201 protein-coding genes and 3 tRNA genes (2 of these 204 only partly in view) are annotated in these 230,686 nt (G+C 44.2%); 109 read left to right on the plus strand and 95 right to left on the minus strand.

Annotated features, from left to right (window positions below; genetic code table 11):
* A protein-coding gene (locus tag OO016_RS02545; protein ID WP_266010572.1) for an acyltransferase family protein crosses the window boundary here: on the plus strand, window positions 1-198 show its 3' portion. Its footprint begins 1,041 nt before the window's first position; only the last 198 of its 1,239 coding nucleotides appear in the window; its start codon lies off the left edge, out of view; the stop codon is at window positions 196-198.
* A 67-nt stretch (window positions 199-265) separates the two neighbouring features.
* Here the strand turns inward: OO016_RS02545 and OO016_RS02550 are convergent, their stop codons facing one another.
* Together OO016_RS02550 and OO016_RS02555 are read right to left on the minus strand one after the other, a co-directional pair.
* Window positions 266-1,369 (minus strand): acyltransferase family protein, encoded by a 1,104-nt coding sequence (locus OO016_RS02550; protein WP_266010574.1) that lies wholly within the window; start codon window positions 1,367-1,369, stop codon window positions 266-268.
* A 21-nt stretch (window positions 1,370-1,390) separates the two neighbouring features.
* Window positions 1,391-1,963 carry an ankyrin repeat domain-containing protein gene (locus OO016_RS02555; RefSeq protein WP_266010576.1) on the minus strand — a complete coding sequence of 191 codons (573 nt, stop codon included), beginning with the start codon at window positions 1,961-1,963 and terminating at the stop codon, window positions 1,391-1,393.
* A gap of 231 nt (window positions 1,964-2,194) precedes the next feature.
* Between OO016_RS02555 and OO016_RS02560 the strand changes: the two genes are divergently transcribed.
* Both OO016_RS02560 and OO016_RS02565 read left to right on the plus strand, forming a co-directional pair.
* Window positions 2,195-4,222: a helix-turn-helix domain-containing protein gene (locus OO016_RS02560; protein WP_266010578.1), complete on the plus strand. Its 2,028-nt coding sequence runs from the start codon at window positions 2,195-2,197 to the stop codon at window positions 4,220-4,222.
* A gap of 254 nt (window positions 4,223-4,476) precedes the next feature.
* Complete coding sequence (locus tag OO016_RS02565) at window positions 4,477-6,747, plus strand: toxin-antitoxin system YwqK family antitoxin (RefSeq protein ID WP_266010580.1); 2,271 nt, start codon at window positions 4,477-4,479, stop codon at window positions 6,745-6,747.
* Window positions 6,748-6,999: 252 nt separating this feature from the next.
* Here the strand turns inward: OO016_RS02565 and OO016_RS02570 are convergent.
* From OO016_RS02570 to OO016_RS02580, 3 genes are all read right to left on the minus strand, one after another.
* Window positions 7,000-7,073, minus strand: a tRNA-Ile gene (locus tag OO016_RS02570).
* A 120-nt stretch (window positions 7,074-7,193) separates the two neighbouring features.
* Window positions 7,194-7,967 carry a hypothetical protein gene (locus OO016_RS02575; RefSeq protein WP_266010582.1) on the minus strand — a complete coding sequence of 258 codons (774 nt, stop codon included), beginning with the start codon at window positions 7,965-7,967 and terminating at the stop codon, window positions 7,194-7,196.
* 704 nt (window positions 7,968-8,671) lie between these two features.
* Window positions 8,672-9,451, minus strand: a complete 780-nt coding sequence (locus OO016_RS02580; protein ID WP_266010584.1) for an SDR family NAD(P)-dependent oxidoreductase — start codon at window positions 9,449-9,451, stop codon at window positions 8,672-8,674.
* 156 nt (window positions 9,452-9,607) lie between these two features.
* Here OO016_RS02580 and OO016_RS02585 point away from each other — a divergent pair, with 156 nt between their 5' ends.
* On the plus strand, window positions 9,608-10,726 hold the full coding sequence (locus OO016_RS02585) for an acyltransferase family protein (RefSeq protein ID WP_266010586.1): 1,119 nt from the start codon (window positions 9,608-9,610) through the stop codon (window positions 10,724-10,726).
* 181 nt (window positions 10,727-10,907) lie between these two features.
* Entirely contained in the window at window positions 10,908-11,198 is a 291-nt protein-coding gene (locus OO016_RS02590) for a DUF2188 domain-containing protein (protein WP_266010587.1), read from the plus strand.
* A gap of 249 nt (window positions 11,199-11,447) precedes the next feature.
* On the opposite strand, the gene mce is transcribed toward OO016_RS02590, so the two are convergent.
* Entirely contained in the window at window positions 11,448-11,849 is a 402-nt protein-coding gene (gene mce, locus OO016_RS02595) for a methylmalonyl-CoA epimerase (protein WP_266010589.1), read from the minus strand.
* A gap of 72 nt (window positions 11,850-11,921) precedes the next feature.
* Here mce and rbfA point away from each other — a divergent pair, with 72 nt between their 5' ends.
* The gene (rbfA, locus tag OO016_RS02600) at window positions 11,922-12,311 is read left to right on the plus strand and encodes a 30S ribosome-binding factor RbfA (RefSeq protein WP_266011930.1); all 390 of its coding nucleotides are present in this window, start codon (window positions 11,922-11,924) and stop codon (window positions 12,309-12,311) included.
* A gap of 2 nt (window positions 12,312-12,313) precedes the next feature.
* Window positions 12,314-13,519: an ABC transporter permease gene (locus OO016_RS02605; RefSeq protein WP_266010591.1), complete on the plus strand. Its 1,206-nt coding sequence runs from the start codon at window positions 12,314-12,316 to the stop codon at window positions 13,517-13,519.
* Here OO016_RS02605 and dusB read toward each other — a convergent pair whose 3' ends face one another.
* The 3 genes from dusB to OO016_RS02620 form a co-directional block, all read right to left on the minus strand.
* Window positions 13,520-14,512 (minus strand): tRNA dihydrouridine synthase DusB, encoded by a 993-nt coding sequence (gene dusB, locus OO016_RS02610; protein WP_266010593.1) that lies wholly within the window; start codon window positions 14,510-14,512, stop codon window positions 13,520-13,522. It abuts the gene before it with no gap.
* Window positions 14,513-14,565: 53 nt separating this feature from the next.
* Complete coding sequence (locus tag OO016_RS02615; RefSeq protein ID WP_266010595.1) at window positions 14,566-16,977, minus strand: outer membrane beta-barrel family protein; 2,412 nt, start codon at window positions 16,975-16,977, stop codon at window positions 14,566-14,568.
* A gap of 115 nt (window positions 16,978-17,092) precedes the next feature.
* Entirely contained in the window at window positions 17,093-18,322 is a 1,230-nt protein-coding gene (locus OO016_RS02620; protein WP_266010596.1) for a M28 family peptidase, read from the minus strand.
* 35 nt (window positions 18,323-18,357) lie between these two features.
* Between OO016_RS02620 and OO016_RS02625 the strand changes: the two genes are divergently transcribed.
* Window positions 18,358-19,464 carry a TolB family protein gene (locus OO016_RS02625; RefSeq protein ID WP_266010597.1) on the plus strand — a complete coding sequence of 369 codons (1,107 nt, stop codon included), beginning with the start codon at window positions 18,358-18,360 and terminating at the stop codon, window positions 19,462-19,464.
* Between the two features lie 54 nt (window positions 19,465-19,518).
* Window positions 19,519-21,315: a translation elongation factor 4 gene (lepA, locus tag OO016_RS02630; RefSeq protein WP_266010598.1), complete on the plus strand. Its 1,797-nt coding sequence runs from the start codon at window positions 19,519-19,521 to the stop codon at window positions 21,313-21,315.
* A gap of 6 nt (window positions 21,316-21,321) precedes the next feature.
* Here the strand turns inward: lepA and OO016_RS02635 are convergent, their stop codons facing one another.
* Window positions 21,322-23,160 (minus strand): cation:proton antiporter, encoded by a 1,839-nt coding sequence (locus OO016_RS02635; RefSeq protein WP_266010599.1) that lies wholly within the window; start codon window positions 23,158-23,160, stop codon window positions 21,322-21,324.
* Window positions 23,161-23,420: 260 nt separating this feature from the next.
* On the opposite strand from OO016_RS02635, the gene OO016_RS02640 reads away from it, so the two are divergent.
* From OO016_RS02640 to OO016_RS02655, 4 genes are read left to right on the plus strand one after another with little or no spacing between them, the layout of a single operon-like run.
* The gene (locus OO016_RS02640; RefSeq protein ID WP_266010601.1) at window positions 23,421-24,281 is read left to right on the plus strand and encodes an MBL fold metallo-hydrolase; all 861 of its coding nucleotides are present in this window, start codon (window positions 23,421-23,423) and stop codon (window positions 24,279-24,281) included.
* Window positions 24,282-24,285: 4 nt separating this feature from the next.
* Complete coding sequence (locus OO016_RS02645) at window positions 24,286-25,143, plus strand: SMP-30/gluconolactonase/LRE family protein (protein ID WP_266010603.1); 858 nt, start codon at window positions 24,286-24,288, stop codon at window positions 25,141-25,143.
* A gap of 20 nt (window positions 25,144-25,163) precedes the next feature.
* Entirely contained in the window at window positions 25,164-26,804 is a 1,641-nt protein-coding gene (locus OO016_RS02650; RefSeq protein WP_266010604.1) for a S8 family peptidase, read from the plus strand.
* A gap of 11 nt (window positions 26,805-26,815) precedes the next feature.
* Entirely contained in the window at window positions 26,816-28,660 is a 1,845-nt protein-coding gene (locus OO016_RS02655; protein WP_439649306.1) for a M1 family metallopeptidase, read from the plus strand.
* 23 nt (window positions 28,661-28,683) lie between these two features.
* Here OO016_RS02655 and OO016_RS02660 read toward each other — a convergent pair whose 3' ends face one another.
* Both OO016_RS02660 and OO016_RS02665 read right to left on the minus strand, forming a co-directional pair.
* A complete protein-coding gene (locus OO016_RS02660) occupies window positions 28,684-29,883 on the minus strand; it encodes a succinylglutamate desuccinylase/aspartoacylase family protein (RefSeq protein ID WP_266010606.1) in 1,200 nt (399 codons plus the stop codon).
* Window positions 29,884-29,886: 3 nt separating this feature from the next.
* Window positions 29,887-31,737 carry a CBS domain-containing protein gene (locus tag OO016_RS02665; protein ID WP_266010607.1) on the minus strand — a complete coding sequence of 617 codons (1,851 nt, stop codon included), beginning with the start codon at window positions 31,735-31,737 and terminating at the stop codon, window positions 29,887-29,889.
* 125 nt (window positions 31,738-31,862) lie between these two features.
* Here OO016_RS02665 and rnpA point away from each other — a divergent pair, with 125 nt between their 5' ends.
* From rnpA to OO016_RS02695, 6 genes are all read left to right on the plus strand, one after another.
* Window positions 31,863-32,252, plus strand: coding sequence for a ribonuclease P protein component (rnpA, locus tag OO016_RS02670; RefSeq protein WP_266010609.1), 390 nt, complete (start codon window positions 31,863-31,865; stop codon window positions 32,250-32,252).
* On the plus strand, window positions 32,233-33,861 hold the full coding sequence (locus tag OO016_RS02675; RefSeq protein WP_266011932.1) for a S41 family peptidase: 1,629 nt from the start codon (window positions 32,233-32,235) through the stop codon (window positions 33,859-33,861). The genes rnpA and OO016_RS02675 overlap by 20 nt, the downstream gene beginning before the upstream one ends.
* 9 nt (window positions 33,862-33,870) lie before the next feature.
* A complete protein-coding gene (locus OO016_RS02680) occupies window positions 33,871-34,884 on the plus strand; it encodes an MBL fold metallo-hydrolase (RefSeq protein WP_266010612.1) in 1,014 nt (337 codons plus the stop codon).
* Entirely contained in the window at window positions 34,884-35,744 is an 861-nt protein-coding gene (locus OO016_RS02685; RefSeq protein ID WP_266010614.1) for a fructosamine kinase family protein, read from the plus strand. The genes OO016_RS02680 and OO016_RS02685 overlap by 1 nt, the downstream gene beginning before the upstream one ends.
* A 63-nt stretch (window positions 35,745-35,807) precedes the next feature.
* A complete protein-coding gene (locus tag OO016_RS02690; protein WP_266010615.1) occupies window positions 35,808-36,869 on the plus strand; it encodes a Gfo/Idh/MocA family protein in 1,062 nt (353 codons plus the stop codon).
* A 20-nt stretch (window positions 36,870-36,889) separates the two neighbouring features.
* Window positions 36,890-38,377: an acyl-CoA synthetase gene (locus tag OO016_RS02695; protein ID WP_266010616.1), complete on the plus strand. Its 1,488-nt coding sequence runs from the start codon at window positions 36,890-36,892 to the stop codon at window positions 38,375-38,377.
* Window positions 38,378-38,387: 10 nt separating this feature from the next.
* On the opposite strand, the gene OO016_RS02700 is transcribed toward OO016_RS02695, so the two are convergent.
* Genes OO016_RS02700 through rpiB form a run of 3 tightly spaced genes read right to left on the minus strand, consistent with a single transcriptional unit; the run spans window position 38,388 to window position 40,184 of the window.
* A complete protein-coding gene (locus OO016_RS02700; RefSeq protein ID WP_266010617.1) occupies window positions 38,388-38,831 on the minus strand; it encodes a GNAT family N-acetyltransferase in 444 nt (147 codons plus the stop codon).
* Window positions 38,832-38,836: 5 nt separating this feature from the next.
* Window positions 38,837-39,745, minus strand: coding sequence for a cation diffusion facilitator family transporter (locus OO016_RS02705; protein ID WP_266010618.1), 909 nt, complete (start codon window positions 39,743-39,745; stop codon window positions 38,837-38,839).
* A 7-nt stretch (window positions 39,746-39,752) separates the two neighbouring features.
* A complete protein-coding gene (rpiB, locus tag OO016_RS02710) occupies window positions 39,753-40,184 on the minus strand; it encodes a ribose 5-phosphate isomerase B (protein ID WP_266010619.1) in 432 nt (143 codons plus the stop codon).
* Between the two features lie 564 nt (window positions 40,185-40,748).
* Here rpiB and rnr point away from each other — a divergent pair.
* Genes rnr through OO016_RS02725 form a run of 3 tightly spaced genes read left to right on the plus strand, consistent with a single transcriptional unit; the run spans window position 40,749 to window position 44,353 of the window.
* Window positions 40,749-42,935, plus strand: a complete 2,187-nt coding sequence (rnr, locus tag OO016_RS02715; RefSeq protein WP_266010620.1) for a ribonuclease R — start codon at window positions 40,749-40,751, stop codon at window positions 42,933-42,935.
* Between the two features lie 49 nt (window positions 42,936-42,984).
* The gene (locus OO016_RS02720; protein WP_266010621.1) at window positions 42,985-43,668 is read left to right on the plus strand and encodes a head GIN domain-containing protein; all 684 of its coding nucleotides are present in this window, start codon (window positions 42,985-42,987) and stop codon (window positions 43,666-43,668) included.
* 10 nt (window positions 43,669-43,678) lie between these two features.
* The gene (locus tag OO016_RS02725) at window positions 43,679-44,353 is read left to right on the plus strand and encodes a LysE family translocator (protein ID WP_266010622.1); all 675 of its coding nucleotides are present in this window, start codon (window positions 43,679-43,681) and stop codon (window positions 44,351-44,353) included.
* Window positions 44,354-44,393: 40 nt separating this feature from the next.
* Here the strand turns inward: OO016_RS02725 and OO016_RS02730 are convergent.
* The 7 genes from OO016_RS02730 to OO016_RS02760 all read right to left on the minus strand — a co-directional run bounded on the left by OO016_RS02730 (window position 44,394) and on the right by OO016_RS02760 (window position 62,246).
* Window positions 44,394-44,464: transfer RNA gene (locus tag OO016_RS02730), tRNA-Cys, on the minus strand.
* A 102-nt stretch (window positions 44,465-44,566) separates the two neighbouring features.
* A tRNA-Cys gene (locus OO016_RS02735) sits at window positions 44,567-44,638 on the minus strand.
* A 55-nt stretch (window positions 44,639-44,693) separates the two neighbouring features.
* Complete coding sequence (folB, locus tag OO016_RS02740) at window positions 44,694-45,050, minus strand: dihydroneopterin aldolase (protein ID WP_266010623.1); 357 nt, start codon at window positions 45,048-45,050, stop codon at window positions 44,694-44,696.
* Window positions 45,051-45,095: 45 nt separating this feature from the next.
* Window positions 45,096-46,040: a PorP/SprF family type IX secretion system membrane protein gene (locus OO016_RS02745; protein ID WP_266010624.1), complete on the minus strand. Its 945-nt coding sequence runs from the start codon at window positions 46,038-46,040 to the stop codon at window positions 45,096-45,098.
* A 20-nt stretch (window positions 46,041-46,060) separates the two neighbouring features.
* Window positions 46,061-57,814, minus strand: coding sequence for a T9SS type B sorting domain-containing protein (locus tag OO016_RS02750; RefSeq protein WP_266010625.1), 11,754 nt, complete (start codon window positions 57,812-57,814; stop codon window positions 46,061-46,063).
* A gap of 66 nt (window positions 57,815-57,880) precedes the next feature.
* Window positions 57,881-59,977: a PorP/SprF family type IX secretion system membrane protein gene (locus OO016_RS02755; protein WP_266010626.1), complete on the minus strand. Its 2,097-nt coding sequence runs from the start codon at window positions 59,975-59,977 to the stop codon at window positions 57,881-57,883.
* Window positions 59,978-59,984: 7 nt separating this feature from the next.
* Window positions 59,985-62,246, minus strand: coding sequence for a T9SS type B sorting domain-containing protein (locus OO016_RS02760; protein ID WP_266010628.1), 2,262 nt, complete (start codon window positions 62,244-62,246; stop codon window positions 59,985-59,987).
* A gap of 276 nt (window positions 62,247-62,522) precedes the next feature.
* Between OO016_RS02760 and OO016_RS02765 the strand changes: the two genes are divergently transcribed.
* Window positions 62,523-64,208: a glutamine--tRNA ligase/YqeY domain fusion protein gene (locus tag OO016_RS02765; RefSeq protein ID WP_266010630.1), complete on the plus strand. Its 1,686-nt coding sequence runs from the start codon at window positions 62,523-62,525 to the stop codon at window positions 64,206-64,208.
* Window positions 64,209-64,288: 80 nt separating this feature from the next.
* Here the strand turns inward: OO016_RS02765 and OO016_RS02770 are convergent, their stop codons facing one another.
* From OO016_RS02770 to OO016_RS02780, 3 genes are all read right to left on the minus strand, one after another.
* Window positions 64,289-65,218 (minus strand): SPFH domain-containing protein, encoded by a 930-nt coding sequence (locus OO016_RS02770; protein WP_266010632.1) that lies wholly within the window; start codon window positions 65,216-65,218, stop codon window positions 64,289-64,291.
* Between the two features lie 104 nt (window positions 65,219-65,322).
* The gene (gltX, locus tag OO016_RS02775) at window positions 65,323-66,834 is read right to left on the minus strand and encodes a glutamate--tRNA ligase (RefSeq protein WP_266010633.1); all 1,512 of its coding nucleotides are present in this window, start codon (window positions 66,832-66,834) and stop codon (window positions 65,323-65,325) included.
* Window positions 66,835-66,894: 60 nt separating this feature from the next.
* On the minus strand, window positions 66,895-67,938 hold the full coding sequence (locus tag OO016_RS02780) for an alkane 1-monooxygenase (RefSeq protein ID WP_266010635.1): 1,044 nt from the start codon (window positions 67,936-67,938) through the stop codon (window positions 66,895-66,897).
* A gap of 73 nt (window positions 67,939-68,011) precedes the next feature.
* Here OO016_RS02780 and OO016_RS02785 point away from each other — a divergent pair, with 73 nt between their 5' ends.
* The 5 genes from OO016_RS02785 to OO016_RS02805 all read left to right on the plus strand — a co-directional run bounded on the left by OO016_RS02785 (window position 68,012) and on the right by OO016_RS02805 (window position 75,320).
* Window positions 68,012-71,401 (plus strand): DUF4175 family protein, encoded by a 3,390-nt coding sequence (locus tag OO016_RS02785; RefSeq protein ID WP_266010637.1) that lies wholly within the window; start codon window positions 68,012-68,014, stop codon window positions 71,399-71,401.
* Window positions 71,394-71,813 carry an rRNA maturation RNase YbeY gene (gene ybeY, locus OO016_RS02790; RefSeq protein WP_266010639.1) on the plus strand — a complete coding sequence of 140 codons (420 nt, stop codon included), beginning with the start codon at window positions 71,394-71,396 and terminating at the stop codon, window positions 71,811-71,813. The genes OO016_RS02785 and ybeY overlap by 8 nt, the downstream gene beginning before the upstream one ends.
* A 4-nt stretch (window positions 71,814-71,817) precedes the next feature.
* On the plus strand, window positions 71,818-73,686 hold the full coding sequence (gene mnmG, locus OO016_RS02795; protein WP_266010641.1) for a tRNA uridine-5-carboxymethylaminomethyl(34) synthesis enzyme MnmG: 1,869 nt from the start codon (window positions 71,818-71,820) through the stop codon (window positions 73,684-73,686).
* 42 nt (window positions 73,687-73,728) lie between these two features.
* Window positions 73,729-74,562: a class I SAM-dependent methyltransferase gene (locus tag OO016_RS02800; RefSeq protein WP_266010642.1), complete on the plus strand. Its 834-nt coding sequence runs from the start codon at window positions 73,729-73,731 to the stop codon at window positions 74,560-74,562.
* 251 nt (window positions 74,563-74,813) lie between these two features.
* Window positions 74,814-75,320, plus strand: coding sequence for an OmpH/Skp family outer membrane protein (locus OO016_RS02805; RefSeq protein ID WP_266010643.1), 507 nt, complete (start codon window positions 74,814-74,816; stop codon window positions 75,318-75,320).
* A gap of 18 nt (window positions 75,321-75,338) precedes the next feature.
* On the opposite strand, the gene OO016_RS02810 is transcribed toward OO016_RS02805, so the two are convergent.
* Complete coding sequence (locus OO016_RS02810) at window positions 75,339-75,737, minus strand: DoxX family protein (RefSeq protein WP_266010645.1); 399 nt, start codon at window positions 75,735-75,737, stop codon at window positions 75,339-75,341.
* A gap of 28 nt (window positions 75,738-75,765) precedes the next feature.
* Window positions 75,766-76,938 carry a DNA polymerase III subunit gene (locus tag OO016_RS02815; RefSeq protein WP_266010647.1) on the minus strand — a complete coding sequence of 391 codons (1,173 nt, stop codon included), beginning with the start codon at window positions 76,936-76,938 and terminating at the stop codon, window positions 75,766-75,768.
* A gap of 105 nt (window positions 76,939-77,043) precedes the next feature.
* On the opposite strand from OO016_RS02815, the gene OO016_RS02820 reads away from it, so the two are divergent.
* The 3 genes from OO016_RS02820 (at window position 77,044) to OO016_RS02830 (ending at window position 80,977) form a co-directional block, all read left to right on the plus strand.
* Window positions 77,044-78,234 (plus strand): phosphoglycerate kinase, encoded by a 1,191-nt coding sequence (locus OO016_RS02820; RefSeq protein ID WP_266010649.1) that lies wholly within the window; start codon window positions 77,044-77,046, stop codon window positions 78,232-78,234.
* Between the two features lie 113 nt (window positions 78,235-78,347).
* Window positions 78,348-79,976, plus strand: a complete 1,629-nt coding sequence (locus OO016_RS02825) for a LysM peptidoglycan-binding domain-containing protein (RefSeq protein WP_266010651.1) — start codon at window positions 78,348-78,350, stop codon at window positions 79,974-79,976.
* Window positions 79,977-79,987: 11 nt separating this feature from the next.
* Window positions 79,988-80,977: a DUF4837 family protein gene (locus tag OO016_RS02830; protein ID WP_266010653.1), complete on the plus strand. Its 990-nt coding sequence runs from the start codon at window positions 79,988-79,990 to the stop codon at window positions 80,975-80,977.
* Between the two features lie 54 nt (window positions 80,978-81,031).
* Here OO016_RS02830 and OO016_RS02835 read toward each other — a convergent pair whose 3' ends face one another.
* From OO016_RS02835 to tatA, 4 genes are all read right to left on the minus strand, one after another.
* Window positions 81,032-81,202, minus strand: coding sequence for a DUF6747 family protein (locus OO016_RS02835; protein WP_266010655.1), 171 nt, complete (start codon window positions 81,200-81,202; stop codon window positions 81,032-81,034).
* Window positions 81,203-81,423: 221 nt separating this feature from the next.
* Window positions 81,424-81,594, minus strand: a complete 171-nt coding sequence (locus OO016_RS02840; RefSeq protein WP_266010657.1) for a DUF6747 family protein — start codon at window positions 81,592-81,594, stop codon at window positions 81,424-81,426.
* Window positions 81,595-81,755: 161 nt separating this feature from the next.
* Complete coding sequence (locus OO016_RS02845; RefSeq protein WP_266010659.1) at window positions 81,756-84,557, minus strand: OmpA family protein; 2,802 nt, start codon at window positions 84,555-84,557, stop codon at window positions 81,756-81,758.
* A gap of 341 nt (window positions 84,558-84,898) precedes the next feature.
* Window positions 84,899-85,081 (minus strand): twin-arginine translocase TatA/TatE family subunit, encoded by a 183-nt coding sequence (gene tatA, locus OO016_RS02850; protein WP_266010661.1) that lies wholly within the window; start codon window positions 85,079-85,081, stop codon window positions 84,899-84,901.
* A gap of 183 nt (window positions 85,082-85,264) precedes the next feature.
* On the opposite strand from tatA, the gene OO016_RS02855 reads away from it, so the two are divergent.
* The 25 genes from OO016_RS02855 (at window position 85,265) to purD (ending at window position 110,009) form a co-directional block, all read left to right on the plus strand.
* Window positions 85,265-86,134: a M23 family metallopeptidase gene (locus OO016_RS02855; protein ID WP_266011934.1), complete on the plus strand. Its 870-nt coding sequence runs from the start codon at window positions 85,265-85,267 to the stop codon at window positions 86,132-86,134.
* Between the two features lie 5 nt (window positions 86,135-86,139).
* Window positions 86,140-87,633 (plus strand): GH3 auxin-responsive promoter family protein, encoded by a 1,494-nt coding sequence (locus OO016_RS02860; RefSeq protein WP_266010663.1) that lies wholly within the window; start codon window positions 86,140-86,142, stop codon window positions 87,631-87,633.
* An 80-nt stretch (window positions 87,634-87,713) separates the two neighbouring features.
* Window positions 87,714-89,402, plus strand: coding sequence for a DUF6909 family protein (locus OO016_RS02865; RefSeq protein ID WP_266010665.1), 1,689 nt, complete (start codon window positions 87,714-87,716; stop codon window positions 89,400-89,402).
* A 1-nt stretch (window position 89,403) separates the two neighbouring features.
* Window positions 89,404-90,405 (plus strand): hypothetical protein, encoded by a 1,002-nt coding sequence (locus tag OO016_RS02870; RefSeq protein WP_266010667.1) that lies wholly within the window; start codon window positions 89,404-89,406, stop codon window positions 90,403-90,405.
* Complete coding sequence (gene rfbB / locus OO016_RS02875; protein ID WP_439649297.1) at window positions 90,402-91,490, plus strand: dTDP-glucose 4,6-dehydratase; 1,089 nt, start codon at window positions 90,402-90,404, stop codon at window positions 91,488-91,490. Before OO016_RS02870 ends, rfbB begins: the two co-directional genes overlap by 4 nt.
* 2 nt (window positions 91,491-91,492) lie before the next feature.
* Entirely contained in the window at window positions 91,493-92,353 is an 861-nt protein-coding gene (rfbA, locus tag OO016_RS02880) for a glucose-1-phosphate thymidylyltransferase RfbA (RefSeq protein ID WP_266010669.1), read from the plus strand.
* A gap of 10 nt (window positions 92,354-92,363) precedes the next feature.
* Window positions 92,364-92,909: a dTDP-4-dehydrorhamnose 3,5-epimerase gene (gene rfbC / locus OO016_RS02885; RefSeq protein ID WP_266010671.1), complete on the plus strand. Its 546-nt coding sequence runs from the start codon at window positions 92,364-92,366 to the stop codon at window positions 92,907-92,909.
* Complete coding sequence (gene rfbD / locus OO016_RS02890; RefSeq protein ID WP_266010673.1) at window positions 92,906-93,682, plus strand: dTDP-4-dehydrorhamnose reductase; 777 nt, start codon at window positions 92,906-92,908, stop codon at window positions 93,680-93,682. Before rfbC ends, rfbD begins: the two co-directional genes overlap by 4 nt.
* The gene (locus OO016_RS02895; protein ID WP_266010675.1) at window positions 93,679-94,314 is read left to right on the plus strand and encodes a PI-PLC domain-containing protein; all 636 of its coding nucleotides are present in this window, start codon (window positions 93,679-93,681) and stop codon (window positions 94,312-94,314) included. The genes rfbD and OO016_RS02895 overlap by 4 nt, the downstream gene beginning before the upstream one ends.
* The gene (locus OO016_RS02900; RefSeq protein ID WP_266010677.1) at window positions 94,307-94,939 is read left to right on the plus strand and encodes an HAD family hydrolase; all 633 of its coding nucleotides are present in this window, start codon (window positions 94,307-94,309) and stop codon (window positions 94,937-94,939) included. The genes OO016_RS02895 and OO016_RS02900 overlap by 8 nt, the downstream gene beginning before the upstream one ends.
* Entirely contained in the window at window positions 94,929-95,666 is a 738-nt protein-coding gene (locus tag OO016_RS02905; protein WP_266010679.1) for a glycosyltransferase family 2 protein, read from the plus strand. The genes OO016_RS02900 and OO016_RS02905 overlap by 11 nt, the downstream gene beginning before the upstream one ends.
* Window positions 95,653-95,997: a nuclear transport factor 2 family protein gene (locus tag OO016_RS02910; RefSeq protein ID WP_266010681.1), complete on the plus strand. Its 345-nt coding sequence runs from the start codon at window positions 95,653-95,655 to the stop codon at window positions 95,995-95,997. The genes OO016_RS02905 and OO016_RS02910 overlap by 14 nt, the downstream gene beginning before the upstream one ends.
* An 8-nt stretch (window positions 95,998-96,005) precedes the next feature.
* Window positions 96,006-96,338 carry a hypothetical protein gene (locus OO016_RS02915; protein ID WP_266010683.1) on the plus strand — a complete coding sequence of 111 codons (333 nt, stop codon included), beginning with the start codon at window positions 96,006-96,008 and terminating at the stop codon, window positions 96,336-96,338.
* Complete coding sequence (locus OO016_RS02920) at window positions 96,328-97,068, plus strand: glycosyltransferase family 2 protein (RefSeq protein ID WP_266010685.1); 741 nt, start codon at window positions 96,328-96,330, stop codon at window positions 97,066-97,068. The genes OO016_RS02915 and OO016_RS02920 overlap by 11 nt, the downstream gene beginning before the upstream one ends.
* Window positions 97,069-97,071: 3 nt before the next feature.
* Window positions 97,072-97,863, plus strand: coding sequence for a hypothetical protein (locus OO016_RS02925; protein ID WP_266010687.1), 792 nt, complete (start codon window positions 97,072-97,074; stop codon window positions 97,861-97,863).
* A complete protein-coding gene (locus OO016_RS02930; RefSeq protein ID WP_266010690.1) occupies window positions 97,854-99,098 on the plus strand; it encodes a hypothetical protein in 1,245 nt (414 codons plus the stop codon). Before OO016_RS02925 ends, OO016_RS02930 begins: the two co-directional genes overlap by 10 nt.
* Entirely contained in the window at window positions 99,091-100,191 is a 1,101-nt protein-coding gene (locus OO016_RS02935) for a glycosyltransferase (RefSeq protein WP_266010692.1), read from the plus strand. Before OO016_RS02930 ends, OO016_RS02935 begins: the two co-directional genes overlap by 8 nt.
* 332 nt (window positions 100,192-100,523) lie before the next feature.
* Window positions 100,524-101,456: an O-antigen ligase family protein gene (locus tag OO016_RS02940; protein ID WP_266010694.1), complete on the plus strand. Its 933-nt coding sequence runs from the start codon at window positions 100,524-100,526 to the stop codon at window positions 101,454-101,456.
* Window positions 101,453-102,664: an O-antigen ligase family protein gene (locus tag OO016_RS02945; RefSeq protein ID WP_266010696.1), complete on the plus strand. Its 1,212-nt coding sequence runs from the start codon at window positions 101,453-101,455 to the stop codon at window positions 102,662-102,664. Before OO016_RS02940 ends, OO016_RS02945 begins: the two co-directional genes overlap by 4 nt.
* Before the next feature lie 78 nt (window positions 102,665-102,742).
* Window positions 102,743-103,750: an NAD-dependent epimerase/dehydratase family protein gene (locus OO016_RS02950; protein ID WP_266010698.1), complete on the plus strand. Its 1,008-nt coding sequence runs from the start codon at window positions 102,743-102,745 to the stop codon at window positions 103,748-103,750.
* A complete protein-coding gene (locus OO016_RS02955) occupies window positions 103,747-104,856 on the plus strand; it encodes a glycosyltransferase (protein ID WP_266010701.1) in 1,110 nt (369 codons plus the stop codon). The genes OO016_RS02950 and OO016_RS02955 overlap by 4 nt, the downstream gene beginning before the upstream one ends.
* Window positions 104,857-104,914: 58 nt before the next feature.
* On the plus strand, window positions 104,915-106,237 hold the full coding sequence (locus tag OO016_RS02960; protein WP_369413830.1) for an exopolysaccharide biosynthesis polyprenyl glycosylphosphotransferase: 1,323 nt from the start codon (window positions 104,915-104,917) through the stop codon (window positions 106,235-106,237).
* Window positions 106,238-106,342: 105 nt separating this feature from the next.
* On the plus strand, window positions 106,343-107,662 hold the full coding sequence (locus OO016_RS02965; RefSeq protein ID WP_266010705.1) for a UDP-glucose dehydrogenase family protein: 1,320 nt from the start codon (window positions 106,343-106,345) through the stop codon (window positions 107,660-107,662).
* Between the two features lie 6 nt (window positions 107,663-107,668).
* Window positions 107,669-108,655: a UDP-glucuronic acid decarboxylase family protein gene (locus OO016_RS02970; protein ID WP_266010707.1), complete on the plus strand. Its 987-nt coding sequence runs from the start codon at window positions 107,669-107,671 to the stop codon at window positions 108,653-108,655.
* An 82-nt stretch (window positions 108,656-108,737) separates the two neighbouring features.
* A complete protein-coding gene (gene purD, locus OO016_RS02975) occupies window positions 108,738-110,009 on the plus strand; it encodes a phosphoribosylamine--glycine ligase (RefSeq protein WP_266010709.1) in 1,272 nt (423 codons plus the stop codon).
* Here purD and OO016_RS02980 read toward each other — a convergent pair.
* Window positions 110,004-110,225 carry a DUF6341 family protein gene (locus OO016_RS02980; protein ID WP_266010711.1) on the minus strand — a complete coding sequence of 74 codons (222 nt, stop codon included), beginning with the start codon at window positions 110,223-110,225 and terminating at the stop codon, window positions 110,004-110,006. The genes purD and OO016_RS02980 overlap by 6 nt on opposite strands.
* 38 nt (window positions 110,226-110,263) lie before the next feature.
* Between OO016_RS02980 and OO016_RS02985 the strand changes: the two genes are divergently transcribed.
* From OO016_RS02985 to OO016_RS02995, 3 genes are read left to right on the plus strand one after another with little or no spacing between them, the layout of a single operon-like run.
* On the plus strand, window positions 110,264-111,202 hold the full coding sequence (locus OO016_RS02985) for a hypothetical protein (protein WP_266010713.1): 939 nt from the start codon (window positions 110,264-110,266) through the stop codon (window positions 111,200-111,202).
* 27 nt (window positions 111,203-111,229) lie between these two features.
* A complete protein-coding gene (locus OO016_RS02990) occupies window positions 111,230-111,832 on the plus strand; it encodes a DUF4254 domain-containing protein (protein ID WP_266010715.1) in 603 nt (200 codons plus the stop codon).
* A gap of 34 nt (window positions 111,833-111,866) precedes the next feature.
* Complete coding sequence (locus OO016_RS02995; protein ID WP_266011938.1) at window positions 111,867-112,862, plus strand: glycosyltransferase family 9 protein; 996 nt, start codon at window positions 111,867-111,869, stop codon at window positions 112,860-112,862.
* A gap of 12 nt (window positions 112,863-112,874) precedes the next feature.
* Here the strand turns inward: OO016_RS02995 and OO016_RS03000 are convergent, their stop codons facing one another.
* The 5 genes from OO016_RS03000 to OO016_RS03020 form a co-directional block, all read right to left on the minus strand.
* Window positions 112,875-113,489: a TetR/AcrR family transcriptional regulator gene (locus OO016_RS03000; RefSeq protein ID WP_266010717.1), complete on the minus strand. Its 615-nt coding sequence runs from the start codon at window positions 113,487-113,489 to the stop codon at window positions 112,875-112,877.
* 235 nt (window positions 113,490-113,724) lie between these two features.
* The gene (gene arsS, locus OO016_RS03005; protein ID WP_266010719.1) at window positions 113,725-114,780 is read right to left on the minus strand and encodes an arsenosugar biosynthesis radical SAM (seleno)protein ArsS; all 1,056 of its coding nucleotides are present in this window, start codon (window positions 114,778-114,780) and stop codon (window positions 113,725-113,727) included.
* A 68-nt stretch (window positions 114,781-114,848) separates the two neighbouring features.
* Window positions 114,849-115,184 carry an arsenosugar biosynthesis-associated peroxidase-like protein gene (locus OO016_RS03010; protein ID WP_158776344.1) on the minus strand — a complete coding sequence of 112 codons (336 nt, stop codon included), beginning with the start codon at window positions 115,182-115,184 and terminating at the stop codon, window positions 114,849-114,851.
* Window positions 115,185-115,291: 107 nt separating this feature from the next.
* Window positions 115,292-115,984, minus strand: coding sequence for a TIGR04282 family arsenosugar biosynthesis glycosyltransferase (locus OO016_RS03015; RefSeq protein ID WP_266010722.1), 693 nt, complete (start codon window positions 115,982-115,984; stop codon window positions 115,292-115,294).
* A gap of 321 nt (window positions 115,985-116,305) precedes the next feature.
* Window positions 116,306-117,355, minus strand: coding sequence for a ferredoxin--NADP reductase (locus tag OO016_RS03020; protein WP_266010723.1), 1,050 nt, complete (start codon window positions 117,353-117,355; stop codon window positions 116,306-116,308).
* Window positions 117,356-117,474: 119 nt separating this feature from the next.
* Between OO016_RS03020 and OO016_RS03025 the strand changes: the two genes are divergently transcribed.
* From OO016_RS03025 to OO016_RS03115, 19 genes are all read left to right on the plus strand, one after another.
* Complete coding sequence (locus OO016_RS03025) at window positions 117,475-118,947, plus strand: DUF5687 family protein (RefSeq protein WP_266010724.1); 1,473 nt, start codon at window positions 117,475-117,477, stop codon at window positions 118,945-118,947.
* A 15-nt stretch (window positions 118,948-118,962) separates the two neighbouring features.
* Entirely contained in the window at window positions 118,963-119,658 is a 696-nt protein-coding gene (locus tag OO016_RS03030) for an ABC transporter ATP-binding protein (protein ID WP_266010725.1), read from the plus strand.
* Window positions 119,659-119,827: 169 nt separating this feature from the next.
* On the plus strand, window positions 119,828-122,386 hold the full coding sequence (gene porW / locus OO016_RS03035) for a type IX secretion system periplasmic lipoprotein PorW/SprE (RefSeq protein WP_266010726.1): 2,559 nt from the start codon (window positions 119,828-119,830) through the stop codon (window positions 122,384-122,386).
* A 5-nt stretch (window positions 122,387-122,391) separates the two neighbouring features.
* Complete coding sequence (locus OO016_RS03040; protein WP_266010727.1) at window positions 122,392-122,859, plus strand: bactofilin family protein; 468 nt, start codon at window positions 122,392-122,394, stop codon at window positions 122,857-122,859.
* Between the two features lie 102 nt (window positions 122,860-122,961).
* Window positions 122,962-123,177, plus strand: a complete 216-nt coding sequence (locus tag OO016_RS03045; protein ID WP_266010728.1) for an AtpZ/AtpI family protein — start codon at window positions 122,962-122,964, stop codon at window positions 123,175-123,177.
* A 1-nt stretch (window position 123,178) separates the two neighbouring features.
* A complete protein-coding gene (locus tag OO016_RS03050; protein ID WP_266010730.1) occupies window positions 123,179-123,580 on the plus strand; it encodes a hypothetical protein in 402 nt (133 codons plus the stop codon).
* Window positions 123,581-123,682: 102 nt separating this feature from the next.
* Window positions 123,683-124,786 carry a F0F1 ATP synthase subunit A gene (gene atpB, locus OO016_RS03055; protein ID WP_266010732.1) on the plus strand — a complete coding sequence of 368 codons (1,104 nt, stop codon included), beginning with the start codon at window positions 123,683-123,685 and terminating at the stop codon, window positions 124,784-124,786.
* Between the two features lie 31 nt (window positions 124,787-124,817).
* A complete protein-coding gene (atpE, locus tag OO016_RS03060) occupies window positions 124,818-125,018 on the plus strand; it encodes an ATP synthase F0 subunit C (protein ID WP_266010734.1) in 201 nt (66 codons plus the stop codon).
* A gap of 77 nt (window positions 125,019-125,095) precedes the next feature.
* The gene (locus OO016_RS03065; protein WP_266010735.1) at window positions 125,096-125,596 is read left to right on the plus strand and encodes a F0F1 ATP synthase subunit B; all 501 of its coding nucleotides are present in this window, start codon (window positions 125,096-125,098) and stop codon (window positions 125,594-125,596) included.
* Between the two features lie 5 nt (window positions 125,597-125,601).
* Window positions 125,602-126,141, plus strand: coding sequence for an ATP synthase F1 subunit delta (gene atpH, locus OO016_RS03070; protein WP_266010736.1), 540 nt, complete (start codon window positions 125,602-125,604; stop codon window positions 126,139-126,141).
* A gap of 43 nt (window positions 126,142-126,184) precedes the next feature.
* Window positions 126,185-127,765 carry a F0F1 ATP synthase subunit alpha gene (atpA, locus tag OO016_RS03075; protein WP_266010737.1) on the plus strand — a complete coding sequence of 527 codons (1,581 nt, stop codon included), beginning with the start codon at window positions 126,185-126,187 and terminating at the stop codon, window positions 127,763-127,765.
* Between the two features lie 25 nt (window positions 127,766-127,790).
* Entirely contained in the window at window positions 127,791-128,651 is an 861-nt protein-coding gene (gene atpG / locus OO016_RS03080) for an ATP synthase F1 subunit gamma (RefSeq protein WP_266010739.1), read from the plus strand.
* Between the two features lie 130 nt (window positions 128,652-128,781).
* The gene (locus OO016_RS03085; RefSeq protein WP_266010741.1) at window positions 128,782-129,291 is read left to right on the plus strand and encodes a hypothetical protein; all 510 of its coding nucleotides are present in this window, start codon (window positions 128,782-128,784) and stop codon (window positions 129,289-129,291) included.
* Window positions 129,292-129,346: 55 nt separating this feature from the next.
* Window positions 129,347-130,813: a lipopolysaccharide biosynthesis protein gene (locus OO016_RS03090; protein ID WP_266010743.1), complete on the plus strand. Its 1,467-nt coding sequence runs from the start codon at window positions 129,347-129,349 to the stop codon at window positions 130,811-130,813.
* The gene (gene dut / locus OO016_RS03095; RefSeq protein WP_266010745.1) at window positions 130,810-131,244 is read left to right on the plus strand and encodes a dUTP diphosphatase; all 435 of its coding nucleotides are present in this window, start codon (window positions 130,810-130,812) and stop codon (window positions 131,242-131,244) included. Before OO016_RS03090 ends, dut begins: the two co-directional genes overlap by 4 nt.
* Window positions 131,245-131,317: 73 nt before the next feature.
* Complete coding sequence (locus OO016_RS03100) at window positions 131,318-132,193, plus strand: tetratricopeptide repeat protein (RefSeq protein WP_266010746.1); 876 nt, start codon at window positions 131,318-131,320, stop codon at window positions 132,191-132,193.
* Window positions 132,194-132,197: 4 nt separating this feature from the next.
* A complete protein-coding gene (lolB1, locus tag OO016_RS03105) occupies window positions 132,198-132,983 on the plus strand; it encodes a lipoprotein insertase outer membrane protein LolB1 (RefSeq protein ID WP_266010747.1) in 786 nt (261 codons plus the stop codon).
* 1 nt (window position 132,984) lies between these two features.
* Window positions 132,985-134,214: a murein hydrolase activator EnvC family protein gene (locus OO016_RS03110; RefSeq protein ID WP_266010748.1), complete on the plus strand. Its 1,230-nt coding sequence runs from the start codon at window positions 132,985-132,987 to the stop codon at window positions 134,212-134,214.
* A gap of 10 nt (window positions 134,215-134,224) precedes the next feature.
* A complete protein-coding gene (locus OO016_RS03115; RefSeq protein WP_266010750.1) occupies window positions 134,225-135,061 on the plus strand; it encodes an aldo/keto reductase in 837 nt (278 codons plus the stop codon).
* An 8-nt stretch (window positions 135,062-135,069) separates the two neighbouring features.
* On the opposite strand, the gene OO016_RS03120 is transcribed toward OO016_RS03115, so the two are convergent.
* On the minus strand, window positions 135,070-135,582 hold the full coding sequence (locus tag OO016_RS03120; protein ID WP_266010752.1) for an acyl-CoA thioesterase: 513 nt from the start codon (window positions 135,580-135,582) through the stop codon (window positions 135,070-135,072).
* A gap of 54 nt (window positions 135,583-135,636) precedes the next feature.
* On the minus strand, window positions 135,637-136,605 hold the full coding sequence (locus tag OO016_RS03125; RefSeq protein ID WP_266010754.1) for an HU domain-containing protein: 969 nt from the start codon (window positions 136,603-136,605) through the stop codon (window positions 135,637-135,639).
* An 80-nt stretch (window positions 136,606-136,685) separates the two neighbouring features.
* Between OO016_RS03125 and dprA the strand changes: the two genes are divergently transcribed.
* Window positions 136,686-137,813 (plus strand): DNA-processing protein DprA, encoded by a 1,128-nt coding sequence (dprA, locus tag OO016_RS03130; protein ID WP_369413823.1) that lies wholly within the window; start codon window positions 136,686-136,688, stop codon window positions 137,811-137,813.
* Between the two features lie 14 nt (window positions 137,814-137,827).
* On the opposite strand, the gene trpS is transcribed toward dprA, so the two are convergent.
* Window positions 137,828-138,799, minus strand: coding sequence for a tryptophan--tRNA ligase (trpS, locus tag OO016_RS03135; protein WP_266010756.1), 972 nt, complete (start codon window positions 138,797-138,799; stop codon window positions 137,828-137,830).
* 71 nt (window positions 138,800-138,870) lie between these two features.
* Here trpS and OO016_RS03140 point away from each other — a divergent pair, with 71 nt between their 5' ends.
* Together OO016_RS03140 and katG are read left to right on the plus strand one after the other, a co-directional pair.
* Window positions 138,871-139,605: a lysophospholipid acyltransferase family protein gene (locus tag OO016_RS03140; protein WP_266010758.1), complete on the plus strand. Its 735-nt coding sequence runs from the start codon at window positions 138,871-138,873 to the stop codon at window positions 139,603-139,605.
* A gap of 233 nt (window positions 139,606-139,838) precedes the next feature.
* Entirely contained in the window at window positions 139,839-142,076 is a 2,238-nt protein-coding gene (gene katG, locus OO016_RS03145) for a catalase/peroxidase HPI (protein WP_266010759.1), read from the plus strand.
* 62 nt (window positions 142,077-142,138) lie between these two features.
* Here katG and OO016_RS03150 read toward each other — a convergent pair whose 3' ends face one another.
* From OO016_RS03150 to OO016_RS03195, 10 genes are all read right to left on the minus strand, one after another.
* Entirely contained in the window at window positions 142,139-142,507 is a 369-nt protein-coding gene (locus OO016_RS03150; RefSeq protein ID WP_266010760.1) for a YrdB family protein, read from the minus strand.
* 7 nt (window positions 142,508-142,514) lie between these two features.
* Window positions 142,515-143,069: a hypothetical protein gene (locus OO016_RS03155; protein WP_266010761.1), complete on the minus strand. Its 555-nt coding sequence runs from the start codon at window positions 143,067-143,069 to the stop codon at window positions 142,515-142,517.
* A 5-nt stretch (window positions 143,070-143,074) separates the two neighbouring features.
* A complete protein-coding gene (locus OO016_RS03160) occupies window positions 143,075-144,034 on the minus strand; it encodes an L-threonylcarbamoyladenylate synthase (protein WP_266010762.1) in 960 nt (319 codons plus the stop codon).
* A gap of 12 nt (window positions 144,035-144,046) precedes the next feature.
* A complete protein-coding gene (locus OO016_RS03165; protein ID WP_266010763.1) occupies window positions 144,047-144,433 on the minus strand; it encodes a VOC family protein in 387 nt (128 codons plus the stop codon).
* Between the two features lie 28 nt (window positions 144,434-144,461).
* Window positions 144,462-144,917 carry a YybH family protein gene (locus OO016_RS03170; protein ID WP_266010764.1) on the minus strand — a complete coding sequence of 152 codons (456 nt, stop codon included), beginning with the start codon at window positions 144,915-144,917 and terminating at the stop codon, window positions 144,462-144,464.
* Between the two features lie 60 nt (window positions 144,918-144,977).
* Window positions 144,978-145,745 carry a hypothetical protein gene (locus tag OO016_RS03175; protein WP_266010765.1) on the minus strand — a complete coding sequence of 256 codons (768 nt, stop codon included), beginning with the start codon at window positions 145,743-145,745 and terminating at the stop codon, window positions 144,978-144,980.
* Between the two features lie 174 nt (window positions 145,746-145,919).
* Window positions 145,920-148,106, minus strand: coding sequence for a xanthine dehydrogenase family protein molybdopterin-binding subunit (locus tag OO016_RS03180; RefSeq protein WP_266010766.1), 2,187 nt, complete (start codon window positions 148,104-148,106; stop codon window positions 145,920-145,922).
* 13 nt (window positions 148,107-148,119) lie between these two features.
* Window positions 148,120-148,587 carry a (2Fe-2S)-binding protein gene (locus tag OO016_RS03185; protein WP_266010767.1) on the minus strand — a complete coding sequence of 156 codons (468 nt, stop codon included), beginning with the start codon at window positions 148,585-148,587 and terminating at the stop codon, window positions 148,120-148,122.
* An 86-nt stretch (window positions 148,588-148,673) separates the two neighbouring features.
* The gene (locus OO016_RS03190) at window positions 148,674-149,855 is read right to left on the minus strand and encodes an MFS transporter (RefSeq protein ID WP_266010768.1); all 1,182 of its coding nucleotides are present in this window, start codon (window positions 149,853-149,855) and stop codon (window positions 148,674-148,676) included.
* A gap of 9 nt (window positions 149,856-149,864) precedes the next feature.
* Complete coding sequence (locus tag OO016_RS03195) at window positions 149,865-151,961, minus strand: acylase (RefSeq protein ID WP_266010769.1); 2,097 nt, start codon at window positions 151,959-151,961, stop codon at window positions 149,865-149,867.
* 38 nt (window positions 151,962-151,999) lie between these two features.
* On the opposite strand from OO016_RS03195, the gene OO016_RS03200 reads away from it, so the two are divergent.
* The 3 genes from OO016_RS03200 (at window position 152,000) to OO016_RS03210 (ending at window position 155,898) form a co-directional block, all read left to right on the plus strand.
* Window positions 152,000-152,134 carry a hypothetical protein gene (locus OO016_RS03200; RefSeq protein WP_266010770.1) on the plus strand — a complete coding sequence of 45 codons (135 nt, stop codon included), beginning with the start codon at window positions 152,000-152,002 and terminating at the stop codon, window positions 152,132-152,134.
* Window positions 152,135-152,299: 165 nt separating this feature from the next.
* Window positions 152,300-153,139, plus strand: coding sequence for a GLPGLI family protein (locus OO016_RS03205; protein ID WP_266010771.1), 840 nt, complete (start codon window positions 152,300-152,302; stop codon window positions 153,137-153,139).
* A 44-nt stretch (window positions 153,140-153,183) separates the two neighbouring features.
* Complete coding sequence (locus OO016_RS03210) at window positions 153,184-155,898, plus strand: TonB-dependent receptor (RefSeq protein ID WP_266010772.1); 2,715 nt, start codon at window positions 153,184-153,186, stop codon at window positions 155,896-155,898.
* Window positions 155,899-155,956: 58 nt separating this feature from the next.
* Here OO016_RS03210 and OO016_RS03215 read toward each other — a convergent pair whose 3' ends face one another.
* The 5 genes from OO016_RS03215 to recA all read right to left on the minus strand — a co-directional run bounded on the left by OO016_RS03215 (window position 155,957) and on the right by recA (window position 160,043).
* The gene (locus OO016_RS03215) at window positions 155,957-156,367 is read right to left on the minus strand and encodes a hypothetical protein (protein ID WP_266010773.1); all 411 of its coding nucleotides are present in this window, start codon (window positions 156,365-156,367) and stop codon (window positions 155,957-155,959) included.
* A 137-nt stretch (window positions 156,368-156,504) separates the two neighbouring features.
* Window positions 156,505-157,959 (minus strand): outer membrane beta-barrel protein, encoded by a 1,455-nt coding sequence (locus tag OO016_RS03220; RefSeq protein ID WP_266010774.1) that lies wholly within the window; start codon window positions 157,957-157,959, stop codon window positions 156,505-156,507.
* A complete protein-coding gene (locus tag OO016_RS03225; protein ID WP_266010776.1) occupies window positions 157,956-158,501 on the minus strand; it encodes an RNA polymerase sigma factor in 546 nt (181 codons plus the stop codon). Before OO016_RS03225 ends, OO016_RS03220 begins: the two co-directional genes overlap by 4 nt.
* Window positions 158,502-158,536: 35 nt before the next feature.
* Window positions 158,537-158,950 (minus strand): hypothetical protein, encoded by a 414-nt coding sequence (locus OO016_RS03230; protein ID WP_266010778.1) that lies wholly within the window; start codon window positions 158,948-158,950, stop codon window positions 158,537-158,539.
* 85 nt (window positions 158,951-159,035) lie between these two features.
* Window positions 159,036-160,043, minus strand: a complete 1,008-nt coding sequence (gene recA, locus OO016_RS03235) for a recombinase RecA (RefSeq protein WP_266010780.1) — start codon at window positions 160,041-160,043, stop codon at window positions 159,036-159,038.
* A 311-nt stretch (window positions 160,044-160,354) separates the two neighbouring features.
* Between recA and trhO the strand changes: the two genes are divergently transcribed.
* The 7 genes from trhO to OO016_RS03270 all read left to right on the plus strand — a co-directional run bounded on the left by trhO (window position 160,355) and on the right by OO016_RS03270 (window position 168,570).
* The gene (gene trhO, locus OO016_RS03240) at window positions 160,355-161,419 is read left to right on the plus strand and encodes an oxygen-dependent tRNA uridine(34) hydroxylase TrhO (RefSeq protein ID WP_266010782.1); all 1,065 of its coding nucleotides are present in this window, start codon (window positions 160,355-160,357) and stop codon (window positions 161,417-161,419) included.
* Window positions 161,420-161,529: 110 nt separating this feature from the next.
* Entirely contained in the window at window positions 161,530-162,696 is a 1,167-nt protein-coding gene (locus tag OO016_RS03245) for a PSP1 domain-containing protein (protein ID WP_266010784.1), read from the plus strand.
* Window positions 162,689-163,171, plus strand: coding sequence for a gliding motility lipoprotein GldH (locus tag OO016_RS03250; protein ID WP_266010786.1), 483 nt, complete (start codon window positions 162,689-162,691; stop codon window positions 163,169-163,171). The genes OO016_RS03245 and OO016_RS03250 overlap by 8 nt, the downstream gene beginning before the upstream one ends.
* Window positions 163,172-163,174: 3 nt before the next feature.
* Window positions 163,175-165,523 (plus strand): penicillin-binding protein 1A, encoded by a 2,349-nt coding sequence (locus tag OO016_RS03255; RefSeq protein WP_266010788.1) that lies wholly within the window; start codon window positions 163,175-163,177, stop codon window positions 165,521-165,523.
* A gap of 95 nt (window positions 165,524-165,618) precedes the next feature.
* A complete protein-coding gene (locus OO016_RS03260) occupies window positions 165,619-166,323 on the plus strand; it encodes a CoA transferase subunit A (protein ID WP_266010790.1) in 705 nt (234 codons plus the stop codon).
* A gap of 17 nt (window positions 166,324-166,340) precedes the next feature.
* The gene (locus OO016_RS03265) at window positions 166,341-166,994 is read left to right on the plus strand and encodes a CoA transferase subunit B (RefSeq protein ID WP_266010792.1); all 654 of its coding nucleotides are present in this window, start codon (window positions 166,341-166,343) and stop codon (window positions 166,992-166,994) included.
* A gap of 418 nt (window positions 166,995-167,412) precedes the next feature.
* Complete coding sequence (locus OO016_RS03270) at window positions 167,413-168,570, plus strand: serine hydrolase domain-containing protein (protein ID WP_266010794.1); 1,158 nt, start codon at window positions 167,413-167,415, stop codon at window positions 168,568-168,570.
* On the opposite strand, the gene OO016_RS03275 is transcribed toward OO016_RS03270, so the two are convergent.
* The 4 genes from OO016_RS03275 to OO016_RS03290 all read right to left on the minus strand — a co-directional run bounded on the left by OO016_RS03275 (window position 168,567) and on the right by OO016_RS03290 (window position 173,230).
* Entirely contained in the window at window positions 168,567-169,718 is a 1,152-nt protein-coding gene (locus OO016_RS03275; protein WP_266010796.1) for a methionine aminotransferase, read from the minus strand. The genes OO016_RS03270 and OO016_RS03275 overlap by 4 nt on opposite strands.
* Window positions 169,719-169,802: 84 nt before the next feature.
* Window positions 169,803-170,549, minus strand: a complete 747-nt coding sequence (locus OO016_RS03280) for a succinate dehydrogenase/fumarate reductase iron-sulfur subunit (RefSeq protein ID WP_266010798.1) — start codon at window positions 170,547-170,549, stop codon at window positions 169,803-169,805.
* Window positions 170,550-170,555: 6 nt separating this feature from the next.
* Window positions 170,556-172,559 carry a fumarate reductase/succinate dehydrogenase flavoprotein subunit gene (locus tag OO016_RS03285; RefSeq protein ID WP_266010800.1) on the minus strand — a complete coding sequence of 668 codons (2,004 nt, stop codon included), beginning with the start codon at window positions 172,557-172,559 and terminating at the stop codon, window positions 170,556-170,558.
* 2 nt (window positions 172,560-172,561) lie between these two features.
* Window positions 172,562-173,230 (minus strand): succinate dehydrogenase cytochrome b subunit, encoded by a 669-nt coding sequence (locus tag OO016_RS03290; protein WP_266010802.1) that lies wholly within the window; start codon window positions 173,228-173,230, stop codon window positions 172,562-172,564.
* Window positions 173,231-173,453: 223 nt separating this feature from the next.
* Here OO016_RS03290 and OO016_RS03295 point away from each other — a divergent pair, with 223 nt between their 5' ends.
* On the plus strand, window positions 173,454-174,338 hold the full coding sequence (locus tag OO016_RS03295; protein ID WP_266010804.1) for a RimK family alpha-L-glutamate ligase: 885 nt from the start codon (window positions 173,454-173,456) through the stop codon (window positions 174,336-174,338).
* Between the two features lie 25 nt (window positions 174,339-174,363).
* Here the strand turns inward: OO016_RS03295 and OO016_RS03300 are convergent, their stop codons facing one another.
* Together OO016_RS03300 and OO016_RS03305 are read right to left on the minus strand one after the other, a co-directional pair.
* A complete protein-coding gene (locus OO016_RS03300) occupies window positions 174,364-174,753 on the minus strand; it encodes a DUF2721 domain-containing protein (RefSeq protein WP_266010806.1) in 390 nt (129 codons plus the stop codon).
* A 46-nt stretch (window positions 174,754-174,799) separates the two neighbouring features.
* Entirely contained in the window at window positions 174,800-177,649 is a 2,850-nt protein-coding gene (locus OO016_RS03305; protein ID WP_266010808.1) for a beta propeller repeat protein, read from the minus strand.
* A gap of 144 nt (window positions 177,650-177,793) precedes the next feature.
* Here OO016_RS03305 and OO016_RS03310 point away from each other — a divergent pair, with 144 nt between their 5' ends.
* Window positions 177,794-179,086: an aminopeptidase P family protein gene (locus OO016_RS03310; RefSeq protein WP_266010810.1), complete on the plus strand. Its 1,293-nt coding sequence runs from the start codon at window positions 177,794-177,796 to the stop codon at window positions 179,084-179,086.
* Between the two features lies 1 nt (window position 179,087).
* Here the strand turns inward: OO016_RS03310 and OO016_RS03315 are convergent, their stop codons facing one another.
* Complete coding sequence (locus OO016_RS03315) at window positions 179,088-180,383, minus strand: branched-chain amino acid transport system II carrier protein (protein ID WP_266010811.1); 1,296 nt, start codon at window positions 180,381-180,383, stop codon at window positions 179,088-179,090.
* Window positions 180,384-180,622: 239 nt separating this feature from the next.
* Between OO016_RS03315 and OO016_RS03320 the strand changes: the two genes are divergently transcribed.
* On the plus strand, window positions 180,623-180,841 hold the full coding sequence (locus OO016_RS03320) for a DUF1660 family phage protein (protein ID WP_266010813.1): 219 nt from the start codon (window positions 180,623-180,625) through the stop codon (window positions 180,839-180,841).
* On the opposite strand, the gene thiL is transcribed toward OO016_RS03320, so the two are convergent.
* Complete coding sequence (gene thiL, locus OO016_RS03325; RefSeq protein ID WP_266010815.1) at window positions 180,842-181,891, minus strand: thiamine-phosphate kinase; 1,050 nt, start codon at window positions 181,889-181,891, stop codon at window positions 180,842-180,844.
* 77 nt (window positions 181,892-181,968) lie between these two features.
* Between thiL and OO016_RS03330 the strand changes: the two genes are divergently transcribed.
* The 11 genes from OO016_RS03330 (at window position 181,969) to OO016_RS03380 (ending at window position 192,285) form a co-directional block, all read left to right on the plus strand.
* A complete protein-coding gene (locus OO016_RS03330; protein WP_266010817.1) occupies window positions 181,969-183,219 on the plus strand; it encodes a choice-of-anchor B family protein in 1,251 nt (416 codons plus the stop codon).
* Window positions 183,216-184,568 (plus strand): hypothetical protein, encoded by a 1,353-nt coding sequence (locus OO016_RS03335; protein ID WP_266010819.1) that lies wholly within the window; start codon window positions 183,216-183,218, stop codon window positions 184,566-184,568. The genes OO016_RS03330 and OO016_RS03335 overlap by 4 nt, the downstream gene beginning before the upstream one ends.
* Window positions 184,569-184,691: 123 nt before the next feature.
* Window positions 184,692-185,021 carry a HesB/IscA family protein gene (locus OO016_RS03340; RefSeq protein WP_266010821.1) on the plus strand — a complete coding sequence of 110 codons (330 nt, stop codon included), beginning with the start codon at window positions 184,692-184,694 and terminating at the stop codon, window positions 185,019-185,021.
* Between the two features lie 22 nt (window positions 185,022-185,043).
* The gene (gene sufB, locus OO016_RS03345) at window positions 185,044-186,489 is read left to right on the plus strand and encodes a Fe-S cluster assembly protein SufB (RefSeq protein ID WP_266010823.1); all 1,446 of its coding nucleotides are present in this window, start codon (window positions 185,044-185,046) and stop codon (window positions 186,487-186,489) included.
* A 79-nt stretch (window positions 186,490-186,568) separates the two neighbouring features.
* Window positions 186,569-187,321, plus strand: a complete 753-nt coding sequence (gene sufC, locus OO016_RS03350; protein ID WP_266010825.1) for a Fe-S cluster assembly ATPase SufC — start codon at window positions 186,569-186,571, stop codon at window positions 187,319-187,321.
* 50 nt (window positions 187,322-187,371) lie between these two features.
* Window positions 187,372-188,688 carry a Fe-S cluster assembly protein SufD gene (gene sufD, locus OO016_RS03355; RefSeq protein WP_266011942.1) on the plus strand — a complete coding sequence of 439 codons (1,317 nt, stop codon included), beginning with the start codon at window positions 187,372-187,374 and terminating at the stop codon, window positions 188,686-188,688.
* 20 nt (window positions 188,689-188,708) lie between these two features.
* Window positions 188,709-189,941 (plus strand): aminotransferase class V-fold PLP-dependent enzyme, encoded by a 1,233-nt coding sequence (locus OO016_RS03360; protein ID WP_266010827.1) that lies wholly within the window; start codon window positions 188,709-188,711, stop codon window positions 189,939-189,941.
* 56 nt (window positions 189,942-189,997) lie between these two features.
* A complete protein-coding gene (locus OO016_RS03365) occupies window positions 189,998-190,420 on the plus strand; it encodes a SufE family protein (protein ID WP_266010829.1) in 423 nt (140 codons plus the stop codon).
* Between the two features lie 11 nt (window positions 190,421-190,431).
* Window positions 190,432-190,758 (plus strand): DUF59 domain-containing protein, encoded by a 327-nt coding sequence (locus tag OO016_RS03370; RefSeq protein WP_266010830.1) that lies wholly within the window; start codon window positions 190,432-190,434, stop codon window positions 190,756-190,758.
* 22 nt (window positions 190,759-190,780) lie between these two features.
* Window positions 190,781-191,284 carry a DUF2480 family protein gene (locus OO016_RS03375; RefSeq protein ID WP_266010832.1) on the plus strand — a complete coding sequence of 168 codons (504 nt, stop codon included), beginning with the start codon at window positions 190,781-190,783 and terminating at the stop codon, window positions 191,282-191,284.
* 74 nt (window positions 191,285-191,358) lie between these two features.
* Window positions 191,359-192,285, plus strand: a complete 927-nt coding sequence (locus OO016_RS03380; RefSeq protein WP_266010835.1) for a DUF3078 domain-containing protein — start codon at window positions 191,359-191,361, stop codon at window positions 192,283-192,285.
* A 263-nt stretch (window positions 192,286-192,548) separates the two neighbouring features.
* Here the strand turns inward: OO016_RS03380 and hflX are convergent, their stop codons facing one another.
* A complete protein-coding gene (gene hflX / locus OO016_RS03385; RefSeq protein WP_266010837.1) occupies window positions 192,549-193,760 on the minus strand; it encodes a GTPase HflX in 1,212 nt (403 codons plus the stop codon).
* Between the two features lie 84 nt (window positions 193,761-193,844).
* Between hflX and OO016_RS03390 the strand changes: the two genes are divergently transcribed.
* Complete coding sequence (locus OO016_RS03390; protein ID WP_266010839.1) at window positions 193,845-194,810, plus strand: endonuclease/exonuclease/phosphatase family protein; 966 nt, start codon at window positions 193,845-193,847, stop codon at window positions 194,808-194,810.
* A gap of 84 nt (window positions 194,811-194,894) precedes the next feature.
* Here OO016_RS03390 and OO016_RS03395 read toward each other — a convergent pair whose 3' ends face one another.
* From OO016_RS03395 to OO016_RS03475, 17 genes are all read right to left on the minus strand, one after another.
* Complete coding sequence (locus OO016_RS03395; RefSeq protein WP_266010841.1) at window positions 194,895-195,356, minus strand: hypothetical protein; 462 nt, start codon at window positions 195,354-195,356, stop codon at window positions 194,895-194,897.
* Window positions 195,357-195,396: 40 nt separating this feature from the next.
* Window positions 195,397-195,966, minus strand: a complete 570-nt coding sequence (locus OO016_RS03400) for a hypothetical protein (RefSeq protein WP_266010843.1) — start codon at window positions 195,964-195,966, stop codon at window positions 195,397-195,399.
* Window positions 195,967-196,061: 95 nt separating this feature from the next.
* A complete protein-coding gene (locus tag OO016_RS03405) occupies window positions 196,062-197,468 on the minus strand; it encodes a S41 family peptidase (protein ID WP_266010845.1) in 1,407 nt (468 codons plus the stop codon).
* A 60-nt stretch (window positions 197,469-197,528) separates the two neighbouring features.
* Window positions 197,529-198,656, minus strand: coding sequence for a helix-turn-helix domain-containing protein (locus OO016_RS03410; protein WP_266010847.1), 1,128 nt, complete (start codon window positions 198,654-198,656; stop codon window positions 197,529-197,531).
* 98 nt (window positions 198,657-198,754) lie between these two features.
* The gene (locus OO016_RS03415; RefSeq protein WP_266010849.1) at window positions 198,755-199,939 is read right to left on the minus strand and encodes a retropepsin-like aspartic protease; all 1,185 of its coding nucleotides are present in this window, start codon (window positions 199,937-199,939) and stop codon (window positions 198,755-198,757) included.
* 70 nt (window positions 199,940-200,009) lie between these two features.
* Window positions 200,010-201,260 carry a serine hydrolase domain-containing protein gene (locus tag OO016_RS03420; protein ID WP_266010851.1) on the minus strand — a complete coding sequence of 417 codons (1,251 nt, stop codon included), beginning with the start codon at window positions 201,258-201,260 and terminating at the stop codon, window positions 200,010-200,012.
* Window positions 201,261-201,310: 50 nt separating this feature from the next.
* Complete coding sequence (locus tag OO016_RS03425) at window positions 201,311-202,471, minus strand: acyltransferase family protein (RefSeq protein WP_266010853.1); 1,161 nt, start codon at window positions 202,469-202,471, stop codon at window positions 201,311-201,313.
* 34 nt (window positions 202,472-202,505) lie between these two features.
* Complete coding sequence (locus tag OO016_RS03430) at window positions 202,506-203,300, minus strand: MBL fold metallo-hydrolase (protein ID WP_266010855.1); 795 nt, start codon at window positions 203,298-203,300, stop codon at window positions 202,506-202,508.
* 24 nt (window positions 203,301-203,324) lie between these two features.
* Window positions 203,325-204,089, minus strand: coding sequence for a flavodoxin family protein (locus OO016_RS03435; protein WP_266010857.1), 765 nt, complete (start codon window positions 204,087-204,089; stop codon window positions 203,325-203,327).
* Window positions 204,090-204,117: 28 nt separating this feature from the next.
* Complete coding sequence (locus OO016_RS03440) at window positions 204,118-205,953, minus strand: FAD-dependent oxidoreductase (protein ID WP_266010859.1); 1,836 nt, start codon at window positions 205,951-205,953, stop codon at window positions 204,118-204,120.
* A 219-nt stretch (window positions 205,954-206,172) separates the two neighbouring features.
* Entirely contained in the window at window positions 206,173-207,159 is a 987-nt protein-coding gene (locus OO016_RS03445) for a 3-keto-disaccharide hydrolase (protein WP_266010860.1), read from the minus strand.
* A 131-nt stretch (window positions 207,160-207,290) separates the two neighbouring features.
* On the minus strand, window positions 207,291-208,523 hold the full coding sequence (locus OO016_RS03450; protein WP_266010862.1) for a glycoside hydrolase family 5 protein: 1,233 nt from the start codon (window positions 208,521-208,523) through the stop codon (window positions 207,291-207,293).
* Between the two features lie 99 nt (window positions 208,524-208,622).
* A complete protein-coding gene (locus OO016_RS03455; RefSeq protein ID WP_266010863.1) occupies window positions 208,623-210,806 on the minus strand; it encodes a DUF748 domain-containing protein in 2,184 nt (727 codons plus the stop codon).
* Between the two features lie 185 nt (window positions 210,807-210,991).
* Window positions 210,992-211,591 (minus strand): hypothetical protein, encoded by a 600-nt coding sequence (locus OO016_RS03460; RefSeq protein ID WP_266010864.1) that lies wholly within the window; start codon window positions 211,589-211,591, stop codon window positions 210,992-210,994.
* A gap of 197 nt (window positions 211,592-211,788) precedes the next feature.
* Window positions 211,789-212,679 carry a hypothetical protein gene (locus OO016_RS03465; RefSeq protein WP_266010866.1) on the minus strand — a complete coding sequence of 297 codons (891 nt, stop codon included), beginning with the start codon at window positions 212,677-212,679 and terminating at the stop codon, window positions 211,789-211,791.
* Window positions 212,680-212,864: 185 nt separating this feature from the next.
* Entirely contained in the window at window positions 212,865-213,458 is a 594-nt protein-coding gene (locus OO016_RS03470) for a hypothetical protein (protein WP_266010868.1), read from the minus strand.
* A 70-nt stretch (window positions 213,459-213,528) separates the two neighbouring features.
* Window positions 213,529-214,383, minus strand: coding sequence for a CPBP family intramembrane glutamic endopeptidase (locus OO016_RS03475; protein WP_266010870.1), 855 nt, complete (start codon window positions 214,381-214,383; stop codon window positions 213,529-213,531).
* 242 nt (window positions 214,384-214,625) lie between these two features.
* Between OO016_RS03475 and OO016_RS03480 the strand changes: the two genes are divergently transcribed.
* A complete protein-coding gene (locus tag OO016_RS03480; protein ID WP_266010872.1) occupies window positions 214,626-214,967 on the plus strand; it encodes a hypothetical protein in 342 nt (113 codons plus the stop codon).
* Window positions 214,968-215,156: 189 nt separating this feature from the next.
* Here the strand turns inward: OO016_RS03480 and OO016_RS03485 are convergent, their stop codons facing one another.
* From OO016_RS03485 to hemA, 12 genes are all read right to left on the minus strand, one after another.
* Window positions 215,157-215,951: a cation efflux transmembrane domain-containing protein gene (locus OO016_RS03485; protein ID WP_266010873.1), complete on the minus strand. Its 795-nt coding sequence runs from the start codon at window positions 215,949-215,951 to the stop codon at window positions 215,157-215,159.
* Window positions 215,952-215,994: 43 nt separating this feature from the next.
* Entirely contained in the window at window positions 215,995-216,708 is a 714-nt protein-coding gene (locus OO016_RS03490; RefSeq protein ID WP_266010875.1) for a 3'-5' exonuclease, read from the minus strand.
* Between the two features lie 338 nt (window positions 216,709-217,046).
* On the minus strand, window positions 217,047-217,520 hold the full coding sequence (locus OO016_RS03495; RefSeq protein ID WP_266010877.1) for a methylated-DNA--[protein]-cysteine S-methyltransferase: 474 nt from the start codon (window positions 217,518-217,520) through the stop codon (window positions 217,047-217,049).
* 4 nt (window positions 217,521-217,524) lie between these two features.
* Window positions 217,525-218,628 carry a CNNM domain-containing protein gene (locus OO016_RS03500; RefSeq protein WP_266010878.1) on the minus strand — a complete coding sequence of 368 codons (1,104 nt, stop codon included), beginning with the start codon at window positions 218,626-218,628 and terminating at the stop codon, window positions 217,525-217,527.
* Between the two features lie 320 nt (window positions 218,629-218,948).
* Window positions 218,949-219,938: a porphobilinogen synthase gene (hemB, locus tag OO016_RS03505; RefSeq protein WP_266010880.1), complete on the minus strand. Its 990-nt coding sequence runs from the start codon at window positions 219,936-219,938 to the stop codon at window positions 218,949-218,951.
* Between the two features lie 21 nt (window positions 219,939-219,959).
* On the minus strand, window positions 219,960-220,751 hold the full coding sequence (locus OO016_RS03510) for a PhzF family phenazine biosynthesis protein (protein ID WP_266010881.1): 792 nt from the start codon (window positions 220,749-220,751) through the stop codon (window positions 219,960-219,962).
* 27 nt (window positions 220,752-220,778) lie between these two features.
* On the minus strand, window positions 220,779-221,681 hold the full coding sequence (gene hemF / locus OO016_RS03515) for an oxygen-dependent coproporphyrinogen oxidase (protein ID WP_266010882.1): 903 nt from the start codon (window positions 221,679-221,681) through the stop codon (window positions 220,779-220,781).
* 6 nt (window positions 221,682-221,687) lie between these two features.
* Complete coding sequence (locus OO016_RS03520) at window positions 221,688-222,179, minus strand: DUF6973 domain-containing protein (RefSeq protein ID WP_266010884.1); 492 nt, start codon at window positions 222,177-222,179, stop codon at window positions 221,688-221,690.
* Complete coding sequence (gene hemE / locus OO016_RS03525) at window positions 222,180-223,214, minus strand: uroporphyrinogen decarboxylase (RefSeq protein WP_266010886.1); 1,035 nt, start codon at window positions 223,212-223,214, stop codon at window positions 222,180-222,182.
* A 6-nt stretch (window positions 223,215-223,220) separates the two neighbouring features.
* Complete coding sequence (locus OO016_RS03530) at window positions 223,221-223,892, minus strand: uroporphyrinogen-III synthase (RefSeq protein ID WP_266010887.1); 672 nt, start codon at window positions 223,890-223,892, stop codon at window positions 223,221-223,223.
* On the minus strand, window positions 223,892-224,806 hold the full coding sequence (gene hemC, locus OO016_RS03535) for a hydroxymethylbilane synthase (protein ID WP_266010888.1): 915 nt from the start codon (window positions 224,804-224,806) through the stop codon (window positions 223,892-223,894). Before hemC ends, OO016_RS03530 begins: the two co-directional genes overlap by 1 nt.
* Complete coding sequence (hemA, locus tag OO016_RS03540) at window positions 224,803-226,059, minus strand: glutamyl-tRNA reductase (protein WP_266010890.1); 1,257 nt, start codon at window positions 226,057-226,059, stop codon at window positions 224,803-224,805. Before hemA ends, hemC begins: the two co-directional genes overlap by 4 nt.
* 203 nt (window positions 226,060-226,262) lie before the next feature.
* Here hemA and OO016_RS03545 point away from each other — a divergent pair, with 203 nt between their 5' ends.
* Complete coding sequence (locus OO016_RS03545) at window positions 226,263-227,150, plus strand: helix-turn-helix domain-containing protein (RefSeq protein WP_266010892.1); 888 nt, start codon at window positions 226,263-226,265, stop codon at window positions 227,148-227,150.
* A 73-nt stretch (window positions 227,151-227,223) separates the two neighbouring features.
* Window positions 227,224-227,604, plus strand: coding sequence for a VOC family protein (locus OO016_RS03550; protein ID WP_266010894.1), 381 nt, complete (start codon window positions 227,224-227,226; stop codon window positions 227,602-227,604).
* 14 nt (window positions 227,605-227,618) lie between these two features.
* On the opposite strand, the gene OO016_RS03555 is transcribed toward OO016_RS03550, so the two are convergent.
* Window positions 227,619-228,458 carry an N-acetylmuramoyl-L-alanine amidase-like domain-containing protein gene (locus tag OO016_RS03555; RefSeq protein ID WP_266010896.1) on the minus strand — a complete coding sequence of 280 codons (840 nt, stop codon included), beginning with the start codon at window positions 228,456-228,458 and terminating at the stop codon, window positions 227,619-227,621.
* A gap of 26 nt (window positions 228,459-228,484) precedes the next feature.
* A protein-coding gene (locus tag OO016_RS03560; RefSeq protein ID WP_266010898.1) for a TraB/GumN family protein crosses the window boundary here: on the minus strand, window positions 228,485-230,686 show its 3' portion. Its footprint extends 1,326 nt past the window's final position; only the last 2,202 of its 3,528 coding nucleotides appear in the window; the start codon falls outside the window, past its right edge; the stop codon is at window positions 228,485-228,487.

A 230,686-nucleotide genomic window follows, 5' to 3' on the forward strand; every position in this document is an offset into this window, starting at 1 on the left:
AAATGGAACGCTCCTGCTATTATTAAATTCTCTATCGTGGTATTGGTAACCACCTTTATCTGCTTCCTGACCTATCACTACCTAGTGAGATCCACTTTTATCGGAAAGTTCCTGAACGGCAGGAAATATTCGAGAAGAATTAGCGACATCAAAAAGGCAGAAGTCGTAACCCAGCTAAAGCCTGCGATGGATAAATAAGGATAAAAGACAGCTGAGATATAATGAACGCTACCCCGGATATGATATCCGAGGTAGCATAAATGGTCTATAGGGATTTACCCACTGCCTCTTTTAGCTCTTTTTCTTTTCCAGGTTGAATACATTTCACTTTCAGTCCAAAGAATGGCCTGAGGAAACCTATCCGGCAGATCAGGAATTCATAAAGAAGGTAACAAACGATCCCTGTAAAGGCCACTATGCCAGCAAACTTCAAAAATACGGGGATGTCCAGTGGGAGAATAAGGTACCCCCCGGCATACAGCACAAACATATGCAGGATGTAGACGGGATAAGCCGCCTGGCTGAGATAGCTTAAAAGTGCGCTGGGCCTGTTCAGGTACTTATAGCTAAATCCAAATAGCCCGAAGATCCAGCAATTGGATTCAATGGCCATTACCCAACCCGGGATTTTCAGGTCAAATACAAAAAATCGCAGCCCGTATAGTGCTATGGCCAGGCCCAGGTAAAGCCACCTCCATCTCAAGAGGGTGTTCCAGAGATCCTTCCCGCTATACACAAACAAAAAGCCAAAAAAGAAGGCAAGCAGGCCAATAAAGAAGCCATGCCAGGTCTCGGCATACATTTCAAAAAGGGTCGGCTTAAGCAAGACCACCTCTGCCATAAAGAACACTGATATAGATAGCGGGCCAAATGGATTCTGCATAAAGTTGGATAAGGCTTTTTTGAATTTTCCAGCCTCATTCTTCCTGAGGTAGAAAAAGAGAGGCGACAGGAGCAATACGTAAACAAATATGTTCCCCAGGAACCACAAGTGCCCGGCATGTGGAAAATAGCTCAGAGGCATATTATAATAGGCTTGAAAAATATAGATGTGTAAGGGAGTGATCGCGATGAACCCGAACGCGAAGGGCAAAAGGATGCGCCTGGAGCGTTCCCCTAGCAATTGTTTCCAGTTTCGTTTGCGCAAGGCAAAATAAACCCCCATCCCGGAAACATAGAACAGCAACGGAATCCGCCATACATTCAATGCTGTCATTGGAGTCCACAGGCCTTCCATCAGCTCCGGGCCACGGATAAAACCTATGAACATGGCCCAGGGCTGGAAAATGATGGCAATGTGGTAAATCAGTAACAACCCAATGGCAATTACACGCAACCAGTCTATATCATGTCTTCTTTCAAGTTTCATGGGTGATATATCTTTAAATGCCTATTGTAACATCATGGCTACGACCGGGCGCGATTTTTCCACTTCTGCCATGTCAAGTTGGAAGCCCATGGGTGCTAACTGTTGTTGCAGCATCTCATAAATCGGTTTTACGTCTTCAAAGGGACCCATTACCGTTTGCCTTGGGGTGGAGCCGTATTTGTTCAGCAGGTTTTTGTTGGCCTTGGCGTCGATCAGTTGCTGCACAATTTCTACACGGCAAAAGAAAGCGGCTGAATGAAGCGGGGTAGTCCCGTCATTGTTCTTAATACTAAGGTCAGCGCCGGCATCAATAAGTGCCTGGGCTATCTCCTTTTTTCCAAAAGTCGCAGCAGTAATTAATGGGGTGGATCCGTTGAAAGGCTCCTTTACATTAATATCAGATCCCGCTTCAATATGCTGGTGTACTGCCTCGAGATCCCCACTTATGACTGCGGTATGAATGTCCACTTTAGGAGCAACAACGCTTCCTTTGAGCTCGGAATTCTTCCTGCTTTGTCCACAAGCCGAGAACAAAAGCATACTTAAGAAAAGCATGCTCAATGATTTTAATGTTGTGATTTTTGTAGTTTTCATTTTTGTATGAATTTTAGGTTTAAACTTTACACTTACAAAGTTCCTGCAGATGGTGATGCAAGACTAATCAAGGATGCGCTCAAATACATAAGCCTTGAGGAGGGCGTTGCAAAATTTGAAGCGCGGATAGCAATTATGACGCAAACACCTTAATTAGGTGCCGGAATTTGGGAGATTCAGCTGGGCGCAGTTGCCATTATTTTTTCTAATTTCGAACTAACCATGAGCAGCATGTCCAATCCATCCCCATTTATAGAGCAGGCCAGAGACCTCGTCCTGGAAAACCTGTCCAATGAACAGTTTGGTGTGTCTGAACTGGCCGGGGCAATGCATATGAGCCGATCCAACTTGCTGCGAAAGGTAAAGAAGGAGACCGGGCTTTCTGCCAGTCAGTTTATACGGAAAATACGCCTGCAGGAGGCCATGGAGTTGCTTCGGGAAAACACCCATACCGTTTCGGAGGTTTCCTATAAGGTAGGTTTTGGAAGTTCTTCCTATTTTATCAAATGCTTTCGTGAACAGTATGGCTATCCCCCGGGGGAAGCTGCCAAAATGGAATTTCGGGAACCTGAGGTCCAACCAAAATTACCCGTCAAATGGGTAGCGGCAGCCACCCTTGTTCTCTTGCTGTTCGCCCTTGTACTGTACAAATTTTCGCCACCAGAAGAGGAGGTAATCCTGGAAAAATCCATCGCTGTCCTTCCCTTTAAGAACGAGAGCAGTGATGCAACCAATGTGTATTTTATCAACGGCTTAATGGAATCTACCCTGAACAAGTTGCAAAAGATTGAGGATGTCCGGGTAGTAAGTCGCACCTCTGTGGAAAAATACCGAAACGAAGTCCGCAGTGTTGCTGAGATCGCCAGAGAGCTGAACGTCAATTACCTGGTGGAGGGCAGCGGACAACGGGTGGGCGACCAGGTGTTGCTCAATATTCAATTGATAGAAGCGGCCAATGACAGGCCTGTCTGGTCTGAGCAGTACAGCCGTGAAGTAACAGATATTTTTGCCCTGCAAAACGAAGTGGCCCGAAAGATTGCAGAGGCTGTTGAGGCCATTGTGACCCCCGCAGAACGGGAACGGATGGAGAAAAAGCCCACAGAGAATTTGCTGGCCTATGATTACTTCCTGCAGGGACAGGACCAGTTTTACCGGCGAACAGCAGAAGGCCTCGAAAAGGCGATTCCCCTATTTGAAAAAGCCGTTGCAGAGGATCCGCAATTCTCCCTGGCCTATGCCAACCTGGCTATTGCCTATTATTTTAAAGATGAAAACCGAAAAGAAAAACAGTATACGGAAGTCATCAATAACTATGCAGACAAAGCCCTCCTGTACGACTCCCAATCGGCTGAAAGCCTGATCGCCAAAGCCCTGTACTACACCCTGACCGGGGAGTACCGCCTGGCTCTGCCGCACCTGGAGAAGGCGCTGGAATACAACCCAAACTCCTCCGCTGCTATACAAACCCTGGCAGATTACTATGCACGGGTAATCCCCAATACCGGGAAATACCTGGAATACGCTCTGAAAGGAATACAGATTGATATTGCTGCGAATGACTCCCTTTCCGGAAGCTATATCTACCTGCATTTAAGCAACGCCTTTGTTCAAAGCGGTTTTGTAGATGAGGCCCTCAGCGCCATTGACAAGTCGCTCGACTACGACCCCGGGAATTATTATGCGCCTATGGTCAGGGCCTTTGTGCTGTATGCCAAGAATAAGGACCTGAAGCAGACCAGGGATTTGCTGATTGCTGAACTGGAGAAGGATACCACTCGTTTGGATATCCTGCAGGAAGTGGCTAAACTCTACTATTTTGAGGAGGATTATGAACAGGCCTTTACATATTATAAGAAGTTTGTTGCGGCCCGAAGGCAATTCGGCCTGGACATCTACAAACATGAGGATATCAAGATTGGTATGGTCTACGAGCAAATGGGCCTGGATGAAGAAGCAGCTGGCTTTTTCGAGTCTTATGCGGCCTATTGCGAGGACGATGCCTCCATCTACAGATCGGCCAGTATGGCAGTAAAACATGTGCATCGCGGACAGCTGGACGAAGCTATCGCGCAATTAAAGGTCTTTGCCCAGCAGGACAACATTCAGTACTGGATATTATTGTTCATGGAGAAGGACCCGATCATGAAACCCTTGCTAAACCATCCCGAGTTTGAGGGCATCATGGACAAAATCAAAACCCGCTTCTGGGAAAACCAGGAGAAGCTAAAAAAAGACCTGGAGGATAAGGGGCTGTTGTAGGGTTCATATCCTTATTAAGAACTCTATAAAAAATAAAGCCCACGCACCATAAGGAGTGTGGGCTTTGCGCTTGATGTGGTCCCACCTGGGTTCATTTACTGGCGGAAAAGGTCCGGATTCTCCTTTCTCCGGCAAATGGAAAATCCTGATTTCTTATCTTGGTATAGCCTATTAATCAGTCAGATATTATGGAGAGGCTGAATTGTAGTGCTCTCGAAATAAGGTTTGAATCATAAACTCACAAAAATCCGCCTATGAAAATTACTAAGGTTTTATATAGCATAGGGCTCTGTCTATTGGTTTGTTTGACCGTATTCCTGTCTGCTTTTTCTACGGCAGATCAAACGGACCTTACCAGGATTATTGTGAAATGCCTGAGCCGTTATGAACAGCTTAAAGAAGTAACTCCAAAAACCAAAGAAATGATGGACTCCTGGCTCCCAGACAGGGGCGTCAGAAGTAAGTATGCCATCCTGAAATCTATCGCGGGCATGGACATACTAGAGTCGGCAACGGGCATCGAAGTATTTCGCGAAGGGCCCCACCAGGGGCAAATCAATTATTATTCCAGTAAAATGGGGTATTACAACCCTGAATTTCTAAACGAAGTTAACAGAACCCTGAAAACGCTTTTTGAAGACCCTGAATTCAAAGAAAATGCTAAAATCTTGTATGAAAGTCGTTTCCGGAAACTGCTGAAAACCTATTATGCGGCATACCAAATATTGCATTTAAAATATAATTCTCAAAGTGTTGAATTTACCCGATTGAAAGAGATCTACCTTGAAGCCATGCATGGCAATCATTCGCCGGGAGCATTCCTCCGAGAGTACGACAGGGAGGTTTATCATGCAATGCAGGATCGGGGCTATGATATAGCTGAATCCAATACGGCATTGAGCTTCTGGTTAAGAAGGAATATTGATGGTACCGACACCCAATTTCTGGACCTTCTTAAAATGGTTTTCAACAACCTGGAAACAATTATTGAAAACGACACCCTGCATATCAGAGATCTCGAAGATAAGGATGGGCTAAAGCATCAAATAGGGGTAGATAAACCCTTTACAGGGGTCGCAATCAACAGGTATCCCACCGGAGTAAAAATATATGAAGCCAACTTTGTAGAAGGTGCACGCAGGGAGTTTCGGGTATGGAACAGGCAGGGAACCATGGTTGAAGAAGTGCGTTTTGAGGATGGGATCCCCTACAAAATGACCTGGGATTATGTGGGAAACCTAAAAGTAGTGCAGGATCATATCCTAAAAGGAAATACATGGGAGATGATTAGCCATACCAACTACTCCCAGGATGGGCGCAAAATATTTCTTAAGGAATATGAAAACAAACAAGAAATAAGAGAGACACATTGGTATCCTGATGGGAGTATAATGGAGGAAAAAAATTATGAAAACAACCAAAGAATTTGGAAAATCTGGGATCATAATGGGAATGAAATAATACGTGGTGAAATGCAACTGATTGACACGGTTGATATTAAGGAATTGGTATTAAAGGAAAATATGCTGTATAAAACAGGTACCGATAAACCATTTACCGGAGTAATGACTTTTGCCGGGGAATTAGACTATGGCAGAGGGGGCAAGTGGCGTACTATACCTGGCACTTCAAAATCCATGGCTACCCTCGTTTTTGGAAAATTTGATGGCCCGTATACTATCTGGCATGAGAATAATGGAAGTAAGAAATCCGAAAGGACCCTAAAAACCAATCCTAGAGGAGAGATAAACGAGGATGGGATCTATACCAATTGGTATAAGAATGGGCAAAAAGAATCTGAAAGAGATAAAAACAGGGAAACCAGGTGGTATGAAAGCGGACAGATAGCCTATGAAAAAAGTAATGATGGCTTTACGGAGTGGTATGAAAACGGACAGGTAAGGGATAAGTTGATCAAGGGCTATAACAGGACCAGTCTCAGGAACAGTTGGTTTGAAAATGGCGAAAAACAAGCAAAGCTAGTTATGTTTAGAGGTGATGTGCTCAGGGCAAAGGCCTGGGATGAGCATGGAAACGTACTGGAGGAGGTACAGCCCGTTACAGATGATAACAGAAATAAGATAAAGTCGTTCACTGAAAATTTTATCACCCTCCTAAAAAAACGGAATTACAGGAAGCTTGAGGAATTAATTATGCCTTTTGAGAAAATATATGGGGTCTTTGCCATAATGTTTCGTGAAAAGGAGGTGTCAGAAGCGGAAATAAGAAGTAAATCCGTAGAGTATGATAAGAGCAGACTGAAATTTATGCGGTATTTTAAAGATACTTTTGACAAACATGAAATAGGAAAAATTGAACTGATAAAGTATGATTTATCGATTTTAAATGCGGATGGTTCCCAAGAAAATATCAAATGGCCAAATTCCATAAACTACGTCCCTGAGCCAGCCAAATATTCCTTGGCGAAAATTGATGTTTTCTTCTACAGAAATAATAAGTTAGACCATATTCGAATAACCCTTATTTCTATAGATAATCAATGGTATTTAATTCCGGATTATTAGCAGGTTAGTGATAAACCGTGTGTGAAACAAAAATCCAAGTCGATTCAAGAAGACCGATTTATTATTAAGTGGTCCTGCCTAGGTTCATTCCTTGCAGGAATGGACCAGAGAAGTCCCGCTACTTCAAATAGAAAACAACGCTTCGCTTACACGAATCGAGGTTTCGCTTTTCCTTCTGGAAGCTCAAACAAGTTTGGCTTCCTCCAGGAAAAACTAAACCCACGCCTTCCGGCGTGGGTTTTCTGCTTAATGTGGTCCCACCTGGGCTCGAACCAGGGACCCCCTGATTATGAGTCAGGTGCTCTAACCAACTGAGCTATAGGACCCTTTAAGGGGACTGCAATATTACTACTTATTTTACGATAGTGCAATATCTTTGATAGTAGAAACCCGGTAATGTAGGTTTCATTTAAGTAGGTCAATCCAAAAACTTCATCTTATCAGTATTAATTCAATTCGATGACAATTTCTGTTACCGTATTTCTTGGCGTTAAGTAAACCCCGCTGTCCTGGGTTCGGATTATATTGTTGTCCTGATCCAAATAAATCAAATCTAGCTGCATAGGAAGGTCACCGATTCCCTGAAATACAATTGTAGTGTCTTTATTTGTTGGGTATACGGAGCCAACATATCCGGGCTCGTAACCGCCAAGGGAGTTGAGAGGAAAGTTTCCGTTTAAAAGTTTTTCCAAATTCCTATCCTGGGGAAAACAGAACCTGGATTGCTGTTTTATATAACACATTCGAAGCACTACAGATTCCATATCTATTTCATTAGAATTTGCCAGCAGTTTAAATGTTACGTCTGCCTCCGGGAATAAGGCCAATTCGGTTTCCCGACCATCGTAAGATCTTTCGTAATAATCCAAATCAGAGATATAATTAGTGATTGTCCCACCACCATAATTAGTTCTATCCAATCCATAGTACCCATTTTTGCTAATCAAAATATCGTAACCTCTGGATTTCTCTGTTGGAAGACGGACCAAACCATTACCATCAGTAAGAAAGGTTTCATATCCTTCGACGGCAAAACTTTCCCCGCAACAAGTAGATGCTCCCCTGGCAAACATTAATTCAACATCAGAAATCGGTGCCCCAGTCGCAATATCTGAAACCCTGAAGCTTTGTAATTCGATAACATCTTCCTTGTCACAGCCGACTATTAACAAGGCAAAGGCTGTTAATATAAGTACGGGAATTAAACGATCTGGTTTCATTAGTTCTGAACACGATTCGATTTCAAAAGCAATGTATCGGTTTCCAAACAGACAGGAGTCCTAATTCTTGCGGGCAGCAAAATACCGGACATTATGGTTTAATTCCGGGCTTATCTTTTTTATTAAGTCCTTGTGTTAGCACGGAAAATCAAAAATCATTTATTGGTAAGGTTGTCTTCGGATAGTCTTTTTCCTTCTCATGCAACATATGGAGTGTCTTCTCTATACGATCCTGATCCATGGAATCATCAAACACGAGAACATTTTTACCAAAAATGGAGCCGTATGGAGATATGTCGGGATTAGTTTGACTTTTCTATGAATTGTAACATCCAAAAGCAATGCTCAATATGAGCAATAAGGCTAGCGCATTGGAAGACAGGAGACTGAGGAAACAAACCGCATCACAGGATAAACAGCTGGAGATTTAAAAGTGTGCAAATTCTGCCACTTCATCTGAAAGCAACAGCACTTTCCTGAACTTACTATCAGAGCCGGGCTTTTGTCATATTTGACGGAAGAAGCGGGCCATGGTTTGGTTGTTGATTCCTTTAATTTATGGAAATAATTGATTTGAAGATAAATACTTGGGCATTCCAGCATTGAATTCACACAGGAATACATTGGAAAGATTGTAGTGTAGCTTTATAGAAAAATTAAACTGGCACTAAGAATACATAAGCAACAAGAAAATTCAAAGCCAACTACCTTGTGGTCCACCCCCCATCAATGAGCATTATTTCCCCTGTTATCAGGGAAGCGGCATCCGAGGCCAGAAACACTACGGCGCCGGCAACCTCCATAGGCTTGCCAATTCGTCCCAAAGGAATCCTATCCAACACACTCTTTCTGAACGCTTTGTCCTTTAACCAGGGTTCGGTACCCGGCGTTTCTATAAATGTTGGTGCCACGGCATTGACGTTTATATTGTACTTAGCCCATTCCGAAGCTAGGTTTTTGGTCAGGTGATTGACCCCTGCTTTGGTCATACAGTAAATAGACTCATTATCCAGAGCAATAAAACCAGCCTGTGAACTCATATTGACAATGCGGCCCGATCCCTGTTTGATCATTTGTATACCTGCTGCCTGTGCCGTAAAAAAGGTGCCTTTTAAGTTCAAATTGATAGTTCGGTCAAAATCCTCCTCGGTCACCTTTTCGGCCGGATTATCCGGGGCAATCCCAACATTATTTACCAGGATATCAATCTTTCCAAATGTTTTAACTGCCTGGCTAACTGCATCCTTGATTTGCCGAAGATCGGAAACATCCATTTGTAAACGGATCACCTTTCTGCCTATGTCCCTAATTTCCTTCTCCAGGTCAGCTGCAGTGGTTACATCCCTCAGGCCTAAAGCAATGTCTGCTCCTTCGTGGGCCAGAGCAAGTGCGCAAGCCCTTCCAAGGCCCCGGGCTGCTCCTGTAACAATAGCCACTTTGCCATCTAGTTTGAAGTTTGGGTATTCCCGTTCAGGTTTTTCCATATTTAAATTCTTTAATCTTTTTGCTGCATGTAGCATCCTGAAGTGAATGATACGTATATTTAGAATTCATTATCCTTTAAAAGTAATCCCTTTTTTGAACATTTGCCGCCTGTCTTGTTAAGTTGATTGCGATACACCTGGAGCTGCACATGTTTCATGCCTCTAAAAAATATGGACAGGCCGCCGGAACAAATTACTACAAGACTGCTTTCACTTGACTTTTACAGAGGTGTAACCATGTTTTTGCTCATTGCGGAGTTCTCACGTCTTTTTGCGTCAATGCTAGCACCTGAGCTTGAAGGGTCTGTCATATATACCATTGGCCAACAGTTTCATCACGCAGAATGGGAAGGATTGCGTTTTTGGGATTTGATCCAGCCGTTTTTTATGTTCATTGTTGGCGTGGCTATGCCCCTGTCCTTTTATAAGAGAATTGCAAGGGGCGATTCTTACAATAAGGTGTTTAAGCACGCACTGAAAAGGGCATTTATGTTGTTGCTCCTGGGCTGGGCACTGTATTGTATTGATGCGGGAAAAATTGTGTTTAGGTTTCAAAATGTGCTTGCCCAGCTTTCCCTGACCTATTTTATAGCATTTTTGATCATGAGAAAACCCGTTGTGGTTCAGCTGGGTTTATCGGTATTCCTGATTCTTATTGCCGAAGGATTGTACAGGTTTTTCCCAATAGAAGGATTTAACCATGCATTCATTCCCGGGGAGAACTTTGGGGCCTGGTTCAATATCCTTATTGCAGGGCAGGAAGACGGGGGGCATTGGGCAATGTTCAATGCAATTCCTACAACAGCACACACCATTTGGGGGGTATTGGCGGGCAGGTTATTAATGGGTGACCAATCGAACAAAAAAAAGATGCAAATTTTGATTGTTGCTGGCATCATAGGGCTGATTATCGGATACGGACTTAGCCCGGTCACCCCAATCATTAAACGTATTTCTACCAGCACTTTTGTATTTGCCAGTGCCGGATGGTCTGTATTAGCACTTGCTTTGTGTTATTGGTTGATAGATATTAAGAAGTATCAAAAAGGCGTTCTTTTTTTCGCTATTGTTGGGATGAACCCTTTGTTTATCTACCTATTTGCTCATGTTGGGGGAGCACATCTTATCAGGACCATAGTGCTGCCATTTTCAAATGCCGCTTTTGGCTGGGCTGGACCATTAAATGCTGAGCTTATTTTAAGTTCTGTTGTCCTTTTCTTTTTATGGTATCTCTGTTATTGGCTATATATAAAGAGAATATTGATAAAAATTTGATCGTCAGGGGAGCTAAAATATTATCATCCTGATGGCCTTTCATAAAGAAAGACGAACTCCCCTGGGGTACTTCGGGAAATAGGCCGTGGTAGGATTTCTGAAGTGATGATGGGGATTTCATATAAGGTGGGACCACATCTGGATGAAAACAGTATCTTCGGCAATAGATAAAAACTTTTAAATGCCTAAAGGCCGCAAATCCAGCAGCTGGATAGACATATTGATTGAAATTGTAGAAGCCTATTTTAAAAGTGCGCGTCAGAGCAGGAGAGGCAGAACATGGCACCAGCATGTGGTTCCTTATGATAATGGCTGGGCTGTAAGGCGTGAAGGAAATAAGCGCATCACCTCTAAACACCGTCGACAAGACACGGCAATTCGCAAAGCAAAACGCCTGGCAAGAAAATATAAGGCCGATGTAGTCATCCACAGACAGGACGGTACCATACGGGATCGCATAAACTACGATTAAAATAAGTAATAATAATCAATAAAGGTTTTTGTTTTAGTCGATCAATTTAATCTGGTGATAAAAGAAATAAACCGAAGGGTTTCCAGAAATAACAACGGCATTGTCGGAAATGCATTTTGCGATAGCAAAAAAGAGAATGGAGGCAAGATGGTGTTGTGATTTTGGCAATCAGCCAAAAATTTCCTTAAATCCTTCTTGATCTTTTGGTTCGTTTTGGATCAAGCCAAAATGAACATAAGAAAACAATTTTTAAGAGATCTCCTGACAAAGTTCAACTAAAACCCCATTGGAGCTTTTAGGGTGCAGGAAAGCCACCAGCTTATTGTCTGCACCCTTCTTCGGGTTTTCATTCAGCACAATAAAGCCTTCTCCCTTTAATCGTTCAATCTCGGCATATATATCGTCCACATCAAAGGCGATGTGGTGGATACCTTCGCCCTTCTTTGCTACATACTTGCTGATTGGGCTGTCTTCCCTGGTCCCTTCCAGCAATTCGATCTTGTTGGGGCCAGAGGCAAAAAAGGAGGTTTTAACCCCTTCGGACTCTACCTCTTCTTCCTTGTAGGGTCCTTCCCCAAACAGCTTGCGAAACAATTCATTTGAAGCTTCGAGGTCTTTTACGGCAATGCCTATATGTTCTATTTTTCTCATCTTAATCCCTTAGGTTTGGGCTATACGGTAACAACCCTCTAAATTACGCATTATTTGCCGTATTTTTGCCCCATGGAGAGCCAGCGACAGAAAAAAATAGGGGGGCTGATCCAGCAGGATCTGGCCGATATTTTACAGCGGGCGGCGACCGAAGGTTCGCCCGGAACATTGATCTCGGTCTCCAAGGTTTCCGTTACCGTAGACCTCTCCATCGCCAAGGTGTATGTGAGCGTTTTTCCCACAGCAAAGGCCGTTAAGATTGTGGAAGAGATCAAGGCAAGCACCCCTGCCATAAGGCACGAACTCGCCCAGCGTACCAAACACCAGCTTCGCCGTACACCGGAACTTCTATTCTTCCTGGATGATTCCCTGGACTATATCGAGAAAATAGACCAAAGCCTGAAAGAAGGAGAAAACCCCATCGAAAAACCTGATATACTGCCCAGACGGAAAAAATCCTGATTATGAATTTTCCGTTCTACATTGCCCGGCGTTATGTTCGCTCCAAAAGCAGCCAGAATGCGGTGAATGTGATCAACTTTATCACCTTCCTGGTGATTGTAATTGGCTCAGCGGCATTGTTTATCGTCCTATCCGGCTTTGCAGGCCTTAAGACCTTCAGCCTCTCTTTTAGCAACACCTTCGATCCGGACCTCAAGGCTGTTCCAGCCACAGGGAAGTTTTTTCAGGTTAGCCCGGAAACCTACATCGCCCTGCAAGAGGTTGAGGGCATCGACAGTTTTTCTCGGGAAATAGAGGAGCGGGTTTACATCACCCACCAGAAGAAAAGCGATGTGGCCTATATCAAAGGGGTAGATGAACTCTATGCCTCAGCAACCCGCATAGACAGCACCATATACTGGGGACAATGGAATATTGATAATCAACGCACTGTAGTGGGCCTGGGAATTGCCAACCTGCTGGGCCTAACCCTTGATAATTTCCGTAGCCCTCTGGTAGTACTCGCCCCTAAACCGGGAGAAGGCACCCTTGGAACCCAGGGCTTCAACGCAAAGCCCTATAATGAACTCTCCCTTGTTCTTAGCGGGGTCTACGCCCTGGAAGAAAACCTGGACAAAAAATATGTCTTCACAGACCTGCGCCTGGTTCAGGCCTTGCTGGAAAAAGACAGTACCCAGCTTTCCGGGATTAACTTCCGCTTATTACCCACTGCCAATGCGGAAGAGCTTGGAAACACCCTGCAAGACCTCCTGGGCCCCGAAGTACAGATCAAAACACGCCGCCAACTCAACCAGACGCTATACCGCATGCTCAACACGGAAAACCTGGCCACCTACCTGATCTTTACGCTCGTCCTGATCATTGCCCTCTTCAATGTGGTGGGGGCCATCATTATGATGATACTGGACAAGCAACAGAACTCGAGGACGCTTTTCAGCCTGGGTACCACACTAAAGGAAATACGCCGCATCTATTTTATACAGGGCGTCATTGTTACCAGCATGGGTGGTATTATTGGTATTGTGCTGGGTTCCTTGCTAATCCTGTCACAACTGGCCTTCGGGTGGTTAAAGATCACTCCCTCCCTGGCCTATCCGGTAGAATATCAGTTTGTAAATGTGCTGATTGTGCTGGGTACGATTGTAGTCCTGGGTCTCATAGCCTCTAAGGTTGCCAGCCGGCGGGTCAATAAAAAGCTGTTGTCCTGATCAGGCAAACTGGTAATCCCCAAATTTTTCCAGCACCTCCTCAAAGGCTGCGAAAACATTTGCCGCATCATCACTGGTTACCATTTTGAGCCTGTATTCCTTGAAATTGGGGATCCCTTTAAAGTAATTGGTGTAGTGTCGCCGGGTTTCGAAAACCCCGAGCTTTTCCCCTTTCCAGTCGATCGCCATCTCCAGGTGCCTCCTGGCAGCATCCACCCGTTCCTCCATGGTGGGCGGAGCTAAATGCGTGCCTGTCTTAAAATAGTGTTTTACTTCCTTAAAGAACCAGGGGTAACCAATGCTCGCCCTTCCTATCATAGCACCATCCAGGCCGTATTCATCACGCATACGCATCGCAGCTTCCGGGGAAGATACATCGCCATTCCCAAAAACAGGGATATGCATCCTGGGATTGTTTTTTACCTCAGCAATGGGCTTCCAGTCTGCCTCGCCTTTGTACATCTGGGCGCGGGTGCGACCATGTATGGCTATAGCCTGGCATCCCACATCCTGCAAACGCTCCGCTACCTCAACAATGTGGATGGAATTATGGTCCCACCCCAGTCTGGTCTTTACAGTAACAGGTAGTTTGGTGTGCTCCACCATGGCCTTGGTAAGGCTCACCATCTTGTCTATATCCTTGAGGATTCCGGCACCGGCCCCCTTGCAAACCACTTTCTTTACCGGGCAGCCAAAGTTGATATCGATGATATCGGGATTGGATTGTTCCACGATCTCCACAGACCGCAGCATGGAATCCAGGTTGGCCCCAAAGATCTGTATCCCCACCGGACGCTCTTTCTCGTAAATATCCAGTTTCATAACACTCTTTGCGGCATCGCGGATAAGGCCTTCGGATGAAATAAATTCCGTGTATACCACATCGGCCCCCTGCTCCTTGCACAGGGCTCGGAAGGGGGGGTCGCTTACATCCTCCATGGGCGCAAGCAACAAGGGAAAATCCGGCAAATTTATATCTCCAATCCTGGGCATCTCTTGAATCTAAGTGGCGCAAAAATAAAAATAAAGCTGGAAACCGAAGGAATTTACTCGTTATCAAGCCGTTGAAGTTCCGATTTCTGGAGGGAACGGGTTCTGTCCTTCAGGCTGTAATTCCCAAAATTATAGGTAAAACCAATACGAACGAACTGTGTTTCAGGTACTGCCTTAAAAGAATTATCCTGATTGGCATAACGGGAAGTAAGGGTGGGGTTAGCCCTGCCCAGGATATCCTCCACAGTTAGGGAAAGTACTGCCCGATTATCCCATAAGGTCTTCCTAAGGCCCATATTCCACGTGATCATCTCTGAAGTTTTATACGATCCCAGCAAAAAGCCACTCAGGTAGGTAAGGCTGGTTTCCCCGGTAAAGGACCCGTCTTCACTCAGGGTAAAGGAATTACTCAGGCTGGAAAAGATGCCTGTAACCTTGTTGGTGTAGGTTTCTATTGCGCTTTCTTCAGCTCGAAGTGTTTCGTCCTCATAAAAAACAGAATTGTATGCATAGAGATACCAGAAGGAAGTAATAGAAGTGGCCAGGGTGAAATCCAGACCATAAGAGACGCTTTCCAGAACATTCTGATAACCGTCCCGGACCAGCTGGTTGATGTTGTCCTGAAAAGTCAGGTTGCTGATGTAGCGCCCGTTGTCCCGGTAGTATACATCAATAAAATACGTGTCCTTGATGGTGAGGTTAAGGTTAAAGTTATTGCTGAAGTTTGGCACCAGCCCGGGGTTTCCCTCACCAAATTCATTCTCATTGAGAAAGTAGCGAAAAGGGTTGAGGTCCGAGTAATCCGGGCGGTCTAAACGTCTGCTATAGTCAAAATTAACGCTGTTGTTTTCCCCCAGTTTCCTGCTCAGGTAGAGTGAAGGAAACAACTCCAGGTAGCTTTGGTTGTTTGTTTCCTGAAGGGTCTCCGAACGGGTTTTTACATCGGTTTGTTCTGCCCTAAGCCCCAGTTTGAGGGACCATTTGTCCCATTGCCCTGACCAGCTGGAATAGGCCGCCAGCACCCTTTCCTGGTAGCTAAAATTGTCGGATAAATCAATATCAAAGGGGGGTTGTGTATCATTTACATCAAAGAAATCTATCCGGCTACTGGATTCTATCAGGGAAGCCTTAAAGCCGCTTTCAAAACTGCCTGATTTAACCGGCGTATAATAGTCCACCTGGCCGGTATAAATATCAATTCCCTGGAATGCGTCTGTAGAAAAGGAAAAGTCGCGAAGGAAATTCCCTGTAGCATCAAAGTATTCACTGAAACCGGCTTGCTGCCTGGATAGCTCGTAATAGGTGTAATGGGCATTGGCTTTCAATGAAGCTCCTTCCTTTTTGAGCCTGCGTTCATAATTGAGGTCAAAGGTTAGGTTTAGCTGATCCTCATCCAGCCTGCTCTGGTTTTGCAAAGTAGAGTCCAATACCCCGGCAGCATTGCGCATCTCCGTAGACACCTGGTTTTGTACTACCTTATTGGGAGAATAGCTCAGGTTGGAACTGAAATTGAAAAGGTCTTGGTCCGAGGGATTGTAATCCAGCATCAGGCTGGCCTGCTGGCCCTGGGAACGTGTGGTTTCCCCAAGTTCGGTATTCCAGCGGGCAAACACATCGTTTTGTGCATTAATATAGTTAACAGCAGTTTTGGTACGTTCAAATTCTTTCCGTGGGTTAATCACATAGTTGGCAAATAGCCCAAACTTTTCTCCTTTGAGGTAATGGCTGCTTCCAAAGCTGTATTTGGGGAAGATCCCCTGGGTGAACTGGGTCCTGACACTACCTTTATAGCCCGGGTTTATGTTGGCATTGGTGCGAATGTTAAGTACCGGGCCGTCTTCCGCTTCAAAACTGGCGGGCGGATTGGGAATTACTTCCACGGAAGAAACAAGGTCGCCAGACAGGCCTTTGAGGAATTCCTGGCTTTCTGCCTGTGTTAGCTGCACCTTGCGATCGTTGAGGTAGATCGTAGCCTCTTTGCCGCGTATTTCCAGATTGTTCTGTACAATAACCAGGCCCGGGACATTCCTGAGGATGTCCCAGCTACTTCCTTCTGTTATCACCGTATTCTCCACATTGAAGACAATGCGGTCTGTCTTGCGCTCAACCGTAGGTCTCTGCCCACTGATCACCACCTCATCCAGCCACTTGCCATTCGGTTCCATGACTATGGCGCCAATCCTTACATCAGCAGCTATCTCCAGGGCCACAAAACGGGATTCGTAACCAAAGTACCGTGCCTGCAAAAAATAAAGCCCTTGAGGTATCCCCTTGAGTACAAAGTAGCCGTCATCGTCAGCTGATGTTCCTGCCACCTGGGTGCTGTCTGAGGTCTTGAAAAGAATGGTGTTTGCAAATGGGAGTGTTTTACCCTCCGCATCCCTGACCCGGCCGGAAAGCTGAAAGGTCTGACTCATCAGAGCAAAGGGCAGCAAGCCTAAAATGATAAGCAGGGGGTATCTCACAGTCAGGTAGGTTATTCTGTAAAACTATGAAATATATTTTCGGTCCACAATTTGCCCTGCCAAAACAATGAAACAGGAGCATATTAACAGGGATTTTCCTGGTCTGCCTGCCGACTTAAAATATGATCTTAACCTCCATTTGATCTCCATCACGGGTAATCACAACCGAAGTAGTATCACCTTTTTCAAAAGCCGATAAAGCGCGCATATAACTCATCATGTCAGTAACTGTACTGTCGCCCATTTGAACTACAATATCACCTTTTTGCAACCCGGCCTTCTGGGCGGGTTTGCCTTCACTCACACCGTCTATACGCATGCCTTTGCCGTCGAAGAGGTAATCGGGAATAACTCCCATAGCCACCCTGAAGCGGGGAACCTGTTCGCTTTCGTTCTTTGTTTTCCGGAAGCTGAGCTTGGGATCATCGTCCAGTTCGCCTATGAGATCCACAATATATCCTGTGATCTTGCGCATTCCATCGTAGTTTAACAAGTCTGCATCATCCGATGGTTTGTGGTAGTCTTCGTGTTGCCCGGTAAAAAAGTGGAGTACGGGGATGTCCTGAAGGTAGAACGAGGTGTGGTCTGATGGGCCTATCCCGGATTCATTCAAAACAAGCCTGAAGTCTTCATTAAGGGCATTTAGGGATTGGGTCCAGACCGGTGCAGTGCCAGTACCGCTAATGGACAGGGTGCTGTCCTGCCTCAGGCGCCCTACCATATCCATGTTAAGCATGTAATTTGCCCTGGACAGGTCAATAGTTGGGTTCTTTACAAAATAATTGGAGCCAAGCAACCCCATTTCCTCCCCTGAGAAGGAGATGATCAGGTAATTATTGCCCCTGTGTTTTTTAGTCAGGGAATCCGCTACCTGAAGCAACACAGCCACACCGCTGGCATTGTCATCTGCCCCATTATGGATCTGTGGCTCTTCTCCCCTGTATAAGGAACCCTCACTGCCCATACCAAGGTGATCGTAATGGGCCCCAATGATTACCGTATTTTTTGCCTGGTTATCGATATAACCGATAACGTTGGTGCCCGTAATGGTACTGTCGCCAGCCATAGTATACTGCACCTGTTGATGCGGGTCTGTCTTAGGTTTAAAGGTAAAGGTCTGAAAATAAGTCCCGGAATTCCCTTTGGGTTCGAGGCCAATGTCTTCCATCCTTTTCCTCAGGTATTCTGCCGCTTTGATCTCGTCAGGCGTTCCGGTTTCCCTTCCTGCCAGTGAGTCATTGGCCAGGATGGCAACATCTTCTTCCAAGCTCACAGAAACAGGTTTTTCTGATTTACATGAAAAAAAGATTGTAATAATTAGGGTGAGAATGAGTCTATTCCACATATTTGCGATTATTTTTATACAAAATTACCCAACTTATGAGAATTATCCTTGTTTTATTGGGCCTATCATTGGTTTTAAGTTGTAAATCAGAGCCCAAATCAGCCGAAAAAGAAACTAAAGCCGAAGTTTCACTAATGGCAGGTTCCGATACCCTCATCTATCCCGAGGAAAAGCATTTCAAATCTATCAGACAAATCACCTTTGGGGGAGACAATGCGGAGGCATACTGGAGTTTTGACGACAGTATGATGATCTTCCAGTCTAATTATAAACAATGGGGTGTGGAATGCGACCAGATGTTCCTGATGCAGGTTGGAGAAACTTTCCAGGATACCATGCCGCCCATGATTAGTACAGGCATGGGGAGAACCACCTGTGCGTATTTCCTCCCGGACAATGAGCATATCGTTTACGGATCTACCCATTTGGTTGATCCCAAATGCCCAGATGTCCCCCTCCGCAGGAATGGAAAATACGTATGGCCTGTATATGACTCCTTCGACATTTTTGTGGCCGATCTGGATGGGAATATCACCGCGCAACTTACAGACACGCCCGGTTATGATGCCGAGGCTACCGTATCTCCCAAAGGAGATAAAATTGTATTTACGTCCATGCGTAGTGGCGACCTCGAATTGTATACCATGAACCTTGATGGCAGCGAGGTAACCCAGATAACCGATGAACTGGGTTATGATGGGGGTGCTTTCTTTTCTCCCGATGGCAGCAAGATTATTTTCCGGGCCTCCCGCCCAAAGACCGAGGAAGCTATAAACGAATACAAGGAACTGCTTTCACAGGGGCTTGTGCAACCCACCGAAATGGAACTGTTCATCTGTAATGCGGATGGGAGCGACCTTAGGCAGCTTACCTTTTTGGGGAACGCCAACTGGAGTCCGTTTTTCCATCCTTCCGGTGAAAAGATCCTCTTTTCCAGCAATTTTGAGGCAGAAGGAGGATTCCCTTTCAACCTCTACCTGATTGATATAGATGGGAAAAACCTGGAACGGGTAACCCATGGGAAAACCTTTGATGCCTTCCCTGTGTTTTCCAATGACGGCAAATACTTGGCATTTTCAAGCAACCGCAACAACGGCGGTACTAGAGACACCAACCTCTTTATTGCCGAATGGCAGGAATAATAAGGATACAAAGCACTATCTTTGCCCTCCTGTTGAATTTGCTGGAAATAGAAAATGAAACACATTCGCAACTTCTGTATCATCGCCCACATTGACCACGGTAAAAGTACTCTGGCAGACCGGTTACTGGATTTCACCGGATCGGTTACGGAACGGGAGAAGAAAGAGCAGTTGCTGGACAACATGGACCTGGAGCGTGAGCGCGGTATTACCATTAAGAGCCATGCCATCCAGATGGAGTACACATACAAGGGTGAAAAATACGTCCTGAACCTCATTGACACCCCCGGCCATGTTGATTTTTCATATGAAGTTTCGAGGTCTATTGCTGCATGTGAAGGAGCTCTGCTTGTTGTGGATGCTGCCCAAAGCATACAGGCACAGACCATTTCCAACCTCTACCTGGCCCTGGAGAATGATCTGGAGATCATTCCTGTGCTCAACAAGGTAGACCTTCCAAGCGCTAATCCGGAAGAAGTTACAGACGACATTGTAGATCTGTTGGGTTGCGACCCCGGGGAAGTAATACCGGCCAGTGCAAAGACAGGTATAGGTATTGAAGAAATCCTCCAGGCTATTATTGAGCGTATCCCTGCCCCAAAGGGAGATCCAGATGCTCCGCTGCAGGCCCTGGTTTTTGATTCCGTATACAATCCCTTCCGCGGGGTTGAAACCTATTTCCGGGTGGTTAACGGGGAAATACGCAAAGGCCAGCAGATCAAATTCTTTGCTACGGGCAAGAGCTATTTCGCTGATGAAATCGGCACCCTGAAGCTACAGCAGCATCCCAAACAGAGGATCGGCACAGGGGATGTAGGTTACCTTATCACTGGGATCAAGGATGCCCGGGAAGTAAAAGTGGGGGATACTATTACGGACAGCAAAAATCCTACAGACAAGGCCATTGCCGGCTTTGAAGATGTAAAACCCATGGTTTTTGCCGGGATCTATCCGGTAGACACCGAAGATTTTGAAGAACTCCGGTCCTCCATGGAGAAGCTTCAGTTAAATGATGCCTCCCTGGTATTTACGCCGGAAAGCAGCGCCGCTCTAGGTTTTGGATTCCGTTGCGGCTTCCTGGGGATGCTACATATGGAGATCATTCAGGAGCGATTGGAGCGGGAATTTGATATGACCGTAATCACTACGGTCCCCAATGTTAGCTATCACGCCTATTCGACTAAAGATCCGGATGTTCCCATCATTGTAAACAACCCTTCGGACCTGCCAGACCCTTCCACCATAGACCGGGTGGAGGAGCCCTATATCAAAGCCACCATTATCACCAAGTCCGATTTTGTTGGGAACGTGATGTCGCTTTGCATAGAAAAACGCGGACAGATCACCAACCAGACCTACCTCACCACAGAGCGGGTAGAGCTGAATTTTGACATGCCGCTGGCAGAGATTGTTTTTGACTTTTATGATCGCCTTAAAACTGTATCCAAGGGCTATGCTTCCTTTGATTACAGTCCGATCGGCATGCGGGTTTCCAAACTGGTACGTGTAGACATTTTACTGAATGCACAGAACGTGGATGCCCTATCAGCATTGGTGCATTTTGACAATGCATACCACATCGGGAAGAAGATGTGTGAAAAGCTTAAGGAGCTTATCCCGAGGCAGCAATTTGATATCCCCATACAGGCTGCCATCGGTTCCAAGATTATTGCACGGGAGACCATCAAGGCACTTCGCAAGGATGTTACTGCCAAATGTTACGGTGGAGATATCACGCGTAAGCGTAAACTGCTGGAAAAACAAAAGAAGGGTAAAAAACGTATGCGCCAGGTTGGTAATGTGGAAATACCACAGCAGGCCTTTATGGCTGTACTGCGCCTCAATGATTAAGGCTGCCTAAACCAATTCCTCTTCTATATCGAAAATCTTGCCTAGGTAAACCAGTTTGGATCCCTCCGGGATGGAGGTAACCTTGTCCTTTACCGAAGAAATGATATCCAGGTTGCCGTCCGGGTATTTGACAAATAAGGGGATTACCTCATCGTCTGTCTGTGCTTTGCCTATAAGCTGTGCCAGTTGCTCGTTATTTTTCAGGATCAGTTCATGGATGGCAGGATACTTCAAAACGGCCTCCGTCATTTTGATGAAATCATCAGTTTTGGAGAACAAACCCTCTTCAGGCATCTTGTCGGGATCATTCAGTTCCTCCGGGCTAACAAGTCGGAACGATCCATTCTCTCCAAATTCCTCACCCAGTTTTTTTATGGCGTAGGCATTGATTTCAGCATTGCCTGTCATGGCCAGCAGGAAGCCTACATCGTTCAGTTCAATATTGTCCGTAAGGCTGTCCGAATAAATATTGGCCGTCATAGCCTCGAGGCCCAGTTTTTTTGCGTGCTCAATATTCGCCGGGTTGTTGTCTATCAGCACCACATGGCGGTTGTTGTTTTTGAGGTAATTTGCAATTAAACGGCTCGCCTTGGAAGCTCCGACGATCAGAATACCTTCTGAATTTTTGAGGAACACCCCAACCATCTTGGCAAAAAGTCTGGCAGTAGTGGCATTAAGCAATACGGTTCCAAGCACGATCATAAAAACTAGGGGCGTAATATACTCGGCTCCCGGCTCTCCTTTTACAATTAGCTTGGAGCCAAAAAGGGAAGCGATACCTGCGGCCACAATCCCCCTGGGGCCCACCCAGCCAATGAACATTTTTTCATTGAGTTTTAGCTTGGACCCCCGGGTGCTCAGGAACACCCCCAATGGCCTTACCAAAAAGACAATCACCGCAAACAATATGGCAGTATTCCAGTTGTAGATCAACTCCAGGTCACTGATGTTAATATTGGCTGCCAGCAATATGAATAAGATGGAAATCAGCAAAACACTCAGGGATTCCTTGAAATAGAGCAGCTCTTTGATATTGGGCAGGTTGAGGTTACCCATCACCATTCCCATGACCACTACGGCGAGTAAGCCGGATTCGTGGGCGAATATATCGGACTCTACAAAAACCAGAAGCACTACGGAGAGGGAAACCACATTTAAGAGGTAATGGGGAATGAAATTCCTTTTGATCGCAAAGGCCAGGGCATGGGCAAAGGTAAACCCGAAGGTGGATCCAAATAACAGGATCTTCCCGAATTCTATCATGGCCGTTTTGGTGTAGGCCTGCCCTTCCCCAACGCTGATGAACTCAAAAACCAGAACCGCAACCAGAGCGCCTATCGGATCTATGAGGATCCCCTCCCATTTGAGTACGGCTGAGATATCTTTTTTCAGAGGGATATTCCGGAGGATAGGTGTAATTACGGTTGGTCCTGTCACGATGATCAATGCAGAGAACAAAAAAGAAATTTGCCAGGAAAGGTCAAAAATATAGTGGGCTGCCAACCCGGCCACAATAAATGTCACCAGGGTCCCTACGGTAATTAGCTTGGTGATCACCGGCCCCACATTGGCGATCTCCGACCGCTTTAAGGTGAGTCCCCCTTCAAAAAGGATGATGCTGATGGCCAGGGACACAAAATAATAGAGTCCTTCCCCGGGGAAAAGGCCGTTTGTTCCATTCCAGACGGGTTCAATAAGCTTGCTGCCATCTTCAGTAAATAGAGTGGCAATAGGACCTACCAGAAGCCCTACAAGGATCAAAGGCAGGATGGCGGGCAGTTTAAACCGCCACGCAAGCCACTGTGCGCAAATTCCTAAAATGATGATCCCTGCCAGTTCTAACATAATTCCTTCTCTCCGGGTGCTAGGGCAATGAAAGCCACAAACACCGTAAAACGAATGGGGAAAATAGCATTTTTATTCGAAAACCAGGCAGGGGCACGGATTTTTGAATATAAACTTAAGCTTCGAGCCTGTGTTTATGATCCTGACCGTAGAACTGCCCCTGAAACGCCTATGCCTCGGGCAGAAATCCTAAAAATACCTAAACAATACCCCTGATCCGGTGACCTTTTCTTATTTTGCGGCATTTTGATGCCGAGCGCGTGAAACTATACGTTGTAGAATGTGGAAATTTTAAGCTGGATGGAGGGGCCATGTTTGGTGTGGTTCCTAAAACCCTGTGGAGCAGGACCAATCCGGCAGATGACAATAACCTGATTGACATGGCTGCCCGTTGCCTTCTGATAGAAGACGGAAACCGTTTGATCCTAATCGACAACGGTATGGGCGACAAACAATCGGAAAAGTTCTTTGGCTACTATTATCTCTGGGGAGACCACTCCCTGGATGGATCCCTGGCCAAACACGGGTTTCACCGCGATGATATTACCGACGTATTCCTTACCCATCTTCATTTTGACCATTGCGGAGGAAGCATCCGATGGAACAGCAAGCGCGATGGCTATGAACCCGCTTTTAAGAATGCCGTTTACTGGAGCAATAAAGCCCACTGGAACTGGGCGGTTTACCCCAATCCAAGGGAAAAAGCCTCTTTTTTAAAGGAAAACATCCTGCCCATTCAGGAAAGCGGCCAGCTGCAGTTCATAGACTCCCGAGGGAAGTCTTTTCTCAATGAATCGGCGCTTGGGTTCGGGATCCTGATGGTAGATGGGCACACGGAAAAACAGATGATACCCCATATTTCCTATCAGGGAAAAACCCTGGTGTTTATGGCAGACCTGTTACCTACTACCGGGCACATTCCGCTTCCATACGTAATGGGATATGACACCCGCCCTTTGCTTACTCTGGGGGAGAAAAAGGAGTTTTTGGACAAGGCGGTGGCCAACGACTACTACCTCTTCCTGGAACACGATGCCGTAACTGAAGTCTGTACCCTGAAGCATACTGAAAAAGGGGTAAGGCTAAATAACACCTATAGCTTTGATGAAGTTTTTTCCTAAACCTATGCTCCTTTTGGTAATACTACTTTTCGGGGCTTGTCAAACCAATTCCCGAACAAGCTGGGATTTTACAACTGAAAATGTCTTCACTCCGGGCATTGAGGGTCCTGCAGTTAATAGCGAGAGACTGTTGTTTGCTGTTAATTTTGAAAAGGAAGGCACAATAGGGGTGGTTGATGAAACTGGCGAAGGCAAGGTATTCCTTGAGCTGCCGGAAGGAAGTATTGGAAATGGCATACGCTTTGATTCTGATGGTAATATGTTTATTGCGGATTATGCAGGCCATAAGGTGTATCGCGTAGCAAGGGGTTCTGACATCCCCGAGGTCTGGGCAGAAGAAGCCAATATGAATCAGCCTAACGACCTGACCCTTGGGAGACAGGGGCAGATTTACCTTTCAGATCCCGACTGGAGCATCAATACGGGTAAAATTTGGATGGTCGATCAGCAGAGAAATGTTGTATTGTTGGAGGATAAGATGGGAACTACAAACGGAATTGAACTTAGCCCTGATGGCAATATCCTGTATGTTAACGAATCTATACAGCGAAAGGTTTGGAAATACGATATCCTCCCGGGGGGGGCTATCGGCAATAAGGAACTGCTCATTTCGTTTAAAGACTTTGGGCTGGACGGTATGCGCTGTGACGAAAAGGGAAATTTGTACATTACGCGCTTCGAAAAAGGGACCGTGGTAGTGGTTTCTCCTGAAGGTAAAATTCTGGATGAAATAGAATTAAAAGGAAAAAAGCCCTCCAACATCACTTTTGGTGGTGAGGATTGGCAAACCTGCTATGTAACTATGGCAGACCGGGGTTGTGTGGAAGCTTTCCGTGCACTTTACCCCAGAAGATCAAATTGAGATTAACTAAAATTGAATATATGATTACAAAAAGTGGAGTTGGTTTTGCTGGCTTGATCATGGGAGCCATACTGCTGATGGGATGCGGGGCAACACAATTGGTGTCTACGCCAATTGAAAACATAGACCGAATACCCCTGAAAGTTGCTGAATTGACAGAAGAGGAAAAGAAAACCTGGGGTCATGCTGATTTGCTTACCGATACCATCCCCGGTATGAGTGTAGACAAAGCCTATAAGGAAATCATTGGTAACCGCAAGGGTAAAACAGTGATCGTAGCTGTCCTGGATTCTGGAATAGACCTGAATCACGAAGACCTTGACGGCGTACTATGGACCAACAGCGATGAAAAACCTGGGAACGGCAAAGATGACGATGGGAACGGCTACATTGATGATGTTCATGGCTACAATTTCCTGGGCACTTCATACAACGAACAACTGGAATATGCTCGCATTGTTCGTCTGGGAATAGGAAGTGATGAATACCAGGCAAAAGCCAGGGCTATGGTCGATTCAGAATATCCTGAAATGCTCCAGAATAAGCAGCGTTATGAGCAGATCCTGCAGGTGGTTAAAAGTTCGGACGAGGCCATTAAAAAACACCTGGGCAAAGACAGTTACACTAAAAACGACGTAAACGAAATCAAAACTGACGATCAGACCCTTGCGCAGCAGGTATCTGTGATTCAGCAAATGTACGCCTATGCCGAAAGCATCCCGGAAGTAATGGAGGAGCTCAATGAAGGCATTAAATACTTTTCAGAACATGTGAATTATTACCTCAATGTGGATTTCAATGGGCGGGAAGAAGTAGGCGATAATCCGTACGAACTGAATGATGTTGGATACGGCAATGGCAACCCTATGAATCTTGTGCCTGATGAAGATCACGGTACGCATGTAGCCGGGATTATTGCTGCGGAACGCAACAACGGACTGGGTGTAGATGGTGTGGCAAACAATGTGCAGATAATGAGCGTTCGTGCTGTGCCTAATGGGGATGAATACGACAAAGACATCGCCCTGGGTATTCGCTACGCGGTAGACAACGGCGCACAAATCATCAATTGTAGTTTTGGAAAGTCCTTTTCTCCAAATCCGGAATGGGTTTATGATGCCCTTAAATATGCGGCATCTAAGGATGTGCTTATCGTACATGCCGCTGGTAATGACGGACTTGATCTGGATTCTCCGGAAAACCCGAATTTTCCCAACGACCAGATTGGCACAGACCCTGAAATGGTAGACAACGTTATTACCGTAGGCTCTCTGGACAGCAGTTATGGTTCTGAAATGGTTTCCGGATTCTCCAATTACGGAAAAAGCAATGTGGATGTGTTTGCTCCAGGCGGAGCCATTTACTCCACTGTTCCGGGCAGTACTTATAAATTCATGGGTGGCACTTCTATGGCTGCACCAGGAGTAAGTGGTATTGCGGCCCTGATTCGTTCCTATTATCCCAAACTAACAGCTCCGGAAGTAAAAAAGATTTTAATCGATTCTGGCCTTAGTGCCACGGCTTCTGTTGTTGTGGCCGGAGATTCGGATAACACCAAGCCTTTTAATGCAATTAGCAAATCCGGAAAAATGGTGAATGCCTTCAATGCGCTGATCATGGCTAACAAAGTGGCGCAAGGCAAAATTAAACTCGCAAAATGATAAAAAATATGATGAGGTTTCTCCTGATCCTGCTCGTTTTGGCAGGGGTCTTTTCACTTCAGGGACAGGAAAACGGATACTGGCAACAGCATGTAGACTATCAGATGGATGTTACCGTAGATGTTGATGACTTTACATTCTCCGGTACCCAAAAGCTAACCTATACAAACAATTCTCCCGAAACCCTGAAACGGGTATTTTACCACATGTACTTCAATGCTTTCCAGCCGGGAAGCGAAATGGATATGCGACTTCAGCAAATTGAAGATCCGGACAGACGAATGGTCACTGATGGAGAAAGCCGTATTGCAGACCTGAAGCCAGATGAAATTGGCTACATGCGCGCCACTTCATTGCTCCAGGACAGTAAAGCAGTTTCCTATCAGCTTGAAGGAACCATCCTGGAAGTAGAGCTGGCAGAGCCCATTCCTGCCGGGGGTAGCACCCAATTGGATATGACTTTCGAGGGACAGGTACCGCTTCAGATCCGCCGCTCAGGGCGTAATAACCGGGAGGGTGTAGCCCTTTCCATGAGCCAGTGGTATCCCAAAATGGCAGAGTACGATTTTGAGGGCTGGCATGCCCACCCCTATATAGCCCGTGAATTCCATGGTGTGTGGGGGGATTTTGATGTAAAGCTTACTATAGACAAGCGCTATGTTGTGGGGGGGACAGGTTACCTGCAAAACCCACAGGAAATTGGTCATGGATACCAGGCCCCTGGCACCAAAGTTCCCAGGGTAAAAGGAAAGACCCTCACCTGGCATTTTAAAGCACCCAATGTGCACGACTTTATGTGGGCTGCCGATCCCGATTATATCCATGACACTCTGGAAATGGAAAATGGGCCTGACCTGCATTTCTTTTACAAGAACAAGGAGGAAATCATTGACAACTGGAAAAAGCTTCAGCCGAAAACTGCTGAAGCCATGACTTTCTTCAACAAAAATGTAGGCCCTTATCCGTATAAGCAATATTCGGTTATTCAGGGGGGAGATGGCGGCATGGAATACGCCATGAGCACACTGGTGACCGGAGAGCGAAGCTTCAACAGCCTCGTTGGGGTAATGGTACACGAACTGGCCCATTCCTGGTTTCAGCATGTGTTGGCTACCAATGAATCCAAACACGCCTGGATGGACGAAGGATTTACTTCTTTTATCTCCAGCCTGTGCATGAACAGCATCATGGATCAACAAAATGAAAATCCATTTGCCGGTTCCTACGACGGGTATTACAGACTGGTTGGATCGGGGAAAGAACAGCCGCAAACTACCCATTCTGACCGTTATGAATACAATGCAGCCTATGGGGCTTCAGCCTACAGCAAAGGTGCCGTGTTCCTGGCGCAGCTGGGATATGTGATCGGACAGGATAAACTAATGCAAACCCTGAGGGAATACTACAGGCTGTTCCAGTTTAAGCATCCAACCCCTAATGACATCATTCGCACAGCTGAAAAGCTAACGGATCTCCACCTTGGTTGGTATCTCATGGATTGGACCCAAACCACCAATACCATAGATTACGGCATTAAGGAAGTAACCGGTAATGAAGAGTCAACCCAGATAGTGCTGGAAAGAATAGGGCTTATGCCCATGCCTCAGGATATCCTGGTGGTCTATGAAGACGGCAGCAGGGAGACTTTTTACGCCCCTCTGCGTATGATGCGTGGCGAAAAGGGAAATCCATACCCGGCTATTTCACGAACGGTTTTACCAGATTGGCCCTGGGCAATGCCTACTTATACGTTTACGGTAAACAAGCCTTTGAGCAATGTACGGGCTATCCTGCTAGATCCTTCTCAGTTGATGGCAGACATAAATCCGGATAACAACCTCTGGCAGCGGCCTTAAATAAAGGCCTAAATTGAGTTAGCCTACTTGTACCAGCTGGTTTTCTCGTACATGCTGTTTTTTGCAGCACGCTCCCGATTATAGAGGACCATATGTGTCCTGTCTATAACACGTTCCCGGTAACCCAGCAGGTGGAAAAACGGCTTGCTAAAGAACCGCGCCACCTTGAGGTTAACCATAAGGGATTCTGATCTTTCGGAAACCCGATTGATCCCGGGGAGCCACGTAAGGAAATTGTCGAACCGGATATGCCTGAGGAAGGCTGAAAAACGCAGGGCCCATTTGGGGATTTTTCGGATCAGGAAAAATCCTTCCTCGCCCTGGTCCTGGTATAGTGGCATAAAAAGAATGGTGTCTTTCTCCGCGCTGATTATCTCCCCGTTATGTCTGGCAAACCGCGTTCCTTTCTCCAGGTGCTCAAAGCTCTGTGCCCCCAAAATCATCTCAAATTTGTCTTCGGAAGTAATTTTGTGCCGATGGATTACTTCATAAAAATTGCGGTTACCCTGGGCTGATGCCTGTAGCTGACGGCATAATGCCTTCTTGTCTATCTCAGGATGTGGCTCCATAATCCCGGTGATCATCATCGTTAACCATGTAAAAGCAACACTGTTCGCCGCCGATTCTTCCTTAAAATGTTGCCCGGATTCAAAACCGATCGTAACATAGCCTTTTTCATTGATATAACTCAGCAGCGGGCCTTCCAGGTATTCTTCTATGCCCAGGATCACCGGAACAGGAAACAACCGGGCAAATTTCCGGTTGATCATTGCATCATTGATAGTAATAAAGGGCAGGGTCTGGCTGGAGGTAGTATGGTAATCGATAAAATAATAGGGAGGGGGTTTGGAATCTAATACCTCTTTAAGGAAGCGATATATCTCCTCCATTTCCTTTTCTTCATCTCGGCGTTCTTCCTGATGGTTATTCTTGAGGCCATCAATACCTTTTCGGGTCCACATGCGATTAAGGTCGAAAGACAGGAAACGTTTCTCCTGCTTAAGGGCCGGGATATTTCCTCGTATGCCATAAACCGTCCCCCGAATATCGATCCCCAGTTTATCGACTTCTGTAAATACCTGTTCAAGGGCCTGCACCCCGGAGGGTTCATTGCCGTGGATTCCTCCAAAAAAAATAACCGTTGGCCCGGACTCTTTCCCTTGCAGCTTCCCAATAATACGGGAAGTTTCCACTTCCATTTCTTTTACAGGGCTGTTGGCCATAATTCAGATGTCATTCGAAGTAATAATTCCTACCAGTCTTGTTCCGTTAACCACCGGCAGGCAGTGAATATTATTCTTTTCCATTAAGGATTTAGCTTCATCCAGGGGTGTATCAGCATTAACCGTGATCAGGTCTGTTTTCATCAAGGATCGGATGCTTTTTTTCAAATCTTCCGGCTTATCCAGGTAGTGCGAAACATCAGTCCAGCTCAACAATCCGGCCAATTCCAGATTATTGTCCAGAATGGGTGTGTGGTGGATATTTTTCCACTCCATCATTTTCAGGACAAGCTGAGCGCTGTCATTTTCCTGGGCAGACAAGATCTTTGTGGTCATAAAATCGCGAACCACGCGCTTCTTCTCTGGCACTTCGTATTCATCACCCCTGGGCAACTGCCAGGCATCCACTGTATATTTCTTTTCTTTACGCTCATGCATTGTGGCCACCAGAATCTTCAAAGCGTCCGGAACGGAATGGTGCTTCACTAATTTACGGTAGGCCTCAACCATCCACCTTGAACCATTATTGGACCGTGTCCTTTTTTCAATGATGGACAAATAGTGTTCCGCATCCCTTGGTGATACCCCCATGCTGTATAGACCCCTGAAGGCCATTGGCAACAAGTGATCCAAAAGCAGGTCGTGACTGCTGATCAATTCGCCATTCCAGTAGAATTGTGCCGCCATTCCATAGCGGGCGGCATTGAAGAAGTTTCCTTTTACATCCTTGAAGTTCATCACCTTGTGGACCTCCTCGAATTCTTTGGGCCGGCCCCGCATAAGACCTACCCACAGCATCATATTGGCAATTTCATCATCAGTTGTGGGGCCTGAAGGCAGGTAGCGATTTTCTATCCGGAGGTGTGGCTTACCATCCGCCACCCCGTAACATACCCGATTCCATTTGTAGATGGTTCCATTATGCAATTGCAGCGCCCTGAGCCTGGGTGTTTTGCCAGATTCCAATTCGGTAAGGCTATCGCTCTCGAAGTCTGTGCTTATCAGGCTCCGGAATTGAATAACGGCATCTTTAAAGAAGTCTGCTGCCGAACAGCAAACCCAGTCCGTGCCAAAACTTACCCTGGATTCCTTCTCATTCAGTATGAAAGTGCTGGCGCGGGTATCCACACTTTGGGTAAATAGTGCAATTCTGGTTTCCTCCCATAATTCTTTGCCGAGGAGTAAAGGAGAATTGGTGCATACAGAGAGAACAGGGCCAGCAATGGCTTGTGCCCAGTTATAAGAGTTGGCAAAATCATCCGGATCAATTTGCAGATGGCACTGGAAGCTGGTATTGCATCCTTCGTACAGAATAGTGTCATGATGCAGGTTCACCTCATCAACCCCTTTGATGTGGAGTTCAATATCTTCCTTTCGAATTGATTTTATGGCATCATTTAAAACACGGTATCTCTGCATGGGTGTCATATAGTCCATGCCTAAAAACGGAGTGTCTATAGTAGGAAGGATGCCTGTAAGTATAATTCTGTCTCCAACCTTATCGGCCGCTTCCTTTGCTTTTAGCAACAACCTGTCCAGTTGCTCATGCAACTTTGAAAAGCAATCCCCTTCCAGTAGATATGGATCCAGGTTTATTTCCAGATTGTAACGGGTAAGCTCGTTGGTAAAGTGATCATCATTAATTTCCTCCAGAACCTTTTCGGCTTTGTTTGAAGGGTTCCAGGATTCATCTGCGAGGCAAAATTCCTGTTCCGCCCCAATCCGTATAGGGCTGTTTTCAAACATGCCCATTTTCAGCATTTTGTCCAGAGCTTCAATGTCTGCCACCAGCTGGTCAATATATTCTATCTTGTCCGATGAGCCGGAAAGCTTTTTTACATTCAGTTCTCCCATAAAACGCCGCGTTTAATGCAAATAATCAGAAATATATAGGTATGCAAGGTAAAATCCTATTCCGGCACTAAATATGATAATTGTCAGGCAAAGCAGCGCTCAAATAATTTATACTTTTGAACACTATGGCTTTTTCCTTTCCCAAAAAAGAAAGACTCAGCAGTAAAAAATTGATTGAGCAAGTATTTCAGGAGGGTTCAAACTTGAAGCAATTTCCCCTGAAGTTGATTTATCTTGAAACCAGCTTGCCTGAGAATGTAAAGTGCCAGGCTGCAATGGCTGTGCCTAAGAAGAGAATCCGCCTTGCGGTTAAGCGAAACCGGATCAAGCGGCTCATGCGGGAGGCCTATCGTATCAACAAGGGGCCCATATTTAACAAGATGGAGGGAAACTATGCCTTGCTATTTTTATATCTTGGAAAAGAAAGCCCGGATTACCGGCAGGTAGAAAAGGCGATGAAGGATTTGTTATTGCGATTTTTAAAAGAGATACATGATGAGAGTAAAGATGCCTAAGCGTATTGTTGTGCCTATTCTGGCGATTGCACTGGTGATAGTGGGAAGCAGTTTTAAATCTGACTACTTCGAGATTGCCAAGCAGATTGAGATATTCACCACCCTGTTCAAAGAGCTGAACATGAATTACGTGGATGATACAAACCCCGGTGAATTAATGGACACGGCTATTAAAAACATGCTGGACGACCTTGATCCATACACCCGCTTCCTCAACGAACAGGATGTAGAAGCCTATAAAATCAATAATTCCGGTGAATATTCGGGTATAGGGGCCATGGTTCGTTCCTATGAAAACAAGTTGCTCGTCATTGAACCTTACCAGGGGTATGCTGCGGATAAGGCCGGACTTAAGGCCGGGGATGAAATTATTAATATTGGGGGGATTGCAGTCTCCGATTTCAAGGATGATGCCACAGAGTTGCTCAAAGGGGCAAACAATACTTCTGTTGAAGTTACTTTTAAAAGGCAGGGAAAAACACAAAGTACTACTGTAACCCGGGAAGCCATTGAGATTGATGCGGTTCCCTTTTACAGCATGGCTGATGATAAAACAGGCTATATTGTCCTTACCCGTTTTAATGCGAAAGCGAGCGAACAAACCAAAAGTGCCCTCCTCGACCTGAAAAGCCAGGGTATGGAAAGGTTAATCCTGGATCTGCGAGGCAACCCCGGCGGTTTGCTTAGTGAAGCTATAAAAATTACGAACCTGTTTGTTCCCAAAGGGGAACTGATCGTTACGACCAAATCCAAAGTGAAGAAGTTCAACAGGGAATACCGAACCCGGAATAACCCGGTGGAAGTAGACATTCCTCTGGTTGTACTGGTCGATGGAGGAAGTGCATCAGCCAGTGAGATTGTTTCAGGTGGTTTGCAAGACCTGGACAGGGCTGTTGTTGTGGGTGCCCGTAGTTTTGGAAAAGGCCTGGTGCAAAGACCCCTTAAGCTCACTTATGGGACCCAGCTCAAGGTTACCATATCCAGGTATTACACCCCGTCCGGGAGATGTATCCAGGCCCTTGACTACTGGAACCGGGATGAACAGGGAAAAGCAACCCGCAATACGAAATTCCAGGATTTCACCACACGCAATGGCAGGAAAGTACAGGACGGGGGTGGTGTTATGCCCGACATTGAAATACCCGAATTAAAAAGCAATGCGCTTACCAAGGCCTTGCAAAACAACAACCTGGTGTTTGACTATGCTACCCAATATTATTACCAGAATACGATAGATGAGCTTGAAGGCTTCAGCTTTTCTGATGCTGACTTCAATGCCTTCAAGAAACACGTTCAGGAAAGCGATTTCAACTTTGAAACCAAAACTGAAAAAGCCTTGCGGGAAGCAATAGAAGGAGAAGATACCGCTCTGCTGGGAGATGAAATGACTGATCGCTATCAGGAACTGATGCAACAGATAAAGCTTGAGAAGATCAGAGCAATTGACCGGTATCAGGAAGAGATCCGGAAAAGCCTTGAAGATGAAATCATCAAAAGATACTTTTATCGCGATGGCCTCTACCGGTATTACCTCAATACCGACAAGGCCGTTAAAGAGGCGGTCTCCATCCTGAAGGATACCAAAGGATATACCTCAATTCTCAATTAATTGCTGGTTGTGAAGCCTGCCCTTATCCAGCCCCAGCCAGCAGCTTTTTCCTGTGTCATTATCTGGCGGCTGACCTTTGCGTTATTGGGATTGTTGGTGCTGGGTTCCTGTAAGAATGCATCAGGGGAAGCCGATGTCTCGGAAGCAACACTAACAGAAAGCCCTTTTTTGGTAGTATTAGGCACCGTGCAGGATGCGGGGCTGCCACAACTGGGGTGTGAGAAAAGCTGTTGCTCTAAATACGCGGGAATCAAAGATCCAGACAAAAACGTGGTGTCCCTGGGGCTTGTTGATGCCATTGCAGAACAAAGTTTTCTTTTTGAAGCCACTCCAGATATTGTCAGGCAGCTTGAAATCATCAAAGAGTATGTCCCTTATCCGGATTTTGACTTGCCCGGAGGTGTATTCCTTAGCCATGCGCACATGGGCCATTATACAGGACTGATGCAGCTGGGGAGGGAGGCTCGTAATACCCGCAACATCCCGGTTTACGCCATGCCAAAAATGGCAGGTTTTCTTAAGGAAAATGGTCCGTGGGACCAATTGGTTTCCCTGGGGAATATTGAATTAAAAGGCATTCAGCACCAATCGGTAATTAATTTGACCCATCAGCTTTCTGTAATGCCATTGCTGGTGCCACACCGCGATGAGTATTCTGAAACCGTTGGCTTTGTTATCAGCGGACCCAATAAAAAAGCATTGTTTATTCCAGATATAGATAAATGGCAACACTGGGAAATGGATATTGTTGAGCTCATCAGGAAGGTAGATTACGCTTTCCTGGATGCTACTTTTTATGACGGAAATGAATTAAACAACAGGGACATGAGCGAGATTCCACATCCATTTGTGGTAGAGAGCATGAATCGCTTCAAGAGGCTTCCGGAAGAAGAAAAAGCGAAGGTGTATTTTATTCACTTTAACCATACCAATCCGCTTTTGGATCCCCTGAGTACTGCTTATCAAAAAGTCCGGCAGGCCGGATACCAAATCGCCGAAACACATCAAACCTTCCCTATGTAATGCAAGCCGAAATAAAGGAAAAACTCCAGGTTGTATTAGGGGCGCCAATCATAAGGACGAGATCTGTTTCCGGCGGAGATATCGCGGAGGCTTACCTCCTCGAAACTTCGACGGAAAGGCTCTTCTGCAAATTTATGCAGGGCACGAATGCGTTGGAAATGCTGCTTGCAGAAATGACTGGGCTTCAACAGATCCGCAATACGGGGATAATAAAAGCTCCGGAGGTTTATTTCTGTGAGGACTTTGGCGTTAAGGTTTGCCTGGGCATGGAGTTTATAGAATCTAAAAGCCCTTCACCAGGGGAAATGGAAACGCTGGGTGAACAACTGGCGATCATGCATAAAACCACATCGGAAAAGTTCGGATATCACTCTGATAATTTTATTGGAAGTTTGCCACAATCCAACAGTGAGCATTCTTCCTGGATTTCATTTTACGTGCAGGAACGGCTCGTGCCTCAGATGCAAATGGCTGCTTCCCGCAACTTAATAAGCAAAGGTGAAATTCCAGAAGCCGGGCGGATGATTGAGACCTTGTCGTCATACTTCAAAGATCTAATTCCAGCTTTGTTGCATGGCGATCTCTGGAGCGGTAATTACCTGATCTCTACAGCGGGAGAACCTTATTTAATAGATCCGGCCGTTTACTATGGCGACCCGGCAGTGGATTTGGCCATGACCCGGCTTTTTGGGGGTTTTGGATCGGGGTTTTATCATGCTTATAATGAAAACTCCGGGGACATAGAAAATGAAGAAGATAAAACCCGGTTATATCAACTTTATTATCTATTGGTTCACCTCAACCTGTTTGGTAGATCATATTATAGCAGTGTGAAAAATATCATGGAGCAATATTTCTGATGAACCTCCAAAACCGCTCCATTAGAAGCTGAACTTTCCTTTAAATATCCTAACTTAAAGCCCATGGAGAAAATACGTGTGCTGGTTGTGGGCTGTGGAAACATGGGGACAAGCCATGCACGGGCCTATGAAGAACTCGAAGGTTTTGAAATAGTGGGACTGGTGAGCCGGAAGCCCGAAAGCCGGGAAAAACTATCTGGGGAATTGGGGGGTAAGCCCTCCTTTGGGGATTTTGAAACAGCACTGAAGGCCACTAAACCCCATGCTGTATCCATCAACACCTATCCTGACACCCATGCGCAATATGTTGAAACAGCATTAATGTTTAATGCCCATGTTTTTGTAGAAAAGCCAATGGCCCTTACCGTGGAACAATCAGAAATGCTTGTTTCCCTGGCACAGGAGAAAGGTAAAAAATTGATGGTGGGTTACATTCTGAGGGTGCATCCGGCCTGGGCTAAATTCGTCTCCATTGCAAAGCAGATGGGATCTCCCCTGGTTATGAGAATGAACCTTAACCAGCAAAGCTCTGGTAAACAATGGTATACACATAAACAACTTATGAGGTCTATGTCGCCCATAATAGACTGTGGTGTCCATTATGTAGATATTATGTGTTTGATGACCGGTTCCGAGCCCCTGAGCGTAAGCGCCATTGGTGCCAGGCTTTCAGGAGAAATCCATGAAGACATGTACAATTACGGGCAGTTGCAGGTACGCTTCAAAGATGGATCAGTGGGCTGGTATGAAGCCGCCTGGGGGCCCATGGTTAGTGAAACGGCTTTTTTTGTCAAAGATGTGATGGGACCTAAAGGCTGTGTGTCTATAGTAGAAGAGGCAAAAGGGGGCTCAGATGATGTAGAAGGTCATACCAAAACGGGGGGCTTAAAAGTTCATTACAGTACCCTTGGTGAAAATGATAAGTTTTTGAAGGAAGATCATTTTGTAGACACTAGTGAGGAGCCCGAGCATGACGATCTTTGCCTTCTGGAACAGCAGGCCTTCCTGAAGGCTATACGGGAAGATGAGGATTTAAGTGATCACCTCAGGGACGCAATAAACAGCCTGAAAATTGTGCTTGCCGCAGATCAGTCCGTCAGAACGGGCAAAACCGTTTTTCTATAATCGTTCACTTTCAATGTCTTATGGGGCTGGATTTATTTAAACGCGCTGAAGCATTTTCCAATAGGGAGGCCCTGGTTTCTGAAGGGCGGTCCTATACCTATGCGAACTTGCTCCAGACCGCTTCCCAAATTGCAACATCGCTGCTGGAAGGACAAAATGACCTTAACGAAGCCAGGGTGGCTTTCCTGGTTTCCCCTTCATTTGAATATACGGCTGTGCAATGGGGTGTCTGGATGGCCGGTGGCATAGCCGTGCCCTTGTGCGAATTACATCCGCTTCCGTCAATGCAATATGTTCTGGATGATACTGCAGCCAGCGTCCTTATAGCCGGACCCGGATTTGAAAAAAAGTTGGCGTCATTAAACCGTACCAAAGGAACTGCTTTACTGCAATGGAATGAATTGGTAAAAGCTGTCCCGGGCAGACTTCCTGATATCCATCCCCGCAGGCGTGCAATGATCCTGTATACCAGCGGAACCACGAGTAAACCGAAAGGTGTGGTCAGTACCCACCAGATAATAGAATGCCAGATAACCACTCTGGTCAAGGCCTGGTGTTGGGAAAAAACAGATTATATCTTGAACGTCCTGCCTTTGCATCATGTACATGGAATTATCAATGTAATGAGTTGTGCTTTGTGGAGTGGCGCATGTTGTGAGTTTTTGGCGCGATTTGACTCTCAAAGGGTTTGGGAGATTATAAAATCGGGGAGGCTCACACTGTTTATGGCTGTTCCAACGGTCTATTTTAAGTTGATTAAATACTGGGCAGATCAACCACAAAAGGAACAAAATATACTTAGTATAGCTGCTTCTAAAATGCGATTAATGGTTTCCGGTTCTGCGGCATTGCCAGTAAGCGTTATGGAGAAATGGGAGCAGATTTCCAGGCATCTTCTCCTTGAACGCTATGGGATGACAGAGATTGGAATGGGGTTGTCTAACCCTTATAAGGGTGAGCGGAAATCAGGACATGTAGGCCTTCCCTTGCCTGGCGTACAACTGCGACTGGTAGATGAATCTGAAAATGAAGTTCCCAGGGGGCAGCAAGGAGAAATACAGGTAAAAGGGCCGTGCGTTTTTATGGAATACTGGAACAGGCCTGAAGCTACAAAAGACGCCTTTACCCCGGATGGCTGGTTTCGCACCGGAGACATTGCTGTCTGGAATGAAGGTTCCTATAAAATTTTAGGTCGGGACAGTGTCGATATTATAAAATCCGGTGGTTATAAAATATCAGCCCTGGAAATAGAAGAAGCCTTAAGAAAACACAGGGATGTTTCTGATTGTGCTGTTGTGGGTTTGCCTGATGAGGAGTGGGGAGAGCTGGTTGGTGCGCTGGTAGTAACTAAAATATGCAAATCTGCTGAGCAACTTCAGGAATACTTGAAAGCGACTATACCTGGATATAAAATTCCCAGGATCATCCATTTTACAAATGAACTACCCAGAAATGTTATTGGAAAAGTAACCAAAGCCGAAGTAAAAAAAATACTTATTTCTTCCTGAAGGGGTTAGTCTAGGTGGTTTTTACCATCAGTATATGGGGGATGCCGTCTTCGAGATACTCCTCCCCTACCGGAGTAAAACCAAGATCAGAGTAAAACTTTTTAAGGTAGGTCTGCGCAGAAAGCGCAATCTCCGAAGTATTGTAATTTTCATGTATCGTATCTATTGCAACCTTCATTAGTTGAATCCCTAAAGATTTACCGCGTTTAGATTCCTTCACCACCACCCTGCCAACACATGCGCTATCCATATAGGCTCCGGGAGGGAAAATACGGGTATAAGCAAAAAGGTTATCTCCTTCAATTCCCATCAAATGCAAGGCTATCTGGTCTTTTCCATCAACGTCCTGATAAGCGCAATCCTGTTCAACCACAAATACTTCACTCCTGAGCTGGAGCAGCTGGTACAATTCATGTGTTGAAAGCTCATCAAATGATTTAACAATGAAATCCATAGGTATCAGTCCTGAACTATCAGATGTTTGCTATCGCATTTACCAAACTCCGGCTGGATATTAACATGGTTAATGCCATATTTATGTACGACTTCTTCGATTCTATCCAGGATAATATCAAATTCAGAAAGACTTATATCGTCTGTAAAATCAATATGTGCCTCCAGGTGCACTTCCTCTTCATTTAATTGCCATATATGGACATGGTGGACATTCTTAATCCGTGGAAGCTGAGAAATTGCTGTTACAATCTGCTGTATTTCCACTGTTTGGGGGGTAAATAACATAAGAACCCTTGTGGAGGCCTTTAGCAGGTCGTAACCCATATAAATGAGGTAGATAGCGATCAGAACGGTGAGCAGCGGATCTATCCAGAAGAGCCCATAGAATTTCATCAGCAAACCTCCCACAAGTACCGCAACAGAAGCTAACATGTCTGTCAGCAAGTGCAGGTAGGCAGACCTCATGTTCATGTTGTGGTCTGAATCTTTCTTTAAAAGAAGGACACTGAAGCCGTTAGCCAGGATTCCCAGCAGTGACAACCAGATAACCAGGTTGTACCCTATGGGCTGCGGATCCATAAAACGTTCCACAGATTCAATTATAAGAAGGACTGCCACCACGATCAGGGTCGCAGAATTCACAAAGGCCGCAATAATTTCTGCCCGTTTATATCCAAAGGTTTTGTTAGTGGAGGCCTTTTTTTTAGACAAGACCGTGGCTATATAACTAACCAACAGAGAAAGTACATCACTGAAATTATGTAATGCATCTGATAAAAGTGCCAGGCTTCCGGAAATAATACCCCCGATAAACTGAGAAACAGTAATCAGAACATTCAGTAAAATTGAAATGATCAGGTTACGTCCCTTCAGGTCTCTATGGGAATGATTATGTCCGTTATGCTGATGCATGCTTAAACTAGGAACAGGGTATTTTTTCTACACGTCTTTCATGTCTGCCACCCTGGAAGGGTGTGTTAATGAAGGTCTGAACCATTTCCAGTGCCTGGTTGAGTGATATAAAACGAGCAGGAAGGCTAAGGATATTAGCGTCATTATGTTCTCTTGCGAGGGTTGTGATTTCTTTGTTCCAGCACAAAGCCGCACGTACTTTTTGGTGTTTGTTGGCTGTCATGGAAGCTCCATTTCCACTACCACAAATAATTATACCCAGATCTACTTTATTTTCCTCTACATCCCGGGCAACCGGATGGATGAAATCCGGGTAATCCACACTATCAGTGCCATCGGTTCCGTAATTTACCACAGAAATTTCCATAGACTTAAGCATGCCCACTATAGCCAGTTTGTATTCCGTTCCAGCGTGGTCGTTACCGATTGCAATTTTCATGACTGTAAGTTTTAGAGGTTTATACAAATTTACGAATAGATGCAGGAATTGTATACGAAGAGGGTGTTAAGATCTTATTTGATTATTTCCCCTGGAACTGTTGATATCCTGCTAATAACTCTTTACTATTATTTTTTTGTTATTTGAACAAAAAAGACACTGAATAAAAACTTCAGATTAAGCAAGTTTACTTTTTAAAAATTAGTCTGGAATAATCAACCGCATTCTTTGTATTATCAACAATATAAAACTAATTACTTATCAAAAATTTTATGTTAATACAAGGTATAATATATGGTTGAAAAAAGTAGTAAATAACTGAATTATAGAAACTAATGCATTAATAATTTGTCAATAACTGAAATGTATTTACTAAAACAAGTTTTTAGTTATCTTTTTTTCCATTGAATTAACAGCCTATCATAATAGAAAACGAATTATAAAATTTAGAAAAAATAATAAAGTTATTATACAAATGTGGATAAGCTTTATTTGTAGACAATAGCGATCCTTAAACTCTATGCTAACGATTATAATTCGTACTTTTCAGCGCAAATTGATAGAATGTCGAAGAAAAAGAAACGGCTTAAGAATCACAGACGGAATGAGATTACAAAGGGAATATTCAATGTCCTGGAGTCCAATACCAGACAAAGCTTCAACTATAAGCAAATTGCCAGTAAGATAGGAATTACAGATACTGAGGGCAGAAATCTGTTAATCAAGCGTTTAGGTCAACTTACCGAAAAAAAACGCATTCAACAACCCGAAAGAGGAAGATATAAAGCTTTATCTAAAGGGAATGTGGTGGAAGGTAAAATTGAAATTACAGGCAGAGGTAATGCTTATGTGGTTTCTGATAAACTGGAGGAGGATGTTTTTATTCCAATAAATCGGGTTAATCGTGCTTTTCACGGCGACACTGTTGAAGTGTATGTATACCCTAAAACACGTTCCAAGAAATTAGAGGGAGAGGTAAAAGGAATTGTAGAGCGCAAAAAATCATCCTTTGTAGGTATTGTGGATATGCAAAAAACCTTTGCTTTTGTAAGGCCTACCGATTCCAGAATGTATACGGATATTTTCATCCCCAGGGAGGAGATTGGCAAAGCTAAAGACGGCGATAAGGTGCTGGTTGAAATTTACCGGTGGGAAGAAAACGAGGATTCACCCAGGGGTAAGATAACTGAGATCCTTGGTAAGCCTGGAGAACATCACACGGAGATACATGCGATTCTTGCAGAATACGGCCTGCCTTATACCTTTCCCTTAGAAGTGGAACACTACGCCAAAAAGCTGGATACCAGGATTCAAGAGTCCGAGATCCGCAAAAGGAAGGATATGCGTGATGTCCTCACTTTTACCATAGACCCCAGAGATGCCAAGGATTTTGATGATGCGTTATCCTTCAGGGAACTGGAAGGGGCTAAATATGAGATAGGGATACATATTGCCGATGTTTCTCACTATGTACAACCCGATACCATTCTCGAGGATGAAGCTTTTGAACGAGCTACTTCGGTTTACCTGGTTGACAGGGTAGTGCCAATGCTTCCGGAGGTTTTATCCAACCAGGCCTGTTCATTGAGGCCAAATGAGGAGAAGTACACTTTTTCTGCAATTTTCCAGATGGATGCCAATGCAAAGGTTGTAAAGGAATGGTACGGGAAGACCGTGATCAATTCCAATGAACGCTTTGCTTATGAGGAGGCGCAGCACATCATAGAAACCGGCAGCAATAAAATACCTGAAAATATTTCCATCAGGGAAGGGGAATATGCGGTTGGTGATGAGGTTGTTTTCGCTGTAAAAACTTTGGATAAGCTGGCGAAAAAGATGCGTAGCAGAAGAATGCAATCCGGGGCCATAACATTTGATAAGGTTGAAGTGAAATTCAACCTGGACAAGGATAACGAACCGGAAAGTGTTTACTTCAAGGAAGCAAAGGACGCCAACAAGCTTATTGAGGAATTCATGTTGCTGGCCAACAGAAAAGTAGCTGAATTTATAGGTAAAAGAACGCCTGTACATACATTTGTTTACAGGGTTCACGACGAACCTGATGAAGAGAAATTAATAGCCCTTAACGGTATTGTTTCCCGTTTTGGACACAAGATCAGCTTTCAGAGCAGAAAGTCCATTAGCGCCTCTCTAAACAAGCTCCTGGAGGATGTGAAAGGCCAGAGGGAACAGAATTTAGTAGACACCCTCGCCATTCGAAGTATGAGCAAGGCTATTTACACAACCGAAAATATTGGCCACTACGGCCTGGCGTTTGATTATTATACCCATTTTACCTCTCCCATAAGACGTTATCCGGATGTTATGGTGCACAGGTTGCTGCAACACTACCTTGATGGAGGTAAATCACCTAAACCCGAACCTTTTGAGGAGCACTGCAAACACGCTTCTAATATGGAGAACCTGGCCGCGCAGGCAGAGCGGGATTCTGTAAAATACATGCAGATTAAGTTTATGCAGAACCACCAGGGTGAAGAATTTAAAGGGGTGATCAGCGGGGTAACGGAATGGGGTATCTATGTGGAGATCATCGAAAATAAGTGCGAAGGAATGGTCAGGATTAGGGATTTAAAGGATGATTATTATACCTTTGATGAAAGGCAGTATGCCCTAATCGGCGAACGTTCAGGCAAAGTCCTGCAATTAGGTGACGAGGTAATAGTCAGCGTTAAGGATACCGACCTTGTAAGAAGGCATCTCGACTTCAGCCTCATACGCGCACTGGATTAGCAATTAAAATAAGCAGGAACAAACATCCCGGTTAGCGAAATTCAGAGTTATGAAAACACTTCTTGCATCGTTGGTTTTCGTATTCCTATCCCTTATTCAGGGCAATGCTCAGGAGGATAAGACCACACAGCAATTACAAGCGTTTAGGGAAATAAAAGCCTTTGATGGAATATCGGTTAACCTAATACCAGCCAACGAGAACAAGGCGGTAATAACCGGCGCAAACACTGATAAGGTGGCTATTGTTAATAACGATGGAGTGTTGAAAATACGCATGCAGATCGACAAACTCTTCAGTGGTTACCGAACCTTTGTAGATGTTTATTTTGCTCAGCCCCTTATAGTTATAGACGTAAATGAGGATGCGCGGATAAGCTCAGAGGAAACTTTTCAACAAGAGGTGCTGGAAGTGAAGGCACAGGAAGGAGGCGAAATAGAAATTCAGGCACGGGTTGAGCAGTTTCTGGTTAAATGTGTTTCGGGAGGGATTATTAAAGCCAATGGTTCTTCGGCCAACCAGGATGTACAGATCAATACAGGAGGGGAATATCTGGGTAAATCCTTTACCACAGAATTCAGTACGGTAAACGTTAATGCCGGATCCAGGGCTGAAATTTATGCTACCAACTACGTTAAAGCAACGGTGAAAGCCGGGGGCCAGGTCCTGGTTTTTGGGGATCCTGCGAAAATGGACGAGAAAACAGTCTTTGGCGGTAAAATAACCCGGATGTAAAAATTAACCCATGGTCGAAGATATTCAGGCGGCAATACCACTAGGCTTATTATTAAGCTTTATGATTGGCCCTGTTTTCTTTGTCTTACTCGAAACAGGAGCTACCAAAGGTTTCCGTGCTGGCCTGGTGTTCGACCTGGGAGTGATCCTGGCCGATATCATATTTTTAGTCATTGCCTATTTCAGTAGTTACCAGTTGCTTGAAAACCTCAGCAACCAGCCGGGACTATACGTCTTTGGAGGGGTAATCCTGCTTCTGTACGGTATAACCATCTATTTTAACCGGGAAAGTTTAAAAGGGAAATCAGACATCAAGCCCCGAAAAGGGGGTTACCTAAGCCTTTTTGTTAAGGGCTTCCTCTTAAATTTCATAAATATAGGTGTTCTGGTTTTCTGGTTGGGCGTTATTATCGTTGTGGGCCCAAGCCTGGATAACAACCCCAACCGCATCATGGTCTTCTTTGGGGCAATGCTTGGAGCATATCTAGCCGTGGATATGATCAAAATTCTTCTAGCCAAACAGTTGAGGTCTAAATTAACAGTAGAGCGGATTCGAATGGTAAAAAAAGTGCTGGGTATTATCCTGGTCATTTGCGGATTGGTTTTAATTACGAAAGGATTCCTGCCCAAGGATAAACTCAATATTGAAAGGGGTATTGAAATGATCAATGAAGAGCGGAACTAGCATAAATAAAAAACCCTCCTGAACAGAGGGTCTTTTTTTGAGGCATCGAGCGGATTCGAACCGCTGTACAAGCTTTTGCAGAGCTGTGCCTAGCCACTCGGCCACGATGCCTTTTCAGACTGCAAATTTATATGATTTTAGGGAAAGAGCTATAAAGAAAAGGGATAATCTGTATATTCAAGACTATCCCCTTTCCACTTCTTTTATCTTTTGAGGCATCGAGTGGACTCGAACCACTATGTAAGCCTTTGCGAGGCTTAGCCTAACCAATTCAGCCACGATGCCATAACCTTCAAATATAAACCAAGCTTAGTTTACAGGAAAAGAGGAACCGGGCAGTTCAACGAGTTTTATGTAATTCTACCGAAACTTGTTCCACATCTCCTCCAATTGGCGGATTTATCTTGGAAATAACCACTTTTGCATGGGACACCAGATCCATTTCTTCGAATATCCGGTCCATTATCCTTTTTCCCACATGTTCCAATAATTTGGATCGAATTTTCATTTCCTGACGCACGATGTGGTGTATATGAACGTAATCTACGGTATCTTCCAAATTATCTGAATTAGCCGCTTTTGCTAAATCAGCCTCAACGGCTACGTCTACCCTGTAATCAGAGCCTATTATAGCCTCTTCTTCAAGACACCCATGGTAGGCATAAAGCCGGATGTTTTCAACGCGAACTATTCCCATTTCCCTCAGGTTTTGTGCAAACTTAAGGTTTTTGAGGGCTATTTATTAATAAGTACAACGACAATTGCTAAGCCCCTGGAACAGGTCTACGCCAAGGGTTACCACATGGGTTCCTGTGGAGAAACCGAGTATTTCATTCAATATGATCTGGTACGAATACCCAAAGTAAAAATTACTTTTTTTAAGTCCAACCAACGGAGCAATATAGAGTGGGTTACCAATCTGGTCATTCAAAAAGCGATAGGTCACACCCGCATAGTAGTAATCTTCAAAATCGTACCAGCGGAATTTGGTATTCAGGTCGGTAACCGAACGCCCATCACTTTCGAATAACTGGAAAAAGACAGAGGGCTCAATTTCGAGTCTGCTGTTCTTGTTCTTGCTGTATCGATATCCCGTATAGATGTAATAATTCCGCAACCTGTTGGGCTCAAAAACCGGATTGAAACGGGTGAGGTCTTTCTCCAGCAGGTTGGAGGCGTTCAGGCTGAAATAAAACTTATCATAGCGATATAGTACACCAACATCAAAATTGTGGTTGGTAGTCCTTCGATCGTCTGTTACACTGGGATCCGGGCTGTCAAAATTCTCGATATCAATCCGGAACTGGTTAAAATTATACGATATACCAAAGGACAGGAATTCATCATCGTACTTATCCAGGGTGAGGTGGTGCGCAAAAGACAGACGAGCACCACGCTGCTTGGTTTCCCCGTTACTATCGTTGTAAAGCAGCATACCCACACCGGAGCGGTTCCCGATCCGGGCATCAGCTGCAAGGGATTGTGTGTCCGGGGCATCTTCGATACCCACCCACTGGGTAAGGCCGTTGATCCTAACCTTTATATGATCTCCTATACCAGAATAGGTGGGCGACATCACAAAAGGGTTGTCTGCCAGGTATTGCGAAAGTTGTGGCAGGGTAAGCTCCTGGGCTGCTGAAGCCCATGTGATGAACAGGAGTATTACGGTTATTAAAGGTTTGCGCATTGCGTCCAGGTTCTGTTTAGTTATCGATAGAGTGTAAAGTGGCCTACAAATTCCCGGTCGTCATTTTCTCCATTGAGCTTAATAACATACCAGTAGTCTCCGGTAGGCAAATCGTTGCCGTGGTATTTCCCATCCCATCCCTGGGTTCCATAGGCTTCCTCAGCAACTACTCTACCATAACGATCATAAATTTTTATTAGTATCTCAGGGAAGCCTTCCATATTATCCGGCATCCAGGTATCGTTCATACCATCTCCATCCGGGGTAAAGAAATTAGGGATTTCGATATCGATAAATTCCATGGAAACCTGAGCTTGCACCTCACAACCTAACTGATCTACCACTCGTACCGTATAGGTGCCGGTTCGGTTAATATAGTAGGTGTTGTCACTACCGTTGTTGTCATCATTGAAATAGAAGGTGTATGGAGGTAATCCGCCCGCAGCTACTGCTGTTATCTCATTGATGTTATTTTGTTCAAGAGAAAGGGTCAGCGCGTCATAACTATCAATTTCAAAATCAAAGGTCCGTACACAACCATTGGTATGCGATATAGCAATGTAATGGCTTCCTGGCGCCAGATCCCTGAAATCAGGATTTAACTGCATATCAGCAGGATCTGTAGAGTCCAGTGCATACATAATGGAATCAAGAACAGTTGGATCTTCCATGGTAATATTGACATAATTACCTGGTATATTTCCGGTACATTCGTATAGTGGTGCTACTGTTGCGTTGAGATTAACCCCGCCAGGCACTTCAAGAACAACCACATTCTCACAATCGTTAGCGTCCCTTACAAATATGGCATACGTCCCCTCTTCAAGGCTATCGAAGGTTGGATTGTCTCCCAGATCCACAAAATCACCATCAGCATTCGAATTAAATGCGGTTCTGTAAGGTGCGGTACCGCCTTCAATGGAGATCGAGATAGATCCGTTAGCCTCCCCAGAACACACTACAGGCTCTATGATGCCGGGAGTAATAGTAATTGGATCAGGATCAATTATTTCAATATCCTCAACATAGAAGCATCCGTTGGCATCCTGTACAATAACAGTGTAGGTACCAGGCGACAGGTCTTCAAACCTGTACTGTCCTGCCGGAAGCCCCTGCTCGGGATCTTCCTCGAAGAACTGGTCAAGATTAGGCGAGATAGCATATTGATAGCCACCACCTCCACCGGACAGCATTAAAGTAATAGCACCGTCTTCATTGCCGTTACAGCTAACGTTATCCGCGTCGTAGGAAAAGATAAGTGGCGCGGGATTCGCTATAATTACAGTTTCCTGATCGGGATTACAACCCCCTTCACTTGTAGCTATTACGGTGTAATTACCAGGTGAAAGGTTTTCAAAGATCACGCTTCGCGGATCCGTAACCGATGTCACCAGGCCACCATTAAGCATTAGATCAAAGGTGTAGTTTCCAATTCCACCAACGGCATAGGCGTAAATGGAAGCGGTTGCGGAATCGGCACAATTCACGGAAGGACTCGCGTACTCAATGATCAGGTCAACATCAGGAATCGGGTTTATGACTACGGGAACCTGAGTTGTGTACTGACAATTATTTACATCTCTGATTTGTGCATAATGCGTTCCTTCGGCCACGCTGTAAATGTGCTGTGAACCAGCGTTGAATGCTTCCCACGTACTGTTGTCCGGGTTAAAGAATTCATAAGGCGCTGTACCACCGGTTGCTGTAAGAGTAACAACAGCATCATCAACACACGTCATTGCCGTGGTTAGCTCAAGTTCCGCAAGCAGTTGGTCGGGACCATCGAGATGAATGATACTAGTCGTATCGGAACAACCCAAATTGTCTACTACTGTAACACTGTAATATCCTTCTCCTAACGAATTAAATTCGTTGCTAAGCTGAGGAACAGATGGGGTAAATTCTATTGTAGACCCGGTTTCATCATAATAATTGATAAAGTAGTTATAACTGCCGGACCCTCCTGAAGCACTCACAACAATAGTTCCATCAGGATTGTCATAACAAACAGCTGCAGTTCCCACTCCACTGGCAATTATTGGAGGTGTTGGTGCAACATTTGCCCCTCCGGTCCAGGAACAACCCTGCGCATCGATCACATCGACAGTATAGCTGCCAGATGGAAGCCCTGTAAAGACATGAGCATTAACATCATTTACCGTGTATTGCTGACCACCGCTATGAGTTAAAGTAATATCATAAGGGGGGTAGCCACCTTGAGGAACCACGCTTATTTCACCCAGATTATCAGGACAGCCTGCAGCCATTAGCTCTTCAATTAAAACATCCAGGGCTTCTGAAGGCGATGCCACTGTTTGCACCAGGGTGTCTTCCGGATCACAGTATGGGTAATCCAGAGGCGTAACACGCACAAAATAATTGCCTGCAGGAACATTGGCTATAACTAATGGATGTGCATTGCTGTTGTTGCCTGAAATCGCGGTAGAAGAACCATCTTCATTAAACACTTCGTAGTCATATGCACCGGCATACCCGGTAAAAGTGACTTCTAAAGTCCCATCAGTGTCGCCGAAACAGGTAATTGGAGTAACTGCCGTTAGCGCCACACTGTATTGAGGGCTTGGATCAACCTCATAGTTTATAATTTCATAACAGCCTGTGATGTTGTCTGTCACCCTAAATGTATATATACCAGGCGCTGTAAGATTAAATACTTGACTGTCCGTTGTCAGGTTTGGCCTGACATCACCTGTTTCTAGTAGCTCAAAAGTAAGGTCAGTAGCTGGCACGGAAGAATGTCCGGTAGAAGTCACGGTTATTTCCTGGCCAGTTGGACAATCTGCAGCTCCGACGGCAAGATCCAGGACAATCTGCGGCAACGGTTCAATTGTCTGGGTTGGAAGCGGGAACAAACATCCATTAGCGTCCCGAATCACAATATCATAATTACCAGCTGTAGTCACACTATGGGTGAAGACATTTCCGCCTGTCGGAAGGAAGTTGCCTCCGTTTACGCTGTAGAAATAATCTGGCGTTCCGGTGCCGGCGGTTATGGTTACTTCAATGGTAGCAGCACTTTGATTGTTCGAAGGATCACAGGCAAAAGGCACTACGTTTGTGATAGCAGCATCCAGCGCCACGGGCTCACTGATTGTGACCTGATCCAGGGCAATACAGTTTCTGTTGGAAGTAACTGTGATGTCATATGTACCGGCTGGCAGACCAGCGAACACATTAGTGTCCTGGGTTATAGTAGTTGTGCCATCCGTTATTTCGTAGGTGTAAGGAGGATTGTCGTTCACTCCTGGGCTGGCTGGTTCCAGGTTAATGGTGATGGAACCATCAGAACCGCCTGCACAACTCACATCTGTCCAGTCTGTTGCCAACAAAGTAACAGGCGTTGGTTCTTCCAGAGAAACAGGAGCTTCTGCCACACAATTTGGAGTACCGAGGGTATCATCAGTTACCCTTACGATATAATCTCCGAAGGCCACTCCGGTAAACTGGTTGCCGGCAGGGACAATACCGGTAGGTGTGAGGTCTGACCTCAGCAATTCAACAGTATTGGACCCTGAGCCTCCGCCTACGGTAAACTCTATTACTCCGTCGTCTGCGGTACAGCTGGGCTGAGTAACGGCAAATGCGCTTATGGATAGCTCTGGTTCAATAGTTATATTTTCAAGATCCTGACATCCATTCGAATCCCGGATTTCAATGTTATATGGCCCGGAATTCAGAGCTGTATAGGTATAGGGAAATGCACTTACGGTTTGGAATGCGCTTCCGTTTATACTCAAGCGGTATGGTGGTATTCCTGTATTTACAGCATTGAGGGTAACCGTAATTGAAAAGCTACCTTCAGGCGCACATTCATCTGCTACAGCCAATGAGATATCAGGAGAGGTGTCTGTGTCTACCGTAACAGCTAATGGCGCAGCTACGAGACACCCATTGGCATCCCTCACATAGATATCCCAGTTAAGACTTACTGCAGGGTCTAGCTCTACTGTGTAATCAAAGGGGAATGTTGCGGGCACACCTGCACCGCTTACACTTGCGCCATATTCATAAGGAGCTGTTCCGCCAGTAGCCTGTACGGTTACTACAGCATTAGCCATATTACAATTGGCATTAACATTATCCAGTAGTTGTAGCGCAAGAGGCTCGGGAGCATCTATAGTGACCACATTAGATTCCCCTATACATTCCGGATATGCTGTTTGCGTAATCTGAACAGTATAGCTTCCTGCAGGCAATGATGCAGTCACATTAAAGGTATATGGATCAGAAGTGGCATTTTCCGGCCCTGATGCACCAGCAACAAAACCTCCGCTACTGTCCAGGACCTGATAGTTAAAAGTTCCGGTATATCCACTAATGGTTACCTCAATAATTCCATCCGTACTGTCGCTACAAGTAGCATCAGTAAGAACGGTAGCGGTAACATCCATCAGATCATAGGGAGGAACTATATGCTCTACAATAACAGAACAGTTTGTAACGGCATCTACAATTTCATAAACATAGGTTCCAGGCTGGGTGATTACGATATTTGAAGGATCTGCCACCACATTGCCAGCGGGAAGCTCAAAGTAGTTATAGCTTCCGGAACCGTCAGCCGCTATTATTTCAATGATCTCAGCACCATTTACACAATCTATAGCCTGCAGCGGATTGATTGAAGCAGTCACCTCCTGCATAACCGGAATGGGAACAACCACAGTGTCTGTACAGCCATTGGCATCTTGTACAACCACGGTTACATCAGGAGAACCAAACGGAACCTGTATTGTACTGGCGCTTTGGAAATTTGCCCCATTATCAAAACTGTACATATAAGGACTGGTCCCTGAAGGGTTGCCTAAGCCATCATTGTTTATAGTGACAGTTATAGTGCTAGCAGAATCGTCACAGCTAAAGGCAGAAGCAGTGGCTGATATAGAAAGTTCGCTTGGTTCAGCTATTGAAATGGGCAGTGTATCTTCACAACCTTTGGATGAGATAACGGTCACATTGTAGTTGCCCTGTGCCAGACCAGTGAATATGTTGGAGACCTGGGTGGTGGTTCCCCCATCCAGACTGTAGAGATAAGGGATGTCTATATTGCCCGGATCCAGGGTTACAGTAATCGAGCCGTCACTTCCACCAAAACAACTAACATCAGTTGCGCTTAGTGTAAAGCTTGGAATAACCGGTGCTGGCAGCACCACATTAACTGTTGTTGTACAGCCCGTAACGGTGTCTTCCGCTTCAAAAGTGTAGGTTATGGAGTGTGTTAATCCGGTAAAAATTCCGGTCGGATTGGTTGGTCCTGCGGGACTAACCTGTGTAAAAGAATAGCTGCCGGAACCTCCATTGGCCGTAACGGTTACCTCTCCTGAATTAGCCGGATCACAGTTTTCGTCAGCTGTAATATTGGCGGCTATATTTAAAGGAGGATAAATGGTAATGCTTTCAATCTCACTACATCCGTTCTGATCTATAATTTCAAAAGTATGCACTCCAGAACTCAGGTTGGACACTGTGATAACATTGCCTGCATTAACAAGTCCCGGTGCTGCCTGAGGGGCACCGCCGTCTATACGGATAGCATGGGGAGCAATGCCTGCGACATCTAGAGTAATATCTACGCTGTAATTTCCTTCTGTTGCGAGACACTGGTCGTTAAGCGCCACAGTAATATCGGGGGAAGGATCAGTAGGCACGAATACCGGATCGGACTGTATACAGCCGTTGGCATCCCTGACGTATACGATATAATCGCCACCTTCAACATTAAATACGTTTGCGGTGCTTCCCGCCCAGGTAGCCTCAGTGGGTGCAGGGTCGGCGCTCAGTGCAATTTGATACTCGTAAGGGGCCGTCCCAAACTGACCCACTGCCGAAACCTGCCCGGCATTTAGGTTACAGTTATCATTGCGCTCCAGGCTGGCGGTTACTGCCAGCAGGTTGGTCGATTCCGTAATGGTGAATTCAGCCGAAGCAACAGAACATCCGTTGTTTGTCCCTCCAACTTCTGTAAAAAGAATATAGTAAATACCCCTTGGCAATGGGCCCAAATTAGGAACGAAAACTCCGGTTCCCACAGCTGGAGGGTTTACAGGCTGAGATCCTGATATACCAGTGGTAGTGTTAGATTGGGAATTGAAAATTTCATAAGAAACAGCCGTGGCTCCTGCATCATAATTGTCAAATGTAAAACTTACATTGCCATCAGCATTTCCTGTACAAGTGATGTTGTTTATAGCATCCAAAGTAGATGTAAGGTTCGACGGGCTGTTAATCGGAGCATCTGCTGTCTCAAAATAATAACAGTTCGTGCCTACATCGAACACCACAAAAGTATAGGTAACACCAGGGGTTAGCGATGTAAATGTAGCAGTGTCTCCTCCCGGAGCGTCAGGCCCTTGGTAAGATGACGAATACGGTGAAATATAGGTCTCAAGTATTCCGAATTGATAGTTTCCACTGCCACCCGCAGCAACGGTTACAGTTGCAGTACCTCCTGCCGAGCAATCGACGGTAAGGGCACTAACATCAATATTCAGGTCACTCGGCGGTGAGGCAATAATATTTGTAGTTCGCACGGAACATCCGTTTGCATCCACAACGTCTACTTCATAAATACCAAATTGAAGGATAGTAAAAGTGTGGTCTTCTCCGGTAGTAGCATTATATTGCTGGTTAGTTCCATTATTCCCTGTCAGGTAATAGGTATATCCTGCAGTGCCTCCTGTGAGATTCTCCACAGTTATGGAGCCTAAGCTGGTCCCTGAGGCGGTACAGGTGATGGGCACTAAGTTAATATCATAAGCGATAGGATCGGGCTCCCCAATCACGATTACCTCCATATCCGAGCAGGAATTGGCATCGGTTACGGTTACTTCATAGGTGCCTGCAGGAAGTCCGGAAGTTTGTGTTCCATAGTTTGTGGAAGTGGTAGTATTTACCACGGAAATGGTAAATGGTGCCACGCCCTGGGTTGTGTCCAGGGTTACCTGAATTGAAGCCCCGGCATCACCATTACACAGGATATCCGCGGTCTGTAGCAAAGAGCTAATTACAGGTGTGGTAATGGGCGCTACAATGGCCTGGGTCAATCCGGTACAACCCTCCGCGTCTGTGATCCTGAAATCAAAAGTTCCATCAACTGCTGTTGTATAGCTAAAACTATTTCCGGCTAATGCAACAGGTGCAGACCAGCCGCCTCCATTAATACGCACCTCATAAGAGGCATAGGGGGTGTATCCGTTATTTATAGAAACGTCGATAACTGCGTCTGGAGAAACACTACAATCCAGAGCCTTGCTCACAATTGCAGAAGCCTGTAACTGCGGCGCGATGGTTTCCGTAATGATATTGGACACGCAGCCATAAGCGTCGGTTACCTGTATATCATAAGTTCCAGGGATAAGGTTGCTGATTGTAAACGGGTTTCCGGTTACTGCGGTTTGCCCGCCACCATTTATGGAGTAGGTATATGGTGCTACACCGTCCGTTATAGAAACTGATAAGGACGCCTGGTTTGTTGAATCGTAGCATAAATCAGATGTAGCAAATGCAATAACAGGCGCAGCTGCAGGATCAATGGTTACAGGCTGGGTTGTTTCGCAGCCTTCAGCGTCCCGCACATAGATGTTGTAGCTTCCCGGAACTACATTGGTAAAAGTATTTGAACTTTGATACGGAACCACGATGGCAGGTCCTGCCGTATCTTCCAACTGGTACTCATATCCTCCCCAGCCATCTGTGGCAGTTACCGTAATGGTGCCGTTCTGGACACAGGTTACCGGAGTGGCAGCATAGGTAAACCCTAATGCTGCAGGAGGGCCGACCACTACAACACTGGTAGTGGTGCTACAACCAGTGGTGTCGTCCGTAATGGTAACCGTATAGGTGTCTGCAGCTAAACCAGCTACAGATATTGCTGTGGTTAGATTGATGTTGTTTTGCGATTGCACAGCGGCAGCTGAACCGTTTGTTACCACATAGCTGTAGGTAGTTGCAAAGTCACTTACAGTGAATGTAAATGCTCCGTCAGTATCGCCAAAACAGGTCACATTGCTAACGAGCTGGGAAATCGCATCCACCTGAGGGATGTCTGCAACTGTATAATTTTCCTGAATTATACATCCTTTGTCGTCCGTAACCTGGAATGTATAGGTTCCTGGCGGCAGCCCTGCAAAAACATTGTTGTTTCCATTGTTGACCACGTTCGCCGCAGGTGCAATAATCTCGTAGGTGTAAGGCGCAGTTCCGTCAACAACCGAAACCGTTACGTCGGCGGTTACTGCTGGACAGGTCGGAGCAGTCTGGGTAAATGTAAGATCAGTTGGGGGGTTCAGCGGATCTATAACAACTGCAGGAGTTTGTGCAACACACCCATTGGCATCTCTAATAGTTATGGTGTAGCTGCCGGCAGCTATGCCCGTATTAAAGGTGTCGGAACCCTGCCAGTTTACACCATCAAGGCTGAATTCATAGGGAAAGGTTCCCCCTGAGTAATTTATTGCCTGCAGGATGGCGGAAGCATTATCACAACGATAATCCTGTATAATGTCTATGGTGCCTGGTATCAAGGCTGGCGGGGCCACCAGAGTTACTGTTCCGAAAGCCTGACATCCTTTATCGTCAGTCACGGTATAGTTATAATTGCCGGCAGTTAGTCCGGCATAGGTAGTCTGTGAAGACGGTGTTGAACCATCAAACACTACCTGATATGGAGGCGTACCTCCGGAAATCTGTAATTCTACTATGCCATCCGCACTGGCGTCGCACAGCGGATTAGTAATAACTTCAGAAACAACCGGAAGCCCATTGTCCGTTACCACAACCTGATTGGTGGTTACCGTACACCCCTGACTGTCTGTTATTACGAATTCATAGAGACCTGCAGTTGAGGTAAAGTATGAAAATGGAATAGCAGGAACTGCAGTACTGGCTTGTACAACAGACCCGTCTCGTATTACCTCATATGTAAAAGAGGGGTTTCCGCCCGAGATATCAACACTGATCTCGGCATTCGGCGTAGCCGAACAATCTAAGTCCTTCACAAGGGCTGCAGTAGCCGCAAGGGTCGGGAAGACATCTATGCTGGTGGAGGCCGTACAATTTCTGCTGTCTATAACATCTATTGTATAACTTCCCGGCCCTAACCCAGTAAAATCAGGACTGGTTTGATAAGCACCTCCGTTAAGGCGGTACTGGAAGGGCGCTTCGCCTCCGGAGGTTACGGTTGCTGTTAAGGTAAGCCCCGTGGCACTGTCGTAGCAAAGACTGTTTGCCGTAATGTCCAGTACCGGATTCACTATCGGTGATAAGGCAAAGGTTTGTGTAATCTCACACCCTCCTGCGTCTCTTACAATTACGGTATAGTCTCCTGAAGTATCGTTAAGGCCGGTAAAAGAATTGTTGCTTTGTAGTCCTGTACTGGTTCCACTGGGATCTAGCAGTTCATACTCATAACCACCCCATCCACCAGTAGCAGATATTGAAACAGAGCCGGTAGCCGTTCCGCTGGCAGAGCAACTCAAATCCGTTACAATCAGATCTGAAATGATCAGTTCGGCCGGAGGCCCTGCTATGGTTACATCTGTTGTGTCTGTACAATTGGTTTCATTGTCAGTAACAACGATGGTATAGGTACCTGCAGCAAGATTGGGGAGTGATATGGTTGGTGAAGTTTCACCGGCATTGCTAAAGCTCGCTGGTCCGGTCACGGTGTAGTCATAAGAACTGTTAAAGCCAGCAACCGTATAAGTGATTTCTCCATTGGTGTCCCCGAAACATGTCACATTACTGATGAGCTGACCTGAAACACCGATAGGTGTAATCGGACTTATGGTAAAAGTTTCCTGGTAAGTACAGTCATTGGTGTCCGTAACACTGAACGTATAGGTTCCCGGGCTAAGGCCTTCAAATAAGGCAACATCGTCAGTAATGCTTGTAGCACCCTGTATTACCGGAGATGTTATTTGGACATCAAATGGCCCCGTACCCCCAACAACAGTTACAGTAACATCAGATCCGGGAGCAGTACAGGTAACCGGGGTAGGTGAAAAGACCAAATCTGTAGGCCCGTCTACATCCAGAATTTCTACAGGATTCGTTTCTACCACACATCCCAGAGCATCCCTCATTAGAATAGTGTAGTTTCCGGGAAGCAAGCCAGTAAACATGTCGTCTGTCTGCCAGCTGGCACCATCAAGACTGAATTCGTATGGGGAAACCCCACCACCGTAATTATTAGCACGGATGGTTCCTGTTTGCACACAGGAATAGGGCTGTATGAGGATTGCTTCTCCACCAAGTTCTATCGCCGGGCCATCAACAGAATAATAATAGGGAAAATCACAGTCAGCACTTCCCTTTCTCATGTTGATTACAATGGTGTAATCACCTTGCATTAAACCGGGAAAAAACCCTGATAAGTTCGAGGCAATGGCGTCGTTAAGATTAAAATTGCCGCTGAAAACATCCTGTTGAGGAATGACTTCATCAAAAAGGTAGTAGGTCAGTTGATAGCCGTTGTCATCAATCAGGTTCATTTGAATAGAACCCGTTGCCTCTCCAAAGCAGGCCTGGTCAATAACCGTAGGCGCCGCGAATTCAGCTGGCGGCACAAATTCTATATCAACCGAATTTGAGATTGTGAAACAACCAAATCGGTCTACCAGGACAAAGGTGTAGTTTCCGGGGGTTAGAATGTCGAATATTTCGCTTGTCTGAAATTCACTTGCGGGAATTTCAGAAGGGGAATTATAGGAAGTAATAAGGTTGTCGGTTTCGTCAATATGCTGCCAAATGGCATATCGGTATGGGGGCTTACCTCCGGCCGGATCAACTAGAATATTACCCTCCTTACACGTAATATGCTGTGATACACGAGCCTCAAAACTCAACGTATTGTTGGGGTCTACAGCAACAGTGACAACATCAGATTGCTCACAACCATCACTATTAATCCCAACAACGCTGTATTCTCCCTGACCAACTCCTGTAAAGGTATAGCTGTCCGAAGTTTGTCCGGTTACTACCTGGACCAGGGTGCCCCTGCCGCCATCAAGGCCATCGTTTAACCGGAGCTCATAGGTATAGTTGGGGGAACCATCAGAAAGATTTGCAGTAATTGTGGCAACTCCGGAGCAATCCGCTTCTGTAGATGTCGCGGATACCGAAAAGGTACTTGTTGATATAGGTATAGCCGGCGTGCTGAAAAGACAACTGTTAGGAATGGGATTTCCGTTAATACCATCGAGTTGTTTTGCCTCTATTCTGTAGTTTCCGTTACCAGGTATTAAAAATGAAGGTCCGTTATTGGCACTAAAAGGAACAATAACTTGATCATTGTCTGCATTAACCAGTTGAAACCCATATAGACCACCGAGGTTAGTGATAGTTATGTTTCCAAAAGGCTCACAACCGATATCTGCTTTCTGATACTGCAGGTCCAGATTGTTCTGATAGACATGAAAATAATGGTTTTCAAAAACCCCATTACCAAGGTTAACCCGCAAACGATATTTACCGTCCTGACCTACAGGGAAGTTTTCCCCAGTAGCTACAGTGGTATAAGTACAACTCTGGCTTTGATTGGTACAGTTGTCTCCAAAGTTTGTGCAGCTGTTTTCATCGAGAAGCTGCCATTCTATTGTGCTTCCGGGATAGCTTACAGTTAGATTTGCCACGTCATTTGCCCCACATAAAAAAATGTGTGGCAATTGGCTCCCATCGTTCGCGCAGACTACCACTTGTCCGTCTATATCATTATTCGGAGTTTCTACCAAATCAATCACAGGATTGTTTTGGGCCATAATGACTTGACTGACCAAAAAGAAAAGTATACCTAAAAAGGTTGTTTTTTTAAATAGGGCTTCCATCTAGGTTATTAAGTTTGGTGTCACGCGCATAATCCACATCTTATCGTTATATGCGTCGTTAAGGTTTGAGTAGTAAGAGATCAGGGCATTGTTCCAGGAATCATGCTTTTTTAAATAAACATACCGATAGTTGTTTTCGGGATTTATAAAGTAGCTGGCACTTAAGCCTCTGGAATTCAATAATTTTACAAAGCGGTTGGCATTTTTTGGGTTGGCAAATACGTTGGCAATGATGTAATATCCGCCACCTACACCTTTCAACTCATAAGTCTTGGGTTCCTGGCCTTCCTTTACATTATCCCGCACTACTACGTTCTGCCGCAGAACATCCTTAGCATAGCGGGATGATTTTTCTTCCAGCTTTCTGGTATTTTCTACATAAGCCTCATTGGTATACCTGTTTTCTACATTCATGATCCAGAGGTCGCCGTCATAAGCACCGCCCATCTTGGTTTCATAGGCTTCTTTGGCCTCTTTCCAGGAATCATACCTTTTCAGGTATACGTATTTCATGCCGTTGTTTGGGTTGTCTATATAATCTGCATCAATACCCTTACTATTGAGTTTGTCCACAAACTTGTTCAGGTAGTAATCACCCTTGTATACGTTGGCAACCACGTAATAGCCATCGGTTACCCCGTCCAGATCACGGAATTTCCGGCTTTTAACAACGGAAGGCTTTATCTTTTTCTTTGTAGTTGTTTCGGTCTTGGTAGCTACTATTTCAGTCCTGTCTTTGGTGATTTCAGGGACCACTTCTTCTTTTTTGTAATCCTGTACCAACTCGTCTTTCTGTTTTTTAAGTTCTAGCAATGCTTTTTCTCGCTTGTCTTCCTGTTGGGCTTGCCGCTCGGCTAGAGCTTGCTCGGCCTGCGGGTTGAAATACAACTCTTTGGCTTTTTCCTCAATTTCAGGACGCTTGCCCTGGGTTTCCCGGCGAACCATGCGCATTACCATCTCAAACCGCTGTTCCAGGTCTCGTTGCTGATTTTGTTCAAGAGAATCCTGTCTGAAGATGAGTTCGGCAAGGATCTCGTCATTCTCTGCAAGACGTCTTTTAAGCTCTTCTATTTCAGCTTCTTTCTGTGCAGCCGTAAGTTCGTCTTCGGGCTCATCTTCATTATTGACCAGAGCATCCTCAAAATCGTCTTCCAGCATCACCCGATCTTCGGTCAGGTTAGGGGTAATCGAGTATGCAAAAGAAATTTCATGGGTAAGCCCAAAATTGTCGAAGTTGCTGGACAGGCCTTTTTCCATGGTATATCCGATAGATAACCTGCGGTTAAGGTTAAATCCTATACCTGCTGATGCCCCGTAGAAACTATCATATCCACCTTGCAACCATCCTATTTTAGGAAGGTCCATAATCAGGTTACCTCCCAGAACAAACTCTTCCTGCCCTACTTTCCTGGCACGAGCCAAAGGCATAAGCCTACCGCCTTCCAGTATGCCGGTATCGTTTTTAAACTGATGGGTATATTGTAGATGTCCCGAAAATGTTTTATCCTGAAAATCCGTAATGGATTCACTAGTTTTCAGGTTGTAATCAAACAGGTTTTCAGCAAAAAGTCCAAAATCCCAGTTTCCATAGGAGAGGTTGAATCCAGGTTGAAAAGACAAAAGTGATGCATCCTGAAATCCACTGATGAAAGGATCGTCCTCTACTGTGTTTACCCGGTTCAGGTCCAGCCCACTATTGTAATAAGAAAAGTTGGCTCCAAAAGTAAAATTACTCTTGTCGCTAAGTTTGATTCCATATGCGTAATTAGCCAGAACACCATAGTTTCGGAGCACCCCCTCTGTTTGGGTATAAAGGCTTACCCCAAGCCCGGTCCTGTCGTTCATCCGACCGCTGTAACTCAGGAAATAAGTCTGATTGTTGTCATCAAAAGAAACCGATTGGTTTCTGTGAAGGAGATTGATATAGGATTTGTCTTCCCGAACCGTGGAAAAGGTCGGGTTTATAAGAAAGCGGTTAAATTTCAGGAGGTTCTGCGAAGGAACATCATAAGAAATAAACGGACTTTCTTCCTGCGCCCTGACAGTTGTTGTCAGAGCCAGAAAGCACAATATCACATATACAAATCTCAGTTTCATGGTCGGTTTAGCGGATGATCGTTATAGTGCCTTGCTTAAGCACCTCGTTTGCATTGCGGATTTTATAATAGAACACCATGTTCTGCCGCGGAAACGAAGTTGAAGACTCAGGCCAGTTGTTTTGGTAGTTGAATACGTTGAGCACCTCTTCACCCCTATCGTTGTAAATGATCACATTCACATCGGTCTGGTTGGAATAGGAGTTAGGGATTACCCACAAGTCGTTTATGCCATCGCCATTGGCGGATACCACATTGGGCACTTTAAAAGTGTCCAGATATTGTACCGTAATGGCCCGGGATACTTCACAGTTCCCGATCCTGGCAACCAGCAGGAAGCTTCCTTCTTCTGAAAAAGTCATGGAAGAGCTGGTGCTCATTTCAATATTGTTCTGGTCTAACCAGCGATAGGAATCTCCTCCACTGGCCGTAACGGTTCGTGAAGTTCCTTCAGGGAAAACCACATTATCAGGGGAGTCAAGGGTAATTAAATCCGGGTTAAGCGGACTGATTACCAATTCATTGGAGCCGAGGGGACATCCATTTCTGTCTATTACCAGCTGGTAGGTGCCTGGTTCAGTGGTGTCCAGGGTTTCGGTAGAAACACCAAGGTCTGCTCCGTCCCTGTACCATGAGAATGTTTCCCCAGCCAGGCTTGTTGTAGTGCTTAGCGTGATTATTTCAGAAGGACCACAGCTGGTGGTGCTGGTGCTGCTTATGGTAAGCACCTCATTTACTAACAAGCGAACGGAAAGGGCGTTGGAAGTGTCCGCATAACCACTTATAGCAATGTCTACATCATAATCCCCATTTTCACTAACATCGGTAAGACTTATACTATTGGAAGTGGCCCCGGCTACATTAACTCCGTCTTTCTTCCATTGCGCACTGATGCCTGAAATTAGCTGGGAAGTCACATCAATAGTGCTTCCTCCCGAGATATCAGCAGTTAATGTGCTTATTTCCAGAACAATATCTGTATTTACACATTCTGTATAAGCCGATGCATAGGCTATAGTGGCATTAATACTGCTTGGTACCGCTACGGTGGTGGTTTCCGAATCTATGGAAGTGGCGGTACAGGCTCCCCCACTAAGGGAAACACGCGCAAAATATACGCCACTGTCAGCATCCCCAACTACCAGCGTATTGCTGGTTGCGCCGGATACGGCAACACCATCTTTATACCATTGATAAGTAGGCGATGAAGCATCGGTAGATACGCTTAGGGTTTCCGTAAATCCTGGCAATACTACCAGCTCAGCCGGATTGTCGCGCGCAACAGTGAAATTGCCAGCATTAGTTATAGTTACTGCAGCTGAACGCTCTACACAAGCACCCGGCCCGAAAACCTCTACTTCATAGTCGCCCTCAAAACCGGCAACAGAAGCATCAACTGTATAAGTATCATCGTCTACGGTTGGCGAAGTAATCGCTGTTCCGTCTTTAAACCATGTATAGGTTAGTCCTGCTCCGGTGATATTGGCTACCAGGTCTGCTGTCTCCCCGCTACAAAGACTTGTTTTTGCGGGCGGATTGATAGCAATGCCCAGGCTGCTTCCCACAGTTACATCAATTAAGTTGGATAAGGTATTTCCTGATCCGGAACAGGAACCGTAATCAATTTCAACGTTATACATCCCGGATTGAGAAACCGTAATGGAAGAACCCTTATCTGCTATTGGGGTGCCGCTGCGATACCAATTATACTGATAGGTATCAGGGTTAGACAAACCGTAAACCTCTAGAGTTATGGAGTTTCCATCACAAACCTGAGCCGTTCCATCTCCAAAGTCGGCCTGGCCTTGAGGGCGTATGGTTATCCCTGTGTTTACGCTTATGTAGTACATAGGATAAGGATCTGATGCAGGGCTTGTTAAAGCCGGGCTGGTGCTCCTGACCCTCATTCGGTAGCCTTCACCCCTTATATCAGTGGGAAGTGCAAACTGGAAATAAAAGTCGAAGGTGGTGTTTTTAGAACCATCCCGTGCCAGTTCCACCGGACTGCTGAAATCTCCATTAGGGTCTGAAAGTTCCAGGATAAACTCGTTGTCACCATTGACAAGCGGAGGACTCCAGGTGAAATTCACCCAGTAATCGTTAAAGCTGTCCGATGCACAGGCCTGTGACCAGGGAGAACTTCCCGCAGGGGGAGTCTGGTTTGGTGCAGCAACGGGCGCATTGAGCACCTGGGCTTCCATAGCCAGGAAAGCCAGCATGGCGAAAGCCGTAAGGATGCTTGTCAGTGATGTGCGTAATTGTGGTTTCATAGGTCGTAGTTTTGGGAGACTACAGTTTCACCGGTCAATTGGGTATGTTCGGAAAAAACCGTAAACGTTGATTAAAACTTCTAAATCTTTCATACTCTACTCTTGGCGGCCGAACATACTATTCAAAAACAAATATGTATTTTTCCCTTCGCCCCTAGAATTTATTGTTGTAGGGCTATTTAAATATGTTGTGAAATCGGATTATTCTATGGTGAGGCGATTTTATATCCCGCCAATCCTGCATTTTTCCTACATTTGTCCTTCAATTCTGGATGTATGAGCGCGCCTGCTAAATCGCTGAATTTCATAGAGCATATCATTGAGGAAGATTTGAAGAATGGCTTCCCGAAAGAGAAGCTGAGATTTCGTTTTCCACCGGAACCAAACGGGTATCTGCATATTGGTCATGCCAGTAGTATTTGCCTCAATTTTGGCCTGGGGCTGGATTATAACGCGCCGGTCAATCTGCGTTATGATGATACCAACCCTACCAAAGAAGAGCAGGAATACGTAGATGCGATCAAAAGGGATGTGGAATGGCTTGGATTTCAGTGGGATACGGAATGTTATGCCTCAGATTACTTCCAACAACTCTACGACTGGGCGGTTGACCTTATTAAAGCAGGCAAAGCCTATGTAGACAGCCAGACTTCTGAGGAAATGGCCAGGCAAAAGGGAACCCCAACGGAAGCAGGAACTAACAGTCCTTATCGGGACCGGTCAGTAGAGGAAAACCTGAGGCTATTTGAGGGAATGAAGAATGGGGATTTTGAAGAGGGAACCCATGTGCTCAGGGCCAAAATAGACATGGCCTCACCTAATATGCTGATGCGGGATCCTATTATGTATCGGGTTTTGCACAAGGCACACCACCGAACAAATACCGATTGGTGTATTTATCCCATGTATGACTGGACCCACGGCGAAAGCGATTATATAGAACAGATTACACATTCCTTGTGTACCCTGGAATTCCTCCCCCACAGGGAGTTGTACGACTGGTTTCTGGACCAGGTTGTGGACCCGGATAAGATAAGGCCAAAGCAGCGAGAATTCGCCAGGCGAAACCTCAGCCATACGGTAGTGAGCAAACGCAAACTCCTGCGGCTTGTGGAAGACGGAATTGTAAATGGCTGGGATGATCCCAGGATGCCTACCATTTCGGGACTCAGACGAAGAGGCTATACTCCGGAGTCCATTAGGAATTTTAGCGATACTATTGGTATAGCCAAAAGGGAAAATGTAGTAGACGTGTCCTTGCTGGAGTTCCATATAAGGGAGCATCGAAATAAAATTGATGATAGGGTAATGGCTGTACTCAATCCGGTAAAGTTGGTAATTACCAATTATCCTGAGGGGGAAGAAGAATGGTTGCAGGCCGAGAACAACCCCGAAGATGAATCCGCCGGCAGTCGGGAAGTCCCTTTCAGCAGGGAGATTTACATCGAACGTGAGGATTTCAGGGAACAGGCCAACCGCAAGTTTTTCCGATTGAAGCTTGGCGGTGAGGTTCGACTCAAAAATGCCTATATTATAAAGGCTGAGTCCTGCACCAAGGATGAAAACGGGAATATTATCGAGATACAATGTACCTATGACCCGAAAAGCAAAAGCGGCAGTGGCACAGAGGAAAGCCTCAGAAAAGTAAAGGGAACCCTGCACTGGGTTTCCATACCCCATGCTGTACCTGCTGAGGTACGCCTGTACGATCGTTTATTCACGGATGCAACGCCAGACGCACATAAGGACCGGGACTTTATGGAGTTCCTGAACCCGGATTCCCTTAAGTTTGTTACAGGCTATGTGGAGCCCAGCCTCTCCTCTGCCCAGCCTGGCGATCGTTTTCAATTTCAAAGACTGGGTTACTTTAATGTTGATCTGGATTCAGAACCCGGCAAACTGGTCTTTAACCGCACGGTAACTCTGAGAGATACCTGGGCTAAACTGGAGCAGAAGGATTAACAAATAGCAACATACCAAAAAGTATAAACCCCTGAATCTATAAGAAACAGGGGTTTTTCTTTGGATGAAACAGTCTGGAACTATTCCTTTTTGTTTTTGGTATTTTGATTCTTCATGGCTTCGCCAATCTGGTTGCTAGCAGTAAAGGAAGCAACCATGCTGTTTAACATATCCGTGGCCGCCTGAGGAGAATTGGGCAATAGTATCAGATTGGTATTGGTTTCTTCACCAATGGATTGAAGGGTGTCATAATGCTGGGTTACAACAATAAGAGCAGAAGCCTCCTGGGAATTAATCCCCACCTTGTTGAGGACTTCTACTGACTCTTCAAGCCCGCGTGCAATTTCACGACGCTGGTCGGCAATACCCTGTCCCTGCAGGCGTTTACTTTCCGCTTCTGCTTTAGCCTTTTCTACGATGAGTATTCTGGCGGCGTCACCCTCAAATTGGGCTGCTATTTTCTCACGCTCGGAAGCATTAATGCGGTTCATCGCTGCTTTTACCTGGGCATCGGGATCAATATCCGTTACCAGGGTTTTAATGATGTCATACCCATATTCGAGCATGGCATCCTGCAATTCAGCCTTTACGGCAATCGCTATATCATCCTTTTTAACAAAAACATCGTCTAATTTCATTTTGGGCACCTCGGCACGGACCACGTCAAATACATACGAAGTGATCTGGTCATGGGGATATTCAAGCTTATAGAATGCCTCATAAACCTTACTCCGTATTACCACATATTGCACCGAAACCTTTAGTTTAACGAATACATCATCCAGGGTTTTGGTTTCTACAATTACATCCAATTGCTGTATCTTAAGGCTTAATCGGCCCGCAATGCGATCAACAAGAGGAATTTTCATTTGCAAACCGGAATTTCGGATGCTTTGAAAACGACCAAAACGCTCAATTACAACAGCAGTTTGTTGTTTAACAATAAAGAAGCAGGCCAGTAGTATAAAAAAGGCAACTACATATACGGGAATCATATATAATGAACTCATAGCAGTAAAATTAAGTTAGTGAATATTCAAAGACAGTACATTATTGGTATGAAAAAGGCCAAAATTGTTACAGAAATGTCCAATATTTCAAAAATATGGCCTTTTTAACCTAAATTTTCAATGGCCCGTTTAATCCGGTCAATGCTTTCGTCTTTACCAAGCAATGCCATGATATTAAAGATATGGGGCCCCTTCATTTCTCCTACCAGGGAAAGGCGCAGTGGGGGCATTACCTGCCCAAAGCCTAACCCTTCTTCCTGTATCCAGGATTTAACCCGGATTTCCAATGCCCCGGCATCTTCAAAATTCTCTTCCTTTTCTAAAACAGCGGTCAAACGAGTCAGTATTCCAGCCGTTTGTTCCTTCCATTGTTTCTTTGCTGCTTTCGGCTCATATGAAACCGGGGCCTCAAAGAAGTATTTCCCCAGCTCCCAAAGATCTCCCGGAAAGTTGGCGCGTTCCCGTATAAGTTCCAATACCTGACTTATAAATTCGGGCTCCCTCCTGTTGAGTTCAATATTCTGGTTATCAATGTAGTAAATAAAATCTTCCAGCAATTCCTTTGGAGAGCGTTGTTGCAGGTAGGCATTATTATACCAAATGGTTTTATCTGGATCAAACCGGGCTCCTGATTTATTGACCCGCTCCAGGGTAAACGCCTTAATTAGTTCTTCCAGATTAAAAAGTTCCTGTTCCGTACCGGGATTCCACCCGAGCATTGCCAGGAAGTTAACCACAGCTTCCGGATAGTATCCGGATTCCCGATATCCTGAAGCATTTTCCCAGGCCAGGGGAAATACAGGAAACCCGCCCTTTTCGCCGTCCCTTTTACTGAGTTTCCCTTTACCGACAGGTTTCATAATCAGAGGAAGGTGGGCAAAAACAGGGGGCTCCCACCCAAAAGCACGGTATAATTGGACGTGAAGGGCCAGTGACGGCAGCCATTCTTCCCCACGGATAACGTGCGAGATTTCCATAAGGTGATCGTCCACTATGTTTGCCAGATGATAAGTGGGCATACCGTCGCTCTTGAAAAGTACCTTATCGTCCAGGGTGTTGGAGTCAATTTCTATTTTCCCCCGTATTGCATCCTGCAGCACAACGGTCTGGTCTTTCGGACTTTTAAATCGAATTACGTATGCCGCTCCGCTTTCCAGGCGAGCCCTGGTTTCTTCCTGGGAAAGCTCCAGGGAATTATCCAGTTTAAGTCGGTTGTGCCAGTTGTAAATAAAGGTTTTACCTTCAGCTTCGTGTTTCTTGCGGTGCCCATCCAGGCTTTCACTGGTATCAAAGGCGTAATAGGCATGTCCGCTGGCAATGAGTTTTTCGGCATACTCCCCGTAGATCTCTTTTCGCTCACTTTGCCTGTAGGGTCCATAGCCCCCATCCTTTCCAGGACCTTCATCATAAGGAATCCCACACCAGTTAAGGGCTTCTATAATATAAGCTTCCGCTCCTTCAACATAACGGGTTTGGTCCGTATCTTCTATCCTGAGGACAAAAGTTCCACCGTGCTTTTTAGCAAATAGATAATTAAAAAGGGCAGTCCTTACGCCTCCAATGTGAAGCGGCCCGGTGGGACTTGGAGCAAATCTTACCCTAACCTGTTTACGCATTACAATTAGTGTTAATTAGGGCAAATATAGGATTAATGGAGGCAGGAGGAAAGTAAGTCTTCAGGCTTCTTTCATTGATTGTGGTATACGGGGATTCATAGTTTTAAACCATAATGGCGGGATAAATGACATCACCATGGAAGTAGGATAACCAAAAGGCATTTGAGGAGAATGCTCGTGGCAATCCAGCAGCTGGTATTTTTTCGAAGATTTGTAATGGTGGTCGCTATGACGGGTAAGTTCGTAAAGAACGATGCGGCCAATAATATGGTTGCTGTTCCAGGAATGTACCTCCCGCACACGTTCGTACCTCCCTGAAGGGAGCTTTTTACGGAGCAGCCCATAATGCTCAATGTAATTTACCGTCTCCAGCAACAAGAAACCGACAATCCCGGCACCAATAGCAAAAGGGATAACCTCAACCCCAAAAATGGCGAACAAGCCCCATAAATAACCGGCTTCCAGAAATAGATACCAGAACATGTCATTTTTAAGTGAAAAAAACGACAAGCCCTGCTTCTTTAGCAATTGAAGCTGTATTTTCCATGCACTTATGTACTGACGGAACACCGAAGTAAACCAAAAGGAATATACCGACTGGTTTAACCTGGCGGTGGCGGGATCTTCCCGCGTAGCGGCATGCATATGATGCCCGAAGTTGTGTTCAATGTAGAAGTGCATGTAGAAGGAAGGCAGCAGAAGCATCTTGCCTAAAAACCGCTCATGAGATTTTTGCCTGTGCCCTAACTCGTGCCCTACATTGATACCATTAGCTCCAAGCACAATGCCTAAGGAAAGCATTAAACCTATTGTTTCAAAAAGAACAAGGTCTGTAGTCGTGATGGAAATAAGGTAAATCCCTATTAGCCCGTAAACCACGGGAATATTCAGATAAAGCATCCAGTCAAAAAGCCTGTTGTTACTCTTGCTAGTTTTTTCATCACTTTCAAGGTTGTGGGCATCTTCAGGGAAGATGATTTCGAGCACCGGGATCAGCACAAAGGCATAGAAAGGGGTAAAATAGCTCCAGACCCCTTTAAGATAGAGACTTAAAACAGCCGAAGCAGGTATCGTTAGAGCCGCAAGGTACTTTAAGTCGCGCATGCTGAGCTTTTTAACAAATTTTTGAGTATCATTTCTCCCGTATCGGGTATATTGGTAATAAATATAGCAGAAATTGGACCATTATCACAAAATACTACGCAAGCTGGAGGCTTTTAGCAAAAAGTACTACACCAAGATGCTAATTAAAGGTGTGATAATGTTTTTTGCTTTGGGTGCACTCTTTACGCTTGCCTTGCTGGGCCTGGAATATCTCCTGTGGTTGGGGACAACCGGAAGGTTTCTGTTGTTTTTGGCAGGCATAACAGCCTTGCTTTATCTGTTTATAGGGCAGATTGGGCTGCCTTTACTTTACCTTTTCAGGTTGCGTAACGGTATTTCCCAAAAGGAAGCTTCCCGTCTCATAGGCCAGCATTTTCCCGATGTTGGCGACAGGCTTTATAATTTGCTGGATCTGGCAGAAAGCACCGATAAATCCGAGCTCTTGCTGGCCAGCATTGCCCAGAGATCAGAAAGACTATCCCCTGTTCCTTTCAACAGGGCGGTAGACCTGGGGGAAAACAGAAAGTATATAAAGTATCTTTTATTTCCCTTATTGTTAGTCGGGATTATCTGGATCACGGGAAAGCTTTCAGACTTTTTGGGGTCTTACAAACGTGTGGTTAATTATGATGTGGCCTACCAGCCCCCTGCACCCTTTGATTTTGTGCTTCTTTCGGATCAAGAGGAAATATTGGAAAATGAGGAACATGTTTTGCAGGTTACAACCCGCGGGTCAGTACAACCAGAGGAAGTGTATGTTGTAATAAACAACCAGGAGTACCTGCTGAAGAAGATAAATGGCATTTTTGAACATTCTCTTACTCCCCCGTTGAAGGATGTGCAGTTCTATTTCAGAGGAAGCGGTGTAACTTCAGGGTTATATGAGTTAAGAGCACTTGAAATTCCGGTAATCAAGGGTTTCGAAATGTCCCTGGATTACCCTAATTACCTGGGCATGGCTGCTAAAACGGTTAAAGGAACAGGGAATGCTGTGATACCGGAAGGAACCAAAGTATCCTGGAAGATCAGAACCGAAAGCACGAAAAATGTGTCCTGGAGCAACAAGGACACTACTTTGGCCTTTCAGGCCGATGAAGATGTTTTCCTCCATAATCAGGCAATTTTCCGGAATACGAATTACAGTATTAAAACAAGCAATTCAAACGTTAGTGATTTCGAATCCCTTTCGTATTCTCTGGAGGTTATTCCAGATGCTTATCCTACCATTAAAGTTATACAGGCGTTAGATTCGCTCAATCCCAATGTTGCCCATTACGAGGGAACCCTTGAGGACGATCATGGAATAGATAAACTAACGCTGGTTTATTATCCAAAGGGGCAGGAGGAGCAGAAGAAGAGCATAGAGCTGGATATCCCAAATGAGGCCTATCAGAGATTCTACTACAGTTTTCCGGACAGGCTAGAGATTGACCAGGACTCTTCCTATGATTATTATTTTGAAGTAAGGGATAATGATGCTCTTAGAGGAGGAAAGAACAGCAGAAGTCAGCTGTTTACCTCTGTTATATACAACGAGCTGGAAATGAACGGTCGGCAGCTTCAATATCAGCAGGAGCTTATTAAGCAAATGGATCAATCGGTTGACAGGTTTAAAGAAGACCAAAGGAAACTGGATGAGATCAGAAAGGAACAAAAGGAAAAAGGATCACTGAGTTTTAACGACCAAAGAAGGGTATCTGATTTTATTAAAAGGCAGCAACAACAGGAAGGCATGATGGAAAAATTCAGCCGTCAGCTTAAAGAAAACCTCCGGCAAAAGGAGAATGCAGACAGTATGAATGAATTGTTGCAGGAGCGCCTGGAAAGACAGGAGATGGAGGCCCGGAAAAACCAACAAATGTTACAGGAACTACAAAGGCTTTCAGACAAGATTAATAAGGAAGAGCTAAGTAAAAGGCTTGAGGAGCTGGGGAAGAAACAACAAAGCAACCAAAGAAGCTTGGAGCAAATCTTAGAACTTACCAAACGTTACTATGTAACAGAAAAAACCGCACAACTTGCTCGCGAATTAAAAAGGCTGGGAGAAAAGCAGACAGAGGAGGGCAATCCAGACGGAAAATTGACGGAAAAGAAGGAGCAGGAGGGTTTAAACCAGGAGTTTAAACGCCTTAAAAGCCAACTCGACACACTAATGAAAGACAATCAGGGCTTGAAGAAGCCCCTCAGTATTGAACGCAATGAGGACAGGGAAGAACAAATACAAAAGGAACAGGAAGAAATCAGTAACGCCATAGAGGAAGAGGAATCAAGAGATAAGGAATCCGAGCATCAAAATGGAGAACGCAACGATATTAAGAATCAACAAAAATCAGCTGGACAGAAAATTAGAAAAATGGCAGAGGATATGGAGAGTGCTATGTCCGGGGCCTCTGGGGGGTCATCAATTGCAGAAGACGCAGAAATGTTAAGGCAGATTCTTGATAACCTGATTACCTTCTCCTTTAAACAGGAGCAATTATTTGAGGATTTGCAAAGTGCGGATCCTGAACTCGGACAATTTGCTGAAGGAATACGTTCCGAACAGCAATTAAGGAAAATGTTTGAGCATGTGGACGACAGCTTGTTTGCACTGTCACTTAGAAGAGCAGAATTGTCTGAGGTGGTAAATGAACAGATTACGGAGGTTTATTACAATATTGACAAATCACTGGAGAGTATTGCGGAAAACAGAATATACCAGGGGGTATCTTATCAACAGTATGTGTTAACGGCGGCTAATGAATTAGCTGATTTCCTGGCGGATATTTTAGAAAATATGCAGCAAAGTTTGTCACCCGGATCAGGACAGGGTAAGGGTGATTTTCAGTTACAGGATATTATTATGAGCCAGGAGGAAATAAAGAAGCAAATGCAGAAGATGGGGGAAGGTAAAGGAAATGAACAAAAAGAAGGTGGCGATGCTCAGGGCACTGAACAGGGAGAAAGAGAAGGCAAATCTGGCAAAGATGGCAAGGAGAATAGTGGGAATGAGCGAGACAAGCAAGGCCAGGGTAGGCAAAGTAGGAACAATGCATTAGATGAAGAGCAGCTTAAGGACATTTATGATATTTATAAGGAACAGGAGGAAATAAGACAACGACTAGAAAAGCAGTTGTCCGATATGATTAGTAAGGAGGACAGGGGTCTGGCTAATCGTATATTAAGGCAAATGCAGCAATTTCAGGAAGATTTATTGGAAAATGGAGTAACCAAACGCACTAATGACCGTTTAAATGCCATTCAGTATCAGTTATTGAAATTAAAAGATGCGGAGGTAAAGCAAGGTCAAATGAAGGAGAGAGAGAGTGACACGGCCAGGAAGGTGTACAGGAATCCATTGCTTGAGAATAGAGAAGAAAAGGGACACAAACAGCCACAAACAGAGATATTAAACAGACAAGCCTTACCTTTGCGCCGAAATTATCAAAGGCGCGTTCAACGTTACTTCAATAATAATGATTGAGTTTTGTTACGAAACCGACTTCAAGCTTGCAAACGAAGAAAAGACAAGAGAGTGGATTACGGATGTAGTGAAGCGAGAAAACCGCACCGTCAATGAATTAGTCTACATCTTTTGCGATGACAACAGATTGCTGGAGCTCAACCAGAAGTACCTTAATCACAATACACTTACGGATATATTAACTTTCCCATATAGTGATTCTGAAGCACTACACGCCGATATATTTATTTCAATTCCAAGGGTTAAAGAAAATTCTCAAAAGTATGGAGAAGTTGAGGAGGAAGAAATAAGACGGGTAATGGTCCATGGAGTTCTACATCTTATTGGTTATCAGGATGATACGGATGAGGCCAAACAGAAGATGAGGGCAAAAGAGGATGAAAAATTAAGATTGTTCCACGTGGAACGTTAAGATTATGTTTGATAGAGAGTACGACGTAATTGTAGTAGGTGGCGGGCACGCAGGTGCAGAAGCTGCGGCCGCAGCTGCCAATATGGGGTCAAGGACACTGCTGGTTACTATGAACTTGCAGACCATCGGACAAATGTCCTGCAATCCTGCTATGGGTGGGATTGCCAAAGGACAAATTGTAAGGGAGATTGATGCGCTTGGCGGGTATAGCGGAATAATTACAGATCGGTCCGCAATTCAGTATAAAATGCTGAACAAGTCCAAGGGTCCGGCAATGTGGAGTCCAAGGGCTCAGAATGACCGCATGCGCTTTGCAGAAGAATGGAGGATGTCGTTGGAACAAACACCAAACGTAGATTTTTACCAGGAAATGGTCAAAGGGTTGTTAGAGAAGAACGGTAAAATTATAGGTGTACGGACTTCATTGGGGCTGGATATTAAGGCAAGGGCGGTTGTCCTAACCAATGGCACTTTTCTTAACGGCCTAATTCATATTGGGGAAAAGCAATTTGGGGGAGGAAGAGCCGGGGAAAAGGCCGCAACAGGTATTACAGAGCAACTAACGGATTTCGGGTTTGATAGTGGAAGAATGAAAACCGGCACACCGCCGAGGGTAGACGGGAGGTCACTTGATTATTCAAGGATGATTGTCCAGCCTGGCGATAAAAATCCGGAAAAGTTTTCGTACCTGGACACACCTATTTTAAGAGAGCAGCGGGATTGTTATATGACGCATACCAGTGTTGAGGTCCACAATTTGCTTCGGGAAGGTTTTGATCGGTCCCCGATGTTCAACGGGCGTATCAAAAGCATTGGACCAAGGTATTGTCCTTCTATTGAAGATAAGATACACAGGTTTGCCTCTAAGGACAGTCACCAGATTTTTGTTGAACCTGAGGGCTGGCACACAGTTGAGGTATATGTCAATGGTTTTTCCACGTCCCTGCCTGAAGATGTGCAGTTTAAAGCTTTAAGATCTGTCAGGGGATTTGAGAATGTTAAGTTCTTCCGTCCGGGTTATGCGATTGAATATGACTATTTCCCTCCTACACAGCTAAAGCACACATTAGAAACCAAGTTGGTGGAGAACCTTTATTTTGCCGGCCAGATTAATGGAACCACAGGCTACGAAGAGGCTGCTTCACAAGGTTTAATGGCCGGAATTAATGCTCATTTAAAAATACATGAAAAGGATCCCTTTATCCTTAAAAGGGATGAAGCCTACATCGGCGTACTTATTGATGATCTTATTACCAAAGGAACCGAGGAGCCTTACAGAATGTTTACAAGCAGGGCAGAGTATCGAACTTTGTTGCGGCAGGACAATGCTGATTTAAGGCTTACCCCCAGGTCTTTTAAATTGGGCCTTGCATCTGAAGAACGGATGCGAAGGGTGATGGAAAAAGAGGAGAAATCTGAAAAATTCATTTCATTCTTCAGGAAGACAAGCTATAGACCCGAGGCAATCAACCCTATTTTAGAGCGCCTGGATAGCGCATCGGTTAAACAGGCCGATAAAATGTACAAGGTTTTTTCAAGACCCAAAGTGCGTATGGAACATATGCTGGAAATGGAGGAAGTAGCAAAGTTTGTTTCAGATAACCAGCTGAACCATGAAGTCCTGGAGCAAGCGGAAATTCAGGTAAAATATGCGGGTTACATAGAAAAGGAGAAAAGCAATGCGGATAAGTTGCAGCGACTGGAAAACATCCGTATCCCTGATGATTTTGATTACAGTGCGCTTAAGTCGCTCTCCTTTGAAGCGAGGGAGAAATTGCAGGCAATAAGGCCGGTGACAATTTCACAGGCTTCGCGTATAAGTGGAGTTTCCCCAAGTGACATCAGCGTACTTTTGGTCTATATGGGAAGGTAATGTTCCACGTGGAACAAAACAATATCATTTTAGTTTAAGGGAATGCAAACAAAGAATGCTTTTACTGTGAATGATCACTCCGTAACCGGGGAAACGTTCAGTATAAAAAAGCATCCCAGATTAAAGGTATTGGCTACCGAACCCGTACCTGAGAATCTTGGTATCTACTATAAGTCTGAAGATTACATTTCCCATTCGGATGCTTCAAAATCTCTGTTTGAAAAACTTTATCAATGGGTAAAAAAGTACAGTTTAAATAAGAAACTAAGATTACTGGAGCGGTATACTTCAGGCAAAGGCAAGCTATTGGATTATGGGGCAGGCACTGGTGCATTTGTACAACAGGCAATAGGACTGGGCTGGGAGGCAACAGGTGTAGAACCCAGTGAAGCAGCACGCAAGCGAGCAGCAGAGAAAGGGATAAGCCTTATGCAAAGCTGGGATGATTTTGTGTGGGAAGATTTTGAAGTGATTACCCTGTGGCATGTACTGGAACATCTTCCGGATCTGGAAGGCAGTATCGCTCAGATAAAGCAGCTGCTAAAACCAAATGGTATGCTGGTGCTGGCGCTTCCAAATTTTAAATCCTGGGATGCCGTTCATTATGGTTCGTACTGGGCCGGATATGATGTGCCGAGACACCTCTGGCATTTTTCCAGGGAAGCTGTAGAAGAATTATTCATTCCATTTGGATTTGAATTATTGAAAACGCATCCATTGTATTTTGATGCCTTTTACGTCTCCTTGCTTTCTGAAAAATACCGCTCGGGAAAAATGCGATGGGCGCCTGCAATTTACAACGGATTGCGCTCTAACCTCAGCGCTATGACCTCGGGTGAATATTCTTCCCTGATTTATGTGCTCAAAAAGAACTGAAACGCATTTTAAGGCGTTTTAAGCGCACATTGCAGAGCAAAGCGTATGATTTTATTCCTTTGATATAAAGTCGCCCTGGAGGTCCGTTTTAGGCGGACACATAAATAGATACAACAGATGTATTATTCCCGTAATGATAGATAAAGTTTATAGTTTAGACTTTTGCGCTTTTTTTGCATTCGATAGAATTTTAGACCAATGATTTCCCTTTGGAAGTCTTTTTCTATTTTAGCCGCTCTAAAACGAAAACCATGAAAAAACTAATGCTAATCATCAGTGTAATTTTGCTTACTGCATGTCAGACAGACAAGATCGGTTTTGTAGACAATTCCGTACTGATGGAAAATTACCAGGAGAAAAAGGATGTGGAATCCCGGTACAATATGAAATCTGAAGCTTATGCTAAAAAGCGGGACAGTATTACACAATCCTTTCAGATGGAAGCTCAGGCACTTCAAACAAAAACAAAAGGAATGTCCGAGAAAAAAGCCCAGGAAGAATATGCCCTGCTTCAGCAAAAGGGCCAGTTTATAGGTCAGCAATTGCAACAGGAAGAGCAGCAAATTCAAATGATGGGACAAATGGAGATGGACAGCCTGGTTAGCAGGGTCAAAAGGGAAATTGATGCCTTTGGCAAGGCCAATGGTTATTCCTATATTCTGGGTAAAGGAGAAGGCGGAGGAGTACTCTATGGCAATGAAGACAACGACCTGACTCAGGACATACTTAAAATCCTGAACGAAAAATATCAGCAATAAACTGCAGTTGCGTGTTTATCAGGCTTGCATCAGATATAGTAGAAAGATTGTAGGGATCAGGTAAATTACTATGGTTCGTGCACCATCATAGTCCCTGGCAATGCGCTGGCCCAAAAGCAACATGAGCAGGGCAATACATCCCAGCACAGCCCCAATATACCCCAGAGAATAATCGCCGGTCAGTGCCAGCTCGATAATCCCGGCCAGACTCAGGACACCCGAAGCAGTCTCTGCTAACAGGACAGTGAAAAGCATTTGGGGCACCAGGTTTTTAAATGGTGTTTTTGCAAAATGCCCCCTAAGCCATCCAAGATTGCCTTTCCAGTCAATGATTTTGTCAAGTCCGCTCTGTAAAAAGGTTATGGCCAGAAACAATAGGAGGAAAGATTCCGGCAGATGTTGTGTAATGGCTTGCATGTTCGTATAATTTTGGGTTGAATCTAGTCTATACAACCGGGTTTCCGCTCTCCCGGGTCTTCCTGTGTAGCAGTCGAGTAAGCTTTATGGAAAGGTCCATCAGAATAATTTTCGAATTTCCATTACGTTCCACATGATAGATGGCGCGCTCCAATTCCTCGCTTATTTCCTGAATGTTGTTTTCGTGTACGAATGGAGCAAATTTTCTAATATCAAAGCCTTCCACGTGCAGGCTCATGTATGCCAATTCCCCGGCCTGGAAATTGATCAGCATTGCCTGTCGCATGACCGACAGACAAAAACCCAGAAATTTTTTCTGTGTTTCCCTTCCCGTCTTCGCAATCTCTTCACTCCATAAGATCAGCTCGTGGATAGCAGCTTTATTTCCTTTGGCCTTAAAAGCGCTGCGCACCCATTGCACAAACCAGCGCTCAAACACCAGGTCTTCACTGTCCCTGTTCATCAGGTCCAGGGCTTTGTTGAAATTCCCATCGGCTTCATGTGCCACTTTAAGTGCCTCTTCCCTCAGCAATCCCTGCTCTTCAAGCGCATGTGCGATGGCTTCTGCTGAAAGCGGCGGAAAATGCAGGACCTGACATCTTGATCTGATGGTTTGCATAACCAGTTCTTCGTCCTCCACAATGAGTATGATCACTGTGTTTTCAGGGGGCTCTTCTATCAATTTCAGCAACTTATTGGAGGCGGCAATATTCATCTTCTCTGCCATCCACACCAGCATTATCTTATATCCTCCTTCATATGATTTCAGGGATAGTTTTTTAACAATATCCTGTGCCTCATCCACCCCTATCTGCCCCTGTTTTTTTTCTATCCCAATCAGTTGATACCAGTCGAACAGGTTGCCATAGGGCTGTTCCTGCAGAAATTGCCGCCATTCTGTAAGGAAATGACTACTGACTGCGTGCGACTTAATGCGGTCTGTATTGGAAACCGGAAATGCGAAATGCAAATCCGGATGGGTGAGCTGGCCACACTTGACATTGCAGGACTCATCTCCACCAGTGTTTTCACCGCCCGTATTCCTGCAGAGCAGATATCGGGCATAAGCCAGGGCTGTGATCAGAGTTCCGGAGCCTTCGGGACCCACAAACATCTGGGCATGGGGCGTGCGACCCGCATCCGCGCTTTGGGTGAGGTGATTCTTGATATGGGCCAGTCCAAGAATGTCCTTGAAGAGCATAAATCAAATATAAGGTATTTGTGCCTCAAGATGGGAATTATTTGTTCCAGGCCTTCTGCCAACAGTGATAAATATTTACATTTGGATTCACAAATCACACAAGGCATGAAAACGATAGACGATTATAACTTCGAAGGAAAGAAAGCACTTATTAGGGTAGATTTTAATGTGCCCCTCGATGCCGAACAGCATGTAACAGACACAACGCGCATCGAAGCCGCAAAACCCACTATAATTAAAGTTCTTGAAGACGGAGGCAGTGCAGTATTAATGAGCCACCTGGGCAGGCCCAAAGGACATCGGGTTCCGGAAATGTCCCTCAGGCACATCTGCGATGAGGTGTCGGAAATTATTGGCGTTCAGGTTAAGTTTGTTGAAGACTGCATAGGAGAGAAAGCCGTTTCCGCAGCCAATAACTTAAAGAGCGGAGAGATCCTGCTGCTGGAAAACCTCCGGTATTACAATGAAGAAACCAGCGGAGATCCTGGCTTTGCCGAACAACTGGCGGCACTTGGAGACATCTATGTAAATGATGCCTTCGGGACTGCGCACCGCGCGCATGCCTCCACCACAATTGTTGCCAGATTTTTCCCTGGAAACAAATGTTTTGGCTATTTGCTGGCAAAGGAAATCGAGGCAATAGATAAAGTGATGAGCTCAGGTGAAAAGCCGGTAACCGCAATTTTAGGGGGTGCCAAAGTTTCCTCAAAGATTACCATTATTGAGAATATTCTCGATAAAGTAGACCACCTGATTATCGGAGGAGGTATGACCTATACATTTATAAAAGCAAAGGGTGGTAGTATAGGGGATTCTATCTGTGAAGACGACAAACTGGACCTTGCACTTGATATCCTCAGGAAGGCTGAAGCCAAGGGGGTTGAGATACACATGCCCACAGATGTACTGGCGGCCGATGCATTCAGCAATGACGCCAACACCCAGGTAGTTCCCGTAGGTTCCATTCCAGATGGGTGGCAGGGACTTGATGCTGGTCCTGCTACGCTGGAGCAATTCAAAAAAGTCATCCTGTCATCGAAAACCATTTTATGGAATGGCCCGGTTGGGGTTTTTGAAATGGAAACCTTCGCAAAGGGCACCATTGCTTTAGGGAATTATATTCATGAAGCCACCACCAATGGAGCCTTTTCCCTTGTCGGAGGTGGAGATTCTGTAGCTGCGGTCAAGCAATTCGGTTTCCAGGATAAAGTAAGTTATGTTTCTACCGGGGGTGGAGCCATGCTGGAAAGCCTGGAAGGAAAGACATTGCCAGGAATTGCAGCAATATTGTCTTAATCCTGCGTTATAAAATTATACGAGGACTCCTACCCGCTTTAAAGGAAATTTTCCTTTTTTGGGAAAAAAGTACGATTTTCGTTAGCCCCACAGCTAAAAATGGACGATTTATTATGATTCTCAGGAAATTAGCATCAGTCTTGCTGCTCCTTGCAGCAACTTACGGGCTCCGGGCACAGGATTCACTGGAAGTTAAAGAATCACAGCCGGTTAAATCGATAAAAGAAGGAGCAGCCAAAGGCGTCAAAACAAAAAGGACTTCCCGGGCAAACACCTTGCAATTTACTGATCCTACCCAGGAAAGAGCGGAATTAAAGGGAGCTATAATAAACAAAACTAAAGGCGACGTCCTTGGGGATTATGAACTTCCCGCTACCTATGATAGCCTCTGGCTGGAAGAGTTGAGCAGGGGCCAGGCCCTTTATCCGGAAATAGTAAATATGGTTAATCTTGAAGGAGATCAGGCGGTAGATTTATCTGGTTGGGATACGGAAGAATTTAAAACCCGACTTCAAAAACTCAATGAAAGAACCCCGCTGGATATCGCATACAATCCTTCACTGGAAAATGTGGTTAAGTCTTTTCTGCTGAGAAAGAAAGAACTTCTCTCTCGCATGCTCACGGCAAGCCAGTTCTATTTTCCGATGTTTGAAGAGGCGCTGGATCGCTATAATATCCCACTTGAAATCAAATACCTCTCCATTGTTGAATCTGCGCTTAACCCAAGGGCAAAATCCAGGGTGGGAGCCACGGGCCTCTGGCAATTCATGTATGGCACGGGAAGGATTTACGGACTGGATGTGAACAGCTATGTTGATGAACGCAGTGACCCCATAAAATCTACGGAGGCAGCCTGCCAGTACCTCTCTAAGTTGTATTCAATCTTTAACGACTGGGACCTGGCCCTGGCCGCTTATAATTCCGGACCGGGCAATGTGAACAAGGCGATCAGGAGATCAGGGGGTTATGAGAATTACTGGAACCTGAGGAGGTATTTGCCCCGTGAAACGGCGGGCTATGTGCCGGCTTTTATCGCAACATTCTACCTGATAGAATACGCTGAGGAATATGGCATTCAGGGCAAGAATGTACCCAGGCCCTATTTTGAGACTGATACGGTATCAGTAAAAAACCTGATAACCTTTGAACAAATCTCCAAATGGTCTGGTGTTGGACTGGAAGAGCTCAAGCTGCTCAATCCGGCTTACAAACTCAACATCATTCCAAAAATTGAAGGGAAGGACTACACTTTGCGTTTGCCTGTAAGGGCCATGGGCAGGTTTGTGGCCAACGAAAAGGAAATATACGCTCAGGCTGAAGAAGAGATTAAAAAGCGTGAAAAACCCCTGCCACAGTTGGTTAAGGCCGAGGATCGGATTCGATATCGCGTGCGAAGCGGGGATTATCTGGGCAAAATTGCCGAGCGCTATGGGGTTGGGGTTAGCCAGATCAAACGCTGGAATGGCCTTAGGAGCGATAACCTCAGAGTTGGTCAGCGTCTTACCATTTACCCCAGGAAACCAGCCTTTGTTGCCAGTCAGCCTTCTGGGAATTCAGAAAGCAGTGAGGTAGCGGCTAATTCAGGCTCTAAGTTCCATACAGTGCGGAAAGGGGACTCCCTCTGGACCATTTCACAAAAATATCCGGGAATTTCCATAGAAAATTTACGAGAATGGAACGGTATTCGCGGCAATGATATTATACCGGGCACAAAGCTGAAACTCTGTTCCTGTTCCCCGTAAAAACACCATTCATGAAAAAAGTAATTATTGCATTATTTGCGCTTACGGCCCTCCTGGGATGTGAAGAGAAAAGCAAAAAAAGATACAAACCAGGTTCCGTGGGAGCAATTAACTCCCTTGCCGTGGTTATGGAAACCCCGCTCTGGGAAGGTAAGGTAGGAGACAAGGTCCGGGAATATTTTGCCGCGCCAATGGTAGGACTTACCTGGGAGGAGCCGCTCTTTACTATAGAGCATATGCCACAGCAGGTGTTTACCGGCATGACCAGGCACAGGAGATCTGTTTTATTCGTAAGCCTTGACAGCCTGGATCTGGCGCATATCAAAACAGACCTTTACGCTTCGCCTCAGAAAGTTGGAGTAATCAAAGGGGAAACAGAAGAACAGCTTTTGGCGAACCTGGAACAGGGTGCAGATAAGATAATAGCAGCTTTCAAAGAAAACGAGCTGGAAGAGGCACAAAAGCGGTTTAAGCGCTCTCTGAGCAAGGATAAGGTCTTGGAGAACAAATTTGGCATTAAGCTCAATGTTCCGTCTATCTATGTAATGGGGAAGGAAGAAGATAATTTTGTCTGGATTGACAGGCAGATTCAAAAAGGTACCATGAACATCATTGCTTATACGATGCCATCTGGTTCCTTCGAAAACGATTCCACTTTTGTCCGGGATATTGTTCGCATGAGGGATTCCATTGGGCAGAAATACATTCCGGGGCCGGATATCCCAAACAAAACAACCTATATGATTACTGAAAAAGCCTTTGCCCCCTATGTGTTTTCGGCCGAAATAGCAGGCAAAAAGGCGGCGGAGGTACGCGGTATCTGGGAAGTTAAGAATTACCCCATGGCGGGTCCTTTCCTGACCTATATCATCAATGACGATGAAAACGACCGTATTCTTGTACTGGAAGGCTTTACCTTTGCCCCTGCGACTAACAAACGCGACTATATGTTTGAACTGGAGGCAATTATGAAAACCCTCAGTTTTGTAAAACCGGAGTAAGCACCAAAGCCCGGCACAGGGGCCGGGTATTAAAACCGAACGGTATTAAATTATTTAGTCAAACGGAAATCCGGTATACACCCTGAAAACAAAGGCGTAAAGCACAATCAGAAACATAGCAAAAGCAAACCAGGCAAAAACTTTAAAGAAATTGCGCACCAGGTAATTGCTGATATTGCGAAAGGCATTTAAGTAGATTTCTTTTAGATGTAAAAGTGTATTCATAGAAATTAGGGCTAAAAGTTTTATGATGTAAAGTTCCCATCTCTATGTGAGGTCCGGAAAAATATCGGATTAAGGGTATCCCCCGGCCGTTAAACCACACTCTGAACAGTTGCAGAGCTAAGTCATAGCATCTTTGCAATTAGATAAAAGGCATTAATTATCGACAAACAAAAAAACGCTCCCATAAGGAGCGTTTTTGGTGTCTTGGTTAGTTCTTCTAATCAGTCAAATGCAAATCCTGTTGCTACCCGGAATATAAACGCATAAAGAACGATTATAAAGCTGATCAGGCAGAACCAGGTGAAGATCTTGAAAAAATTCTTTACCACTAATGGGCCCAGATTTCTGAACGCCTCAAGGTAAATCTCTTTGATAAGTAAAATATGTTTCATAGGCGTTTATTTACGTAAGTTGAGGTCTTATATATATAACGAAAAAAGCGGGTTAAAAGTGTGTTTTTAAGGCACTTTATTGTCGATGCTCCTGTCCCATTGAAGACCGCCTGTTTATGCCTGCTGGAAGAGCTTTAGGCCCCATAGGTGGGGTGCGGGGCCTACATGCTCACAATAATGAATTCGGACCTTCTGTTCCTTTGGTGTTGTTGACTTGTGCATCTGACGGTACCATCGCATTCATTAAGCAAACGTTCCTCCCCGTAGCCTATAGCGCTTTGAATTCGCTTCGGATCAATTCCCTGTTGGATCAGGTAGGCTCTTGTGGATTTCGCCCTCTTGTCAGACAGATATTTGTTGTACACTGCAGGGCCCCTGGAGTCTGTATGCGATTCTATCTTTATAATCATGCGCGGATACTCTTTCATAGTAGCCACTAGCTTATCTAATGATTCTGCAGCGTCTTTTCGTATGTACGACTTGTCAAAATCGAAATAGATCATGTCTACCTTGAGTTTTCGTATACCTTCCTCAATAGTTATGAGCTTTTCGAGCTTGTCCATTTCTATATTGACCTCTACCCTTTCATTGTCAAGGGTGCTCACTGCCAGTTCGTGGTCCTGATAGGCGTCCTTAACCGTCTTTACAACATATTTGGTGTTGCCGTCCAGGTCTTCAAAAACAAAGCTTCCGTCTTCATCACTCAGCAGTTCCTTGAGCTTGATGTTGTTCTCATCCAGCAGGGTGACCAGGGTTCCGGGCATTACTTCGCCTGTTACGCGTTCAGTAATCACCCCGGCTATGGCATTTTCATTGACTTCTTCCGGAACCAGGTTTTGGAAGGAGTAGATATCGTCATCGCCTTTTCCTCCGCGACGGTTAGAAGCAAAGAAACCTTTCTGACTTGTTTCATCAATGATATAAGAGAAATCGTCTACCTTGCTATTTACAGGCTGTCCGAGATTTTTCACATCCCCAAACCCTTCTTCTTCCGTGTAAGCCACTTCAAAAACATCCAGCCCACCAAGACCTACATGTCCATCCGAGGAAAAGTATAGTTTTTTCTCACTGATAAAAGGGAACATTTCACGCTGTTCCGTGTTGATTTCCGGGCCGAGGTTTCTGGGATCGGAAAAACTTCCATCCTCAAGGATATCTACAACGAAAATGTCTGTTTTACCAATTGTTCCCGGCATGTCGGATACGAAATAGAGCTGTTTCCCGTCCGGGCTTAGTGCAGGGTGCCCTGTGGAATAATAATCACTGTTAAATGGGAGCTCCTTGGCTTCGGTCCATTCCCCATTTACTTTCCTGGAACTGTATATTTTGAGGTGATTTACCCCTTTTTTATCGCGTTTAAGTTTTTTACCGTAGTTGTTTCGGGTAAAGTACATGGTGTTATTGTCCGGGGAGAAGGCAACCGAAGCTTCATGGTATTTGGTGTTGATCTTTTTTGAGAATTTCACTGCATCTTTTACTTCCTGATTCTCTTTGTTGATCTTTGCAACATACAGATCCAGGAAGGGTTGGTTGTTCCATTTATACCGTCTGGTTTTTAAAAATGCGGAATCCACAGAAGAAGAGTAAACAAGCTCATCATCCCCGTAGAACATGGGAGAAAAGTCCGAATAACGGGAATTTACTGCAACATTTTTGATTTCAACATCCCCGGAAGCAGCCAGGATATTGTCCAGAATCACTTCCCTTGGAACTGCTTTATTCATGTCTTTTTCTTCCTCTCCCTCCCCACGCTCTATTTTACGGTCGTATAAACGCATTAATCTTTTGGAACGGGCGTATTTCCCGGAGCCCTTGAGTGTGTGGGCGTATCTGAAAAGGTTGTTTGCGGACATCTCTTTTCTATAATTGCGATACAGCATATCGTACCAGTAGAATGCCCGTTCAATGTTGGTGTTGAAATAATGGGCATCCGCGGCCCGCTCAATTACTTTGAAACCGTAGTTGCTTTCCCCTTTTGCCAGAACCGTTTCATAGAGCTCAGCGGCTTCGGAATACCACATTTTGTCAAAATAGGCATCGGCTTTTTCCAGCAGTTTGTCATTCAACGGCCTGTTTTGTAGTTGCTTATTAACTTTGGGTTGTGGGTTTTCCGTAAGTAGTTTTGTTATTTCAAGGATTTCTTCTTCATTGCTATCCTCAATAGGGTGGGTAACCTCAAGGATCCATACATTCTCCTGATACTTTCCCTGGAAATTAGAATTACAGGCGGCAATTGCATCCAATCCACTGTCGAAACGATCTAAATACACCTGATGCAAATCTTTTTCAGGGTGTTTAAGGAATCCGGCTTTAAGGAATTTGGATTTAAGCCGGGCCTGAAAGCGCTCGGCATTGGTCCTTTCACCGAATACCCCGCCGATCACGTAATATCCGGCAGCAATATTTTCACTGGCGGAAAGGCTTCGCGTGGCAATTTTATTGGCTTTCGCTAATTGGGCGAAGGAAACGGAAGAATATTCCCCGGAGGCCTGATCTGTTTGGTTTTGGTAATCAACAGATTTATCAAGGTTGGGAATTTCGTTTTCAACCTGGAGAATCCAGACCTTATCCGTATAACTCGGCCTTATCTTTTTCTTATAATCATCAAGCAAATCCAGGCCAGAAGTGCGGTATCCCATGGATACGTAGTGCATTTTGTTCTCGGGATTCAGGATTATATCTGCTCTCAGCCCTTTAAAACTGAGTTTTTTCTTAAATCTGGAGGCGTTTTCAGGACTCCCGAATACCCCTGCGATCAGGTAATAACCATGACTAACCCCTTCCAGGTTTTCTGCTTTTCTATGACTTAATTTCAGGGTTTTGGCAGCCTTGACAAAAAATGCCTGTTCTGCCAGAAGATCCGTAACCTCTGTATTCGGTGAATTACTGCCCGAAACGGAGGCATTGGCTATAACCCCGGTAAGGAAAAGTAAAAGCAACAGGTATTTTCCAATGATTTTCATTCTTGTCTACTAGGCCGGGAAAGCTCAACTCCTGTATTACGGAATGATGGATTGCGAAGTAACACTTGCCCCGGAATTGCTACTAACGACCAATTTATGGCTTCTTGCATCCCGGATATAGTTTTTGTTGTGAAAGGGGTTCATTCTGTCGTGAACGGGAAAATATTGTAGTTTACCGATCAGGCCCTATGAATAAAAGACTGCTGAAGCCTTATTTTGACATGAATTATAACGCGGAGGTATAAACCCTTGATAATACCGAACAGTATAAAAAGTTAAAGATAAGAGGGAAACAAAAAAGCGCCCCGAGGGACGCTTACTTCTTGAATATTACGATTTTATCAGTCGTTTTTCTCTTCCAATTTCTCGTCTTCTTTGGAAGCATCTTTAAATTCTTTGATGCCACTTCCTAGGCCGCGCATCAATTCCGGGATTTTCTTTCCGCCGAACAAAAGCAGCACTACTAATACGATGACTGCAATTTGCCAGGCTCCAATAGCCAGGAAGGTGGATAATGATATCATAATGCTTTAAATTAAATGGATAACAAATTTATGAAAAAAAGATACAAATTCTATTGTATACCCAACGGGAACATCCCATTTAAATTGCATAAAGTTTTTTTTAAGCGAAATGCGTTATCTTAGACCCCCCGGTTGGCCTTGCTGTAAGTATTACAGGCTATGGCGGCTTATCTTGAAGATGCAATGGCAAAGAAGGTAAAGAAAAGGAAGGAAATCAAGAGGAAACTCCTCCATAAGTATCGCCTGGTGATACTCAACGAAAGCACCTTTGAAGAAAAGATTTCCTTTAAACTGAGCAGGCTTAACGTATTTGTTACAGGGTCCCTTTTTATTGTGGTGCTCATAGGCTTTACCATACTACTTATTGCTTTTACCCCGCTGCGGGAATACATACCCGGTTACTCTTCTACCCAATTGAAAAGGCAGGCTACAGAGCTAACCTTCAAAACAGATAGCCTGGTGAACGTACTTAACTATACCAATCGTTATTTAAATAATGTGCGGATGGTGTTGCGGGGAGATATTGAGAATACTCAGGTAAACCGGGATTCGCTTTTCGAACAGTTTAAGCTGGATCCGGCCAACGTGGACCTAAGCCCCATACGGGAGGATTCACTATTGCGCGCCGCTGTGGCCCTGGAGGACAAATACAATCTTTTTGAAAGTAATCAGGAAACCGGAACGCTGGTGTTGTTTTCCCCCGTTTCCGGAGCCATTACCCAGGAATATGATCCGGAAAAGAAGCATTACGCCGTGGACCTGGTGGCACCGGAAGGTTCTCCGGTAAAAAGTGTGGCCAATGGTACGGTAATCTTTTCGGAGTGGACAGCAGAAACCGGATATGTGATCATAATTGAGCACAAGGATGGGCTTATTTCGGCTTACAAACACAACGGCTCCCTGAGCAAAGGCCAGGGTGACCTGGTTAAAGCGGGAGAGGTAATCGCCTCAGTGGGCAATACAGGTGAATTTACCACCGGACCCCACCTGCATTTTGAACTCTGGAGTAACGGAAATCCGGTGAACCCTACCGATTATATCGACTTTAAATAAGGTCTATGGCTATCAAAGCTTTTGCGGCACGTCTTTTTGCTTCCTGGGTATCCCGAAAAACCAAACGCTGGGTTTCCCAACCTGTTGCCATCCAGGAAAAGGTCTTTCGCGAACTCATACAAAAAGGCTCACGGACCCAGTTTGGAAAGGATCACCACTTTGATTCGATCAGGAATCACCAGGATTTCGTATCAAGGGTCCCGGTCCGGGACTACGAGGCTTTGCGGCCATATGTGGACAGGGTGGTAAAGGGAGAAAAAGACATTTTATGGCCCGGCAGGCCGGTATACCTGGCGAAGACTTCCGGTACTACCTCTGGGGCAAAGTATATCCCGATTACCAATATATCTATCAAAGAACAGATTAAGGCTTCCCGCAATGCCATCCTTAGCTATATACATGAGACGGGAAATACCCGGTTTGTTACCGGCAAGATGATATTCCTCCAGGGTAGCCCGGAACTGGAAAAGAAGAACGGCATACATCTGGGGCGTCTATCGGGAATCTCCGCTCATTATGTCCCAAAGTACCTTCAAAAGAATAGAATGCCCAGTTGGGAAACCAACTGCATTGAGGACTGGGAAACCAAGGTCAATGCAATAGTCAGGGAGACCCTGCCCGAAAACATGACTGTAATTGCCGGTATTCCCTCCTGGGTGCAGATGTACTTTGAGAAGCTGCAGCAGGCAACGGGCAAAAAAGTAGGGGAAGTGTTTAAAAACTTCCAGCTGTTCATCTATGGGGGCGTCAATTATGAACCTTACCGGGCAAAATTTGAAAACCTGATTGGCCGCAAAGTAGATAGCATAGAGCTTTTCCCGGCCAGTGAAGGGTTTTTCGCCTACCAGGATTCCCAGAAGGAAAAAGGGATGCTGTTGCTGCTCAATGCGGGAATCTTTTACGAATTTATCCGGGCAGATGAGTTTTACGAAGAATCACCCAAAAGACTTACGATTGCTGATGTTGAAATCGGGGTAAACTACGTGATGATTATTTCTACCAATGCAGGATTGTGGGGGTACAACCTTGGAGATACCGTTCAGTTTATTTCTGTAAAACCCTATCGAGTCATTGTTTCTGGTCGGATCAAACATTTTATCTCGGCTTTTGGAGAACACGTAATTGCCAAGGAGGTAGAAGAAGCCATGAGGGAAGCTATCGCCCAAACAGATGCAAGAGTCAATGAGTTTACAGTTGCACCACGTGTGGAAGTAGTAGGGGAACTGCCCTTTCATGAATGGCTGGTCGAATTTGAGCATCCACCCGCAGACATGAAACGCTTTATCGCTGTTCTGGATGAGACCCTACAGGAGCAGAACAGCTATTATTACGATTTGATAGCCGGAAAAATCCTTCAACCACTTAAGGTTACGCATATCAAAGCGGGAGGCTTTCAGGAATACATGAAGTCGATTGGCAAACTGGGCGGACAGAACAAGGTGCAGCGCCTGGCAAATGACAGCAAACTGGCCGATGCGCTGCATGCTTTCAAGCTATAGCAAATTCGCACTTAGAAATCGCCGGAAATACCTTCTTCTCTGGGCAAATTCATAAATTTGCATCACATAGCAACCAATTCATGAGCAATTTTAAAGAAACTACCCGGGCACAGGAATCTACCAATGCCATAGAACGCTTGTATGTCACCATGAGGCATTTGTTCAACCGGGGATTTTACAAACCCACCGGGGTATCAGGGGAAAGCCTTAAAAATGCCCTGCTGTTGCTGAGGCCTGAGATCTATGGTTCTATTGCTGAGGAAAAAACAGAATTGGACGGTTTGATCTATGTACTGGACCGGCTCCCGGAAGGTATACATGAATGCCGGTATATCAATCTTACCTCAGACGAAGGCTATGCCAGTTCACACCTGAAGCCTATCATACCCCCCAAAAGGCGGCGTAATTGCTATCGTATTGATCAGGAGCAGATGAATATCGAAATTACCAGGGGCCGATCTGACATATATGATATCCTTACCCACCTTACCTTCCTGTTCATAGAATCCCAGAAAATAGCAGACAAAGTACTTATTGAAGAAACTCATGAAACTATCAGGGACTGGAAGAAGCTGGAGGCTGCTGCAACCAAAGAAAAGCTCAGCCAGGCAGAAAAGGAAACCGCATTAATCCATACCGCCAGCATTTTGGGACGCTCTTTCCTTGAGGTTATTGATATTTACAAGAAACTGGGCCGGAAGTCAGACCCGGAACGTTTCCTCAAGATCATTTACTGGCTGGGGAAACTGGCCATAGAAGAGGAAACCGGGGGAGAAAAAAGGATCATAACTTTTAGCACCCTACTCCGCGAGCGATTGGGCCACCATATCCATGGAGAACAGTGGGCCAATACCGTGAAAGACACTCTGAATAAGCACGGACTGCTGCAGCGGCCCATCCATATCATCAGCGCCAACATGCACAGCGTTATGAATTCACTCTATGCAAAAAAAGCACTGAAAAATGAATTCCCGGAAAACGGTTCCCTGGAGATTTATGAGCAACTCAGCCAGGAGGGGAACAATAAATTGCAGGATAAGGTTACCGCTGTGGCCAGGAAGAATGGTATGATTGAAATCGATGATGTTTCCGGGACCAATATTGACGTGCAGATCTTCGATATGGCGAAATTGGGCAGGGACGCCTGTTGTTATGAGTTACCTGGAGGTATACCGGATGCGGAAAAACCCGTTATATTTGTTATGGACTACGCATTCGGGGAACAGGCTTACGAAACGATAGATGAGTTGCTGAAGCCCTACAGACCCAAAGACAAACCCCCTGTTTTCCTGGATGTAGCATCAATATCCATTATGGGTAAAGCGGGTATACTGGAAGGCGGCAAGGGAGATCTGATGATCCCTAATGCCCATATGTTTGAAGGCACAGCAGACAACTATCCTTTCCAGAATGAGTTGAGCGGAGCAGATTTCGAGGGGAATGGCCTGAAAGTACGGGAAGGGACTATGGTTACAGTGCTGGGCACCTCCCTTCAAAACAGGGATATCCTGAAGTTTTTCCATGACTCTACCTGGGGGGTTATTGGCCTGGAAATGGAAGGGGTGCACTATCAGAAAGCCATACAATCCGCATCCAAGATCCGCAAAAGCATACGAGAAGACGTTAAGGTGCGTTATGCCTATTACGCATCGGATAACCCCCTGGAGACAGGAAGTACGCTGGCCTCCGGAGGACTCGGCAAGGCAGGGGTAAAACCCACTTACCTGATCACAGACAAAATTCTCAAACAAATATTTAATTCCATTTGATATGAGCGACAACCCAACCAATAATCAAAACCAGTCAGACGAAATAGATCTGGGACAATTATTCGCGATGATTGGCAGAGGATTCAACAACCTGTTTAAGGGGTTGTTGAGAGGTTTTTTATACCTCAAAAGGAATCTGGTGATACTCGCTACATTAATTATTGTGGGTGGTTTACTCGGGTTTGCACTGAAATTTGTGGTTGGGGAAGAACAAAAGCTGGATGTGATCGTAACCCCCAACCTGGACACTAAGAACTATCTCTATGATGTGGTTGCCGAAATTCAATCCGATATTAAATCCAAGGACACGGTTTTCTTTTCCTCAATGGGGATGGATATGGATAAAATGGACGGGTTTAAAATCGAAATAACCCCGTTAAAAACACAAAGTGGATCTGGCCTGGAAGATGAAATGAAGTTCCTGGAATTGCTTAAAGATTTTGACAATTCAGATGAGATAACCGATATTCTTAAGTCCGAATTAGAGGACAAGACTACCAAAGACCAACGCATTACCTTCTACTTCAAGGATGCCAAATCTGGCAAGGAATACGCCCAAAAAATAATAGACTATATCAACTCAAATCCCTATTATACTGATTTATTGAAAGTGTATACGGAGAATGCCCAGAACCGTATTAGGCGCAATGACTCGTTAATTGGGCAGATCGATGTGCTGATAAACAACTACACCCAGAAAATGCTGAAGGAACAGGCGATGACTGAGGGGCGACTTGTACTGGAAAATCAGGAGCCCCTGAACATCCCTTCTCTTTTTGAATTGAAAACCCGATTGACCAGGGATACGGAAGAAAAGAAACTGGAACTGGAAGAAACAGAAAAAGCAATTACGGTAGTTAATTTTGGCAAGCCCCACAAGGTACAGAAACCATTATTTCAAAAGGACGTTGCCCTTATTCCATTAATTTTTGTTGGTCTCTTTTTCCTTTTCTCCTTTATTCGATATTTAAACCGAAAGGCTAAAGAAATGCACGCTGGATGATGGACAAGAACCCCTCCAGGAAAATATTAATTACAGGAGGAGCCGGATTTATTGGTTCCCAGGTGGTTCGGGAGTTTGCGAAGAAGTATTCCGAGTATCATATCTACAATCTGGACGCATTGACCTATGCGGGAAACCTTGAAAATTTAAAGGACATAGAAGATGCTTCAAATTATACGTTCATTAAAGGGGATATCACCCGGCAGGATTTTATCCAAAACCTCTTTGAAAAGCATCGGTTTGATAGTGTTATCCATCTGGCAGCGGAATCCCATGTAGACCGGTCAATAACAGACCCCCTGGCCTTTGTCAAAACAAATGTACTGGGAACGGTCAGCCTGCTGAACGCCGCTCGTGATATATGGGAGGGGGCTAAAGCTGACAAGCGATTTTATCATGTAAGCACCGATGAGGTATATGGCACCCTGGGAGAGGAAGGGTTATTTACAGAAGAAACCCCCTATGACCCCAATTCTCCTTATTCTGCCTCCAAGGCCAGCTCAGACCACTTTGTAAGGGCTTATGGTGAGACTTATGGATTGCCTTATGTGATAAGCAATTGCTCAAACAATTACGGGCCCTATCATTTTCCTGAGAAGCTCATACCCTTGTTTATCAATAACATCATTAATAACAAACCATTGCCAGTTTATGGTGACGGGAATTATATCAGGGACTGGCTGTTTGTAAAAGACCATGCTGTTGCCATAGATCTGGTTTTCCATAAAGGCAGGAATGGTGAAACCTATAATATTGGTGGCTTTAATGAATGGAAGAATATTGACCTGGTGCGATTGTTATGCCAGAAAATGGATAAAAAACTGGGAAGACCTAAAGGGGCATCAGAGAAGTTGATCACATTCGTAAAGGACCGTCCCGGACATGACTTGCGATATGCCATTGATGCTGGCAAAATAAATCGTGAATTGGGATGGAAGCCATCGGTAACTTTTGAAGAAGGGCTTGATATAACCATTGATTGGTATTTGGAAAATGCGGCCTGGCTCGAGCACGTAACAAGCGGGTCTTACAAAACCTACTACGAGAGAATGTACAGAGGGAGGGAAGTAACAAAAAAGGATTAAAGATGAAAGGAATTATCCTTGCCGGGGGTTCCGGAACGCGTTTGTATCCCATTACCCTGGCAGTAAGCAAACAGCTGATGCCGGTATATGACAAACCTATGATTTATTATCCCCTGGCCACCTTGATGAGCGCAGGAATCCGTGAAATATTGATCATAACCACTCCTCAGGATGCGCCTCTTTTCGCCAAATTGCTGGGCGATGGTTCACAGCTGGGCTGCCGTTTTGAGTACGCCGAACAAAAGACCCCGGCGGGTATTGCTGAAGCCTTTCTCATTGGCAGGAATTTTATTGGGACGGATAAAGTGGCCCTGATCCTGGGCGACAACATATTTTATGGATCGGGACTGTCCAGACAATTGCAGGAGAACAGCGATCCCGAAGGTGGGATTATTTATGCCTATCACGTTCAGAACCCAAGTCGATACGGAGTAGTAACATTCAATGAAATGGGAGTGGCCGAATCCATTGAAGAAAAACCATCGGATCCCAAATCAAATTATGCCATACCCGGCATCTATTTTTACGATAATCAGGTGGTTCAACTGGCGGAGGAGATAAAGCCCAGTAAGCGGGGAGAATTGGAAATAACGGATATTAATAAGGCCTACATGCAGAAAGGGAAATTACAGGTGAGCATTATGGACCGTGGAACCGCCTGGCTGGATACAGGCACATTTGAATCCCTGATGCAGGCTGCACAATTTGTTGAGGTAATAGAAAACAGGCAGGGGCTAAAGATAGGGGCCATTGAAGAAGTGGCCTTTACCATGGGATATATTGGAAAGGAACAGTTGCGAAAGCTGGCAGAACCGCTTAAAAACAGTGGTTACGGAGAATACTTATTACAATTACTGGATTAAACAGCAAGAATTGAAGATCCACAATACAGATATTGTCGGTTGCATTGTTCTGGAACCCATTATTTACAAGGATTCCAGGGGAGATTTTATGGAGACCTTCCATAAAGCAGAACTGGAAGAGGCATTAGGATATCCAATTGATTTTGTTCAGGACAATCAGTCGGTCTCTCATAAGAATGTCCTAAGAGGATTGCATTTCCAGCGAGGGAAACATGCCCAGGCCAAGTTGGGAAGAGTAATTCAGGGAAGTGCCCTCGATGTTGTTGTAGATTTAAGAAAAGAAAGCCCCAGTTTTGGAAAGACCGTAACAATAGAACTCACCGGGGAAAACAGGCTTCAAATTTTCATACCAAAAGGAGTTGCCCATGGCTTTCTTGCTTTGGAAAACCAAACGGTATTTTCCTATAAGTGCGATGCATATTACAATAGGGAATCAGAAGCAGGTATCCTGTATAATGACCCTGATCTGTGTATTGACTGGGGTATTCCCGACGAAGACCTCATTCTTTCAGAAAAGGACAGGGCATTGCCACTGTTTAAACAGCTTTATTCATGAAGCGGGTTTTGGTAACCGGATCCAGTGGCCAACTGGGAATGACTTTACAGGAGTTGGCGCCAGAATATCCGGAAATGCGGTTCCATTTTACCGATAAATCCTCAATGGATATTACCCGGCCGGAAGAAGTCAGTCTGGTTTTTGAACAACTAAAACCCGACTACTGCATCAACTGTGCCGCTTATACCCGGGTAGACCAGGCCGAAAAGGAACCGGATGCTGCCTATGAATTAAATGTAAGGGGAGTAAAACATCTGGTAAGTGCTTGTAAGGAATCAAATACTGTGCTGATACACATCTCTACCGATTATGTATTTGATGGCACCAGGAAAGAAGGCTACGGTCCTGAAGATGTCCCGAACCCTATCAATGTTTACGGCAAAACCAAGCTTGAAGGGGAGCAACTGATCCAGGCGCATTTGGATCATTATTTTATCGTTCGCACCTCCTGGTTGTATTCCAGGAAATACGGGCATAATTTCTATAAAACTATCCTGGCCAAGGCAAAAGCCGGGGAAGCACTCACAGTAACCGATAAGGAACGGGGATGCCCTACAGACACTGTTAATCTCGCTAAATATTTATTGGATTTGATCGCAACAAGGAGTGCCGAATATGGAATAAAACATTTCTCAGACGGGGAACCCATGACCTGGTACGAGTTTGCTGAAAGCATCCTCAATGATAATGGATACAGGGATAAAGCAGACTTACAAAGGGGAGAGAATTATCGTACTTTTGCGCAGAGGCCAGTAAATTCAGTCTTGATATGATCATTTCACATCGCGGATATTGGAAAATAAACAGCGAAAAGAACACTGTAAAAGCTTTTGAACGCTCATTTTCATTAGGCTTTGGAACGGAAACTGATATCAGGGATTATAAGGGTGAATTAGTAATTTCTCATGATATGCCCAATCCTAATACTAATCATCTGTCCGTAAAAGATTTCTTTTCTATTTACAACTCCTACAATAAAACGCTTTTACTGGCTTTGAACATAAAGGCAGATGGTCTACAAGAACCATTAAACGATATAATCAAGGAGTACGACATTCGTAATTACTTCGTATTTGACATGTCTGTTCCAGATGCAATCGGATATCATAAATATAACATCAATACTTTCACTCGAGAAAGTGAATACGAAAATCCACCTAGTTTCTATGAACAAGCAAAAGGGGTTTGGATGGATGAATTTCAAGACTCCTGGATAGAAACATCCTTAATTCAGCGTCATGTTGATTCAAACAAACAAGTTTGTATTGTGTCACCAGAATTACATGGCAGGACATATGAAGATAAATGGGAGAAATATCGGGGTAGGGTAAATTTTAATTCAAATAAACATATTCACCTTTGTACTGACGTACCGGAATTAGCCAAAGAATACTTCAATGAGTAAGATTAAAGCAATTATTTTTGACATGGATGGAGTTCTCATAGATGCGAAAGATTGGCACTATGAAGCGCTTAACAAAGCATTGGCCTTATTTGGCCTTGAAATAAGCAGATATGATCATTTAGTAACTTATGACGGATTGCCTACCAGGAAAAAACTGGAGATGCTATCGGTCGAGAACGGATTGCCGAAGAAGTTGCACACTTTTATAAATAATATGAAACAGGCCTACACAATGGAAATTGTTCATTCCTTTTGCAAGCCTGTTTTTTATCATGAATATGCTTTGGCTAAACTGAAATCAGAGGGGTTTAGTCTTGCTGTTTGTTCTAACTCTATAAGGAACTCAGTTAAGGTGATGATGGAAAAATCTGCATTGATGCCATATCTGGATTTTTACCTCTCTAACCAGGATGTAACTCATGGGAAGCCTAACCCAGAGATGTATATTAAAGCAATTGAGAGATTAGGACTTAAACCTTCTGAGTGCTTAATTGTAGAGGATAACGAGAATGGAATAAAAGCAGCTGAAGGTAGCGGTGCACATGTTATGAAAGTTGAAGATGTGGAGGACGTATACTTTCAAAATATTAAAAACCATATTAACAGAATTGAAAATGGAGCATAGAAAACTAGACGTTTTAATTCCATTGGCGGGGACCAGTATTTTCTTTAATGAAAGCAACTATCCTTTCCCCAAGCCACTTATAGAAGTAAACGGAAAACCAATGATCCAGTTGGTATTGGAACAATTAAATTCAATGGAGATTGTTGAGAAATTCATTTTTGTTTTAAACAGTGAAGATTGCAGGAAATTCCATTTAGATAGTGTTCTTAGACTTTTGACCGATAATAGGTGCGAGATCATCAAGCTAGACAAAACAACCAAAGGAGCAGCTTGTAGTGTACTTATGGCTATAGATGAAATCAATCCTGAAAAAGAACTATTGATTTGCAACGGGGATCAGATAATTGAAGAAGATTACAACGATATTATTGGTCATTTCCGAACGGATGATTATGATGCAGGTGTTGTAACCTTTAATTCTGTGCATCCAAGATGGTCTTATGTTCGTTTGGATAAGAAAGGTGAAATAATAGAAACCGCAGAGAAGAGACCTTTAAGCAACTCTGCCATCGCAGGGTTCTATTATTTTAAAAAAGGCCAAATGTTTGTTGATGCCGCGATGAAAATGATTGAAAAGGGAGCTAGTGTTAATGATGCCTATTATATCGCTCCTACTTTGAATGAGCTCGTCCTGCAGAATTGCAAATTGGGAGTCTATGCTATTGAAAACGAGAAGTACCACTCATTTTATTCCCCTCAAAATATAAAAGCTTATGAGTCAATATAACCTAATCGACCTTACCGAGCAGTATATTAAAGCATTTGACTCTAAAGATTTACAAGGATTAGCTGAAATGTTGTGTGATGATTTTGTTTTAGAAGACCCCGCCGTAATTAGAGTTGAAGGAAAGGAGAACTCCCTTGTAAAAATTGCTGAAATATTCAATAATTGTGACAAGTTATCATTTACCGCACAAAACATATTCAGAGATGAAAGCAATACAATTATTGAGTTTCATTTAAAACTAGATGATCTAATGCTGAAAGGCACGGACATTATTGTTTGGAGTGGAGATAAAATGAAAGAATTAAGAGCATATTTAGACCTTCCCAAATAGTAAAGTAAATGAAAAAAAGAAACTTAAAGGAAATGACCAAGGGTTGGTTTGTAGGAAATTTTGAACCAACTGTTTATCAGACGAATGACGTTGAGGTTGCAATTAAGGAATACAATAAAGGCGATTTTGAAGATATGCATTATCATAAACTCGCAACAGAGATCACAACTATAGTTTCGGGTTCTGTTCTGATGAACGGCAAAACTTACCAGCAAGGAGATATTATAATAATTTCACCTTTTGAATCTACAGATTTCAAAGCTTTAGAAGATACTGTAACTGCAGTGGTTAAAATCCCGGGGGCTAATAACGATAAATACATGGGCATATATGAGCATTAATATAGTGATTCCAATGGCGGGCGCTGGCAGCAGATTTGCCAAAGAAGGATACTTAAAACCAAAACCATTTATTGATGTAATGGGTAAGCCCATGATAGTGAGGGTAATGGAGAATCTAGAGTATCCTGATGCTAAATATATACTGGTGGCCCAAAAGGAGCATATGGAAAGGGAGAAGGCATTAATTGAGCAAATATCTTCCAAGTATAATGCTGTTTTTGTTCCTATAGACCACCAGACAGAAGGTGCCGCCTGCACAGTGCTTCATGCAAGGAAGTATATAAATAATGACGAGCCGCTATTAATGGCAAACTCTGATCAAATTGTGGACTTTGATTTAAAAGCATACATTGAGGATTGTGTTGAAAGAGGCGGTGACGGATCTATCCTGACTTTTCGGGATATAACAAAAAATCCAAAATGGTCTTTTGCCCAAATTTCCGAAAATGGAGAAGTTGAAAGGGTAAAAGAGAAGGAGGCAATATCCGAGTATGCGACGGTTGGATTATATTTTTTTTCTAAAGGGCGTTTTTTTGTCAATTCTGCTATAGATATGATAGTTGCTAATGACAGGTCCAATAATGAGTTTTATACGTGCCCCGTTTATAACTATTCAATCAGGGAGGGAAAGAGAATATTGATCTATAATATCCCGGAAAGTAATATGCACGGAATAGGAACACCGGCAGATCTAAATGCTTTTCTTGAAAAGAATCCTTTAAACTATTAAGAAGTGAAGATTGCATTATGCTATCACGGGATTGCAAAAGGTAAAAACTTCAAAAGTGGAGGACTAGATGTTGGATATCGCAATGAGTTCGATCTAATTCAAAGAAATCTGATTTGGTCTAACCCTGATCATGATTTTGATGTTTTCATGCATTCCTGGTCCAAGGAATTTGAACAGGAGGTGGTTGATTATATGCAACCCCTTAAGTTTGATTTTGAAGAGCCTAAGGAACTAAGAAAAGCACCATTACTTCTTCTTATCAAGGAGCTTATTAAAAAAGCCTTAGGGAAGGATTATGAATTCAAACGCCTTAACAATATCTATTCGAGGTGGTATAGTTTTAAAAGATCAATTGACTTAATTGCAGAGAGTGGAAATGAATATGACCTAATAATAGCCACTCGCTTCGATATGAGCCTATTGTCACCCTTTTTACTTAACAATATTAGTCCGAGTAAGTTTTATTCAGGGGATTGGATAGGCGCTTTCTATGAAGATCGATTATTGGAAGGATACGAATACGGGGATTTCAAGCTTAATCCAAAAACGGTCTTAAATCCTATTGGCTATCCTTATGATGATAGAGGTCTTCAAGATTTCTTTTTTATATCTGGAACAGAATATATGATGACCAAATTTTCCAAAATATTTGATTACTTAGATAGGCTAATTCCAAAGTATGGGAAAAGCAATCATTTCATTGCTCTTGGCCAATTAAAAGAAACCGGGATGGAAAAAAATCATAGTCGCATCTTGAAGTATGGGGAAGATTATTTTTTATCTCGATGGCTATAAGTATGGATTTTTTAACCAAGGAAATTTTTGTAAAAGTTTTTACAACTTCCATGGTACTTCTTCGAGCGGCCTACCTTCTGTATTTCTTTGGAGCTACGGCCACTCTTGATTCCTTTTTTTTGGCAAAAGCGATAGTGGGATTGGTTGCTTTGGTAAGTATACTTTTCGAGATCGTATATTCTTCAAAACTGGTGACTTTCAAACATGATCTAAATTTCATCAAGAAATATAATATTTATATAGGACGGATAGCTCTTTTGATTTCTGTTATCGCCTTGGCATTGGCACTGATTTCAGGCACTGAGAAATTAGTTATTATAAATATGATTATACTTTCCATTTGGGCTATAATAAGTATAAATTCAAATTACTATTTGTTGATATATCGTTATCAACTTAAAAACAAACGGGTCTTATTCTATTATTCACTATTATCATTACTTGATGTAGTTATTCTGGTTGTTCTTCACAAACTCAACATCTTTGGTGATTCGCTAAGCTTCCTAGCACTTGCGATGTCACTTGTAATGTCCGAGGCAATTGTATTTTTACTGTTATTCTCAAAGTATACCTACAAAGTATTTAGCTCTGGCCAGGCTGCCCTGTGCGATGAAAAGTTGCCAGTAGTATATTTTTTTAAGGTCCTGGGAATATTAGTTGTGATAACCTTGATCGATATAACGGACAAATACTTTTTATCATTTATGGGAGAAGGAAGTATTGTTTATTATGTATATGGCTTAAAAGCCCCATTGATTATCAGACAATCCTTAGATATAAAGTCAAATTTTTTTGTTCAAATCAATGAGTTAAAGACCTTAGATGAGGTCAGACAAGTATTCTTCAAAACGCTAAAAAGACTTGCTCCTTTTTTCATGTTGGCAGCGTTGGTTTTGGTAATTGTTGTGGAGGTTTTTGGAAGTGCGATAATTTCCTTTTTTAAATTGGATAATTTACTGCTACTAAAAAAAATCATTTACATAGGCGTTATTACCGTTCTGTTTTACATGGTGTGGGACCTGTTTTATAGGTACTACTATAGATCTGGAAAAATTGACTTATTGCTTAAAGTAGCTTTCATAGGTTTTGTGTTGAATATAATCTTCAATTATATCTTTGCGATAAGCTTGAAATTGGAGGTTCTCGGAGTTCTCATTAGTACATTCAGCATATATTGTTTCTACACTGTAGTAAGCTACTATAATTTAATAGGAGTAAATAGGAAAAATGGCTGAAAGAATTATGCATATTTCATTGCGAGCAGACTATGGTGGGGCCCCGAACTATATGGATGTTATGGCCAATAACCTCAGTGATTCATATGAGTTATATTTTGCATGCCCAGAGGACAAACCATATTTTGAGAAGTGGAAATCTAATCCTCGAATAAAACAGGTTTTTGTTCTACCACACCGTAAATTTTCAGTCAAGTTTTTACTTCGACTTTCTTCCTTTATTAGAGAAAACAAAATTAAACTCATCCAGTCCAACGGTAAAGGTGCTGGCGTTTATGGCAGGCTTCTTAAATTGACTAACCCAAGATTGAAGATTATTCATGCTTATCGAGGGGTGCATATTCAGAAATACAACCTTTTACAAAAATATCTATATCTATTTTACGAAAGACTCATGTTAAGTCTTACAGACAAGGTTATCAATGTTTCAATTGGAGAAAGAGAAATCTGCATTGGCCATCGTATCCTTACAAGAGCTAAGTCTGTTCAGATTTACAATGGAATTCCGGCGATACAACCGAAAAGAACCCCCCAACTAAGTGAAAAATATAAAGGCAAGTTCGTCATAGCAACTCTTTCTAGGTTTGACTATGCAAAAAATATGGAGTCAATGATTCGTATTGCCGAAAAATGTAAATCGGAAAAGGAGATATTATTTGTATTGATTGGAGATGGCGAAGATAAAGCATCTTTAGAGCAAAAATCTCGTGAGTTGGGGTTGAATAATATTGACTTTGTTGGATTTAAGAATAAAGAGCAGATTAGCGAGTATTTGAGTAATACAGATCTTTATTTATCAACGTCGAGATGGGAGGGATTGCCATTTGCTTTAATAGAAGCTTCATCGATGAAAATCCCAATTGTAGCAAGCGATGTCGTTGGGAATAACGAAGTGTGTAAAAACGAAATCAATGGGTTTCTTTTTCCATCAGAAAATGAAGAAATAGCAAAAGAGAAAATTCTTAAAATCAAGAACGATTCTGAATTAAAGGCCTTATTAGGTGAAAATTCAAGGAAAGTGTTTGAGAACAGTTTTACGGTGGAAAAAATGGTGAAAAATCACCAAGAGTTATATCATTCTTTACTAGTATGAATAAATGGCTAACTATTTTATTGTTAACTATCCCTCTAACCTTTAAGATTGAATTGCTTGAAGGGTTCCGAATAATGCCCCAGGAGCCCTTCCTTATAATCCTGTGCTTTCTAATAACACTTAAAAATCTGAATAATAAAATTCAGAATTTCTCAATCCCTTACATTTTTCTAATTCTTTGCCTGATATTAATAATTATAAGCTCGCTGGTATCACTGTTTTTTACCTGGGATGTTATAGGAGTTGCTAAAACTCTGAAATATTTGTTATACGCATACTCTATCTTTCTTCTTCTGAATTCTCCTATCGATCATACCAAAACCAGATCTAATATGCTAAAGATTGGATCGTGGGTTGTTATTATATCATTATCTCTCTATTTATATTGGTATTGGTCTTTGGGAATGTCCTGGGGAAATTTTGTATCCTTTACAACCTGGAATGCAGAATACATGCCCACTGGTTTTAGCAATATGGTGTTGAATCTTCAAAGTGGCATGTTTGAGCGAATAGGAGGCAATCATGGCATTTATGGATCTTACCTTGTGCTATTGCTCATTTTGGCCATATTTAACTTGCAGGAAACTCATTTCAGAAGAAGTAAAATCTTTACATTACTAATTCTGATCAACATATCATTTCTCACCTCCAGAGAGACCTTATTGCTACTCATTCTAACCTTTGGATTTTATTGCACTTATATCGTTTTGTTATCTAGGTTTTCAAAAAGGTATGTTTACCTAACGCTTTTATTCCTATTCATAGGAACGATCTCTTTGTTGATATGGCAACCAGACGTAGTTCTGTTCAATAAAATAGAACACATGTTGAGCTCCTTTTCTGAAAGAGGTCGGGTTGACAATAATGTATCTTACAGACTCAATACATGGTATCTTTTTTTTCAATATATATGGGAACATCCTCAATGGATATTGTTAGGGTTTGGATTTAATAGGATCAGGTTTGAGGAGATTTTATCTATTCAAGAACAATTAGAAGGAGTAAGTTTGGCGCATGTGTCTGTACCTGAAAGCTTTTATGTTGGCACTCTGGCCTATGGAGGGATTTTCTCTCTTTTCTGTGGGATACTTTTTTTTGTTTTTCTTCTCATTTTTCTTGGCCGTCGCGGTAAATTAGGAATTCTGTTGTTCTTTTATGTAGTAGGTCTTATGCTTACCAATGGCACTGGTTCCTCAGTGTTGGCGGAATTAATGCTATCTCAGTTGGGATTGGTGTATCTATATGTTCAAAAAAATCTTGGATGAGTAGTAGAACGGTCATGCCAGTAATGGCAGGAATTGTCTTGACCATTTCCCTGGTAAGCATTCGCTATGGTAGTATTATGTGTTTGATGCTATTTTTGGCATCTGGATTTTTCCTTATAAGGGAAAAGCCTAAACTCCCTAATATTTGGGCCTATATTCCCTTTTTGATTTATATAGCACTTAACTTAGTTTTCTTTTTCTTGTCGGACGATCAGGCATTAGCAATAAAAAGACTTGAAAAACAACTGGTTTTGCTATTTATGCCTTCAGTCATATTTCTGTTTGTAAGATCTGGTGAGGATATACAAAAAAGCCTATTGGCTTTTATTGGCTCTTTATTTGTTTTATCTGTTATTTCCCTAATCATCCTTATGGAGTTTTATTTTACAAACCTGGAGTTTGTAGGTAGCATGGATGAAAATTATTTACAATGGAAATACCCCCACCTTCTTGGGATACATCCAACATATTGGAGTTATTATCTTGTTGTTGCGAGTACATTGCTATTATGGCTCCCTTTTTCTCGATTACAGAATTATGCCAGGGTAGGTCTTTTACTTATTTTTAATTTGAATCTGTTTTATCTGGCAAATAGAGCTTCTATAGCAATAAATATCGTTTTAATAGGAATTTGGCTTGTATTCTATTTAAGGCAGAAATCCGGTCGCTCTCTGTTAAAAAGAACTGCTGCTATTCTTGGCGTAATAAGCCTTGTAATTGTCTTATTTCTGCAGTCCTCGTACTTCCGTAAAAAAATTATTGATCTGATTAACGCTAAAGACGAAAGATTCTTTTTATGGGATAGATCGTTAGATATAATAGCCCAAAATGATTTTATATACGGAGAAGGAATAGGTGGAGGACAGCAGAGATTAAGAGAAATAATGATGGAGGAATATGGACAAAATGATCCAAGAGAGGAATATAAAGAGTTTGATGTCCACAACCAATATATTCATGATTACCTGGATTACGGCATATTCGGATTATTCTCAATTCTACTAATAGTTTTTTATCCGGCACGTTACATGAAGAGAATAGATAAACAAACCTTAGTCCTTGCGAGTATTATGCTGCTGTTTTTTTCATCCCAATTGGTCGAATCTGTTTTCATAAGGTTTCAAGGCAAAGTTCTATATGCAACTTTGTACCCATTATTAATTGTTTCAATTAAAATGGCAGAGGATCTGAGCAAAAACGATCATTGAGGAAGGCACATATTATATGCGAATTTGCGCTTTTGATTGCTTGATAGAATACCTTGGATATCTTTGCACAGAAAAAATATGATAAGATTGGTATCAACTGCGATTATTTTTGGAGGCTCTGGTTATATAGGTTCTAACCTTCTTAGAACCCTAATTGAAACTAGTAAGTTTGATAAGTATTATGTGTGTGATATAAACCCCTTAATTGGGTTTGATGGAAGTATTTCTAATGGATTAGTCGAATACATAAAATTAGATGTACGAAAGCCTATAGAGCTTGGAATTCAGGAAGCTTCTTTAAAAGATAGCTGGATTTTTAACCTTGCAGCGGTCCATCGCGAACCTGGCCATGATTTTTATGAGTATTTTGACACGAATGTCCCTGGTGCGGAAAATATAAATGAGTTTGCCAGAAAAACGGGCATCACAAATTTGTTCTTTACAAGTAGTATAGCACCTTATGGAAGGTCTCTTGAACAAAGAACTGAGGAATCACCTTTGTATCCGGAAACAGGCTATGGAATTTCAAAGGCACTAGCGGAAAAAATCCATGAAAAATGGATGCTAGAGGATTCAGACAGAAGACTCATTCTAGTACGTCCCAGTGTAATATTTGGCCCAAAGGATCCCGGGAATGTTTATAGAATGATCAAAGCTCTTAAAAAGGGTACTTTTATTTTACCTAATGGAGGCAATATTGTTAAGGCCTATGGGTATGTTTACGGCCTGGTGGATAGCATTCTTTTTACCATGAGTAAAAAGGATAAATATATTCTTTACAACTATGCCGAGAATCCCCTCCTTGAATTGAAGGATATGGTTGGAGAAGCCAAGAAATCACTAGGATACTCTAAGCCTACTTTAAAGATTTCAACACGGGTGCTAGCAGTTATAGCCTTCTTTGTTCAAATTGTATTTAAACTGATCGGTAAAAAGTCGGATATCCACCCTGTGCGGGTCAGAAAGGCCGGCTTTCCTACGAACATTAAACCAAAATATTTGATAGAACAAGGATTTGAATTCAAATATTCCTTTGATAATGCCCTGACGCATTGGAAAAGTGTTGCACCAGAAGATTTTGAATGAAAGTTGCATTGATACATTATTGGTTTGTTACCCGGCGTGGGGGAGAAAAAGTTGTTGAAAAAATACTTGAACTTTATCCAGATGCAGATATCTATACTTTGTTCTATGATGAAAACGTATATGGTTCTCGTTTAAAAGGACATAAAGTTTATGCTTCCATTTTAAATAATTGGTTTCTGAGAAAGTACTACCAAAAGATTTTTCCCTTATATCCATGGGGAATAAGATCACTAAGATTAAGAGAAGATTACGATTTGATTATTTCATCTGAATCTGGCCCCGCAAAGGGGGTAAAAATAAAATCTAAAAAAACTAAGCATATATGCTATATACATAGCCCAATGAGGTATTGCTGGGGCTTTACGGATGAATATCTTAGGAATATCACCGCAATCCTTAAGCCAATTGCGAGATTCTTTTTTAAGCGTCTAAGAGAATGGGATAAAACTACTGTTAACAATGTAGATGTATATGTTGCAAACTCCCACAATGTGGCAAAAAGGGTAAATAAGTATTACAAACGTAAAGCTGAAATTATATACCCTCCAATTGCGAATGAACTCTTCAATCGTCAACTAAAATCCAATTCAAATCCGGAATTCTATCTTAGTTTTGGGGCCTTAGCTCCATATAAAAGAATAGATCTGCTAGTGCAGACATTCAAAGATCTGGACAAAAAATTGGTTATTATTGGTGATGGATCCGAAAAAGAGCATCTTCAAAGAATAGCTTCACCTAATGTTAAAATTCTAGGAGCACTAGAATGGGAAGAAATAGAAGCAATTTTTAAGAATTCCAAAGCATTGCTTTTTCCCGGAGAGGAAGATTTCGGAATGATCCCTTTGGAGGTTATGGCTTATGGCATACCCGTAATTGCTTATAAAAAAGGAGGTGCGCTAGAAACGGTGATTGAAAATGAAGATCCTGGTAAATCAACCGGTCTCTTTTTTGAAGATCAAACAGTTGAGTCTTTGAAAAACGCTCTTTCAAAATTTGAAAGAATATCTTCTCAATACGACCCTTATTTCATAAGAAATCATGCTAAAAATTTCGCAGAAGACCGGTTTCTTTCGGAATTCAAGGATTTGATAGAGGAAGTCGTTTAAAGTATATCTTTGTCAAAAATTCTATTTTATGTTTACTAGAGAAGGCAGGTATTCATTTATGATAAGCCCATTATCATATTTGCTTGACCTTCTGATAATCAATTTATTGGCTCATTTTCTGCCCTTGCAATTTCAATTTCCCTTGGTATTTCACACATACATCTCCCTGGGTTGGATTATCATTGCAATATTAACTGAGTTCTATGCGATTTATAGGTATTCAAAAGTTACCTACATTTTAAGATTGCTAACCAGGCAGCTATTTTTCTTCTTTTTAATCCTCTACGCTTTTATTGGCTTCTTTAAACAGCCTAACATGAGCCGACTTGCCCTGGCTCAATATGCTGGGTTGGTTTTTTTCACAGTTTCAATCCTGAAATTCATAAGCTATTATTTGTTGATGAATTATCGGGGAAAGATAAAGGGGAACCTTCGAAACGTTGTAGTAATTGGAAAAAACAAAAAAACACAACAGCTTATTGACGTATTTAATGAACATGCCGAGTTTGGATACGATTTTAAAAAGCAATTCTGCCCAAAAGAAGATGTTTTTAATATCTATAAGTGCTTCAGGTATATAGTAGACAATAACATAGACGAAATATACTGCTCGGTATCTGAATTGTCCAATACACAGATTGATGAAATCATCAATTTTGCAGACAATAACCTCAAAACACTCAAGTTTCTGCCCGATAATAAGAACATTTACACCAAGAAACTGAAGTATGAGTATTATGATTATCTGCCTATTCTTTCGCTACGGGATATTCCCCTGCATAAACCATTAAATGCATTGGTCAAGAGGACCTTCGATATCGTTTTTAGCTTGGTGATGATATTTGGACTTTTGATCTGGATAGGTCCAATCCTCGCCATCCTGATAAGCTTGGAATCAAGAGGCCCCTTGTTTTTTATCCAGAAGAGATCGGGACTGGATAATAGGCCATTCAACTGCTATAAGTTCCGTTCCATGGCTATGAACAAGGATGCAGATAAGCATCAGGCCAGGAAGAATGATATGCGTATTACCAAGATAGGAAAGTTCATACGCAAAACCAGCATTGATGAACTCCCCCAGTTCTATAACGTTTTGTTTGGAAATATGTCTGTGGTAGGGCCCAGACCCCATATGTTGAAACACACGGATGAATATGCCAGCAGGGTGGATAAATTTATGCTCCGTCATTTTGTAAAACCTGGTATTACCGGGCTCGCTCAGGTAAAAGGATATCGAGGGGAAATACAAAAAGAAAGTGATATACAGAACCGGATTAAGCTGGATATCTTCTACATCGAAAACTGGTCGTTTCTACTCGACTTGAAAATAATTGTACAAACCATTCTGAATATTTTTAAAGGCGAAGACAAAGCCTATTAAATATAGAGTGCTGACTCTCACATTTTTTAAACGTATTTTTGCACCGGCTATATACATGGATATAGCCATTAGTTTATAATTTTAAACAGGAATAAAGCCTGATATATGAAAGTATCCGTTATTGGAACCGGCTACGTAGGACTGGTCTCGGGAACCTGCCTGGCAGAAACCGGAAATGACGTGGTCTGTGTAGACATTGATGCCGATAAAGTAAAACGCATGCAAGGTGGGGAGGTGCCTATCTATGAACCTCACCTGGACGTGCTGTTTGAACGAAATATAGAGGCTGGCCGACTTACCTTTACCACCTCTTTGGCCGAAGGGCTGGAACATGGAGAAATTATTTTCCTGGCTTTGCCTACTCCGGAAGATGAGGATGGTTCTGCAGACCTCAAATACGTTCTTGGAGTCGCTGATCAAATAGGAAAACTCATGACCAGTTATAAAGTCATTGTTGACAAAAGTACGGTCCCGGTGGGCACCTCGGAAAAAGTGTACGCTGCCATTTCCAAAAATGCCCGCTGCGAATTCGATGTGGTATCCAATCCTGAATTTCTTCGCGAAGGCTTCGCTGTGGACGATTTTCTTAAGCCTGAGCGTATCATTATAGGTTCTGCCTCGGAACGCGCCACAGACCTTATGAAAAAGCTATACAAGCCTTTTGTGCGATCCGGGAACCCCATGATCGTCATGGATGAGAAATCAGCCGAGCTTACCAAGTATGCGGCTAACTCCTTCCTCGCGACCAAAATCACCTTTATGAATGAAATTGCCAACTTCTGCGAAAAGGTTGGGGCAGATGTGGACAAAGTCAGAATTGGCATGGGTACGGATTCCCGTATTGGCAAACGTTTCCTGTTTCCCGGTATTGGATACGGCGGTTCCTGCTTTCCCAAGGATGTTAAAGCGCTGTATAAATCGGGAAAAGATGTGGATTATAATTTCCAGATATTGGATTCTGTGATCCAGGTCAACCAGAACCAGAAAAAAGCCCTTATCCCCAAGATCAAAGCCTTTTTTAGCGGAGACCTTAAAGGAAAACATATTGGTGTATGGGGGCTGGCATTTAAACCGGAAACGGACGATATCCGGGAGGCTTCTTCCCTGGTCGTGATTGACGAGCTGTTGAAACTGGGTGCTGAGGTTACTGCTTTTGACCCTGAGGCCATGGATAATGTAAAGCGTAAACTGGGTGACAGCATATCCTTTGCCCCGCGTATGTACGGAGCTCTGGAAGAGGCAGATGCGCTGGTCATTTGTACGGAATGGGGCGTATTCCGGAACCCGAATTTCACACTGATGAAAGAATTAATGAAACAGCCTGTTATCTTTGATGGGAGAAACCTCTATGATGTGGCCGAAATGGCATCCGAGGGCTTCCACTATGAATCCATCGGACGGGACAAGGCAACACTGGATAAGTAAAAAGTATTGAAAAGGGTTTTAATTACAGGGGCAGCAGGCTTTTTGGGCTCACATTTGTGCGATCGTTTTATCGCAGAAGGGTTCCATGTCATTGGAATGGACAACCTCATTACGGGAGACCTGAAAAACATCGAACACCTTTTTAAATTGGAGCATTTCGAATTCTACCACCACGATGTAACTACCTTTGTCTATGTACCCGGAGAACTCGAATACATACTGCATTTTGCTTCTCCTGCCAGTCCCATCGATTATTTAAAAATACCCATTCAGACACTTAAAGTGGGAGCCCTCGGCACCCACAACCTGCTGGGTCTCGCCAAGGAAAAGAAAGCACGCATCCTTATTGCCAGCACCTCCGAGGTCTACGGGGACCCGCTTGTACACCCGCAGTCTGAGGATTATTACGGGAATGTAAACACCATTAGTCCGAGGGGGGTATATGACGAAGCCAAAAGATTCCAGGAATCCATTACCATGGCCTATCATCGCTTTCATGGGCTAGACACCCGTATTGCAAGGATCTTCAACACCTATGGCCCCAGAATGCGGCTCAATGACGGCAGGGTAATCCCGGCCTTTATGGGACAGGCACTCCGGGGTGAGGACCTTACCGTGTTCGGAGATGGCTCACAGACCCGCTCTTTTTGCTATGTGGATGATCAGATTGAAGGAATCTTTCGCCTGCTACATGCGGACTACCACATGCCGGTGAATATTGGCAACCCTGGTGAAATTTCAATTAAAGACTTTGCAGAAGAAATCCTGAAGCTCACCGGTACCGAACAGAAGATCATCTATAAACCCCTTCCTGAAGATGACCCCATGCAACGTCGCCCTGATATCAGCAGGGCAAAAGAATTGCTCGGATGGGAACCTAAGGTCAAGAGGGCCGAAGGAATGAAAAAGACCTGGGACTACTTCAAAACGCTGTCAAAGGAAGAACTTCAGAAAAAAGAGCACAGAGATTTTTCCAAAAGAAATCGGAAATAACATCCACCTTCACTTTAATAAAGGCAAGCATACGTTGCCAGAATAGATCTGCAAATCCTATTTTTGTGGAAACCATTTCGGCATGAATATTTTAATACTCGGATCGGGCGGAAGAGAACACACATTTGCCTGGAAAATCGCGCAAAGCAAACAATTGAACCAACTCTATATAGCTCCTGGAAATGCCGGTACATCAGGCTTAGGAGTAAACCTGCCTATTGCGGTAAATGACTTTGACTCCATAAAGGCAGCTGTCCTCGAGCATCAGATCGACATGGTAATAGTTGGACCCGAAGATCCGCTGGTAAATGGTATTCACGATTATTTCCTGGACGACAGGGAAATTGCCCATATACCCGTGATAGGGCCTCAAAAGGAGGCCGCTCAGCTTGAAGGGAGCAAGGAGTTTGCCAAAGCCTTTATGTGGCGCCACAATATTCCAACAGCCGCATATCAAAGCTTTACCAAAGATACCCTGGAAGACGGTTATGCCTTCCTGGAAACCCTCTCTCCTCCCTATGTTCTTAAGGCTGATGGGCTCGCTGCAGGCAAAGGAGTCCTTATCCTTCAGGACCTCAATGAGGCAAAGCAGGAATTAAAAGCTATGCTGCAGGACGCCAAGTTTGGCGCTGCCAGTGCCACTGTGGTTATCGAGGAGTTTCTGGATGGAATAGAATTGAGTTGTTTTGTGCTTACCGATGGGAGGAATTTCAAAATTTTGCCAACAGCCAAAGACTACAAACGTATTGGGGAAGGGGATACCGGACTCAACACCGGGGGAATGGGCGCCATTTCTCCCGTTCCTTTTGCCGACGAATCTTTTATGGATAAAGTCCGCCGGCAGATTGTAATTCCAACAGTAAGGGGTCTGGAAGCGGACCAACTCCCGTATAAAGGATTTATATTCATAGGATTGATCAATGTTGGGGGCAACCCTAAAGTTATTGAGTATAACGTTCGCATGGGAGACCCGGAAACCGAAGTTGTGCTGCCCAGGCTTAAAAGTGATATGATATCCCTCTTGCTTGCGGTACATGAAGGTAAACTGGATGAGGTTGAACTGGAGATCGATAAGCGAACAGCCACTACGGTTATGGCAGTTTCAGGAGGGTATCCGGAAGCCTACAACAAAGGGTATGCTATCCACGGCCTTGAAAACATTGAAGATGCCCTGGTATTCCATGCAGGAACGCGATCAGAAAGCGGTCAGGTCCTTACAAACGGGGGCAGAGTGCTGGCGGTTACCTGTTTTGGGGAAAACCAGCAGCAGGCGCTGGCCAAATCATACGAGAACCTCGCAAATATCGACTTTGAGAAAATGTATTACCGAAAAGACATCGGATTTGATCTATAGGTAAGAGTGTGCGGTGATGCTTTTATCTTCCTCTCCGCTGGCATCGTATTTCTTAAGCTGGCCAAGCCAGTAAACCATAGCAATTGCGCCTATTACGATAAAGGTCCAGTTTATGATATTGGAAGTCCACCAGTTTTCCATGAACCGAAAAAAGTCATAGGGGAAGAATAATCCGTTAACGAATAAATCCTCTATGCCCTCAAAAAATGCTCTCATCTTGGTTATCTTTACGGGCAAAAATATAAAATACGGGGATGATATCAAGTGTTTTTGGCAAAACAAAACCGATTAATTACATCATCCTGCTATCCATACTGTTCGTAATCTACTGGGCAGTCAACTTTTATCTTTTTGAACAGGCATTTTCGTTGGCCAACTGGGTTTGGAAAACCATCGCACTGGGTTTTCTGATGTTTACCCTTTTTGTTGTCAATTTTGTAGTAAAGCGCAATCAAATAACGGAATCCAGCACCTATGCTATATTGTTCTTTACGCTGTTTATAGCCTTTTTCCCGGAGGTATTGCGGGACACCAATGCCATTTTTTGTGGATTTTTTATTTCACTGGCGTTCAGGCGTATCGTTAGTTTGCGTTCGTTGCGCAATGTTAAACTAAAACTGTTCGATGCTTCATTATGGATCGTTACTGCCAGTATTTTTTATGACTGGGCCCTGGTCTTCATGGCCCTGGTATTTATTGCGATCTATATGTATGAGCCCAAAAATTTCAGGAACTGGCTGATCCCCATTGCAGCTGCTACAACAGTGCTTTCCATCCTGTTCGCTATTCTGTCTCTTTCGGGAAATACAACCTATCTTTCAGACCATTTCTCCTTTACCATAGACCTTAAGTTGGACCTGTTGTATGCAGAACCCCACGGGATAAAAATAATAGGTTATGTGCTCTTAGTCCTGGTTACAGGGCTTCTCGCCTTTGCAAGAATAGGTAAACTGGGCCTGGGTAGGATACTGAGCATGCGCCTGATAGTTGTGTGTTTTATTGTGGGTCTTCTGGTTACAATGCTGGAAACTTCTCCCAGTGCATTCCCTGTTTTTATTACATTCTTCCCTGGAGCCACACTGGTTACCAAGTATGTGGAGACCATCAAACGCACGAGATTGAAGGAAGTATTCCTGACTTTTACCGTATTAATTCCTTTGATAACCTGGATTGCCCAACATGTTGTGAATTAAGGGTATCTTTGTGCAAATTATTTCATTATGTTCAGTGAATCTGCCTTTCAAATTTTCGAAAAGTGTATTGAGGACTACCACATAAAGGATGATGTGGACCAGCCATTTGAGAATCCGTATCCAAACGACGACATTGCCCACCTGCTCTATAGAAAAAACTGGATAGACACGGTCCAATGGCATTATGAAGACCTGATCAGGGACCCGGAAATTAATCCTGAAGATGCGCTGGTCCTCAAAAGAAAAATAGACGCCAGCAACCAGGATCGGACCGATCTGGTTGAGTATATTGACAGCTATTTTCTGAATAAATACCGATCGGTTCAAATTAAGGAAAACGCCACGATCAATACGGAGAGCCCTGCATGGGCGGTAGACAGATTATCTATCCTGGCCCTTAAAATCTACCATATGCAGGAGGAAGTTGATCGGAAGGACGCGAGCGACACCCACAGGCAGAACTGCAAAACTAAGCTGGACGTGCTGTTGCAACAAAAAATAGATTTATCGCTAGCTATAGACCAGTTATTGTTAGACATTGAGGCTGGCAATAAATACATGAAGGTTTACAAGCAAATGAAAATGTACAATGATGAGGAGTTAAACCCTGTCCTCCGAGGTGAAAAATAACCCCCGCTTTTTACTGGTTATCCGATTATCGGCCATGGGAGATGTTGCCATGACCGCTCCAGTTCTCAACGCCCTGGTAAAACAACACCCCGAACTACGGATAATCATGCTTACGAAAGAGCCATTGACCCCCATATTTGAAGGGATCCCGAACCTGCAGGTCTTTATTGCAGATGTCAATGGTCGCCACAAAGGCCTCAAGGGACTTTGGAAACTTCACAAGGAGTTAATGGAATATCCTATATCTGCAGTGGCCGATCTGCACAACGTTCTGCGCAGCAACATTTTAAAGCGGTATTTCCGACTGGCCAAAGTGCCTTTTGCACAGATCAACAAGGGACGGAGAGAAAAGAGAGCCCTTACCTCAGCAAAGAACAAGGAATTTAAGCCCTTAAAGAGTACCCTGCAGCGTTATTGCGAAGTTTTCGACTCCCTGGGATACCCTCTGCAACTCCCCACCGTTAAACCTCTTGAACAAAAAGCCTTATCGCAGCAGACCCTGGGTTTGATTGGAAAGGATAATAGGCAAAAATGGATAGGAATTGCGCCCTTCGCTGCCTTTCCTGGAAAAACCTACCCGTACAAACTGATGGAGGAGGTGATCAAGGGATTAGATAATACCAATAAGTATAAAATATTCCTTTTTGGTGGTGAAGAGGATAGGTCCTCCATGATAAAAACAGCCAATAAATCCCGGAATGTGGTTAATATGGCAGGGGTGGTAGACTTGTCACAGGAGCTGGAATTGATATCACACCTTGATCTTATGATTTCCATGGATAGTGCCAACGCCCATCTTTCGGCCATGTATGGAATTCCAACCATCACCCTCTGGGGGGTTACACACCCCTATGCCGGCTTTTATCCCTTTGGGCAGGATCCTGATTATGCGCTGACATCAGATCGCAGCCGATATCCATTGATACCCACCTCCATTTACGGGAAAAAGGTTCCCAAAGGCTATGAACACGTTATGGAAACCATTCTCCCGGAACAGGTTCTGAACAAGGTCTATTCCGTATTATCCTGAAATTAGATCTGCTCAGGCCAGTTCACGCTGAACCATGGTATTCAGATAGCTTCTTAACTGGGAAATATAATTGTAACGCAGGATCCTTGGATTTCCCTCTACCATAAGCGTCCGGATTCCCATGTAGGAAGAAATAATAAAACTGGCCGCCGCTTCACTGTTGACGTGTCGGATTACATAACCATCTGTTTTCCCTTTTTGAAGCAGGGTAATCAGGTTTACTTCCCATATTTTAAGGATATCCCTGAGATAACGGCTAATGGTTTCGTTCCTGCCATTAAACTCCGTAAGGAAATTATGTACTACAAAACCGTAATCCATTTCATTATTTTCGGCAGTTTGCAAAGAATTGTCCAGACATTTCTCGATAACAGTAAGCGGATTTTCTTTTCCCTCAATAGGCTCAATCAAGGTACCGTATACTTTTTGTACAATGAGGTTTTGAATAATACTGATAAAGAAATCTTCCTTGGACTGGAAGTGGTAATAGAAAGCCCCTTTGGAAAGTTCCAGGGATTTTAAAATATCGTCAACACTGGTGTTGTAATAGCCTTGTTCATAGAACAATTCCAGACCGGTGACTTGCATCCTGTGCATGGTAGCCATGCGTTTGAGGTTCTTATCCATCAGATTCGGGTTTTAAGTTTTAAAAGACCATCGGGTCTATTACTAAAACCCCGGAAGTGCAGGGGTGGGGAGTATAAAAGGATGTATGAACAGAAAAAATCGACGAGCGGTTCAAAATCCGACTAACTACACAAAATTTACAAATTGCACCGACCACTTAGTCGGTAAAAATGATCGATAAACGGCAGGTTATCCTCAAAAAGGAAAAGAAAATCTCCGTTTCAGAATCGTTTTTTCATGTAACGGTACCCTGACAACTACTTCCTGAACCAGCGGTACAGCCATAACAATGCTGGGAAATAAATATGCTTCGATTTTCAAGCAGGGATTCATTATAATCGCTAATGTGGTTTACCTTACTCTGCACCTTTAAATCCAGCATCTGGTTGAAGTCGCAATCATATAACCATCCATCCCAACTAACCGAAAGGGTATTGGTGCACATCACGTTTTCAACAGCCGCAGGGTTGTATGCCTCTACCAGGGCATACATATAATCTTCATAATTCTCTGAAGCAATCAGGTAATCCAGGAAACGGGATATGGGCAGATTGGTGATTGCGAACAAGTTGTGGAAGTCAATATCAAAATCTTCCTTCAGTGCCTTTTTGAAGTCTTTTTCCAGGGCGGCCTGGTCTCCGGGCAGGAAGGCACCGGATGGATTATAGACCAGATCCAGCCTGAGATCACTATCTGGCATTCCATAACCAACAGCATTCAGTTGCTGAAGTGCGATAATGGATTTGTCGAAAACACCATCACCCCTCTGTTTATCCGTTTTACCACGGGTATAATGCGGCATTGAAGACACAACGTGTATGTTGTATTTTTTAAAGAAATCAGGCAGGTCGTGGTACTTCTTGTTGGCCCGGATGATCGTCAGGTTAGACCTCACAATGAAATCCTGAATCCCGGCTTTGGAGGCCTCTTCCACAAACCAGCGAAAATTCGGATTCATTTCAGGGGCTCCCCCCGTCAGGTCCAGGGTGTGTGCACCTGTATTTAGTATAACCTTAAGGCATTCTTCCATGGTTTCCCGGGTCATGATCTCCTTCCGGTCCGGACCCGCATCCACATGGCAATGTTCGCAGACCTGGTTGCACATATAGCCGACATTGATCTGCAGGATTTCTAATTTTTTAGGTTTTAATGGAAATTGGCCGCTCTCCATTAGTTTGTCTTTAAAATAAGGCAATTCCCCTTCGGCAAACACAGATCCATTAAGGATATCCAGTTGTGTATGGGTATCAGCCAGTTTGTTGTGCCTGGCCCTGAGCGATTTCGTTTTCATAGTAGCAATTAATAGTAAACAAACATAAGGCCGCAAAGAATTTCCAATCCTTACAACCGATCAGCTTTTTACATGGAAAGCTTGTTGTATTTATTCATCATTTGTACGCCGTGCACGAGGGTAGCCCCGCTTTCGATAGCCGCACCAGCATGTACAGCTTCCATCATTTCCTCCTTGGTAATGCCTCTCTGAAGGCCATCCTTGGTATAGGCGTCTATACAATAAGGACATTTTACAACATGGGCTACGGCAAGGGCAATTAATGATTTTTCACGGGCACTAAGCGCCCCTTCTTCGAATACTTTTCCGTAGTAATCGAAAAACTTGGTTCCGAGTTCTTCACTCCATTCGGTGATTTTACCGAATTTCCTCAAATCGGCAGGGTCGTAATATGAATTTGCCATGGTATATACTTTTTAGCAATAGTTAAATGAATAGGGAATTGATCAAACAGGGTATATCTCATCCCGGTTAATTGGATAATAAAGGTCTGTTTTAAGACGGGTCGGCCTCAGGCAGCCAGAACCGGTGACCCCCTGTTTAGAATCCGGGTATGGGGATGAAAAGAATAGAAGAAAATAAAGGCATCCTTAGCGCTGAAGCCGTTGAGGCGTACCTTCATTAAAGCCCTCCTGATGCCAGAAGGTATTTTTATGAATTTATCCAGTACAATGGCAATATCTGACCTACTATCGAGATCGCCCAGGGTATTCAATACCCAAAGCCTGCTATTTTTTTCCTGCAGGCAATGCTGCATCTGCCGGAAAACCCGGCTCGTTTTCCAGGAAACGGATAAAAATGCTTCTTCGGAAAAAGAAGATCTGGGTATGGCCAGAAGGTAAAAACCTCCATCTGCACTTGGCCCTATCACCGAATTTCCCGCAAGCAGGTTTTTAAATGCTGTTTGAAGGTGACGGCTGCTAAGGCCAGGGGTATCATTGCCTATAGTGATGATACCGTCAAAGCCCCTTGAGAATATTTCCTTAATGGCATTGGTATAGCGCTCACCAAAGCTACCTCCTTGCTGTTCTTTTTCCGTAAAATGGAAATAGGGGGTTCCCAGTGCATTGGCCAACTTAAGCGTATGCTGGTTCAGGAGGGTATACAATCCCGTTTCTCCGGTTAAACCCTTTTGCTGCAGTTCTGCTTCCGGAGATAAGGCAAAAATCAATAAGGCAATGCGTTTTTGGTGCTTAGCCCCCATGCTTTTATTTTCCCCTAACTTACAACTATATACCGAGATAAAAGGAAGGCTTTATCAAATTAACAAAGACAATCACAGTTTCGGATGAACTGCCATAACCGACTGCCTGGTCGGATTATCCATAGTTGCGACTAAGCTGTAATTTGAGGAATATCGGTTCTTTTTCCCAAATTCTCGGTTAAAAGGTGCCGGAAATTCATTTTTGGACTGATCAGGAAGGCAAACAAACCACGGAGTCTGTTATTCCGCAATTAGCGCGTCCGTCCAAATGCATAAATTTTGTTTTGGAAGCTATAAAAAAACAGAAAATCAACTACCAGATTATACGTCGTCGTAATCAACCGTAAGCTCAGGAGTAGTGGGGTGTGCCTGGCAGGTTAATACAAAGCCATCTGCAATCTCGCCGTCTGTGAGGATCTGGTTCTTTTCCATAATTGCCTCCCCATTGCTGATCCTGGCAATGCAAGTACTGCAGATTCCGCCCTGACAGGAATAGGGAGCGTCAATATCTGCCTTGAGTACCGCATCAAGAACAGTTTGCTTGCGATCCATTACAATCTGCTGCTCTTCATCATCAAGAATAATCGTTAGCCTGGTTTTACCTTCTTCTATCATTGTATTTTGTTCTTGCTCATCTGTTGAGCTGGTAAACAGCTCAAAAAATACTTTTTCTGATGAAATCCCCTTCTTATCCAGCACATTACGCACTACATTGATCATGGACTCCGGCCCACAAAGGTAATAATTGTCGAACTCGTATTCCTTAAACTTGTTCTTAAGGGCAAAATTTACAACAGAAGTATCAATACGGCCAAAAAGTGCATCGTCTTCCCGACTGCGACTGTAGACCATTTGCATAATAAAACGATCAGTATATTCCTTTTGAAGCTCCTGTAGTTCATCGTAGAACATTGTTTCTGACCTGTTCTGATTTCCGTAGATGAGGACAAACCTGCTTTCAGGATGATTGTTAAGGACCGTCCTGGCGATGCTCATGATTGGGGTTATCCCGCTTCCCGCTGCAAAAGCAATTACATCCCTTTTTTCACTGCTATCGAAAATAAACCGTCCTTCAGGAGCACTTACTTCAAGGACATCACCTTCCTTAAGATTATTGTTGGCAAAATCAGAAAAACCACCACCGTCTACCCGTTTTACACCAATTGTAATCTCCATATTTTCCGGAGCAGAGCTTATAGAATAGGAACGCCTTAGTTCTGTGCCGGAAATCTCTTTTTTAATAGTAATATATTGACCTGCCTTAAATTGGAACGCATTTCTGTTTTCTTCGCCAATGGCAAAAGTTATGGCTACAGCATTGGGGGTAAGGGTTTGTATCTGACTTACCGTCAGGGGATAAAAAGTACTCATTTACGCAATTTTTCGGCAAAACTAAGCATTGCAAAGGAGGCCTTTCCCAAAAAATAGGTTAAAAGTGTAACAAAATATATCTTTACCCTACTAACGGATTGACTCAACAGAACAGGGAAATGTTCAGACACTTCATCAACCTCCAGTGGAAATCTTTTTTCAGATCCGCTTCCTTTAAAACTAATATTGGCTTCAAGATCCTGATGATTTTTGGGGCACTTTATTTCATCGTGGTATTCCTCGCGCTCGGATTGGGGTCATTTTATATCATAGACAAATCAGGCCTCGGGGATCCCCTTCAGGTAGTTAATGGGTTCATGATCTACTATCTGGTAGCGGACATTTATATCCGCTATGTCTTGCAGAAAATGCCCATAATGAATATAAGGCCACTGCTGTACCTGCCTTTCAGGAAAAGCCAGGTAGTACAGTATTCACTTGGCAAAACCCTGTTTTCCTTTTTCAATCTGATGCACGCCTTTTTCTTTGTCCCTTTTTCGATCATATTACTGGTTGAAGGATATGATCCTATTGGTGTAGTAGGGTGGCACCTGGGGATCTTTGCGCTTTTTTTTACCAATAACTTCCTCAATATCATGATGAATAACAAGGATAGCGTGTTCTATCCGGTTGTTGTGATATTGGTAGGGCTTGGCATTTGCCAGTATTATGGCTGGTTCGATATAACAGCCTATACTGTTCACCTGTTTGATGCCCTTTACAACCAGCCCTGGTATGCATTAATACCCTGGGTGTTACTCATATTTATGGTTTATGCGTCTTTCGGATATTTTAAAAAGCACATGTACCTGGACGGGGGTCTTGCAACCAAGCAGGTAGTGGCCAAAACAGAGAATTATACCTGGTTAAGCAGGTTTGGCAGCCTTGGAACCTTCCTTCAAAATGATATTAAGCTCATAAGGCGCAACAAACGGTCCAAAACAACTGTAATTATGAGTGTTTTGTTCCTGTTCTACGGGCTATTGTTTTTTACCAATTCCATTGAGGCTTATGAAAACCCGGTATGGAGGATATTTGCAGGGATTTTTGTTTCCGGCGGATTCCTTTTCAGCTTCGGGCAGTTCGTGCCCAGCTGGGACAGCTCTTACTATCCGCTGATAATGAGCCAGAATATCCAATACAGGGAATACCTGAGCTCCAAGTGGTACCTGGTTATCATAGCTACCATACTAAGCACCCTGGTAAGCGCATTCTACCTGTATTTTGGCTGGGAGGCCTATATGGCCATAGTGGTTGGCGCCATTTATAATATTGGGGTAAATTCATACCTGGTACTTTGGGGTGGGGCCTACATTAAAACTCCTATTGACCTCACTTCAAATAAAAAGGCTTTCGGCGACAAACAGGCTTTCAATGCCAAAACATTACTGTTAACCCTTCCCAAATTGTTGTTACCCCTTGCGGTATACGCCCTTGGGCATTACCTGGTAAATCCAACTGTGGGATATGCACTGGTAGCCCTCTCAGGGATTATAGGCTTTGCCTTTAAGGATTTGGTGTTCCGGAAAATTGAAAAGATCTATAAAAAGGAAAAATACAAAACGCTGCTGGCTTACAAGCAGAATACCTAAAAAGAGAATTGTACTATGATCAAGGCAGAAAACCTTAGTAAAACTTATGGGGAGCAGACGGTCCTGAACCTGGAAAACCTGGATATCCCAAAGGGGCAGAGTTTTGGACTTGTGGGAAACAACGGAGCTGGAAAGACCACTTTTTTCAGTTTGCTGCTGGACCTTATACAACCTACCACAGGAAAAGTACTGAACAATGAGATTGAAGTGGCCAAAAGTGAAGACTGGAAGCCTTTTACCTCTGCATTTATAGATGAATCCTTCCTGATTGGCTACCTTACTCCTGAAGAATACTTTTATTTCATAGGGGAACTAAGAGGGCGCAACAAGGCAGATGTGGATGCGATGCTTGCCCCATTTGAAGATTTTTTTCACGGGGAAATACTGGGTCAGAAGAAATACCTGCGTGACCTGTCCAAGGGAAACCAGAAAAAAGTAGGAATTGTAGCTTCTTTTATTGGGGACCCCGAGGTGATTATCCTGGATGAGCCCTTTGCCAACCTGGATCCCACAACTCAGATACGCCTCAAGGCAATTATCAGGGACCTGGCAGCGAACAAGGATGTGACCATCCTGGTTTCCAGCCACGACCTTATGCATGTTACCGAGGTTTGCGAACGTATCGTTGTGCTCAACAAGGGGGAAATTGTTAAGGACATTGCCACCTCCAAGGAGACCCTTAGAGAACTGGAAAGCTTCTTTGCGGGTTAGTCTTCCTGCACCATCTTCAAATATGGTTTTTGCGGGGAAAATATCGTTGGGAATGCCAAATTGGTAATCCCCTGAATTAGAACCGGCAGGAATTCCTTGCATATTTCGGTTGCCCGGTATAATAATCCAAAGCTTTTTCAGTTTAGTTTTTATAAGAATACCAACAACCTTGAAGCTTCGATATTCACTTTTGTTCGCTGGTGTTCTTGGGGGCATCCTTTTTAACGCTTGTTCTACCAAGAAAGACGCATTTTTAAATCGCAACTGGCACGCGCTTAATACCAAGTACAATGTACTGTACAATGGTGACCTCTCCTTTGAGGAAGGTCGTGAACAACTTAATGCCACTTACCAGGACAACTACTGGGACATTCTTCCCGTAGAACGACTTCAGGTGTCTGAAGATATCAAACTCGATTCTGAAGACAATAAGCCCAATTTTATCAGGGCTGAGGAAAAAGCTACCAAGGCCATACAAAAACACGGGATGGAGATTGACAATGAAGAGCGCAATCCCCAGGCCGATGAAGCTTTTTTACTGTTAGGGAAAGCCCGTTATTTTGATCAGCGCTATGTGCCTGCTCTGGAGGCGTTCAATTATGTCCTGCGAAAATCAGGAAATAGCGACAAATTTAATGAGGCAACCATCTGGAGGGAAAAAACCAATATTAGGTTAGGCAATGAAGAACTGGCTTTAAAGAACTTAAAGCGGTTGTTTCGATATGAAAGGTTAAAAGACCAGGAATACGCAGACGCCAGGGCTATTATGGCCCAGGCCTATATTAACCTCAACGCCCCGGATACCGCCATACAGCAATTGAAAATAGCCCAGGCCTATACCAAAAAGGGTGATGATAAAGGCCGCTACCTTTTCATTTTGGGGCAGCTATACAATCAGCTTGGCTTTAAGGACAGTGCTAATCTGGCATTCGACAAGATCATATCGCTTAATCGCAGAACCCCCAGGGTTTACATGATCAACGCCCATATTCAGAAAATTCAAAACATACCGCTTGGCCCGGAAAACCGGGAAGACATGCTGGAATACCTGACGGACCTGGAGGAAAACCGGGAAAACCGCCCCTTTCTGGATAAAATATACAGGGAACTGGCAGTGTACTATGCCACCTTTGAGGAGGACAGCATGGCTCTGGTTAATTACAACAAATCCCTCAGGCTAACCAGGAATACGCCTCAACTGAACGCCCTTAATTATGAAGATCTGGCCGATTATCACTTTGATGAAAACAAATACAGTATCGCCGGGGCTTACTACGACAGTGTACTTACTAACCTCTCTGAGAATAGCAAAAAATTCAGGTCGATCAAAAAAAAACGGGACAACCTGGAAGACGTGATCGAATATGAGGAGATCGTTCAGAACGCAGATAGTGTAATTACCCTCTATGAAATGAGCGATGCCGAGCGCCGGAGCTATTTTGACCAGTATATTGCCGATTTGAAAGCCCGGGAAGAGGCTGCTGCGAAGAAGGAAGAGGCCCGTGTGACTGCCGGATTTGCGGCTTTTGCTGAAACCAAAGGAGGCAAGGAGAACAAGGGTAAATTCTATTTCTACAATATAACCAGCCTGGGCTACGGCAAAAATGAATTTCGCAATAAATGGGGCGAAAGGGCCCTTGAAGACGATTGGCGCTGGAGCAACAAGAGCCGGGTACTTCCTTCCGAAGCTACCGGTGAACTAGAAGCTGCCGGTGACACAGCAGGAGCAGGAGGGTTATCGGATGGCCAGAAATATTCTGTCGATTATTACCTCAGCCTGATCCCTGATGAGGAAAAGCTAATAGACAGTCTCCGAACAGAACGAAATTTTGCCAACTATCAGCTTGGATTGATCTACAAGGAAAAATTCAGGGAGAATCTACTGGCCGCCAATAAACTGGAACAGGTACTTGCCCGTAATCCGGAAAAAAGGCTTGTCCTTCCATCCAAATACAACCTCTACAAGGTATATGAGGAATCAGGAAGTCCACTGGCTGCCGGGATGAAAGAAAGGATATTAAAAGAGCACCCGGACTCCCGCTATGCACTGATTTTGCTTAATCCGCAGGCCCAATTGTCCGCATCTGAGGATACTCCGGAAGCCCAGTATTTGAAGCTTTACAAGCTTTTCAGAGACCAGGAATTCCTACAGGTAATAACGGGGACTCAGGAACAGATCAATCAATATGCCGGAGATCCCATGGTTCCCAAGTTCGAAATGCTGAAGGCCAATGCTATTGGGCGGTTACAGGGATTTACAGAGTTCAGTGAAGCGCTGAACTATGTGGCTTTGAACTATCCCAATAACCCTGAGGGCAAGAAAGCCCAGCAAATGATTGCGGAGCAATTGCCCAAATTGGAAAACAAGGAATTTATTGATGCGGGTCAGGCACCTAAAGCAGATAATTGGAAGGTGGTATTCCCGTTTAAACGAAACCGTAATGAAGCCGCACTTAAACTAAAGGAGAAACTGGAGAAATCCATAAAAGACCTGAGGTATAAAAATGTGGTTTCCCGGGACATCTACAATCTGGAAGATCAGTTTATAGTGGTGCATGGCTTTGCGTCGAGGGACTTTGCCCTGGGATATGTGGAACTCCTTAAAAACAATAAGGATTACAGGATTGATCTGGAGAATTTCGTAATTTTATCGACTAACTATAAAATCATCCAGGTTCATAAAAACCTGGCCTTGTACAAGGACAAAATGTTAACCCCAAAACCATAAACAAAATGTTTTCCGATAACAAAAAACCTAGAACTATGAATGAAATTGGCGGACAACCCAACAGAATTGAAAAGAACACCAAAATAAAGGGCGATATTATTTCGGAGGCGGACTTCCGTATTGATGGCAAACTGGATGGAAATGTAAAAACCTCTGGGAAAGTAGTCATCGGAAAAGGAGGATATATCCACGGAAAAGTGGAGTGTGTTAATGCGGACATAGAAGGTAGCTTTAACGGGGAACTATTGGTTTCGGATTTGCTTTCGTTGAAAGCCTCTGCAGTTATCGAGGGAACAGTTTCCGTAACTAAACTGGCCGTGGAGCCCGGGGCAACTTTTAATGCTTCCTGTACCATGAAAGGCAAATCCGGTCTTGGAAGCAGTACTTCCGGATCCGCCGGGTCTGACGTTCAGGGAGCGGCAAAGCCAAATGCCCCAACACCAAAGAATCCAGGAGAGAAAGCGAGAATTTAGGAAAACCTCACGGCATCCAGACCAACTGGATCAATCCTGGTCGTTATTTTTCTGTAAAGGTTACCTCAACTAAGGAAAGTAAAGTCGCCAAAGCGTACACTTATGCCTAAACCCAAGAAAAAATCCAGATACTGGCTTAGCCTGAGCGGGATCGCCGTACAAATGGGGGTTATTATATACCTTGGGGCCTGGTTTGGGCAGTGGCTGGATGAGAAATACGCTTCGGAGAATAATACGTATACCGTTTTTTTTACTTTATTCGCAGTAGCTGTGGCCATGTACCTGGTGGTGAAACAGACCAAAAACCTAAATTCCTGATTTGACCCGAAAAGCACTGATATTCCTGTTGCAGCTGATAATTGCCCTGCTCCTTGTCGGAGTCCTGCACTACGGCGTCTTATACGCCAGGGAATGGCCTATCTCAGTTCCTAATATATTTTGGGCCTATTTGCTCAACCTGGTGCTGGCAGCAGGTATTTACCTGGCCATGCTTCAATTCGCCGCCCGGCAAAGCAGGTATCTTGGATTTCTTTTTATGGTTGGCAGTGCGCTTAAGTTTGCAGCATATTTTGTTATTCTTGAACCTGTTTTTTCCCGTGATGGAAGTCTTTCAAGAGTGGAATTCTTTTACTTTTTCGTACCCTATATCACCTGCCTTGTCGCGGAGACAATGGCTCTGGTGAAACTGCTCCGGGATATCGATCTGCCTGACAATTCCTAAAGCCTTCTATCCCTTTTAAATAAATGGGGTAAATGCTTTTTTCTTTTTGGGAGAATGCCTTACATTTGCACCGATTTTTAGAGACCCAATTTGCAGAGCGGTATGCAACGAACATTTTTGACTGGACTTCTATTTGCTATAGCAATATTCTTTCATATTTCTGTTTTTGCTACTAGTGATGAAGGTGGAGACGATAAGGACCTGAAGACGGAGATCGATGAATACATCCAGCATCACTTAAAGGATTCCCATGATTTTTCACTGTTTTCTTATACCAGGGATAATGGGGAACATGTTTATGTTGGGTTTCCTTTGCCAGTTATTCTTTGGGATGACGGGTTAAAGGTTTTTTCTTCCTCTAAATTCCACCACGGGGAAACCCTGGCGGAAGTAGACGGAAACTTTTACAAGCTCTATCACAGCAAAATATACAAGACCGATGCCCAGGGTACGATTACATACGACGAGGATCACCACCCTACCAATGTAAAGCCACTGGATTTTTCCATGACTAAGAGTGTGGTTATGATCATGATCACCGGCCTGCTCATGTTCCTGCTTTTCAGGGGGCTGGCTAAATCCTATGCAAAAAATGGAGGTATACCCAAAGGAATAGGGCGATTTTTCGAACCTATTGTATTGTATATCCGTGATGACATTGCCATCGCCACTATAGGGGAGAAGCGGTACAAGAAATATATGTCCTTTCTGTTGACTATATTTTTCTTTATCTGGTTCCTGAATATGTTTGGCTTAACGCCTCTGGGGGTAAATGTTACCGGAAATATCGCTATTACCACTGCATTGGCCATCCTTACATTCCTGATCACCAATTTGACCGGGACCAAGGATTACTGGAAACACCTTTTTGATCCGCTGGGGGATTCCATGCCCTGGATTGCCAAGATTCCATTGTACATTATTTTAGTTCCCATTGAATTACTGGGAATATTCATCAAACCATTTTCCCTGCTTATCCGTTTGTACGCAAACATGCAGGCAGGGCATATCGTAATTATGAGCCTTATTGGGTTGATGTTCCTGTTTAAGAACTGGATAGGGAGTTCATTGTCCTTTGGATTGGCATTTGCTATCTCCCTTATCGAGATATTGGTGGCGCTGTTGCAGGCGTATATTTTCACCATGCTTTCTGCATTGTACTTCGGATTTGCTTCCGAAGAACACGAACATGCAGAGGCACACTAATTTGAATGTTTAATTTTTAACGCTATTTATTATGTCTATTCCAAGAATTGTAGGTGCAGGACTGATCGTAATCGGTGTTGGCGTGGGTATCGGAAGAATCGGTGGCCAGGCTATGGAAGCGATTGCAAGACAACCTGAAGCTTACGGTAAGATTCAAACAGCGATGCTTATCGTAGCGGCGCTTATTGAAGGTATTGGTTTTGCTGCATTGTTCGCAACAGCAGAAGCTTAAGATCAAAACACAAACATCCGCAACGGTTGGTTGCGGATGCTTGTTTTAATGCGTTAAATATCTAAGAATACCAAAGGATGGAGCAGTTAATAGAAGAATTTTCGTTAGGCCTTTTTTTCTGGCAAACCTTATTGTTTATCGTTTTGTTATTCCTGCTTTGGAGATATGCCTGGAAGCCTATCCTCAATGCAGTGAACGACAGGGAGGAAGGGATTAAGAATGCCCTTGCTGCCGCAGAGGAAGCTAAAAAGGAAATGCAGAACGTCACGGCAGATAGTGAAAAGTTGTTGCAGGAAGCTCGTGCCGAGCGCGAGGTAATGCTAAAAGAGGCTCGCGAAATCAAAGATAAAATTGTTGCCGATGCCCGTGAACAGGCTCAGGTTGAAGGCGATAAATTGATCAAACAGGCCCAGGCTACCATTGAAAGTGAAAAGAAAGCTGCTGTGGCAGATATCAAGAACCAGGTAGCAGACCTTTCCCTTCAGATCGCTGAAAAAGTTATCAAAGAGCAATTGTCCGACGATAAGAAGCAAATCAAGCTCGTTGACGATATGCTGGGGGATATTAAATTGAATTAATCATTATGAGTGATTCAAGAGCAGCTGTAAGATACGCCAAGGCCATACTGGACCTGGCAATAGATAAAAAGGCCGACGCAGATCTTGAAAATGATATGCGACTGGTTGTCAGCACCATTCAGGAAAATGGTGAATTGAAGGATGTGCTTGGAAGCCCTGTGATTTCTGGCGAGGTCAAGAAATCTATTTTGTCTGGTGTTTTCAAAGATATCCATGAGCTTGGACATGGCCTTATTGAGCTGTTGATTGACAAGAAAAGGATATCCTTATTGAGCGAAGTGGCTGCGCAATATGTAAGGTTACATGAAGAATTCAAGGGAGAGCGCGTTGCTTATGTCACTACTGCTGTCCCACTGAATAAAAGTTTGCAGGACAGATTGTTACAACAGGTTGAAAAAATAACCGGAGATAAAGTTACCCTGGAGAACCAGGTAGACGAAAATGTCCTGGGAGGTTTTGTGTTGCGGGTAGGAGATTTGCAGTACAATGCCAGTATAGCCAATAAATTGGAAAAATTAAAAAGAGAATTTACAAATAGCATTTAATCATAATTGGGTTTTTAAAACCAGTTATCTAGAAGATTAGGATATGGCAGGAGTAAAAGCCGCTGAGGTATCAGCAATATTAAAAAAACAATTATCGGGTTTTGAAGCGAGTGCAACCCTTGATGAGGTGGGAACCGTATTGCAGGTAGGGGATGGTATTGCCCGTATCTACGGATTAGCCAATGCCCAGTACGGGGAGCTGGTTGAATTTGAAGGAGGCCTGGAAGGAATTGTTCTGAACCTTGAAGAAGATAATGTTGGTGTGGTATTGTTAGCACCTTCCAAAGAGATCAAGGAGGGAGCTACCGTAAAACGTACACAACGTATTGCCTCCATCAAAGTTGGTGAAGGTATAGTTGGCCGCGTGGTGGATACCCTGGGTAACCCAATTGATGGAAAAGGACCGATTTCCGGCGATTTGTACGAAATGCCATTGGAACGCAAGGCTCCTGGGGTTATTTACAGGCAGCCCGTATACGAACCCCTGCAAACCGGGGTAAAAGCGGTAGATGCCATGATCCCAGTTGGAAGAGGGCAGCGGGAGCTGGTTATTGGTGACCGTCAGACCGGTAAAACCACGGTTTGTATCGATACCATCATCAACCAGAAAGAGTTTTATGACGCTGGGGAACCAGTATATTGTATTTACGTGGCAGTAGGGCAAAAGGCCTCTACCGTTGCGGCCATTGCCAAGACGCTGGAAGATAAAGGCGCAATGGCTTACACCACCATTGTAGCAGCCAATGCCTCAGACCCTGCACCAATGCAGGTATACGCACCTTTTGCAGGTGCTGCAATCGGGGAGTACTTCCGCGATACCGGACGTCCGGCATTGATCATATACGATGATTTATCAAAACAGGCAGTTGCTTACCGTGAGGTATCCCTTCTTTTGAGAAGACCTCCGGGACGTGAAGCTTACCCTGGTGATGTATTTTACCTGCACTCAAGGTTGCTGGAGCGTGCTGCAAAGATCATCGATGACAACAATATTGCAAAAAACATGAACGACCTTCCTGAGGTATTGAAGCCTATGGTAAAAGGAGGGGGGTCCCTTACAGCACTTCCAATTATCGAAACCCAGGCAGGTGACGTTTCTGCTTATATCCCTACCAACGTAATTTCCATTACCGATGGACAGATATTTCTGGAGCAGGACTTGTTTAACCAGGGGGTACGCCCTGCGATTAACGTGGGTATTTCCGTATCCCGTGTGGGTGGATCTGCCCAGATCAAGTCCATGAAGAAGGTAGCAGGTACACTTAAGCTGGACCAGGCTCAGTTCAGGGAACTTGAAGCATTCGCCAAATTTGGTTCTGACCTTGATGCGGCTACGCTGAATGTAATTGAAAAAGGGCGAAGGAACGTGGAGATCCTGAAACAGGCTCAGAGTGATCCGTTTACCGTGGAAGATCAGATTGCTATAATCTATGCCGGATCCAAGAACCTGCTCAGGGATGTGCCTGTTGAAAAGGTAAAAGAATTTGAAAGGGATTTCCTGGAATTTATGAACGCCAAGCACAGGGATGTACTGGACGTGCTGAAGTCAGGGAAGCTTACAGATGAGGCAACTTCAGTATTGACTGAAGTATGCAAAGACCTTGCTGGCAAATACAAAAGCTAACAAAATCAGGTAATAAAAGACACCTATGGCTAACTTAAAGGAAATACGCAGCAGGATTGCATCGGTAAGCTCAACCATGCAAATTACCAGTGCCATGAAAATGGTGTCTGCTGCCAAATTGAAGAAAGCCCAGGATGCTATTACCGCCATGCGGCCTTATGCTGATAAGCTAACGGAACTGCTTCAGAACCTTAGTGCCAGTCTGGATAGCGAAGCAGGTGGACAATACGCTGAGGAAAGGGAGGTTAACAAAGTGCTTATTGTGGGAATAACCTCAAATCGTGGCCTTTGTGGAGCCTTTAATTCCAACATAATCAAACACTGTGTTTCCCTGGCAGAATCCGAATACCAGGGGGCTACAGTTGAAATGATGGCCGTTGGGAAGAAGGGGAATGACCTTTTGAGCAAAAGTTATACCATGGCCGGGGATCACAGTGAGATCTACGACGACCTGACTTTTGAAAACTCCGCGCTTATCGCCGAGGAATTGATGAATGCATTTTCAGAAGGGGTATACGACAGGATTGTCCTGGTATACAACCGCTTCAAAAATGCCGCAACTCAGATCGTGACCACGGAACAATTCCTGCCTATTGTTCCTTTGGAGGGAGGGGAGCACACTGGTGCAGATTACCTCTTTGAACCTACTCAGGAGGATATAGTGACCCAGCTTATTCCAAAATCCCTCAAAACGCAGCTATACAAAGCAATTCGGGATTCATTCGCGAGCGAGCACGGGGCAAGGATGACCGCCATGCACAAGGCAACCGATAATGCATCCGAACTAAAAGATCAGCTTACTCTTACTTACAACAAAGCGAGACAGGCGGCCATTACCAATGAGATCCTGGAGATCGTCGGTGGAGCTGAAGCTTTGAATAATTAAGTTACTTTACAGGTCATATTTGAACCCTGCTTTTCAGCAGGGTTTTTTTATTTGGTATAGCAGCATTTTGAATTTGGCACCAATTTTGGTTTTATATCTTTGATTTAGATCACTTAATGATTTCTGTACTATGAAATATGCTCTTACGATTTTGGTTGTTATGGTTTTTGGATTAACCGGATGTTCTTCCCAAAAGAAACTTGTGAAGGAAGCACCGTTCTCTGTTGAAAATCCAAGCTGTACTCCATATGCTGGCGGAAGGGAAGGCAGTGGTTCTGGATTTATACTACGTATACCGCTAACCCTGTTATCGGATGAGGAGATTACTTTCGAAAAGGTGTTTTTCAGGGGGCATATTCTGGATCCTGAATGGGTTGCCGAGGGAGGCAAGCGGTTTCTGCAATGCCAATATCAACGCAAAAGCACGGAAAAACCGGATATAATCATGCATGGGGACCCCATGATGGAAGTGGGCAATCAGCCCGCGGGGGAGATCACTGAAAAAGAGGAATATCCTTTTGAGCTCAAACCGGATGAAGCGGTCATCGCCTACTTGCAAAAGGGTAAAACTCGCTACGCAAAGATTGGTAGTATCAAGGATAAAATGCCAAACCTATTACCCTCCAAGGAAATGAACTAGCTTTGTAGGTAGGGTTTAAATACCTAATTTTAAATCCTACCTAAGCAATGCGTACTTGAGTCTGCTTCAAAAACTTTTCAAACAAACCTTTATATACGGGCTGGCTACCGTGCTGCCCCGCATGCTTTCATTTATTCTGGTCCCCCTTTATACCAAGGTTATGCCACCGGGATCTTACGGGGAAGTTACCCTGATTTATGCCTGGTTTGCCATCTTTAACGTCATTCTTGCCTATGGTATGGAAACAGCATTCTTCCGTTTTTACAATACATCTGAACATAGGAAACAGGTTACTTCTACTGCGCTTATCTCTATTGGAGCTTCCACATTGGCTTTTGTATTCTTAGCCCTACTCTTTAAAGAAAGACTTGCTGAGGTTCTGAATATAGAATTCAGGTACATGGAGTATGTCATTTACATACTTGCCCTTGATGCCCTCGTGATTGTCCCCTTTGCCTGGCTGCGTGCTAATGAGCAACCCATGCGCTATGCCCTGGTAAAGATTCTGAATGTGGTAATTAATCTGGGACTGAATGTTTTTTTCCTGTTGTTTTTGCCAGGCCTTGCGGAAGCCAACCCGGAATCACTAATGGAAACTATTTACCTCCCGGATTTTGAAATATCCTATATTTTCATATCCAACCTGGTGGCTAGCGGGATTACCCTGTTGCTTATGGGTCGCCGATACCTTGCTGTTTCTTATGTGTTTGACAGGCAATTGTGGCGCAAGATGATGGGCTATGCACTACCAGTTATGATTGCTGGTGTGGCCTTTACCATTAATGAAGTTTTTGATCGCGTATTGCTTTCAGAATTACTTCCGGAAGGCATAGCCAAAGGAGAAATAGGGAAGTATTCAGCCTGCTATAAGCTTGCACTTTTTATGACGCTCTTTGCCACGGCTTTCCGGCTCGGCATCGAACCTTTCTTTTTTAGTCACGCTTCATCCGAAAAACCGGAGAAGGCCTACGCTCAGATCACCAATTATTTCGTCGTTTTGGGGAGTGTTATCCTACTGGGGGTAGTAGTCTTTGCAGACCTGCTCAAACAACTCTTTATCCTAGATCCCGCCTACTGGGAGGCCATGCCTATTGTCCCGATAATACTGCTGGCCAGTTTTTTCCTGGGGATTTACCATAATTTATCGGTTTGGTATAAGGTAACGGACCGCACCCGCTTTGGCGCTTATTTTTCACTGTCCGGAGCCCTGGTAACTATTCTGGTTAACTATTTTTTAATCCCTGTTATGGGCTACTACGCTTCTGCCCTGGCTACGCTGATGGCCTATGGCCTGATGATGATCCTTTCTTTTTATTTCGGACGTAAACATTACCCTATTCCCTACAATAATCGGAAGATTGTATTTTATCTAGGTCTTTCCATCCTCTTTTCAGCAATCTCGTTCTACGTTTTTAACAGAAATTTGGTTATTGGGGGGCTACTTCTTTTAGTATTTTTAGTGCTGGTGTACCGCATGGAGAGCGATATTTTAAAACGAATTTTTCTAAAGCGAAAATCATGAAAATCAAGATCCGCAATATATCGGAACACGAACTTCCGGCTTACGAGACGGAAGCTTCTGCAGGGATGGACTTAAGAGCCCATCTAAGTGAACCTGTAATCCTGGAACCTTTGGAGCGAGCAGTGGTGAAAACAGGCCTGTATATAGAACTGCCAATAGGCTATGAGGCACAGGTAAGGCCCAGGAGCGGACTGGCTGCAAAGAAAGGGATTACTGTTTTAAATGCGCCAGGAACCGTTGACGCGGATTATCGCGGTGAAATTGGCGTAATTCTTGTTAATCTTTCCAGAGAGCCCTTTACGGTATCCAATGGGGAACGTATTGCGCAACTTGTAATTGCCCGGCATGAACGAGCAGAATGGGAGGTTTCAGCAGAGCTCTCGGAAACCAGCAGGGGAACCGGGGGATTTGGCAGTACAGGGGTAAAATAGGATTTGCAAGGGTATCTAAAAAGAACCCGGGGAAGGAATCATGTGGTTGAAAATAAATTTTTTTGGATTGGTCATGCTGCTACTCAGCACATCTCCCGGGCTAATGGCCCAGGAGGAAGAGAGTGCCGAGGTCTTCCTTGAAGAATATACCGATCAGTTTCAGGAATGCTTTTTTGAGGCCCTTAAACAGAAAGGCATTGGAAACTACGATAAAGCCATAAATCTTTTGTTAAAGTGTGGTGAGTATACCACAAGTCAAAATGTGCTGGATTATGAGCTGGCCCGCGTGTACTTCGCTAACCGTCAATACGTGCAGGCACAGGATTATGCTCTGAAAGCCCTGAAGGATCAGCCCGAGAACGTCTGGATACTCAATACCCTTATGGATATTGTTCAGGCCCAGGGAAATGATCTTTTATTGTTTCAGGATCGCATACCCTGGGACAATGTCAAATTGAGAAATAACCTGGCGTCCCTTTATTTCCAGAAGAATAATTACACCAATGCCCGCAGGATATTGGAAACGCTGCCTAAAACCGTATTTACAGCCCAGTTGGAGCGCAAAATATCCGACTCATTGAATAAGGAACAGCAGATTAGCAGTTCAATCGTAAAGGATTCTCCTCAGGAAAATCCTCTTGAAGTTTTACGTATGGAACTGCAGCAACTTCAGGATTCCGAAAAGTTTTCTTTATTGGAAACCAGAGCGGGGGAGGCACTTGAGAATTATCCTGCTCAGCCCTGGGTATATTATTACTTTGGCCTCTCTTTGCACAGAAACGGCAAATCATCCGAGGCTTCAGGAATTCTGGAAAGCGCTTTGGATTTTCTCATTGATAACAATGATTTGCAACAAAAAATCTATAAGGAACTCGCTGCTGTTTATACGGCATTGGGAAATCCATCCAAGGCAAATATGTATCTTAGCAAAATAAAATCAGGCTCTTAAATCCATGAATGAAAGGAAATTGGCTGTAGTAAAGCGGATTCTGGCCTCGGTAGTAATTGCCCTGACACTCTCATGCAAATCAGGCAAAATAATCTCGGATGCAAAGGTAGATAAAAGTCTGTCTGCCCGTGTAATAATCAAAAACCACTATAAAAACCAGCTTGATTTTAAAACCCTCACCGGGCGGATTAAGATAGACTACTCCGATGGCTATGCTACCCAGAGCATAGGGGTAAGTCTGAGGATGGAAAAGGATAAGGCCATCTGGATCAGCGCCCCCCTTGGAGTGGTCAAGGCCCTGATTACCCCGGAACGGGTATCGTTCTACAATAAGTTAGAAAACCAGTATTTCGATGGAGACTTCAGGTACTTAAGCAGATTGCTTGGGACAGATGTTGATTTTGAAATCGTACAGAATCTGTTGTTAGGCCAGGCTTTGCTGGATCTCAGGGAAGAAAAATACCAGGCCGAGGTGAATGGGGATAACTATGAATTGAAGCCCAAAAAGGCCATGGAGCTTTTTAAACCCCTTTTCCGGATTGAGCCGGGAAATTTTAAACTGGCTGCCCAGCAGTTGTCGCAACCCTGGGAAAAAAGGCTCCTGGAAATACGCTACAAGAATTATCAGCAAAGAGATGAGCGCATCCTGCCTAATGAGATAGGGATTGTGGCCATAGACAAGGATCAACGCACTACAATTGCCATAGAGTATCGCAGCATGGAGTTTAACAGACGCCTTAATTTTCCGTATAAGATCCCAAAAGGGTTTGAAGAGATTGTCCTCAAATAATATGCATACTGGTTTTGGAAATATCACACTGAGCCTGCTCTTTCTCCTGATTGTTTCCAGTTGGCAGGTAAATGCCCAGACGAGCGAACAAAAGGCCCTGGAGGCCAAAAGGGAGCAGCTGCAAAAGGAAATTGCAGAGATGAACCGATTGCTTTTTGCGGAAAAGAAACAAAGGGGTACGGTACTGGATCAAATGGAGAACCTGGACCAGAAAATCAACATCAGGCAACAGCTAATTCGCGTAACCAATCAGCAATCCAACCTGCTCAACAGGCAGATCAACGTTAATATCAGGAACATAAGCAAATTGAGGGAGGATCTCGAGGTATTAAAGGAAGACTATGCCGAGATGATCCGAAAGTCCTACCAGAACAAGTCCCAGCAAAGCCGTTTAATGTTTCTGCTTTCGGCGGAAAATTTCTATCAGGCCTATAAGAGATTGCAGTATCTGAAACAGTATACCGCATACCGCAAGCAGCAGGGGGAGGAAATAGTAAGGAAAACGGAGGAGCTGGCAGCCCTGAATCGGGACCTTACCCGGCAGAGGAAGGAAAAAGATGAGCTGATTGCGGAAAATACGAAAGCTAAGGATGCCCTGTTGAACGAGATCAGGGAACAGAAAGATTTGTTGCTCACCATAAGGCAGAATGAAAGCAAATATTCAGCGGAGCTACAGGCCAAAAGAAAAGAAGCCCGGCAGATCGATAGACAAATCGAAAGACTTATACGCAGTGCAATAGCGGCTTCGAATAAGGAGAGTGGCGGGAAAACCACAAAAAACACCTTTGCTCTAACCCCGGAGGCCGAAATTGTTGCCAAGAGTTTTTCTGCTAACAAAGGGAAACTGATCTGGCCGGTGGAAAAGGGTGTAAAAAGGCAGGGCTTCGGGGTGTATAAGGATGCTATTTACCCGGGAATCAAACACCAGAACAACGGAGTAATCATTGCCACGGATAAAGGGGCCAGGGCACGAGCAGTTTTTGAGGGTGAAGTAATTGCAATAAGCGCAGTACCGGGAGGCAATAAGATGGTTCATGTTAAGCATGGCAATTATATCAGTACCTATCACAATTTATCGAACGTCTATGTGAAAAAGGGCGATAAAGTGGAGGCCAAAGATGAACTTGGAGAGATATATACCAATCGGTTTAATGGTTTTACTGAATTAAAGTTCTATCTATTCCGGGATGCTACCAGACTTAATCCGGAAGAATGGATCTATAGATTATAATTGAAATATTATGAGCAAAATAACCAACATACAGGGTACTTTCACCCTTCATAACGGGGTGGAAATGCCTTATCTGGGTCTTGGTGTTTACCTTTCCAAAGACGGACAGGAAGTTACCAATGCGGTGAAATGGGCTTTAGATGCAGGTTATCGCCATGTGGATACCGCGTCCATCTATAATAATGAAGAGGGCGTGGGCGCCGGAATTCGGGCTTCCTCTGTCCCCAGGGAAGAAGTATTCCTCGTGAGCAAGGTGTGGAATTCAGACCAGGGTTATGATTCTGCACTTAAGGCGTTCGATGCCAGTTTGGAACGGCTCGGGACAGATTATTTAGACCTGTACCTCATCCATTGGCCCGTGAAAGGGAAATACAAAGAAACCTGGAAGGCCCTGGAAAGGTTGTATGCGGAAAAACGCATTCGCTCCATAGGCGTCAGCAATTTCATGCAACACCACCTGGAAGACCTTCTTAACGAAGCAGAGGTGGTTCCCATGGTTAACCAAATGGAATTCCACCCCTATCTGGTTCAGCAATCCCTGATCGATTACTGCAGGGTTAAGGGTATCCAGTACGAAGCCTGGTCGCCCATGATGCAGGGGCATATTTTTAAGGATCCCGCATTTCAAAGGCTTGCTGGCAAGTATAACAAAACCATAGCCCAAATTGTATTGCGGTGGGATTTGCAAAAAGGGGTGATCACTATCCCTAAATCAGCCAAAAAGGAAAGGATACTGTCTAATGCAGATCTGTTTGATTTTGAATTATCTCCGGAGGACATGGAATATCTCGACAAACTTGACAAGGGTCAAAGATTTGGTCCTGATCCCGATAACTTTGATTTTTAAGGCCAGGATTAATCCAGGAACAGGGCTTTCAGTTCGGTGGCATCATGTGGGTCCATTTTCCCAGCAAGTACAAGGCTGAGTTGTTTTCTCCTAAGTGCACCGGCATAGCGCTCTTTCTCCAGATCAGTCTCAGGTTTTAATGGCGGAACCAAGGTTGGGTTTCCCGCGTCATCTACCGCAACAAAGGTATAGATGGCTTCATTGGCTTTGGTCCGCTCACCACTGAATCGATCTTCCATCCAGACATCGATAAAGACCTCCATTGAGGTTCGGAATGCCCTGGAGATCTTCGCTTCCACAGTGAGGACGCTACCCAGGGGAACGGTTTTATTGAATGCTACGTGGTTTACCGATGCCGTAACTGTAATTCTTCTGCTGTGCCTTCTTGCAGCAATACTGGCTGCACGGTCCATTCGCGCCAGTAATTCCCCTCCAAAAAGGTTATTCAGTGGGTTTGTTTCACTGGGCAGGACCAGGTCTGTCATTATAGCCTTGGATTCATTGGGTGTCTTTGCCTCCATCTTTTGAGATTTAGGTACAAAGATAGTCCGGAAATAGGTATGAAAAAATGGAGATTACTTTACTGACAATAACCAGGCATCAGGGGATTCCTTTTGCCTAATGTCTTTAAGTTCGGCAAGTGCCTCCTGTGGATCTTCAAAGCTTCCGTAAGTAACCTGGTGCAGACCATAAGTACTCAACCCAAGGTATGCAGAATTATATCCTTTGGCTTTCAGGATGCGAATCTTCTTTTCAGCATTGGCCTTAACACGAAAGGCACCTGCTATGATATGGTGCATTTTTGTATTTGACTTTGCCGGTGCCTTTTTCTTTTTGGCAACCGGAAGTGTAACTGCAGGCAGCTCAACAGGCTTGGCATTGAAAAAGGTAGCTTCCTGAATATTCCGGGTTACAATCTCCTGTGCCCTGGTCCTGGCAATTTGATTCTTGTCCAGATTTTCCTCGTAGAACCGGTATCCGGTAACCCCTGCGGAAAGCGCCAATAAAACCACTGCGGCGTATTTCAGCAATGGCCGTAGGGATGGCCCCTGATTTCGCTCTTCCGGGGTAATAATAAATGGGATTTTTTCTTCGAGTGCCTCTACCTCTTCCTTAAGGACTTCCCTGACAACGGGAGGTGCAACAACGGAAGCAAGGCCAAATGATGTAGTTAGGTAATTAACCTGATCTTCAGGCCTGAACTGAATCTTTCCTTCCCTGTTATACCAAAGCTTGCCAATACCGGCCAGCTCAAGCCGTTTTCCATCCCGTAATTCTTTTTTCCAAACAGCAACCGTTTCCATCAACTTTTCAAGCATATCCTCATATGAAATCTCCTGGGCATTAGCCATATAGGAAACCAGCAGTCCGTCATTGGTAGATAATTGCCCGTTAAATGAAATCTCTTTGGTTGGGGGGTGGAAAGTGTTTGTAGACTTCTGTATAAAGGCCGATTTTACCTGAGTCAGAAATGCGCCAAACTCAGGCACAACAACGCAGTTGTATCGATATAGTAATTCCTGTATGTACTGCTCAGGTGCCATTTTTACAAAGATGAAAAAAATTCAGAGGGCTACAAACCCCCTTACATAACTTTTTATTAACAGATAATATTGTATTGTACGTGGAAAGTGCTTACGCAAATACCCTCGAGGAAATGGAGTTGTTTTCCCTGTTGCGATTACAGGCAATTCCGAATATCGGCGACCAGACCGCTAAAAAACTAATAGAATATTGTGGTAGCGCTGAGAAAGTATTCCGGACAAAAAAGGTGCATTTGTTGAAGCTGCAAGGTTTAGGCAGCAGGATCTTGCAGGAATTGCATACCAAACAGTTTGGGAAAGCCGCAGAAAGGGAATTGCGCTACATCAGGGACCATGGTATTGGCTATATCCCTTATGGCAGAAAGGATTATCCTAAGTACCTCAGGCACTGTTCAGATGGCCCAATCCTCTTATTTGCAAGGGGGACTTTCGATCTTAAAGGTAAAAGAATGATCAGCGTGGTTGGGACAAGGAACAGTACCTCCTACGGAGAGGCCTTTTGTGATTCTCTGGTGGAGGATCTGGCCCCATTAAACCCGGTTATTGTGAGTGGCTTTGCTTATGGAATTGATATCAGCATTCACAAGGCCTGTATCCGTAATGACATACCTACTCTGGGTGTTCTGGCTCATGGTTTGAACCAGATTTACCCGAGAAATCATATACGCTACGCGGGTCAGTTGGAATCCAATGGCGGATTCTTAACCGAGTTCTGGAGCAGCAGTAAACCTAACCGGGAAAATTTCCTGAAGCGCAACCGCATCATTGCAGGGATCAGCGAGGCAACAGTTGTGGTGGAATCCGCATCAAGGGGAGGCGCGTTGATAACCGCCGATATGGCCCATGGTTACAATCGGGAGGTTTTTGCTGTACCCGGACGGGTTGATGATACCTGGAGCCAGGGATGCAACCAGTTGATAAAGATGCAAAAAGCAAGTATGCTCACTTCTGCGGCCGACCTTATCTATATGCTTGGCTGGGACCTGCCCGCCCCAAAACCCGAACCAGTGCAAAAGCAGTTATTTATTTCTCTGGACGCTAAGGAACAAATAGTATATTCCTTTTTAACCAAGAATGGTAAAAATCATTTGGACGAAATAGCACTGGGTTGTGGTTTATCGGTATCCATAACGGCCGCGTTATTGTTTAGCCTGGAAATGAAAAAGTGCGTGAGGCCACTACCGGGGAAATTATATGAAGCCGTCTAATGTAAAAAGTTGCTTTACTGGTAGCCCAGCTTAACCCGTACCCTGTTCAAAACCTCATCGGCCACAAGTTTTGCTTTTTGGGCACCCTGGGCCAGTATACTGTCTATTTCGGACAGGTTCTCCATATAATAGGAAAACTTTTCCCTGGGTTCGGCAAATTCTCTCAGTATAACTTCATAGAGCGCTTGTTTGGCATGACCATATCCGTAATTGCCTGCCAGGTAATTGCTGCGCATGCCTGCAGTTTCTTCTGGTGTAGCTAAGATTTTATATAAGGCGAAGACATTATCCTGCTCCGGGTCCTTTGGGGCCTCCAGGGGTTTGCTGTCCGTCACTATTCCCATAATTTGTTTTCGAAGCTTCTTATCCGGCTGGAAGATGTTGATTAGGTTTCCTTTGCTCTTGCTCATCTTTTGCCCGTCTGTCCCGGGAACATACATGGTTTCCTCCTTTACCTGGGCTTCAGGCAGAACAAAGGTTTCTCCAAAGATGTTGTGGAAGCGGGAGGCTACATCCCGGGTCATCTCCAGGTGCTGCAGCTGGTCTTTTCCCACCGGGACTATGTGTGCATCGTATAACAGGATATCGGCTGCCATTAGCATAGGATAGGTAAAAAGCCCTGCATTCACATCGGCCAGCCTGTCTGCCTTGTCTTTAAAAGAGTGTGCAAGGGTTAATCTTTGGTATGGAAAGAAACAGCTCAGGTACCAGGCCAGTTCGGATACCTGTGGCACATCACTCTGCCTGTAGAAAACGGTTTTATTGAAATCAAGTCCGAATGCCAGCCATGCAGCGGCTGTGGCATAAGTGTTTTCTCGCAATTCTTCCCCGTTTTTGATCTGGGTGAGGGAATGCATGTCGGCTATAAAAAGGAAGGATTCATTTTTGGGTTCCCGGGCCATTTCTATGGCTGGTTTAATAGCTCCAAGGATATTACCCAGGTGCGGTGTGCCCGTACTTTGAATACCTGTGAGAATTCTTGCCATCCGTTTCAGATTAAGGATTAGCAAAAGTAAAAGAAATACCGATACCCTGCTAAATTTGTTACTTTTGGGCCATGCTCAACTGGGTGAAAAAAACAGGACAACTTTTGTTCAGGGTATGGTTCTACATTTTGGTTGCCCTCCCCATTGTGGTGTTCCTACCCATACTCGTTTTGGTTACATTGTCCGAAAAGACCTATGCTCAGTTTTTCTGGCTCGCCCGCAACATTTGGGCGTCTACCATACTCTATGGTATGGGATGTATTCCGAAAGTAGAATGGGAAGAAAAACTGGAACCCGGAAAGAGCTATATGCTTGTGGCCAACCATACCAGCATGCTTGATATTATGCTCATGTTGCGCGTTAGCAGGAACCCTTTTGTATTTGTAGGAAAGAAAGAACTTAAAAGGATCCCGCTCTTTGGCTTTTTTTACAAACGTGTTTGCATTTTGGTTGACCGAGAAAGCAGCAGGAGCAGGACAGCTGTCTACCGAAGGGCCCAGAAAAGGCTAAATCAGGGCTTGAGTATCTGTATTTTCCCGGAGGCAGGCGTGCCAGATGAATCCATAATCCTGGACAAGTTTAAGGACGGGGCGTTTAAAATGGCCATAGCTCATACCATTCCAGTTGTGCCCATGACCTTCCTGGACAATAAGAAACGTTTTCCCTTCCGTTTTTTTAGCGGTGCACCGGGCCCCTTGAGGGTTAAGGTCCACCGATTCCACAGGACTGAACATCTGCAGGAAGCCGATAAAGTTCAGCTACGGGAAGACATACGCAATATAATACTCCGGGATTTGAAAGGATAACCTCCGCCTTTAGCTCGAATTGTTTTGCTGAACATGACCTTGGTCATTTTAATTGATCCTTAAAAGGATTTATTTGCCCGCCCTAAACCATAAGCCTGTCCAATATTACTGGGTTTTTGTAATGGTATAGGTTGTACCTATTTGCTCATAGGATATATGAATTGAATTAAGGGGCAGGCAGGTAGAATTTATGGTAAATTTGAATATAACTGCAATCTGAAAATAGTTTTAGTATGGAAAACGATCCACATGCAAACATTTCGCACAGCACCAACGGAGAGGGAAAATGCCCATTTCTCAGTGGTGAATTAAATGTAAGTGCGGGAGGGGGTACAACCAATCGCGATTGGTGGCCCAACTCTCTGAATTTAAACATCCTTCGTCAACATTCCAATTTGGTTGACCCTATGGGTGAAGATTTTAACTACGCCGAAGAATTTAAATCGCTCGATCTTGATGCGATCAAAAAAGACTTAACAGACCTCATGACCGATAGCCAGGACTGGTGGCCTGCGGACTACGGCCACTATGGACCCTTCTTTATCCGTATGGCCTGGCATGCTGCAGGTACATATCGTATCGCCGACGGTCGGGGAGGTGGAGGCACGGGTGCCCAGAGGTTTGCGCCGTTGAACAGCTGGCCAGACAACGCCAACCTGGATAAAGCAAGGGTATTGCTATGGCCTATCAAACAGAAATACGGCAAAAAGATTTCCTGGGCAGACTTGTTAATCCTTGCCGGAAACGTTGCTCACGAGTCCATGGGATTACCCATGTACGGTTTTGCCGGAGGACGGGAAGACATATGGCAGCCTGAAGAAGATATTTACTGGGGTTCTGAGGCCGAATGGTTGGGGAACAAAGACCGGTACAATGAAAAAGGAGAATTAGAAAAGCAAATGGGAGCCGCCCATATGGGATTGATTTATGTAAATCCCGAGGGCCCCAACGGTAACCCTGATCCGCTAGCTGCGGCTCATGACATACGGGAGACATTTGGACGTATGGCCATGAACGATTATGAAACCGTTGCCCTGATTGCAGGAGGACACACTTTTGGTAAAACCCATGGTGCTGCCAGCGATGCAGAATATCTCGAGGCAGAACCAGCCGGAGCTCCTATTGAAATGCAAAGCCTTGGCTGGAAGAGTAATTTCGGAACAGGTAAAGGGTCTGATACCATTACAAGTGGACTCGAAGGTGCATGGACAGATACTCCTATCAAATGGAGCCATAAATACCTGGAAAATCTTTATGGATATGAATGGGAACTGACCAAAAGTCCTGCCGGAGCATGGCAGTACAAGCCTAAGGATGGAGCCGGTGCAGGAACCGTACCGGATGCACATGATCCAAACAAGATGAACGATCCGTTCATGCTTGTAACAGACTTGTCTTTACGTATGGATCCTGAATATGGAAAAATCTCAAAACACTTCCTGGAGAATCCTGAGGAGTTCAAGGAAGCTTACCAAAAAGCGTGGTTTAAACTTACACACAGGGATATGGGGCCAAGATCCCGATACCTGGGAGCTGAAGTTCCGGCCGAAGACCTGATCTGGCAAGATCCTGTACCTGCTCTAGACCACGATTTAATTGATGATAAGGATATTGCAGGGTTGAAAGGGACCGTCCTGGCATCCGGACTGAGCGTTTCTGAATTGGTTGGTGCTGCATGGGCTTCTGCCTCAACATTCAGGGGATCAGATTTCCGTGGAGGGGCCAATGGCGCAAGGGTACGTCTTGAACCACAGGTACACTGGGAAGCAAACAACCCTGTTCAGTTAGGAAAAGTACTGGATGCACTGACCAAAATCCAGGAGGAATTCAATGCTTCTCAGAGTGGAAACAAAAGGGTTTCCATGGCCGATCTAATTGTACTTGGCGGATGTGCTGCCGTTGAAAAAGCAGCCAAAGATGCTGGTCGCGAGATTACCGTGCCATTTACTCCCGGCAGGACCGATGCCACTGCGGAAATGACAGATGCAGAATCCTTTGAGGTGCTTGAGCCGGTAGCTGATGGTTTCAGAAATTACCTCAAGCAGAAGTTCACCGTAAGAACCGAAGAGCTATTGGTAGACAAGGCACAATTGATGACCCTTACTGCTCCTGAAATGACCGTGCTGGTAGGAGGAATGCGTGCCCTTAATGCTAATTATGACGGCTCCGCTCACGGAATCTTTACCGACAAGCCTGGTACTCTGACGAATGATTTCTTTGTAAACCTTCTGGATATGAGCACCGAATGGAAAGCCATCGATGCTGATGAAGAAGTTTTTGAAGGACGTGATCGCAAGACGGGTGCTGTTAAATGGACTGGTACACGTGTAGACCTTATCTTTGGATCGAACTCTGAACTCAGGGCTCTTGCCGAGGTTTACGGATGCGAAGATTCCAAGGATAAGTTTGTGAAGGACTTTGTTAAGGCCTGGGATAAGGTAATGAACCTGGATCGTTTTGACCTTGCCTAAGCCCAAATAAAGAATGTTTTATTAGATTGTAAGGTGGCCCCGTCAGGGGCCACTTTTTTATTTCACCTCTTTAATAACCAGATTACACGGTCATAGGACGTGATATAATGCAGCAGGCAAATTCCTGCGAAAATCATACTGCTAAGTAAAAAACCAAGATCGTACAGTACCCAGGTTGCTGAAGTGAAAACACCCAGCTCTAACAGCATACGCAGCCATCCTGCCACTGGGACTGGGGCATTTCCGGATCTGCTTGGGTCTTCCGGAACAGCAAATACACCCCATACAGTCATGAGGAAGACCGGTAGCAAAAGTGCCCAGAGAAACCTGTCCCAACTTACCCCCAGTTTCCATCCCCATATGCCTACTGCGGCAATGGCAGCTATTTCCAGTAAGAAGCGAAGCATCAGGTTTAACGGGTGAGATGCCATTAGAAATCTATTTTATCCTAAGATTAGAGATCAAATGCAAAAATCCATAACGGATTATCTTATACGTAAATAGAAATAGAAGCAGGAGAATTAAACCTACCATAATTGGCAAATTGGCTCCAAAAGTATAGCTCATCCCCAGAATAAAGCCCAGCAGGTATTCTGGACGGTATAAGGGGACAAAAAATGAAATCAGGATGGCCAAAAGCATCATATAACCTGGAGCTGGAGACCCCATGGTAAATAAGACTGAAATAAAGATCCCAAAAACCAGTGCCCGAATGAACCTTAAAAATGATTTCTTCCTGGATTCATTTGCTTTCTGTTCATTGCCTGTTGAAAGGTATCTGTGAATCCAAAATAAAAGCAGAAAAGTAGCCAGAGGGAGGGTAAGTCCACCCCACCAGTTGGAAATTCCAGGCAGGTCTTCACTTTGGAGGAGATAGTGTGTAGGGACCCCGCCATTAAAATGATCCCAGATTAGATGTGCCCAAACCAAAGCAGTAACTAAAAGAGTAAATAGTATCCGATATTTTAGGGATAAACCTGCAGCTGTACCCATAAAAATTATTTTTTAGTTGCTCGTTGCAAACGATCGTTAATGGCTTTACCCATTCCCTGATCCGGAAACTGTTCTGCCACAATCATATCCAGTTCCTGTTTGTCTAATTTATGTAGGGCAGCATATAGTTTTGAAGCAGCTTCTTCCAGGTTGCCCTGCCTGGACAAAACCTGCTGGGCTTTGATATTTGAGGCTTCAACCGCATTTTGAAATAGCAGGACACCTACGCGCTTTTCTGGAAACGCCATGATAAATTTTGCTACGTCATCCACCACATAAGTAGTCGTTTGAGGCGCGTAATGCCGGGACAGCATCCCGGGGGCGTCCGGTGCAGCTTCTTTTTTGTTCTTAACCTGAATCTCACCAATGAGGTTTGATATGTCTTCAACTGTAATCGATCCCAACCGGTACAATACGGGATTTCCATCCTCAAAACCAATTATAGTAGATTCAATACCCCTTTCACAAGGTCCCCCCTCCAGTACCATGGACAGTTTGCCTTCAAAATAGCTGGCTACATGCGAGGATTCTGTTGGACTGATTGAGCCAAAGGGATTGGCGCTGGGTGCGGCAAGAGGAAAATCCAGCTTTTCCAGCAGTTCAAGGGAAACCGGATGATTGGGAACCCTTACGGCTACAGTGTCTTTTCCGGAAGTAACCAGATCAGGTATTTCGGGCCGTTTTTTTAAGATTAGCGTCAATGGCCCGGGCCAGAATTTTTCTGCCAGTAATTTTGCCCTATCCGGCACTGCTTCCACCACTTTTGGCAACTGCTCAGCCCCGCTTAGATGTACAATAAGGGGATTGAAAAAAGGCCTTTGCTTAAGCGCAAAGATTTTTTTTATCGCCTTTTCGCTAAAAATATTCCCCGCCAGGCCATATACGGTTTCTGTGGGGATTGCCACTACATCCTCCTGTTCAAGAAATTGCACAGCACGGGTTATATCACCAGAAACAAGCGTCATCTGCCAAATGAGTTACTTTCTACACGGGCGAAGATAGCATTTTGCTGAAACTGAGGCGTATTTATCTGACCAGATCGCCAGTTCATTGCCGCTGGGATCTTTGAAATGGAACCTCCTCCCTCCAGGAAAGGAAAATATGGACCTGATAATTTCCCCGCCCGCCTTTTCAACATCGGCCTGGACGGATTCGAGATCAGTGTGATATAAAACAATCAATGCGCCATTTAAAATGGGCTCTTCACTAAGTTCAAAACCACCGAAAATTCCACTTTCAGCGAATGAGGTATAGGTGGGGCCGTAGTCCGTAAATTCCCATCCGAATACCTGGGAATAAAATGCCTTGATTTTTTCCAGGTCATGGGCCTTGAATTCGATGTAGTTGATATGGTTGTTTGTCATTTGATTTATAAACTTATGGGTAAACAGCTTAATCCCAAACGAATTTCCAACTGCCATCCTGCTGCCGCTTCCAAACCGTGTGGAAAATCCCCTTCCCCTCCTGTTTTACGCCTGTAGAATCTGTCATTGTAAAAGTGAACTTTCCGTATGTATATCCCATGTCTCCGGAGCTGGATACGTCAATAAAATCAGGCTCCCAGCTTAAGCTCATTTCGGCTGAACTCTTGGATTGTTTTTCAAAATACTCAGTCATTTGCCCTCTGCCGATTACGAGGCTGTTGTTACGCATTAATACAGCGCTGTCTGCAGCATAAGCCAGGAAGGCTTCCGGAATTCCTTCAGCTTTTGCCATGGCTGCAAAAGCACGTTCGGCCTCCAGAATTTCTTTCTTCCATTGATCCATGGAAACCTTCTTGTTGTCCTTATGGCAGCCCACGAACATTCCTGTGATCAGTAGCAGCAACGTAATCTTTTTTGCGATCATGAGCATGGAATTTTCCTCAAGTTAGTAAATCCTGGTCCATTGGCAACATCTTATCTCTATTCAGAGAAGAGGGAAAAAGTCATACCGTCGCCACCATGATACCCTTTTCCCAGGATTCAAGGATATCTTATGAAATAACTCCGGACTCACCACATGTTCCCACCCCCACAGATTTACCTTTTGGGTAGAGAAGCTACCCGTTTCCCGGATTCCAATTTTCGATTTCAGGTGATGCAATTCCCATTGAGCCCTGACAGTTTTTGACCCGTTAAGATGGCTTACAAAGAACTGCTCTTGCGGGGTATTATTGAATGATATTTCCTTTGACCTGAGCGTCATTTTTTCCTCAGGATTCACTAGCATTTGAAACTCATTTTGCTCAAGTTTAAAAGGAAGATTTAATTCGTAATCCTTTCCAATGAGACCCTTATCAATCCCCATGAAATTGTGCACATACTCGTCAGTCGCAATAGCTTTTTGCCCGATGTTATCCAGTTGGTAACCTATGCTCAAAACATTTTCCTCTAAGCTGAATTCTTTAGTGAGCTTGTAGGCATATCCATAGAGGTTATCCGAAATACAGGAGATACGCAGTTTATTTGGCAGGGGTTCTACCTGGAAGATGGCAGGCCTGATTTCATAGGAAGTAGTAAACTGGTATGGCCCTTCAGTTTTTTTAAGCGCGCCTACCCCTATTTTGTGGAACCAGTCACCAGGTTCGGTTTCCTCATAACCAATAGCCGATTCTATACCGAATTCGTTATATAAGCCCATTCCAAAGAGATTGGTATCGACCTCGTCAGAGCGTTCCGTTGTAGTCACCGGCACTCCCTCAAACGTTACTTTGGTAATCTTCCCCGTCCAGTCGAAACGGGAAAAGGTATACCCTTCCAGGGGCTGGTCTATATGGACTTCCAGGGCATTATTATTTAGAATGTGAGTGATAGCGTAAGTGGCTGAATTAATGGTTGAATGATGTTGCTTAAATATGATTAAAGAGGTTTAACTATTTAATATTGCCAGCACTCGTTCTGGTGTAAACGGGATATGCCTCAATCGCTTACCGGTTAATTTGAGAAAGGCGTTGGCAATTGCCCCTGCAACCATAGGCGTAGCTGTTTCCCCAACTCCTTCCGGAATCTCATTGGAATCTATCAGCACCGTTTCAATGCTATCTGGCACGTCCTGCATCCTCAGCAATGGATAATTGTGATAGTTGGATTGTTCCACCCTGCCATCCTTAATAGTTATCTGTTCATTAAGCACACTGCTCATGCCCATAATTATGCCGCCTTCCATCTGTGCCTTCACGTTGTCTGGTTGCACAATAACCCCCGCATCAACTGCTATCCAGAAATGGTGCACTCTTATCTTGCCCGTTTTCCGATCCACTGAAATTTCACATACTCCAGTACCCAGAGAACCGTGTTCCACAAAGGAAACACCTTTCGCTCGCCCCTCTTTTAAAGGTCCGTTCCAGTTCGATATCTCAACCACTTTTTCAAGGGTTGCCAATGCCCGTGGGGAATTGGCCATTAATTTTCTCCTCAGGGCGACTGGATCCATATTCTGCTGAAATGCTACTTCATCAAGCATGCATTCAATTGCGAATTTGTTAGCGCCATGGCCCACTGCCCGCCAGTGTTTCAATCGAACACCATGGGTAGCTGAACGCCATTCCACTAACTGGTTAGGGATGTTGTAATGGTCATTCCGGGCACCACTGGCAACCAGGTGGCCGCCATCTCCAATAACACAATGTGAGAAACCCGTAATGTTTCCCTGATTATCCAGACTGGCTCTGAGGCGTTGGAGGGATAAGGGACGGAAGGCACCATAGCCAACATCGTCTTCTCTTGTCCACATCAGTTTTACCGCTAGGGGAGCCATTTCTTTGGCAATAAAGGCACATTCTTCCACAAAATCGTTCATGCTTCTTCGGCCAAAGCCCCCGCCAAGGTATTGCAGATGCACATTTACTTTTTCCGGAGGTATTCCCAGGATATCCGGGACACCCAGCTTGGTGTCTGGTCCTTGCTGACTACCCACCCAGACTTCGGCGCTTTGCCCATCTTCTGCCACCTGAATTATGGCATTCAGGGGTTCCATTTGGGCATGGTAAACGTAGTCGTTCTTAAAATCTGCTGTATACGATTTCGCAGCTATGCTTGCTGCATTATCCACACTGCCAATTTCATTGAGTATACGACCTTTATCAGCTTGATTCGCGATTTTTTCATAGGTTGCATACACTTCCTGGGAGTTAAAGCCCGATGCCGGAGAATCACCCCATTTGATATTAAGCTGTTTTTTCGCACTTAGTGCCTGTTCCAGGCTTTTAGCCACGACTCCTATGGCATAGTCAAAGGGCACCAATTTCAGTACCCCATCCATTGCAAGGATTTCTGCTTCATTGAGAAGAGTAGGACTGGCACCATGTAAATTGCCTCGTTCCAGAACTGCATAGACCATATTGGGCAAAATTATGTCGATTGCGAATTGCGCACTACCATCGGTTTTGGAGGGTAGTTCAGTTCTGGGAATGTATTTACCAACAAGTTCAAAATCTTCTTGCTTCTTAAGGTCATTTTCTGAAATATCCGGCATGTCTTCCGGAACTGTCAAATATGGAACCAGGTCGCCATAACTTATTTTTTTACCCGAAGTATGGATAACCTCACTGTTTTTAGTACTCGTTTCTGCCAGGGGGACGCCCCAGTGATCAGCTGCTGAACTCCTTAAGATATATCTGGCCTGTGCACCTGCTTTTCTCATAACCGGGTAATACGCTTTGGTTGTCCGGCTTCCCACGGTAAACATCAATTTACTTCCCGGAGCCCAACCTTCGGACCCATAGATATCTGATTCCTGAGGTGAAAATTCCACCCGAACCCGGGACCAGTCGGCATCCATTTCCTCCGCGAATAGCAAGGGGAGGGAGGTCATAGAGCCCTGGCCCATTTCTGCCGCAGGATTGTAAATAGTGATCTCACCATCTTCTGTGATTTGTACCCAGGCTGTAATGGGATGTTTTTCTAATTGTTCCTTTATACCTTCAGTGTCGGAACAGGAAATAAGCTGGGACATTAAGCCTGACGCGCCTATAAATAAGGCAACCCCGCCGGAGGATTTCAAGAATTCCCTGCGGGTAAAACCCCTTTCGGGCAATATTTTTGGATCATTTTTCATGGGAAACTCAGCTTTACAGGGTTGACGATTCTGATGCGCGCTCTATGGCTTTGAGGATACGCATGTACGTACCGCAACGGCACATTACCGGATTCATGAAACTCTTGATTTCTTCACGACTGGGCTTTGGATTTTGTTCGAGCAGGGCCACCGCCTGCATAATTTGGCCGGACTGGCAGTAGCCGCATTGGGGAACCTGTTCTTCTACCCAGGCTTTTTGAACGGGATGGTCACCTTTTTCAGAAAGACCTTCTATAGTTTTGATTCTTTCTCCGTTGGCAACTCCATTGATGGGGACTACACAGGCCTTAGATGGCTTACCGTCTATATGAATCGTACAGGTTCCGCATTGGGCAATTCCGCAACTGTATTTGGTGCCTGTAAGCCCCAGGTGTTCGCGCAGTACCCAAAGCAGGGAAGTACCCTCGGGAACGTCTACAACGTAACTTTTTGAGTTGATGTTTAAAGAATAGGATGGCATAAGGAATATTTTGTCCTTAAGTTACCAAAAAAAGAAAGACAGGCAGAATTGGAAGTAAGGGTAAATGCCTTCTGGCAGCATCCCGATTATTTGAAGGCTCTAGCTTTATTACCGGATAGTGCAATGAGACCCATAACAGGTCCAAGGGCCAGTGGCAGGTAGAGATAGATGCCCGGAAGGAATTCCTGAAGTAAGGTTAGCAATTGAATGCTGATGATGGTTATGGCAAAACCGATGCAATTAACAATAGTCAGGGCTGTACCTCTGTTGGTAGCAAGGGCATTTTTTGCCACCAGGGTTGAAAACAGAGGGGAATCAATTATGACAGCCATCCCCCAGAAGAGAAGAAAACCTAGAAAAAATATTTCGTATTGGACCAAGAATGAAATGGGCGAAAGGATACAACAAATACAGGAGGACAGTAAGGCTATGAAGGCAATTTTTTTGGCACCCCATTTAAGGGAAAGGTAGCCTCCCAGCACACAGGCTACTCCTCCAACCCCTATTATCAGGAAGGATAGTAGCGGGATGTTGAGAACAGTGTCCGCATTTAGTGATGCATAGGTCTCCAGAATTACCGGAACAAAGGCCCAGAAAGCATAAAGCTCCCACATATGTCCGAAGTAACCGAATGCAGCCGATCGAAATTCCTGTCCGGAAAAGACTTTGAAGAATGCGGATAAATCCAGTTGCTGGCTTTTTTTCCTCTGAGGGCCATCCGGGACTAACAAAAACATCAACGTACCTCCCATCAGTGCAAGGGCCGAAGTGGTGTAGATCACCTGCTTCCAGGGGAGGTTTTGGCCAAAGTTTTTGAGCAAATGAGGAAATGCGGTACCGAGAACAAGGGCGCCAACGAGGTAACCCAGGGACTTACCTAATCCTTTGTGATAATAGTCCGATGCGATTTTCATTCCAACCGGGTAGATTCCGGCAAGAAAAAAGCCTGTAAAAAATCTCAAGAGGAACAGGCTGAAGTAGCTGTTGCCACCCCAGCCAACTCCAGCATTGAACAGAGCTCCAAGTACAGCACTAATGAGGAAAACCCTGGAAGGTGAAAACCGGTCGGCCACAGTTAGAAAAGCAAATACCAATGTGCCCGAGATAAACCCGAATTGCACTGCTGAGGTAAGGTCACCCAATGCAGATTGGTTCAGTGAGAACGTTTCTACAAGGTCTGGCATTACCCCATTGCCAGCGAACCACAGGGAAGTACAGCAGAATTGCGAAAGAACGATTACTGGTAATATGCGTTTGGGAATGGCCAACTAAACAAATCAATCTTTTTTCATAGTATTGTTGGTAAAGCCATTCTCTCCAAGAATCTCAACCTTTTTTGTATTTGCTTTTACTTCATCTTCAGTGAACCAGGCATCACGTAACTCCTTTTTTGCAAATAATTCCAATTGATCTCCATTGTGAGGGGAGTCTTTTTGAGTTGCATTACCATAACTTAATAAGACTTTTGCCTTCACTTGTTCACCAAACTCAATAACCCCTACCCAGGAATCGCCTCCCCCAACATACATGTTATTTTCATCCGCCCCTCCGGGCCAGGCCACCCGAAATACCCCCATGGAACCGTCTATTCCATTTGCAGGAAGATTTTTTCCATTATAGTTAATCCTGTAGTAATCTCCCCATGGGGTATCCAAACTTCCAAATTTGGTTTCAATCTCCAATGCAGCTTCTTCCATTAATTGTACCGCCCGATCAGGATTTGCCAGTCCATCTGGGGTCGTATTGGGCTTTTCCATACTCCATGGTTCTGCATAGTTTGAATTATTCCATACCTGAAATTTCCGTGCCCAATTATAAAATAAAAGCATACCCTTACTATCGGCATCCGCTTCACGATCCCAGCTCTCCAAAACCGTTTTGGCTTCTTTGGCCTTCTCAGAGTCTGAATTATCGATTGCCGTGAACAGATCATCAAGAATTCGATCCGCGAACTCCAACCGGGTAGAGAGTTTATATTCCACCAATTCATCAAAGCTAATCGACTCGTCTTCTAATAGCATCCTGGCAGAACGCTGAGGGCGTAATCCCATATACCGGGGTGCCATATAGCCGGGAAAATCATCTGGATTTAAGGTCATGGGAATAGTACTTGTCCAGGGCGGGTCATTGGCATTTTGAAGCCAGCCCACTGCCGGGTTTTTCACTTTTGGCAAATCACTGTATGCATGAACTTCAGTCCATATATCGCTGGATTTTCCACCAGGAATTATGCGATCCCAATACTCCCAGGAATCTTCAGTACGCTTGGGGACCAAACCGTTAAACAGGTAGAAGATTTCTCCTGATTTATCGGCATACATCACATTCCAGAAAGGGATTTGTGCCATTTTCAAAGCAGATTCAAACTCCCCGAAATTGGTGCTGTTGATCATACGCCACCACTGCAGGAACATATTAGGCCTATCCAGTCCAACCATTCTCAGGGCTAAGACTTTATCATCTTTTTGATTGACTACCGGGCCATGTGCTGTTTTAAGAATCTGAACTTCCTGTTCCTGTAAACTTCCATCCTCCTGCTTAACTTTAATTATTTTCTGGCTGGCTTCAAATTGTTTTACCTCGCCGTCCATCACATAACCACCATCCTGCAATTGTAATTCGTATGTATCGGCATTGTCAATGGTATTATCGGTATGGCTCCAGCCCAGATTTTCATTAAAACCAATGGCAATTCCCGGAAATCCCACCAAAGTACTGCCATACATATTTTTTCCGTTTAGATTGAAATGCGATTCGAAAAAGAGAAATTCATTCCACCAGGGAAGATGCGGATTTTGTACCAGCATGGCCTTTCCCGAAGCAGAACGCTTTGGCCCGATGGCATAAGTATTACTCCCCATATCCGGCCACTGCTGTATACGGCCAAGATCATTGCCCCCAATAAACCTGGTGAAAACAACATACATGCCGTGCATGTTCAGGTCTTTGGTCGTTAAAGGCAGTACGCCCATATTTTTTTCATCAATAGCTTCAGGATAAGCTTTGGCATAGGCATTTAAGCCGTCTACAAAGGAGCTGTAGATGCGTTTAAGCTCCGGATCCTGTTTGCTTTCCCATTCGTTGGCTAGCTCTTCAAATCCCAAAGTATGAACCAGCATATCATTTTGCAATTTACTTTGCCCCCAGTATTCGGCCCCTTTTCCCCTCGAACTTCCATAAAGTTCCAGGATTAGATTGGTATGGTTCTGCATCTGTGCCCAACCCTGCGCAAAGAAGAGCTCTTCCAAGGAATTTGCAGTAATATGGGGAACGCCCCAACTATCCCAGGCGATTTGAGTTTTTTGTTGTTCCTGGGTGCATGAAATATTGAGCAGTAATAGAAGGAGAAAAGTAATGAACGAGGAGTTTTTCATAGTTCAGACAGCGTTTTTTAATTGTTAATGAGTAGGTTATGAAACAGGATTTTGGCGATGATTACAGCCTGGAAAATCTACAACCCCTGGTAAGCTCCAAGCCCAGGCTCCTTAAAAGTAAGAAAAATCAAAGTATACCTTCCATATTATCCAAATACCTGAAGGGAGTCTAATAGAATATTTGTATTATATACGGGCATCACTTAATTAGGCGGTTCCAATTCTGTTGAGGCCTTATAATAAGAGACAGAACTATGTTAATATTTTGATAAACAGCCCTATGTTGTTTAATCATTTATTACATTCGTTAAACACAGCTATACTATAAATAACCAATTATGAAATCGATCCTTTACAAACTTTCTTTTTTCACCCTTATTTTTCTGTTTTCCTTTAATGGATTTGCCCAGGATTTTCAGGGTAAAGCTTATTATTTTTCAAAATCCAAGATGGAACTTGGCGCCTGGGGTGCAAGGCTTAGTGAGGCACAGAAGAAGCAGATTCAGGAACGACTTAAGAATAGGCTGGAAAAGACTTACATCCTAAATTTTAACAGAGAAGAATCTGTATTCGATGAGGAGGAGAAATTGGATGCATGGTCCGGTGCAACAGATTCCTGGGGGAAAAATTTCTCTCCTGGAAAATCGTATAAGAACATAAAGGACAATGCCCTCGTCCAGAGCCAGGAGTTTTACGGGAAAAAGTTTTTGGTAAAGGATAAATTGCTGGCTTTAGAGTGGAAAATGGGTACTGAATCCAAGCAGATAGGACAGTACACTTGTTTCAAAGCTACAACGGTAGTTCCCACTTCAGAGCTGACCTGGTATAACTTTTCCTGGGGCGATCTTCGAAGGACTGAGCAAAAAGAAGAAGGTTCTGAAGATACCAAAACCAACGAACCCGATATTAAGCTCACTCAGATCGAGGCCTGGTTTACACCTCAAATACCTGTAGGGCATGGTCCGGGTGAATATTGGGGGCTTCCGGGTCTTATCCTTGAAGTCAGCGCCGGAAATACGATAATGCTTTGTTCAAAGATTATTATGAACCCGGAGGAAAAAATTAAAATTGAGGCTCCGGAGAAAGGCAAGCTCACTACAAAAAGTGAGTATCAATCAATCGTACAGGGCAAAATGCGGGAAATGAGAGACAACCGCGGAAGAAGGCGAAGTCGATAGTCGCTCCCCGGGATACCACCAATATCGGCAATTAGCAGCAGCACATGAAAAAAATTTTCTTTATCGCGCTACTCTTCGCGACTTGCAATTCCTATGCTCAGGTTAAGCTTGAGGGAGTTGTTCGAGATAGTTTAAACCAGCCCCTGGAAGCGGCCAATGTTATCGCAATAAATCAGGAAACCAGCGGATTGGAGGCCTTTGGTGTTACAACAACTGAGGGGAGATATCGCCTGGATCTGGGAAGGAACGGCACCTACAAGATTCAGATCAGTTACGTTGGGATGAAGACATTCACCGAGATCCTCTCAACAAAGGAAGAAAATATAGTCAAAGACTATACCCTGGAGGCCGATAATGTCCTGGAAGGGGTGGAACTGGTGTATGAAATGCCTGTTCAGGTAAAGGGAGACACGGTTGTTTATAATGCTGATTCGTTTCAGAATGGAACAGAAAGAAAGCTTGAAGATGTACTGGAGAAACTCCCCGGTGTTGAGATCAACGAAGAAGGTCAGATAGAAGTAGAGGGGAAGGTAGTCAACAAGCTCATGGTAAACGGCAAGGACTTTTTTGACGGGGATACCAAGTTGGCCTCAAAGAATATTCCCTCCAAGGCCGTTGATAAGATTCAGGTTTTGCGCAATTATTCGGAGGTGGGTCAGTTGCGCAGCGTAACCAACAACCAGGATAATGTTGCCCTGAACATCAAATTGAAAGAAGGCAAGGAAAACTTCTGGTTTGGCGACGTCACTGTGGGGGCTGGTTCTTCTCCGGATAAGGAACTTTATTTGGTGCAACCCAAATTGTTCTATTACAGTCCAAAATACACGCTTAATTTTATTGGAGACATCAACAATACCGGAGAAGTTGCCCTAACAAGGCGCGATATTCGGAATTTTGGTGGTGGTTTCCGGGCACCTAGCAGGAGTAGTGGTACTAATATAAACCTGGGCGACAACAGCCTTAATTTCCTGACAAGTCAGGCCAATGCATTGGAAATAGAGAACAAACTGGCCACTGGAAATTTCAGTTATTCACCAAGTAAAGCCCTGGATTTAAGTGGATTTCTGATATACAATAGCAGTCGTATTGCTTCCCGCCAAACCAGCTTCATACAGTATACAGATCCGGAACTGGGGATTCCTGATGAAGCCACGGATCAATCCAGCAATGAACGCTCTAACCAGGGCCTGTTAAAACTCAGCGCGAGGTATCAGCCTAATCTCAATAATCAGTTAGATTACGATGTATTGGGTCGTATCTCCAATGACCGGCAGAACCAGAATCTGTTATCCTCCGTGGTGGGGAATACAGAGCAACTGGACGAGGTTACGCCCTACAGCTTCAACCAAAACCTGAATTATTATTACACGTTGGACGACAAAAATATATTCGCCCTGGAAGCCCAGCATTTGTTGAGAAACGAGGACCCATTTTACAATGCTATTCTTGTGAACGACCCAGCAGGACCTGATGCATTTGATACCACGGCAGAGGCTCTTGGCCTGGATACCTCCCTGAACAATTATGACCTGGGGCAGAACAGGAGAATAAAATCCAACCAACTTGATGCCAAGCTGGATTATTATCATATCCTGAATACCAAAAGCAATCTTAACCTGACTTTCGGAACCATTTTAAGCCGACAGGAATTTAACTCCAATATATTCCAGTTCCTTGATGATGGATCTCGTTTGGAACCAACCCCTAACTTTAATGACGGGCTTGCCGAGAACGATACCGAATATAATTTCAGTGATATCTATTTGGGGGTTCATTACCGGGTACGTATGGGGAAATTTACATTAACACCGGGGTTTTCGGTTCACGCCTATGGGAACAAGAATATACAGTTTGGAGAGACCTTCAAAGATAATTTCTTTAGGTTCCTGCCTGATTTCGAGACCAGAATCCAGCTCAAAAAGAGCGAATCGCTCACCCTTAGGTATAACATGCTTAACCAGTTTACAGATGTTACCCGGCTTGCAGAGGGCATAGTATTAAACAACTTCAATAGCATCCAATTCGGGCAGGCAGAACTTCAGAATGCCCTTTCTCATAACATAAACCTGTTTTACAGCAGTTTTAACCTGTTCAATTATACGAATGTCTTTGCAAGAGCTTCTTACTCCAGCAACATTGACCAGATAAGGGGACTGACCACATTTGAGAATGTGATCCGTACCAGTACATTTTTCAATTCCAGTTTTGCCGATGAAAATGTGAATGTTTTTGGTCGTGTTCAGCGAACATTTGGAAAGATTAGGGCCACTTTGAATGCCAGTTTCAACTACAGTAAGATCAACCAGTTTATACAGGGCCAGCGATCGCTCAACGAGGGATACACACAGACCTATACTCCGGGAATACGAACTAACTACAAGATAGCCCCAAATATCAGCCTGAGGTATCGCTATAGTGTAACCAATAACAACCAGGGAGGTAGGTCTACCAGGTTTGTAACCAATGCCCCTTCGGCCGAGTTTGATGCGTATATCTGGAAATCAGTAACGTTCAGGACCAATTATACCTATACCCGCCAGGATCTGGGCAATGGTCAGTCTCAATCTTTCCAGAACTGGGATGCAACACTTTCGTATCGCAAGGACAGGGATGCCAAGTGGGAATATGAGATTCGGGCTACCAATATTCTGGACATCGATTCCCAGGTGCGGAACAGTGCCAACAATTTATCTGTATTTACCTCGGAAACTTTTATTCAGCCCAGGTTTGTTACTTTCAGACTGGTTTATACCTTGTAATTGACTGTGCGCCGGATTGCGGAGAATACGACGCCAATTCCTGCCGGCATTGACCTCCCTAAAATGGCAATAGATCAGGTTCTATATAATTAAGCCTGGCTTTTTCTGATGCGTAGATATCAAACCCGTAGTGGGATGCAATGAGTTCCCTGAACCCCGTTTTCAATTGCGGGAACTCTACGATGAAATCCGTAAAATTATCAGAGGCTGATCGTGAGATAAAATGATTTACAATCCTGATAGCGGCAACAGTCAGAGTAACGTGATATTTGTCTTCCGCACCAAAGCAGGCCACGTACTTTTTAAGTTGATCCTGTATTATTACCTCGGTCTTTTCAACATTATATTCGGACAAGTATAACCAGGCGAGACGCAAGTGGGCTTCATGGGAAAATACTTCAGAGGGTAGGGTACAATTTGCAAACTGTCGTTTAAATTCCTCGTCCGAAAGTTTGTTGTGTTCTTCCATGGCAGATTAAATATAGTGTTATCCTGACTTAAAAGAAGCCTGCAGCACAAATCAATGTAGTAAAAAGAACGCCCCGGGAATCCCCGGGGCGTAAATAGGAGTTGCCGCCTTTGCGGCTACTAACCTAACCAACATTTTTAAAACCTGAAGTTCAATCCGCTGTATACTCCAATTGAGAAAGGCTGGAAGTTCCCGGCGGTATCTGAAAAAGTGTTCAGCTGATATTTAAACATGGGTTCCAGGTTCAGTTGCATTTTAGGACTGAGGCGATAGTACATGCCCAATCCGAAGTTGGTGCTGAAATTCACCTGGTTGATATTATTGGCTTCCCCCATGGAGGTGCTTGTGTTGTTGGATTGGAGGGTTACTGAATTTTCCGTCAGGAAAAGGGAACTAACCCCTCCGATAAGGTTTACACCCAGCTTTCTGTCTACCAGGTTATATTGCAATTCTACCGGTACTTCGAGGTATCCGAAATCCTGGACCATTCTACCTTCCCTGGCCGGGTTCTGGGCATTCACTTCTGCGGCATCATTTTGGCTAAGCGCCCTGCTGGTCTGACTTTCGACCACCAGCGTTCGGGAGTTGGTATTGTAATCAATATTGTCGATAAGGCCACTGGTAGATGCCGTAAGTGAGGAGGAAAATTGAACTTCATCCGTGTCGTACCCATAGTCTACTCTGTGCACTCCGGAACGAAGGCTCAGTTTTTTGGAAACCTGATAGGATACAGAAACACCATAGCTCATATTCACATTCCCGGATTTATTGTTGGAAACAAAATTGGAATGTATAGGTGAACCTTCACCCAGGGTGTTAAAATATACCGGGGCAACCATGGGCCCAATAGACCAGCGGTTTGAATTGTTTTCTGCTAAAACTTCCTCCTCCTGATCTTCCAGGGCTTCAAATATGCTCTTCTTTCCTGCATTATCTTCAGGCAGTTTCTGCTCCTCTTCAGAAACCTCCGCTATCACTTCCGTTACTATTTTTTTGTCAGCATCCGCAGCGTCTACCTCAATTGTATTATCAGGGGTTAATTTATTGTCGGCAATACCAGTATCCTGCTCCTTATTCTGTTCCGCCGTCAGGTTCTTATCAATTACAGCCCGATAAAGATTATCCTGCTCCCCTCGTTTTTTGTTATTCTTTTTCGTGGTAGCTGCGATTACTGTTTCTTGTCGCTTATGGAAATTGTTTTCCGATGCTTTTTCCATTGGGGTTATAGTTTCTTCGGGAACCGTATCAGGGCCTTCTTTGATATCCGGTCCGGCAAGTTCCTCCTGCTCCTTAATGGTCTTTATTAATTCATTGCTATCGGTTGCAGCAGGGTCCTCAATTACCTCTTGTTGTTCTTCTATATCCGTAATCTGTTCCGGAATTGCCTCAGTTCCTCCTGGAACGAGCAGGTACAGCAACAGGGCGAGGGCAGCCGCCATGCCTCCAAGTTTCCACCAAATCGGGATCACCCGTTTTTTGGACTTCTTTTGGTCCAGGGACGCGGCTATAGATTCCCACACCCGTTCATCGGGGGTTTCCCGGTAATCTTTGAGCCGGTCTTTATAGGCCTGGTCAATGTTAAACTTTTTCATGCTTTGCTGGTTTTAGCAACAGATATATTTTCGTTTTTGATCTTTTCTCTTAAAATCATCCGGGCTCGAGCCAGGTTAGATTTTGATGTTCCCAGGGAAGTCCCGAGGAGTTTGCTGATCTCCTTGTGGGAATATCCATCCAGAACGTAAAGGTTAAATGTCAGCCTGTATTTGTTCGGGAGGTCCTGTATAAATCCAAGTAAGGTTTGTAAACTCAATTCCTGAACAGGTTCTCCCGTATCCTCGGTTTGGCTATGGTAATCAGATATGAGGCTTAAGGGTTCCTCTTTCCTGTATTTCTGAAGTACGGTGTTTATAGTAATCCGCTTCATCCAGCCTTCAAAGGAACCTTTGGACTTATATTGCCCTATTTTATCGTAGATTGTCATAAAGCTATCATGCAAATTGTCCTCGGCTTCAGTCCGATTTCGGGAATACTTGAGGCACAGTCCGAAAAGAGTACTCGCATAGGTGCGGTACAGGTATTCCTGTGCCTTGCGATCTCCTTTTTTACAGGATGCTATGAGCTTATCCAGGTTCAATTGTTGGTTAGAATTAGTGGATGGTCCCTCCGGGCTTAGTTGACGGGAACGGTAACTTCCAGATACTGTGATTCTCCATTTTCGTCTTCCCCTGTCCAGAAGCGGAACACATAGGTTTGATCGTAAATTACCAGAAAGTTAAAGGTTTCCGTAACTTCTTCTACTACCTGTGTGCATTCCCGGTTGTCTATTTCCGATCCAATAACCACCACATTGCGCACTGTTGTATCCAACTGGCGGACATCAAATCCTTCAAAGAATACACAATTGCTGGGCCTGATGAAGGTTGCGCTAATCTCATAGGTTTCATTGAGGGTAAAACTATCCGGCACGTCTACACTGGTAATCTGCAGGGGTACAAAATGATACTTAATACCGTCGTCTTCAAGGTCGCAGGCTGAAAGGCCAAGGAGCAGGAATAATCCTATCCATACATATAATTGTTTCATAATCATCACTATATTTAATAGTAAGATGAATAGAAAGGGGAAAGGTTGCTTGATTTCCCGCCAATAATAGCCTGAACCAGGATCCTTAGTTTTTCAGGGTCTGTATAGCTTCCTTGATCTTAGCTTCCAGTTCTTCCAGCAATTCCGGATTATCTGCAAGCAGGGATTTCACAGCATCGCGTCCCTGCCCTAATTTGGTGTCCCCATAACTAAACCAGGACCCACTTTTCTTGATAATTTCATAGGCAACCCCGAGGTCGAGTATTTCCCCGATTTTGGAAATCCCCTCGCCATACATAATGTCGAACTCAGCCGTTTTGAAGGGTGGGGCTACTTTGTTTTTAACAACCTTAACCCGCGTTTTGTTTCCCTGAACTGTACCGTCAGAATCCTTGATCTGAGTAGAACGCCTGATGTCTAACCTTACCGAGGCATAAAACTTCAGGGCATTACCACCGGTAGTGGTTTCGGGGTTTCCGAACATCACACCGATCTTTTCACGCAGCTGGTTGATGAAAATAACCGTACAATGGGTTTTGCTGATAGAACTGGTAAGTTTTCGAAGCGCCTGGGACATCAATCGGGCGTGCAATCCCATTTTGGAGTCTCCCATTTCCCCTTCTATTTCGCTTTTAGGGGTAAGGGCAGCCACAGAGTCAATGATCACAATGTCAATTGCACCGGAGCGAATCAGGTTATCGGCAATCTCAAGAGCCTGTTCTCCATGGTCTGGCTGGGAGATGATCAGATTGTCAATATCCACGCCAAGTTTCTGGGCATAGAAGCGGTCAAAGGCGTGTTCTGCATCTATAAAAGCAGCAATACCCCCTTGTTTTTGAGCTTCCGCGATGGCATGCAACGTAAGTGTGGTTTTACCAGAGGATTCCGGCCCGTAAATTTCAATTACACGGCCGCGGGGATAACCTCCCACACCCAAGGCAATATCCAGGCCCAGTGACCCTGAGGAAATCACTTCAACATCTTCAACAACATGGTCACCCATTTTCATGACAGCACCTTTTCCATAGGTTTTGTCAAGTTTATCAAGGGTGAGTTTTAGTGCTTTTAACTTGGCGTCCTTTTCGCTGCTCATGGGTAATCTTGTTTGAGAATGAAGGGCTAAAATTACCATTTCTTTTTGCATAACACAATCACCCAAGCAACCTTTTTCCCATTTCTACATCTGCCTTATAAACAGCTACTCAAATTATCATACATCCGGGGTCTTTTTAGCCCGGGCAACGTTGGCCATGTATCCCGTTTGGATTCTATGAAAAAGAAAATAAAACTGGCATGGTCGTTAAAGAGCCTTGATTTTCAGGGCTCTTTTGCATTTGGTAATCCCCTGACAATGTGTATTTTTGCCGAGTAATCATCTTTTTCAACTTAATCCATTAGTATAGCATGCAACTGTACAATACATTAAGTGCGAAGGAGAGAGAAGCCCTCATTGAGCAAGCCGGTCTGGATCGGCTCACCATCTCTTTCTACAAATACGCACACATCGGAAACCCTCAGATTTTCAGGAACCACTTGTTTATCCATTGGAATGATCTGGATGTACTGGGAAGAATTTATGTGGCCAATGAGGGCATCAATGCCCAGCTTTCAGTTCCGGCTACTAATTTTAATGCCTTTAAGGCCCATCTGGACAGTATTTCCTTCCTGGAGGGGGTAAGACTCAATATTGCCATTGAACAGGACAATAAATCCTTCCTCAAACTAAAAATTAAAGTGCGTCATAAGATCCTTGCAGACGGATTAAATGACAACACCTTTGATGTCACTGACAAAGGGGTGCACGTGGGGGCAGAACAATTTAACCAGCTGATTGAAGATCCGGAAACTGTTCTCGTCGATATGCGAAACCACTATGAAAGTGAAATTGGTCATTTCAAAAATGCCGTTACCCCGGATGTGGATACCTTCCGCGATTCCCTGGACATTATTGAAGAGCAACTATCCGAGCACAAGGAAGACAAGAACCTGGTTATGTACTGCACCGGGGGGATACGCTGTGAAAAGGCCAGTGCATACTACAAACACAAAGGATTCAAAAGGGTATTTCAACTTGAAGGGGGTATTATAGAATACACCCGTCAGGTTAGGGAAAAGAAACTCGAAAACAAGTTTATCGGAAAGAATTTTGTCTTCGACCACCGGCGCGCTGAGCGCATTTCAGACGAAGTAATCGCCCAATGCCATCAGTGCGGAAAGCCCTGCGATACTCACGTGAATTGTGCCAATGAGGCCTGCCACCTGCTCTTTATACAGTGCGAGGAATGTGCCGCCAAAATGAATAATTGCTGTTCAGACGCCTGCAAGGAGATCCATGAACTGCCCTGGGAAGAGCAAAAAAGGCTTCGCAAGGGCAAAGTTGCCAGTAACAAGATCTTTAAAAAAGGGCGTTCCGAAGTACTCAAATTCAAGAAACAGTCAAATACAACGGTAAATCAATCCCAGGAGTGAGGACAGAAGACAGAGCAATCTGCTAAAAAATACTATCTTTATCCTCAGCGAAAAATTATGAACCTTTTTTGAAAAATCCGTTTGGGATTTTTTGAATCAAGATACCAAATATGGGTTGTAACAGTTGTTCAACCGGTAAGGATGGACAGCCTAGGGGATGTAGGAATAATGGAACCTGTGGATCGGATGGCTGTAACAAATTGACCGTGTTCGACTGGCTTTCCAACATGTCATTGCCTGCAGGGCAGCAGCATTTTGACGGGGTGGAAGTCCGGTTTAAAAATAGCCGAAAGGAATTCTTCAGAAATACAGAAAAGCTCAGCCTGAGTATAGGTGATGTTGTGGCTACCCAGGTAAAATCCGGCCATGACATTGGCATTGTAACCCTGACCGGGGAGTTGGTACGTGTGCAAATGAAGAAGAAAAAGATCGATCCCGAAGATGAAACCCTTCCCAAGATCTATCGAAAAGCTACCCAGAGAGACATAGACAAATGGCAGAAATGCCGTAACCAGGAAGAGGAGATAAAAAAGCGTTCCCGGGAAATGGCGATACTCCTTAAACTGGAGATGAAAATTTCAGATGTAGAGTTCCAGGGAGATGGCTCCAAGGCCACTTTTTATTATACCGCGGAAGATCGCGTGGATTTTCGCCAGCTCATCAAAGACATGGCCAAGGCTTTTGGCATCCGGATTGAGATGAGACAAATTGGATACCGCCAGGAAGCGCAGCGACTCGGAGGGATTGGTTCCTGTGGCCGGGAATTATGTTGTTCTACCTGGCTCACAGATTTCAGGTCGGTCAGCACGGCTGCGGCCCGTTATCAGCAATTATCGCTAAACCCGCAAAAGCTAGCCGGGCAATGTGGCAAACTGAAGTGCTGCCTTAATTATGAGCTCGATGTTTACCTGGAAGCACTTAAGGATTTTCCGCCACAGGACTGCAAGCTTTCAACTCAGAAAGGCCTGGCATTTTGCCAAAAAACCGATATTTTCAAGGAAACCCTCTGGTTTTCCTATAAAGACGATCCTTCCAATTGGCACGCCCTTACCAAAGATCAGGTGAAGGAAATCCTGGCTAAAAACCGGGACAAGAAAAAGATTGCTAGCCTTGAGGAATATGCCGCAGAAAATTCTAGGGATGAAGAACTGATCTTCGAGAATGCTGTAGGGCAGGACAGCCTTACCCGTTTTGACCGACCTAAGAATCGGAATAAGAGAAAAAAGAGGAGAAAAAGCAAAAACAGAAATAAAAAAACCACTGCGAGAAATGCCTAAGAGCCGGGTTCTGCTAATCTTTCTTTTATTGTTTGCAGCCTGCAACAGCAATCTGGTTTTTTCCGAATACCAGGCAAATTCCGGAGGCATATGGTCAAAGGAAGATGTCAAGGAATTTATTTTCACGGAAGAGGATACGATTTCCAGATTTAATCTGTTTATCAATATCAGGAATGACAATCAATATCCCTTTAGCAATCTGTTTCTGATCACCGATCTGAATTTTCCCGATGGCACCGTTGTTCGTGACACCCTGGAATATGAAATGGCACTTCCAGACGGAAAGTGGCTGGGAAAGGGATATGGGAGTCTCAAAGAAAACAAACTTTGGTATAAGGAAAACATCGTTTTTCCCCTCCGGGGCGTATATACCCTAAAGGTGGCCCATGCCATGCGGCAAAACGGAACCGTGGAAGGGGTTACGGAACTGGAAGGTATTACTGACGTGGGCTTCCAAATTGAGACGATCGATTAAACTATGGCGAAAACGCAACAAAAAAAGAAGAAGAAATCACAAAATTTCAGCAGGTACCTCAAATGGTTTTGGGGACTTTTCTTTTCAGGAGTCCTGGCATTTTTCTTATTATTCCTGTTTGCTGCCTGGGGTGTTTTTGGGGAAATGCCCACATTTGAACGCCTGGAAAACCCGCAGACCAACCTGGCTACCGAGATACTTTCCTCAGATGGGGAGACCCTTGGGAAGTTTTACCTGGACGATAACCGAACACCTGTGGCTTATGAGGAGCTTCCGTCAAACCTTGTGGATGCATTGGTAGCCACAGAAGACGCAAGATATTACGAGCACTCAGGGATTGATGCCCGGGGAACCCTGCGAGCCCTTGTTTTTCTTGGGCAGCGAGGTGGAGCAAGTACTATTTCCCAGCAATTGGCCCGACAGCTTTTTGTTGGTGTTCGATCCAAAAACAAATTCCAGGCCATTACCCAGAAGATCAAGGAGTGGGTAATTGCCACCCGCCTGGAGCGCAACTATACAAAAGAGGAGATCATCGCGATGTATATGAACATCTATGATTTCAACTACAATGCTGATGGGATCCGCTCTGCTTCCAAGATCTATTTCGGCAAGGAGCCAAAGGATTTGAGAACAGAAGAATCTGCCGTTCTGGTAGGCATGCTCAAGAATTCTTCGTTGTACAACCCGCTGAGAAGGCCGGAACTTGTTCAAGACAGGCGTAATACCGTGCTCAGCCAGATGGCCAAATACGGTTACCTTACCAATGCACAGAAAGATTCCCTGCAGTCGCTTAAAATGGACATTAATTTTAACCCGGAATCCCACAGGGAAGGATTGGCAACCTACTTTCGCATGTACTTACAGCGATTCCTGAACCAGTGGGTGAAGGAAAATCCAAAGCCGGTAAGTGATGATGGCAGGGAAACCTGGAATATTTACCTCGATGGCCTTAAGGTTTACACTACCATAGATTCAAGAATGCAGGCAAACGCCGAGAAGGCGGTTGCAGAACATATGAAGCGTTTACAGGCCGAATTCTTCCACCAGAATACATCGCTGCGAAATCCTACGACGCCTTTTCAGGATCTGGAGTCGGAAGAAATCAGGCTTATTATGGAAAGGGCGATGAAAAATTCCGAACGCTGGAGGAAAATGCGGGCTGAGGGAAAATCTGAAAAAGAAATCCGGGCCTCATTTACCAAGAAAACGGAGATGACTGTGTTCGACTGGAATAGCGAGACTCAGGAAAAGGATACGGTAATGACTCCTTTGGATTCTATTCGCTATTACAAAACTTTCCTCAGGGCTGCCATGATGTCCATGGAACCGCAAACCGGACATGTAAAGGCCTGGGTAGGTGGGATTGATTACAAACACTTTCAATACGACAATGTGATTCAGGGGGCCCGCCAGGCCGGCTCTACCTTCAAGCCTTTTGTGTACGCAGCCGCTATTGACCAGTTGCGCTATTCACCTTGTGACCAGTTGCCCGATAATCAGTATTGTATTGAGGCCAATAAGCATGGAAATCCTGAACCCTGGTGCCCCAAGAACTCCAATGGGAAATATTCCGGGGAGATGTACACCCTGAAAAGGGCACTGGCCAACTCCATTAACACGGTTACTGCCCAGTTGATAGACCGGGTAGGTCCCAAACCCGTAGTGTCTATTGTCAGAAACCTTGGTCTTACGAGGGAGATCCTGGAGGTTCCTTCCATTGCCCTGGGTACACCGGATTTCAATGTTTATGAAATGGTTGGGGCTTATGGAACCTTTGCTAACCAGGGGGTGTATGTGAAACCGGTTATGGTGACCCGGATTGAGGATAAGAACGGTACTGTTTTGTATGAATACACACCGGAAACCAAGGATGTACTCAGTAAAGAGGTAGCCTATGCCATGATTAATCTCATGGAGGGCGTAACCGAAGGAGGGTCAGGAACCCGCCTGCGCCACAATACACGGGGTGAAGAATCCGTATATAAGGAAATTATTACGGGTTACCCTTACGAATTTCAAAATCCCATCGCAGGTAAAACCGGTACCACACAGAACCAAAGTGACGGCTGGTTTATGGGAATGGTCCCGAATCTCGTTACCGGGGTATGGGTAGGGGGTGAAGACCGTTCTACACACTTTAAGACCATCGTATATGGCCAGGGAGCATCCATGGCCCTGCCCATTTGGGCCCTTTACATGAAACAGAATTATGCCAACCCCGAACTGGGGATTTCTGACGGTGAATTCATTGCGCCAGAAGAAATGACCATCAATACGGACTGCACTAAAAAAATTGATTCTATTATCCAGGTCAATGATCTGGAAGACGATCTGGATGACCTTGGCTTTTAACGAAAACGGATCCCGCTTTATAGCGGGATTTTTTGTTTAAAAGCGTATTTTAGTGGTTGGTCGTCCGGTGAAGCACGATCACAAATAACATTTGCATGATTAAGAAGACAGTAGAGGGTGTTGGGCCTGCATTGGAGGGGGTTAAGGACGGGATGACCCTAATGTTGGGAGGCTTTGGCCTTTGTGGTATACCCGAGAACGCCATTGGGGAATTAGTAAGGCTTGGCGTTCGTGACCTTACCTGTATAAGCAATAATGCAGGCGTGGATGATTTTGGCCTGGGATTGCTGTTGCAAGGCCATCAGATAAAAAAAATGATCGCTTCCTATGTAGGGGAAAATGCAGAATTTGAGCGGCAGATGCTCAGTGGAGAACTGGAGGTGGAATTAACCCCCCAGGGGACTCTTGCAGAAAAATGCCGTGCTGCACGTTCGGGGTTCCCGGCCTTTTATACTCCTGCGGGGTACGGAACCGAAGTGGCAGAGGGGAAGGAAGCACGGGAATTTAATGGAAAGATGTACGTTTTGGAATACGCGTTTGAAGCTGATTTCTCCTTTGTGAAGGCATGGAAAGGTGATGAGGCTGGTAATCTGATCTTTAAGGGCACGGCGAGGAATTTCAATCCGCCCATGTGTGGCGCCGCTAAAATTACTGTTGCTGAGGTAGAGGAATTGCTGCCGGCAGGTGCCCTTGATCCGAATGAAATTCATATCCCCGGGATATTTGTCCAAAGGATTTTCCAGGGAGAGGGGTATGAAAAAAGGATTGAAAAACGAACCGTAAGAAGCAGGGAAGAATAAACCTATATTGATAGCACATGCTGGACAAGAATGGAATTGCGCGCCGGATCGCAAAAGAAGTAAAAGACGGGTATTACGTAAACCTGGGGATTGGTATTCCCACCCTGGTTGCGAACTTTGTACGCGATGACATCAGCGTTGAATTCCAGAGCGAAAACGGAGTGCTGGGAATGGGCCCTTTCCCCTACGAAGGTGAGGAAGACGCAGACATTATCAATGCCGGTAAACAGACCATCACTACCCTGCCCGGGGCCTCTTTCTTTGACAGCGCCCTGAGCTTTGGTATGATCAGGGGGAAACATGTAGACCTGACTATTCTGGGAGCATTACAGGTTGCAGAGAACGGAGATATTGCGAACTGGAAAATTCCCGGGAAAATGGTTAAAGGTATGGGAGGAGCAATGGACCTTGTTGCTTCGGCCGAAAATATCATTGTGGCTATGACTCACACCAACCGGGCGGGAAGGTCCAAGTTGCTGGAAGAATGCACCTTGCCCCTTACCGGTGTAAGATGTGTTAAAAAGATAGTAACCGACCTGGCTGTAATCGAAGTCACCATCCATGGATTTAAGCTTCTTGAACGCGCCCCTGGCGTAAGTGTTCAAACCATTCAGGAAGCCACAGAAGGCACGCTGCTTATCCCTGAAGAGGTCCCGGAAATGGTGTTTTAATAGCGCGAATATAATTCGGGCATAAATTCTGGAATTTCACTCTAAAAATTAACGATTACTAAACAACAATTCTGGCATTTTATCGTTAGATTAGAACCCTTTATCGGATTTTTTCAAATCAACATGAATGTTTAAAACTCTATCGCTATGGATGCCCCAATGACACAAAATCCTACTGAAGAAGAGGTGCAGGTGTACCGAAATGATTTCTTCAGTGGAATCGTTATGCTGGCAAAAAAGCTTTTTATGCTGTAAACCGCCTCAAAAATTTAAAGAAAGGAGCAACGAATTTGTTTGCTCCTTTTTTTATTTCCAAAAAGCCCGGAAAACTATTCAATTGTAGATTTTACCATTGGGAAATGGATTGGCTGTTGCAGTATGATTTGATTACCTTTCCTGAAATATGAAACTCATGATAATGATTAAAAAAACATTCTTCATAGTGGCTGGTTTGCTTGTATGTTTTACTCTGAAGGCACAGGAGGTGCAATATTTCCCGGACAGAAATGCCAGTTGGGTAGAGAAATCTCCAGGGGACTTATCCATTAACCAAAAAAAACTGAAGGAGGCTGTAGATTTTGCACTTAATAATGAGTATTCTGGATCCAGGGACCTTAGAATAGCCATTCTAAAAGGATTCGAAAGAGAACCCTTTCATGAAATCCTGGGGCCAACCAAGAAAAGGGGTGGCCCGGCTGGAATGATCATACGAAAAGGCTATATGGTAGCCCATTGGGGTGATATCAGCAGGGTAGACATGACCTTCAGCGTTACCAAGAGTTTCTTGTCTACTGTGGCCGGCATGGCAGTGGACCAACAACTTATCGCAAGCACTTCCGATCGGGTGGGAGATTATATTTGGGACGGAACTTTCGATGGGGAACACAGCAGCAAGATCACCTGGAGTCAACTGCTGCAGCAAAATTCTGATTGGAGCGGTTCCCTTTGGGGAATAAAAGACTGGGCAGATCGTCCGCCCAGAGAAGGAGGGATCGATGATTGGAAATTCCGGGACCTCAGGGAGCCTGGTACCGTAATGGAATACAATGACGTGAGAGTAAATGTGCTGGCCTATTCGCTGACCCACGTATGGCGTAAGCCATTACCGCTAGTGCTTAAAGAGGAGCTTATGGATAAAATAGGGGCTTCCACTACCTGGAGGTGGCACGGATATAAGGATGCCTGGACGGAAATAGACGGCTTAAGAATGAAGTCGGTTACCGGAGGGGGCCATTCCGGGGGAGGCATCTTCATATCTGCTGAGGATATGGCGCGCTTTGGATTGTTGTTCCTGAACCGGGGCAAATGGAAGGATCAGCAGATCATTAGTCAGAAATGGATGGAAGAGGCGCTGACCCCCTCAGTACCAAATCCGAGCTATGGCTATATGTGGTGGTTAAATCAACCCGGAAATCGCAACTGGAAAGGTTTGCCGGAAAACATCTTTTACGCCTCGGGATTTGGAGGTAATTTTATTGTTGTATGTCCCGACCAGGACCTGGTTGTGGTTACCCGCTGGTTAGAACCGCGCAGAATAGGTGAATTTATGAGCCAGGTGTTCAGTGCGCTGGATTAGATCTTTTGGAGGATTTCAATAGCCCTGTTGAGGGTTTCCTCCTTTTTGGCAAAGCAAAACCGCAATTGGCGATTATCTACCTGACCTTTGTTAAAAACAGAGATTGGAATACTGGCAATTCCAAACTCTTTTGTAAGCCGTTCTGCCATCTGCATATCCGGTTCCATGGATATTTGAGAATAATCCAGTAGCTGGAAATAGGTACCCATCGTACGGACAAAAGCAAAACGGGAGTCCTCAATTCCCTTCAGGAAGAGATTGCGTTTTTCCTCAAAGAATTTTCCAAGTCCCAGATAGTGATCCGGATTTTTAAGATAAGCAGTTAGGGCGTGTTGCAGGGGATGGTTTACGCAAAACACAGCAAACTCATGTATTTTTTGAAACTCGGCCATCAGGTATTCCGGGGAGGCGCAATAGCCCATTTTCCAACCGGTGATATGGAAAGTCTTTCCAAAGGAAGCACAAACCAGGCTGCGGGAGGCCAGATCTGGAAACTTTGAAGCACTTTCATGCTGCCGACCATCAAAAACGAGATGTTCATAAACTTCATCACTCACAACGATTATATCCGTATCCCGCAGCAAATTTTCAAGTTTTAGCATTTCTTCTTTTGAGAAAACCCTGCCGCTGGGATTGTGAGGTGTATTGATTATGATCATTCGGGTTTTGGAAGTAATACAACTGGCTACTTCTTCCCAGTCTACCTTGTGTTCCTTTCCCTTCATTTGGACCAGTACAGGGATGCCCCCATTTGCAATAATGGTAGGCTCATAACAATCGTATGCAGGTTTTAGCACAATGACTTCATCGCCAGGGTAAACAAACGCGGAGATAGCTGTAAAGATGGCTTGGGTGGCACCAACGGTAACGGTTATTTCTTTCTGCGGATGGTAGGATGCACCATAACAGCGTTCGATCTTTTCCGCGATCTGTTCACGTAGCGGGAATATACCACCCAGAGGGGCGTACTGATGGTAATCCTTCCGCATAGCATCATGTACGCATTCCAGGAGTTTGGGGTCAGGGGGAAAGTCCGGAAAGCCCTGGGAAAGGTTCAGAGCCTTTTCCGTTTTGGCCATCTGGCTCATGGTAGTGAAGATAGAAGTGGGAAGTTCCGGAAGTTTGGACTTGAACGCTACCTGTCTCATGTATGATGCGATGTTTTTATAAAAATAGGAAATAAAAAACCCCGGAAAAGCTACCGGGGTTATACATAATTTGGCAATAAGGTATTACCCTTTGGCTGTTGCCGTAAGGTATTCCCGGTTCATCCTTGCGATATTCTCCAGGGAGATTCCCTTAGGACACTCTACTTCACAGGCACCGGTATTGGTGCAGTTTCCAAAACCTTCCAGATCCATTTGCCTTACCATATTGCGTACACGATCTGCAGCTTCCACACGACCCTGAGGCAGGAGGGCAAACTGTGAAACCTTGGCAGAGGTAAACAACATGGCACTGGCATTTTTACAGGCTGCCACACAAGCACCGCATCCTATACAGGTAGCTGCATTGAAGGACTTATCGGCCATCTCTTTTTCAATAGGGATTGCGTTGGCGTCAACGGTATTACCCGATGTGTTCACGGAAACATATCCACCGGCTTGTTGTATTCTTTCAAAAGCAGAACGGTCTATGATAAGGTCCTTGATTACAGGAAATGCCTTGGCTCTGAAGGGTTCTATAACAATGGTGTCCCCATCATTAAATTTTCTCATATGCAGCTGGCAAACCGTAATGCGGGTATCAGGCCCATGCGGCCGACCGTTGATCTGAAGTGAGCAGGTACCGCAGATACCTTCCCGGCAATCGTGATCAAATTCTATAGGTTCATCGCCTTGTTTGATGAGGTCTTCATTCAGGACATCCAGCATTTCCAGGAATGACATATCCCCTTCCACGCCTTCTACGGTATAGTCAACCATCTTTCCTTTTGAATTCGCATCTTTTTGGCGCCAAATCTTTAAATATAATTTCATAGCAATTTATTTATAAGATCGAGTTTTTAGTTCAACGTTTTCAAAAACAAGTTCTTCTTTATGAAGTTTTGATTCCCTGGGTTCCCCCTTGTATTCCCAGGCAGATACATACCGGAAATTTTTATCATCCCGAAGGGCCTCTCCTTCTGGAGTCTGGTATTCTTCACGGAAATGTCCACCACAGGATTCTTCGCGGTTCAGGGCATCCATGGCAAAGAGTTCACCGATCTCGAGGAAGTCGGCCACCCTTCCGGCTTTTTCCAGTTCCTGGTTTTTAGAATTGGCTTCCCCGGGCACTCTTACATTCTTCCAGAAGTCCTCGCGTAATTCTGCAATTTCCTTAATCGCTTCCTTGAGGCCTTTTTCATTGCGGGACATACCACATTTGTTCCACATGATCTTGCCTAACTTCTTATGGTAGTAGTCCACGCTATTTTCACCTTTGATTGAAAGCAGGCGGTTGAGTTTTTCCTTAACAGCCTTTTCAGCCTCGTCAAATTCAGGAGAATCTGTGGGAATAGGACCGGTGCGGATATCATCGGCAAGATAGTCTCCGATGGTATAAGGAAGAACGAAATATCCGTCGGCCAGACCCTGCATCAATGCAGAAGCCCCAAGGCGGTTAGCCCCGTGATCACTGAAATTGGCTTCCCCGGCAGAGTAGCAACCTGGGATAGTAGTCATCAGGTTATAGTCTACCCAAAGTCCACCCATTGTATAATGCACAGCCGGATAGATCATCATTGGGGTTTTGTATGGGTTCTCATCTACGATTTTTTCATACATCTGGAAGAGATTTCCGTATTTGGCTTCCACAACCTCCTCCCCAAGTTTACGGATGGTATCTTTATCGGCATCTTTCAGACCCATAGTATACGCCTTTTCTTTTCCATAACGTTCAATAGCTGCTGAAAAATCCAGGTATACTGCCTCTCCTGTCTTGTTAACGCCATAACCCGCATCACAGCGTTCTTTGGCGGCCCTTGATGCTACATCGCGAGGCACGAGGTTCCCAAAGGCGGGATATCTGCGCTCCAGGTAGTAATCCCTGTCCTCTTCTGCCAATTCTGTTGGCTTTAGTCGGCCCTCACGAATAGCTTTTGCATCTTCCAGCTTTTTAGGCACCCAAATTCTTCCATCATTCCTGAGGGATTCAGACATCAGGGTCAGTTTGGACTGGTGATCTCCGGAAACCGGGATACAGGTGGGATGTATTTGTGTAAAGCAGGGGTTGGCAAAATATGCACCTTTCTTATGTGTCCTCCAGGCAGCCATTACATTGGCACCCATACAGTAGGTAGAGAGGAAAAACAGGTTCCCGTAACCACCGGAGGCAATTACCACGGCGTGGGCAGAATGCCTTTCTATTTCCCCAGTTACCAGGTTGCGCGCAATGATACCACGCGCTTTACCGTCCACCAGGACCAGGTCAAGCATCTCATGCCTGGTGTGGGATTTGATCTTCCCGCGGTTGATTTGGCGATTCACTGCCCCATAGGCACCGAGGAGAAGTTGTTGCCCGGTTTGCCCTTTAGCATAGAAGGTCCGAGATACCAGAACTCCTCCGAAGGACCGGTTATCCAAAAGTCCCCCATATTCCCGGGCAAAGGGCACTCCCTGGGCTACACACTGATCAATAATATTACTGGAAACTTCAGCTAAACGGTATACATTGGCCTCGCGCGAGCGGTAGTCTCCCCCTTTGATGGTATCATAGAAAAGGCGGTAATCGCTGTCTCCGTCTCCCTGATAATTCTTGGAGGCATTTATCCCTCCCTGGGCGGCAATAGAATGCGCTCTTCTCGGTGAATCCTGGTAGCAAAAGGTTTTAACATTGTACCCGAGCTCAGCCATTGAGGCCGCGGCGGAAGAACCAGCCAGTCCTGTACCTACTACAATTACGTCAATATTACGCTTGTTGGCAGGGTTTACCAGATTAATCTCGTTTTTGTGTTTGGTCCACTTTTCGGCTAACGGACCTGATGGTATTTTAGAATCAAGTTTTCCCATGATTAGTGCATTACAGGATTAAGGTGGTGATAAAGTGCAATAAAAATGAATGCGAGGGGTATCACAACCGCGTAGATTTTGGTAAACTTTTTTATTCCCGGAGTGTATTTGTTATTAACTCCCATAGTCTGGAACGAAGAAGCAAAGCCATGCCAGAGGTGTAAAGAGAGCAGCACGAAGGAAATGATGTACAGCACAGTTCTCCACATCGGCTCAAATTTAGCAACGGTTTCCTCGTAGTATCTGGTTGGATCTTCAGGATTGGCTTCTACAAACTTGTAGGTTATCTCATGGATCCAGAAATCATAGAAATGCAGTCCGAGGAAAGCCAGCACAACACCTCCGGTTAAAATCATATTCCGGGAAACCCAGGGAGCGTTTTCACTTCCCCTGAACTTAACATATTTAACACTTCGAGCCCGCTTGTTTTGAAACTCCAGCACAAATCCCATCACAAAATGTATCACCACGCCGGCGATCAGAATGGGTTGCATCAGGAACTGAACTAATGGGTTGTAGCCCATAAAATGAGACCATTGGTTAAAGATGTCCGGATCAATTACCGAAGCCATGTTGATCGTAACGTGCAAAACCAGAAAAATGACTAGAAAAAGCCCAGAAAGTGCCATTACAACTTTTCGGGCTATTGATGATTTTAACAAAGCACTCATTGGAGTTTATTTTTTGGTCCTCAAAAATACGGCACGGCCCAGTTATTAACAAACATCTGGGGGCATTGCATTTTATTTAGACTGATTTTAAGCAAGAAGGTTTTATCTGTGTAGCGCTAATGGAAATTGGGCCAGTTTTTACAAGTAATTTTCTGATTTTTATGTGCGGTTAATTTTTTTGAACGATATTCAAAGACCAGAAGATCAACCAACAAATACTCTAATGGATATTGGCCTGCTTTCACAAAGCGCTGCTGTATACTCTACCCAGAGAATTGCTGAGGAAGCAGAGAAGCTCGGCCATTATATTGAAGTGATAGACCACACAAAATGCTCGGTAAAACTGGGTTCAGGAAAGCCCAGGATCTACCTGGGCGATGAGGATATTACTGATGAATTCCACGCCATTATTCCAAGGATAGGGGCCAAGGTAACCCGTCACGGGGCATCAGTTGTAAAGCAATTTGAGCTCAATGGGATCTTCACCACGGCAAGGGCCCTGGGAATTATCCGGGCAAGAAATAAGGTGCGTACCCTGCAGATCATGTCGAAAAAGCAAATACCAATCCCAGAAACCCTGTTCTCCATCAACCCGGATAATATTGAAGAACAGATCAAGATCCTCGGGGGGACACCTGTGGTTGTCAAACTGCAGGAAGGTACCCACGGCCTTGGGGTTATTCTGGCAGAAACAAAGAAGTCTGCCAAATCCATAATAGACACCTTTTACAAAATGGATACCAGTATCCTGATACAAAAATTCATAAGTGAAGCCAATGGGGAGGATATCCGCATTTTTGTGATAGGTGACGAGGTTGTGGCCAGCATGAAGCGAAGTAGCCCCGTTGAAGAGTTCCGTTCCAATGTGCATCGCGGAGCGGAATCCGAAATAGTCCAAATTACCGAAAAGGAAAGGCAAATCGCCCTGAATGCTGCCAAATACCTGGGACTAGGTGTTGCAGGGATAGATCTGATCCGTTCCCGCAAAGGCCCGTTATTATTGGAAGTAAATGCTTCCCCGGGATTGCGTGGAATCGAAACCACCACCGGAATAAATGTTGCCAGGGGAATTGTCCGCTATGTGGAGAAACAGTCCCGCAAAAAGTAATAACACTCAATTGCATCTGACTTTCCTAACCTTCCATATCCGTTAGTTGTGTACTTAATGATTGTGTGGATAGTTGCACTTCGATCAGGCTTAGGACAAGTGAGATCATCAGGGCCAGAAGACTGCCACCAAAAATCATATTAGCCCAAAAGGTCAACTCCACATAAATCAGGAACATGGTGATGGCACTGAGCAAAAAACTGATTATGGCAACGGCCTGCATATTTTTGATGATTTGAAGGCGCCGTTGTAATTGCTTTACCTGGATCCCAATACGCGCAGATCCTGTTGCCTTGAATTCCGCATGGAGTTGCCTGATCAGGGCAGCGATAGCAAGATAACGGGCATTATAAGCAAGCATGCTGAGGGAAATAGCCGGGAATAACAGTGCAGGTATGCTCAGTGTTAGTTCCATAACCGGTTAATTAGAATAGTTTTTAGAGCCATCTTTTTTCATGTTACTAATCGATTTCAAAAGATACCTTTTCCGTATTGCGCCCCCCACTTATTTCAACTGTATACTTGCCTTTCGGGAGGTAGGTTTTACCATCTTCAGACGTTTTGAGCTCCCTTTTAATTGTTTTGAGAAACTCGGATTTGCCCTTTTTTGAAAAGGCGAGATTATAGGAAAGTATGTTTATCCCTGCATCGGCAACCAGATCCACTTCGCTGACCACGATTTCGTCCTGGTATTTAATGGATGCCTTATATGAATTTGCATCAGCCGAGTAGAAAACGATATCCAATCCCGGTGTTTGCGGTTTTCCCCATGTCCTGGAACTATTTCCCCATCGAGACGAATGACGAACCTTGTCCAATTCGAAGATCTTCAAAGGAGTATTGAGGATTTCGGGCTTGAGCTTTTGAACATGTGAGATATCCGCTCTGTAAATGCTCCGCCCATGAGTACCTGCAACAAGGTGTTTTGCCTGCTTCTGAATAACGAGGTCGTGAATGGCCACGTATGGGATACCTCCCTGAAACCAATTCCACGAAGCCCCCTGATCCAGGGTTGCGTAAAGTCCGTCGTCTGTGCCAACAAAAAGCAAGTTTTCGTTTTCAGGATCTTCAGCTATTACATTTACAGGGGAAAGCGGCAGCCCTTCGGAAATGGACTCCCAGGTATTCCCAAAATCTTCGCTTTTAAAAACATAAGGGGTAAAATCATCCCAACGGTAGCCGTTCAGAGTGGCGTAGACACGGCCTAGCTTATGTTTTGATGCTACCACCCGGCTTACCCAAAGGTCACCGGGCAGGGAAGTTGATATATCAGTCCAGTTTCCCCCTCCATCATTGCTCATGTGGATCAGGCCATCGTCACTGCCTACATAAAGAAGGCCAAACTTAAAAGGAGATTCGGAAATGGTAGTAAGAGTTCCATAGGCAACATTGCCCTTCTTACCACCTCCGGTAAGATCCGGTGAAATAGCCTCCCACTTATCACCCTGATTCATGGACCTGTGCAATTTATTGCCTCCCAGATACAGGATGTCCTGGTTATGTGGCGACAGCAGGATAGGGGTTTGCCAGTTGAATCTATAGGGGGTTTCCCCAAGCTCGTGCCTGGGCTGTATACCTTTTCGCTTTCCTTTTCCGAGATCGAGTCGAAAATAATTCCCAAACTGGAAACCTGTGTAAACGATATTGGGGTTTCTGTTGTCTATTTGCACCTGCATGCCGTCTCCCCCCATAATGGATTTCCAGGGGTTGTGACCGGTTTGCAGCCAGCGGTCGTCCATGCTCGCTGTATGGGGACCCATCCAAACCCCGTTGTCCTGAAGTCCGCCATAAACATTGTAGGGTTTCTGGTTATCCACATTAATGGCATAAAACTGTCCAACGGAAGCAGAGTTGTTTTTAGTCCAGCTTGCACCATCGTCATAGGAGATGTTCAATCCCCCATCATTGCCATTGATCAGGTGGCCTGGTTTTGCCGGGTTCACCCAAAGGGCATGATGGTCCGAATGCACATTTTCCCTGCTGATGGATTCAAAACTGGCCCCTCCATCTGCCGATTTAAGCAAGGGCACACCCGCGATATAAATTTTGTTGGGATCATTGCGGTCCACACGTATCTGGGCAAAATAATAACCGTAGCTGTAAAATAAGTCGTCCAGATAACCCTTATGCTGTTTGGTCCAGGTTTGTCCGCCATCATCGCTTCGGTAAACTTCGGCTCCTACAACCGGGGTGTCAAAAAGCATAGAATTGGCATCTTCCAGATATTTGGCCAGGTCCGCCGGTTTTACAAGGCCACTTTTTACCATCTGCTTTACGTTTTCGGCCCTGTATTTTTCCTGGAATCCATTGTTTTTTAGGAAGTTGTTCAATTTTTTGTTATCCAGTTTCAGGAATTCCCTGACGGACATATCCCTGAAATCTTCTTTTTGAAGTTCCCCGGGTTCTTTGCCTTTTTCAGAATCTTTCTCCCTTCTGTACTGATTATCAAGTACGGCATAAACAGTGCTCTCGTTGAAAAAGTCAAGTCCTATTCTCCCAACACCACTTCCGGTTGGGAAGCCACTTTCCTGTGTTGAAATTTTTGTCCAGTTATCGCCCCCATCTACACTTTTGTAAAGTCCGGAGCCTTCCCCGTTACCACTAAAATTCCAGGCCTTGCGATCCTTTTCCCAGGCTGCAGCGATAAGCAGATCGAAATTATTAGGAGCATGGGCTACGTCGATTATGCCTGTACGGTCATTAATGAACAAAGTTTTACGCCAGGTTTTGCCTCCGTCAACTGTTTTATACATACCCCTTTCGTTATTGGGCGAATACAAATGCCCGGTTACCCCAACCACTACCTCAGCCGGATTTTCCGGATTGATAAGAATGCGGCCAATGTGGTGTGAATCCTTGAGGCCCATATGCTGCCAGCTTTCCCCTTTGTCCACAGATTTGAGAAGCCCGATGCCCGCATAGGAAGACCGGGAAGCATTGTTTTCACCGGTTCCTACCCAAATAGTACCTGTTTTCCAGTGTACGGCAATATCCCCAATATTTTGTGTTTGCGTATTGTCCATTACCGGAACAAAAGACACCCCATTATTCCGGGTATACCACAAACCTCCGGAAGCATAGGCCACGTAGAATTCAATTGGGTTATTTGGATTCACATCCACATCCACCACACGACCACTCATTACGGTAGGGCCAATATTGACGAAACGGATATTTTTCAAAAGCGAAGGTTCCTGTACCTGCATTTTAAAGGTTAACCCTTCTTCTAGCTTATCGACGGGAGTAGCAGCAATTTGTGCCGTAATTTGCAAGCCAAAAAGCATGGTTGCAGCGAGCAATATTTTTTTCATGGAGTAAAGGAAATTGTTTAGCCGTGAAAGTAAGAATTTGTGATGCCTATGGCAACTTTTTGAGTTGGATTCCCCAGAAAGACTATTCGATCAATGCTTGTTGAGGTAGCCTTAATTGGCTACATTTGGGTAAAACAAATACTGATGAAATACGACCTCATTCCAAACAGCCTTTTCATTAAAAACCGCAGTAAATTCATGGCCGGCATGAAACCCAAAAGTATTGCCGTTTTTAATTCCAACGATATCTACCCGGTTAGTGCAGATACCACCATGCCTTTTGAGCAGCACCGGGATATCTTTTACCTGAGCGGGGTAGATCAGGAGGAATCTATACTACTATTGTTTCCCGATGCCATGGAACAAAAACATCGTGAGGTCCTGTTTGTAAGGGAAACTAATGAACATATTGCCGTTTGGGAGGGAGAAAAGCTCAGCAAGGAAAGGGCCACAGAGGTCTCCGGGATTGAGAGTGTTTACTGGCTGTCTGATTTTGACAAGGTTTTTTTCGATCTGATGACGGAAGCAGAACTTGTTTATTTCAACACCAATGAGCATTACAGGCAGGCCGTAGTTACCGAGACCCGGGAGGATCGATTTATCAAAAAATGCAAGGCGGATTTCCCGGCGCATCTATGGGCAAAAAGCAACCCCATTCTTCAAAGATTGAGAGGGGTAAAGGAGACCGAGGAACTGGAGCTTATGCAGAGGGCATGCAATATTACCAACAGTGGCTTTCGCCGGGTGCTTGGTTTTGTAAAACCGGGGGTCTGGGAATATGAGATCGAGGCAGAATACCTTCACGAGTTCATTCGAAACCGGTCCAGGGGATTTGCCTACACGCCTATAATTGCCTCAGGAAACAATGCCAATGTACTGCACTATATTGAGAATAACCAACAGTGTAAGGCGGGCGATCTCATCTTAATGGATGTAGGGGCTGAATATGCCAATTATTCCAGTGATATGACCCGGACCATACCGGTAAATGGGCGGTTTACCGATCGACAGAAAGAAGTGTACAATGCCGTATTACGGGTCAAGGATGAAGCAACAAAAATGCTGATTCCCGGAACCCTTTGGGCAGAATACCACAAGGAAGTTGGTAAGCTGATGACTTCCGAATTACTGGGGCTTGGGCTGCTGGATAAAGCAGATGTTCAGAATGAGAACCCGGACTGGCCTGCCTATAAAAAGTATTTCATGCATGGCACCAGTCACCACATAGGTCTGGATACCCATGATTATGGTGAATTGAAAACTCCGATGAAGGCCAATATGGTCTTTACCGTGGAGCCAGGAATTTACCTGCCCGAAGAAGGATTTGGTATCCGGCTTGAAGACGATGTGATTATACAGGAAAAGGGCGCACCACTTAATTTAATGGGAGATATCCCAATCGAGGCAGAAGAGATAGAGTCGCTGATGAATAGCTGATTTAGTTTGGATTCTTTGATGATTTATGTAAAAGGTTAACAATCAGGAATACTGCCAGTGCCGGCAAACTCCATCCGAGATTTACCGCTGCAAACGGGATATATCCGGCAATGGTATTTGTTAATCCGGAAACTCCCAGACTACTGAGAAAATCCGGAATACTGAAGACGACTGTGGCGCCTGCCACCCATCGAAATACCTGGACAGAGGTCCATTTTTCGGGAAGGGCGTTAAGGATTATCAGCACTATGGTCAGCGGATAAATGAACATCAGTGCCGGAACGGCAACGGCAATTATATAGTCAACATTTAACTGTCCCATAAGAACCCCCAGAAAGCTTCCGGTTAAGGCTGTGATAGCATAGGCCTTTTGTGAATTATCGAAGCGGGATTTTACAAAATCTGCAGTTCCGGTTACAATACCAACTGCTGTGGTAAAGCAAGCCAGGCTTATCAAAACACTTAAAAGCAAATTAGCCTGATTTCCCAGGGTAAAGGAGCTGATTGCGCTTACGAGTCCGGTGCGATTCATTTCCGGATCAAACTGATCTTGTAGCAGGGCACCGCTGAGAATCAGTCCGCCGTAGATCGTCAATAGTCCCATTCCGGATATCCATCCTGCCCGACCTATCATTTTTTTCTTTTCATTGTAGTCTCCGGATTCTTGCTTAAGGTTCAGGGATACAATTACGACACCACCGACTACCACCGCACCTATGGCACCAAAAGTTTGATAGCCTTCCAATATCCCATAGGAAACAGGTTGTTCAATACTGGAAAGTCCAAAATCCCAGGAAGCGGTAAATACCGATATTACAATAATTGCAAGGAGTATAATAACTATGGCTGGCGTGAGGAATTTGCCAATGATGTCCATTATCCTGGACCGATTCATTACAAAAACAAAGACAAGAGAAAAATATACAGCACTGGTAAGCAGGGGTGAAGAATCAAAAAGGGGGGCTATCCCCATCTCGTGCGTAACTGATGCGGTTCTGGGAGATGGCAGTAATATGGAAATCGCATAAACAGCGTAGCAATAAATCAAACTAAAGAGGGGTGAAACCTTCTTTCCGAAATCGAACATTGTCCCCTGCAATTTGGCATGGGCCATTATTCCGATAATAGGTATGAATACTGCTGAAATTGAAAAGCCTACAACCAGTAACCACCAGTCGCCTCCGGCTTTGAATCCAAGCTGTGGCGGCAGGATCAGGTCGCCTGCTCCAAAGAAAAGGGAAAACAGGGCCAGGGCCATGACCAGGGTTGCTTCCCATTTTTTCCATAAGCTTTTCACATGGTAAATGTAGGGGAATTATAAGGCTTTACCGAATCAATTGTAATGCGTATTCTCTCTGGAAAGCACCTCATAACTTACCACTCATCGAATATTTGATAAAAAATACCAGATTCACTCAATAAAAACGGTGGAACAATCGTTGGGATATAGGAACACGGTGATTGGGAAAAAGACCAAGTTGAATTTGCATGCAGAACCCTTAAAGTTTGCGCTTGCCTACCAATTAAACCTACATTATGAAGAAAGTATTTTGTTCCATTTTCGGCCACCACTATTCCGTTTCCAAGAAGGTTACCATGCACATAAAAGAATACAAATGTGTACACTGTGGCAAGGAGGTAACTACCGATGTAAGTGGCAATCTTTCTAATCTGACTCCGGAACTACAGGAGATAAACCAGACGCTTGAGAGACTTTATCAAAGGAGACATGGCGCTGTTCATCAGGTAGCCTGATCAATCCGAAGCAAAAGAATCCCATCCCTGCGCGGTTAAAGGAATTTTAGAGTTATTCCTGGAAATCAAGTAGGCGCCTTCTTCCTTTTCTGTTACATGCCCCAAGACAGTAAAGTTAGGGTTGCCCTTAATTTTCGGGAATTTTTTTTGGTCTACAGTGAACAGTAGCTCGTAGTCTTCACCACCATTCAATGCCACCATAGAGCTATCCAGATTGAACTCCTCACAAGTACTAATCACAGTTGGATCCAGGGGGATCTTATCTTCATAAAGAAAACAACCTACATTGCTTTCTTTACAAAGGTGAAGTATTTCCGAAGAAAGCCCGTCGCTGATATCTATCATTGACGTGGGACGGACATCCAATTTTTCAAGCAGTTCCACAATGTCTTTCCTGGCTTCGGGTTTGAGCTGCCTTTCCACCAGGTAGGCATAAGGGCTGAGGTCTGGTTGATTTTTAGGGTTAACAGCAAAAACTTCCTGTTCCCGTTTAAGTACCTGCAGGCCAAGGTATGCACCCCCGAGGTCGCCACTCACCACCAGAAGGTCATTTGGTTTGGCCCCACTGCGGTAGACCACATCCTCTTTTTTGGCTGTGCCGATTGCTGTGACACTGATCAGCATTCCTTTATTGGAGGAGGTGGTATCTCCTCCCACCAGATCTACCTTGTACAATTCGCAGGCCAGGGCAATGCCGGCATATAATTCTTCCAGGGCTTCCAGTGGAAAGCGGTTCGATACCGCTATTGAAACCGTGATCTGGGTGGCACGGGCATTCATGGCATAGACATCACTGAGATTAACCATTACCGCTTTATAACCGAGGTGCTTCAATGGCATGTATCCCAGGTCAAAATGAACACCTTCCACCAGGAGGTCTGTAGTCACAACCGTATCTACATCCTTGAAGCGTAAAACAGCAGCATCATCTCCAACCCCTTTTACTGTAGTGGATTGCTTTATCTTAAAATGCCGGGTTAGATGGTCAATCAATCCAAATTCACCCAGTTCTTCCAGTGAGGTCCTGCTATTTTCTTTGTTCTCAAACATAGGACAAAAGTAAGGAGTGAGGCGAGATTAATCTTATCTTTAAGCAGAAAAAGAGCTTGCAAGAAAAAAGAATTGTTATGAAAAAGCTACTGCTAATAATCGGCATTTTGCTGATCAACGGTTGTTCGCCGGATAATGAGCCGGCTGGAACAGGGATGGACCCTGTGGATAATACACCTCCTGCCGGTGGAGGGGAACCCCAATCGAATTTTGTTCCCTGTGAAGATGGTATGGCGGGCAGTTACCCCTGTTCCGGATATGACCTCCTGGGCCAGATTTTCCTGAGCACTTTCAACGCAACAAGCGCCAATGATATTTGGGGGTGGACAGACAGCACTACAGGGAGTGAATATGTGCTGCTCGGACTGGATAATGGTACAGCATTCGTTGATATAACTGACACCGAAAACCTTATTTACCTTGGCAAATTGCCTACGGAAACAAGCCCAAGCCTATGGAGGGATATCAAAGTATATCAGGATCATGCATTTATTGGTTCGGAAGCAAATGGTCATGGCATGCAGGTGTTTGACCTGACCCGTTTGCGGGATGTCAGCAACCCACCGGTGGAGTTTACGGCAGATGCGGTATACAATGGCTTTGGAAACTCCCATAACATTGTTATTAATGAGGCTTCAGGTTATGCCTATGCAGTGGGAACTTCCAGGAGTGACCAATTCAATGGAGGGGTCCATTTTATCGATATCCGGGATCCCCAAAACCCATTATTGGCGGGAGGTTATGGGGACAGCGGATATACACATGATGCACAGGTGGTTACCTATAACGGGCCTGACCCGGACTATGCGGGCAGGGAAATTTTTATAGGAGCCAATGAAAACCAGGTGGTACTTGTGGATGTTACCGACAAAAGCAATCCGGTGGCAATATCCACACTCACCTATTCCAATCTGCGCTACACGCACCAGGGATGGTTCACGGAAGACCAGCGCTATTTTCTGCTTGGGGATGAGCTGGACGAACTCAACCTGGGTTTTCGGTCCCGCACACTGGTATTTGATTTTGAAGACCTGGATGCGCCCGTATTGCACACCACTTACCTGGGGCCCACTTCGGCAATAGACCATAACGGATATGTAAAGGGAACAGAATTTTTCCTTGCTAATTATACGGCCGGATTAAGGGTAGTGGATATTTCCAATATCACCAACCAGGAACTCATTGAGGCGGGCTTTTTTGATACCTATCCATCCAGCAATACGGCACAATTTGATGGTTTATGGAGCGTTTATCCCTATTTCGATAGCGGAAAGATTGTTTTGAGTGATATCAATTCCGGGCTGTTTATAATACGCAAGCAACCATGAGCAAAATCTTAAGTGTTTTATTACTTCTCGCTTTTTCCATCTTCATTTCCTGCAGTGTAGACAGTTCGGGCTATTTTGAGATCTACAACTATGATGTTTTCCAGGGGGAGCTGGTCTGGATAAAAAATTTTGGAGGTTCCGGGGATGATACTGCCCAATCGGTAATCGCAACCATAGACGGCGGCTACGCTGTCCTGGGGTATACCAACAGCATCGATGGAGATTTGCAGGGCAAAGCATTAAACGTAAACGATTACTGGTTGCTGAAACTGGATGTTGATGGAAACATGGAATGGAGCAGGACCTATGGGGGCAGCAAGGACGACCGCGGCCAGTCCATAATACAGACACAGGACGGCGGTTATGCCATAACGGGCTATGCCATGAGCAATGATGGGGACGGAACCAGCAACAACGGCTTCCACGACAACTGGATCCTGAAACTTGACGCTCAGGGTAACCTGGAGTGGGAAAAGAGCTTTGGTTTTTCGGGTCACGATCATTCCTATGACCTTGTCCAGACTGCTGATGGTGGCTTTTTCTTTGTTGGATTTCTTGACATAACTTCTGCCCTGGCAGACGGAACTTACTTTAAGGGTAATTCCCTGACCAGGCACGGGGTTGGCGAGTTCTGGGGGACTAAGATTGATGCCTCTGGGAATCTCGAATGGAGGAGCTATTACGGGGGCACCAATAATGATCGTGCTCATGCTGTGGTGCAGGCCGATGACGGGGGTTTTGTAATGGCCGGTTTTTCCGAAAGCGATGATTTCGATATCACTTCCAGCAGAGGCAGCTACGACTTTTGGGTGGTTAAAATATCCAGTACGGGAGAGCTGGTCTGGGAACGTTCATTTGGTGGCAGCGGGATTGAAATTGCCTATGACATTGCTAAAACGAAAACCAATTCCTACCTCATAACAGGACATACTTTTAGCACGGATCAGGACGTTGCATCCAACAATGGTGAAGCAGACAGCTGGTTGATTCACCTCAGCGATGAGGGCAACTTAATCTGGGAACAAACCTATGGTGGCAGTTCGTTCGATGCAGCCCATAGCGTAAAGGTTATAAGTGAAAACCAGATCCTTATAGCGGGAAATGCAAAAAGCAACGGACTGGGCCAAATTCCCAATGCCGGGGAAAATGATATGTGGCTTGCCAAAACGGATCTTCAGGGGCAATTGATCTGGCAAATGACCTTTGGGGGCAGTGCCCTGGATTTGGCGTTTGATGCAGTGGAGGACAGAGAGCAAAGCCTTATCCTGGTTGGTTCCAGCGACAGTTCTGATTTTCAAGAACTTGAGAACAAGGGAGGGACAGATCTCATTGTTTTGAAACTGCAGTAGACAACTCCTCCGTCCGCATAGAGTTTTACTATATTACAATACGTTATAATAATGTTAGGAAATGCGGTAGTTCCGGGCCTAAGCACTATATTTGTCAACTATTTAGAGTTAATCTATATAAAAATGATCAAGGTTTCCGATACAGCTAAGAAGAAAGTAGTAGCCCTCATGACTGAAGAGGGCTTCAATGCGGACACCGATTTCGTCCGTGTCGGGGTAAAAAGCGGTGGGTGCAGTGGCCTGTCGTACGAGTTAAATTTTGACAACAAGGCTGCTGATACGGATAAGATATTCGAAGACAATTCAGTCCGTATTGTAGTAGACAAAAAGAGCTTTTTATATCTGGTGGGGACTACTCTGGAATATTCCGGAGGGCTCAATGGAAAGGGGTTTGTGTTTAACAACCCAAACGCACAACGCACCTGTGGATGCGGGGAAAGTTTCTCGCTATAATCTTGCAAAGACAAGCTAAGACATGGCATATACCGAAGAAGAATTAAAGAAAGAACTGGAAACCAAGGAATACGAGTATGGTTTCTATACAGACATTGAATCAGACACCCTTCCTAAAGGGCTGAATGAAGATATTGTCATTGCCATTTCCAAAAAGAAGAACGAACCGGGATGGATGACCGCCTGGAGGCTTCAGGCATTTCAGGCCTGGAAGGAAATGGAAGAACCGGAATGGGCCAATGTCCAATACAAAAAACCGGATTTCCAGGACATCTCCTATTACTCTGCACCCAACAAGAAGCCTAAATACAACAGTTTGGATGAGGTAGACCCGGAGTTGCTGGAAACATTTGAAAAGCTCGGTATTTCCATAGAGGAGCAGAAGAAACTGGCTGGTGTGGCAGTGGATATTGTGATGGACTCTGTGTCTGTTGCCACCACTTTCAAGGAAACACTTGCGGAAAAAGGGATCATCTTCTGTTCCATATCCGAAGCCATACAGGAACACCCTGAACTGGTTAAGAAATACCTTGGAACGGTTGTACCGCAAAAGGACAATTTTTACGCAGCACTCAATTCTGCGGTTTTTTCTGATGGATCGTTCTGTTATATTCCCAAGGGAGTTAGATGCCCTATGGAGCTTTCCACCTATTTCAGGATCAATCAGGCCGGGACAGGGCAGTTCGAGCGCACCCTGGTTATCGCAGATGAAGGCAGCTACGTAAGTTACCTTGAAGGATGTACAGCCCCTTCCAGGGATGAAAACCAGTTGCACGCGGCGGTTGTTGAGTTGATAGCCTTAGACAACGCAGAAATAAAATATTCTACAGTACAGAACTGGTTCCCCGGCGATAAGGATGGCCACGGTGGGGTTTACAACTTTGTGACCAAGCGAGGACTTTGCGAAAAGAACGCCAAGATTTCCTGGACACAGGTGGAGACCGGTTCTGCAATTACATGGAAATACCCGTCATGTGTTCTCAAGGGAGACAATTCTATCGGGGAATTCTATTCCATAGCAGTTACCAATAATTATCAGCAGGCCGATACCGGAACCAAAATGATCCACCTGGGAAAGAATACCAAAAGTACTATCATCTCCAAAGGTATATCGGCAGGGAAATCACAAAACAGCTACCGTGGACTGGTACAGGTTCACAGCAGGGCAGATAACGCCAGGAATTTTTCCCAGTGCGATTCTCTGCTTATGGGGAATAAATGTGGAGCGCATACTTTCCCGTATATAGAGGCTAAAAACAAAAGTGCCCAGATTGAGCATGAGGCCACGACCAGTAAAATTGGAGAAGATCAGATTTTCTATTGCAACCAGCGAGGCATCGATACGGAAAAGGCTATTGCCCTTATTGTGAATGGGTTTAGCAAGGAGGTTCTCAACAAGCTGCCGATGGAATTTGCAGTTGAGGCGCAGAAATTGCTGGAAATCAGCCTTGAGGGATCTGTGGGGTAAATGGGTTCTACCCCATTAATATTGAAAAAGAAATTTTAACAGGATGCTAATAGCACCCAAATATTTAAAATAATTCACAATGCTTAAGATAGTTAATCTACATGCCGGAGTTGAAGGCAATGAAATTCTGAAAGGAATCGACCTTGAAGTTAACGCAGGGGAAGTGCATGCGATCATGGGCCCCAATGGCTCCGGAAAGAGTACATTGGCTTCGGTTATTGCTGGAAAAGAAGAATTTGAAGTAACTGAAGGCCAGGTTCTGCTTAACGGAGAAGATCTGGAAGACAGTGCTCCGGAAGAGCGTGCCCACAAAGGGATATTTCTTTCCTTCCAGTATCCGGTGGAAATTCCCGGGGTTACCGTTACTAATTTTATGAAAACGGCAATCAATGAATCCCGTAAAGCCAGGGGAGAAGAAGAAATGCCTGCCAATCAAATGCTCAAAAAGATTCGCGAAAAAGCAGAGCTTCTGGAGATCGACCGCAAGTTTTTATCTCGCTCCCTTAACGAAGGGTTCTCTGGTGGAGAGAAAAAGCGGAATGAGATCTTTCAAATGGCCATGCTGGAACCTAAACTGGCCATCCTGGATGAAACCGATTCTGGTTTGGACATCGATGCTTTGAGAATTGTGGCCAATGGGGTAAATAAGCTAAAGAGCCAGGACAACGCGGTAATTGTAATCACTCACTACCAGAGATTGCTGGACTACATTGTACCTGATTTTGTTCACGTACTTAACGACGGAAAAATAGTAAAATCAGGCACCAAGGAACTGGCGCTTGAGCTGGAAGAGAAGGGATACGACTGGATTAAGAACGAAACGGTTGCCTAAACCTGTTCGGCAAATAGACAAAATCAATTTACAGCAAGGAAAAAATGGCAATTGATCTGAAAGAAAAACTGGTATCCTCCTTTATGGCCTTCGAGAATAAGGTGAATGTTGACGATCCTGTTCATGAAATCCGTTTGGGAGCTATTAAGAATTTTGAATCCAGGGGTTTTCCAACCAGTAAGGAGGAAGCCTGGAAATATACCTCCCTGCGCAAACTGCAAAAGACGAACTTCAGCGTTTTTCCGAAGAAATCGAAAACCCTGGAGTACAAGGAGGTTAAGAAATATTTCCTGCATGAGATAGACACCTATAAGATCGTCTTTGTAGATGGGGTCTACAGCTCTTATCTTTCGGAAACTACTCATGACGGGGTAGATGTATGCCTAATGAGTTCAGCCTTGAGCAAGGCTATGTATCGCCAGCTTATTGATCTTTATTTCAACAAGGTGGCTTCCAAAGAGGAGCAAATGACCTCACTGAATACTGCATTCAGCAGGGAAGGGGCTTATATCTACATCCCCAGGAACAAAGCTCCGCTGAAACCTATTGAGATTATCCATTTTGCAACCGGGACAGAAGCTTCTTTGATGCTTCAGCCGCGTAACCTGATCATAGCCGAGGAGAATGCCGAGTTGCAGATCATAGAGAGTCATGTTAGCCTTACAGACAATGAAATTCTAACCAATGCCGTAACGGAGATTTTTGCAGCCGAAAATGCCATTGTCGATTTTTACAAGGTGCAGAACGACAGGCATTCCTCTTCCCTTATTGACAACACCTATATCGCCCAGAAATCCAAAAGTACAGTACGGGTACATACATTTTCCTTTGGTGGGAAACTTACCCGTAACAATTTGAATTTCTACCAGGAAGGATCTCATATCGATTCCACACTGAAAGGGGTAACCATTATTGGGGAGAAGCAACATGTGGATCATCATACCCTGGTGCACCACCAGCAGCCCGACAGTGAGAGCCACCAGGACTACAAAGGTATTTATGGTGAAAAATCCACCGGTGTATTCAACGGAAAGATCATTGTTGATGAGATTGCTCAGAAGACCAATGCCTTCCAGCAAAACAACAATATCCTTATCAGCGATAAGGCCACCATCAATACCAAACCCCAATTGGAGATCTTTGCAGATGATGTAAAATGCTCCCATGGCTGTACCATTGGGCAGCTGGATGACGATGCGATGTTCTATCTGCAATCCAGAGGGATCCCTAAAAAAGAAGCCACCGCATTATTGATGTATGCCTTTACGGACGACGTGATGAGCAGTGTGCGTATTCCTGAGCTTAAAAACCGTATCAATAACCTCATTGCGGAAAAGCTTGGTGTGAAGATGGGATTTGACCTGTAATTTTAATTCAACCCTGTATTATGGCCGAAGCAAAGTCCGGGCTAAACATCACTGCTATTCGTGACGATTTTCCGATACTGAAAAGGGAGATCCATGGCAGGCCACTGGTTTATCTGGACAATGCGGCAACTTCACAGACCCCAACGCAGGTTATTGACGTGATAGTGGATTACTATTCCCGCTACAATGCCAATATCCATAGGGGCGTACACACACTTTCCCAGGAGGCGACTGAAGCCTATGAGGGAGCCCGGATAAAGTTGCAGGAACATTTCAATGCCAGGAAGCCCTATGAGATAATCTTTACTTCAGGGACCACACATAGTATTAACTTGGTGGCCAATGGATTTGTGCCTTTCCTTGAGCAGGGAGATGAATTACTGGTTTCTGCTATGGAACATCACTCCAACATAGTGCCATGGCAAATGCTTTGCGAAAAGACCGGTGCAAGCCTGAAGGTAATCCCCATGAATGCTGATGGGGAACTGGTAATGGAAACATTTCACAGCCTTCTGAATGAGAATACGAAACTGGTATTCTGCAACCATGTATCCAATGCGCTGGGAACAGTGAACCCTATTGAAGAAATTATTCATGCTGCTCATGCGGTGGGAGCTGCTGTATTGATAGATGGCGCCCAGGCGGCCCCTCATATGGTGGCAGATGTACAGGCCCTGGACGTAGACTTCTATACCATTTCAGGGCACAAGGTTTGTGGTCCTACCGGGATTGGGATGCTATATGGCAAAGAAGAATGGTTGAATAAAATGCCCCCTTATCAGGGTGGTGGGGAAATGATTTCCGAGGTGACCTTTGAAAAAACCACCTATGCCGGTCTTCCCCATAAGTTTGAGGCTGGCACTCCCAATATTTGTGGTGGGATTGCCTTCGGGGCCGCTATAGACTATTTGAACGGCATTGGTTTTGATGCTATCGCTGCCTATGAAAAGGAATTACTGGAGTATGCGACAGAGCGATTGCTTTCTATTGAAGGATTGAAGATCTACGGCACCTCTAAAAACAAGACTTCTGTAATCTCGTTTAATGTAAAGGGAATTCATCCCTACGATATCGGAACCCTTCTTGATAAAATGGGGGTTGCTGTGCGTACAGGCCATCATTGTGCTCAGCCGATCATGGATTTTTACCAGATTCCGGGTACGGTAAGAGCAAGTTTTAGCTTTTACAATAGTAGGGAAGAAGTGGATATACTCGTTGAATGTATCCAAAGGGCCGTGCAGATGCTTTCGTAACGCCCAAACTTTTGAATACGCGGGATTCATATTGTATTTTTGTTGAAAATTAAAGCATGACTATTCAGGAAAATCAGGCAGAGATTGTTGAGGAGTTTTCGATGTTCGACGACTGGATGCAGCGCTATGAGTATATGATTGAACTGGGAAAATCGCTGCCCCTGATCGATGAAGCCTATAAAACCGATGACAATATTATCAAAGGATGCCAGAGCAAGGTATGGGTGCATGCCGAGCTTGAAGGGGATAAACTTGTTTTCACGGCAGATAGTGATGCCATAATTACCAAAGGGATCATTGCCATCTTAATACGGGCATTCAGCAACCAGAAACCCCAGGATATAATTGACGCCGATACTGCATTTATAGACGAGATAGGACTTAAGGAACATTTATCTCCTACGCGGGCAAATGGACTGGTCAGTATGATCAAGCAACTGAAGATGTACGCCATAGCCTATCAAACCCAATTGAATTAAGAAGTAATACAATGAGCGAAGCCGTTCGAGATACACAAGAGCTGGGAGAAAAGATCGTAAGGGTCTTAAAGACCATATACGATCCCGAAATTCCGGTAGATATTTATGAACTGGGACTTATCTACGATGTTTTCGTTAACGAAGACAACGATGTTAAGATCCTCATGACGCTTACTTCTCCCAATTGTCCGGTTGCAGAATCCCTGCCCGTTGAGGTGGAAGAAAAGGTTAAATCCCTGGATATGGTCAATGGGGCACAGGTTGAAATCACCTTTGATCCCCCATGGACGCAGGACCTAATGAGTGAAGAAGCCAAACTGGAACTTGGACTGCTCTAAAATTTAATCCCGACCAATCATCATGTCTGAAATTGTCAACCGCGTAGCCCAGAGCAAACTCATCACCTTTGATCTGGAGGATTATTATCCAGTAGGGCCGAGAATGGTGCTGGATATCAAAGACTGGCTGTATGAGGGGCTTATCCTGAGGGAGAAAGAATTCCGGGCACATGTGGATGCCTGTGACTGGTCAGTTTATCAGGGTGCTTTTGTTGCCCTGCGGTGTTCTTCAGAGGCCATTATACCCGGGTGGGCTTATATGTTGATAAGTTCACGACTTCAGGCTTTCGCCAAAGAGATTGTGGTGGGCGATCTGGAAACCCTCGAAACGGTACTTTATCAAAGGGTTTTAGAGGCTTTGGATACAGAGCAGTTCCGAGATAAACCGGTGATAATAAAGGGCTGTACCAACAAACCCGTCCCTAAAAATGCCTATATCTGGGCAACGGCCAGAATACAGGAAACGGCCAAAAGCGTGATGTACGGAGAAGCCTGCTCCTCGGTACCGTTGTTTAAACGTAAATAATGTTCATAACCCCGTATACTTATTAACATTTACTACTTTAGCGGTTGATAAGCTTTTAATAAACCCATATAATCATGAAAAAATTAGTAACACTCGTATTGTTCTTTTTGGGATGCTCTCTGGGGCTGGCTCAGACTGAAGCTGAACTGAAAAGCGAGCTGGCAACCAAGAAAGACTCCATCTCCGCCATCCAGTCGCGGGCAGATGCCATTCAGGCCAAAATTGATGCCCTGCCAGGGTGGAAGATTGGTGCTTTTGGTACAATAGGGGGGAACTTATCCAATTTTAGCAACTGGTACGCCCAGGGGATACCCAACAACGCGTCCGGGAATATTGGATTTACGGTCAATGCCTATGCCAACCTGAAACAGGAGAAATACTTCTGGAGAAATACGGCCAACCTCAATTTTAGCTGGGTGAAACTGGACGACAAAGATGACCCTACGGACCCGGATGGCTTCAGACAGGCTACAGACGTCTTTAATATATCGTCCCTATACGGAAGATATATCAGCAAGACGCTCGCTGTTTCTGTACTTGGGGAATACCGGACCACCGTTTTGAGCAATTTCAACGATCCGGGTTACCTCGACATTGGAACCGGATTCACCTGGACCCCTGTTACGGATCTGGTTGTGGTGGTACACCCGCTCAACTATAACTTCGTATTCAGCAGTGGGGATACGGTTTTTGATTCCTCATTCGGTGCCAAGATCGTAGCAGATTACACCCGGAGCATTGGGGCAGTCAATTTCAAGTCTAACCTGTCTATGTTCCAGAGTTATAAAGACAGCAACCTTTCTAACTGGACCTGGATTAATTCTTTTGGATATACCCTTTGGAAGATGATCGGTGTGGGATTTGAATTTGGCCTGAGGAGCAACAAACAGGAAGCGTTGAATTACGCCATAAATACCTTGGGGGATACTGCGGCTACCTTTGACAGTATAGATAATGAGTTGCAGACCTACTGGACACTGGGTCTTAGCTATAAATTTTAGAGAAGAGATACACTACATAAAAAAAGCCCTGATTTTTCAGGGCTTTTTTGATAAGTAGGATGTGGTAAATGGGGTTTCGCTTTCCTAAGCTGAATGGGTTAAGTGTCAGTTTGGGGTTATCACTTAAACTTAATCTGTAAACCAAAGATAGGAGCAGAAGCTTTGCAAGCCCAATTTATGTTGTGAAGGGGGACTATGATGTTGCGAAAAATACAAGCGGTCAATTTCTCCGATGAATGACCTTGTATTGCCGGGATTGCGCCTTAATATTCATCCAGATTTTCGGGATAAAGGAAGTTGTTATAAGGGAATCTGCCCACGTGGATTTCTCGCACTGCATGGTAAACCCGTTTCCTGAAGGTGTCCAGGTTTTCTTTATTGAGGGCCGAAATAAAGACCGCGTTTCCACTCATCTTTTTCATCCAGGTTTCCTTCCAGTCGGCAATGGTAAAATGCCTTGTAGTCCTCACAGTTTCCAGGTCATCTTCCTCGATCTCATCCGGCTCATACAAGTCGATTTTATTAAAGATCATAATGGTGTTCTTTTCTGCACAACCGATTTCCCCCAGGATCTGGTTAACGGACTCGATATGGTCCTCGAAATTGGGATGGGAAATATCCACCACATGAAGCAGCAGATCTGCCTCCCGTACTTCGTCCAGTGTACTTTTGAAGCTCTCCACCAGTTGGGTAGGCAGTTTCCTGATAAAACCAACCGTATCGCTTAACAGAAATGGAAGGTTTCCCAGTACCACCTTCCGCACGGTGGTATCCAGGGTAGCGAACAATTTATTTTCGGCAAAGACTTCACTCTTGCTGATCACATTCATGAGGGTAGATTTACCCACATTGGTATATCCTACCAGGGCAACACGCACAAGAGCCCCCCGGTTGCTCCGCTGGGTCTCCATCTGTTTGTCGATCTTGTCCAGTTTCTTCTTCAACAGGGAGATACGATCGCGTACAATTCGGCGGTCGGTCTCAATTTCGGTCTCCCCCGGACCGCGCATACCAATACCCCCTCTTTGCCTTTCCAGGTGTGTCCAGAGGCCGGTTAGCCTGGGCAGAAGGTATTCGTACTGGGCCAGTTCTACCTGTGTACGGGCGTAGCTTGTCTGGGCCCGCTGGGCGAAAATATCCAGGATCAGGCCTGTGCGATCGAGGATCTTACAGCGGAGTTGTTTTTCAATGTTACGCTGTTGTACAGGTGTTAACTCGTCGTCGAAGATCACAGAGCCAATCTCATTCTCTTTGACAAATTCTTCTACCTCTTCCATTTTCCCGCTACCTATAAAAGTGCGTGGATTGGGCACATCAATCTTCTGGGTATAGCGCTTTACCACCTCCCCGCCGGCCGTATAGGTCAGGAATTCCAGTTCATCCAGATATTCCTTTACCTTTTCCTCATCCTGCTGGCGGTTGATCACACCAATAAGGACGGCCTTCTCATACGTATTTGCTTTCTTTTCTAACATGAGGAAGTTTAATATGCAAATCTAAGGAATAGCTGACAAGTGTTTTTCTTATTTTAGGGCTTTAGTCCGATTGGAAGATAAATTATGCTATTCAAACGCCATACCCCTTCAAACAGTTATACCCTGGGGTTTTACAACCTTGAGAACATTTTTGACACAGAGGACGACCCCCTTACCCTGGATGATGACTTTACCCCCCAGGGGCCAAAGAAGTGGACCGAAAAGCGCTACAGGCGTAAATTGCACAAACTGGCCAGAACTATTGAAAAGCTGGGGAAAATCACCTCCGGAAAGTTACCGTCTATAATAGGCGTAGCTGAGGTGGAGAATAAAAAAGTATTGAAAGACCTGATTAACACAAAACCGCTAAATCGCTACTCTCTTGGGATCGCACATCACGATTCTCCGGATGAACGGGGGATAGATACAGCGCTGTTATATGATAGCAGCTGCTTTGAATTAATTCATTCTGAAGCCATCCCATTGCTCGTACACAACGAGGAAGGCGTGCGCGATTTTACCCGGGACATCCTTTATGTGAGGGGCAAGCTAAATGGGGAAGCACTTCATGTGTTTGTTAACCACTGGCCTTCACGCCGAAAGGGAGAAGAAATAACGGAGTCTCGAAGGTTGACGGCATCACATACATTATCCAGCTTCATTAAGGACCTCCTGAACAAGGAAGTAAATGCTAGCCTTGTAATCATGGGTGATTTTAATGACGGTCCGGAAGCAAAAAGCATTAAGCAATTAAAGGAGAATCTTGATTTGTATAATCCCATGGAAAAGCTGGCCACACCGGAACGGGGTAGTGCCAATTACCGCAGAACCTGGTCCCTCTTCGACCAGATCCTGATTTCGCATAGCTTTTTTAATTACGAAAAAGGGACACACAGCTTTACCCAGGCCAATATCTTCGATGCCCATTTCCTTACCGAATGGAAAGGGCGCTACCGGGGCAATCCTTTCCGCACCTATGTGGGCAAGAAATACCTGGGCGGATTTAGCGACCATTTTCCGGTTTATATCCAATTAAAATTTAATAATTAAGGCAGCTTGCATCATGCCATAGGTCTTCTCTCCATAGTGAGAAAAAATTTCCATTACATATACTGGCAGCAAGAATCATGAGGCTCAGGGTGTGTTATTAGCAGCACTATTATTTACCGTTGTGGAATGTATAAAATTCAGTTTAAGTTCATCCCCTATTCGTATAATATGAGCACTTTGTAGGTCATATGATTTAACCTTTGTGTCATTCTTAGTGAGAGTTTCAACGTAGTAGTATTTTAGAAGTGCACTATTACAATCAGAATCAACATCAAATTCAAATTCTTCAAATAAGCATTCTGCGGGTGCCGGAAAATCTATTATTAATTGCACAAGTTTATCATGGTTATACACCTCTCCATCAAGGTATACCGTATAATCCTGAGTGGTAAGTCTTTGCATCTTTTCAAAATCACTTTCGTTTGCTGCGATTAAGAAGTCTATTACCAATTGCTCGGCTTGTTTAGGATCTACCTGATCACATTTTTGAGTTTGGGTTCCACATCCTAATGTAATAGCGAGGATCAAGATTGATAACTTTTTCATTACAACTGATGTTTCAATTCTGCCTTATTGGGAGTAGTTTTTATTCTTTTTTCTCCGTTATCCTGTTCAGTATAGGGGTTGCTATAGTCCCCAAAACATCAAGAATGGCGAAAACCCCTAAAAGCCGGAAGTAAAATTCATTTTCTTCAAACTTGTTTATTGTCGATTTAATAAGCATTAGGGCAACAATGGAGATGAAGACAATGGTCCCGATTAGAGCATACTTTACCTTATTAGTTTTTGGGCTTATTTGGAATAAAAGTGAAATATGAGCTATGGATACAGAAAGAATTATGAAAATAAGTACGGTCTGCCACATATAATCAGGGTCAATAATGTCCCAGATTGTGATTATGGTCGTCAGGAAGGCCAAAACAGAAATAAGCATTCCAATCAGGGCGAAAGACCTGAACCCAGCCCGATTGTGAATTGTAGAACTACTGAGTCCTGTAAGGCTAAAACCACCTATAGCCAGGGTAGTGAAGAGGAGTTTAATTTCTGTTTCCCCGAAGTCTCCAACAAGGAAAATTACTATGCCGATTACTGCACTAATAACCAATGCAACTATCAAGGTCCGAAGAAAATACTTCTTATAGTTAATGTCGCCCATCTGTTCTTTTGATTTACGGCTATAAAGCTATGGTCGTTGAAGTAAACGGACAATGATGTGCGTCAGTCAATAAGGCCTCATTACCTAGTCTTTGCTTAGTTCAATTTTTCTATTTGTTCTAATAACCCAGCTAAAATCTCATCGTTTTCGTCCAGAAGATGATCTTTAATGACAATGTCGGGTAGTACCCCTTTACCGTTGTCTATGCCGTTTACCCGGTAGATTTTCCCTTTGGATATACCTAACTGGATCTTAGTATTGGGCAGGGTGTAAGCAAATATAGAGGCCAGCAGATTGGGATGTTCAGCTGTTTCTTCCCCCACTATCACGCCAAAACCATAATCCTGAATCTGAGCAGCAGCGACTGTAGCTTGTGAAAAGGAATGGCGATTAACCAGCACATACACTTTTCCCTGAAAACGTTTTGCTTTCGGTTGTGGCTCATGAAAACCGAAATCATAATCGCCGATCTCACCGTCTTTAAGTGCTAAAATCCATTTCCAGTAGGCTTGAGTTGTGTCTTTGTTTTGGCGGATATCTTCTTTTAAAATCCGACTACTTTTCAATTGAAACTTTGAATTCCACCTGAAAGGTTTATCGGCAATGTAAGAAACCAGATAATCACTAAAAGGATCATCGCCCCCTCCGTTGTTTCTCAGGTCAATAATTAGGTTTTTGTACTTACTTGCATCGATTTCCACAAAAGCGGAATCTATAAACCTCTTGTACTTTTCTAAGTCTCCGGATAAACTTCCAGGTCTTAAATAGGCTGCATTTGGAAGTAATTTCAACGCCCAGTCTTCCTGAACAATATCGCTACGCTTCATCTCGTAATCATCCCAGGCTTTTATGGCCTGGAGGGTATAGGTAACGCCTTTCCCATTTTGGAAAACTTCCACTTTAAATTCCTTTTGCTCACCAAAAACCTGCCAATAATACCTGGGCAAGGTAAATGACTCAATCAGGGTGTTTTTAAAATACAGGCTCTCAGCCGCAATTTGTGGATAAATCTTTTCCAATACATCTGAAATAGGCAAACCATTTATACTTCTCAGTTCAGATCCTATCAAGATGGAAGCATTTTCAGACCAATTTTTACGAACCAGGACTTTTCCGTTTTCTATAGCTACTTCCAACGGAAAAACTACACCACCGGATTCGAAAAATTCCACATAGGAGGGAATTGGAAAAGGAACATTGGTATGGGCATTATTGGCTTGGGCAACTACTTTCTGAAAAAGATTGGTCACTTCCAGAAGACCAAAACTATCTTTCCGGATTTCTTTCTGAACTGCTAAAAAGTTCTGTTCAAATTCGGTTTTTGTGGTATGGCCGTACAAATCAAAATGGGTCTCTTCCAGGGATGATTTCAAATACTCTAAATCGGATAAGACATCTGCCCTGGAAAACTGCTGGGCTGAAGTTTGCAGGCTGAAAAGGACGGTCAGAATTACCAGAAAATGTTTAAGGTTCGTGATATGGAAAGCCTTTGTTTTGGGCATGACTCTGTTTTTTCGGCAAACATAGGGTTCAAAAATCCTGAGATCGACCGAATGCGTCCATCAGGACGCTTTTTTCAAGGTCCTAAGATACTCGCTTGGGGTCTGATGGGTGATCTTTTTAAAAACATGATTGAATGTCGACTTAGAATAAAACCCACATTCGTACGCATGGCCAAGCAGTGATAGTTTATCGCGTTCAGCAGATTGAAGACGTTCTTTAAAGGCTTCCACGCGATAGGAATTGATCACATCATAAAAATTGTGACCAAAGTTCTGATTGATTTTAGAAGACAATGGTTTTGGTTTCATGGCTAACAAATTAGCCAGCATGGCCAGATTCAAATCCGGGTTCAAATAAGGCTGCTGGTTTTCCATCAGTTGCTTGAATTTTGAAAGAAAGGCTTCGTCTTTTTCTGTAATCGTATTTTTTGATTTTTTCTCAGGAGGCTTTAAATGCACCACCTCTCTTTCTTTCTGCAAATAGCCTTTGAATCCTATCCAACAAGCAATTACTGCCAGAACGGTAAAATTGGGCAAAAAGTAGTATTCACGTAAACTCTTATCAAATACAAAACGATCAATCTCTGTAATTACCCTCCATATAAAATGGTAGCTCACAAAAACCAGGATAGGTGTTTGCAGCCACTTCAGGGAAAGGTTTTCAATTTTGGAATAATATTCCTTTAGCTGGGTTTGATATTTTGTTAGAATGACCAAGGAAATAATGCTGTAGACCCAAATGGAAATTACGCCTATCCATTGCTGCGTTAAATAGACGTAAGAATAGGTAGGTAATTCCTCCAGGTACAATCCATCAGAGCCAATCCTGTAGATGGCAGTCCTGTAAAATATAAACTCCAGAAGCAGGGGTAAAAAATGCAGGTAATGTATTTTTTTAAACTCGAATTTTGGGTTGGTTATGCATTTGGTGTAGAAATATAGGGTTGGCCCGATGCCATAGATCATTTCCATTTGGATGTATCGGAACACATGCAGCATTCCGTAATCTTTCAAAACATTGACCAGCACGATATTCAATGCCATCAACGCATAAAAGAACACCAATAAGGCCAGGAATATATTTCCCAGTCGTCTGGGTCGTTTAAAAGCAATCAACCCACTTAGGATCATGGCCTGCACGGCAAACACGCAAATTAGAGTGAATAATATGGGGTTTGAAGTAACCATTTAGGCATTTATTTTTCAGGTCTTTCTGCCAAGTATGCCGTGATATAGCTTATAACAGCAATGTTTTACAAAGAAAGCATTGTTAACGGATGTAATATTTAATAGATTGTCTGTTCGAAATCATATTCTTTTATGAGACCGTTTGAATCAATCAATTCCATAGATATGATGTTGCCAAGTTCATAGTTTACATAGTCGCAAAAAGTATCACCATCTTCAAAATTTAGTTTATCTAATTTTACCACCTTCATGTTAGCCCTGACCCCTTTATGATAAGCTTTAGAATTCTCAATAACTGACTGTACATATACACCCTGATTAGCAGCGTAACCCAATTTAAATCCGGGTACGCGGATCGAGTCTTGAACTTCTTTAGTTTGTAACAGATGGAGGGTTTTGTTATCCCAATCGATAGTGACTCTAAACCGTGATAGTAAATTGTTGCCCACAGATACAGTTTTTCCTGTTCGAAGCATCACTTTTTTAAGATATGTAGTAGTATCGATATTAACCGAGTCGGTATAAACGATTTCCCGACTTAAGGCAACTGGTTTACCAACAATTCCACTTTGCTGCTTCCCTTTTTCGGTTAATGTCTCACCAATAATATTTCTATTTTTCAGCACCCTGAATATCTCATCATTTAAAGCGATCGAGCCATTGGAGCCGTAATCCACCAATACATTTCTTACTGTAGCCCGGCCTACATTTATGTTGGTGAACATATTGTATTGATTATCTGTTTTAAAGGGGATCTCAAGGCCTCTCTTAAGGACATCTTTGTTTATGTTATTGGATAAGGTTATGGATTTTGCCTCCTGATCAATCGTCCAGGCACAATGTCGCAAAAGGTTGGAACCAACAATCCCATCTATTTCCAGACATTTTAATAATGGGTTGGATTCAAAATCCCCAATAAATGCAGTTTGGTTATTGAAAGACACATTACCAATATTTAGGGACTCAACACTTACCCAATTAATGTTCTTTCTATTGTTATCGCTGTCAATTAAGTTTCCCTGACTAACTAATTTAAAATTTAAGTCACGCTGAAGTTTATTTGAAATGCTCAAGGGTGCACCGGAATCAAACAGAAAGCGATATTCTTTTCCCTGAATGTTAACGGGCATGAATATAAGCCCATTGCGAATTTCTATGCCAATGGATTCCCTGAACTCCTTTTGGCTAATTGTTCCGGATTGTATGGCCTGGGTCCAATGAGTTTTACAAGCATAATTGATCAGTAGCCCTAGGGCAATGAAGATGTATATTATTCTTTTCATAAGGGGTATACCTAATTGTAAAAATACCTATCGAACGGAATTTCTGGCCTAAATCACTTTTATTCTAAATTCATTCCCAATTTAAACCAGCACCTAATTGCAAAATTTTCCAGCCGTAATTTTCAAGAGTAATATCGTTACAAAATAGTACTAACCCCAAATTGTCGGCAGGGTAAATTTGCATGATGGTAAAAAAGCCTGGACCGCCTCCCGTATGCTCGAGTTTGTATCCACCTTTTTCTTTGAAGATATGCCAGCCAATACCCCGCCTGAAAAAATACAAACCTTCATCATCCGCTTCTGCTACATGGCTGTGATTGGTCATTAGGTCGATGGATTCTTCCGAAAGGATACGATTACCATTAAGTGCTCCCTTATTCAAATAAGCTCTGACCAGGCGTGAGGCATCCATAACCGACCCTATTAATGCTGAGGGGGGCTCCTGATCGGTATAAACCCGCTCCATCCATATACTACCATTGGAGGTTTCACGTATAAATGACCCTATCATGAGGTGAAGTAGCGGAGACATGAGGCTAAAGGATGGATGAGACCCAGCCGCTTCAAAAGCTTCCATTTCCTTAGTAAACTTAAAACCAGTTTGGGTCATCTCAAGGGGCACCAATATGTTTTGCTCAATATAGTCACGGTAGTTTTGTCCGCTTGTTTTCTCAATAATGGCACCGAGAAGCATATACCCAATATTGGTATAAGCCGTGTCTTCTCCGGGATCAAATTTCAATGTTATGTAATCAGGAAATACCCTCTCAATTAAGACCGTCTGATCTAAAGGCGGTTCCCCTTCATGATGTATCCATTTCGCTAATTTCATGCCGCCGGCGTCCGGTATTCCTGAACTGTGGTTAAGCAAATGCCTTATGGTTATGGGAGTCCTTTTGTCTGATGGATATGCTACTTCAAAGAAAGGGAGGTGCCTGGAAACGGGATCATCCAGTTGTAGTTTACCTCGTTCCTGAAGCTGTAGAATGGCAATAGCAGTAGGTATTTTGGTAATGGACCACCAATGGTATACAGTTTGTGGGGTGGCTTTTATGTTACGCGGACGGTCTGCCCAGCCAAATCCTTTGCTGTATACAATGCTATCATTCTTAACAATGACCATGGAAAGACCTGGTGGAGAACCTGAATTTACCAGCGTTTCAAGATAGGCATCCAATTCAGTTACATTTTGCACTGAATCAGGTGGTATAGGTATTTTAGGACGGGCAACGTATGCCACCATTGTAACCAGTATAATAACAGCAAGCAGCACAATATTTCTCCGTTGAGTAAATCTTGGAGCCTTTGATTTTGTATTCATTTTCTTCATTTTAATTGCACTGTCGTCCGGGTCGTTGCTTTAGTTTTTTTCTAGAGGTGCTTTTTAGGGGGCTTAAGCCCAAACACAAATCGTGTTATATTGTTAGTTCTGATAAGCTGATAAAGCAGGATAGATGCAGGAATGGCGGTAAAAGCAATTATTCCAAATTTGATAAACAAATTCAGGTCGGTCAAAATAATGTAATAACCAATTACAATGATTAGTGTTTGATGCAGGATATAAACAGGTAATATGCTAATGTTTGCTGGTCTAAGCAATGAATGTTTACAATCCAATTTTGTTGCAAACAGCCCAAGGAAGAACAGGGTCCAGCTTAGGGCAATGAGAACGGCGAGAGTTGAAGTCAAGACATGAAGCAAATCAAACTCAGGTGATGTATAAGCCTGTACCATCTGATCGCTGGTAGCGCCTAAGTACATGAAAATAATGGAACTCAGAATACCCACAATAAGCAATAGGTGCCTTCTGGATTTGATGATGTCGATGAATTCGCTTTCAGCCATAAATATAAAGCCGTAGACAAAAGGCCAGAGGTATATAAAAAAGTCACCCCAATCAGTGTAGCCCTCAAATACAGGTTTAAGAAGTAGTCTGCTTGCCAACATTGGAATAACCAGAATGAACACCCCAAAAGGAGCTGATAATGTTCCTTTAATCCCGTTGAATTTGATCTTTCCTTGCTGAATTCTTGTAAATAGCGGGATACACAGAATTGTCATAAAAAAGAGATAGGGAAGATACCATAAGTGGGTTCCGAGATGCCCAAACCACAGCAATAGGCTGGCACCCATATTTGCATCAAGTTGCTCAATTGGATAGCGGTTTAAAAAATCCAGAAATCCTCCGTCAAAATTTTGGAACATTTTCCATTCATAAAATCGCTGTGGAGGGATCAGAATAACAATTCCGAAAAGAAATGGAACAATGAGTCTTTTGACACGGTCTGCGATGAACTTTCCCTTTCTGGACCGCATAGCGAAATAGGTGCCCGCTCCGGAAACCAAAAATATCACATGCATCCTCCAGCCATGGGTGAACATCGTCAGGGCATCAAAAACAGTATGTTGTTCCTCATTCTTTATGTGCCATTCCAAGTGATCGAAAGGTCTCCATGAGTGAAACACGAAAAGCAAACCAAAGGCCAGTACCCGTAGCCAATCCAGGTAATAAAGTCTTTTGTTTGACGTCATGGTACGATTACGGTTTTGATCAACTCTTGCCAATTTATACATGAATAGAGTCGCCTTTGTGGAGAATGGCATATTGGATATCCATTGCTTCTAACTCATTCCTAAACTCATCTTCGTCAGCATGGTTAAAGTTTTTACTAAAAAAAGCCGGGCAATTATAATGGCAGGGAATAACCAGTTTGGGCTTCATAATTCGTATAGCCTGTAAGGCTTCCGGTATATCCATGGTGTTATGTACCGCGTTCCCTCCTATAGGGATCATCAGTACGTCTGGACTGTCAATGGATTCCCATTCATCCTTGTGTAGCAATGTGTCACCAAGATTGACTAAGGTCTTCCCATCTAGTTGAATCTTGAATCCAATAGCGCCCCATCCGATTCGCTCATCACGCCCTGGATTAAGCGTTTTTGAAAAAGGCCCCAGCTTAACGGTAAGCGGCCCATGAGTGGTTTTGATTCCCGTAATGGTAACACCATCAACTTCAATGGTTTCATCCACTGAGAGCTTGTGATGATTTTTGAACTCCGTAGTAAAGGCAACACCTTTATCCCGTGGACCTAGCAGTAGATATTTCCCGTCAATCTCTTGCACCATGGTCTTGTTACAAATAACCGGCGCTTTTGAAACCGCTGCCATTCTATCAGCGTGCCAATAGTGATCCGGATCGCCATGCGTTACAAAAATATGTGTAACGTTATTCCACTCGGATTTAGGGATCAGCGGACTAAACCTGAAATAATAGAACATTAAACCTCCCGGATCTACGGCTAATTTCTTATCACCAGATTCAATGAGGAAAGCGTTATAGAGATAGTGTGTAATTTTCATTTGAAGTCAAAGCTGAGGTTAGTACTAGGTGCTGGTATTTACCTTCATTTTCTTTATTTCCTTTCCCGCAATCCATTTTACTATGCTCTTCTTCCAGAAGGGGATTTGAATATCGTAGTAATAATCTTTCTTATCCTGGTAGAATTCGTAATCCGCCCTTCCCTTCAGTTTATTCCATTCGGAAATCGACTTGAAAATGTTGAAATACACCAGCTGGGCAAATGTGGGTTCAATTTTTTCCTCTGCTTTAATGGCACTAATCAGTTTTACGTATGCCTTTCTTGCCTGAATACGATTGCGGGCGGTTTCATTTTCCGTTTTTCGGGCTACCATTAGCTCCACAGAAGGCACAAAGTTGAATCCATATTGAGTAAAGTTTTCGGTAAGATACTTGCAGGTCAGATCTGCGCCAAATCCCCCACAGGTAGAAAGGGCCATAGCGTACTTCCCGAAGAATATGGGCCTATGAGCCATAAAGCTGGTCCGTTCTACAAATTTCTTCATCAATGCACTGATGGCTCTGGCATAGGTAGGGGAAGCAAAAATGGTTGCATCAGCATTTTTCATTTCTTCAATGATCAAATCACGATCATCTTTATGCGGACAAGTGTCCTCCCCATTGTTGATACATGAATAACAACCAAAACAGTCCTTTAGATCCAGTTCGGAGAGCATAAGGATCTTGAAATCTATTTCTGGATTGCTCTGTTTGAGCATACGGAGTATTTCGTAGGTATTCCCTCTGTGCGGGCTTCCGCAGATAGCTGCTATTTTTATGCTTTTATCCATCTCAGGGGCATTCTTATTGGGTCAATGATTAATATACCGGTCCGAATACCACAGCCTCTTCACCAATTTCCATGCTCTCACAACTTTTATAAAAGCTGCTCCCGTCCTTCTTTATCTGGAACCTTAACTGCTTACCCTCACCATTTGAGGCCAGCGGAAGCCAGCGATAGGGGAGATCCAATTCGGTTACTTTAGGGTCTTTAAGATCGAGGATGGCGTATTGGCCTTTCTCATTTGTAAAGCCTTCTGGCTTTTCAAAAGTCAATTCCAGGGTGTTTTTATCCACATTTTTCAATGATTTGAGCTTCACGACGCGGTCATCACTGTATTTTTCTGTATCAGTATCAGTCCAGATTTTGTCTTTGTTCATTTGTAAGGCCGCTAAAAACCCGCCCGTTACGCTACCTTCAAAACCTCCTCCCGGAAATGCCCAGGCTGATGCAAAATACAAGTTGGGTATCAGGAAGTTGTTTCTGAATCGCTTAGACGCCGTTAATTCCAGAGTTTGGGCAAAACCGTAAACTGCACCACCAGGGTTAGCGGTAAAACGCTTGATGGTCTTAGGGGTGGAGATTTCATAATATTCAATGGTTTCTCCTATTCCCGGGAACTTCTCTTCTAATCGCCGCAATAAGATCTGAGCTACTTCTTCTTTTTTGGCCTTGTACTCCTCATCACTGAGGTTTTCCCAGTATTTTAGATAGTCAACAGTACAGATTACACCGGCAGCTTTATCCGGTGGCGCGAGTCCGGCGTCGACTTTTTCATAATCTACAAATATGAAACTCCGCTTATTCCAGTCACCTAACTGGTTGGGGTGCACGTCTTTTAAGGTCTTAACGTCCTCTCCCTGTATGAAGTTTGAATAATATTTAACCCCGAACTGATCCAATTTCTGATTAAAGCCAAAATACATGCACAATAGCGAGGTTGATGCGGGATGTGAACCTATCTTTTGCTTAAGTGTACTGGCATAGGGCTCATCCAACAAGGCGGGCACCGTGGGGATGGCTGCGTTGGCTACTACATTGTCACAACTAATGGTGACAGGGTCTTCTTCTTTATGAAAAACATCGCGGAAAACAACTCCTGTAGCCCTGCCATTTTTGGTGATGATTTTCTCAGCCTTTTTACCCAACAGCACCGTACCCCCGTGCTTTTCAATAAAGGAAGCCAGGTGATCGGATAGCTTCTGTGAACCACCTTTTATAAAGTGACCTCCACTTTCAATGAAGCCGGCAAATGGCAATCCAAAATAGAACATGGACAAGGTGTAAGGATCATCGCCCCAGTAAGCAACATGCGCTGTAAGATCAAGTTTTAGCTCCTCATTTTTTATGTGCTTATCCATCCAGGAACCCACCGTATGTTTTGTTGCCGTTACGAGGTTTGGATAAAGTAAAGGGAATAGTGGATAGATCAGCTTACGCTTTAAAGGAGATCTCGGTAAGTTCAGTGCTTCATGCCTTATTCCGGCCAGCAACTTCATGAATTTCTTTATGGCTTTCTCTTCTTCAGGGTACTTGTCTACGAGTGCTTTTGTCGCTGCTTCAAAGCCATGGGGAAATACAAAGTCTTCTTTATCAGATAGTACGCCGTAAAACTCAGGCACTTTCAGAAATTCAACGTTATTATCTACCTCCAGCATTTTGAAGATATTTCGGATGGTACCACCCTCTACCAGGCCACTCATTTCATGAAGGCCTACTTCTATAATAAAATCTCTTCGCTTAAATGTGGTGGCACAACCACCAGGTTTATAGTGTTGCTCCAGAAGCAATACTTTTTTTCCAAATTTAGAAAGGGTAGCCCCTGCGGTTAATCCTGCCAGACCACCACCGATGATAATGGTATTGTACCTCATTAGTAAAGAGATTTATCCGTTAGACATTAAGGAAATAACCTTCGAAATTATCTAATATTCACCTCTTTAATAATGATAATTATCATGAAGCTTGCCTTATTTGGCCAATAAAAAGACATGCCCTGGTGAGTGACCAGGGCAATGTTTATGAAATTTAAATAAGAATAATTTTGTCTTGCCTCAATAACATCTCATGATGTAATTGTCGACAGAAATCACTTAGTTCACTGAAGGTGTTATGACAAATTTACGGAAGTCAATTGGGCCATGATCTCCCTGGATCATAATCGGACCGGGTTCGCCTTCCTTACTGTCTAGGGAACCTCCTGTTATGCCGGGGATCGGACGATTGGCAACAACTTCAATCCCGTTATGTACAATGGTAACATGTCTTCCCACCAAGGTAATTTCATAGGTCTGCCACTCTCCGGGTTCTTTTGCGGCATTAACCGCTGGTGGGATATAGCCGTAAACGCCACCAATACTTACATGATCGGCCCTTCCCTTGGAATCTTCAATCTGAATTTCATAACGGCCGCGAAGGTATATTCCGCTGTTACTGCCTTCAGGGTACCTGAATTCTACACTAAGTTTAAAATCATCAAATTTTTGATTGGTGATCAGGTTGCCCCCTTTTTCCGGGTTCACCAGCATACCATCGACCATTTTGAATTTATTGTTCTCCGGAATGATCCAGCGATCCATATTATCGGTGAGCAGGTTGATGGGATTACCCCAGACCGGTGGTTCAGTTCTTTTTAAACTTGGGGCACGAACTCCGGTAAATTTAAGTTTATTCCCGTCGAGCATTTTATATCCCGAAAGCTTGTCATCTTTCAGGCTGAATTCAAAATAGATATCATCAATATCCATCCATTGGGGAGGAATGGTAAAATGATATTTGTCTTTCTTGGCATCGTAATGTACTTCGGCAATAGGCCTTGCGCTTCCTTCGTACCCTACATAATAACCAACAAGGGTGGAAAAACCGGATAATTTAACCTCCAGCCATCCGGGGAAACCATCAGACGCCATGAGTCCATGCCTGAACATTCCGAGGTTCTCTAATTGATCCTGCTCCATGACTATGGTAAGATCCCATTTACCAATCAGCGGGGAATCACTTTCAACACGTTGTGCGTACAAAGCAGAAGAACCCACTATTGCAAAGACAGTAAGAAATAAGAGCGTTTTTAAATTTTTCATGATAGTATGAAGTTAGTAGATAGTTAAGACTTTTATTTTGGTTAAGGTACGAATCTAATAAAAATTGAAATCGGATAAAAGGCAGGAATTTTTGTTGGAATTTAGTATAGGTTTCCCCTGCATTGAATTACTTAGTAACCCGTAAACACCAAAGCCTCACAATAACCTTTATTGGGATAACAATTTTCAAACCTGGAGTTTTCCACATAGTGATTTAATACATCCACGATCTGTTTTGGATCTGTAACCCCAATACTATCTTTCAGATCCCTGATTTTGCCAAAAGTGCTCCTGTCCCCTTCCGCATACTGGACAAAAGCATCATAGCCCTCCGGTTTATCAAAGTTCATAGGGCCACGGGTATTATCCATTTTCTTGTAGGGCCAGAAGGTCCAGTGGATTCCATTTTTATCTAACAGTTCCCTGAAATCCCTGACCCAGCCATCATCATTTTCCCCACTTTCCCCCATTAATAAGGGCACATTGTATTTTTCCCTGAAGTCGACATATTCCTGGATCTCCTTTTGTTCCGGAGGCATCCAATATTTATGGAATGTATAGGCCAGCTTGTCGTCAAAAGGTTCTGAGAACACCGAAAAATCAGTCTCCCAGACAGCACCCCCCAAAAAGACAATATGGTTTTGATCCACCTCTCTTATGGCCTTCGTAATCCTTTTGTACAAGGGTTCCAGGTTGTGTTTCAGGGAATCGGCTTCAAAATAATGAGGAATGGGCTCATTGAGTAAATTGTAACCTATAATGGTGGTATTGTCTGCGTACCGTTCTGCTATCTCCTGCCAGATAGCCGTAACCTTTTGTTTCATGCCTTCATCCACCATCAGCCAGGGATAACCATCACTGTTATCTATATTGTCGCCGGTCTGGCCTCCCGGGGCACCATGCATATCCAGCAGCACATAAATGTTGTATTTCTCGCACCAGGCTACGGCCCGGTCTATATACTTGAACCCATGCATATCACGGCCCAAAAAATCATCATTGGTTAAGAGGCGGTAATCAAAAGGCAGCCGGATAATATTCGCGCCGGCTTCCGATAACCACTTAATATCCTCTTCGGTTATGTAATTCTCAAGGAAGGCATCCCAGAAAGCTGTAGTGGCACTGTTGCCTATCAATTCCCGGATGGCCTGGTCTATTTTACGCGGGGAATTGGTATTGCGCAATTTGAACATATACCCTTCCGGCAATAACCAGTGCCCGAGGTTAACCCCTTTTAAATGTAAAAGTTCATCCTCTGGGGAGTAAATGTCTTTCCCCTCAACATGAACGTATTTTTTTTCGGCCTTCTGGCAGGAAAAGGGTATCCAAATCAAAAGGAGGTAAACCCAGATTTTAGACTTCATGAGTATCGATTTTTCCAGGCATCCATAATTCAGGTTCCATTTTTTTGTATTAAATATCTCTTTTGAGGGACGAAATTCCAAGCACATGCACCATATCAGTTATTTATCCTCCGATTCAGGCTCTGAAGGGGATCCCGTGGGGGTATCCTCGTCCTCTTTTTTGAGGGAATACTTCATCTTGAATTGGGGAGCTGCATCAATATTATCCTTATCGCTAACCTTTGCCCTGCCTACCTTTATTTTGGTCTCCGGCGATCGGGATTTCAGGTAGGAATCTACCCTGGAGACCAGTGTATTTATGTAATTTACAGCAAGGGAATCCGCCCCATAGGCAATACCGTATTGCCTTATGGCTCTTTCAAGGTCAAGGCTGTCTGATTTGAGCTGCCTGTTCAGGAAGGCCTGAAAGCCAGTTGTATCCGTAGCGGCGTCTTTTTTGGTTTTCTTATTATAGGCTTGCCGGGCAAGCATCGATGCCAGTTTTGCCTGCAGGGAATCTGCCCCAATAAAGTTCATTTCGGTTCTTAATCCTTCTTTTTCATTTTCAAGTTGCAGGATCAGGTCCAATTGACTCATTTGGCCTGTAGTTAGGGAAGTATCCGGGAACTGAACGGCCATGCTTTGCAGGTTTTCCGGATCGGTATTTATAAAACGTGCCAGGGAAATGACCGGGTTCTCCGTAGTATTGAAAATTTTCTTCTTTAGGGTATTACCAACCAGGGCCCAGGTATCGACTTCAGGGTCATTTACGTCACCCTGCAAGGGAATGTCCAGTTCTATATCCCCATTTCTATCCTTGAGGAGCCAGACGGCCAGTTTTAGGGGGATGGCGTATTTTCCGCCTTTCACATTTTCAACTTCCACATTTTTGATAAGCAGGTGGTTTTTGCTGTTGAGCTTTCCGTTTCTGATATCAGTGGAAGAGAAGTAAAACATCTCACCGGTGAGAATGGAATGCCCTGTATAATATCCGGAATAGATATTAAGGTCTTTTAGCGAAAAATCTTCCACAGCAATGTCAATCCTGGCGTTCATAGGATCCAGGGGGTTAAAACCAATTTCAGCCTTGAGTTTACCCCGATCATTGAGGACCATGGTGGATTGTACATCAGCCCATTGACTGTCACTGAATATACTGTCTGTTTTGATCTCAATATCACTCAGGGCGTAGTCAAAAGGCCGGCCGGTCAAATTGTCCGTGTAATCCATGCGTCCCTCATTTACTTCCACATGGTTCAGCGCGTAATAGAGGGCATCAGTTTCTTCCGTATCCGTTTCTGGGGAATCGGGCTGGTAATTAAAGATCCTGAATAGATTGTTGGAAACCGAATCCAGTTCGAATTTCAGATAGGGCTGCTCAAAAACCAGTTCTTCAACGATATACGAACTCTTATCAAAATTGATTTCCTTCAGGGTGCAAAGGACTTTTTCACTGGAGAGGAATACCGCGTCTTCCCGGTCGGTCATCAATGGATTAATAAGATCTAACTCTCCTGAAATTAGCGTTTCCATAGGGTTATCCAGGTTGCCTGTTAACTGGATGGAGGCGTGGGCCATGCCATCAAGCTTTCCAATATTTGCGAATTCCAGTGCATATTCCGTAAAGTCACTCAATTGCAGACTGTCTATCTCGATGGTACTCTCAAACGCTCTGCTTCCCGGATGTACATCGGAGAAGGCCTCGACCTTAGCTGAACCAATTCTAAACTCGAAATCTGCATCACTATCGTGTTCCTGGTCCCATGCGATTTCAGGAATGAATAGGGAGAAATGCTCAATTTCTGAGGTATGATCCACCTTGGCATCGTAAAAATGAACAGAGGCGTCTTTTAACTCCAGGTTTTCAAGAAAAAATTTGAAGGCCTCTTCTTCGTTCATATCCGTTGTTGTGCTGTCTTCGGTGGTATGGAAAGCCAACAGGTCGTCAAAATTAAAGGTGGAATCCTTTTTGACTATACGGACATCCAGACCCTGCAGGTATAACTGGTCAAAAGCATAGGTATTGCTGAGGTATTTATAAGGCACCGTATTCAGGATTAAGGTATCAAACGAAACGAAAACATCACTGTCATTGGCCTCGAACATTTTAAAGTCGTAAACCTTAATGGTACCGGTGAAATAGTTGATCCTTAGTTTATCCATATGCAACTTCCTGCCCACCAACTCTTCGGCGTTGTCTATCGCGTAATTCTTTAACCATCCGGGGAGCAAAAGAAGCAGCAGTACTGCCACAATGCCCAGTCCGACTCCTGTATACCTGAGGATTTTATTTCCTGACTTCATTTAAGCAGAGGTGATGAATTGTTTTTTTGGTTATAATTCAGATTAAAAAGATAATAAGTTTCGAAGAGATTGTAAGAAGCTCCAAATTTCCAGAAGTGTAATATAATATCTGGATCTATCATAGCTTGGTTTGTACAGGTGTTCCTTTGGCTGATGCCTGTATATGAAATCTGTTTTGCCAGATATTATACATTCCTGGCATTTTGTTCATTGACTTTTATTCCAAAGTATCCGTTGATAACATAAAGGAACATAACGAATAGCATAGCTTTTTGGGCAGTTGAGGCTTCGATAATATTCAAAAACCCGGCTAAGAAAGAGAGAAAGGCCAGTGTTGTTAATGTCAATGCAGATATCCGCAACCAATTACTTAAAACACGAGATTTCCAATGCAGCATATAATAACCAGCTAAACTTACCATCATTCCGAAGTTTACCATTTGATGCGCCCCCTTACCAATTACTGATCCAAATTCATAAGAAGCATTGGGCGTTATACCAATACTAAGTGGCATGGCCATGGCAAAGAATAGCTGACCGACGCCAATAATTATAAATCCGGGGTTTTTCAAATATTTTGAAAAGAGAAATGATGAAATGGACAGTAAGGTGGCCATCATTAATTCGGCTTTCCACTGATAGTTATAGGTGGCCCAGTTTTGTATAATAAATTCATACCGTTCCGGACCATTGGGTGGGGAATCTTTCAAAACGATCATGTAGAAAAAACCTATAACCAGAAGATAGAAAGATGCAATGGTCCATAAGTATTTAGCTAATTTCATATCAATTGCTTATTTCAAATAAATACTTATAAACATAAACAATTTTGTCTTCCTTCAATAACCCTTATTACGCAGCCTTAAAATGATCTGGCCCACACTTTCAGGGAGGAGTAATGCTTAAATTCACGAAATTTCCAGTGGTCTAATATTTAATAGCTAAACAAATGATGGCGATAAGCGCATAGACCCTATTATAGCTATTTGACAGAAAAATTTAATTCCGCCTGGTACTTCTTTAATTCATCAATTAAATAATATCGGTGGGAATATCCAGTTAATACTGCAATCTTCTTATTAGGATTGAGTTTTATCTGGTTTATAATGTTTGCAGCCATTGCTTTATTTCTTTTATCCCAATATTCCATATGTATGGGGATAAAGTCTTTAAATGCTGCTAGTTCATTTCTTTCTTTTGCTATTTCCGGAATCTCCTTGTAGACATACAACTGTCTATTTCTGATGATACTATCTGTAGTTTCATTGTTGAAATCATATACTTTTGCACTGCCACCAATTTTCTGATATTCTTTATTTATGGCTAAGTATTCATCAACAATTGAAGACCGATCGCCGGATAAGATATTTTCGCGATGTAATCTGATTACAGAATTAAGTAATTCACCAGATTTGGTTAATATTTTGTGCTTAGAGTGGTAAGAATCCCTTTCCTCCCATTCAAAGGGTAAGACTTTGGACCCTGGGTGGTGCTTTATATACTTTAGCGAAACAAAACTTTCTACTTTATTTCCTTTCTTAAAAGAACTCATGAGCTGGTTTAAGAAGTCTGTTCTCTTAAGCATCCTGTTTACTGTCCCGCTGTCACTTTCACATAAAATAACAGAAGGGGAAATACTATCCAGGTAATGGTAGATATCATCTCTTTTAATCTTGTCGGTCTCAAAGTGAAACGACCCAACAACATATACTTCTGTTTTATCACGGAATGAGGGGTTATTATTTATTGACCTCTCAGGTTCTTTCTTATTGATATAGCTGTTTAGATCAATATTGTATTTAATTATCCCTCCAAGACAAATTAAAACATCCAGAACTATAAATGAGATTATAGTGTATTTAATGTATTTCATTTTATTGATGAATTCGTGTTATAGGAGCTTAAATATAAGGTTTATCCCGAATCCTCATTCCTAAATAAACAGAGGGTACAACGATGCCTGTAAGTGGCCGGGAAAATGCGGATCTTTTAGTTCAAATCCTGTTTGCTGCACCTGATTTCCGGGAGGGTAATGCAGGCACTTGTGCCGTAGATCCTCTACTTAGGCTTGGAATATTCGATTAATTCCTCTACGTACAAAAAGTCGTCCTGTGTTTGGGTAAGCTTAATGAAGTTTTTTACTGCGGGCGCGTATAACCAAACTTCATCTGCGTCGGCGCTATATCCTCTGGAATTCGTGATTTTACCTTTGTATTGAATGGTATAAGCCATAAATGTTCCCGCTTCTACTGTCTCTTCCTTAAAGGATAATATCTCAGCATCCTGACTTTGTTTTCCTGTTGTGCCATCCTGACTAGTCCAGCTGATCTCATATTTCCACTTTTTACCCACTTCCAGAGGCCAGTCGTATTTAGGGGTTACACTTTCTTCTGGTTTCACCATGTCTGCTACTGGAACAGTGTCATTCCCGATTGTCATACCCAGTGCTCCCTCAACGCTTACAATTTTCCTTGTATCCTCTCCTTCCGAACGTACTTCTCCCTGGGTTGTTACGCCTTTATACTTCCAAACCCATTTTTCACCAGCTTTGTAATCAGCTAAAGTGGGTTGTTGGGTGATACCTGATTTAGTTGCATTGTTACAGGCGACAAGCATTGCTAGCGCAACAAATAGTAGAATGTGACTTTTCATTGACAGGGAATTAATTTTTAGGTAAAGTAAGAAGGATGTATAATAGATATTTTTAGACAAAACATTCATGTCACAGTTTTTCTTTAATTGCTTTTCTCCAGAAGTAAATTCCAAAGACGCAAGTCACCATAGCAAACATAATTCCATTTTCCCCAAGCCAGTGTTCTGTCCCCTCAACCTTGGTTGTTAAGGGAGGCAAAATCTTCTGAATATATACATTGCTTACGGCGTGAAATAGCACTGCCGGCCATAAACTTTTGGATTTAAAGGTGTAATACGTCATTATAAACGACATGGAAATAATAACGGTAAAGAACGTTATGAATTCCAGCAGTACATTATTACTGTAATACACAAGAAGAGGCCAGTGCCAGGCAGCCCAAATAAACCCACTAAACAGGGATACTCCCGTAAATGAAAGTACTTTTCTTAATTCATAGATAAAAAACCCTCTCCAGCCAATTTCTTCCCCTAAAGTGGTTGCCATTGCTCTGATGACTCCTACAGAGCCCAATAATAGCACCCCTGCAATTACAGCTACAGACGCACTCAACGTACCGATTCCAGTCAGGCCAATTTCTTCTGCCCAGGCTAAAATTGTTTCTTCATTGGTTAAACCACCAAGTCCAAAGATCCAGATAAGTACATAGGATATTATTGCATATAGGGCAGGAATTAGATATGACAATCGAATATATTTCCAATTCCCCCATTCCCAGTTCAGCTGGGAAATAGGGCGTCCTTTTAACTTTAAGGTAATTAGTGCCGCAATAGCAGGACACCACATGATTGCCCCAACATAAAGCCGCGAAGGATATAATTTCACAATGGCATAATGGAATGGCGAAGTAAGGACAAGAACAAGTGCGAGAAATAAGAGTACGGTCTTCCAGATCTCTTTGCGTTCTGATGAATTTGCTGACATTAAGCTGTAATGGTTAGTTAACTCCGATAAGACGATATGACGAATTAATTGTTACAATCTGCTTGCCATATGAATTTAGACTATCGCATTATATACCAGGGCTTTCATAACTCTGACCCTAACAGGCTACATCAATTTCGTCAATATGGTGCTGATAGAATTTAAATAGCTTACCTTAACTGGCAGCATCTGCGATCATGGACTTAATTCAGGTGGCCTGAAGACAAAATAATTGTACTGCTATGATAGAGAAACTTAAAAAAATTGGACTTGGGGCAGCTATAATTTTGTTCTTGGTCGGATTGATGGTGATGGGAATGGGCTTTGAAATAATCAATAGAGAAACAACTGATCCTTCAGGCATTGAGTTTTTCTTTAATTTCCTTGGAGGAGGGTTTGTGGGATTGCTTGGCGGAGGGGTTTCAGCAGTTATGGGCACCATACTGGTCGTTGTGGGATTCGTTGAAATTGGGAAGCGATCCGGAACAAAAGGCGTTCTTATTGGGGTTGGGGCCCTTGCAATAGTCTGTGTTTTGATTTTATGGTCGATTTTTCAGTGGGGTTCCAACCTGGTGCAATCTTAAAATGATCTGCCCTAACCATTCGCGGGAGATGTAATGCTTAGAATCTCTAAATTTCAAGAAGTAATATTTTTGGTTGTTGAAGTATTGTATTGGAGATGCATTTTAGTGACTACTGAACTTTGATATTTGTTTATAGCTTACCTCTATCTTTAGTGCCCAAAACACCTATCTATATTTCTGAATAAGGTTTTAGCGTCCAAGCTTTAAGATTCTTATCGCCCCCTGTATTACTAAAATAAATACGATTGTACCGATGATCAAATCAGGTTTGTTTGAATTAAGCCAATTAACCAGAATTCCTGCAGTGATTACTCCCAAATTTATTATTACATCATTCGAAGTGAAAATCATACTTGCTTTCATGTGAGCTTCTTCTTTACTCTTTGATTTTTGTAATAGATACAAACAAATGCCATTCGCAGCAAGTGCGAATACGGAAACGATTATCATCGTTGAAAAATCAGGTAATTTTTCTACTCCAAAAAATCTTCTTAGGACTTCTATAAATCCCAAAATGGCAAGAGTAATTTGAAAATACCCGGCAAGTTTAGCAATACGTTTCTTTCTTGTTAATGTTCCCCCAACAGCTAAAAGACTAATTCCATATACAAATGAGTCAGCCAGCATATCCAAACTGTCAGCAACCAATCCCATGGATTTTGAGATTAATCCAGTGGTTATTTCAATAAGGAAAAAGGTAAAATTTATTGTGAGTACCGTCCTTAGTAATTTCTTTTGGTTTTTATTCTCTTTAAAATTTATTTGGTCAGTTTTTTCGGTTGAAATTATTCTTCCTCCCAAATCCAATTCACGAATTGATTTCTCGATTTGGTCTATTGGTCCGCTATGGAATACTGTTAATTTTCGATTCGGTATATCAAAGTTCAAGTTTGCAATACCTGAAATTCCCTGCAAATTCATTCGGATAAGAGTTTCTTCCGAAGGACAGTCCATTTTTGGAATCTCAAATGTTGATTTTTCCATGGCTATGGCATTTCATTTATAATAATAGATAACAGGCCCTTGGCTAAACATAAACAATCTCATCCTCCGTCAATATCTCCTCATTCCGCAGCCTTAAAATGATTTGCGCCACGGTAATCACATCTTGCTCACAGTACTTGATGATCCGGTCCAGATCCCGATCTTCATAATATACCTGTCGTACCATACTTCCATCAATATCTTCCTTTGGAGAAGGGATTCCAAGTACATGAGCCAGGAGTTTCAGGGAGGTGTAATGTTTGAAATCACCAAATTTCCACAGCTCCATGGTATCCAGGTGAGGCACTTCCCAGGGCTTCTTTCCAAACAGGTTGAGTTTGGGGGGTAGTGGAATCCCGTTGATGATCATCCTCCGGGCAATATAGGGGAAGTCGAACTCCTTGCCATTGTGGGCACAGAGCAGGTATTTGGCAGCGCGGAAATGAGTGTTCAGGAGATCGCTAAAGGATTTTAACAAGTCAGCTTCTTCCCCTGAAAAACTGGTCACCCTGAAATGCCTTATATCTCCCTTGAAATGGAAATATCCCACGGAAATACAGATTATTTGTCCAAATTCTGCCCAGATCCCGGCATTCTCATAAAAATCTTCCGCACTGATCTCTTCCTTCCTCCTGTAGGCGGTTTTCTCCGCCCATAGTGTTCTCTTGGCCTCGTCCAGCGATTCGAAATCCTCATGTTCCGGAACGGTTTCTATATCCAGAAAGACCAGGTGTTCCAGGTTTATTTTGTTAAGCATACATTTTAGTTGATCTAAACCCCATTGTGTTCTATCAAGATACAATAATTACTTGGGGGATGTAAAATTCAAAAATTCACTGAATCCTTCCAGCAGAATTCAACATTTAAATCTTCCTAAAAGAGCAATTGTCTGTCATTTTGACTCCATTTTATAACCTATTTTATGGCTGTTGATTAAATAACCCATTTCAGACCTCAGAGTCTGTAAGTATTATTATAAATAGCCAAGTATTGTAGATGAAAGGGCTGTCCGGTATGCCTTTTACGATAAAAAAACGTTTTCCTTGTCAAGATTGGGGCTTTTGGGAGCAGAACAAACCGTTCAGTCGGTAAATTTTAAAACAACAACTGCTGATAACTCCCTTGCTCGTGGTCCAACAACCATTTTTTGCGGTGCAAACCACCGGCATATCCGGTCAGTGAACCGTCGCTTCCCACCACCCTATGGCAGGGAATAATGACCCATAAAGGGTTTTTTGCATTGGCCGCGGCAACGGCCCGGATGGCATTGGGGTCTCCTAATTGGCGGGAAAGGTCCAGGTAGGAGAGGGTCTTTCCAAAAGGTATTTCTGAAAGCTGTTCCCATACTTTCTGCTGGAAAGGAGTTCCTTCCGGATTAAGTTTCAGGTCAAAACGATGTCTTTTGCCTTTAAAATATTCCCTGAGCTGATATACGGCATCTTCAAGAATTTCCGGTATAATGGGTATCTGTCGCGGAGCCTCATCCAGAACGATTACGGATCTGATCCCTTCTTCATCTCCTTCTATGCGAGCCCATCCAATGGGAGTTTGCAGGTAGGCCGTTTCCATCGGATCATTCAATTATCCCCGACCTTTTGGCCCGAACCTCCCATTTTCTCCTGGCAAGTTGTTGCAGGTCTTCAACATTATCACTTTCGTCCATAATTTCCAGGCCAAGCAGGGTCTCTATTACATCTTCCATGGTGACCAGTCCGCTTACCGAACCGTATTCGTCTACCACAAGGGCGATGTGTTCCCGTTTGGCAATAAGGGTTTCGAAAAGCTGGGGTATGGAGGTGTCCCGTTTGGTAATCAGAATGTCGCGTTTAATACTGGAAAGGGCAACATCCCCGTTTTCTTCGATGATCTCTTCCAGGACGTTGTCTTTAAGTACATAACCAGTAATAATGTCTTCACTATCCCCAAAAACGGGAATGCGGGAAAAACGCAGTTTTGGATTTTCCTTGAAGAAATCCTTTACACTCATGGTTTCCGCAGCAATTTTCATTACCGATCGGGGCGTCATTATATCTTTTACAAAGACTTCATCGAATCTGAGCAGATTTTTGATGACTTTGGATTCTGATTCCTGAAAGACCCCTTCTTCATGCGCAATATCGGCCATGGCTGTAAATTCCTCCCGGCTCAATACACTGCCATGAATGCCTTTTTTCCCTATTAAACGGGTAAAAAGCTGCAAGGTCCACAGTAAACCCGTCCATTTCAGGAACCAAACCATGGCATTCAGGGCCTTGGTGGTAAAATTGGCAAGCTGCTGCCAGTAGGTGGCGCCAATGGTTTTGGGGATTATTTCCGAAGCAACAAGGATAAGGATGGTCATTATAGTAGATACCACACCTACCATCAGATCTTCGGTAAAGGAAACGCCCAGGAAAGTGTGTTCTTGAGTCCCGTATAGTTCCGTATAGGTTACTTTAGCCTGTACCCCAACCAGGATGGCACCCACGGTATGGGCAATGGTATTCAGGGTAAGGATGGCGATCAGGGGTTTGTCCACATCTTTTTTCAGGGATTCCAGCCCCTCGGCATAGCCCCTGCCTTCTTTCTTCTTGACATTGATAAAAGTAGGGGTAATACTCAGCAATACTGCTTCCAGAATGGAACACAGGAACGAGAAAAAAATAGAGAGAAAAGCGTAGAACAGCAGTAGTCCCATAGAAGCTGGTTATATTACAAAGTAACAAAAAAGTATTTAGGCACGCTGATGACTGTTAGATAATAATTACCGTGAACCCAGTTCCTCTGCAAAAGGGGTTATCATATAAAAAATATACCGATACTTATATATTAAATTAAACGAGATATCTGCTAATATGGAACCCTATTTCCCGGGCAGAAATCAGGTAAGAAATAAAATGCCAAACGGTGAAAAAATATATCCAAAAGCATTGTATATTAATTATTTATAATATACTAAATGGTATATTCTGATATATTTTCTGAACATTATGGTTGTTAACTCCGTTACCTTACAGCTTAGCCCATCAGCTTCACAGCGTCCTTTGCAAAATAACTGGCTATAATGCTGGCTCCTGCGCGTTTCATGGAGATCAGCTGTTCCATCATAACGGCATCATGGTCTAACCACCCTTTTTCAGCAGCGGCTTTAAGCATGGCATATTCACCGGATACCTGGTAAACGGCCACCGGAATATCCACAACCTCTCGTATATCCCGAACAATATCCAGGTAGGACAAGCCTGGTTTAACCATGACGATATCGGCGCCTTCCTCCACATCCATTTCGGCCTCACGGATCGCTTCCAGCCTGTTTGCAGTGTCCATCTGGTAGGTTTGCTTGTCCTTGGGTACGTCCGGGGAGTCTACCGGTGCAGAATCCAGTGCTTCCCGGAATGGGCCGTAAAATCCGCTGGCGTATTTGGCGCAGTAGCTCATTATTCCGGTATCTGTTAATTCCTCATCCTCAAGGGCCTCCCTGATGATCTGAATCCGGCCGTCCATCATGTCGCTGGGTGCAACAAAATCTGCCCCTGCATGAGCATGAGATATGCTCATTTCTGCAAGTAATTCACTGGTTTCGTCATTCAGGATCACCCCATTGGCTACGATTCCATCATGCCCGTAGGTAGAATACGGATCCAGGGCCACATCTGTCATTACCAGCATGTCCGGGCAGGCATTTTTTACTGCCTTTATGGCCCGTTGCATCAGGCCGTGTTCGTTTAATGCCTCCTTCCCCTGATTGTCCTTCAGCTCTTCCGGGATCTTCACAAAGAGAAGTACGGCGCAAAGCCCCATGTTCCAGAGCTCCTTCACCTCTTTTTGCAGGTTATCCAGACTTAAGCGGTAATAGTTAGGCATAGAGGGTATCTCCTCCCGTACATCATGGCCTTCAACTACAAAAAGGGGGACCAGGAAGTCACTGGGGGTAAGGATGGTTTCCCGAACCATATGCCTGATGGCTTCATTGGTTCTTAATCGGCGGTTTCTTCTCAATGGGTACATGGATCAAGGTTTTACGGTTAATCAAATATGTATTTCCCCTTTAAGGTAGGGTTTAACCCTTCCGGATATTCTCACCCGCGAACCTCTTAGCTCACAGCTGAGATTCCCTCCCCTTCTGGAGAGCTGACGGGCACTCAGGATTTTTTTATTCAGGATTTCAGACCAGTATGGGGTCAGGGTTGTATGTGCCGATCCCGTTACCGGATCTTCACTTACCCCACATTGTGGGGCAAAAAAGCGGGAAACAAAATCGACCTCAACACCTGGTGCAGACACAATGATGCCCCTGGCATCGACCTGATTGAGCAGGAAAATGTTGGGATCCATCGCCCGGACCTGTTGCTCTTCTGAATAAATCAGCAAATAATCAGTTTTACCTTTTAAGGTTTTCAAAGGAACAATGCCCAAAGCTTCATTTAGTTTTTCATCTGAAGCTACTTCCTGAAGTGTATCAGCCGGAAAATCCAGGGTAAGCAAGCCGTTTTCACCTTTTTCCACGGCAAGGGGACCACTCTTTTCCGAGTAAAAGGAAATCTTGTTGCCCTCAAAGCTGTAATATTCATAAAGCACAAAAGCGGTGGCTAGTGTGGCATGCCCGCAGAGGGCTACTTCTACCTCCGGGGTAAACCATCGGATATGGTAGCCTTTTTCTTCCTTTACAGTGAAAGCAGTTTCGGCCAGATTGTTTTCCATGGCAATGGCCTGCATGCTGTCATCAGGCAGCCATTCCTCCAGCACGCAAACGGCTGCGGGGTTTCCGGTGAAAACGCGCTCCGCAAAAGCATCTACCTGGAAAATTTTAAGGGGCTTCATAATCAGGCTTTATACAAAGCTACTAGTTTATACCCATTCAACTGGTGATTTGAGGACTTTTAGTAGTGCTTCTTCCGGACTTCCTGCAGCCGGGTGGTGGTCGTAATGCCATTGCACTGCTGGCGGGAGGCTCATGAGGATACTTTCAATGCGTCCGTTGGTACGCAGTCCGAACAATGTCCCTTTGTCGTGCACCAGGTTGAACTCCACATACCGGCCCCTCCTGATTTCCTGCCAGTCCCTTTGCTGGGGGGTATACTCCAGATCTTTGCGTTTTAGTACTATGGGCACATAGGCATCCAGGAAGCTATCCCCAACTTCGGTGACAAATTGATACCAGGCCTCCATATCACGGCCCTCTTCTTTGCGACAATAATCAAAAAACAGTCCGCCCACGCCCCTGGCTTCGTTGCGATGTGAATTCCAGAAATAGGAATCGCATCGTTCTTTGTATTTGGGATAGAAATCCGGATCGTGGTTATCGCAGGCCGTCTTGCAGACCTGGTGAAAATGGCTTGCATCTTCTTCAAACAGGTAATAGGGGGTAAGGTCCTGTCCGCCCCCAAACCACTGGTCCACAACCTTTCCCTGCTTGTCGTACATTTCAAAGTAACGCCAGTTAGCGTGCACCGTAGGTACCATGGGACTGAGGGGGTGTATCACCAGGCTTAGCCCGCAGGCGAAGAAATCTACCTCACCCACTTTAAAGTAATCCTGCATGCTTTTGGGCAAAGGGCCATGTACGGCCGAAATATTGACGCCTCCTTTTTCGAATACGGCCCCATTTTCGATTACGCGGGTACGACCGCCCCCTCCTTCGGCCCTTTCCCAGAGGTCTTGCCGGAATCTGGCCTTGCCGTCAATACTTTCAAGCTTGTTTGTAATGCGATCCTGTAAATCCTGGATATACTGGTAAAACTGCTCTTTCATTTGTTATTAATCTATAAGGTGTATAAAGCAATTGCTGTCAATGGCTTCTGTTTCCTTCAATTCAGTCACTTTTACGGAAGCTGCCGCCTTCGACTTTAATAAATCTATGACGTCCGCTGCTTCCATATGCGGGTCCTTTTCAAAAATTATTCTTCCAACCCTGTTGTTATGCAGGTCCATTTGACGCGCAAGAGGCGGATTCTTGGAAAAATCTTCATGCCAGGTGGTAATCTTTTCAGCCCATGCCAGCACTTTATCCATTTTGGCTTTCCCGCGGGAGCATGCCCGGACAATGTAAAAGTTCCATAAGGCATGCCGGAATGCATTTGCTGCCGTATTCCGATGATGTGCTTTCCCGTAATGTAAGTTGCATACCGCGACGCATTTACGTGTGGCCTTCACTGTGGGCAGCACATACCAGGGGTTTCGAATGCATAATAAGAACAACGCCCATAGCGCAGCTGGGTTTAGCCCGGATAAGTGTTTCCACACATTCATCTATTCCCGGTATTCCTTGACGGCTTCAATAAATGCGCCGGCATTTTCCAATGGTATATTGGGCAGAATGCCATGGCCCAGGTTCACTATATAACGATCTTTCCCAAACCTCTGGATCATTTCGGTAACACGTTGTTTGATCTGTGCTGGTGGTGATAGCAGGCGAGCAGGGTCAAAATTTCCCTGCAGGGTGATGTTCCCGCCTGTGAGTTGCCTTGCGTATTCGGGGGAACAGGTCCAGTCTACCCCCAACGCTGAGGCTCCCGAACCGGTCATTTCCTCAAGGGCATACCAGCATCCCTTGGCAAAAACAATAACGGGGGCCAGTTCTTTTAGCGCCGTAACAATCTGTTGCAGGTAAGGCCATGAGAATACCCTGTAATCATCCGGTGACAGGAGACCTCCCCAGGAATCAAACAGCTGTACTGCGTTAACTCCTGCCGCTACTTTTGACTTTAAATAGGCAATTGTGGTATCTGTAATTTTTTGGAGGAGTTCGTGCGCGGTCTGTGGGTCGGAAAAGCAAAGTCCTTTAGCTTTATCAAAGGTCTTGGAGCCCTGGCCTTCAACGCAGTAGCACAGCAATGTCCAGGGAGAACCGGCAAAACCAATAAGTGGTATTTCATCTTCCAGTTTTTCTTTGGTCATTTTAATAGCATCCATTACATAACCTAGTTCTATATCAACCTCGGGTATTACAACATTGTCGAGATCTGCTGCGTTCCTGATGGGGTCTGGAAGGTAAGGCCCGAAACCGGGTTTCATTTCCACGTTAATGTTCATTGCCTGCGGCACCACCAGGATATCGCTGAAAAGGATAGCCGCATCCATACCGTATCGCCTGATTGGCTGAACGGTAATTTCAGATGCCAGCTCAGGTGTCCGGCAACGGGTGAAAAAATCGTACTTTTTTCTGATTTCCATGAATTCTGGCAGGTAACGTCCGGCCTGACGCATCATCCACACTGGAGGTCGGGGTACCGTTTCGCCTTTTAAGGCACGCAGGAAAAGATCATTTTTTATAGTGGAACTCATTCTATTTTATCTTTTGTTTAGGTTCTGGATAAGGCAATCCAGAACAGATTCTACAGTTGGAGATTCGGATATAAAGACGGGCAATCCCAGAAGGTTAGCTGCCTCTGCGGTGGTATGGCCTATGCAATAAGAAACTCCATTTGCGGGCTTGTTTTTCATAGCAAAGCTTTTTACGGCACTTGGGCTGAAAAAGAGGTAAGCGTCGTAACTGGTTTCCAGGGCAACAGCGTTCAAGCTGGTTTCATAGACAAGCTTTTCCTGGTATGAAATCTCATGTTCATTAAGCAAGGCAGGTAATTCTTCCCGTCTTTTATCGCCACAGAGGAACAAAAAAGAACAGTTGGGATGATGCTCTATCAGGTACTGCCCCAATGCTTTTGCATTCGCTTCGAAATGAGATACATGCAAACCCACTTTGCCCAGGAGGGATGCTGTTTTAGAACCCACGCAGAATACACTCCTGGTCAGGATATGTTCTGGATCTGAGCTGCTTTTCAAATGGACCATAAGGCTCCTGACAGCATTCTGACTGGTAATCAGTAAATAGTCATAATCCCGGGGAATATCAAAAGCATTGTATGAGATGGAAATGGCCTCGTACTCCATATACTGGAGATCGAAAGATTCTAACATCTCTTTCTGGTCATCAGACAATATTTTGGTCGATAATACCCTCACTATTTCCCAAGCTGTGCCTTGATTAGCTGCATGATTTCGGCCCCTCCCTGCTTTAGTATTTCCCTGGCATATCCTTTTCCAATACCTTCCTGTGCAGACAAGGGACTTTCCTTTGACAGATAGAGCCGCTGTTGTCCGTCTGGTGAAAGCAATACACCCCGGAAGTGCAGGGTATCGCCCTCAATGCTTGCTGATGCACCAATAGGAGCCGAGCAACCGCCTTCAAGGGTTCTTAAAAATTCTCGTTCGATACGGGTGCATATTGCGGTATCCCGGTGGTTCACCTGTTGCAAGGCAGTGGCCAGGGACGGATCTTTTTTGGAGATCACAATGGCTATTGCCCCCTGGGCCGGAGCGGGAATCATCCATTCCAGAACTGTTTGCTGCTGCAATTCCAGGGACAACCTTTCCAACCCTGCTGCGGCAAAAAGTGCACCATCCCAGGCGTTGTCCTGTAATTTTTGCAAACGGGTCTGAACATTCCCTCTCAGGTCTGTAATCTCGTGTTTGGGATAGCGGTAAAGCCACTGGGCCTGCCTCCTCAGGCTTCCGGTTGCTACAATGCCGCTATCATTCAGAAAGTCCAGGCCTTTATGCACCAGGACATCGTGCGGATTTCCGCGTTCCAGGACTGCCGCCAGGGTCAGGCCATGGGGTAGCTGGGTAGGCATATCTTTCATGGAATGTACCGCCAGGTCAATATCTCCATTGAGCAGGGCTATATCCAATGCCTTTGTAAATACTCCGGTAACTCCCAGTTCATAAAGGGGTTTGTCCAGGATTATATCTCCAATGGATTTGGTGGGCACCAAACGGGCTTCTATGCCGAGATCTTCCAGGGAATCTTTGACTAAATTAGCTTGCCACAGCGCAAGTTTGCTGTCGCGTGTACCAATTCTCAGGGGTTTATTCATGGGGTATCCACTTCGAGCTGAAAAACCTTTCGTATCAATTCCAGACTGTCTTCCGTATCAATATCGGTTTCTTTCAGGTGATTGGCAAATTGCTTGGTTATTTTGTGGATAATTCGATCTGAAATCAGCTCTGCCTGAACCGTATCAAAATTGGTCTGTTTCTTCGATTGAAAATCCAGCTCCTCCTCCTTCATACTCTGCAACTTGTTCTTCAGTGCCTTGATAACCGGCGCGAATTTTCGCGATTCAAGCCATTCGGTAAAATCGGCCTGTACTTCCCCAATGATGGTTTCTGCCTGAGGGATAAATTGCTTTCTCCTTTCCAGGGTGTCATCTGTAATTTTAGACAGGTGGTCCAGGTGCACCAGGGAAACCCCTTTGATTTCCGCAACGTCAGTGGATACATTTCTGGGGATAGAAAGGTCTAGGATCAAGAGGGGTTTGTCTATGTTGATCTGCTCCTTGTTTATGGTGGGGTTCTGTGCCCCGGTTGCCACTATGAGTATGTCTGCTTTGTTGATCTCAGAGGACAGTTCTTCAAAATTCTGGACAAGCAGCGAAAACTTCCCGCCTATCTTTTCTGCTCTGTCCTTGGTCCGGTTGATCAGGGTAATATGGGAGTTGTCAGTATGTTTAACCAGGTTTTCACAGGTATTTCTACCAATCTTACCGGTTCCAAAAAGCAAAATTTGCTTACTGGAAACCGAGGGTACTGTATTCAGGATGTACTGTACCGAAGCAAAGGCAACAGAGGTAGCACCACTGGAGATCTCCGTTTCATTCTTAATACGCTTGCTGGCCCTTATCACAGAGTTGCAAAGGCGTTCAAGGAAATGGTTGGTCAGCCCGTGTTTCTTGGCCAGGGAGAAGCTTTTCTTTAGCTGACTTATGATTTCAAAATCTCCAAGGATCTGGCTGTCCAGCCCTGTGCCAACCCGGAACATATGGGTAATGGCCTCGTAGTTCTTGTACACGTAACCCACTTCCTCAAAAGCTTCTACGTTTCCTGAGGCAACTTCACAAAGCAATTTGATAAGCTGGTAGGGATGTTGTGCAAAACCGTGGAGTTCAGTCCGGTTACAGGTAGAAATTACCATCAATCCATCAATCCCTTCTTCTTTGGCCAGGGTATAGAGCTGGTCAATACCTGCCTCATCCAGGCTGAATTTCCCCCGGATGTCGGCATTAGCCTTTTTGTAACTAAGACCAACTGTGTAGAAAGAGTTGTGCTTGGATATGTGATATTTCCTCATGTACCCGTTTACCTGACGATGCAAATGTAAGTTTGTGGTTTCTGTAAAAATAACGCTGGAGGTACAAATAATAACGGTTTAAGATTTTTGGAGCCTTAAAAAGGCTAAACTGTTTAAATAACACTACATTTGCCATAAACAAAGGGGTTCGAATCACTTTTATTTAGAAAGATTCTAAATAAATAATGAATAAATCAACCGGAATGACTGCAAAAAATATCGCTGAAGGTTCATACCGAAAACTTACGCTCGAAGAGGACTGCTATATCCTTTTAGCCAATAACGGATCGGACGGTATTCAAAAAGTTAAACACCCGATTGACCGGTCTTACATACAGTTTCATTTTTGCCTGAAGGGAGGTGGCAAGTTTATCTTCAACGAGGGGAGATATGCCATGGAAATAGCCGAAGACCATTCCCTGCTGCTCTATAATACGCAGACCGATTTACCATTGCACATGGAATTCCGTCCGGGTTCTCAGCTGGTATCACTGGTGATGACTATCCGGAGTTTTCATGCCCTTTTTTCCTCCGAAGCAGATTATATTCCCTTCCTCAGCGAGGAAAACAGGTCTAAAAAATATTATACCCAGGATCCTATAACCCCTGCGGTATCGGTTATCCTGAACCAGCTGGTAAACTTTAACCTGCATCCTTCCGTTTCACCCCTCTACCTGCGTGGTAAGGTCTATGAGCTTATTGCATTGCTTTTTAACCGTGGAGATGATACCCTCCTGGAACAATGCCCTTACCTGGTAGATGAAGATCACCTGAAACGGATTCGAAGGGCTAAGGAAATTATCATAGAGCGCATGTCTGAACCCCCCGGGCTTAAACCCCTGGCCGAGGAGGTTGGCCTGCCCCTGAAGAAACTTAAAGAAGGGTTTAAGCAGGTCTATGGGGATTCTGTATACAGCTTCCTTTTCGATTATAAAATGGAGTACGCCCGTAAAATGCTGGAATCCCAGAGGTACAATGTGAACGAGGTTGGCTTAAAAGTAGGCTACAGCACCGCCAGTCATTTTATAACCGCCTTCCGCAAGAAATTTGGCACAACTCCGAAAAAATATGTCATGTCCCTGGCGGGATAATAGCATACTCATTTCACGGAAAAGACAATAGCTTTTTTGCGATCTTTATGGGCAATCTAAAAATCCGCTGCTCATGAATCTCAACCAGGTAACCATCCCTGCCCATGACCTTTCAAGGGCTGTTGCTTTTTATAAAACCCTAGGCCTTAACTTAATTGTGGATGCCCTCCCGGATTATGTCCGCTTTGAATGCCCGGATGGTGAGGCTACCTTATCCATACACCGGGAATCTACCGTATCCGAAGAACAGGGAGCAATTATTTATTTTGAATGTGAGGACCTTGATGCTGAGGTAAAAAGATTGGAGGCCGCCGGCCTTATTTTTGATTCGGGTCCAAGGGATGAACCCTGGTTGTGGCGGGAAGCGAGACTGAGGGACCCGGACCAGAATCGTATTGTCCTTTTCCACGCAGGACAAAATCGCAAGAATCCACCCTGGAGGGTTAGGGATTAGTGTTGATGCTGCTATTAGAAAATAGGGCGGGCTACCAGTATTCCGGTATTTCCTTTTACACCTGAAAGGTAATCCAGCAAAGGTTTTTCGGAAACCTCCACCTGGCCTCTGGAGGAAGCGTGGAGTAGGTGAAGCACACCATTTTCCTTCCTGAAGACAATTCCTGTATGCGTAACATCCAGTCCGTTGATATTTGTTGCCAGGGCAATGATATCACCATGCCGCAAGTCGTTTACCCTTTTGATAAGCACCTTGCCCGGAATATAGGAATATGGCTGATTTTCCAATTGCCGCTCTACAGCTTCCATTTTCTGGAAAGCCCCGGGGTCAGACAATCGGGGATACAATTCCCGGTTGGAGGTCATAAAGTTTAGGGTTTTCCCCGAGGGCAGGCCCCCAAGACCAATACTCATATCTTTAACCAGTCCCTTTTTTTCATTGTCCCGTATCCACTCTGAAAAATAGTGCAACCTTGATGCATAACCGGTTAGCTGACCATCTCTGTAGCGTATTTTCTGCAGGGCCTTTGCATAATTGTCAAAGGAGGTATCCTGTTCCCGGATCAGCAAGCTTAGGGCCAGGACATTTTCTACGAATGTGGTACAATCCAGTCCCTGCAAGTTGATTACCAGTTGCTCAATTTCGCCAATTTCAAGTGTGCCAGCCACGTAAGGTGTTCCCAAAAAGGTGCTTCCCACACTTACCAGAAGGGTTCCTGCTGCTTCGTTTGGAAGGTCTTTTATCGCCTCAACTTTGGAATTAAATACATTTCGGTCCTCAACGGAACAAACGATCCCCTGCGAACATAAAACCCCGGTGAACAGCAGGGCAATTATCAAAGGCAATCTTAGCATTTAGACAAATTTAGTTAAAGGCAACCTTACAAGCCCAGATAACCATATTCCGGTGTATTTCCATCTGCACCTGCTATAGCTCGCTTGTGATTGCGCAACAGGAATTCTTCAGTAACATGATTAATTCCATCCTGGTCGGAATCCATATCGGGGAGGAGGTATCCGTCGTTCTTAAACAGGTACTTTACGGATAAGTCCTGCCCACCACCTGCGTAGGCCACAATCTGGATCTTGAACCCCTTCTCATAATCCATTGTACTGCGCGTTTTAAAAAAATGAACCTCGTAGGAGCGGTCATCTTCTTCCACTTGGCCTTCCCCCAGGTACACCACTTCGTCATACGTGGGAAGGAACCTTCTGTCCTCGAAGAGGCTGGCTTCGGCAAGTGCTTCCTGCGTTTTATATTCGTCCGGGAAAAGATAGGTTTTTTCAATGGCCTTTAGCTTGGAATACATCATCAACCTGCTATTGATATCACCTGCAAGGGAATCAATCAGGGCAAGGGGCCCATGCTCATCATTAACGGCCATTAACTGTGCATAGGTAGTTTTGATTTGCGGGTCTTTTACCATTCCCAGAAGATTGAAGAAACCAGCAACATTCTTGTCCTTTTTATACGGATAGAGGAGAATCAAATAATCTTCCAGCAATTTTGCAGTTTGCCTGCGGTTTATAACCGCCCTGTTAATATCGTAATTTCCCTCTCCATTGACCTGTCCGAGGTGTCTCTTCAATTGGATGCGGGCATCATTAAGGATAAACCTTTTATATGCTCTGTACTTCCCGCTACTGATATGCCCGGCTGATTTTATGGAGGCAAGCAGTGAAATAATAGGCAGTTTATATTCTGATATTGTGCTGTACTCCAGTAATTCGGGGAAAAACTTTTTGGCCAGGGTAAGGCTGTCCTGGTAGGGCATAAATATTTTTTCAATTTCCTTGGAATTAGCGGCAAGGGGCAAATCCTGAGCGAGTAATTCCAGGATAAGCTGTACCGACTGGTCATTTTGCCCTGAGGCGATAGCCTGCAGGATCCTGGCCTGGGCATTTGAATTTTTGAAAGACTTGCGATAGTGCCTCTTGAAGAAGGCCACAACACCGGGATCTTCTATTGCACCCAGACGATTAATAAGATGTAATTCTATTGGTTTGTGGTCGGCTTCGAACTTGTGTTTGCTGAGGTAATAGATAAGGGAATCCACATGCTTTTTGCCAAACACAGGATACTGATATCCTTTCAGTAATACACTGTCCTTATTTCGCAAAGCGGAAAAGAAATCCGAAACCTTATCACGGAGTACATCCCTGCCGACAAGACTGTCCAGAGGGGTGAAGTTTTCATAAAAGATGGTAACAAAATCACTGGGTTCATCCGAGGTATCTATTACGGTTCTGAGCTCGTACATCAGTCCCCCTTTGAGAACGTTCTTTACCTTTATACCCCGTGTACTGCCGCTATCTGTCAATACAAGGTCCAGTTCAAAAATACCGTTTTCCCGAGTTCGTTCTTCAATTTCTCGCAGGTCGAATTTTTGCTTTTTATAAAAGTTAATCCGGGATTTCCAAAGCGAATCAATATTTGGAAATGCCATCAGGTCATGGGCCTTTTTCAACTCTACGGAAATTGCTTCGTTATTCTTGTTCTGATAGAGCGTTTTCTTGGTGTAGGCCTCGTAGGATTTGGGTTTGCCGGATTTTGCAAATTCGCCCTGCATCTTGACAAAGCTTTTAGGCTCAACGGAAGAGCGGGTAGAAAAATGCATAGCTGTATCAACAATTTGCTCGAATGCTTCGGGATAAATTTTGTTGTTAACTTTAAAGGAATCCAAATAATCCGAGGCCATTTCAGGATGCCGGGTTATACAGCCCAACAGGTAATAGTCTCCTCCTTTTACAACTGATTTAAGGTAGAGTTTCTTTCCGTTTTCCGGATCGATATCAGCCTCTGAGATCAGGCTATTTTCCCTTACTGTTCCATATTGCCCCTCAAGTTTTAGTTCCTCATAGAACCTTTTCTGGATCTGCTTCAGCTCAAACTGGTCTTCTTCCAAAAAAATAAGATCGTTAAGGGTAGCTTTTTTCAGGAAGTAATAACTTCCGGAGGAGGGTTCGACCCCTTCCGCAACGCGATCCCCATAGCCATTTGGGTTGTAGAAATGATGTAATTCGGGCATACGCACCTGGAAATCCCCGTAAACAGGCCTGATGGTCTGGAAGGAGGATTGGGT

The organism is Lentiprolixibacter aurantiacus (assembly GCF_026241225.1).
GTDB lineage: Bacteria > Bacteroidota > Bacteroidia > Flavobacteriales > Flavobacteriaceae > Lentiprolixibacter > Lentiprolixibacter aurantiacus.

Excerpts from the sequence above, each read along its gene's own strand:
- OO016_RS02700 (WP_266010617.1), bottom strand. The coding sequence starts at position 38,831 with ATGGATTTCATTGTTAAATCATTTGATGAGCTTTCAACACATGAATTG.
- sufB (WP_266010823.1), top strand. The coding sequence starts at position 185,044 with ATGGCATATACCGAAGAAGAATTAAAGAAAGAACTGGAAACCAAGGAA.
- OO016_RS02935 (WP_266010692.1), top strand. The coding sequence starts at position 99,091 with ATGGCTGAAAGAATTATGCATATTTCATTGCGAGCAGACTATGGTGGG.
- folB (WP_266010623.1), bottom strand. The coding sequence starts at position 45,050 with ATGGGAATAGTTCGCGTTGAAAACATCCGGCTTTATGCCTACCATGGG.
- OO016_RS03210 (WP_266010772.1), top strand. The coding sequence starts at position 153,184 with ATGAAAAAAATTTTCTTTATCGCGCTACTCTTCGCGACTTGCAATTCC.
- atpH (WP_266010736.1), top strand. The coding sequence starts at position 125,602 with ATGAGTGATTCAAGAGCAGCTGTAAGATACGCCAAGGCCATACTGGAC.
- OO016_RS03030 (WP_266010725.1), top strand. The coding sequence starts at position 118,963 with ATGATCAAGGCAGAAAACCTTAGTAAAACTTATGGGGAGCAGACGGTC.
- OO016_RS03390 (WP_266010839.1), top strand. The coding sequence starts at position 193,845 with ATGCTATTCAAACGCCATACCCCTTCAAACAGTTATACCCTGGGGTTT.
- mnmG (WP_266010641.1), top strand. The coding sequence starts at position 71,818 with ATGTTTGATAGAGAGTACGACGTAATTGTAGTAGGTGGCGGGCACGCA.
- OO016_RS03155 (WP_266010761.1), bottom strand. The coding sequence starts at position 143,069 with ATGGGTACAGCTGCAGGTTTATCCCTAAAATATCGGATACTATTTACT.
- OO016_RS02945 (WP_266010696.1), top strand. The coding sequence starts at position 101,453 with ATGAGTAGTAGAACGGTCATGCCAGTAATGGCAGGAATTGTCTTGACC.
- hemA (WP_266010890.1), bottom strand. The coding sequence starts at position 226,059 with ATGAGGAAATATCACATATCCAAGCACAACTCTTTCTACACAGTTGGT.
- purD (WP_266010709.1), top strand. The coding sequence starts at position 108,738 with ATGAATATTTTAATACTCGGATCGGGCGGAAGAGAACACACATTTGCC.
- mce (WP_266010589.1), bottom strand. The coding sequence starts at position 11,849 with ATGAGAAAAATAGAACATATAGGCATTGCCGTAAAAGACCTCGAAGCT.
- lepA (WP_266010598.1), top strand. The coding sequence starts at position 19,519 with ATGAAACACATTCGCAACTTCTGTATCATCGCCCACATTGACCACGGT.
- dut (WP_266010745.1), top strand. The coding sequence starts at position 130,810 with ATGAAAATCAAGATCCGCAATATATCGGAACACGAACTTCCGGCTTAC.
- OO016_RS02900 (WP_266010677.1), top strand. The coding sequence starts at position 94,307 with ATGAGTAAGATTAAAGCAATTATTTTTGACATGGATGGAGTTCTCATA.
- gltX (WP_266010633.1), bottom strand. The coding sequence starts at position 66,834 with ATGCGTAAACAGGTTAGGGTAAGATTTGCTCCAAGTCCCACCGGGCCG.
- rbfA (WP_266011930.1), top strand. The coding sequence starts at position 11,922 with ATGGAGAGCCAGCGACAGAAAAAAATAGGGGGGCTGATCCAGCAGGAT.
- OO016_RS03200 (WP_266010770.1), top strand. The coding sequence starts at position 152,000 with ATGAAACAGGATTTTGGCGATGATTACAGCCTGGAAAATCTACAACCC.
- OO016_RS03305 (WP_266010808.1), bottom strand. The coding sequence starts at position 177,649 with ATGAAAAAAATATTGCTCGCTGCAACCATGCTTTTTGGCTTGCAAATT.
- OO016_RS03545 (WP_266010892.1), top strand. The coding sequence starts at position 226,263 with ATGACTGCAAAAAATATCGCTGAAGGTTCATACCGAAAACTTACGCTC.
- OO016_RS02555 (WP_266010576.1), bottom strand. The coding sequence starts at position 1,963 with ATGAAAACTACAAAAATCACAACATTAAAATCATTGAGCATGCTTTTC.
- OO016_RS02940 (WP_266010694.1), top strand. The coding sequence starts at position 100,524 with ATGCTAAAGATTGGATCGTGGGTTGTTATTATATCATTATCTCTCTAT.
- OO016_RS03420 (WP_266010851.1), bottom strand. The coding sequence starts at position 201,260 with ATGAATACAAAATCAAAGGCTCCAAGATTTACTCAACGGAGAAATATT.
- OO016_RS03215 (WP_266010773.1), bottom strand. The coding sequence starts at position 156,367 with ATGGAAGAACACAACAAACTTTCGGACGAGGAATTTAAACGACAGTTT.
- OO016_RS03445 (WP_266010860.1), bottom strand. The coding sequence starts at position 207,159 with ATGAAAAATTTAAAAACGCTCTTATTTCTTACTGTCTTTGCAATAGTG.
- OO016_RS02845 (WP_266010659.1), bottom strand. The coding sequence starts at position 84,557 with ATGAAAATCATTGGAAAATACCTGTTGCTTTTACTTTTCCTTACCGGG.
- OO016_RS03465 (WP_266010866.1), bottom strand. The coding sequence starts at position 212,679 with ATGAAATACATTAAATACACTATAATCTCATTTATAGTTCTGGATGTT.
- OO016_RS03340 (WP_266010821.1), top strand. The coding sequence starts at position 184,692 with ATGATCAAGGTTTCCGATACAGCTAAGAAGAAAGTAGTAGCCCTCATG.
- OO016_RS02685 (WP_266010614.1), top strand. The coding sequence starts at position 34,884 with ATGCAAGCCGAAATAAAGGAAAAACTCCAGGTTGTATTAGGGGCGCCA.
- OO016_RS03280 (WP_266010798.1), bottom strand. The coding sequence starts at position 170,549 with ATGAAATTATATTTAAAGATTTGGCGCCAAAAAGATGCGAATTCAAAA.
- OO016_RS03110 (WP_266010748.1), top strand. The coding sequence starts at position 132,985 with ATGCATACTGGTTTTGGAAATATCACACTGAGCCTGCTCTTTCTCCTG.
- OO016_RS02955 (WP_266010701.1), top strand. The coding sequence starts at position 103,747 with ATGAAAGTTGCATTGATACATTATTGGTTTGTTACCCGGCGTGGGGGA.
- OO016_RS03395 (WP_266010841.1), bottom strand. The coding sequence starts at position 195,356 with ATGAAAAAGTTATCAATCTTGATCCTCGCTATTACATTAGGATGTGGA.
- OO016_RS03475 (WP_266010870.1), bottom strand. The coding sequence starts at position 214,383 with ATGTCAGCAAATTCATCAGAACGCAAAGAGATCTGGAAGACCGTACTC.
- OO016_RS03205 (WP_266010771.1), top strand. The coding sequence starts at position 152,300 with ATGAAATCGATCCTTTACAAACTTTCTTTTTTCACCCTTATTTTTCTG.
- katG (WP_266010759.1), top strand. The coding sequence starts at position 139,839 with ATGGAAAACGATCCACATGCAAACATTTCGCACAGCACCAACGGAGAG.
- OO016_RS03230 (WP_266010778.1), bottom strand. The coding sequence starts at position 158,950 with ATGAAACAATTATATGTATGGATAGGATTATTCCTGCTCCTTGGCCTT.
- OO016_RS03425 (WP_266010853.1), bottom strand. The coding sequence starts at position 202,471 with ATGACGTCAAACAAAAGACTTTATTACCTGGATTGGCTACGGGTACTG.
- OO016_RS02995 (WP_266011938.1), top strand. The coding sequence starts at position 111,867 with ATGGGAGATGTTGCCATGACCGCTCCAGTTCTCAACGCCCTGGTAAAA.
- trhO (WP_266010782.1), top strand. The coding sequence starts at position 160,355 with ATGCAACTGTACAATACATTAAGTGCGAAGGAGAGAGAAGCCCTCATT.
- OO016_RS03065 (WP_266010735.1), top strand. The coding sequence starts at position 125,096 with ATGGAGCAGTTAATAGAAGAATTTTCGTTAGGCCTTTTTTTCTGGCAA.
- OO016_RS03260 (WP_266010790.1), top strand. The coding sequence starts at position 165,619 with ATGATTAAGAAGACAGTAGAGGGTGTTGGGCCTGCATTGGAGGGGGTT.
- OO016_RS03335 (WP_266010819.1), top strand. The coding sequence starts at position 183,216 with ATGAGCAAAATCTTAAGTGTTTTATTACTTCTCGCTTTTTCCATCTTC.
- OO016_RS02815 (WP_266010647.1), bottom strand. The coding sequence starts at position 76,938 with ATGCTCTTCAAGGACATTCTTGGACTGGCCCATATCAAGAATCACCTC.
- OO016_RS02635 (WP_266010599.1), bottom strand. The coding sequence starts at position 23,160 with ATGTTAGAACTGGCAGGGATCATCATTTTAGGAATTTGCGCACAGTGG.
- OO016_RS02690 (WP_266010615.1), top strand. The coding sequence starts at position 35,808 with ATGGAGAAAATACGTGTGCTGGTTGTGGGCTGTGGAAACATGGGGACA.
- OO016_RS02985 (WP_266010713.1), top strand. The coding sequence starts at position 110,264 with ATGATATCAAGTGTTTTTGGCAAAACAAAACCGATTAATTACATCATC.
- OO016_RS03010 (WP_158776344.1), bottom strand. The coding sequence starts at position 115,184 with ATGGCAAATTCATATTACGACCCTGCCGATTTGAGGAAATTCGGTAAA.
- OO016_RS02960 (WP_369413830.1), top strand. The coding sequence starts at position 104,915 with ATGATAAGCCCATTATCATATTTGCTTGACCTTCTGATAATCAATTTA.
- OO016_RS03265 (WP_266010792.1), top strand. The coding sequence starts at position 166,341 with ATGCTGGACAAGAATGGAATTGCGCGCCGGATCGCAAAAGAAGTAAAA.
- OO016_RS02725 (WP_266010622.1), top strand. The coding sequence starts at position 43,679 with ATGGTCGAAGATATTCAGGCGGCAATACCACTAGGCTTATTATTAAGC.
- OO016_RS02705 (WP_266010618.1), bottom strand. The coding sequence starts at position 39,745 with ATGCATCAGCATAACGGACATAATCATTCCCATAGAGACCTGAAGGGA.
- OO016_RS02645 (WP_266010603.1), top strand. The coding sequence starts at position 24,286 with ATGCTCCTTTTGGTAATACTACTTTTCGGGGCTTGTCAAACCAATTCC.
- OO016_RS03370 (WP_266010830.1), top strand. The coding sequence starts at position 190,432 with ATGAGCGAAGCCGTTCGAGATACACAAGAGCTGGGAGAAAAGATCGTA.
- OO016_RS03470 (WP_266010868.1), bottom strand. The coding sequence starts at position 213,458 with ATGAAAAGTCACATTCTACTATTTGTTGCGCTAGCAATGCTTGTCGCC.
- OO016_RS02675 (WP_266011932.1), top strand. The coding sequence starts at position 32,233 with ATGAGAGTAAAGATGCCTAAGCGTATTGTTGTGCCTATTCTGGCGATT.
- OO016_RS03500 (WP_266010878.1), bottom strand. The coding sequence starts at position 218,628 with ATGGGACTACTGCTGTTCTACGCTTTTCTCTCTATTTTTTTCTCGTTC.
- OO016_RS02920 (WP_266010685.1), top strand. The coding sequence starts at position 96,328 with ATGAGCATTAATATAGTGATTCCAATGGCGGGCGCTGGCAGCAGATTT.
- tatA (WP_266010661.1), bottom strand. The coding sequence starts at position 85,081 with ATGATATCATTATCCACCTTCCTGGCTATTGGAGCCTGGCAAATTGCA.
- OO016_RS03250 (WP_266010786.1), top strand. The coding sequence starts at position 162,689 with ATGCCTAAGAGCCGGGTTCTGCTAATCTTTCTTTTATTGTTTGCAGCC.
- OO016_RS02780 (WP_266010635.1), bottom strand. The coding sequence starts at position 67,938 with ATGCGCGACTTAAAGTACCTTGCGGCTCTAACGATACCTGCTTCGGCT.
- OO016_RS02605 (WP_266010591.1), top strand. The coding sequence starts at position 12,314 with ATGAATTTTCCGTTCTACATTGCCCGGCGTTATGTTCGCTCCAAAAGC.
- OO016_RS02895 (WP_266010675.1), top strand. The coding sequence starts at position 93,679 with ATGATCATTTCACATCGCGGATATTGGAAAATAAACAGCGAAAAGAAC.
- thiL (WP_266010815.1), bottom strand. The coding sequence starts at position 181,891 with ATGTTTGAGAACAAAGAAAATAGCAGGACCTCACTGGAAGAACTGGGT.
- OO016_RS03085 (WP_266010741.1), top strand. The coding sequence starts at position 128,782 with ATGAAATATGCTCTTACGATTTTGGTTGTTATGGTTTTTGGATTAACC.
- OO016_RS03120 (WP_266010752.1), bottom strand. The coding sequence starts at position 135,582 with ATGGAGGCAAAGACACCCAATGAATCCAAGGCTATAATGACAGACCTG.
- OO016_RS02855 (WP_266011934.1), top strand. The coding sequence starts at position 85,265 with ATGGCAAAGAAGGTAAAGAAAAGGAAGGAAATCAAGAGGAAACTCCTC.
- OO016_RS02810 (WP_266010645.1), bottom strand. The coding sequence starts at position 75,737 with ATGCAAGCCATTACACAACATCTGCCGGAATCTTTCCTCCTATTGTTT.
- rnr (WP_266010620.1), top strand. The coding sequence starts at position 40,749 with ATGTCGAAGAAAAAGAAACGGCTTAAGAATCACAGACGGAATGAGATT.
- OO016_RS02650 (WP_266010604.1), top strand. The coding sequence starts at position 25,164 with ATGATTACAAAAAGTGGAGTTGGTTTTGCTGGCTTGATCATGGGAGCC.
- OO016_RS02575 (WP_266010582.1), bottom strand. The coding sequence starts at position 7,967 with ATGAAACCAGATCGTTTAATTCCCGTACTTATATTAACAGCCTTTGCC.
- OO016_RS03045 (WP_266010728.1), top strand. The coding sequence starts at position 122,962 with ATGCCTAAACCCAAGAAAAAATCCAGATACTGGCTTAGCCTGAGCGGG.
- hemE (WP_266010886.1), bottom strand. The coding sequence starts at position 223,214 with ATGAGTTCCACTATAAAAAATGATCTTTTCCTGCGTGCCTTAAAAGGC.
- OO016_RS03180 (WP_266010766.1), bottom strand. The coding sequence starts at position 148,106 with ATGAAAAATGATCCAAAAATATTGCCCGAAAGGGGTTTTACCCGCAGG.
- rfbA (WP_266010669.1), top strand. The coding sequence starts at position 91,493 with ATGAAAGGAATTATCCTTGCCGGGGGTTCCGGAACGCGTTTGTATCCC.
- OO016_RS03300 (WP_266010806.1), bottom strand. The coding sequence starts at position 174,753 with ATGGAACTAACACTGAGCATACCTGCACTGTTATTCCCGGCTATTTCC.
- OO016_RS03330 (WP_266010817.1), top strand. The coding sequence starts at position 181,969 with ATGAAAAAGCTACTGCTAATAATCGGCATTTTGCTGATCAACGGTTGT.
- OO016_RS02625 (WP_266010597.1), top strand. The coding sequence starts at position 18,358 with ATGAGAATTATCCTTGTTTTATTGGGCCTATCATTGGTTTTAAGTTGT.
- OO016_RS02660 (WP_266010606.1), bottom strand. The coding sequence starts at position 29,883 with ATGGCCAACAGCCCTGTAAAAGAAATGGAAGTGGAAACTTCCCGTATT.
- OO016_RS03380 (WP_266010835.1), top strand. The coding sequence starts at position 191,359 with ATGAAAAAATTAGTAACACTCGTATTGTTCTTTTTGGGATGCTCTCTG.
- OO016_RS02750 (WP_266010625.1), bottom strand. The coding sequence starts at position 57,814 with ATGGCCCAAAACAATCCTGTGATTGATTTGGTAGAAACTCCGAATAAT.
- OO016_RS02800 (WP_266010642.1), top strand. The coding sequence starts at position 73,729 with ATGCAAACAAAGAATGCTTTTACTGTGAATGATCACTCCGTAACCGGG.
- OO016_RS03440 (WP_266010859.1), bottom strand. The coding sequence starts at position 205,953 with ATGAGGTACAATACCATTATCATCGGTGGTGGTCTGGCAGGATTAACC.
- OO016_RS02870 (WP_266010667.1), top strand. The coding sequence starts at position 89,404 with ATGAGCGACAACCCAACCAATAATCAAAACCAGTCAGACGAAATAGAT.
- OO016_RS03375 (WP_266010832.1), top strand. The coding sequence starts at position 190,781 with ATGTCTGAAATTGTCAACCGCGTAGCCCAGAGCAAACTCATCACCTTT.
- OO016_RS02585 (WP_266010586.1), top strand. The coding sequence starts at position 9,608 with ATGCCTCTAAAAAATATGGACAGGCCGCCGGAACAAATTACTACAAGA.
- OO016_RS02580 (WP_266010584.1), bottom strand. The coding sequence starts at position 9,451 with ATGGAAAAACCTGAACGGGAATACCCAAACTTCAAACTAGATGGCAAA.
- recA (WP_266010780.1), bottom strand. The coding sequence starts at position 160,043 with ATGAGCAGCGAAAAGGACGCCAAGTTAAAAGCACTAAAACTCACCCTT.
- hemF (WP_266010882.1), bottom strand. The coding sequence starts at position 221,681 with ATGAAAGAGCAGTTTTACCAGTATATCCAGGATTTACAGGATCGCATT.
- OO016_RS02765 (WP_266010630.1), top strand. The coding sequence starts at position 62,523 with ATGAGCGCGCCTGCTAAATCGCTGAATTTCATAGAGCATATCATTGAG.
- OO016_RS03460 (WP_266010864.1), bottom strand. The coding sequence starts at position 211,591 with ATGAAATTAGCTAAATACTTATGGACCATTGCATCTTTCTATCTTCTG.
- OO016_RS02760 (WP_266010628.1), bottom strand. The coding sequence starts at position 62,246 with ATGAAACCACAATTACGCACATCACTGACAAGCATCCTTACGGCTTTC.
- OO016_RS02965 (WP_266010705.1), top strand. The coding sequence starts at position 106,343 with ATGAAAGTATCCGTTATTGGAACCGGCTACGTAGGACTGGTCTCGGGA.
- OO016_RS03400 (WP_266010843.1), bottom strand. The coding sequence starts at position 195,966 with ATGGGCGACATTAACTATAAGAAGTATTTTCTTCGGACCTTGATAGTT.
- OO016_RS03405 (WP_266010845.1), bottom strand. The coding sequence starts at position 197,468 with ATGCCCAAAACAAAGGCTTTCCATATCACGAACCTTAAACATTTTCTG.
- OO016_RS03490 (WP_266010875.1), bottom strand. The coding sequence starts at position 216,708 with ATGCTTAACAAAATAAACCTGGAACACCTGGTCTTTCTGGATATAGAA.
- OO016_RS03245 (WP_266010784.1), top strand. The coding sequence starts at position 161,530 with ATGGGTTGTAACAGTTGTTCAACCGGTAAGGATGGACAGCCTAGGGGA.
- OO016_RS02910 (WP_266010681.1), top strand. The coding sequence starts at position 95,653 with ATGAGTCAATATAACCTAATCGACCTTACCGAGCAGTATATTAAAGCA.
- OO016_RS03220 (WP_266010774.1), bottom strand. The coding sequence starts at position 157,959 with ATGAAAAAGTTTAACATTGACCAGGCCTATAAAGACCGGCTCAAAGAT.
- OO016_RS02720 (WP_266010621.1), top strand. The coding sequence starts at position 42,985 with ATGAAAACACTTCTTGCATCGTTGGTTTTCGTATTCCTATCCCTTATT.
- rfbB (WP_439649297.1), top strand. The coding sequence starts at position 90,402 with ATGATGGACAAGAACCCCTCCAGGAAAATATTAATTACAGGAGGAGCC.
- atpB (WP_266010732.1), top strand. The coding sequence starts at position 123,683 with ATGCAACGAACATTTTTGACTGGACTTCTATTTGCTATAGCAATATTC.
- OO016_RS03435 (WP_266010857.1), bottom strand. The coding sequence starts at position 204,089 with ATGGATAAAAGCATAAAAATAGCAGCTATCTGCGGAAGCCCGCACAGA.
- OO016_RS02805 (WP_266010643.1), top strand. The coding sequence starts at position 74,814 with ATGAAAAAACTAATGCTAATCATCAGTGTAATTTTGCTTACTGCATGT.
- OO016_RS02820 (WP_266010649.1), top strand. The coding sequence starts at position 77,044 with ATGAAAACGATAGACGATTATAACTTCGAAGGAAAGAAAGCACTTATT.
- OO016_RS03025 (WP_266010724.1), top strand. The coding sequence starts at position 117,475 with ATGTTCAGACACTTCATCAACCTCCAGTGGAAATCTTTTTTCAGATCC.
- OO016_RS03125 (WP_266010754.1), bottom strand. The coding sequence starts at position 136,605 with ATGGCACCTGAGCAGTACATACAGGAATTACTATATCGATACAACTGC.
- OO016_RS03495 (WP_266010877.1), bottom strand. The coding sequence starts at position 217,520 with ATGGAAACGGCCTACCTGCAAACTCCCATTGGATGGGCTCGCATAGAA.
- OO016_RS03140 (WP_266010758.1), top strand. The coding sequence starts at position 138,871 with ATGCTCAACTGGGTGAAAAAAACAGGACAACTTTTGTTCAGGGTATGG.
- OO016_RS02865 (WP_266010665.1), top strand. The coding sequence starts at position 87,714 with ATGAGCAATTTTAAAGAAACTACCCGGGCACAGGAATCTACCAATGCC.
- OO016_RS03285 (WP_266010800.1), bottom strand. The coding sequence starts at position 172,559 with ATGGGAAAACTTGATTCTAAAATACCATCAGGTCCGTTAGCCGAAAAG.
- OO016_RS03365 (WP_266010829.1), top strand. The coding sequence starts at position 189,998 with ATGACTATTCAGGAAAATCAGGCAGAGATTGTTGAGGAGTTTTCGATG.
- OO016_RS02620 (WP_266010596.1), bottom strand. The coding sequence starts at position 18,322 with ATGTGGAATAGACTCATTCTCACCCTAATTATTACAATCTTTTTTTCA.
- dusB (WP_266010593.1), bottom strand. The coding sequence starts at position 14,512 with ATGCCCAGGATTGGAGATATAAATTTGCCGGATTTTCCCTTGTTGCTT.
- OO016_RS03195 (WP_266010769.1), bottom strand. The coding sequence starts at position 151,961 with ATGAAAAACTCCTCGTTCATTACTTTTCTCCTTCTATTACTGCTCAAT.
- OO016_RS03410 (WP_266010847.1), bottom strand. The coding sequence starts at position 198,656 with ATGGTTACTTCAAACCCCATATTATTCACTCTAATTTGCGTGTTTGCC.
- hemC (WP_266010888.1), bottom strand. The coding sequence starts at position 224,806 with ATGAATAAACCCCTGAGAATTGGTACACGCGACAGCAAACTTGCGCTG.
- OO016_RS03520 (WP_266010884.1), bottom strand. The coding sequence starts at position 222,179 with ATGAATGTGTGGAAACACTTATCCGGGCTAAACCCAGCTGCGCTATGG.
- OO016_RS03310 (WP_266010810.1), top strand. The coding sequence starts at position 177,794 with ATGAAATACGACCTCATTCCAAACAGCCTTTTCATTAAAAACCGCAGT.
- OO016_RS03160 (WP_266010762.1), bottom strand. The coding sequence starts at position 144,034 with ATGACGCTTGTTTCTGGTGATATAACCCGTGCTGTGCAATTTCTTGAA.
- OO016_RS02915 (WP_266010683.1), top strand. The coding sequence starts at position 96,006 with ATGAAAAAAAGAAACTTAAAGGAAATGACCAAGGGTTGGTTTGTAGGA.
- OO016_RS02980 (WP_266010711.1), bottom strand. The coding sequence starts at position 110,225 with ATGAGAGCATTTTTTGAGGGCATAGAGGATTTATTCGTTAACGGATTA.
- OO016_RS02905 (WP_266010679.1), top strand. The coding sequence starts at position 94,929 with ATGGAGCATAGAAAACTAGACGTTTTAATTCCATTGGCGGGGACCAGT.
- OO016_RS02560 (WP_266010578.1), top strand. The coding sequence starts at position 2,195 with ATGTCCAATCCATCCCCATTTATAGAGCAGGCCAGAGACCTCGTCCTG.
- hemB (WP_266010880.1), bottom strand. The coding sequence starts at position 219,938 with ATGTACCCATTGAGAAGAAACCGCCGATTAAGAACCAATGAAGCCATC.
- OO016_RS03450 (WP_266010862.1), bottom strand. The coding sequence starts at position 208,523 with ATGAAGTCTAAAATCTGGGTTTACCTCCTTTTGATTTGGATACCCTTT.
- rnpA (WP_266010609.1), top strand. The coding sequence starts at position 31,863 with ATGGCTTTTTCCTTTCCCAAAAAAGAAAGACTCAGCAGTAAAAAATTG.
- OO016_RS03150 (WP_266010760.1), bottom strand. The coding sequence starts at position 142,507 with ATGGCATCTCACCCGTTAAACCTGATGCTTCGCTTCTTACTGGAAATA.
- OO016_RS03255 (WP_266010788.1), top strand. The coding sequence starts at position 163,175 with ATGGCGAAAACGCAACAAAAAAAGAAGAAGAAATCACAAAATTTCAGC.
- OO016_RS02950 (WP_266010698.1), top strand. The coding sequence starts at position 102,743 with ATGATAAGATTGGTATCAACTGCGATTATTTTTGGAGGCTCTGGTTAT.
- OO016_RS03040 (WP_266010727.1), top strand. The coding sequence starts at position 122,392 with ATGTTTTCCGATAACAAAAAACCTAGAACTATGAATGAAATTGGCGGA.
- OO016_RS03015 (WP_266010722.1), bottom strand. The coding sequence starts at position 115,984 with ATGGGGGCTAAGCACCAAAAACGCATTGCCTTATTGATTTTTGCCTTA.
- OO016_RS03510 (WP_266010881.1), bottom strand. The coding sequence starts at position 220,751 with ATGAAGCCCCTTAAAATTTTCCAGGTAGATGCTTTTGCGGAGCGCGTT.
- ybeY (WP_266010639.1), top strand. The coding sequence starts at position 71,394 with ATGATTGAGTTTTGTTACGAAACCGACTTCAAGCTTGCAAACGAAGAA.
- OO016_RS02590 (WP_266010587.1), top strand. The coding sequence starts at position 10,908 with ATGCCTAAAGGCCGCAAATCCAGCAGCTGGATAGACATATTGATTGAA.
- arsS (WP_266010719.1), bottom strand. The coding sequence starts at position 114,780 with ATGAAAACGAAATCGCTCAGGGCCAGGCACAACAAACTGGCTGATACC.
- OO016_RS03485 (WP_266010873.1), bottom strand. The coding sequence starts at position 215,951 with ATGGAAAAATCAACATTTGAGATTCCAAAAATGGACTGTCCTTCGGAA.
- OO016_RS03555 (WP_266010896.1), bottom strand. The coding sequence starts at position 228,458 with ATGCTAAGATTGCCTTTGATAATTGCCCTGCTGTTCACCGGGGTTTTA.
- OO016_RS03115 (WP_266010750.1), top strand. The coding sequence starts at position 134,225 with ATGAGCAAAATAACCAACATACAGGGTACTTTCACCCTTCATAACGGG.
- trpS (WP_266010756.1), bottom strand. The coding sequence starts at position 138,799 with ATGGCAAGAATTCTCACAGGTATTCAAAGTACGGGCACACCGCACCTG.
- OO016_RS03185 (WP_266010767.1), bottom strand. The coding sequence starts at position 148,587 with ATGCCATCCTATTCTTTAAACATCAACTCAAAAAGTTACGTTGTAGAC.
- OO016_RS03275 (WP_266010796.1), bottom strand. The coding sequence starts at position 169,718 with ATGAGACAGGTAGCGTTCAAGTCCAAACTTCCGGAACTTCCCACTTCT.
- OO016_RS03170 (WP_266010764.1), bottom strand. The coding sequence starts at position 144,917 with ATGATCGCAAAAAAGATTACGTTGCTGCTACTGATCACAGGAATGTTC.
- OO016_RS02860 (WP_266010663.1), top strand. The coding sequence starts at position 86,140 with ATGGCTATCAAAGCTTTTGCGGCACGTCTTTTTGCTTCCTGGGTATCC.
- OO016_RS03295 (WP_266010804.1), top strand. The coding sequence starts at position 173,454 with ATGGATATTGGCCTGCTTTCACAAAGCGCTGCTGTATACTCTACCCAG.
- OO016_RS03430 (WP_266010855.1), bottom strand. The coding sequence starts at position 203,300 with ATGAAAATTACACACTATCTCTATAACGCTTTCCTCATTGAATCTGGT.
- atpG (WP_266010739.1), top strand. The coding sequence starts at position 127,791 with ATGGCTAACTTAAAGGAAATACGCAGCAGGATTGCATCGGTAAGCTCA.
- rfbD (WP_266010673.1), top strand. The coding sequence starts at position 92,906 with ATGAAGCGGGTTTTGGTAACCGGATCCAGTGGCCAACTGGGAATGACT.
- OO016_RS03020 (WP_266010723.1), bottom strand. The coding sequence starts at position 117,355 with ATGAGTACTTTTTATCCCCTGACGGTAAGTCAGATACAAACCCTTACC.
- OO016_RS03290 (WP_266010802.1), bottom strand. The coding sequence starts at position 173,230 with ATGAGTGCTTTGTTAAAATCATCAATAGCCCGAAAAGTTGTAATGGCA.
- OO016_RS03550 (WP_266010894.1), top strand. The coding sequence starts at position 227,224 with ATGAATCTCAACCAGGTAACCATCCCTGCCCATGACCTTTCAAGGGCT.
- OO016_RS03415 (WP_266010849.1), bottom strand. The coding sequence starts at position 199,939 with ATGAAAAGAATAATATACATCTTCATTGCCCTAGGGCTACTGATCAAT.
- OO016_RS02565 (WP_266010580.1), top strand. The coding sequence starts at position 4,477 with ATGAAAATTACTAAGGTTTTATATAGCATAGGGCTCTGTCTATTGGTT.
- OO016_RS02835 (WP_266010655.1), bottom strand. The coding sequence starts at position 81,202 with ATGAATACACTTTTACATCTAAAAGAAATCTACTTAAATGCCTTTCGC.
- OO016_RS02840 (WP_266010657.1), bottom strand. The coding sequence starts at position 81,594 with ATGAAACATATTTTACTTATCAAAGAGATTTACCTTGAGGCGTTCAGA.
- atpA (WP_266010737.1), top strand. The coding sequence starts at position 126,185 with ATGGCAGGAGTAAAAGCCGCTGAGGTATCAGCAATATTAAAAAAACAA.
- hflX (WP_266010837.1), bottom strand. The coding sequence starts at position 193,760 with ATGTTAGAAAAGAAAGCAAATACGTATGAGAAGGCCGTCCTTATTGGT.
- OO016_RS02830 (WP_266010653.1), top strand. The coding sequence starts at position 79,988 with ATGAAAAAAGTAATTATTGCATTATTTGCGCTTACGGCCCTCCTGGGA.
- OO016_RS02745 (WP_266010624.1), bottom strand. The coding sequence starts at position 46,040 with ATGCGCAAACCTTTAATAACCGTAATACTCCTGTTCATCACATGGGCT.
- OO016_RS02550 (WP_266010574.1), bottom strand. The coding sequence starts at position 1,369 with ATGAAACTTGAAAGAAGACATGATATAGACTGGTTGCGTGTAATTGCC.
- OO016_RS03480 (WP_266010872.1), top strand. The coding sequence starts at position 214,626 with ATGATAGAGAAACTTAAAAAAATTGGACTTGGGGCAGCTATAATTTTG.
- OO016_RS02755 (WP_266010626.1), bottom strand. The coding sequence starts at position 59,977 with ATGAAACTGAGATTTGTATATGTGATATTGTGCTTTCTGGCTCTGACA.
- OO016_RS03360 (WP_266010827.1), top strand. The coding sequence starts at position 188,709 with ATGGCCGAAGCAAAGTCCGGGCTAAACATCACTGCTATTCGTGACGAT.
- atpE (WP_266010734.1), top strand. The coding sequence starts at position 124,818 with ATGTCTATTCCAAGAATTGTAGGTGCAGGACTGATCGTAATCGGTGTT.
- OO016_RS03000 (WP_266010717.1), bottom strand. The coding sequence starts at position 113,489 with ATGGATAAGAACCTCAAACGCATGGCTACCATGCACAGGATGCAAGTC.
- OO016_RS02770 (WP_266010632.1), bottom strand. The coding sequence starts at position 65,218 with ATGAGTTCATTATATATGATTCCCGTATATGTAGTTGCCTTTTTTATA.
- lolB1 (WP_266010747.1), top strand. The coding sequence starts at position 132,198 with ATGAATGAAAGGAAATTGGCTGTAGTAAAGCGGATTCTGGCCTCGGTA.
- OO016_RS03100 (WP_266010746.1), top strand. The coding sequence starts at position 131,318 with ATGCTGCTACTCAGCACATCTCCCGGGCTAATGGCCCAGGAGGAAGAG.
- OO016_RS02695 (WP_266010616.1), top strand. The coding sequence starts at position 36,890 with ATGGGGCTGGATTTATTTAAACGCGCTGAAGCATTTTCCAATAGGGAG.
- OO016_RS02990 (WP_266010715.1), top strand. The coding sequence starts at position 111,230 with ATGTTCAGTGAATCTGCCTTTCAAATTTTCGAAAAGTGTATTGAGGAC.
- OO016_RS03455 (WP_266010863.1), bottom strand. The coding sequence starts at position 210,806 with ATGAAGTCAGGAAATAAAATCCTCAGGTATACAGGAGTCGGACTGGGC.
- OO016_RS03320 (WP_266010813.1), top strand. The coding sequence starts at position 180,623 with ATGAAGAAAGTATTTTGTTCCATTTTCGGCCACCACTATTCCGTTTCC.
- OO016_RS02825 (WP_266010651.1), top strand. The coding sequence starts at position 78,348 with ATGATTCTCAGGAAATTAGCATCAGTCTTGCTGCTCCTTGCAGCAACT.
- OO016_RS03165 (WP_266010763.1), bottom strand. The coding sequence starts at position 144,433 with ATGACAAACAACCATATCAACTACATCGAATTCAAGGCCCATGACCTG.
- OO016_RS03270 (WP_266010794.1), top strand. The coding sequence starts at position 167,413 with ATGATTAAAAAAACATTCTTCATAGTGGCTGGTTTGCTTGTATGTTTT.
- OO016_RS02930 (WP_266010690.1), top strand. The coding sequence starts at position 97,854 with ATGGCTATAAGTATGGATTTTTTAACCAAGGAAATTTTTGTAAAAGTT.
- rpiB (WP_266010619.1), bottom strand. The coding sequence starts at position 40,184 with ATGAAAATTGCAATCGGTAACGACCACGCTGGAACGGAATACAAACTG.
- sufC (WP_266010825.1), top strand. The coding sequence starts at position 186,569 with ATGCTTAAGATAGTTAATCTACATGCCGGAGTTGAAGGCAATGAAATT.
- OO016_RS02665 (WP_266010607.1), bottom strand. The coding sequence starts at position 31,737 with ATGGGAGAACTGAATGTAAAAAAGCTTTCCGGCTCATCGGACAAGATA.
- OO016_RS02655 (WP_439649306.1), top strand. The coding sequence starts at position 26,816 with ATGAGGTTTCTCCTGATCCTGCTCGTTTTGGCAGGGGTCTTTTCACTT.